The 230,686-nt window shown below is 46.4% G+C and carries 174 protein-coding genes and 4 tRNA genes (1 of these 178 running past the window's edge); 91 read left to right on the top strand and 87 right to left on the bottom strand.

Annotation, left to right across the window (positions count from 1 at the left end):
• Positions 1–204: 204 nt before the first annotated feature.
• The 4 genes from tnpA to recN all read left to right on the top strand — a co-directional run bounded on the left by tnpA (position 205) and on the right by recN (position 4,863).
• Positions 205–666, top strand: coding sequence for an IS200/IS605 family transposase (gene tnpA, locus GGU45_RS02050; RefSeq protein ID WP_435221547.1), 462 nt, complete (start codon positions 205–207; stop codon positions 664–666).
• A gap of 540 nt (positions 667–1,206) precedes the next feature.
• Complete coding sequence (locus GGU45_RS02055; RefSeq protein ID WP_435221548.1) at positions 1,207–2,301, top strand: Nif3-like dinuclear metal center hexameric protein; 1,095 nt, start codon at positions 1,207–1,209, stop codon at positions 2,299–2,301.
• A 50-nt stretch (positions 2,302–2,351) separates the two neighbouring features.
• Positions 2,352–3,107, top strand: a complete 756-nt coding sequence (locus tag GGU45_RS02060) for a zinc ribbon domain-containing protein (RefSeq protein WP_435221550.1) — start codon at positions 2,352–2,354, stop codon at positions 3,105–3,107.
• A 100-nt stretch (positions 3,108–3,207) separates the two neighbouring features.
• Positions 3,208–4,863: a DNA repair protein RecN gene (gene recN, locus GGU45_RS02065; protein WP_435221552.1), complete on the top strand. Its 1,656-nt coding sequence runs from the start codon at positions 3,208–3,210 to the stop codon at positions 4,861–4,863.
• Positions 4,864–5,333: 470 nt separating this feature from the next.
• Here recN and GGU45_RS02070 read toward each other — a convergent pair whose 3' ends face one another.
• Positions 5,334–5,942, bottom strand: coding sequence for a 4'-phosphopantetheinyl transferase family protein (locus tag GGU45_RS02070; protein ID WP_435221554.1), 609 nt, complete (start codon positions 5,940–5,942; stop codon positions 5,334–5,336).
• 288 nt (positions 5,943–6,230) lie between these two features.
• Between GGU45_RS02070 and GGU45_RS02075 the strand changes: the two genes are divergently transcribed.
• From GGU45_RS02075 to GGU45_RS02090, 4 genes are all read left to right on the top strand, one after another.
• Positions 6,231–7,544: a dihydrolipoamide acetyltransferase family protein gene (locus GGU45_RS02075; RefSeq protein ID WP_435221555.1), complete on the top strand. Its 1,314-nt coding sequence runs from the start codon at positions 6,231–6,233 to the stop codon at positions 7,542–7,544.
• Positions 7,545–7,848: 304 nt separating this feature from the next.
• The gene (locus GGU45_RS02080; protein WP_435221557.1) at positions 7,849–10,167 is read left to right on the top strand and encodes a M60 family metallopeptidase; all 2,319 of its coding nucleotides are present in this window, start codon (positions 7,849–7,851) and stop codon (positions 10,165–10,167) included.
• An 804-nt stretch (positions 10,168–10,971) separates the two neighbouring features.
• The gene (locus GGU45_RS02085) at positions 10,972–11,934 is read left to right on the top strand and encodes a glycoside hydrolase family 16 protein (protein WP_435221559.1); all 963 of its coding nucleotides are present in this window, start codon (positions 10,972–10,974) and stop codon (positions 11,932–11,934) included.
• A 17-nt stretch (positions 11,935–11,951) separates the two neighbouring features.
• On the top strand, positions 11,952–14,177 hold the full coding sequence (locus GGU45_RS02090; RefSeq protein ID WP_435221560.1) for an alpha-L-fucosidase: 2,226 nt from the start codon (positions 11,952–11,954) through the stop codon (positions 14,175–14,177).
• Between the two features lie 396 nt (positions 14,178–14,573).
• Here the strand turns inward: GGU45_RS02090 and GGU45_RS02095 are convergent, their stop codons facing one another.
• Complete coding sequence (locus GGU45_RS02095) at positions 14,574–15,755, bottom strand: beta-galactosidase (RefSeq protein WP_435221562.1); 1,182 nt, start codon at positions 15,753–15,755, stop codon at positions 14,574–14,576.
• Between the two features lie 697 nt (positions 15,756–16,452).
• Here GGU45_RS02095 and GGU45_RS02100 point away from each other — a divergent pair.
• The 3 genes from GGU45_RS02100 to GGU45_RS02110 all read left to right on the top strand — a co-directional run bounded on the left by GGU45_RS02100 (position 16,453) and on the right by GGU45_RS02110 (position 17,816).
• Positions 16,453–17,004: an alpha/beta hydrolase gene (locus tag GGU45_RS02100; protein WP_435221564.1), complete on the top strand. Its 552-nt coding sequence runs from the start codon at positions 16,453–16,455 to the stop codon at positions 17,002–17,004.
• A 118-nt stretch (positions 17,005–17,122) separates the two neighbouring features.
• On the top strand, positions 17,123–17,389 hold the full coding sequence (locus GGU45_RS02105) for a hypothetical protein (protein WP_435221566.1): 267 nt from the start codon (positions 17,123–17,125) through the stop codon (positions 17,387–17,389).
• Positions 17,337–17,816, top strand: a complete 480-nt coding sequence (locus tag GGU45_RS02110; protein WP_435221569.1) for a hypothetical protein — start codon at positions 17,337–17,339, stop codon at positions 17,814–17,816. The genes GGU45_RS02105 and GGU45_RS02110 overlap by 53 nt, the downstream gene beginning before the upstream one ends.
• Positions 17,817–17,927: 111 nt before the next feature.
• On the opposite strand, the gene GGU45_RS02115 is transcribed toward GGU45_RS02110, so the two are convergent.
• From GGU45_RS02115 to GGU45_RS02135, 5 genes are all read right to left on the bottom strand, one after another.
• Positions 17,928–18,452 carry a DUF4262 domain-containing protein gene (locus GGU45_RS02115; protein ID WP_435221572.1) on the bottom strand — a complete coding sequence of 175 codons (525 nt, stop codon included), beginning with the start codon at positions 18,450–18,452 and terminating at the stop codon, positions 17,928–17,930.
• A gap of 550 nt (positions 18,453–19,002) precedes the next feature.
• Positions 19,003–19,467: a DUF2975 domain-containing protein gene (locus GGU45_RS02120; RefSeq protein ID WP_435221574.1), complete on the bottom strand. Its 465-nt coding sequence runs from the start codon at positions 19,465–19,467 to the stop codon at positions 19,003–19,005.
• 30 nt (positions 19,468–19,497) lie between these two features.
• Positions 19,498–20,193 carry an SMUG2 DNA glycosylase family protein gene (locus GGU45_RS02125; protein ID WP_435221575.1) on the bottom strand — a complete coding sequence of 232 codons (696 nt, stop codon included), beginning with the start codon at positions 20,191–20,193 and terminating at the stop codon, positions 19,498–19,500.
• A gap of 46 nt (positions 20,194–20,239) precedes the next feature.
• Entirely contained in the window at positions 20,240–20,776 is a 537-nt protein-coding gene (locus tag GGU45_RS02130) for a dihydrofolate reductase family protein (RefSeq protein WP_435221577.1), read from the bottom strand.
• Positions 20,777–20,873: 97 nt separating this feature from the next.
• The gene (locus GGU45_RS02135; protein WP_435221578.1) at positions 20,874–21,572 is read right to left on the bottom strand and encodes a type 1 glutamine amidotransferase; all 699 of its coding nucleotides are present in this window, start codon (positions 21,570–21,572) and stop codon (positions 20,874–20,876) included.
• 242 nt (positions 21,573–21,814) lie between these two features.
• On the opposite strand from GGU45_RS02135, the gene GGU45_RS02140 reads away from it, so the two are divergent.
• A complete protein-coding gene (locus GGU45_RS02140; protein ID WP_435221580.1) occupies positions 21,815–22,327 on the top strand; it encodes an RDD family protein in 513 nt (170 codons plus the stop codon).
• 40 nt (positions 22,328–22,367) lie between these two features.
• On the opposite strand, the gene GGU45_RS02145 is transcribed toward GGU45_RS02140, so the two are convergent.
• The 16 genes from GGU45_RS02145 to GGU45_RS02220 form a co-directional block, all read right to left on the bottom strand.
• Complete coding sequence (locus GGU45_RS02145) at positions 22,368–25,508, bottom strand: GH92 family glycosyl hydrolase (RefSeq protein ID WP_435221581.1); 3,141 nt, start codon at positions 25,506–25,508, stop codon at positions 22,368–22,370.
• A gap of 425 nt (positions 25,509–25,933) precedes the next feature.
• Positions 25,934–27,268 carry a glucosidase family protein gene (locus GGU45_RS02150; protein WP_435221583.1) on the bottom strand — a complete coding sequence of 445 codons (1,335 nt, stop codon included), beginning with the start codon at positions 27,266–27,268 and terminating at the stop codon, positions 25,934–25,936.
• 851 nt (positions 27,269–28,119) lie between these two features.
• Entirely contained in the window at positions 28,120–30,594 is a 2,475-nt protein-coding gene (locus tag GGU45_RS02155; protein WP_435221585.1) for an alpha-L-arabinofuranosidase family protein, read from the bottom strand.
• 76 nt (positions 30,595–30,670) lie between these two features.
• A complete protein-coding gene (locus tag GGU45_RS02160) occupies positions 30,671–32,833 on the bottom strand; it encodes a glycoside hydrolase family 43 protein (protein ID WP_435221587.1) in 2,163 nt (720 codons plus the stop codon).
• A gap of 17 nt (positions 32,834–32,850) precedes the next feature.
• Positions 32,851–33,924, bottom strand: coding sequence for a glycoside hydrolase family 43 protein (locus GGU45_RS02165; RefSeq protein ID WP_435221589.1), 1,074 nt, complete (start codon positions 33,922–33,924; stop codon positions 32,851–32,853).
• Positions 33,925–33,937: 13 nt separating this feature from the next.
• Positions 33,938–35,875, bottom strand: coding sequence for a glycoside hydrolase family 97 protein (locus tag GGU45_RS02170; protein ID WP_435221591.1), 1,938 nt, complete (start codon positions 35,873–35,875; stop codon positions 33,938–33,940).
• Between the two features lie 90 nt (positions 35,876–35,965).
• Positions 35,966–37,204 (bottom strand): DUF4998 domain-containing protein, encoded by a 1,239-nt coding sequence (locus GGU45_RS02175; protein WP_435221593.1) that lies wholly within the window; start codon positions 37,202–37,204, stop codon positions 35,966–35,968.
• 28 nt (positions 37,205–37,232) lie between these two features.
• Positions 37,233–38,432 carry a DUF5000 domain-containing lipoprotein gene (locus GGU45_RS02180; protein ID WP_435221595.1) on the bottom strand — a complete coding sequence of 400 codons (1,200 nt, stop codon included), beginning with the start codon at positions 38,430–38,432 and terminating at the stop codon, positions 37,233–37,235.
• A gap of 78 nt (positions 38,433–38,510) precedes the next feature.
• On the bottom strand, positions 38,511–40,466 hold the full coding sequence (locus GGU45_RS02185) for a RagB/SusD family nutrient uptake outer membrane protein (RefSeq protein ID WP_435221597.1): 1,956 nt from the start codon (positions 40,464–40,466) through the stop codon (positions 38,511–38,513).
• Between the two features lie 50 nt (positions 40,467–40,516).
• Positions 40,517–43,717, bottom strand: a complete 3,201-nt coding sequence (locus GGU45_RS02190; protein ID WP_435221598.1) for a SusC/RagA family TonB-linked outer membrane protein — start codon at positions 43,715–43,717, stop codon at positions 40,517–40,519.
• A 421-nt stretch (positions 43,718–44,138) separates the two neighbouring features.
• Positions 44,139–46,106 carry an alpha-L-arabinofuranosidase family protein gene (locus GGU45_RS02195; RefSeq protein WP_435221600.1) on the bottom strand — a complete coding sequence of 656 codons (1,968 nt, stop codon included), beginning with the start codon at positions 46,104–46,106 and terminating at the stop codon, positions 44,139–44,141.
• A gap of 238 nt (positions 46,107–46,344) precedes the next feature.
• Positions 46,345–47,577 carry a DUF2264 domain-containing protein gene (locus tag GGU45_RS02200; protein ID WP_435221602.1) on the bottom strand — a complete coding sequence of 411 codons (1,233 nt, stop codon included), beginning with the start codon at positions 47,575–47,577 and terminating at the stop codon, positions 46,345–46,347.
• Positions 47,578–47,639: 62 nt separating this feature from the next.
• Entirely contained in the window at positions 47,640–47,855 is a 216-nt protein-coding gene (locus tag GGU45_RS02205) for a hypothetical protein (RefSeq protein WP_435221604.1), read from the bottom strand.
• 124 nt (positions 47,856–47,979) lie between these two features.
• Positions 47,980–49,662: an FAD-dependent oxidoreductase gene (locus GGU45_RS02210; protein ID WP_435221605.1), complete on the bottom strand. Its 1,683-nt coding sequence runs from the start codon at positions 49,660–49,662 to the stop codon at positions 47,980–47,982.
• A 145-nt stretch (positions 49,663–49,807) separates the two neighbouring features.
• Entirely contained in the window at positions 49,808–50,797 is a 990-nt protein-coding gene (locus GGU45_RS02215) for an Rpn family recombination-promoting nuclease/putative transposase (protein ID WP_435221607.1), read from the bottom strand.
• A gap of 48 nt (positions 50,798–50,845) precedes the next feature.
• Positions 50,846–52,462 carry an FAD-dependent oxidoreductase gene (locus GGU45_RS02220; RefSeq protein ID WP_435221608.1) on the bottom strand — a complete coding sequence of 539 codons (1,617 nt, stop codon included), beginning with the start codon at positions 52,460–52,462 and terminating at the stop codon, positions 50,846–50,848.
• Positions 52,463–52,654: 192 nt separating this feature from the next.
• On the opposite strand from GGU45_RS02220, the gene GGU45_RS02225 reads away from it, so the two are divergent.
• A tRNA-Pro gene (locus tag GGU45_RS02225) sits at positions 52,655–52,728 on the top strand.
• 75 nt (positions 52,729–52,803) lie between these two features.
• Here the strand turns inward: GGU45_RS02225 and GGU45_RS02230 are convergent.
• Positions 52,804–53,838 carry a phosphotransferase enzyme family protein gene (locus GGU45_RS02230; protein ID WP_435221610.1) on the bottom strand — a complete coding sequence of 345 codons (1,035 nt, stop codon included), beginning with the start codon at positions 53,836–53,838 and terminating at the stop codon, positions 52,804–52,806.
• 85 nt (positions 53,839–53,923) lie between these two features.
• A complete protein-coding gene (locus GGU45_RS02235; RefSeq protein ID WP_435221612.1) occupies positions 53,924–54,946 on the bottom strand; it encodes a LacI family DNA-binding transcriptional regulator in 1,023 nt (340 codons plus the stop codon).
• 224 nt (positions 54,947–55,170) lie between these two features.
• Between GGU45_RS02235 and GGU45_RS02240 the strand changes: the two genes are divergently transcribed.
• The 3 genes from GGU45_RS02240 to kdpA all read left to right on the top strand — a co-directional run bounded on the left by GGU45_RS02240 (position 55,171) and on the right by kdpA (position 58,590).
• Complete coding sequence (locus GGU45_RS02240; protein ID WP_435221614.1) at positions 55,171–56,391, top strand: sigma-54-dependent transcriptional regulator; 1,221 nt, start codon at positions 55,171–55,173, stop codon at positions 56,389–56,391.
• A gap of 286 nt (positions 56,392–56,677) precedes the next feature.
• Complete coding sequence (gene kdpF / locus GGU45_RS02245; protein WP_435222018.1) at positions 56,678–56,755, top strand: K(+)-transporting ATPase subunit F; 78 nt, start codon at positions 56,678–56,680, stop codon at positions 56,753–56,755.
• Between the two features lie 146 nt (positions 56,756–56,901).
• Positions 56,902–58,590 (top strand): potassium-transporting ATPase subunit KdpA, encoded by a 1,689-nt coding sequence (gene kdpA, locus GGU45_RS02250; protein WP_435221615.1) that lies wholly within the window; start codon positions 56,902–56,904, stop codon positions 58,588–58,590.
• Between the two features lie 217 nt (positions 58,591–58,807).
• Here the strand turns inward: kdpA and GGU45_RS02255 are convergent, their stop codons facing one another.
• Positions 58,808–59,161 carry a four helix bundle protein gene (locus tag GGU45_RS02255; protein WP_435221617.1) on the bottom strand — a complete coding sequence of 118 codons (354 nt, stop codon included), beginning with the start codon at positions 59,159–59,161 and terminating at the stop codon, positions 58,808–58,810.
• Positions 59,162–59,322: 161 nt separating this feature from the next.
• On the opposite strand from GGU45_RS02255, the gene kdpB reads away from it, so the two are divergent.
• The 6 genes from kdpB to GGU45_RS02285 all read left to right on the top strand — a co-directional run bounded on the left by kdpB (position 59,323) and on the right by GGU45_RS02285 (position 68,467).
• On the top strand, positions 59,323–61,404 hold the full coding sequence (kdpB, locus tag GGU45_RS02260; RefSeq protein WP_435221619.1) for a potassium-transporting ATPase subunit KdpB: 2,082 nt from the start codon (positions 59,323–59,325) through the stop codon (positions 61,402–61,404).
• A 124-nt stretch (positions 61,405–61,528) separates the two neighbouring features.
• Positions 61,529–62,077, top strand: a complete 549-nt coding sequence (kdpC, locus tag GGU45_RS02265) for a K(+)-transporting ATPase subunit C (RefSeq protein WP_435221621.1) — start codon at positions 61,529–61,531, stop codon at positions 62,075–62,077.
• Between the two features lie 114 nt (positions 62,078–62,191).
• Complete coding sequence (locus GGU45_RS02270; RefSeq protein WP_435221623.1) at positions 62,192–63,292, top strand: porin; 1,101 nt, start codon at positions 62,192–62,194, stop codon at positions 63,290–63,292.
• A 12-nt stretch (positions 63,293–63,304) separates the two neighbouring features.
• Positions 63,305–64,414: a sensor protein KdpD gene (locus GGU45_RS02275; protein ID WP_435221624.1), complete on the top strand. Its 1,110-nt coding sequence runs from the start codon at positions 63,305–63,307 to the stop codon at positions 64,412–64,414.
• 37 nt (positions 64,415–64,451) lie between these two features.
• Positions 64,452–66,179, top strand: a complete 1,728-nt coding sequence (locus GGU45_RS02280) for an ATP-binding protein (RefSeq protein WP_435221626.1) — start codon at positions 64,452–64,454, stop codon at positions 66,177–66,179.
• A gap of 44 nt (positions 66,180–66,223) precedes the next feature.
• The gene (locus tag GGU45_RS02285) at positions 66,224–68,467 is read left to right on the top strand and encodes a tetratricopeptide repeat protein (RefSeq protein WP_435221628.1); all 2,244 of its coding nucleotides are present in this window, start codon (positions 66,224–66,226) and stop codon (positions 68,465–68,467) included.
• Positions 68,468–68,793: 326 nt separating this feature from the next.
• Here the strand turns inward: GGU45_RS02285 and aqpZ are convergent, their stop codons facing one another.
• The 6 genes from aqpZ to GGU45_RS02315 all read right to left on the bottom strand — a co-directional run bounded on the left by aqpZ (position 68,794) and on the right by GGU45_RS02315 (position 75,480).
• Positions 68,794–69,507 carry an aquaporin Z gene (aqpZ, locus tag GGU45_RS02290; protein ID WP_435221630.1) on the bottom strand — a complete coding sequence of 238 codons (714 nt, stop codon included), beginning with the start codon at positions 69,505–69,507 and terminating at the stop codon, positions 68,794–68,796.
• Between the two features lie 136 nt (positions 69,508–69,643).
• Positions 69,644–70,642 (bottom strand): vWA domain-containing protein, encoded by a 999-nt coding sequence (locus GGU45_RS02295; RefSeq protein ID WP_435221631.1) that lies wholly within the window; start codon positions 70,640–70,642, stop codon positions 69,644–69,646.
• Complete coding sequence (locus GGU45_RS02300; protein WP_435221633.1) at positions 70,639–71,601, bottom strand: hypothetical protein; 963 nt, start codon at positions 71,599–71,601, stop codon at positions 70,639–70,641. The genes GGU45_RS02295 and GGU45_RS02300 overlap by 4 nt, the downstream gene beginning before the upstream one ends.
• Positions 71,602–71,615: 14 nt before the next feature.
• Positions 71,616–72,500 (bottom strand): DUF58 domain-containing protein, encoded by an 885-nt coding sequence (locus GGU45_RS02305; protein ID WP_435221634.1) that lies wholly within the window; start codon positions 72,498–72,500, stop codon positions 71,616–71,618.
• A 126-nt stretch (positions 72,501–72,626) separates the two neighbouring features.
• Positions 72,627–73,628: an AAA family ATPase gene (locus tag GGU45_RS02310; RefSeq protein ID WP_435221636.1), complete on the bottom strand. Its 1,002-nt coding sequence runs from the start codon at positions 73,626–73,628 to the stop codon at positions 72,627–72,629.
• A 151-nt stretch (positions 73,629–73,779) separates the two neighbouring features.
• Complete coding sequence (locus GGU45_RS02315; protein ID WP_435221638.1) at positions 73,780–75,480, bottom strand: NAD+ synthase; 1,701 nt, start codon at positions 75,478–75,480, stop codon at positions 73,780–73,782.
• Between the two features lie 156 nt (positions 75,481–75,636).
• Here GGU45_RS02315 and GGU45_RS02320 point away from each other — a divergent pair, with 156 nt between their 5' ends.
• Positions 75,637–76,680 carry a fatty acid desaturase family protein gene (locus GGU45_RS02320; protein ID WP_435221640.1) on the top strand — a complete coding sequence of 348 codons (1,044 nt, stop codon included), beginning with the start codon at positions 75,637–75,639 and terminating at the stop codon, positions 76,678–76,680.
• Positions 76,681–76,809: 129 nt separating this feature from the next.
• Here the strand turns inward: GGU45_RS02320 and GGU45_RS02325 are convergent, their stop codons facing one another.
• On the bottom strand, positions 76,810–77,298 hold the full coding sequence (locus GGU45_RS02325) for a ribonuclease H-like YkuK family protein (RefSeq protein WP_435221642.1): 489 nt from the start codon (positions 77,296–77,298) through the stop codon (positions 76,810–76,812).
• Between the two features lie 272 nt (positions 77,299–77,570).
• Between GGU45_RS02325 and miaB the strand changes: the two genes are divergently transcribed.
• The 9 genes from miaB to GGU45_RS02370 all read left to right on the top strand — a co-directional run bounded on the left by miaB (position 77,571) and on the right by GGU45_RS02370 (position 83,380).
• Positions 77,571–78,998 (top strand): tRNA (N6-isopentenyl adenosine(37)-C2)-methylthiotransferase MiaB, encoded by a 1,428-nt coding sequence (gene miaB, locus GGU45_RS02330; RefSeq protein ID WP_435221643.1) that lies wholly within the window; start codon positions 77,571–77,573, stop codon positions 78,996–78,998.
• Positions 78,999–79,009: 11 nt separating this feature from the next.
• On the top strand, positions 79,010–79,324 hold the full coding sequence (locus GGU45_RS02335; protein ID WP_435221645.1) for a nucleotidyltransferase family protein: 315 nt from the start codon (positions 79,010–79,012) through the stop codon (positions 79,322–79,324).
• Positions 79,314–79,685, top strand: coding sequence for a HepT-like ribonuclease domain-containing protein (locus GGU45_RS02340; protein ID WP_435221646.1), 372 nt, complete (start codon positions 79,314–79,316; stop codon positions 79,683–79,685). The genes GGU45_RS02335 and GGU45_RS02340 overlap by 11 nt, the downstream gene beginning before the upstream one ends.
• 7 nt (positions 79,686–79,692) lie before the next feature.
• Entirely contained in the window at positions 79,693–80,949 is a 1,257-nt protein-coding gene (locus tag GGU45_RS02345) for a sigma-54 interaction domain-containing protein (RefSeq protein ID WP_435221648.1), read from the top strand.
• Entirely contained in the window at positions 80,930–81,457 is a 528-nt protein-coding gene (gene lptE, locus GGU45_RS02350; RefSeq protein WP_435221650.1) for an LPS assembly lipoprotein LptE, read from the top strand. Before GGU45_RS02345 ends, lptE begins: the two co-directional genes overlap by 20 nt.
• 3 nt (positions 81,458–81,460) lie before the next feature.
• Positions 81,461–82,198: a DUF8458 domain-containing protein gene (locus GGU45_RS02355; protein WP_435221651.1), complete on the top strand. Its 738-nt coding sequence runs from the start codon at positions 81,461–81,463 to the stop codon at positions 82,196–82,198.
• Between the two features lie 3 nt (positions 82,199–82,201).
• Positions 82,202–82,588 carry a preprotein translocase subunit SecG gene (gene secG, locus GGU45_RS02360; RefSeq protein WP_435221652.1) on the top strand — a complete coding sequence of 129 codons (387 nt, stop codon included), beginning with the start codon at positions 82,202–82,204 and terminating at the stop codon, positions 82,586–82,588.
• A 161-nt stretch (positions 82,589–82,749) separates the two neighbouring features.
• Positions 82,750–83,112 carry a type II toxin-antitoxin system RelE/ParE family toxin gene (locus tag GGU45_RS02365; protein ID WP_435221654.1) on the top strand — a complete coding sequence of 121 codons (363 nt, stop codon included), beginning with the start codon at positions 82,750–82,752 and terminating at the stop codon, positions 83,110–83,112.
• Positions 83,072–83,380, top strand: a complete 309-nt coding sequence (locus GGU45_RS02370; protein WP_435221655.1) for a helix-turn-helix domain-containing protein — start codon at positions 83,072–83,074, stop codon at positions 83,378–83,380. The genes GGU45_RS02365 and GGU45_RS02370 overlap by 41 nt, the downstream gene beginning before the upstream one ends.
• A 352-nt stretch (positions 83,381–83,732) precedes the next feature.
• On the opposite strand, the gene GGU45_RS02375 is transcribed toward GGU45_RS02370, so the two are convergent.
• The 4 genes from GGU45_RS02375 to GGU45_RS02390 all read right to left on the bottom strand — a co-directional run bounded on the left by GGU45_RS02375 (position 83,733) and on the right by GGU45_RS02390 (position 90,680).
• Positions 83,733–84,986, bottom strand: coding sequence for a YeiH family protein (locus tag GGU45_RS02375; protein ID WP_435221656.1), 1,254 nt, complete (start codon positions 84,984–84,986; stop codon positions 83,733–83,735).
• 26 nt (positions 84,987–85,012) lie between these two features.
• Positions 85,013–87,118, bottom strand: coding sequence for a prolyl oligopeptidase family serine peptidase (locus GGU45_RS02380; protein WP_435221657.1), 2,106 nt, complete (start codon positions 87,116–87,118; stop codon positions 85,013–85,015).
• A 40-nt stretch (positions 87,119–87,158) separates the two neighbouring features.
• Positions 87,159–89,123, bottom strand: a complete 1,965-nt coding sequence (locus tag GGU45_RS02385; RefSeq protein WP_435221659.1) for a tetratricopeptide repeat-containing sensor histidine kinase — start codon at positions 89,121–89,123, stop codon at positions 87,159–87,161.
• A gap of 366 nt (positions 89,124–89,489) precedes the next feature.
• A complete protein-coding gene (locus GGU45_RS02390; RefSeq protein WP_435221661.1) occupies positions 89,490–90,680 on the bottom strand; it encodes a pyridoxal phosphate-dependent aminotransferase in 1,191 nt (396 codons plus the stop codon).
• A gap of 232 nt (positions 90,681–90,912) precedes the next feature.
• On the opposite strand from GGU45_RS02390, the gene secDF reads away from it, so the two are divergent.
• The 3 genes from secDF to GGU45_RS02405 all read left to right on the top strand — a co-directional run bounded on the left by secDF (position 90,913) and on the right by GGU45_RS02405 (position 95,632).
• Positions 90,913–94,062, top strand: a complete 3,150-nt coding sequence (secDF, locus tag GGU45_RS02395; RefSeq protein WP_435221663.1) for a protein translocase subunit SecDF — start codon at positions 90,913–90,915, stop codon at positions 94,060–94,062.
• Positions 94,063–94,303: 241 nt separating this feature from the next.
• Positions 94,304–95,344, top strand: coding sequence for a DUF6807 domain-containing protein (locus GGU45_RS02400; RefSeq protein ID WP_435221664.1), 1,041 nt, complete (start codon positions 94,304–94,306; stop codon positions 95,342–95,344).
• Between the two features lie 84 nt (positions 95,345–95,428).
• Positions 95,429–95,632, top strand: a complete 204-nt coding sequence (locus GGU45_RS02405; RefSeq protein ID WP_435221666.1) for a hypothetical protein — start codon at positions 95,429–95,431, stop codon at positions 95,630–95,632.
• 126 nt (positions 95,633–95,758) lie between these two features.
• On the opposite strand, the gene GGU45_RS02410 is transcribed toward GGU45_RS02405, so the two are convergent.
• Positions 95,759–96,733: a hypothetical protein gene (locus GGU45_RS02410; protein ID WP_435221668.1), complete on the bottom strand. Its 975-nt coding sequence runs from the start codon at positions 96,731–96,733 to the stop codon at positions 95,759–95,761.
• A gap of 106 nt (positions 96,734–96,839) precedes the next feature.
• Between GGU45_RS02410 and GGU45_RS02415 the strand changes: the two genes are divergently transcribed.
• Both GGU45_RS02415 and GGU45_RS02420 read left to right on the top strand, forming a co-directional pair.
• Positions 96,840–97,508 (top strand): metal-dependent transcriptional regulator, encoded by a 669-nt coding sequence (locus GGU45_RS02415; protein ID WP_435221669.1) that lies wholly within the window; start codon positions 96,840–96,842, stop codon positions 97,506–97,508.
• The gene (locus tag GGU45_RS02420) at positions 97,501–99,414 is read left to right on the top strand and encodes an Nramp family divalent metal transporter (protein WP_435221671.1); all 1,914 of its coding nucleotides are present in this window, start codon (positions 97,501–97,503) and stop codon (positions 99,412–99,414) included. Before GGU45_RS02415 ends, GGU45_RS02420 begins: the two co-directional genes overlap by 8 nt.
• Positions 99,415–99,543: 129 nt before the next feature.
• Here GGU45_RS02420 and GGU45_RS02425 read toward each other — a convergent pair whose 3' ends face one another.
• Complete coding sequence (locus GGU45_RS02425) at positions 99,544–100,188, bottom strand: rhomboid family intramembrane serine protease (protein ID WP_435221673.1); 645 nt, start codon at positions 100,186–100,188, stop codon at positions 99,544–99,546.
• A 56-nt stretch (positions 100,189–100,244) separates the two neighbouring features.
• The gene (locus GGU45_RS02430; protein WP_435221675.1) at positions 100,245–100,718 is read right to left on the bottom strand and encodes a 23S rRNA (pseudouridine(1915)-N(3))-methyltransferase RlmH; all 474 of its coding nucleotides are present in this window, start codon (positions 100,716–100,718) and stop codon (positions 100,245–100,247) included.
• A 307-nt stretch (positions 100,719–101,025) separates the two neighbouring features.
• Here GGU45_RS02430 and GGU45_RS02435 point away from each other — a divergent pair, with 307 nt between their 5' ends.
• The 10 genes from GGU45_RS02435 (at position 101,026) to GGU45_RS02480 (ending at position 113,125) form a co-directional block, all read left to right on the top strand.
• The gene (locus GGU45_RS02435; protein WP_435221677.1) at positions 101,026–101,658 is read left to right on the top strand and encodes a response regulator; all 633 of its coding nucleotides are present in this window, start codon (positions 101,026–101,028) and stop codon (positions 101,656–101,658) included.
• 20 nt (positions 101,659–101,678) lie between these two features.
• A complete protein-coding gene (locus GGU45_RS02440) occupies positions 101,679–103,619 on the top strand; it encodes a sensor histidine kinase (RefSeq protein WP_435221679.1) in 1,941 nt (646 codons plus the stop codon).
• A 569-nt stretch (positions 103,620–104,188) separates the two neighbouring features.
• Entirely contained in the window at positions 104,189–104,965 is a 777-nt protein-coding gene (locus tag GGU45_RS02445) for a LuxR C-terminal-related transcriptional regulator (RefSeq protein WP_435221680.1), read from the top strand.
• Positions 104,966–105,046: 81 nt separating this feature from the next.
• Entirely contained in the window at positions 105,047–105,811 is a 765-nt protein-coding gene (locus GGU45_RS02450; RefSeq protein WP_435221681.1) for a hypothetical protein, read from the top strand.
• A gap of 45 nt (positions 105,812–105,856) precedes the next feature.
• Positions 105,857–106,618 carry a hypothetical protein gene (locus GGU45_RS02455; RefSeq protein ID WP_435221683.1) on the top strand — a complete coding sequence of 254 codons (762 nt, stop codon included), beginning with the start codon at positions 105,857–105,859 and terminating at the stop codon, positions 106,616–106,618.
• Between the two features lie 341 nt (positions 106,619–106,959).
• Complete coding sequence (locus tag GGU45_RS02460; protein ID WP_435221685.1) at positions 106,960–107,589, top strand: hypothetical protein; 630 nt, start codon at positions 106,960–106,962, stop codon at positions 107,587–107,589.
• 10 nt (positions 107,590–107,599) lie between these two features.
• Positions 107,600–108,910, top strand: a complete 1,311-nt coding sequence (locus GGU45_RS02465) for an RCC1 domain-containing protein (protein WP_435221686.1) — start codon at positions 107,600–107,602, stop codon at positions 108,908–108,910.
• 25 nt (positions 108,911–108,935) lie between these two features.
• Positions 108,936–109,676 carry a hypothetical protein gene (locus GGU45_RS02470; protein ID WP_435221687.1) on the top strand — a complete coding sequence of 247 codons (741 nt, stop codon included), beginning with the start codon at positions 108,936–108,938 and terminating at the stop codon, positions 109,674–109,676.
• A 505-nt stretch (positions 109,677–110,181) separates the two neighbouring features.
• Positions 110,182–111,621, top strand: a complete 1,440-nt coding sequence (locus tag GGU45_RS02475) for a hypothetical protein (RefSeq protein ID WP_435221688.1) — start codon at positions 110,182–110,184, stop codon at positions 111,619–111,621.
• A 316-nt stretch (positions 111,622–111,937) separates the two neighbouring features.
• A complete protein-coding gene (locus tag GGU45_RS02480; RefSeq protein WP_435221690.1) occupies positions 111,938–113,125 on the top strand; it encodes a hypothetical protein in 1,188 nt (395 codons plus the stop codon).
• Between the two features lie 267 nt (positions 113,126–113,392).
• Here GGU45_RS02480 and GGU45_RS02485 read toward each other — a convergent pair.
• The 5 genes from GGU45_RS02485 to GGU45_RS02505 all read right to left on the bottom strand — a co-directional run bounded on the left by GGU45_RS02485 (position 113,393) and on the right by GGU45_RS02505 (position 117,549).
• Positions 113,393–113,466, bottom strand: a tRNA-Arg gene (locus GGU45_RS02485).
• 120 nt (positions 113,467–113,586) lie between these two features.
• Complete coding sequence (locus GGU45_RS02490; protein WP_435221691.1) at positions 113,587–113,994, bottom strand: hypothetical protein; 408 nt, start codon at positions 113,992–113,994, stop codon at positions 113,587–113,589.
• Positions 113,995–114,164: 170 nt separating this feature from the next.
• Positions 114,165–114,572 carry a hypothetical protein gene (locus GGU45_RS02495; protein ID WP_435221693.1) on the bottom strand — a complete coding sequence of 136 codons (408 nt, stop codon included), beginning with the start codon at positions 114,570–114,572 and terminating at the stop codon, positions 114,165–114,167.
• Between the two features lie 162 nt (positions 114,573–114,734).
• On the bottom strand, positions 114,735–115,280 hold the full coding sequence (locus GGU45_RS02500) for a hypothetical protein (RefSeq protein WP_435221695.1): 546 nt from the start codon (positions 115,278–115,280) through the stop codon (positions 114,735–114,737).
• Between the two features lie 724 nt (positions 115,281–116,004).
• Positions 116,005–117,549, bottom strand: coding sequence for a hypothetical protein (locus GGU45_RS02505; RefSeq protein WP_435221696.1), 1,545 nt, complete (start codon positions 117,547–117,549; stop codon positions 116,005–116,007).
• Between the two features lie 97 nt (positions 117,550–117,646).
• Between GGU45_RS02505 and GGU45_RS02510 the strand changes: the two genes are divergently transcribed.
• On the top strand, positions 117,647–117,865 hold the full coding sequence (locus tag GGU45_RS02510) for a helix-turn-helix domain-containing protein (RefSeq protein WP_435221698.1): 219 nt from the start codon (positions 117,647–117,649) through the stop codon (positions 117,863–117,865).
• A gap of 268 nt (positions 117,866–118,133) precedes the next feature.
• Here the strand turns inward: GGU45_RS02510 and GGU45_RS02515 are convergent, their stop codons facing one another.
• The 4 genes from GGU45_RS02515 to GGU45_RS02530 all read right to left on the bottom strand — a co-directional run bounded on the left by GGU45_RS02515 (position 118,134) and on the right by GGU45_RS02530 (position 121,248).
• The gene (locus GGU45_RS02515) at positions 118,134–118,490 is read right to left on the bottom strand and encodes a hypothetical protein (protein ID WP_435221699.1); all 357 of its coding nucleotides are present in this window, start codon (positions 118,488–118,490) and stop codon (positions 118,134–118,136) included.
• Between the two features lie 326 nt (positions 118,491–118,816).
• Positions 118,817–119,269 carry a hypothetical protein gene (locus tag GGU45_RS02520; protein WP_435221701.1) on the bottom strand — a complete coding sequence of 151 codons (453 nt, stop codon included), beginning with the start codon at positions 119,267–119,269 and terminating at the stop codon, positions 118,817–118,819.
• Positions 119,270–119,378: 109 nt separating this feature from the next.
• Positions 119,379–120,368, bottom strand: a complete 990-nt coding sequence (locus GGU45_RS02525) for a DUF3871 family protein (RefSeq protein ID WP_435221703.1) — start codon at positions 120,366–120,368, stop codon at positions 119,379–119,381.
• The gene (locus GGU45_RS02530; RefSeq protein ID WP_435221705.1) at positions 120,328–121,248 is read right to left on the bottom strand and encodes an AAA family ATPase; all 921 of its coding nucleotides are present in this window, start codon (positions 121,246–121,248) and stop codon (positions 120,328–120,330) included. The genes GGU45_RS02525 and GGU45_RS02530 overlap by 41 nt, the downstream gene beginning before the upstream one ends.
• 222 nt (positions 121,249–121,470) lie before the next feature.
• Between GGU45_RS02530 and GGU45_RS02535 the strand changes: the two genes are divergently transcribed.
• Complete coding sequence (locus GGU45_RS02535) at positions 121,471–123,390, top strand: hypothetical protein (RefSeq protein ID WP_435221707.1); 1,920 nt, start codon at positions 121,471–121,473, stop codon at positions 123,388–123,390.
• 76 nt (positions 123,391–123,466) lie between these two features.
• Here the strand turns inward: GGU45_RS02535 and GGU45_RS02540 are convergent, their stop codons facing one another.
• The gene (locus GGU45_RS02540) at positions 123,467–124,657 is read right to left on the bottom strand and encodes a phage integrase SAM-like domain-containing protein (protein WP_435221709.1); all 1,191 of its coding nucleotides are present in this window, start codon (positions 124,655–124,657) and stop codon (positions 123,467–123,469) included.
• Between the two features lie 151 nt (positions 124,658–124,808).
• A tRNA-Arg gene (locus GGU45_RS02545) sits at positions 124,809–124,882 on the bottom strand.
• A gap of 130 nt (positions 124,883–125,012) precedes the next feature.
• Here GGU45_RS02545 and GGU45_RS02550 point away from each other — a divergent pair.
• Both GGU45_RS02550 and GGU45_RS02555 read left to right on the top strand, forming a co-directional pair.
• A complete protein-coding gene (locus GGU45_RS02550) occupies positions 125,013–125,300 on the top strand; it encodes a hypothetical protein (protein ID WP_435221710.1) in 288 nt (95 codons plus the stop codon).
• Positions 125,301–125,329: 29 nt separating this feature from the next.
• Positions 125,330–125,788 (top strand): Hsp20/alpha crystallin family protein, encoded by a 459-nt coding sequence (locus GGU45_RS02555; protein ID WP_435221711.1) that lies wholly within the window; start codon positions 125,330–125,332, stop codon positions 125,786–125,788.
• Between the two features lie 289 nt (positions 125,789–126,077).
• On the opposite strand, the gene GGU45_RS02560 is transcribed toward GGU45_RS02555, so the two are convergent.
• Complete coding sequence (locus tag GGU45_RS02560; protein WP_435221712.1) at positions 126,078–126,425, bottom strand: single-stranded DNA-binding protein; 348 nt, start codon at positions 126,423–126,425, stop codon at positions 126,078–126,080.
• A 235-nt stretch (positions 126,426–126,660) separates the two neighbouring features.
• Between GGU45_RS02560 and GGU45_RS02565 the strand changes: the two genes are divergently transcribed.
• On the top strand, positions 126,661–127,029 hold the full coding sequence (locus tag GGU45_RS02565) for a hypothetical protein (RefSeq protein ID WP_435221713.1): 369 nt from the start codon (positions 126,661–126,663) through the stop codon (positions 127,027–127,029).
• On the opposite strand, the gene GGU45_RS02570 is transcribed toward GGU45_RS02565, so the two are convergent.
• From GGU45_RS02570 to GGU45_RS02590, 5 genes are all read right to left on the bottom strand, one after another.
• Positions 127,026–127,940, bottom strand: a complete 915-nt coding sequence (locus GGU45_RS02570) for an SMP-30/gluconolactonase/LRE family protein (RefSeq protein WP_435221714.1) — start codon at positions 127,938–127,940, stop codon at positions 127,026–127,028. The two genes, GGU45_RS02565 and GGU45_RS02570, sit on opposite strands and share 4 nt — an antisense overlap.
• Positions 127,941–128,309: 369 nt before the next feature.
• Complete coding sequence (locus GGU45_RS02575; RefSeq protein WP_435221716.1) at positions 128,310–129,221, bottom strand: alpha/beta hydrolase; 912 nt, start codon at positions 129,219–129,221, stop codon at positions 128,310–128,312.
• A gap of 11 nt (positions 129,222–129,232) precedes the next feature.
• The gene (locus GGU45_RS02580; RefSeq protein WP_435221717.1) at positions 129,233–129,688 is read right to left on the bottom strand and encodes a DUF4268 domain-containing protein; all 456 of its coding nucleotides are present in this window, start codon (positions 129,686–129,688) and stop codon (positions 129,233–129,235) included.
• Positions 129,689–129,710: 22 nt separating this feature from the next.
• Positions 129,711–130,451, bottom strand: a complete 741-nt coding sequence (locus tag GGU45_RS02585) for a polyprenol monophosphomannose synthase (protein WP_435221719.1) — start codon at positions 130,449–130,451, stop codon at positions 129,711–129,713.
• A gap of 65 nt (positions 130,452–130,516) precedes the next feature.
• Positions 130,517–131,284, bottom strand: coding sequence for an exonuclease domain-containing protein (locus GGU45_RS02590; RefSeq protein WP_435221721.1), 768 nt, complete (start codon positions 131,282–131,284; stop codon positions 130,517–130,519).
• A gap of 245 nt (positions 131,285–131,529) precedes the next feature.
• Here GGU45_RS02590 and hisG point away from each other — a divergent pair, with 245 nt between their 5' ends.
• The 16 genes from hisG (at position 131,530) to GGU45_RS02670 (ending at position 149,837) form a co-directional block, all read left to right on the top strand.
• Complete coding sequence (hisG, locus tag GGU45_RS02595; RefSeq protein ID WP_435221723.1) at positions 131,530–132,390, top strand: ATP phosphoribosyltransferase; 861 nt, start codon at positions 131,530–131,532, stop codon at positions 132,388–132,390.
• A 149-nt stretch (positions 132,391–132,539) separates the two neighbouring features.
• Complete coding sequence (gene hisD, locus GGU45_RS02600; protein ID WP_435221725.1) at positions 132,540–133,817, top strand: histidinol dehydrogenase; 1,278 nt, start codon at positions 132,540–132,542, stop codon at positions 133,815–133,817.
• A 32-nt stretch (positions 133,818–133,849) separates the two neighbouring features.
• Entirely contained in the window at positions 133,850–134,923 is a 1,074-nt protein-coding gene (gene hisC / locus GGU45_RS02605; protein WP_435221727.1) for a histidinol-phosphate transaminase, read from the top strand.
• A gap of 37 nt (positions 134,924–134,960) precedes the next feature.
• Complete coding sequence (gene hisB / locus GGU45_RS02610) at positions 134,961–136,100, top strand: bifunctional histidinol-phosphatase/imidazoleglycerol-phosphate dehydratase HisB (protein ID WP_435221728.1); 1,140 nt, start codon at positions 134,961–134,963, stop codon at positions 136,098–136,100.
• Between the two features lie 73 nt (positions 136,101–136,173).
• Positions 136,174–136,761 carry an imidazole glycerol phosphate synthase subunit HisH gene (gene hisH / locus GGU45_RS02615; protein WP_435221730.1) on the top strand — a complete coding sequence of 196 codons (588 nt, stop codon included), beginning with the start codon at positions 136,174–136,176 and terminating at the stop codon, positions 136,759–136,761.
• An 11-nt stretch (positions 136,762–136,772) separates the two neighbouring features.
• Positions 136,773–137,492 (top strand): 1-(5-phosphoribosyl)-5-[(5-phosphoribosylamino)methylideneamino]imidazole-4-carboxamide isomerase, encoded by a 720-nt coding sequence (gene hisA / locus GGU45_RS02620; RefSeq protein ID WP_435221731.1) that lies wholly within the window; start codon positions 136,773–136,775, stop codon positions 137,490–137,492.
• A 42-nt stretch (positions 137,493–137,534) separates the two neighbouring features.
• Positions 137,535–137,936: a four helix bundle protein gene (locus GGU45_RS02625; RefSeq protein ID WP_435221733.1), complete on the top strand. Its 402-nt coding sequence runs from the start codon at positions 137,535–137,537 to the stop codon at positions 137,934–137,936.
• A gap of 35 nt (positions 137,937–137,971) precedes the next feature.
• The gene (hisF, locus tag GGU45_RS02630; protein WP_435221735.1) at positions 137,972–138,727 is read left to right on the top strand and encodes an imidazole glycerol phosphate synthase subunit HisF; all 756 of its coding nucleotides are present in this window, start codon (positions 137,972–137,974) and stop codon (positions 138,725–138,727) included.
• 46 nt (positions 138,728–138,773) lie between these two features.
• Complete coding sequence (gene hisIE / locus GGU45_RS02635) at positions 138,774–139,385, top strand: bifunctional phosphoribosyl-AMP cyclohydrolase/phosphoribosyl-ATP diphosphatase HisIE (RefSeq protein WP_435221737.1); 612 nt, start codon at positions 138,774–138,776, stop codon at positions 139,383–139,385.
• 276 nt (positions 139,386–139,661) lie between these two features.
• Positions 139,662–140,387: a DUF4294 domain-containing protein gene (locus GGU45_RS02640; RefSeq protein WP_435221739.1), complete on the top strand. Its 726-nt coding sequence runs from the start codon at positions 139,662–139,664 to the stop codon at positions 140,385–140,387.
• A 155-nt stretch (positions 140,388–140,542) separates the two neighbouring features.
• Positions 140,543–144,073, top strand: coding sequence for a DUF2723 domain-containing protein (locus GGU45_RS02645; protein ID WP_435221741.1), 3,531 nt, complete (start codon positions 140,543–140,545; stop codon positions 144,071–144,073).
• A 223-nt stretch (positions 144,074–144,296) separates the two neighbouring features.
• Entirely contained in the window at positions 144,297–145,394 is a 1,098-nt protein-coding gene (locus GGU45_RS02650; RefSeq protein WP_435221743.1) for a vWA domain-containing protein, read from the top strand.
• Between the two features lie 130 nt (positions 145,395–145,524).
• Entirely contained in the window at positions 145,525–147,051 is a 1,527-nt protein-coding gene (locus GGU45_RS02655) for a magnesium chelatase ATPase subunit I (RefSeq protein ID WP_435221744.1), read from the top strand.
• A gap of 115 nt (positions 147,052–147,166) precedes the next feature.
• The gene (locus GGU45_RS02660; protein WP_435221746.1) at positions 147,167–147,640 is read left to right on the top strand and encodes a DUF4822 domain-containing protein; all 474 of its coding nucleotides are present in this window, start codon (positions 147,167–147,169) and stop codon (positions 147,638–147,640) included.
• Between the two features lie 506 nt (positions 147,641–148,146).
• A complete protein-coding gene (locus GGU45_RS02665; RefSeq protein WP_435221748.1) occupies positions 148,147–148,992 on the top strand; it encodes a helix-turn-helix domain-containing protein in 846 nt (281 codons plus the stop codon).
• A 104-nt stretch (positions 148,993–149,096) separates the two neighbouring features.
• Positions 149,097–149,837, top strand: a complete 741-nt coding sequence (locus GGU45_RS02670; protein ID WP_435221749.1) for an FKBP-type peptidyl-prolyl cis-trans isomerase — start codon at positions 149,097–149,099, stop codon at positions 149,835–149,837.
• Positions 149,838–149,905: 68 nt separating this feature from the next.
• On the opposite strand, the gene GGU45_RS02675 is transcribed toward GGU45_RS02670, so the two are convergent.
• Complete coding sequence (locus tag GGU45_RS02675; protein WP_435221751.1) at positions 149,906–150,412, bottom strand: Lrp/AsnC family transcriptional regulator; 507 nt, start codon at positions 150,410–150,412, stop codon at positions 149,906–149,908.
• Positions 150,413–150,533: 121 nt separating this feature from the next.
• On the opposite strand from GGU45_RS02675, the gene ahcY reads away from it, so the two are divergent.
• The gene (gene ahcY / locus GGU45_RS02680; RefSeq protein WP_435221753.1) at positions 150,534–151,862 is read left to right on the top strand and encodes an adenosylhomocysteinase; all 1,329 of its coding nucleotides are present in this window, start codon (positions 150,534–150,536) and stop codon (positions 151,860–151,862) included.
• A gap of 118 nt (positions 151,863–151,980) precedes the next feature.
• Here ahcY and GGU45_RS02685 read toward each other — a convergent pair whose 3' ends face one another.
• Positions 151,981–153,339: a M20/M25/M40 family metallo-hydrolase gene (locus GGU45_RS02685; protein ID WP_435221755.1), complete on the bottom strand. Its 1,359-nt coding sequence runs from the start codon at positions 153,337–153,339 to the stop codon at positions 151,981–151,983.
• Positions 153,340–153,604: 265 nt separating this feature from the next.
• Between GGU45_RS02685 and GGU45_RS02690 the strand changes: the two genes are divergently transcribed.
• The 3 genes from GGU45_RS02690 to GGU45_RS02700 all read left to right on the top strand — a co-directional run bounded on the left by GGU45_RS02690 (position 153,605) and on the right by GGU45_RS02700 (position 156,404).
• The gene (locus GGU45_RS02690; protein WP_435221756.1) at positions 153,605–154,048 is read left to right on the top strand and encodes a hypothetical protein; all 444 of its coding nucleotides are present in this window, start codon (positions 153,605–153,607) and stop codon (positions 154,046–154,048) included.
• A gap of 183 nt (positions 154,049–154,231) precedes the next feature.
• The gene (locus GGU45_RS02695) at positions 154,232–155,029 is read left to right on the top strand and encodes a 3-keto-disaccharide hydrolase (protein ID WP_435221757.1); all 798 of its coding nucleotides are present in this window, start codon (positions 154,232–154,234) and stop codon (positions 155,027–155,029) included.
• Between the two features lie 43 nt (positions 155,030–155,072).
• Positions 155,073–156,404, top strand: coding sequence for a Gfo/Idh/MocA family protein (locus tag GGU45_RS02700; RefSeq protein ID WP_435221759.1), 1,332 nt, complete (start codon positions 155,073–155,075; stop codon positions 156,402–156,404).
• Between the two features lie 419 nt (positions 156,405–156,823).
• Here the strand turns inward: GGU45_RS02700 and galA are convergent, their stop codons facing one another.
• The 9 genes from galA to GGU45_RS02745 form a co-directional block, all read right to left on the bottom strand.
• Entirely contained in the window at positions 156,824–159,265 is a 2,442-nt protein-coding gene (gene galA / locus GGU45_RS02705) for a beta-galactosidase GalA (RefSeq protein WP_435221761.1), read from the bottom strand.
• Positions 159,266–159,406: 141 nt separating this feature from the next.
• Positions 159,407–161,497, bottom strand: coding sequence for a RagB/SusD family nutrient uptake outer membrane protein (locus GGU45_RS02710; protein WP_435221763.1), 2,091 nt, complete (start codon positions 161,495–161,497; stop codon positions 159,407–159,409).
• Positions 161,498–161,519: 22 nt separating this feature from the next.
• Positions 161,520–164,252 carry a SusC/RagA family TonB-linked outer membrane protein gene (locus tag GGU45_RS02715; RefSeq protein ID WP_435221765.1) on the bottom strand — a complete coding sequence of 911 codons (2,733 nt, stop codon included), beginning with the start codon at positions 164,250–164,252 and terminating at the stop codon, positions 161,520–161,522.
• Entirely contained in the window at positions 164,180–164,776 is a 597-nt protein-coding gene (locus tag GGU45_RS02720) for a carboxypeptidase-like regulatory domain-containing protein (RefSeq protein WP_435221767.1), read from the bottom strand. Before GGU45_RS02720 ends, GGU45_RS02715 begins: the two co-directional genes overlap by 73 nt.
• Before the next feature lie 54 nt (positions 164,777–164,830).
• On the bottom strand, positions 164,831–165,223 hold the full coding sequence (locus tag GGU45_RS02725; RefSeq protein ID WP_435221769.1) for an L-rhamnose mutarotase: 393 nt from the start codon (positions 165,221–165,223) through the stop codon (positions 164,831–164,833).
• A 3-nt stretch (positions 165,224–165,226) separates the two neighbouring features.
• A complete protein-coding gene (locus tag GGU45_RS02730; protein WP_435221771.1) occupies positions 165,227–166,174 on the bottom strand; it encodes an MFS transporter in 948 nt (315 codons plus the stop codon).
• Entirely contained in the window at positions 166,156–166,482 is a 327-nt protein-coding gene (locus tag GGU45_RS02735; RefSeq protein WP_435221773.1) for an MFS transporter, read from the bottom strand. The genes GGU45_RS02730 and GGU45_RS02735 overlap by 19 nt, the downstream gene beginning before the upstream one ends.
• A 16-nt stretch (positions 166,483–166,498) precedes the next feature.
• Positions 166,499–167,521 carry a zinc-binding alcohol dehydrogenase family protein gene (locus tag GGU45_RS02740; RefSeq protein ID WP_435221774.1) on the bottom strand — a complete coding sequence of 341 codons (1,023 nt, stop codon included), beginning with the start codon at positions 167,519–167,521 and terminating at the stop codon, positions 166,499–166,501.
• A 9-nt stretch (positions 167,522–167,530) separates the two neighbouring features.
• On the bottom strand, positions 167,531–168,463 hold the full coding sequence (locus GGU45_RS02745; RefSeq protein WP_435221776.1) for an aldo/keto reductase: 933 nt from the start codon (positions 168,461–168,463) through the stop codon (positions 167,531–167,533).
• 121 nt (positions 168,464–168,584) lie between these two features.
• Here GGU45_RS02745 and GGU45_RS02750 point away from each other — a divergent pair, with 121 nt between their 5' ends.
• Positions 168,585–169,445, top strand: a complete 861-nt coding sequence (locus GGU45_RS02750) for a helix-turn-helix domain-containing protein (RefSeq protein ID WP_435221778.1) — start codon at positions 168,585–168,587, stop codon at positions 169,443–169,445.
• Between the two features lie 114 nt (positions 169,446–169,559).
• Here GGU45_RS02750 and GGU45_RS02755 read toward each other — a convergent pair whose 3' ends face one another.
• From GGU45_RS02755 to GGU45_RS02785, 7 genes are all read right to left on the bottom strand, one after another.
• Entirely contained in the window at positions 169,560–171,374 is a 1,815-nt protein-coding gene (locus GGU45_RS02755; RefSeq protein ID WP_435221780.1) for a carbon starvation CstA family protein, read from the bottom strand.
• A gap of 10 nt (positions 171,375–171,384) precedes the next feature.
• Positions 171,385–172,626 carry an alpha-L-fucosidase gene (locus tag GGU45_RS02760; RefSeq protein WP_435221782.1) on the bottom strand — a complete coding sequence of 414 codons (1,242 nt, stop codon included), beginning with the start codon at positions 172,624–172,626 and terminating at the stop codon, positions 171,385–171,387.
• A 37-nt stretch (positions 172,627–172,663) separates the two neighbouring features.
• Positions 172,664–174,007, bottom strand: coding sequence for an alpha-L-fucosidase (locus GGU45_RS02765; protein WP_435221784.1), 1,344 nt, complete (start codon positions 174,005–174,007; stop codon positions 172,664–172,666).
• Between the two features lie 95 nt (positions 174,008–174,102).
• Positions 174,103–175,449, bottom strand: a complete 1,347-nt coding sequence (locus GGU45_RS02770; RefSeq protein ID WP_435221785.1) for an alpha-L-fucosidase — start codon at positions 175,447–175,449, stop codon at positions 174,103–174,105.
• A 51-nt stretch (positions 175,450–175,500) separates the two neighbouring features.
• A complete protein-coding gene (locus GGU45_RS02775) occupies positions 175,501–177,936 on the bottom strand; it encodes a hypothetical protein (RefSeq protein WP_435221787.1) in 2,436 nt (811 codons plus the stop codon).
• 32 nt (positions 177,937–177,968) lie between these two features.
• A complete protein-coding gene (locus GGU45_RS02780; RefSeq protein ID WP_435221788.1) occupies positions 177,969–179,663 on the bottom strand; it encodes a RagB/SusD family nutrient uptake outer membrane protein in 1,695 nt (564 codons plus the stop codon).
• A gap of 33 nt (positions 179,664–179,696) precedes the next feature.
• Positions 179,697–182,750: a SusC/RagA family TonB-linked outer membrane protein gene (locus GGU45_RS02785; protein ID WP_435221789.1), complete on the bottom strand. Its 3,054-nt coding sequence runs from the start codon at positions 182,748–182,750 to the stop codon at positions 179,697–179,699.
• A gap of 240 nt (positions 182,751–182,990) precedes the next feature.
• On the opposite strand from GGU45_RS02785, the gene GGU45_RS02790 reads away from it, so the two are divergent.
• Positions 182,991–184,253, top strand: a complete 1,263-nt coding sequence (locus GGU45_RS02790) for a hypothetical protein (RefSeq protein WP_435221791.1) — start codon at positions 182,991–182,993, stop codon at positions 184,251–184,253.
• Between the two features lie 90 nt (positions 184,254–184,343).
• Here the strand turns inward: GGU45_RS02790 and GGU45_RS02795 are convergent, their stop codons facing one another.
• The gene (locus tag GGU45_RS02795; protein ID WP_435221792.1) at positions 184,344–186,344 is read right to left on the bottom strand and encodes a glycosyl hydrolase family 95 catalytic domain-containing protein; all 2,001 of its coding nucleotides are present in this window, start codon (positions 186,342–186,344) and stop codon (positions 184,344–184,346) included.
• A 533-nt stretch (positions 186,345–186,877) separates the two neighbouring features.
• Between GGU45_RS02795 and GGU45_RS02800 the strand changes: the two genes are divergently transcribed.
• Positions 186,878–188,401 (top strand): alpha-L-fucosidase, encoded by a 1,524-nt coding sequence (locus GGU45_RS02800; RefSeq protein ID WP_435221793.1) that lies wholly within the window; start codon positions 186,878–186,880, stop codon positions 188,399–188,401.
• Between the two features lie 116 nt (positions 188,402–188,517).
• Here the strand turns inward: GGU45_RS02800 and GGU45_RS02805 are convergent, their stop codons facing one another.
• Positions 188,518–188,649 carry a hypothetical protein gene (locus GGU45_RS02805; RefSeq protein WP_435221795.1) on the bottom strand — a complete coding sequence of 44 codons (132 nt, stop codon included), beginning with the start codon at positions 188,647–188,649 and terminating at the stop codon, positions 188,518–188,520.
• A 176-nt stretch (positions 188,650–188,825) separates the two neighbouring features.
• On the bottom strand, positions 188,826–189,194 hold the full coding sequence (locus tag GGU45_RS02810) for a hypothetical protein (protein WP_435221797.1): 369 nt from the start codon (positions 189,192–189,194) through the stop codon (positions 188,826–188,828).
• Positions 189,195–189,342: 148 nt separating this feature from the next.
• On the opposite strand from GGU45_RS02810, the gene GGU45_RS02815 reads away from it, so the two are divergent.
• Positions 189,343–189,636, top strand: a complete 294-nt coding sequence (locus GGU45_RS02815; protein WP_435221798.1) for a response regulator transcription factor — start codon at positions 189,343–189,345, stop codon at positions 189,634–189,636.
• 13 nt (positions 189,637–189,649) lie between these two features.
• Complete coding sequence (locus GGU45_RS02820) at positions 189,650–190,690, top strand: hypothetical protein (protein ID WP_435221800.1); 1,041 nt, start codon at positions 189,650–189,652, stop codon at positions 190,688–190,690.
• A 253-nt stretch (positions 190,691–190,943) separates the two neighbouring features.
• Here the strand turns inward: GGU45_RS02820 and GGU45_RS02825 are convergent.
• The 3 genes from GGU45_RS02825 to GGU45_RS02835 all read right to left on the bottom strand — a co-directional run bounded on the left by GGU45_RS02825 (position 190,944) and on the right by GGU45_RS02835 (position 194,590).
• Positions 190,944–191,017, bottom strand: a tRNA-Pro gene (locus tag GGU45_RS02825).
• An 87-nt stretch (positions 191,018–191,104) separates the two neighbouring features.
• Positions 191,105–193,204, bottom strand: coding sequence for a family 20 glycosylhydrolase (locus GGU45_RS02830; protein WP_435221801.1), 2,100 nt, complete (start codon positions 193,202–193,204; stop codon positions 191,105–191,107).
• Positions 193,205–193,459: 255 nt separating this feature from the next.
• On the bottom strand, positions 193,460–194,590 hold the full coding sequence (locus GGU45_RS02835; RefSeq protein ID WP_435221803.1) for a glycoside hydrolase family 88/105 protein: 1,131 nt from the start codon (positions 194,588–194,590) through the stop codon (positions 193,460–193,462).
• Between the two features lie 330 nt (positions 194,591–194,920).
• On the opposite strand from GGU45_RS02835, the gene GGU45_RS02840 reads away from it, so the two are divergent.
• The 14 genes from GGU45_RS02840 to GGU45_RS02905 all read left to right on the top strand — a co-directional run bounded on the left by GGU45_RS02840 (position 194,921) and on the right by GGU45_RS02905 (position 223,043).
• A complete protein-coding gene (locus GGU45_RS02840; RefSeq protein WP_435221805.1) occupies positions 194,921–197,167 on the top strand; it encodes a fasciclin domain-containing protein in 2,247 nt (748 codons plus the stop codon).
• 29 nt (positions 197,168–197,196) lie between these two features.
• The gene (locus tag GGU45_RS02845) at positions 197,197–200,442 is read left to right on the top strand and encodes a SusC/RagA family TonB-linked outer membrane protein (RefSeq protein ID WP_435222020.1); all 3,246 of its coding nucleotides are present in this window, start codon (positions 197,197–197,199) and stop codon (positions 200,440–200,442) included.
• A gap of 20 nt (positions 200,443–200,462) precedes the next feature.
• Positions 200,463–201,965, top strand: coding sequence for a RagB/SusD family nutrient uptake outer membrane protein (locus GGU45_RS02850; protein WP_435221807.1), 1,503 nt, complete (start codon positions 200,463–200,465; stop codon positions 201,963–201,965).
• Between the two features lie 14 nt (positions 201,966–201,979).
• A complete protein-coding gene (locus GGU45_RS02855) occupies positions 201,980–203,692 on the top strand; it encodes a fasciclin domain-containing protein (RefSeq protein WP_435221809.1) in 1,713 nt (570 codons plus the stop codon).
• A gap of 9 nt (positions 203,693–203,701) precedes the next feature.
• Complete coding sequence (locus tag GGU45_RS02860; RefSeq protein ID WP_435221811.1) at positions 203,702–205,270, top strand: fasciclin domain-containing protein; 1,569 nt, start codon at positions 203,702–203,704, stop codon at positions 205,268–205,270.
• A gap of 30 nt (positions 205,271–205,300) precedes the next feature.
• Positions 205,301–208,468 (top strand): SusC/RagA family TonB-linked outer membrane protein, encoded by a 3,168-nt coding sequence (locus GGU45_RS02865; protein WP_435221813.1) that lies wholly within the window; start codon positions 205,301–205,303, stop codon positions 208,466–208,468.
• A 27-nt stretch (positions 208,469–208,495) separates the two neighbouring features.
• Complete coding sequence (locus GGU45_RS02870) at positions 208,496–210,166, top strand: RagB/SusD family nutrient uptake outer membrane protein (RefSeq protein ID WP_435221815.1); 1,671 nt, start codon at positions 208,496–208,498, stop codon at positions 210,164–210,166.
• A gap of 33 nt (positions 210,167–210,199) precedes the next feature.
• Entirely contained in the window at positions 210,200–212,347 is a 2,148-nt protein-coding gene (locus tag GGU45_RS02875) for a hypothetical protein (protein ID WP_435221817.1), read from the top strand.
• Positions 212,348–212,358: 11 nt separating this feature from the next.
• Entirely contained in the window at positions 212,359–213,588 is a 1,230-nt protein-coding gene (locus GGU45_RS02880) for an oligogalacturonate lyase family protein (RefSeq protein ID WP_435221818.1), read from the top strand.
• A 45-nt stretch (positions 213,589–213,633) separates the two neighbouring features.
• The gene (locus GGU45_RS02885) at positions 213,634–215,100 is read left to right on the top strand and encodes a hypothetical protein (protein ID WP_435221820.1); all 1,467 of its coding nucleotides are present in this window, start codon (positions 213,634–213,636) and stop codon (positions 215,098–215,100) included.
• A gap of 148 nt (positions 215,101–215,248) precedes the next feature.
• Positions 215,249–216,256, top strand: coding sequence for a glycoside hydrolase family protein (locus GGU45_RS02890; RefSeq protein WP_435221822.1), 1,008 nt, complete (start codon positions 215,249–215,251; stop codon positions 216,254–216,256).
• Complete coding sequence (locus GGU45_RS02895) at positions 216,253–219,903, top strand: DUF4450 domain-containing protein (protein ID WP_435221824.1); 3,651 nt, start codon at positions 216,253–216,255, stop codon at positions 219,901–219,903. Before GGU45_RS02890 ends, GGU45_RS02895 begins: the two co-directional genes overlap by 4 nt.
• A gap of 10 nt (positions 219,904–219,913) precedes the next feature.
• Positions 219,914–221,314 carry a glycoside hydrolase family 28 protein gene (locus GGU45_RS02900; protein WP_435221826.1) on the top strand — a complete coding sequence of 467 codons (1,401 nt, stop codon included), beginning with the start codon at positions 219,914–219,916 and terminating at the stop codon, positions 221,312–221,314.
• A gap of 133 nt (positions 221,315–221,447) precedes the next feature.
• Positions 221,448–223,043 carry a sulfatase family protein gene (locus GGU45_RS02905; protein ID WP_435221828.1) on the top strand — a complete coding sequence of 532 codons (1,596 nt, stop codon included), beginning with the start codon at positions 221,448–221,450 and terminating at the stop codon, positions 223,041–223,043.
• Positions 223,044–223,148: 105 nt separating this feature from the next.
• Here GGU45_RS02905 and GGU45_RS02910 read toward each other — a convergent pair whose 3' ends face one another.
• The 6 genes from GGU45_RS02910 to GGU45_RS02935 all read right to left on the bottom strand — a co-directional run.
• Entirely contained in the window at positions 223,149–223,727 is a 579-nt protein-coding gene (locus GGU45_RS02910) for a hypothetical protein (RefSeq protein ID WP_435221830.1), read from the bottom strand.
• A complete protein-coding gene (locus tag GGU45_RS02915; protein WP_435221832.1) occupies positions 223,727–225,049 on the bottom strand; it encodes a hypothetical protein in 1,323 nt (440 codons plus the stop codon). Before GGU45_RS02915 ends, GGU45_RS02910 begins: the two co-directional genes overlap by 1 nt.
• Positions 225,036–226,328, bottom strand: coding sequence for a DNA cytosine methyltransferase (locus GGU45_RS02920; protein WP_435221833.1), 1,293 nt, complete (start codon positions 226,326–226,328; stop codon positions 225,036–225,038). The genes GGU45_RS02915 and GGU45_RS02920 overlap by 14 nt, the downstream gene beginning before the upstream one ends.
• A 5-nt stretch (positions 226,329–226,333) precedes the next feature.
• Positions 226,334–226,660, bottom strand: a complete 327-nt coding sequence (locus GGU45_RS02925; RefSeq protein WP_435221835.1) for a helix-turn-helix domain-containing protein — start codon at positions 226,658–226,660, stop codon at positions 226,334–226,336.
• A gap of 302 nt (positions 226,661–226,962) precedes the next feature.
• Complete coding sequence (locus GGU45_RS02930) at positions 226,963–228,300, bottom strand: rhamnogalacturonan acetylesterase (protein WP_435221837.1); 1,338 nt, start codon at positions 228,298–228,300, stop codon at positions 226,963–226,965.
• Between the two features lie 39 nt (positions 228,301–228,339).
• Positions 228,340–230,686, bottom strand: the 3' portion of a protein-coding gene (locus tag GGU45_RS02935; protein WP_435221839.1) for a glycosyl hydrolase 115 family protein. It continues 29 nt past the right edge of the window; 2,347 of the gene's 2,376 nt are visible here — the last part of the coding sequence; its start codon lies off the right edge, out of view; the stop codon is at positions 228,340–228,342.

A 230,686-nucleotide genomic window follows, 5' to 3' on the forward strand; every position in this document is an offset into this window, starting at 1 on the left:
TGGCCGTCCATTCAGCTAAAACAAGTTTTCTTCCCCGCCAACGCCTCAAATAGTAGCAAAGATGCAAAGCACCGGTAACCCTTATAGGTGCGGAGCACCGTTAATCTTTGTAACAAAAGCCACCATCCCAGCACGGAGCCGCAGAGCGGCGGTAATATATTAGAATATCATGAGAATTCAGTATATTCATGGAAATTAAACGCTATGGCAAACACCTACACCCAATGTTATGCACACCTTGTTTTTTGTCCTAAAAACAGGCAGGCATTGATCAAACGGCAATGGCATAACGAACTGGAAAAATACATCACGGGGATCATTCAAAATCACAAGCACAAATTGCTGGCCATTGGCTCAATGCCAGATCACATTCACATTTTTATCGGATATAATCTAAATCAATTGATTCCCGACCTTGTAGAAACCATAAAAACCTCTGCCAGTGCATGGATCAAATACAACAAGCTCTCCGACATCAAATTTGAATGGCAACGCGGTTACGGAGCCTTCACACACTCCCATTCCCAGGTAAAGACGGTCATTAACTATATTCTTAACCAGGAGGACCACCACAAAAAGAAAAACTTCAAAGAAGAATACCTTGAATTATTAAATGAGTTTGAAATAGAATTCAAAAATGAATACCTTTTTGAATTTTTCGATTAAATCCAGTTACCGGTGCGCTGCACCTGGGTTATCGTTGTTGACGCCACTATTGCGGCGTCATTGTTAACGCCGCGCTGCGGCTCGTTTTTGTAAGCCAGATCCGGTAGCGTTACAGCACTCCGTCAATTCACGCTCCCAAATCACCCGTTTTGTTGCCACTCCCGCACTATAGATTGCGGTCCCCTCATCGTCAAAAAAAATACCGGGTCAGCAAAATAAAGTGCGCCGCATCACAGCAAGGCGCATCGCATTGTCAATCCATACACTCCCAAATCACCCGTTTTGTTACCACTCCCGCACTATAGATTGCGGTCCCCTCATCGTCAAAAAAAATACCGGGTCAGCAAAAAATACAGTGCGCTGCACCACAGCAAGGCGCAGCGCGCCGTTAATCCTTGTAACCACAAGCATCCAACCATTGTCCCAGCCGCAGAGCGGCGGTAATAAATGGCCTTTTCCGGGACAATACTTTTACATTTTATATGCTACATTCGGTATTTTAAATTCTTCCCGGGCTTACCTTTATCATAAAAGCATATAATGAATATCGGTTCCATCATAACAGTCCTCGAAACCCTCGCCCCCCCTGCCCTGCAGGAAAGCTACGATAATGCGGGGTTGCTCACAGGACAGCCCAACTGGCCCTGCACCGGTGTGCTTTGCTGCCTGGATGCGATTGAAGCCGTGGTGGATGAGGCCATTGAAAAAAAATGCAACCTCGTAGTGGCCCACCACCCCATTGTTTTTTCGGGGCTCAAAAAGATCAATGGCAACAATTATGTAGAGCGTACGATCATTAAAGCCATTAAACATGATATTGCCCTCTATGCCATCCATACCAATCTTGATAATGTGCTGCACGGAGTAAATGGTATGATTGCCCAAAAACTGGGATTGATCAACCTGCGGATCCTGGCGCCAAAAGAACAGCAGCTTGAAAAACTCTATTTCTTTGTTCCACCCGGGCATGCAGAAAAAGTAAAAAACGCTGTTTTTAACGCCGGAGGCGGAGCAATCGGAAACTACCGCGAATGCAGTTTCAGCACCGTGGGCCAGGGAACCTTCCTGCCGGAAAGCGGAGCCCGGCCCTTTACCGGCGAACGGGGCAAACGCCACGAGGCGGAGGAAGTGAAAATTGAGATCCTTTACCCCTTTTATCTTAGAAATAAACTATTGACAGCCCTGCGCGAAAACCATCCTTATGAAGAAGTTGCCTACGAAACCATTACACTAAACAACCTTCATCAGGAAACAGGCGCGGGCATTACCGGGGAATTTCCGGAAAAGCTGGAAGAAGCCGATTTCCTGCAATTGTTAAAGTCCGTTTTTGGTTTACCCCTGCTGAAGCATACAGCTCCCTTGGGTAAAAAGATCGGGAAAGTAAGTATCTGCGGCGGGGCCGGAAGCTCCCTCACAAAAACCGCAATCAATTCAGGATCAGACGCCTATATAACATCAGATATCAAATACCATGAATTCTTTGATGCAGATGGAAAAATCCTGCTGGCCGACATCGGGCACTACGAAAGCGAGCAGTTCACCATCAATTTGCTTCAACACATTTTACAGGAAAAAATCCCTAACTTTGCCGTCCTTAAAACAGCGGTAAATACCAATCCCGTGCACTACCGGTAATACGGATTTTATACGCTGGTTTTAACTCATATTCAAACAGTAAGAAATATATGCCACAAATTAAAGAGTTTTCAATTGAAGAAAAACTGGGCTCCCTGATCAACCTGCAGAAGATTGACAGCAAGCTGGATGAGATCAAAATTTTAAAAGGAGAGCTTCCCATGGAAGTGGCGGACCTGGAAGATGAGATCCACGGGCTGCGCTCCCGGCAAACCCGGATTGAAGAGGAGATCAATGGCGTTACCGACTTTATTGAAGAGCGCAAAGGGGCAATCAAAGATGCTGAAGAGCTGATCAAAAAATACGAAAAGGACAGTGAGAATGTAAAAAATAACCGGGAGTTTGAAGCCATCAACAAAGAGGTGGAAATGCAGCAACTGGAGATCAAACTGGCCGAAAAACATATCAAGGACGCCAACGAGGAAATCGCTGATAAAGTGATCCTGCTGGAAAAGGCCAAAAAGAACCTCGCTGCAAAAGAAGGTGTGCTGGAGCTGAAAAAAGCTGAATTGGAAAAGATCATCTCCGCCAACGAAAAGGAGGAAAAAGAGTATCAGAAACATTCACAGTCTGCCAAAGAAAACGTAGAGCCCCGCTTGCTGGCCAGCTATGAAAAGATCCGCGGCAATTTCCGCAATGGCCTGGCCGTGGTGCCGGTGGTGCGTGATGCCTGTGGCGGATGTTTTTATTCCATCCCCCCGCAAAAGCAAAGCGAAATCAAACAACATAAGAAAATCATCGCTTGTGAAAACTGCGGCCGCATCCTGGTAGATGAAGAGCTGCACAACAACGTTGAAGTAAAATAATTTTTTTTTTGCCGTCTGCCCGCAGACTGGCTTTTTTATTTTCCCCCATTTGCAAGAATGGGGGTTTTTCTTTTCAGCCTTTTTCTTAATTTGCCTTCCGATGCTGAAACAATTACATATCAGGAACTACGTAATCATCGATGCACTGGAGATCCATTTCTCCAATGGAATGAATATTGTAACCGGTGAAACCGGTGCGGGAAAATCGATCATACTGGGTGCCTTATCGCTTATACTGGGCGAAAGGGCCGATACCGCCGCCCTGGTAGACAAAGAAAAGAAATGCATTATTGAGGGGCTGTTTACCCCGGGGACTGTTGCAGAAATCACCCGGTTCCTGGAAGCCAACGACCTCGACCCCTCCCCCGAAATCACCATCCGGCGCGAGATCGGCATCAACGGCAAAAGCCGGGCCTTCATTAATGACACCCCCGTAAACCTGGCACAGCTGCAGCAACTAAGCTCACTGCTGGTAGACCTTCATCAGCAGTTTGACACCCTGCAACTGGGCGATACCGATTTTCAGGTACATGTACTGGACGCCCTGGCCAATAATACAAAACTTATCAGCGAGTACCGGCAGACCTATGCCGAATGGCAGCAACACAAAAAAAAGCTGGAGCGCTTAAAAGAACAACAGGCGCAGCTGGATAAGGAAAGCGACTACAATCAATTCCAGTACGATGAACTGGCAGAAGCCAACTTCCAGGAAAACGAACTGGAAGATATTGATGAAACATTAAAGCTTTTATCCAACGCCGAAGGCATCAAAGGCGCACTGGGAAAGGCCTACAGCGGACTGGAAGAAGGCGAGCAACCATTGGTGCAGCAATTAAAAAGCATTGCCCAACTGCTGGGCAACTACAGCAATTTTCATAAAGACCTGCCCGACCTGGTGGGCCGGCTCAACAGTGCACAGGTAGAGTTGCAGGATATTGCTGCGGAACTGGAGCATATCAGCAATGGCATCCATTACGACCCTGAAAAAATTGAAACCCTCAGCGACCGGTTATCCATGGGATACCGGTTACAAAAAAAACACGGCCTTCAATCTACCAACGAGCTGCGGGCACTGCAGCTGCAATTGCAGGAAAAACTGCTGGGCGTAGCCCATATCCAGGAAGACATTGCAACGCTGGAAGCCGCTACCGAACAGCACCGACAGCTGGCGGAAACCCTTGCACAAAAAATTTCGGAAGCGCGTAAAAAACAGATCGCCCCCTTTGAAAAAAAAGTAGATGCATTGCTTACCCAGGTGGGCATGCCCAATGCAGCGCTCCGCGTTTCTTTTGAAAAAAGATCCCTGGGCGCACAAGGCGCCGATGCAGTGGATTTCTTATTTGATGCTAATAAAAGCGGGCAGTTTAAACCGGTAAATAAAGTAGCCAGCGGCGGCGAGCTAAGCCGGCTGATGCTTTGCATCAAAAGCCTGGTAGCCCAGCGCATGAACCTTCCCACCCTCATCTTTGATGAAATTGACACCGGCATTTCCGGGGAAGCTGCAAAACAGGTGGGCATTATTATGAAAGACCTTGCCGCCAGCCGGCAGGTGATCTGCATAACCCATCAGCCGCAGATTGCCGGACGTGCAGATGCACACTATTTTGTGTATAAAGAAGTATCAGGAAAGCAAGTACGCACCGGCATGCGGCAACTGGATACCGAAGAACGGATTACCGCCATTGCAAAAATGCTCAGCGGCGAAAAGCCCACAGCAGCAGCGTTGGAGAATGCAAGGGAAATGGTACAGGCGTAAATTTTTGTTTCAGGTTTAACATTTCAGGTTTCAGGCTGGAGTCTGTTGATGCTTGATGCAGACACTTAATTCCCGGAGGTCCATTGTCTATTCATTATTCAATGCTGTTTCCTAAAGCGATTTTTATAGTTGCCGCCGATACGCTGATTGCACCTGCAGCGCTGTTTCCGGGATCTTTTTGAATACGATAAAAGCTGCAGACAATCTGCAGTTGGGTTTAACCGCAATGGACGCAATGTATTCGCAAAGGTCGCAATGAAAATCGTTGTAGTAGTTATCCTGGCGCCCCTTGCGGACCCCGCGGTTAATAAATTCAACCACACAGATGCCTGGGCCAGGGACGTATAAGGGATATACTATGCTTTTCGGGTCTTTATGTTCTTTGAATCTGCGGCTTTAAGGGAACTGCATTGATTCACCATTGACCCTTGATTTTTCACTTTCTAACCTGGAACTTTAAACAAATATCCCTACTCCGACACCACATAACTTAAACAAAGCCCCGAAAGCTGCTGCAGGTGCACATTTAAGCGACTATCGGTCAGCATAAAATGACAATCAAAGGAAGACGGCGCTTCGTTATAACCGGTAACCCGGATATGCTCCCGGAAATCCACTTTGCCCAAACCATACCATTTATACACGGCTTCTTTGGCCGACCATACCTGGGTGTACTCCTCCATGGAAAGCGGGTTCAGCAATTCCATTTCTAAAGGGCTCATAAATTTATGCCGGATGCTTACCACTTTTTCCACCGGAATTTCAATATCAATCCCCACCCGCTGCTCCCGGCTTACAATAGCCGCCGCATAATCGCCGCAATGGGAAATAGAAAAATGAAAAGCCTCATCCGGAAGAAAGGGCTTCCGCGTTTCCGCAATCTGTATCAGGTGGTACGGAAAACCGGGAAACAGGTATTGCAGCAAAAACCGGCCGGCAAGATGCTGCAGCATTTTATGCGGATGCGTTACCGCCCGGTGCACCGGTACCTTTTCCCGGAAGAAATCCGGCCCCTCCTCAATCTTCCAGATCCCCAGCCTTGTTGAACGGTTAATCTCTTCCTGAAAAATAACGGGCATAAATAATCGAGTTCGCTTATTGGGTGCAAGTTAAGGATTTCATAAGGGCCGCTCCAATTTGCTGCGATGATTTATACCGGACCATAAACTACCCGGAGCAATAAAAAAAGGAACACCGATAAAACAGAGCCCCATACAGCAGTTGACCAACCCGTCTGCTGAAAAGTTTTAATCCCTTCACTTCACGCCACTTACGAACACTAACAAACGAGAGTTAGAATCTAAATCACTATTTTTGCGCCGGCTGGCTATTTTAAACTAAATTTATTTAATAAATACAATTGTTCTATGGCTTTAGAGGATCTGGTGATGCCCAAGTTAGGAGAAAGCATTATGGAAGCAACCATCTTAAAATGGCTGAAGCAGGTGGGCGATGCCGTGGAAATGGACGAAACCGTTTTGGAGATCGCTACGGATAAGGTGGATAGTGAAGTGCCCAGCACAGCCAGTGGTATTATTGAAGCCCTTCTTTTTAACGAAAATGATGTGGTGCCCATTGGTACCGTTATTGCCCGCATCCGTACGGAAGGCGCGGCAGACGAAACAAGTGCACCGGAACCCACACCAGCTCCGCAAACGGAGCCGGCCCCTCAGGAGCCGGAACAGGAAGCCGAAGTCCTTTCCTCCACCATTAAGCCCGAAGCCACGGCTACCAAATTCTATTCCCCGCTTGTATTAAATATTGCCGCCAGCGAAGGTATTCCCCTAAGCGAGCTGGAAAAGATACCCGGCACAGGCAAGGAAGGCCGGGTTACCAAAAATGATATACTGGCCTATGTAGCCAGCCGATCCGGCCGGCAGACGCCGGCAGCAGCTATTACACCACCTGCGGTTACCCGGGTGCAGGCAAACGAGCCACAGCAGGCCGGCACGCTCGACATCAGCCGCCATGGCGGTAACGTGGAGATCATCGAAATGGATCGCATGCGCAAACTGATTGCAGAGCACATGGTGCGGAGCAAGCAGACCAGTCCGCATGTAACCAGTTTTTCCGAAGCCGATGTAACCAATATGGTAATGTGGCGGGAGAAAATAAAAAAGGATTTTGAAAAACGGGAAGGCACAAAGATCACTTTTATGCCCCTGTTTATTGAAGCCATTGCCCGGTGCATTAAGCGTTTTCCATTGATCAATAGCTCGATCGATGGAGATAAGATCATCATCAAAAAAGACATCAATATCGGCATGGCCACAGCCCTCCCAAGCGGCAATCTTATTGTGCCGGTGATCAAAAATGCCGACCAGCTCAACCTTACCGGTTTGGCAAAGCGGGTAAATGGACTGGCCGATGCGGCGCGTAACAACAAGCTTAAGGCAGAGGATACACAGGGTGGCACTTTTACCATTACCAATGTGGGTACTTTCGGCAGCCTTGCCGGCACCCCCATCATCAACCAGCCGCAAGTAGCCATCCTGGCGGTAGGTACTATTAAAAAGCGGCCTGTTGTAGTGGAGACCCCGCAGGGCGATAGCATTGCCATCCGGCAGATGATGGTGCTGAGCATGAGCTATGATCACCGGGTGGTAGATGGTGCTTTGGGAGCTACTTTCCTGAGTGCCGTTGCCAAGGAGCTGGAGAGTTTTGTTCCGATAGAGATTTAGTTTAAAGTTCAATGTTCAAAGTTTCAGGTTGGACAGTCTTTCACTCTTAGTTCCCGTGTTTTATGTTAGCATTCAGCGTTCAGCATTTAGCTATCAGCTTTCAGTTATCGGTATGATACATCAGGAGCGGACCGGAAAATCAGCGAACAATATGATTGAAGATTTTTTGAAGTTTTGCGAATTGCCGGACTGAAACCGGAAAAAATATTCAAATTCATAATGAGTTTGGTATTGGGCCGCAATAATAAGCACCTGGTGTAGCGATACCGTTAAAAAGAAACTGGCTTTTTTCTTATATTTAACTATGAAATTAGTTATAGTTATTTTGGGGGGATTGATCCTTTTGCCGGTTCTCATTTTCATCTCCACAACATTATCAGCTCAATCTACATCAGATCAGCAGCGACTTTTGAGCGGAGTAGGAACAATTCCGCTAACACCTGATAAGGTCCGCACTTTAGCAACCTACCCCCTCAACTATGACGCCCAGGTTATTGCCTATAGAAACCTGTATCACGATTCAACTCAACTGCTTTATGCTCCTGTAATTATTACCGGGCGTTATGGTAAGGGTAAGGTCCTGGTGATTGGCAGTAATCAATATCTGAAATCGAATTATATAAAAAACCTCAATGTTCTGCAATTGTGGAAAAATATTATCACATGGGCTGTTGATAGTGTTGGTCGAATCTGTTTTGAGGATACATCATTTCAACGAGTGGCCGATATAGCTGCTGAAATTAACGCTCCGTCATTCTTTTTGAGCCAGGATGAGAAATTGCCAAAAGCACAAGCCTTTTTTGTTACAAAAGAGCCAATAGATACAGCCCACATTCAAATGCTTGACGATTTTGTTTTAAACGGCGGCACGCTGGTTTATGCATCGTCATTGTGGGACAGGGTTCTTTTGCTGAATAGCATGTCCATATCCACGAATTTCAACAGCTTGTTAGCAAAAGCAGGTTTGTATCATAAGGTTGACCGGATCTATGGCAGATCAGCCGATAGCACAATGCTTACGAAATCCATTCCAAAATACCTGATAGTTGACAGCGTCATTTCAAGCCTCAGCAGTCAAACCTATAAAAAAGATTTTTTTCGTAAAGGGGCGGAAATTGTCCCGCTGACTATTCTGAAATTGATCTACTTAGAAGGGCCTAAAAACTCTAAAGCATATACCGACCTTTATAACGCTATCAATAACGCTACCATTCAATACCAACCAACAGCGAGTTTAAGAAATCCACTACCAACAAATCAATGGCCCAGCTTGTTAAAGTACCTGGATCGACTGCGGAAGGATAATAATGCTGCGATACCCGATATACTTTACAAAGCTTCCACGAATGCCGATTTCCCTGGTGTAGTGCCGGATGAAGCATCGAGAGAAACACAGGATGTTACAATCAATTTTTTCAATAAATGGAGCGGACTTTTCGAAGTGGATACCAGCTTCAAACGCTGGCATAGCACAGGACTATATGTTGCCCCCGGCGATAATGTAAGAATCGTTCTGAAAAATATAAAAGATACCGCGCGGAAAATTGTAGCGCAGATTGGTGCGCATGAAGACGATGTTAGTAACTGGGTTGATGAATATTACCGGAATCCCCTCAGTCTTGTAAAAACCTTTGACCTCAAAAAAGATACAACACTTATTTACTCGCCCTACGGGGGATTGTTATACTTTGATATACCAGTTGCAGATACAGGTTCTGTTTTTACAGCAAACGTTATAGGAGCTGTAAATGCGCCCTATTTTAAACTTGGCCAGACATCCAATAAAGAATGGATAAAAAGTATTAGAAATTATCCCGCTCCCTGGGCAGAGCTGGCTACAGATAAGATCATTTTAACGGTGCCTGCTGATAGCATAAGAAACCTGAACAACCCTGAAAGCCTGATGCGATTTTGGGACGAAATAATGGATGCAAACGCCGAATTGGCACAGCTCCCAAAACAACGAGCCCATCCTGAGCGGATTATCGTGGACAATAATGTAAAATTTGGTTATATGTGGACGTTACCCAAAAGAATTATGGTGCCCAACGATGAAAGCCTGAGCCTGATGCTGAACGAAACGGAACTGAGAACTAAAGGCTCCTGGGGGCATTTTCATGAAATCGGCCATCGGCACCAGTTTTTTGGAATTGATTTCCGTGAGCTCACGGAAGTATCTGTGAACTTATATACGCTATATGCATTCCATAAAGTTCTAAAGAAGGAATTGTATCAGTCGCGCGAAGGCCGGACAAGGAAAAGTATACAAGATGGGATTAGAAAATACATTCAAAATCCCGACTATGAAACACTAAGATCTGATCCGCTTATGCTGCTTATAACTTTATATTATCCTATTATCGAATCATTCGGATGGGAGCCCATTAAAAAATTGAATGCCGGGTTCCGCACCATTTATAATGAGCAATACAAGGGGGTTAGTCGAAGCAGATTAGATAAAATAAGTAATGATGAAAAACGGGATCATTATTTTGTGGCACTCTCCAAAGCAGTGGGCAAAAATCTGGGGGCCTATTTTGATAACTTAAGGATCCCCGTTTCTGAAACCGCCAGGAATGAAGTGCAAAATCTTCCCGGATGGCTTCCCGAAATATTTAAATAGGGCCTGCTGATTAAGTAAGAATGGCGCTCTTATTTTTTTTCCACTTTTGTCATTGATACAAAAGTGGAGCAAAAGATCTAGTCGGCCACAAGGCAAATTCCGCCCTATTGTGATTGGATAGGACTGAATATTTACGGAGGGGCGGAACCGATAAAATCTGCGTTGCAGGCCTGGTTATGACCGCCTTCCTGTAGCAGCTTTTTGAGGCTTCTCATGGGCGTCATAACCGCCATTCCACTTGATTTTATCTTTTGCTGTGCGGCGGACGCCCCTTCGAGGATGTAATTGCTTCTTTAGCATGATCGGGGTTATCGCTGCAACAAATAGTGCAGTCTGCATCGATTAAAGCATAGAAATTCTAAAGCTGAGTATCCGCACAGCGGACCTACCACTTTGTACTGAAGTCGATAGAAGCACCCATCCGGAATCGAGCTGTAACCGATTCCGGGGCCCTTTTTGGGTACCTTTTTGGGCAAACAAAAAGGCTACAAAAAAATTTAGTGCAAGGGTTTTGCGGGGTTGGCTGTATTTTGCTAGCATCACCCTCGCTCTTCGACAACCAGAACCTATTGTCTTACAGTCTAATTTGCTTGAGTACCGGTTAAACAGCAGACCCTAAATAACTCCGGTTTTACTTGTACAAAATGGTTACTGCCCTAAAGGCGCCTTATGATTATACAAAGAAGCTGTGTTTGCACAACGCATAGCCCCAGAAGATAAACTGCACTAAGCAAAAAAAACCATAAAGAATTGCAGTTTAATTTTGGGTAAACTTTCCCCAACTGGGGAAATTTGTAGCAGGGAATGGAACCAACCTTGAACTTTAAACCTGGAACATTCCTCCCCGCTTCCAGCGGCGCCTGCGCATCCGTTTGCACATCCCGGCCATTTTTCCCGTTGAGTGATTATCTTGCAGGTATTATTCAATTGCCATTGACAACAATAAAACGAACCTCCCTTTTACCCCTGGTGCTCCTCCTGCTGGCTGCGGCATGCAGCCGCCCCTTTACACGTTCCGCCGGGTATGTATATCTTCAAAAGGAAGGGCGATCCGAAAAAAAATGGAAACTGGTCTGGAAGGAGGATTTTAATGCCTCCACACTGGATACCGGCAAATGGACCCGGATACCACCGGGCAAATCAGACTGGAACAGGCACATGAGTACCCACAACGACTGTTTCAGGATCGACAGCGGGTATATGTACCTCCGTGGCATCCGCAACCCGGACACCACCACAGATTCCCGCCCCTTTATTACCGGTGGTATATATACAAAAGGGAAATTTGCCTTCCGGTATGGTAAAATTGAAATAAGAGCAAAGCTCGAATGCGCTACGGGCGCCTGGCCGGCCATGTGGATGCTGGCAGAGCAAAATAAATACGGCGCCTATCCCAAAAACGGGGAGATCGACATCATGGAGCATCTCAATTTTGAGCATAAGGTTTACCAAACCACTCACTCCTATTACACGCTCGACCTTAAACAGACCCAAAAGCCGCCTCATGCCGGAAACGCCCCTTTTAACAGGGACGGCTTTAATACATTTGGCATTAAATGGTTTCCGGATAAGATCGTATTTACCGTAAATGGCGAAGAAACCTTTACCTATCCGCGCATTACCGGCGTGGATGCCAGCCAGTGGCCCTACGATCAGCCTTTTTACTTGCTCATAGACCAGCAGCTGGGCGGCAACTGGGTAGGCAAGGTAGATCCGCAGCAATTGCCGGTACAAATGATTGTTGACTGGGTAAAGCTTTATCAATAAGATTCTTAAAAATCAGCATGCATATCAAAACATTCTTCCTCCTGTTGTTTATCCCTGTATCCATCCGGGCCTTTTCGCAAAATGTAAAACCGGCCAACACCATTCCGATCCTGCCGGGCGATTCAAAGGAAACCATCATCAGCAAGGCGGTACGGGTAGTACCCACGGCCAACCAGTATGCAGCCCTCCGCAATGAGTTCATCGCTTTTGTGCACCTGGGGCCTAATACTTTTACCCAAAAAGAATGGGGCAACGGAATGGAAGATCCCAAAATATTTGATCTCAAAACGCTGGATACCGACCAGTGGTGCGCGGCTATGAAGGCCACCGGCATGAAGATGGTGATCCTTACCGTAAAACACCACGATGGATTTGTGCTTTGGCAAAGCCGCTATACTACCCACGGCATTATGTCTACCGGTTTTCGCAATGGAAAAGGCGATATCCTAAAAGACCTTAGTGCCTCCTGCAAAAAATATGGCTTAAAGCTGGGCATCTATCTTTCTCCCGCCGACCTGTTCCAGATCGAAAGCCCGGACGGGCTCTATGGCAACTTAAGCAAGTATACTATGCGCACCATTCCCCGCCCCGTAGCCGGCCGCCCTTTTAAAAACAAGACCCGTTTTCAGTTTGAGCTCGATGACTATAATGAATATTTTATGAACCAGCTTTTTGAATTGCTTACCGAGTACGGACCGGTAGATGAAGTGTGGTTTGATGGTGCGCATCCTAAAACAAAGGGCGGCCAGCAATACAACTATATCGCCTGGAAAAAGCTCATCCAAACCCTGGCGCCAAAAGCCGTTATCTTTGGCAAACAGGATATTCGCTGGTGCGGTAATGAATCCGGCAAAACCAGGAGCACAGAATGGAATGTGATCCCCTTTCAGGACGACCCCGATCAAATGAACCGCTACCCCGATCTTACCGTTAACGACCTGGGCAGCCGGGAACAGCTCTACAAAGCGCGGTACCTGCATTACCAGCAGGCGGAGACCAATACCTCCATACGCGAGGGCTGGTTTTATCGTAATGAAACCAATCAAAAGGTACGCAGCGCCGATGATGTATTTGACATTTATGAGCGCTCGGTAGGCGGTAACTCTACTTTCCTGCTCAATATTCCTCCCAATCGCGAAGGCCGTTTATCAAACGAAGACGTATCCGTATTAAAAGAAACCGGCGCCCGCATCCGCGAAACATACGGGGTCAACCTGTTTAAAAACGCAACCGGCCCCAAAGCCGTGCTGGATGCGGATCCCCAAAGCTTTGTATTATTAAAGGAGCCCCAACCGCAGATCATCATCCGCACCCCAAAGCCGGTTACCATCAACCGCCTGGTAGTACAGGAGGCCATTACCACACATGGCGAGCGGGTAGAGCAGCATGCCGTGGACGCATGGATCGGCGGGCAATGGAAGGAAATTGCTGCGGCTACAAATATTGGTTACAAGCGCATCCTGCGTTTTCCGGAAACCACCTCCAACCGGTTTCGCGTCCGCATCCCCGGCTCCCGGGCCACACCGGCCATCAGCAATATTACTGCGCACTACTATAAAATGCGACCCCCGCAATTACAATTATCGAGGAACATAAACGGCCAGGTTACCATTGCCCCTTACCAGCCGGAGTTTAACTGGAAACCTCATGGAGAAAACACACTGCAAAACCTGGATGCCGGCATGGAGATCCATTATACAACAGATGGTACCACACCTACCCCGTCATCACCTGTTTATAAGGCTCCCTTCTCCATAGTTCATGGCCCGGTAAAGGCCGTGGCTTTCAGTAAAAACAGCACCGGCCCCGTAACCAGTGAAACATTTGGCATACTAAAACAAAACTGGAAATTGCTGGCGGCAAGCGATGATACAAAACAACACGGCGCCGCACTGGCTTTTGATGCCGATAAAAAAACCTGGTGGCAGTCAAAACCGGCCTCCGGCAACGGGTTTATAATTCTTGACCTGGGCAAGGTATATACACTCAAAAGTTTTTCCTATACCCCGCACACTCAAAACAAGGAGGGGCTTATGAGCAAAGGAACCATCCAGATCAGCAAAGATGGCAGCAACTGGAGCAATGCCGATGCCTTTGAGTTTGGCAACCTCATCAATGATCCCGTTACCCGTCTGCATCCGTTTAAGCAACCATTAACAACCCGGTACATCCGTATAGAAGCCACGGAAACAGCCGGACACGACAAGGGCTTGTCGATAGCAGAGCTGGACTTCTTTGAGTGATCTTTGCAGCCGTTTAAATTTTCTATTGCAGCTGCTCCGCGGATCAGCAAAACCCATGCAGCATGCCAGGCGTATAACCGGCATAAAAATATTGGTAAAGCCAAAATCGAAAAACATTGCGAATAAAAAATTATGCACTGCTATTGATCAGCTTATCCGGGACCTGGAACACTTTGATCCGGCTACTGCATCAACAGCAGAGGTTCGAAAAGATGCCGAATAAACTGACCATTGAAAAATGATTCAGGAGCAAAGGACACGTTGAATAATGCAAACGGCATTTGACATAGAAGCCGGCTCTGCGGCAGCAAAGGTGAAAATTTTACAGGACAAAAATCGGATGCTGTACGGCCGCCGGATTTATTTCTCAATAATTCGATTCAAAGAAGCGGGGGGCTAATGTTGCCACCGGAATATCTGTACATCGCCCGGCTCAACAACGAACCCTGGGCCATACTTGTTCGCATTTACCATGGACCCATCTTTACGCACAAGATCAACATTGCCATTAAATGCTATCTGCAGATCAAGCGGATCATGAAAACTTCGGTTAACAATCACCAGATATTGATTGCCCGCCTTTTCCAGCAGGGAAACAACAGCAGCGCCTTTTTTTGTATCCAGTAATTTTACCTGTGCGGGTAAGTTTTCCAGTTTTTGGGTTCCAACAGGAATACTATCCCCTGTGTGACGAACAGATAGTACCCGGGCTCCCATAAATACAAATGCGCGTTTTTGCAACTCTGCGTTCACCTCCCGGATACAGTCATATACCGGGCTTCTTTTTTTCTTAAGGGTAATGGGCGCTTCATGAAAATCCCAGGTAGTTGTTTCAGGATTCCAGTACGTGAAATATTGAAGGTACTGGGCGCCATAAGCCAGGTTGGTATACATTTGGAGCCTGAGTTGCGCGGCGTTGGGAACCGGATAATCATTATGCGCAGTAGCCAGTGCAAAAGCCCAAAAAGGTTTACCAGAGCGGCGGGACTCCCGGGATATTATTTCCAGGTTCTCGTACCATTGCTGCCGCACCTGGTCTTTTACAATGGGATAAAAGTCAAAAGATAGCACCTGGATGTTCACTTCCTTAATAAACCGCCGCACGTAACCCTCATAGGTATCTCCCAACGCTTCTTTTGATACCATGCCAGGTAGCAGGTTCAGGTAACAGTAGTGCTTATCATCGGTCTTTTTAATTCTGGCTGCCCATTTACCCAGTTTCGGAAACCCGTCACAAACCGGTTCATCCTGGAGAAAATAGCCCGCAAGGCCGGGATGATTTTTTATTTTATTTACCGTTGCTTCCGGAGCACTATGCAGTTCCTCACATGTAAAAATAGATTTAATACCTACTGCAGCAGACAGATCAAGCGCTTTTTTTGCGTCTTCAAAATTGCTGGTATGGGAAAACGTAAGGTTAAACCCGGCCTCTTTAAGTTCCTGGTAACGTTCCAGCGTTGCATCTGTTGCCGGTATACTGTACCAAGCCAGTATGGGAATTTTTTCCTGGGCTACTGCTTTTTGAGTGATTGCGCCTGCGCAAACAACACCCAGCACAGCCATCAAAAATTTTGGCATTGCCAGGCAAATATGAAAAATGCATTTGTTCATCATTATCGATAGTTGTTTTTAATTTATAAGTTTGTTGATTACTCTTCTATGGCTTAAGAGTCCTGACTGCCGGTTGAAGCCGAAAAGATTGCGGGAAAGCTCAGAACAATCCAGTCTTTTGACGTAGGCCCAGGATTAATTAACTTAATGGAAACCCGGCATGTAGAACGTTGATGCAACTTACGATAGTCTTTCGGGCAGCGTGTCCTGTGCTGTCCTGTTTTAACAGAGGCAGTTGTTACTACAGCGTCAGATAATTGCTTTGGGCAAAGGCGGTTACACCCGTGATCATACACACGACAAGCAGTAGCTGTTTTCTCATTATTTTAGTCTTTTTCAGTAAAGTGGTACTATGTTTTACAGGTTATCCATAAAAACCGCAATAATATAGGAAATTATTTGATGGCTTATGGTATAGATATTTTACGAGGTACTGTATAGTTTAACAGGCTATAGATTCCTGGGCATATCTTATCAATAGTCTGTTAGCGGACATAGAATTACATATCAATAATCCACCTCATCCTTTCCTACAGGTTCCCTGGCGTAAATACGATCCCGAATGAGGCCCACCGGATGCCGTATTGCCTGGCTCCGCGGCAACCTGCTGCAATTATTTTAAGTATCTTTAAACAGAAGGTTGTTTAACCCTATTATCATTTATATGCGCAAACAGATTCTTTTTATACAGGGTGGTGGCGATGATGGTTACACCACCGATGCACCGCTGGCCGCCTCATTACAACAAGTATTGGGCAATGAGTACCGGGTGCATTACCCGCAGGTACAGGCCGATGAAACCATTATAGAGGTGGCGCAGCAATGGCTCGGCGAGATCGGCAGGCAGATCACAGCAGCCAAGGACGGGCTCATCCTGGCAGGCCACTCCCTTGGCGCTTCTATGTTGCTGAAATACCTTTCAGAAAACAGCATAAAAACAAGTATTGCCGGGGTATTCCTGGTGGCCCCGCCCTTCTGGAATGGTGACCAAGACTGGCAACAACCCTTGAAGCTACAAGAGGGGTTTGCCAACCAGTTGCCTAAAAAGTCCCCCATTTTCTTTTATCAATGCAGGGATGATGAAGTAGTGCCTTTTGAGCATTTCACCCGCTACCGGCAAGAGCTGCCCGGGGCTGTTTTCCGGGAGCTGGACAAAGGAGGGCATCAATTTAATAATGACTTGTCGGTAGTAGCAGCGGATATCAGGAACTTATAAATTTTCAAAGGCCGGTATAATACAGACTCCGATATCCCGGAAATAAGATCCACAAACAGGGATCATTCCGGAGAACAAACGCTAAATTGGGTAACGATATTATTACATTCTTGTTTCTATGCATCAGATCAAACAAAACATCCTTGAAACGCTTGTACCATTAAAAGGTAGTGGCCGGTTTGCCAGTACCGGTACTGTTGATTTTGTCTTTCCGGGGTTAATCGTGGAAGGAATAGGAGAAATAGCTTTCTCCATAAACGAAATCCAGGCACAGGCATTAATCGGGGTCGCGCAAAAAGCCCCTTTTGGCCAGGGCGGGCACACAATCTACGATGATACAATACGAAGCGCCCATTATAAAAGAATCAACCGGGTATATGGGTAATTATGGCCCGGACCTGATGCATTGGTATCATTATGGAGCGGTAATGATCTGGTCTCCGGACGCTAATGCCAGCCTGCTGCTTACGCAAAGCACTACCAGCCAGCTGAACTGGATCAGCTATTTCAATCGTACACAGCAAGCCACAAAAGCTGAGGCCACATCCTTAGAGTTTATTGTATCAACCGGATTAAACAGCAACCGCAGATCCGAAAGAGAAGCAAACTATACCAAAATTTTTAAACAGGTTACAGAAACAATCCCGCTACCGGTGCTGGAACAGTTGGTAGCCGTATTACGGGAGATGAGCGGTAATAAGCAATTGCGCTCTCTTGCAGCCACACAAACAGATAATCTCCCCGACTATTTTGAAACGATATATAGCAGAGATACCCATGGGGTAAAAGCCGGAACACTTAGCTTAAAATAATTTCCTCTAAGGCCACAATCTTTATGTTTTCGGTTGAGTGTTCATCATCCGTTAAAAGTTGCCAATCGCCGTCTGTATCATGAATTACATGGATAATGGGCCTTCCCTGCTCTATCCATTGTTTTGTGGTAAATACCGCAAGATTCGTAGCTTCCCGAAATTTAAAGCCCGCATTCCTATCCAGCAATGGTTGCCTGTAGCTGAATTCATTTGCAAAATCTTTTTCCAGGGGAATTTGTCATTGCGGTCTGCCCAAACAAATTGCAGCGCGGGGAAATCATGGGTGTCGTAAATATCCATTGCGGTGCCGAAGTAATCGCTTAAATTTCTTTTATCAACAGGAACAAACTGAACCCTCCCCTTTTCAAAAAAATTGTCATAATCCCTGTTTATTTCAATGGTGTGCCCATTCCTTACTAAATCTGCTACGTCATTTGTAAGCTGGCCCAATGTTTTTGTGGTTAAACCAAAACAAATAATTTCCGGGTGTTGAAATGTGCGCCATAAGCCAATGCTATATGCAAATGACGGCAAATAATCTGTTGCATCCAGCATGATCACTGCAAGTCCACGCTTTTCAATGCTCGCGATTATTTTATTATTATCCCTGCAATTGTAATCATTTTCCGAAGACATAATAATATGTTGGGTAGCTTTACTTCGTGAATATATGGTACTTCTTAACAGTAGCGTCCCGTCTTCCGTGTAATCAGATCAAAAAATCTGGTCGACTTGATTACAAATCTGTAATCAAGTCATTTGTAATCAAACCATCTGACTACAAAATTTTTGATTACAAAGAGAGTGGTAGTTGGAATCCGTCATTGTTTTGTGGGAGTTCGTAGAGATTTCTCCACTCGCTTCACTACGTTACGCTCGGTCGAAATGACTGTGAGGGTATTGGTTATTCTTCTTAAACGCAAACCGGGTTTATAACATGGATGCCCACGTGAGGGATAGCAGCGGATACCCCGCCGAAGCCCTTGTGTGGGGTATTGTGGCGGAGTAGCAGCGGATAGCCCGGCCCCGGCCGTGTGTGGGCCTGGTGTGTGGGAAGGCCGGGGACACGCCCAAAAAAAATCCAGCTATCCCCAAAGTTATTGGTGCTACTCCCTGTCCTGTACCACCTTCATGAGCTGTGCCAGAGTGGCGGTAAAGGGAAAGGCGGAGGCCGGCCTATTTGTGCTTACCGGGTCCTGTCATTTTCAGCCTTTCGCCATTTTTTTTCAACCACGGAGGCTGCAGCGGCAACTGCGATAGCAACAAAAACAGCTACGATACAAAGGGCAAGAAAACCCGCCGGATCGTCCTCTTTATTATGAAACACCTCTATGTATAGCCCTGCTGCTGCAATTAAAATACCTAATACGATGGCGCAATACTTTACGCTCCTTAAAGCCCCTGCAGCGGCTGATGAGCCTGCTTTATGCCTACCAATATAGCCCAGCAATCTGAACGATTTGTATAATGCAACAAAAAAAACGATGGATGCTGCATATCCATAAAGAATGAACGGGTTTGTGTAAATGCGGAACCCATCCAGGTTGGCGGCCCTTCCCTCGGTTAAGGGAAACCGGATCAAAAAGACCAGCACCGCAATGCCGGCCAGCACGATAACCGTCTGAAGAAATATAGCTAAGCTTCTTTTCATAATGATGGTATTATTTAAACTCCTGATCAGCTACTTTACCGCCTTACCCAGTTCCCGTATATACTTATCAATAAACCACGGCTTTTCTTTTGATTTGTATTGCTCAATATAACGGGGATGTTCCAGCACGGTGGCTTTATCAAACAGGCCGGCATCGGCGTTGAGCTTATTGATAAATGTGGCGTTCTTTTTTCCTAAAATAAAAACCTCCGAAGTATCCAGCCCCAGGCTGATGTGTTTTTTTAGCGAGCTGATCATAAAAGGCCTGACCATTTCAAACAATTTTGGATCATCGTAATAATTTGCATTGAGCCATTTGCCACCATTGGCCCGCCGGATAATGGCCAGGGGAAAGGGAGAATTGATATAAAAATTTTTATAAAAACTGTCCGCACCGCCCCAGGCGGCGATCATATCATACATAAATACGGAAGACACTTCGTGCGTATAAGCCGATTGCATTTTTATACCACAAACGGCTTCAAGCCTCTTTGTATCTGTAAAAGGCACACCGGTAACACCGGCCCCATGGCGACTGGGATTGATGCCGATGATAAATTTGCGTTGCCGGTTATCCTGATAGTATTTATGATAAAACGCCCCCATCACCTGCATTGTTTCCGGATTATCCAAATAAGGGTTAAGCACCCGGAACCCATCGGGCAACGTTCCGGTATAGTGCAGGCTCCGGTTAAAGTCAATAACCTTATCAGCAAATGTTGTCATCCGTGTAAAGCTATAAAATAATTTAATGTCACCGGTTTCCCGCCTGTTATTCATAGATCAGCTGTACCACGCCGGAGCGGAAAGTGGTGGTTTTAACCAGGCGCAGAGCCAGCGGCTCCTTCAGCGCTTCAAACAATGGCTTTCCGCGGCCCAGTGCGATGGGGTGTACGGAGATACGGTATACATCGATGAGCCCTTCCTGAATAAAGGTTTTTATAAGACCGGCACCTCCGTATAACCAGATATCGCCCCCATCCTGGTTTTTTATTTCGGTTACCCGGCTCACGATATCATCTTTAATAAAAATGGCGCCATCATCCTGCCGGGACCGGGTAGAGAACACCACTTTCTTTTTGGAATGCACATCCTTCCACAAGTTCAGTTCCGCGGCTGTTGCGCCGGCACCTGGTTGAAAATTGCCCCATTGGTCATAGCTTACCCGGCCATAAAAGATGGTATCAATACCGGACAGGAACCCTTCAAAATCCATATCCTCATCCATAATGCACCAGTCTATTTCCCCGTTGGGCCCTTCAATGAATCCGTCAAGCGTGGTGGCCAGATCCAGGATCAGCTTTTTCATACGTGTTGTTTTGGAGTAAAATTAATCAATACCCGGGTAACGCTCAACAACCCACTGCTTATCAGGTACGGCTGCCCGGTTCCGGCTCAGGCGGGCGCTACCCATTTAACCATTGCTGCAACACCACCGCCATCATTTGATTGCAAGGGTTGATATGTACCAGCCCCTCCATAATGGTTTGTTCCGACTGAACATGCAGCGCCGACTCCAGGTCTGCCGCGCCATGGGTCAGCATTTGGTTCATCGATGACGCCGTTATTTCCAAATGAAATTGCAGGCCGATAACAGTTGCGCCGTAACAAAACGCCTGGTTGCTATTGGCCGCAGAGATCAGCAAATTCAGGCTATCAGCAGGAATATCAAACCGGTCGCCATGCCAGTGAAAAACGACCGGGTTATTTTTAAACAGCGCATCAAACCAGGGCAGCCGCTGGGATCCGATTGCGGGCTGTACCGGAAACCAGCCAATCTCTTTATACGTAGCCCCAGCCACTTTTGCACCCAGGCAGGACGCAATCAACTGAGCACCCAGGCAGATGCCCAGCAGTTTTTTTCCGGAGAGGATACAGGCCTTGATAAACTTTTTTTCTTCGGCCAGCCAGGGGTACCGGGCTTCATCATACACGCCCATGGGTCCACCCATAATGATCAATCCGTCTATCGCATCGATGGCAGGCAGCTGGTATGCTGCATCATAAAAGCGGGTAACCGAAAGCTCGTGATGCTGCTCCTGCATCCAGGATTCTATATACCCCGGCCCTTCAAATGGTACATGCTGAAGGTAATGTACTTTCATTTTTTATTTGTTTTTTTTGAATGCACAGCATCCCACAGTCCATACCATCATCCACAATGCACCAGTCTATTTATCCATTGAACCCTTCCATAAACCCATCAAGCGTGGCAGCCAGGCCCAGATCCGCTTTTTTATACCGCGTTGTTTTGAGATAAAAATAGACAATATCGATTTAACGCTCAATACTTCACCGTTTATTAGGCTGATTTTTTTATTTTTAAAAGATAAACAATTGCTCCCACATGACTGACAAGGAATATAGCACATTCACCGGACGTATCCTTGCCTCTCTTATTGATCTGATACCATTCGGACTCCTCTCGCTGATTAACTTTGTGGTTATTTTACCGCTTGATACTCCGGCGGCTCATACAACAAACTTATTAATCACTTTTATTTTCCCATTTTTTTATTACATATACCTCCAATACCGATTTGGGAAAACCTATGGCAAATGGGTAATGAAACTAAAGATCATCAATACCAATCCATCAAAAAAACCAACCCTGCAACAAATACTGATACGGGAGCTTGGCTACATTATACTGCACTGCCTACCTTATGTGAATCTTATCAGAGGGCATGATTATCAACCTTCGGTAATCCAGATGCCCGCTCTGGCAGACTCATACCTGTCGATAATTTTAGCCGTGTACTTCACCGCAGATATTCTCACCTTATTATTCAGCCCAAAAAGGAGAGCATTGCATGACTTGATATCAGGCACCCTGGTAATAAGGGAACAACGCAAATAGAGCCGATAATAAAAGCGGCTGCAAAAATACAACAAGGGTCTTAACGTTCAACGCCCCATTTCTTATTAGGCTGGCTCCCCATTTCCAGCTCAAGCGTACCTCCTTTCAGCAGCTCACTTGCCGGGAACCGGAAGCTATTCAATATACGCCCGTTGAGGCGGGCACGCTGTATGTATTTATTTTCATGCGAGGCCGCAGGCGCGCTGATCACAAACTGCTTACCGCGCCCATAGCGCCGGCCCAGGTCAATGACCACTTTTTTGTATAACGGGCTGGCTATTTCATATTGGGGCACTGCATTGCAGCCCCCATCTGTTTGAAACAGGCCCAGGGCGGCCATCACAAACCAGCTGCTCATTTGCCCCTGGTCCTCATCGCCCAGGTAGGCATCTGCCACGCCATAGCCATAATACCGGTCCAGTATGGAGCGGCTCCACCGCTGCGTTTGCCAGGGCTGCCCCGCCCAGTTAAACAGGAAGGCAAAGTGCATGGATTGTTGATTGCCCTGCACCACCGGAAAATCCCAGTACTGATCGCCGGGGGCATTGTAGCGCCAGGGTTCGCTGGCTTCAAAACCCTTGGTAAGGCGGCCGGTAAAGCGTTCTTTTCCGATGGCGTGGATGAGCGCAGGCACATCCTGCGGTACAAAATAGGTAAGCTGCCAGGCATTGCCCTCTACATAATGATGGTTGGCCCCGGTTTTATAGGGATCAAAATTTTGCTCCCATGCCCCGTTGGCGTATCGCAAGCGCGCATAACCGGTTGCCGTATCAATGGCATGCTGCCACCAGTTGCCCCGGTCCTTAAAAAGGGCAGCTTCCGGTTTATGCAGGGCCGTGGCCAGCTGGCCCACCGTCCAGTTATCATAAGCATACTCCAGGGTATTGGAAAACCGGCCCTTGTCTGCCGGCACATATTTATATTTTAAAAAGGACTCTATATCCCGGTTACCGGCAAAGCCATTGCCCACCCGCTCCGGCTTTGAAGTAACTGTTTTTACCACCGCTTTAAACAGCTTTTCTTTATCGTAATCCCTGATGCCCATCTGGTAGGCGCTTACCAGTAGGGGTATTTCATGTTCGCCTACCATTACAGGTATATACTCCATCCCTGCCGGGCCCTTGGCAAGCCAGCCATTGGCATCGTACATCGCCAGCTGCGAGCGTACCCACCTGCCGGACCATTCGGGCGCCGCCAGGTTCCAAAGCTGGTTCAGGTTCCAGAAGGTGTTCCAGAAAGCATCACAACCCAGCGCCACGTCTCCCGGCTTTTTTAACTGTTGGATTTTTTCAGTAGCATCTATCCAGCGGCCATCCACATCGCTAAAAGTGTTCCGGCAAAAGCTGCGGTAGAGGTTGGTATAAAAACGCATTTTTTCCCGGCTGTCGTCACTGGTAATGGTAATGCGCCCCAGCAGATCGTTCCAGCTTCTGACATTGTGCCTGCGCACGGCATCAAAGCTCCACCCAAACGGGGTGTTGATCTCCTGCTGCAGGTTCTGGCGGGCACCGGCCGCATCCACATAGGAGATGCCGGTGCGCACCTGCACCACAGCGTTCTGCCGGGTATCAAACTCCGCATAACAACCCATGCGGTCGGGGTTTTCGGCGCCCACATGCTGCTGCTGCTCAATCAGATGATCGTTAACCCAGCCACCCATTTTTTTGATAGGCTGATCAAACTCGATCCGGAAATATACCGTATAATCCTGGTCGGCATCGGTGGACCATACATGCTTCGATTGCTGCACACTATACCCTTCAATGGTATGCGCATCTACCTGTGTCAGGGAGGCTTTCAGGATCTTATAACCATATTCGGCAGGCACTTTAAGGTCGATCATCACCCTTCCATCCTGCTGCTGCGGATAGGTATACCGCTGAAAGCTGCAGCGGGTAGTAGCAGTCAGCTCTGCTTTGATGTTATAGGTTGTAAGATCTGCCTTATAATAACCCAGCGGCGCTTCTTCCGTGGCTTTATTGATGAGCGAGCGGTAACCCGCCGTGTCGTTTTTCAAAGCCGACTCATCCCCCATCTTTATCTTTAGCGGTCCATTTACCGGCAACATGCCCAGCCCTGCCATGGTCCACTCATGTATATGGCTAAAAGTGCCAATGCTTTCAAAAGTTGGATTGTATCCTGCCTGCCAGCCGCCGTTCTGATTATCGGGACTTAGCTTTACCATGCTAAAGGGCATCCAGGGGCCGGGGGCAATCATCCACCGGGAATGCGCCGTGCCCAAAAAGGTATTTACATAATCTGATGGCTGCACCAGCGGCTGCGGGCCCCGTACCACGGAACCGGACGCCACCGGCTTTCCATCTGCAAAAACGGTATACTTACTGTTCACCGTTTTTGTTACCGCCGGCATCGGGACTTCCAGGATCGCAGGGCCCGGTTCCGCTTTTTTATTAAAAATGGTTTTACCATCCAGCTTCACCACCAGCAGCGGACGGCCATCGGTATGAGCCACATCAACCAGCAGAGGCTGTACCTTAGCATTTAATTGCCAGGGGGCTGCTTTTACATTACGAATGAGCGCAGCAGCAGGCACCGGGTTCAGTTGCGTTGTGCCACCGCCTTCCAGGCGAAGATCATCAAACACCAGCCAGGACCCTTCGAGACTGGTTAGCTGCAGTTCATTAACGCCGGCTTTCAGATCTGCTGCCGTCAGCGGAATGCTGATGGTGTGATGCAGCGTGCTCCGGTTATCGCCATTGAGCGCCGCCTCATTGCTGCCCTTTGGCAAACGGTAGGTAAAGGAACGCCGGTTTACCGTAACCTTTAAATACGGCGGCAGCTTAAAATGGGTGTGCAAAAGGTCAATAATAAGGTTGCTGCCCTGTTTCGCATCCACGGTTTTGAGATCAAACAATACATTGAGCACCTGGGTGCGAAGGCCTGCTGTTGGGCTGGTACCGCCCCAGGCATCGGCCGGACCGGGCAGTACATAGGGCCAGTCTTTACCCGGGTTAGAGCGGCCGATGATGTATTGCCGGTTCTCCCAGCCAAAATCTTCTTTCAAAAAATCCTGATAGCGGTCCGGCGCCAACGCAAATTCGGCGGCACTGTTGTCTTTTGTGCCAATGCTCCAGATAACCCGTTCCTGGGCGCAACAAAAAAGTGTTGTTGCAGCAAAACAAACGACCAGTAATGTTTTCAGAAGAATATTCCTATGCATAAGTTTATTTATATTGTTCATTTGGTTCGTGAGGACACGAACCAAAGCTGTGTATTATTTGATTGCCGTCTTTTGCACTGCCAACGGACTTACTTGCGTCGCACAGTTCAACTTCAGTAACACTATCGGCAACCGGAATGAGGATTGCCTACAGCGCTTCCGCACCCCGGCATCCTCGTGGTTGAATGCTACCGCAAGGGGCGAGGTTCATCAAAATAGCTACCATAACGACTTTCATTGCGATCTTTGCGGATCCGTTGCGTCCATGGCGGTTAAATCAATCCGCAGATTGGGCATCCGCATAAACCGTATTCAAAAATAGCGCAGCAACGGCCCCGCAGCTGCAATCAGCGGATCTGCGGTGCTCATAAAAACCGCCTAAGGAAACGGTATTGATGCACCATTCATTATTCACTATTCACCATTCACTTGCTCCCCGCCCAGCTTCTCAACAATTCTATCGCATCATACAATACTCCGGCTTCGCCCCTGAAGTCGCCGGAGCCGGAGGCCTTTCCATTGCGCACATCATACCACTCATAAAAACCTTTGTTCTGCAATACCCGGTCAATCATCGGGCTCATTTCCGCATAGGCTTCCAGGGCCATATCATTTGCTGCCAGCGCCTGGATCATCCGTCCGCCAAACCAGGTCCAGTCGCCGGCGTTCTGATAGTTATAGGCTGCCATATTAGGAAATTCTTCTACCGGGTAGGGCGGGTACACCGTCATGCCAATGGTGGCAAATTTTTCCTTTTCCGCCGCCTGTAAAAACTGGATATTGATTTTCTTTATCTCTGCTTTGTTATGCAGTCCCGCAAGAATGGCGCAGGTGGTGCCCCCTGTGTAAAGAATGCTGCGCTCATCAAAACCTTTTGAAAACGGACTGCCGTTTAAATAAAGATGCGGTATATACTTTGCCTTCCCAGTATCCCAAAGGTGCTTGCGGATGTTCTTTTTAATGGTGCGCGCGGTTACCTGCCATTTTTTATGCAGGGCGCCCGATGCCGGCGTCATGGCTATAAAATCATTGATGGCCATTACAAACATGGCATTATCATAAATATCGATGGACCATTTTGTTTTTTCGTTCAGCGCCACGCCCCAGCCTTTCTCCGGCTGCACATCGCCCCAATCGATAGTAGTAGCCCCTTTTACCAGGCCATATTCTTTTGACCAGCGATCCGCCATCACATAGCTGAGCGCGGCCTCCAGCCGCTGCAATACCGTTTGGCCTCCGATCACCTCCTGCAGGATTCCTCTGTCGCCGGTGGCATCGATGTATTTTTTTACCGCCTGTACCAGGGATGATTCCTGGTCGGTTTCTACCGTGTTTTTATGCGCAGCCCAGTCTGGCGCCAGGTTGGAGTAGCTGTATTTATAACCAATATTCGCCTGCTTTTTATGAATAGCGCCATCGGGGATATTTCCATCCGCGCCCTGTATTTTAAAAAACAGCAGCAGGGCTTCTTTTACATCCTTTTGCTCCCGCACTTTGAGCGATCCTCTTATAAAGGTATTAAAGTCGCGGATCCAGATCTCTCCGTAGCCGGTACCGGCATTAAAACCAGTCAGTATTCTTAAAGCCCGGTCCTGTACGGTATCCAGCCGATCATCGGCCAATATTTGCGCCGCCAGCTCCTTTTTGCTAATGCCGGCAGATGATGTTTTGCCCGCATAAGACGACAATTGTATTTTTCCCGTTTGCGCCTGGGCGGCGGTTAGTAAAAAAATAAGGTTCACCAGAAATAATCGCTTCATAAATTGTAGTTAATACATTCGTATTTGTACGGACCATGCCCGCCCCTGATGAGGCATATAGTATCTCCGGAACTGCCACAACAATAAGCCTTTTTATTCTTAGCAACCGGCAAGATCTTCGTTGTCTTAATGGAAATAGTCAGTACACTTTGTACATACATAGATACATAATATTTTTTGGAGAAAAAATTTTTTTTTGCCGGAGGAACTCATGATAAGGGATAAGGAGACTGGCGAGATGCGCAGGGCCCCATGTGATACGCTTGTTATTATACATGGCGGGCCTGCTTTTTCGGTTCTTCTCAAATTTACTCCGATAGCAATGGTAACCGGTGTTTATATAAACAGCGAGGCTGTCAAAAGTCTTTATTTTGTCATGCCCCCTCCCGATAACGATCGCATGCATGTCAAGTTAATTTTTGCCGTGGGAGCTGCAGCGCAGCGCTGATCCTATTAGTAAACGACCATACGGGTAATAAAGGTGCAGCGCACCGGTAATCATTGCGGCTTGTACAAGCCGTGCACAGGAAATTGCCGCCGTGCTGCGGCTACGGGATATTTTGGAGGTTCATCGTTATAAGGGTCAACGGCGCGCTGCGCCCGTTTGCCATTAAAAGATGCGATCTTTTTGGCGTGAAAGGCTTACCCGTACTACATTTCATGGCAGCATGATCTGTTCTTAACCTGACGCGCATGCGAGCCTTGGGGATTGTTTCGGCATCTAAAGATGTTCATCAATAGATGCCGAAACAAGAATAGATCCCGGGTCAAGCCCGGGATGACATCTTCAGAACGACATCATGCAGCAAAGCGACTTTTGAAGACAGCCTCGATACGCTTTTTTAATTTCGTTATTGTTGCTTTATACGCACTACGGTAAATGAATAAGGAGCGGTTGTTATTTTTTCGAGTTCCTGCAGGGAAATAGTCGTTTCTGCCGGAACAAGTGCCCGGTCTGCCGGATTGCCCTGCAGCACTGTTTTTTGTGCCTGCGGTGCTAACCGGAACCCGCCCAGGTCCGTTGAAACGGAAACGGTTACCGGCAGCAGGTTCACCAGCTTCAGGATCAGGTCCCCGCTTTTTGTGTCCTGCACCAGCGACCAGGCCACCCGGTTGCGTACTTTTTCGTTGCTATCAGAATATTTTGCCGTTGCAGGGATATATACATCCCCGGCATGCCGGCCAAACAGTTGCTGCACATAATAACCGGTGGTGGGTTTTACCGTGCTGTTGTTAAAATAGATCAGATCCGGGCTCCATTGGGTATGCCCTTCTTTTGCCAGCAGCGGCGCATAGGATGCCATCTGCACCACATCGCCGTTCCGCTCCAGCGTAGTCAGGTGAATGGCTTCCGCCAGGGCCGTTTCCAGGTTATTGGGCCGGCCGGGCAAATGTGCTGCGTACTCGCCAAGATATACTTTGGATTTGCGGCGATCATACTTATCATAAAAGTCCTGGTTATATATAAACCAGCCGGGCGATACATAGTAATGCTCATCCACCACCGGCACCCCAAGCTGTGTGGCCAGTTTCCAGCCCTGCTCATAATCCGTACCTTCAAAAAAAGGCCCTACCGTCCCTATAACGGTGATCTCCGGGTATTTTTTCTTAACCGCCTTATAGATCATCGTAAACCGTTCTGCAAACACATCGGAGATCAGGTCTTCATTGCCCACCCCAATGTATTTTAAATGAAACGGCTCCGGATGACCAGCCGCAGCGCGTACCTTCCCCCATTTTGTATGCACATCGCCATTGGCCCATTCCACCAGGTCCAGCACATCCTGTATATAACTGTCCATATCTTTTAAAGGGATGCCGCATTGCTGGCCACCCAGCGCATGCCCGTGCTGCCCGGAGTTCTGACAGGGAACACCGGCGGCCACCACGGGTACCGGCTGCGCACCAATATCTTCACAAAACTGAAAGTATTCAAAGTATCCCAGCCCCATGCTCTGATGATAACCCCAAAGGTTCCGCTGCGGCTTTCTTGCCTCCAGCGGGCCAACAGTATTTTTCCAATTGTAGATATTTTCGATGCCATCTCCATGTGCCACACAACCACCGGGGAAACGGATAAATCGTGGATGCAAACCGGCAATACTCTGTGCCAGATCCTCCCGCAGCCCGTTCTTCCGTCCCTTAAAAGTCTTGCGCGGAAACAGCGATACCATATCCAGACCCGCTGTTGCTCCCGGCTGCGTTGCCAGCTCCAGCCGGGCATCTGCTACGGTTTTCATTGGTGTCAGTACCGCTGATCGTTTTTTCCAGGTAGCAACCAATCCACTTACAACAGTTGTGGCAAGCACGGCTCCCTCTTTGCTCACGAGGTGCACCGTTAGTTTGCCGCCCTTTCCGGAAAACGAGCGCGCAAATAAGGAAAGATCATACCGCTCCCCTGCTTTTACCGCAATGCCGTCAAAACCTTCATTGCTCAATGCTCCGCCGGAAGCCCCGGTACGCAGTACGGCATAATATTTATTGTTAGGATGGATGGGCGCCGTGGAATCGATGGTCAGCATGGTTCCTGCGCCCGATACCGCCCAGGCTTTTTGATGGTTCCAGCTTTGATCCCGGTATTCTTTATCCGATGGCTGGTATTCAAAGTCGCGGTTCTGGATCAGCTCGCCATAAAGACCTCCGTCCGCTGCATAATTAATATCCTCAAAAAAAGCGCCTACCAGCATATCGCTGATCTTTTTTGAGCGGGAAGGCTCCGGCTTTATAGATACATTTAGCGGCTTCAGCGATGCAAAACGCCCGGCATCCTCCCGGGTGGTTTCGGCCCACAGCTGGTTCCGGTACCGCGTAAGTTGCTCCTTTTTTAAAAGACCATCTACCACCGTCCAGGGTACTTTAACCATATTGCCGGTTTCCGGCATACCCAATATAAGGACCTCCCGCTGTCGTTTCCGGGCGGCGGAAACCTGCTGCAGCAGTGCCGGCTTCAGCTCCTGCTCATTCAGATAATAGGATTGTGTGAGCCAGTGAACCAGGTCAGCGGAAGCCGTATATGCAACCGGTCCGTTCTTATTTCCCAGGTCCCATACACAGTGCCAGCCGCCGCCGGCATCCGGGAACAGCAGCGGAGCAATCATCCGTTTTTGACTGCCCCAGCGCCCGTAATCCGATTTAACAAAACCAAATTCCGGACCAATCGCATGCCAGCTTTGGCCATCGTTACTCCAGGCAAAATGCAATCCTCCGCGGCCTTCATTTTGTGTCTTTGTATAGGCAAAAAGCCAGGCAGAATCCACTTCCTGCGCCCCGGCACTACCGCAAAAAACAAACACAACCAGAAAGAACCCTGTAATTTTTTTCAGCATTGTATAAATTCAGTTTTACATTATTTCAGGAAAGCGTATCATTCTCCAAACATTGAGCCGGAGCTTCGGATAGCCGCTATTTCAGGATCACCGGCCCGATACCCCTGTGTGTGGGCGTTACTCTTTTAATACGGCCGGCGGCGTCAAAGGCCATCGGGTCTATGCATACCTCCCGGTTATAACCGGCGGCTTCCCCCATCGTAACTCCCCGGGGATAGGTAAACCGGTGGTATACAATATACCATTCATCGGTGCCCGGTACCTGTATAACGGAATTGTGTCCAGTGCCGTAAATGCCGGCTGCAGGGTCCTTTTCAAGAACAATATTATTATCCGGCACCGTGATGGTGCCCAGTGGTGTAGCAGCCGTTCCATACCGCACCCGGTAGTTGGGACTGCGGGTATCATCCTCGCTCCACATAAAATAATAGACGCCTTTACGGTAAAACACATAGGTGCCCTCCCGGAAGGTTTTATCCGGTTTCATAAGCCTTACCGTTCCGGGTTTAATGGAGATCATATCTTCATTCAGCTCGGCGCCGGCCATATACCCATTGCCCCAATACAAATAGCTTTTACCGGTTTTGGGATCTGTAAATACATCCGGGTCGATCTCCTGTCCGCCCCGTACCCCCTCCGGCTTTTGCGCAATCAATGGTTTACCCGAATCCACAAAGGGGCCGGCTGGATCATCGGCCACGGCCACACCAATTTTTTGTGCCGCGGTGTAGTAATAAAAATACTTATACTGTCCGTTCACCTTCTTTTCAATAATGCAGGGCGCCCAGGCATTACGGTTGGCCCAGCTTACCTGCATTGGCAAATCCAGGATCACTCCCTCATCCTTCCAGTTTACCAGGTCCGGCGATGAAAAGGTTTTAAAGTAATTGCCCGACCAGCCCGTGAACCCATCGCTGGTGGGATAGATATAAAATTGTTTTGTTTTTTGCGCGTACAATATTTCAGGATCGGCATAATAGCCGTTCAATACCGGGTTATGATCCTGCAATATCCGTACCTCCGCGCTTTGGGGCTTTTGCCCCCCGATGGTGACCGTATAACGCACCGGCCCTTTTGAAAAATCGGCCGGACCGGAAGGTGTTATTCGCGCCCCGGGAAACTTTGTAAATCCGGGATCGAACCGCTTTAGCGAAGTGCCGGGCAGCACCGGCAGGTATAACTTTTTACCGGCGGTATCCCACACGATATTATTTTTTTTCAGCACCGGGGCCTGTGCCGCCGTAAGCACATCTTCCGGCCGCAGCCATTTGCCACACAACCTTGCCATTTCCGCTTTTGTAATGGGCAACACCGTTCCATGCCGGGGATGAAAGTTCATTGAGATGGCTTCATCTACCACCTTAAAATGCTCAAAGTCGGTCGTCTTTGTAAACTGGTAACGCCCCCGGGTATATACATCATACATTAAAATGTAGCCGCTGCCATCGTTCAGCTTAAACACCCCGGCACCCTCCACCGGGTCTTTGGTTTGCTGCACGTACTGATCGCGCAGCACATAACCTTTTGTGAGTTGATCCGATACCGCAATCTTGATTCCGTTACCGCTGCCTTCTGTTTTAAAAAAGAGGTAATACTTCCCCTCTTTAAAAACAATATCGCCGTCAATACAAGCCGTACCATGCGGGTTATAAAACAATTGCCGGGGCCCGGTTTCCAACGCCGTAAAATTGCGGTTGGCATAGGCATACCAGATTACATCCGGTTCATCGCCGGCGCGCATCGACCAATAGACCATATACTTTTTCTTCAGCGGATCATAAATGGTTTGCGGCGCCCATACCCGGTTCACCTTTTCAAATGCCTTAAAGTTTTTGGGAATATTAACTACTGAGGAGGTCCAGTGCAGCAGGTCATTCGACTTCAGCAGCACCATGGCCCGGTTGGAGTTCCAGCCATTGGCTGATACCATATCCGTAGCCACCATGTAAAATGTTTTGCCATCAGCCCCGCGCAGGATATGCGGATCGCGCACGCCGCCGGTTGAGCTGATCGTTTCTGAAGCAATTACCGGCCGATCGCCATTGAGGGCCTTAAAATGATAGCCATCCGTGCTGACGGCAAACCGGATGGCTTCCTCGGCCTTGCTGTTACCGGTAAAATAGGTAAAGAGGTACCCGGCATAAGCCGGCGGCCGCTGTGCAGATCTGTTTTTATTTCCCTGCGCAAAAACCGGGCAAACAATCCCTATACATACCCAAAAAAAGAACCATTTCCTCATTTCATAAATTTTAATCTTCAAAAATTCTTCATCCTCCAATACGCAGCCAAACGCTCCGCTTCTTCCCGGGTAAGGTGAATAACCGACCCATGCTTGGGTGATACAAAATTAGTGGCCTTCATGACTCCTTCATTAAAATGCCCCAGGTTGGTAAAATGTACAAAATCCGAGGTTTCGCTAAATCCGAAATTGTGCGGGTTGATCCCATAAATATCATACATCAGTACCCATTTATTTTCCCCGATACGCTTCCAGGCATTGGGGGCCTCGCAGGCCCGGGGTTCCGGATCACAATACGCATCCTGGTACTCAAAACCGCCATCCAGGCGATCCGACACAGCCTGTTTAATACCCGGTACCCCATCATGGGGTACATAAAACAAATGGTACTTCCCGTTTGCTTTTATAATATCGCCGTCAATAAAATTCCGGTTGTACCTGGGATACTGAAACAATTGCCGGGGCTCGGTCTCCAGCCCCGTAAACCTATTATTAAGCCAGGCATAGTACAGCTTATTGAGCCCATTACCAAAGCGCATGGTAAAATACAACATTATTTTTCCTGCCTGGTCATCATACATCAGCTCCGGTGCCCAGGCGCAGCCAATATTATCCCAGCCGCCAAATGCCTTATCAATCCGTAATACCTGGTGCGACCAGTACAGCAGATCTTTTGACCGCATCAACACAAGTCCCCGGTTGTTTCCCCAGCCGAAGGACTTTCCATCCCGCTCCCATTCCGTGTTACGAAGCCCGGCTTTTTGCGCAAAAATATGCAGGTCGGTCATTGCCATATAAAAACACCCATCGTTGCCCCGCATGATGTAAGGGTCCCGGATACCCTTTTGTTCTGCGATCGTATCCCCCCCAATCACCGGCCGGCCATTATTGACATCTGTAAATGAATAGCCGTCCTTACTCAGAGCAAAGTACAGGCTGTGGGTATCGTCTTTAAAATACACCATCAGGTAGGCGGCCATATCTTTTTCGGCCGGTACTGCAGGGCCCGCCTGCGCAGTGGACACCCCTACGTAACAAGCCCATACCCAACATACAAAAACCCCTTTTAGTACAATGCCGTTTTTATGCATACCTATAGCTTTATCATCGCTTTATAACAAAACCGCCTTCCGGTTGCAATACCAGCTCCACCTGCTTTGTATGAAGCTCCGTCATCACAGGAGCACGTTCTTTATTGTCGGTGATAAGTTGCGCGGTGTTTTTTTTATTACCAAATGCAGACAGATCCATCTTTAGCTTTATGGCCTGTTTCTGCGCATTGATACCAGCTATATACCAGTCGGCTCCATGGCTACGAGCCAGCACGATGTATTTTCCCGGATACCCATCTATAAAGCGCGTCTCATCCCAGGTGGTGGGCACCTGCTTCATAAAATCCAAACTCACTGGTGCTGTGTCTTCCAGGTTATTAGGCGCCAGGGCAAAAAACTGCACCGGGTTTTGAAACAATACCGCAACGGCCAGTTGAAAAGCGTCGGTTGTGCGCCGCGTTGATCCGCCATCATTGTTACGATTCAGCCGCTTGTTTAAAAAGGAACCACCAAATTCCATAGCGGCCACAGCATTACGGATAAACGGATGCAAACAGGCATTGAACGCTTCCTGGTCGCAGGCGGCCTGTGTAAACACCATATTTTCCGAGGCCAGTACCGCTTCGCTGCCTGCAAAATTGGGATACATCCGTTCCCAGCCCCGCGGTAAGGTAGCGCCATGAAAGATCACCATCAGCCCATGATCATCCGCATCGCTGAGTATCGATTCATAGAGGCGCATTGTTTCCTGCTTATCGCCTCCGAAAAAATCTACCTTGATGCCCTTTACACCCTGACTTTGCAGCCATTTCATTTCACGCTTGCGTATAATGGGATTGTCCATCATGTTTACCGGTCCCTGCTCAATATCATTCCAATAACCGCTGGAACTGTACCAGAGAAAGACATCTGTCTTTTTGCTGTGTGCATAGCGGATCAGCGCCTCCATGCGTTTGCGGCCGATGTTTTTATCCCACCAGTTATCGATCAAAACGTATTGATATCCCATGGCAGCGGCAAAATCAATATATTTTACCTGGTCATCGTAATTGATACTGTTGTCCTGGCCCAGGATCCAGCTCCAGACACCCTTGCCCAATTGATAGTGATGGGCTGTTGCATACAGGGGCTGCACCACATCCCAGGGAGCCGTTGTTTCTACTACCGGCTTCAGGGTTTCGCCCACGGTTATCGTACGCCAGGGGGTGCGCCCCGGCAGGGAAAAAGCCGGAGCAACCGTTCCATTGCCATCGTTTTCTTCTGCCATCGGAAAGGCGATTTGGTACAACCCACCGGAGCGGTATTCACTAAGGCGCGAAGCACAGTAACGGCTGTCTACCCCCGTTTCACTCACCAGCACCCACCCCTCCCTTCCAATCCGGAACAAACAGGGGAAGGTGTAACCTTTTCCATATTGCGAAGGAGTGTCCATGGGAACATCGGCCTTATAAGATTCTTCGTAGCTGGGTTTGGTACGCTTCCAGCCAATCATGGCATCGCTTTGAGGTGTAAGGAAGGTTGTTGTTTGCAAGGGAAAACGGAAGCCGGTTGCTTCCTGCAGCACAGCGGTGCCGGCCCTCCCGCTTTGCCGGGGCAGCGCATAGCAAAAAGCTACATCATGGTCACTCACCCGGAAGACCATATCGACCTGCTGTTTTTTTGCATTTTGAAAAGTAGCTACGAGCTCATTGGCCTCATAATGTACCTGCGATTGCTTCGAACGGTTTAGGGTATAGGTTTCCGTAATCTTTTTTGTACGATGCCCTGTCAGTACAAGATCCCTGGTAAAATCGCCCATTGTGGTATTGAGCCCCAGCGGCGCGTTTTCCAGGAAGGTCTTCCCATTATAATGCAGTTTGTAAACCGGCCGCCCGTCCGCTACGGAAAGCATCAGATCCAAATGCCCGTCCGGCCCCGTCACCTTTAGTTCCTGGCTACGCGAAATGAAGGCCATTGTCAAACCGAAGGCTACAAAAAATAAATGCTTCATATACCAACCATATCGCAAAAAATATCCCATTCACTCAAATTACAAATAAAATGTCAGCACAACAATTATTCTCAATACCTTTCTCCTCTATTATTTTTTTACCAGCGAAATATTCCGGATCACGAAATAACTTCCCGGATTTCCACTACCAACAATATTTCCTAAAAACCCGATCGATACCACCTGCGGAGCAAACAAGGTAAACTGAACACTCCTTGTTTCATCCATACTGGGTGATGTGGATCCTGCGGGGATCCCGTTGTACAGCGCGGTATATCCCAGTGCTGTTGAAAGATCCGGCAGAGACGGAATCCCCCCTCCTCCGGCCGCCACCACACAATGTACCGTAGAGTTGGATTGTATTTCCGAATAATACTGAAAGCTTAATGAATAGGTACCCGCGGGCAGGGGCGCCGATGTAGGCTGGTAGATCTTTCCGTCCGTTACCGGTGTATTGCCCCAGGTTTCCCAGCAGATCTGTCCGGAATAGCCCCAGCGCGAATCGGAAGTATAACCCCCGTTGACACCGCCTTTATTTTTTGCAGCGGTATTGGTAACCCAGGGCGCCGCCAGAGTTCCCCATCTGCCGTCAAATGTATTGCGCTGAAACCCGGGACCTGTGTTGGACAGGTATAAGCCCGTTACATCTGCAATGACGTTATGAGGCTGCAGCGCAGTGGCAAAAGTATCAATACAGGTAATATCCGGCCGGAAGATGGTGCGGTAGTAAAGCGGCGGCACCAGTTTTACACCCGGCAGTAAGGTTGACCCATCCGTAATGGGAACCGTTACCGTTTTAGTGGTTCCGTTATCATTATACTGCACCTCGGTATATTTAGGACCCGTGCTCAGATCCATTACATCCCAGTTGATGGTAGTGCCGGCATCGCTGTAGGTTAAGGAGGTTACGGGGCGGTCCGATATTCTTTTGCGAAAACCCTCCCCATAGGAAGTACCAATGGCAAAAACATCCACCGATTTATTGCCTGCCTGATCATAGGTAATGATCTTAAAACTTTTTACGCCCTCGCTTACGGGGATGGTTCGTATAAACGTATCGATGCCGGCATACTGCTTGGCATAGTCATACACCGCAGAGTCCGCCCCATTATCCCAGGAAATGGAAATTTTACTTAGTTTCGGGTCTGCCTTTAACAGACCGTAAAGCTGTATCCGCTCCTTGCCGGAATAAATTTTCACCGAGTCCATTTTACCGGTATACAATATTTCCCCATCCTCAATGTATTTTTTAAAGTTGTCCCATTTCGAACAGGAGCCAATGATGCCGGTTAAAAGCAGCAGGGCGATCATTAGTTGAACATTTTTCATCCGTATATTTTTTATTTTTCAGAATGTATTATCGGTTATCTCCAAACACACTCAATTCATTAATGCTTTGGGCCGTACCTCCGGCAAAATTCTCAAGGCACCGGATCCGTATGTACCGGACTTTGGGAGCGTTTAAATCAATGTCCCAGTTAAACCCTGCCGCTGCAGTTTCCTGGTCCAGGGGACTATCCGTACCATAGGCCGTGCCGGATGGCTTCACCACCTCATAGGAACCCAGTAGGGTCCAGGTATTATCAAAGGCGCCGGTGAGGCTCGGACTGGCGGAACCCCATATCTCAAACCGCTTCATGGTGGACAGGAAATAGTACCGGGTGCCTTCCGGGAATGGCCTTATCCATATACGGCTTAACTTGGCAGTAACACCAATATCAAAGCTGATGGTATGCGGACCCGGGCCCCCTGTTGTTTGCAGGGTAAAACTGGTATTGGGCCAGCCCAGTTTATTATCCCAGGCATATTCCAGCCGCGCGCCGTTGGTTACCTGCGGTGCATCGCCGGGTAAAACAAAGGGCCGGAAGAGGCTTTTGGAAAACTCCGCTTCAAACATGGGTTTTACTTTTTTGAAAACCGTATCGGTCGTATTGCCCCAGCGATCCCGCACCACAATAGGAAAAATATGTTCGGTAGTATCCAGCGCCCGGACCTTCGACAGCACAGAATCGATATTGGTATAAATACTCTTATTGTTATCAATAGCCCATTCTTTAAACTCGTTTTGCCGGAGCACCAATATAGATATATCCGATTTTGTGGGATTGACCGCCGAAAGATTGTATCCTCCAAACGCATCCACCACGTTAATGCTTTCCAATACCTGCCATATAGGAGCTTCTAACGGGGTTACGGTTACAGATACCGGGTCGGATTTGATGCCGGCCCTGCTCACCGTATAAAGTTCTACCTTATAATCCCTGGTATCCGCAAACCCTACCACCGTTAGCGTATTGGAATAGTAGGCCGATTTTACTTCAGCAGGCTGTCCGTTCGTCATCGTATACTTTGCGGCCACATACAATACATTGGGATCCTTTGGCAGTGCGTAGGATATTTCTGCCTTGCCATTCAGATTTTTTACCCGGGCATCTGAAAGCGGTTGTGGCTTATCGGTACTTTCTCCAACGGGCTGCCGCCAGCCCAGGTCCTGTTTGCAGGAGACCAGGTTAACGATCACCCATCCCCAAAAAAATATATTAAATACAGTTTTCATCCGTTTGCTTTTATTTACCCGCTTTGCGGGATGATTTTTTTAATAGTGCGGTAAAAGATTCTGTAATATGATGCCGCTTTACCAACCGGGATTTTCTACCAGCTGCGGGTTTCTCCGGGTGTCATAATCACCAATGGGCCAGAAATAATCCCGGGGGGTGATAAAGGTCTGATCAAACACAAAGCGCTCCTGGTAAAACGATGCCGTTGTTTTTCCAAAAATATTCCAGCCGGTAATATCCTCGTTGAGCACTTCAGCCGCCAATTTCCAGCGTTTCAAATCCCAAAGGCGCTCCCCTTCAAAAAGCATTTCAATGGAGCGTTCCCGTTGAATAATCTGTCTTAACCCTTCTTTTGTTGTAAACTTTGCCGGACTGTTGGAGTAGTTGGTCCAGGATTCTACCACGCCATTTAACCCCGCCCGTTGTCTTACCTTATCAACATACTCAATAGCAGTTGCAGAGCCGCCTTCTGTTTCATTGAGCGCTTCGGCATAAAGCAGGTACAGATCGGCAAGGCGTATCATCGGCCAGGGGTAGCCCAGCCAGGTAGGATTGGTTTGCCCCCGGGTAGTACTTCTCCAGTTCGCCAGCTTTTTTACAAAATACCCGGTTTCGCTATAGTTCTGAAAATGCCCGTAGCCGGCATTCTCCACATTCTTTGCTTTCAGGTAGTAGGTGTTCTCATCGCTGCCGCTGGGGCTATCCTGCATATAAAAGATGCCGCCATCAAAACCGATATCCGCGTAAAAACGGGGTTCCCGGTCAAAATGCAGCCGGGCGGTTACAAAATTGGGTTCAATATAATATTTATCGGCAGCAGTAGCAGTTCTGAGCTCGGTGTAGTTGGTAAAATTGAGTGTCTTGTCTTCCTCCATCGGTACGCCATTGCGGGTGTAAAACAATTTTACAATCTTCATCGGGGGCGCCCAAAGCCCTCTTAAACTAAAACGGTCAAAATTGGTTCCTCTTTCAAGCGGAGGTACACACATAAATTCATTATTAAAATAGCTGTTGGAGTTTCCCCAGATAATTTCAGGGTTCCACCAGGTAGTAACAGCATTGCGGACATTCATCTGGATTTTCATGGGGTCGCTCAGGTTGTACACATCGTTCTTATAGGTGTACAGTTCGTGTCCGTTCATCGCTGCCAGGTCAATAGCAGCCTTGCAGGCATCCCGCGCCCGTACCCATTTTTGAGGATCATAGTTCGCACTAAAAAAACGGGTGCCTTCTTTGTCGGTAAACGATGCAAAATCGGGGTTACCGTTAAATAAGGGGCTGGCGGCCATTACCAGCAGCTTGGCTTTTACCGCCAGGGCAATGGTTTGTGTAATACGTCCCATTTCATTATTTTCATCGGTGATCTTCATAGGAAGCTTCGCATAGGCGCTGTCAAGAAGTGCCGAAATATAATCCACACAGGCATCCACCGGCTGTCTTTTTGTAAAAATATTTTCGGCATCCAGGTCAATGCTTTTATCCATAATAGGTATGGGGCCATACATCCGCAGCATGTAGTAGTGGTAGTAGGCTTTCAGAAACTCGGCCTCTCCAATCCAACGTTCCCGTTCAAAGGGATCAATGTCCCGTACTTTGTTCAGATCCCTTACATTCTCCAGAAAAATATTACACTGGTTAATGCCCCTCCATATTTTAAGCGGAACCGCGCGCGTATCGCCGGAGCCTCCTTTGCGCTCCCCCGCCCATTCATCAAAATAGGGAGTGCTCTTATTTTGCTGGCCCTGCGCAATGCGGAAGGCGGCATGCCAGGTAGACTGATCGTTTTGCGGATACCAGATCTCATCGGCAGCTGTGAGTGCGGCATTAAACCATCCATCGCCGTTTTTGGGCAGGTAGGAGTAGCAGGTAAACAAATACTTTTCGGCTTCCTTGCGGAGCTTGAAAGCGCTCTCCACAGTGGCCACGTTATCCGGAACGATGTCCAGGAATTTCTTGCAGGAAAAGCCCCCTGCCAATAACAGTGCCAGGAGCAAACTGCCGGCGGCGGTCTTTGTTTTTTTATATGATTGCATTATTTTCATCATTCACATTTTTGTAATAAATAGTTTGATGGCGCTGCCTGTTAAAAATTAACCTGCACGCCAAAGCTGTATACCGACTGTATGGGATATCCCAATCCGTTGCCGCCCATTTCCACATCCCACATTTTGAAATTGCTCCAGAGCGCCAGGTTGGTTGCCGCAAAATAGACACGGGCACTGTTCACCTTTATCCGGTTCAGCTTATCAAAGGTGTAACCGGCATCAACGCTCTTTAACCGCAGGAAATTTCCCTGGCGCATCCACCAGGTGGAGCTCTTGTTGTTAGGTTCCACGTTCCAGGTGCTGAGCCTTGGCCAGAAGGCATAGAGGTTGGGGTTATCCTCCGACCAGTGACTTTCCGCAATGGCACTCAGCAACCCGTTCTCATAACCGCCATTTCTAAAGAAGGGCTGTATATTCTGAGGATTGATAAAAAAGGAAGACCGGGCAGACCCCTGGAAGTAAAATCCCAGGTCGATGTTCTTATACCGGAGCGTGGATCCAAAGCCATAAATAATTTCCGGCACCGTGGGATAGCCGATGGGCACCATATCATCATCGTTGATGACGCCATCTTCGTTTACATCCCGGTATTTGATATCTCCTGCCAGCAAACCGGCGTCACCATACTGCAATGGCGAGTTGGCTACTTCATTTTTATCTACAAACAGGCGCTCGGCTATCAGTCCCCAGCGCTGTGCCAGCGGCTGTCCTACCAGCGATTTATACGCCATGCTTTGGTCGTACTGAAGCTCATCTACAACCGTTCTTTTGCCGGTAGCATAGGTAAAGGTTCCCCGGGTATTTATATTAAAATTCCGGCCGATGTTTTTGCGAAACGAGAGCGCTACATCCATACCCTGGCTTTCCGCCTTGCCATAGTTGGATATGGGGGTAGCCATAAACCCGGCTGCATTTTCCACATAGGTACGCGGCATTAAAATATTGGTGCGATATTGTTTAAATACATCTACCGTCAGATCCAGCGCATCAAACATCGTCAGATCCATTCCCAGGTTGATTTGTTTGGAGCGCTCCCAGCTTATTTTATTATTGGCATAGCGGGCAATAGATACCCCCGGCCTGGAATAAACACCTCCGCCCTCATTGCGGCCAAAGCTGGCACCAAAAACAGGATCATTCAAACTCAGGTTCGAAAGATAAAAAAAGCGATCGCTGGTATTGCCGATCTGATCATTTCCTACAAGACCGTAAGTAAACCGGAATTTAAGAGTATTGATCGTATTCAACAGCGGCTGAAAAAACTTTTCGCCCGAAATCCTGTAGGCAACCCCGCCCGATGGGAAAAATCCCCAGCGGCTGCTGGCAGCAAAGCGCTCCGAAGCATTGTAGCCAAAATTAAATTCGGCCATGTAGCGATCGTCATAGCCGTAGGTAAGCCTGCCGGAAATACCCGTGTTGCGCTGTGGCAGTGAACCGGTCACACTTCCGCCATTTCCGGTTTCATAGCTGGACAAATAACTGATAAGCATACCGCCGACATCGTGTTTGGCAAACCGCCGGCTATAATCGAATGCGCCTTGTGCCCAGATCATTGAATTTACATCCTTTCCGGATTCGGCATAGCCCAGGGTTTCTGAACCTACGGTACCCACCGACCCGGTTGTGCCATCGTTCAATACTTTTAACTGGTAGGTCTGATCCAGCGGATTCACCACCGGCTCATAATAAAAGGGATTATAACTCCGGTTTACAACAAAGGAGGAAACGCGTCTTACGTAACCCATCCCCCGGAAACTCAGTCCCGGCGTAAGAAATTTTAAATTCTGCTTTAGCTCCAACTGCGGCATCAGGTTGGAGGTTTTGGTAACCGAATAACCTTTTACCATTTCCGCATACGGGTTTACATAAAGCGTATTGGTAAGATCTCCATTTGATGAATAGGTTCTTGCAGAGCCAAAAAGCGGATGCTCAATATACGGAAGCATACTTGCGGGGTAAACGGCGGGGAACATCACCGGATTGCTCCAGATGGCATTATTATAGGTAGCTGCACCGCCTCCGATAGGGCCCTTATAATCGTCAAACTGCCCGTACAGCCTCACGATCAGCTCCGTGGTACTTGTCAGGTTCAGGTTAATGTTTGACCGCAGGGAATAGCTCTGCAGCTTAATATTATTATTGAAATCGTTTACGGGGTCTACCTTCAGGTTACCGTTATTGACCTGGTACCAGCCGGCCACATAATACCGCGCCTTGGGCGTACCTCCCGATAGTCCTAAATTATAACTCTGGTTAACCGTTTGCTTTTTTATCAGCATATCGATCCAGTTATTATTGGGATACAGGTAAGGATCATCACCGGCAATGGTATGATTGATCTTATTAACCGAATAGGGTGTTACCGCGTTGGGCGACCGCGTTACGGTAGCTTCATTGGCCAGGTTCATATAAGTGATATTATCGGCAAAGTTGAAGTTCTTTGTATTGGAAGAGATCCGCGTTTCCGACCGGAGATCAAATTTTGTTACCCCCGATTTTCCGGAGCGGGTATTGATCAGTACCACTCCATTGGCACCGCGCGCTCCGTAAACCGCAGAAGCCGCCGCATCCTTCAATACAGAGAAATCAGCAATATCATCCGGCTGTATCCGGGCCATATCTGTGGGCGTTGACTCCACTCCGTCAATCAATATCAGCGGATCCTGCTTGCCGGTACCAAAGGTGGAAAGCCCCCTGATAAAAAACCGGGAATTGTCCGTACCCAAACCGGGCTCCCCGCTGGTTTGAAAAGAGATCATGCCGGCTACCCGTCCGGCCAGGGCGTTGGTGATATTACCGGTGGGCACCCGCAGCTCTTCTACGTTTACAGAAGTAACAGAGCTTACCATGCTCTTCTTGCGCTGGGTGCCAAAACCCACCACCACTACTTCATCCAACGCTGCATTCTCACGCGTCAAAACAGCCCGCAGCTGCACCACACCCCCGGCATCCGGCGGGTAGTCTGCCATACGCAGCTGGATGATCTTAAATCCCACGGATGAAAATTCCAGTATCTCTTTACCCGGAACCGATAATTGAAAATGGCCGGTACTGTCGGCATTTACCTGCTGCCCCGTACCAATAGCCCGTACCGTAGCATTAGCGATCCCCAGGCCCAGGCTGTCGGTAACCGTTCCTTTAACTACGATCCCCGTTTGGGCAAATGAAAATGCAACTGTAAAAATTGCAAACAATGTAAGGGCTGTTTTTAGTCCTGTTTTAAGGAATTGATTTCTCATAATCTATGGCAATTACTATTTTTTTTATTTGTCATTTAGACAATTATAACATAAGGCATGCAACTTCCACCTCCGGACATGGTCCGAAGTATTACCGGTATATAACATATTATGCTATGCCTGTAAAAGGGCCGGCTCCGGGTTAACCGGGGCTCCTGCGTCCCCTTGCAGTTTTGTTCCTCATCTGCGTCATCGTTTAATAATTGGCTTTTTACAATACAATCGCTGCAAGCTTTCTCTTCTCATATAAGCACCGCCTTCCGCAAACGTTTGCACGAATATAAATAAAATAAATTAATTGTCAAAATAACATTTATTTATTTTTCAAGACTCATTCCACATTCCTGTATCAAAAGCGTACCTCAAACTGCCCCCCTCTTTGTTCCGGTTTATTTGCCTGATCAGCAGTTTCGGTTTTTCATCAATACCGCAGCCGGACCAGGTTAAAAGAATAAGGCGCCAGGCGCACCTGGGGTTGTTTGCCCGATAAACGAATCACAGTTTCCTGCGGTGCGATGTTTCGCGGATTGCCGATGGAATTAACCCCGTTCAGATCATCATGCTGCAGCCGGATCAGCTTTGCTGCCGATGCTATCTTTTTTACTCCCTGCAATTGCAGCCGTACAGATTGTTCGCGCGGGAGCGTATTTACAATCTTAATAACGATTTCATGCGCAGGCTCATCCAGTACCGCCGATGCATATAAACTATCCTGGCCCGCTACAACTTCATTATTCATGGTAAGGGGCACTACTTTCGTGCCTTTATTTAAGGCGTAGAGCTTTTGCACATAATAATCGGGAGTACCAAATATTTTCAGGTTATTGACCCATATCAGATCGGGCGACCATTGCCATCCTTCCGTATGCGCAAACAGCGGCGCGTAGGAAGCCATTTCCACTACTGCTGCATTCCGCTCCACGCCGGTAAGAAAAGCTGCCACCGAAAGAGCCGCCAGCCAGTTATTCTTTTTTTCCGGCGCCACGCCTGCCGGATGTGACGCATATTCTCCCGCAAAAACTTTGGTACCGGAACGGGGGTATTGATCATAACGTTTTGCATTGCTGAAAAACCATTGCGGCGGCCGGTAGTAATGCTCATCAATAAAATCAGTATTCAATGCGCGCAGCCCCTTATTGAGCAGGTCAAAACGCGAACCATCCGGATCGGTTCCGGAGCTGGCGATGATCTTAAAGCCGGGGTATTTTGCCTTGATGGCCTTTTGAAACAGCTGCAGCCGCTCCAGATATTGCGGGCCCCAGTTTTCATTACCCACCCCCATCATCTTTAAATGAAAGGGTTCCGGGTGCCCCATATTGGCCCGTATTTTTCCCCAGGTTGAAGTAACCGGTCCGTTGGCAAATTCGATCAGGTCCAGGGCATCCTGTATATAAGGATCCAGCTCAGCAAGCGGAACGAGCTCCGCCGAATTGAACTGGCAGGCCATGCCACAGTTGAGGATGGGCAGGGGTTCGGCTCCAACATCCGCTGCCAGCTGAAAATATTCAAAAAAGCCCAGCCCGAATGTTTGAAAATAATCCGGTGCAGACCGGTGTGGAAATTCAAAATTCCAGCGGTTGATCAGCAGTTGCCGCTCCTCTATAGGCCCGATGGTTTTTTTCCACTGGTAGCGTTGCGAAAGATCAAACCCTTCCACGATACAGCCCCCCGGAAAACGGATAAAGCCCGGCTTCATATCGGCCAGCATTTGCACCATATCCGCGCGCATGCCGCCTTTGCGCCCCTTCCAGGTATCTTCCGGAAACAGGGAAATCATATCCAGGTCGATGGTTCCACTACCTTCTACCGAGATTTTGAGCCGGGCCTTCTCTTCTGTTTCATTGGCTATAAACCGTATTTCCTGTTTTTTCCATTGCCCGGCGGTTGCCGGTGGTGCCAGGGCGGCGGATCCAATAACCCGGTCTTTTGCATTGAGCAAGGTGACCGAAAGTTTTATCCCTGAACTTTGGGTCGCATACATAAAAGAGAAGTCGTAGTGTAGATCCTTTTTGATCCCCATCCCCCTAAACCCTTCGTTCGTAAGCGAAAGGGCGCCTTGTTGATTGCCCGGAGCCGCTACCCGCAGAAAACGGGGATTGGCTGTGTTTTGTTCTTTCCGGTTGAGCACCAGCACCGCGCCTTCCCGGAAGGGATTCTGCTCCACCTTCCAGCCCATCAGCGGTTTAAAAAATTCAAATGACCGGTTCTTTACCAGCTCTGCATAAATACCGCCATCGGCCCCCATATTGATGTCCTCAAAAAAAACGCCGTACATCGTGGAGGGAACTACTGCTACCGGCGCACCAGCGCGGATCACAAAGGTTTTATCCTGCGCTATTCCATAATGCGCCAAAAACAGGAAAATGAAAATTTGTAGTTTTTGTTTCATATACAGGAAATTACAAGCTATACCATTTCAAATCCAATCGTTAAATATCGTTTATTAATTGTCAAATTAACAATTAATAATCAAATATAGAAAAATGATTTTATATTTCCAAATATGAATCAGGAACTATAACCGAGATTTGAGGACTGAGATTTGAGATCCGGAACCTGTTCAGGAGGCTGTTAAACTTGAAACTTTAAACATGGAACTTAAACCTCAAACTGCTGTCTCTTCCCATTCACTTCAAATCCATCGCATGATCCCCGTGAAAATCTTCGCCATTCCAGATGGCTTTTGATGACCAGGGCAGGGGCGCATCTTTCCAAAACGGGGCATCCGGAGCCAGTCCCAGCGGCAGCAGGGCTTCGGTGCACAGATACAGGCTTCCCTGGTTATTGTAAGTATCGGCCAGCCCGGGTTGCTTTCCGTTCAGCCCTATCACCATCCAGCCGTTTTGATCATAGGTAGCGGAAGGCGCCAATGTTTTCTGCAGCACGGCAAACAGGGCCTCGCGTACCTGTGCCGGTGCAAGAGAAGCCGGCAGCTGCGCCTTATAAGCCATATTGGCAAGATGGTGAAAGGCGCCCGACCGGTATACGATGGACCGGCCATAAGCGGGAAAACTGCCATCGGCATTAATCGTCCGTTCCTGTATTTCCGAATACCGGTCGTTGATTTTCGACAGCTGCTCCCGCTCCTGTTTATAACGGCCATTCTTTTGCCCGGCGATATCCAGGATCTCCTTCAAATAAGGCTGAATGACATAACTATTATAATAATCATTGTGAAAATGCTGTCCATCGCTAAAGAGGCCATCGCCTGCGTACCACTGGTACATGAATGTACGCACCCCATATTCGATGGTAAGCGGGTTGTATTCATATCCATACCTGAGAAAAAAGGCTTCAATCATCCCGGAGAAAAGGATCCAGTTGTTATATCCCGGTACGGTACTGCGTGTCTGTCGCAAACAAGTCACAACATCCTGCTGCGTTTTGCTGCCGAGATGCTCCCAGATCCATGGCGCCCGCACCAGGCCCAGTGCAAAGAAAGAAGCATCCACCAGTGGTTGTGCCCCCTTCCACAACACGTAATCATTTTTTGTACTGTCGGTTGCATTCCGGATAGAAGCAATGACCAGGGTGCGGTATTGGTTTCTTAATTTTATTTCCGCCGCCGGGCCACCTTCCCCATTCAGCCAGGGTGCAATGCCACTAAAAGCACGCCCCAGCGCTTCCAGGTATTGGGCTTTGATCCGTGCATCGGGGTTATCGCTTACCGGCGAAATTTCCTTCGGCATATTCTTCCGCAACTGATCTGCCGCCATATTGGTAAAAACCGGCCGCACCACTTTATCCAGCAATTGTACCCATTGCATCCGCCGCCCGTCTGCGTCTTTTGCCTCCTGACCATAAGTGTTACCTGTAATAAGGCAAAGCATCGCCAGGGCCATAAATTTTTTCGTCTTCATGCTACTATTTTTATCGGAGTTTTGATCCAACAAATGTAGCGCCTATATCGGTAATCCGGAGGTCAGATAATTGCATAGCGAACCTGGGGCTGCTTAAAGCATTCAAACCGGCACACGTTCTTGTCCTGAATAGAAACTTTTACTTCCAAATAAAAATCGAAAAGCGAATAAAGCGAATAAGTAAATTCCGAATCGGTACTCTCGGAGATGAAGCTTGTACGCCACATGGCGTTCATTTGCTCTGTCTTGTCTGCTGCCAGAAATTGGTTTAATGTCATCAGTTCGTTTTTAAGGTTACCATTGTACCAGGCGCAAAAAACTGCATTACAGCGTAACAGCCTGTTTCTGTACAAAAAGGTTTAGAAGGGATTTGCCCGGTAAAGATACAGTTTATCGGCAGTATTATGAACCTGCCGGTCCGTCTATTTTTTGTTGCTGTTGCCGCAACCTGTTTTTCAGCGCTGCATAATCTACTTTTTGTACGCTTGTTTGGTCATCAATAGCCATAACTGCAGCCGTAGCAGCCGATTCACCAAGGATCATGAACACCGGTTCCATCCGGATAGAACCATAAGCAACATGAGAGCTGGACAGGCAGACCGGCACCAGTAAATTTTCGCACTCAGCTGCTTTTGGAACGATGGCTTTATACGAAATCTGGTAAGGCCGGGATACATGCACGCCAAAATCGCCCTCGTTCTGCACAAACCCTTCCGGGCTTACATAACGCTGCACATTATGCGAATCCAATGTGTAGGAGCCCATCCCCACCGGGTCCGGAACAGCGCGCCGGCCAAGAATTTCGTGCTCCGTCATCACAAAATCGCTAACCATCCTCCGGGCTTCCCGGATATACAGCTGAAATGGCCAGTTCTTATTATCGGTAAACTCATCTTTTGCCAATCCCCATTTGTGAAATTCCTGTTGTACATCACGGGGTATCCGCGGGTCGGTGGCTATAAAGTAAAACAATCCCTGCTGATAGTCTCTGTGACCGTCTGTAATTTGTTTTCGAAGGGTATAGGATGCATTAGGATACAAATAATTCATCCCTATATAGTCCGTACTAAAAGGCCCATGGTTATTGGTGTCTGTTTTTAAATTGGGGATGGGATCAAATTTCTGAAAAAGCTCGCGCCATCCGCTGTTAAAAACCCGTACCAGCAATTCATAGCGAGCGGGATCATACCCTGCAGGCTGTGGAAATGCCACGCGGTTTTCGGGATGCGATGAAAAACACATCCGGTAGCAATAGGCCTGCACTTTTTGATCACCGGAACCATAGGCTCCGGGCGCTTCTTCCGAAATGCCCGGCAACAGTCCGCTTAAAGGCTTGCCGGGGGTCTTATAAGGATCAACCCGGGATTTAAAATAATGTCCATGATGAAATACACCCGTAAGTACGCCTGCCCACTTTTCGCCATAGATTGCGGAGGATTCTCTTCCAATGGTAAAGCTAACACCAGCCGCCGCCATCAGGTCGCCTTCGTAAGTAGCATCAATAAATACCTTCCCGGAATATATATTTCCTTTCAACGTTTTGAAGGAAACAATTTTTCCGTTCTTCATTTGTATGCCCCCCGAACGATCCAGCCACTCCTCCCGAAACACGGCAATACCCTGCTCTTTGATCAACCCTTCAAAAACCTGTTCCGCCGCATGAGGTTCAAAGATCCACATCGTTCTGTTGGTTCCATCAATTGCCGGGGTGCCCTGGCCTTTGTTACCATACGCCGCTTTTTCTTGCCATTCCCAGGACCCGGGATCTTCATAATGCAGCCAGATGCGGTGATAAAACTCCCGGGCCAGGCCACCGATCACCGATTTATTGCCGGTGTCCGTAAAACCCAACCCTCCCGAGGTCATACCACCTAAATGCCGTTCGGAACAAACGATCATTACCGACTTTCCTAACTGTTTTGCCTTTACCGCAGCCGTTATCGCCGCCGAGGTGCCGCCATAAATAATGATGTCCGCAGCTCTTGCGTCACCGGCGGCGGCCAGCGGCTTCCACCCGGTAATGCTCCCCGAAACAACCGCTCCTCCTCCTATTGCTAATGACCGGATAAATTTTTTTCTTTTCATCAAGATTCAAAAGGGCTAAACCGTTCAGATCTATGAACACTTTATTTCTATTTGCAGCGATGCTAATAATGAAAATACAGACAACAAGCAGGTAAACGTCATAAAAAAAGTTGAGCCAGCGAGGGCAACAACTTAAAAAATAATGTTATTTTTTCTCTTTCAGAAGCTGTGCTATTTTGTTTACAAAACTAACCGTGACGCCTGCAAAATCGGCTACTTCCCGGATAGTGAATCTTCCAGCGTTCAACATTTTCTTTACGACCTCCTGACTTTTTCGCTCTGCACCTTCTTCTATTCCTTTTGCCAGACCTTGTTCCAAACCTTGTTCCAAACCTTGCACCCGACCCTGTTCCAGGCCCTGCTCCCGACCCTGTTCCAGGCCTTCTGCTATGGCTTTTTCTTTTGCCGTCTCTAACACAGCATATTCAGTCCATCTATCTAAAACGTCTTTCCGGTACAACATATATTCCTCCTTTTTTAAGTTAGCAACCGCTGCTATGTCAAACATTTGCTGAAATGTTTCTCCCCGTAAAGTTAACGGAATTTCTTCCATTTTCCCCATATTGCGCAATAGATACAACCACCGATCCAGGTCTGTTTTTAGTACTTCTACAGCACAGTCAAAATTGGGTAATTCTAAAAATATGAATTCCAGTTTATTATAAAATACACGACCGTTAGCAGCTTCTATCAATTGTACCTGGTGCAGCCATTCACCAGGTATCGATTCAGTAAAGGTAAAGTCTGCAATCCCTATAAAATACATCTCCTGTAATTCAAAATCCCAATGTTTGCGTCCCTTTATGCCCTGCTCATGCAATTGGCTGGCCACATAAAAAAGTGCACGGTCTTTAAAAAATTTTTGATCGGCGCGCTGGATCTCAATAATAAACGTTTCGCCATTGGTCCCAGTACAGGTAATATCAAAAACAGCTTTGCGATAATGTTTTGCCGGACCATGGCTTTCCTGTGGATTATATACCAGATCTCCAATCACCCTCTGGTTTTTGAATAATGCATTCAAAAAGGCGATCAGCAGGTTCTTATGAGATGTAGAACCAAATATCCTTTTAAAACCAAAATCGGTTAGCGGGTCAATGTACCGCCCTATCGGAGGTACATCCGTGTTTTTCATAGTAGCCATGCTTAAAGATACGATTTTCTTTAATACAGACCTGCCGTTTTACCTCCCGCCCTTATCCAGGTAGGGATCATCCTGCAGCCAGCCGCGAAGACTTTGCACATCAATTTTTTGAACATGCAATTTATGCTTTATAGCCATGGAAGCAGCCATGGCAGCGGATTGTCCTAAAACCATAAACACCGGCTCCATGCGTATAGATCCATAAGCGATATGACTCGAGGATAAACAAACGGGCACCAGGAGGTTGGTGCATTCGGTTTCTTTCGGGGTTATGGAACGGTAGGCTATGGGATAGGGCTTTTTTACACGTACTTCCACATTTCCTTCATTCTTCACCATTCCGTTCACCACGATCCGGTCGCAATTATGGCTGTCCATACCATAAGAAGCAAGCCCAATTCCATCATCAACGGTTGCATCCCCGGTACAATTATGTTCTGTCATTACATACGCCCCAATCATGCGACGGGCTTCCCGCACATACAGCTGGGGGGTAAAATGATCAAAGTTTTTGTACTCGTCTTTGGGATAGCCCCAATTTCGGACAAAATTTCTTAATGTATCCGGCACTCTTTTGTCGGAAGACATAAAGTAGAGCAGTCCTTTCGTGTAGGATAGCGCTTCGCGGATCATGGCCGCTCTTTGAGCATAACCGGCTTCGGCCCAGCCCTGGTTCATCCCGATCATGTCCGTGGAAAAACCGCCGCGATTGTTTACATCCGTTTTACGGTTGGGCATTTTGCTCCAGATAAAATAGTCGTTAATCCCTCTCAACCCGGGCTGCGCTTCAAAAAGGCGAATCAGCAATTCATATTTTGAAGCATCGTAATCCGCAGGACGGGTAATGGGGATACGATTTGCAGCACTATCCGTAAGACAGATCCTGAAATTGTAAGCCTGAACTTTTTTATCGCCCGTTCCTGCCGCAGCGGCCTCGCTGCTAAAAACGCCCCAAAGCAGCCCGCTTTGCGGATCTCCTGGGGTTTTATAGGGACTAATACCATCCGGAAACTGGTGATAACCCGATCGTTTATGGTACTCCGGCAACTGGAAGCCATTCAAAGTTTCGCCATAAACTTTATTATCCTCCCGCCCAATAAAATAAGACACCCCTGCCCTGGCCATCAGATCGCCCTCATAGCTGCAATCGATAAACTGCGCGGCCCGAACAATGATGGGCTGATTCCCGGCCGAACCCGAAAAACGCGCTTCGCTAATCTTTGCGCCATTCTTCTTTAATGCAATAATTTGCGTCTGCATCAGTACCTTTATTTTTCCTTCCTTTAAAAAATCCTGCATGACGGCCGATGCAACCCGGGGCTCAAATACCCATTGTTCTCCGCTGACCCGGTATTTCTTAGCCACTCTTTGATAAAATTGCCGCGAAAAACCTGTGATCGCATCTTTTACGCCGGAATCCGTTTGCCCAAGGCCCCCTGTGGTCAGTCCGCCAATCCAGTTTCCCGGCTCAATCAGTAAAACAGTATTGCCACATCGGGCCGCCGTATACGCTGCTATTACGCCGGAGGCCGTACCACCATAAACACAAATGTCGGTTGTATACGACCGGGAGGCGGATGTTCTTCCGGCAACGGCATTTCCCGGCAATAATTCAGCCGCTATTAAAATAAGCCATGCAATCGATCTTTTCTTCATTGCTCAAATATTTAAGTTTAAGAATGCCATTGTTTTTCTTATGGTTCCTGTTCTTTTCAGGTGCTGTCATTGTTTTCCTTCGATCACAAATTCCAGGCTCTTCTTTTTAAAAAAATACGGCTCGAATCCAATAATTATTTTTATTTCTTGCAAATTTTCCCGTACTTTTGCACCCGCTTTGTTTACAGGCACCGGGAAGTAGCGCAGGCCGGTAGCGCACCTGGTTTGGGACCAGGGGGTCGCAGGTTCGAATCCTGTCTTCCCGACAAATAAAAGGACAAAATGGAAATTATTCTATTTTGTCCTTTTTTATTTTTATAAGAAATGCCGGTCGGGAGTCCTCAACTTTCCAATATTTCCTGTTTCTCCAGCAACCGCTCCAGCAAGGTCAATTGATTTTGCGCCCGCATAAAATTATGTCCTGCGTATTTTGCGCCATAATATTGGTCATTATTCAAATGATCCGTCAAAAACCGGAGGGCCTGCATATAAATCATAAACAATCCTGCATAAAAAAAGTGTGCCCGTTCTGCCGTGGTTAGTTCACCCTCCATTTCCTCCAGGTACCCCTTCATAATGGCATTGTAGTAATCTTCGCGGATAACGATCCGGTCAAAATCGCACTCTTCTTCGCTTACCGGACACAAATACGTACGCATCATATCTCCCACATCACTGATAAAATAGCCGGGCATTACCGTATCCAGGTCAATGACACAGATTCCGTTGTTTTGCTCATCAAAAAGAACATTGCTGATCTTGGTATCATGATGGGTAACCCGTTGTTTAAAGTCGGGGTTTTTCCGGATTTCCCGAAACCGGTCCACAATCGTTGCGTGTTTTTTGAGTGCCTCAATCAGTGTGCCTGCTCCGGAAATCCGCTCCGGGTTGCCATGGTTCAGCGCCTCCAGAAATTGCTCATACCGCAGCGAAAGGTCGTGAAACGAAGGCAGGGTAATTTTCAGTTCCGCTACATCGATACCCGACAGTTTTTGGGTAAACATCCCGAATTGCTTTGCAGCCTCATAGGCCTGCTGCGGCTCTTCAACCACGTCTATCGAATGGCTACCTTTTACGAATGGAAACATCCGGTAATATCCATCATTGGCAATGTGCAACATCGTACCTCCCAAAGCCGTTTTCACCGGTGCTACAAAAAAATAGCCGGCGTCCTGCCCATTCAGGTAAGCATCAATAAATTCCAGATTCCACGCAATTGCTTCCGGTTCCCGGAATACGTTCTGATTTACTTTTTGTAAAATATATCGCTGCCCTCCGTTCTGAAGCTCCCATGTATGATTGATTAACCCGCTGCCAAAAGGCTTTACCCTACAATGATCTGCCTTTAATCCATAACCGGCAAGTACTTTATCCATAATTTGGTTTAAAGGAATAAATGTATAAAATAAAACGTAAGTTTTTTTTCAAAACCCGGTGCAAACGATTGCCCTGCAAAGGGTTTTACGAGTTGTAAACAAGGGCTACGGGAATTTCTTTGTGGCGGAAGGCTTTTTCACTGGTGTCCGGATCTTGTTTGTGCTGTAAAATTTCCATCAGCATTTTCATGGCAGCCTCACCCTGGCTATATGGAAACTGATCTACAGAAACAACCGGCGGATAGGCGGTGTGTTTATTTACCGAAATATTAGCATAACTGGCAAACAGGATATCGCCATTGATTCTTACGTGTTCCTTAAGTGCGTACTTCACAACATCCATATGCACATAGTCGTTAAAGCTGATAATAGCATCCGGCGGCTTTTTTAGCCGCAGCAGGCGGGCTACTGCCTTATGCGTGCCCTCCTCCGAAAAATCGGTCTGCTCCACCATTTGCATATCCACCTTCAATTTTCTGCGGGAGATTCCTTCTATATATCCATCGAGACGCTCCTTGGAGGCAATAATGGCCCCGGGGCCATTGATAAAGGCAATACGCTTCCGGTCCTGCTTAAACAGCCATTCAATCATATCCACCGTTCCTTCAAATAAATTGCAATATACCTTGTTCACATTAGCCAGTGAAGGCACCCGGTCAAAATAAACTACGGGAATGTTATAGGCATCCAGTGTTTTCAGGTGGTCACTTTTATTGGTTTCTTTTGATAGCGAAATGATCAGACCATCCACCCGCTGGTTCTTCATAGCCTCCACTACCCGGCGCTCTTTATCAATAAGATCATGGCTTTGGCCAAATAAGATCGTATACCCGTTTTCCAGCGCTACATCTTCTATACCGCTAATCCCCTTTGAAAAAAAATCTTCATAAATATGCGGCACAATCACGCCAATAACATAGCTCCGCTTTTGTTTAAAAAAAATCGCCTTGGAATTGGGTTCATAGTTCAGCGCCTTAGCCAGCTCCTTCACTGCCTCCTTTGTTTTCGCGCTGATGCGGGGATGATCGCTCAACGCCCTCGATACGGTAGACACAGATACATTCAGCCTCCTGGCAATTTCCTTTATGGTAGGTATAGACTCACTCACAACTGTAATATATGCAAAAAATAAAGATAACGCAATTATTTTATAAGTTACCGAAGACGCCCTGGCCGATTGCTTTTTTCCAAAAATTTTATCACAGACTTATTGTATTACTTTTGTTGCAAGTTTAGCAAAAATGAAGCACAGTGTACTCATTATTGATGACGAAGAAAAGCTAAGGATTTGAAGTATTCCAGGAAGAAAACGGTCGCGCAGGGCTACAACTATTGGAAAAAAGAGGCGCAGATGTGGTGCTTTGTGATGTAAAACTTCCGGATGAGAACGGTGTGGAGCTGGTAAAAAAAATAAAAGCCCGGGCGCCGCAAACAGAAGTGATCCTGCTGACAGCCTACGGCAATATACCCGATGGCGTACAGGCCATAAAAAACGGGGCCTTTGACTATATTACAAAGGGAGATGACAACAACCGGATCATCCCGCTGCTGAACCGGGCGATAGAAAAAGTAACACTTCATAAAAGAGTACAGCAACTGGAAAAACAGCTTGGCAACAAATATTCCTTCGACAGCGTTATCGGGCAGGCGGAAGCCATACAACGGGCCATTCTTTTTGGGAAAAAAGTGGCGCCCACGGATGCTACCGTTTTAATAACCGGTGAAACCGGCACAGGCAAAGAAGTTTTTGCAAGGGCTATACATGAGGCCGGCGACCGTAAAAATAAAAATTTTGTAGCCATCAACTGTGCCGCTTTCAGCCGCGACCTGCTGGAAGGAGCACTCTTCGGGCACCGGGCCGGCTCCTTCACCGGCGCTGTAAAAGACCAGCCCGGCTTGCTTGAGGAAGCTCATAACGGTACGCTGTTCCTGGATGAAATAGGTGAAATAGCGATCGACCTGCAGGCCAAGTTACTGCGGGTGCTGGAATCCGGCGAGTTTATCAAGATTGGCGAAACCAAACCTACAAAGATCAGTCTGCGGCTACTGGCGGCTACCAACCGCAACCTGCTGAAGGAAATTGAAACCGGTCAATTCCGGGAAGACCTTTATTACCGGATATCAACCTTTAAAATTGACCTTCCTGCACTTAGGGAACGAAAAAAAGACATCAGGGAGCTGGCGATATTCTACCTCCGGATGTTTGCACAAAAAACAAACAGGAAGGAGCTTCGCTTTTCGCCGGAGGCATTCAAGGCCCTGGAACAGTATCGCTGGCCGGGCAATATCCGGGAGCTCAAGAACAGTATCGAACGCTGTGTGATCCTGGCTCAGGGCGATGAACTGCAGGTAAGCGACCTCCCTCTTGAAATTCAGCAATACCATTGGCAAGGATCCATCCCGCCCGAAAATCCGTCATCGCTGGCCTCCTTGGAAAAAAGCCATATCCGCAACATCCTGCAGTTTACAAAAGGTAATAAAGCGGAAGCCGCCCGTATACTCGAAATCGGAGTGGCCACTCTATACCGGAAAATTGATGAATATAAATTATAGCATTTCTCATTTTGAGAACCAGGCCTATCATTTTGATAGGCTTTTTTTATGCCCGAAAACATCCACCACAACATAAGTACATAGTAATCAACCGCTTAAGATTATGCAAAAAAAACGGACCTGTTTTTGGCACAAGAGGTTCGACTTTAAATATTAAATAATTCTTAAGACATGTTAACAGGTATTTTGATTCTCGGAGGCATTGGCTGTTTCATTCTTTTTTTCAGATCCATTTCCTTCTTTGAAAAAATCTAACACAAACTTTTAACCCATTTAATCTTAAAAAATGACCGGACTATTCATCATCGCCATTCTTGTATTTATCTATATGTGTTACGTGCTGCTCAAACCCGAAAGGTTTTAAGAAGCAGCCCCACATACATCCCACTAAAAACATTTCTCCAAAAACATTTCACTATCAACATCTCACTATCCACTTTTCACTATCCACTTTTCACTATCCACTTTTCACTATTAACTTTTCATTATTAACATCTCACTATCCAAACAATGAACACAGAAATATCAGGCATCATCCTCATGTTTGTAATTACGTTGATCCTTTCCTTGCCTTTAGGACGGTACATCGCCAAAGTTTACGGCAACGAGCACACGTTTCTGGATCCGGTTTTCAACCCCATCGAACGAATCATCTTCAAATGCAGTGGTATCAATCCCCAGAAAGAACAAAACTGGAAACAGCAGCTGGTAGCATTGCTGGTCATCAACCTCGTCTGGTTCTTCCTGGGAATGTTCATCCTGCTGAATCAATCCTGGCTGCCGCTCAACCCCGATCAGAACCCCAATCAAACGCCGGATCAGGCATTTAATACCGCTATTTCCTTCCTGGTAAACTGTAACCTGCAGCATTATTCCGGAGAAACCGGTGTCAGTTACTTCAGCCAGCTTTATCTGATGTTTTTGCAGTTTGTAACTGCTGCTACCGGTATGGCGGCTGCAGTCGCAGTGTTCTACGCTTTCCGGAAAGGCACCCACCAAACCCTGGGCAATTTTTATAACGTCTTTGTCAAATCCATCACCCGGATCCTGTTGCCCATTTCCATCATTATTGGTATAATCCTGATCCTGAATCATACGCCCATGACCTTTGAAGGAAAACAGCAAATGATCACCCTGCAGGGCGATACCACTCATGTATCTACGGGCCCGGTAGCGGCATTTGTTCCCATCAAACACCTGGGCACTAATGGCGGTGGTTTTTTTGGCGCCAACTCCGCCCATCCGCTGGAAAATGTCAGCTACATTACCAACATGACGGAAATGATCGCACAAATGCTGATTCCCTTTGCAATGGTATTTGCTTTTGGACAATTCATCAACCGGCGAAAACTGGGATGGGTTATCTGGGGTGTAATGACCCTGGGATTCCTGGTTCTTTGCATCCCCAATATGATTACGGAGATGAACGGCAATCCCCATATTACAGCAATGGGCGTTAGTCCTGCATTGGGAGCCATGGAGGGAAAAGAAGTACGCTTTGGCACACCCTCCTCCGCCTATTGGAGTATTGCCACCACCGTTATCTCTACAGGCTCCGTCAACTCCATGCACTCCAGCTATATGCCGTTGAGCGGCATGAATATGTTGCTGGCCATGATGACCAATTGTTTTTATGGCGGTTGCGGTGTGGGCATCCTGAATTATTTTTTGTTCATCATTCTGGCGGTTTTTGTAAGCGGATTGATGGTGGGCCGTACGCCGGAGTTCCTGGGTAAGAAAATAGAAGCCCGCGAAATGAAAATCGCAATGATCGTAACCCTGCTGCACCCGTTGCTGATATTGGCTGGAACCGCGCTGGCGGCTGCATCGCCTTCACAAACCGCTTCTACCCTCGCCAATCCGGGCTTCCATGGCTTTAGCGAAATGCTTTACGAATATACTTCCAGCGCCGCCAATAACGGTAGCGGGTTTGAGGGACTGGGCGATAATACCCCTTGGTGGAACATCAGCACCGGTTTGGTATTGATCCTTTCCCGCTATCTTCCGATCATTGGCCCGGTAGCCATTGCCGGCATCCTTGGCGCAAAAAAATACATTCCCGAAAGCGCCGGTACATTAAAAACAGATACGGCTACTTTCGGATTTATGGTATTCACCGTGATCGTTATTATAGCCGCGCTTTCCTTCTTTCCAGCATTAACCCTGGGACCCATTGCGGAGTATTTTGGGATGGGATAAAGAGTGAAACGTTGTTAGTGAGATGTTATTAGTGAAAAGTAGTTGATGAAAAGTAGAATGAGGAATGATTGGGTTAGTCTTCTTCGCCTCACCTCTCACCAATAACATCGCACTTTTCACCAACAGCATCGCACTTTTCACCAACAACTTTTCACCTTTCACCAACAACTTTTCACCAACAGCATTTCACCTCTCACTAACAACTTTTCACTTCACATCACCTCTCCAAACTTTTAATCAACCCATAAATCATCTTACCAATGATATCCATTTTTTCAACCAAACGGTCGCATTCCTTCCGGGAAACAAATTCCAGGGTTCCGCAGAGCAATATCAGCGTATCCAGTTCTGTGAGCGACCCCAGTGAAACATACAGGAACCATGCAAATTGTTTGGGACTCTTCCGCGCGGCCCCTTCGGCAATGTTTACAGGAACAGAAACGGCCGCTCTGCGTATTTGCGAAACAAGGCCAAACTTTTCTTCCGGAGGGAGCATTTTTGTTACGGCATACAATTCTTTGACAAGCTCAAAACTGTCTGCCCAGGCGTTTAATTTCTGGTGTGGTTTCATAAGTTAAATATTTTATCGAATATAATTAGTTCTAATATAAAAACAAAATACGCTTCATCCTCACCAGGATCTATTCTCTCAAAAAACTCATCACCACTAACATCTCACCGCCAACATTTCACTAACAACATCTCACTAACAACATCTCACAAACACTCACAATGAAAACGCAACATACATCCCTGTTTCAAAAAGATCAGGTTATCGAAGCGCTGAAAGATTCTTTTGTAAAACTCAATCCCTCAAAAATGTTTCGCAATCCGGTTATGTTCCTGGTATGGATCGGCACCCTGATAATGCTGGGCGTATGCATCTGGATCGGGGTAACAGGCCACAGCGCAGCACAGGGATCCCTGGCATACAATATTACGGTTACTTCCATCCTTTTTATCACCCTGCTCTTTGCCAATTTTGCAGAAGCCATTGCCGAAGCCCGTGGTAAAGCTCAGGCCAATAGTCTCCGGAAAACAAGAGAAGAAACCCCCGCAAAGAAAATAGAACTGGTAGGGGAAATGACGCTGAATGAGATCCGCATCGTCCCCTCTTCTACCCTTCAGCTCAATGATTTTTTTGTTTGCGAACCAGGCGATATCATCCCAACAGATGGGGAGATCATTGAAGGTCTTGCCACCATCGATGAAAGCGCTATCACCGGCGAAAGCGCACCGGTGATCCGCGAAGCGGGGGGCGATAAAAGCTCCGTCACCGGCGGCACCAAAGTATTGTCGGATAAAATAAAAGTGAAGGTAACCACCAAACCCGGCGAAAGTTTTCTCGACAAAATGATCGCCCTGGTAGAAGGCGCTTCCCGTCAGAAAACGCCCAATGAAATTGCCCTTACCATCCTGCTGGCAGGCTTTTCACTGGTGTTCATCATTGTTTGCACCACGCTAAAACCTTTTGGAGATTTTGCCCATTCACCCATCCCCATTGCCGCCCTGATCGCGCTCTTTGTTTGCCTGATCCCAACCACGATTGGCGGTTTGCTTTCTGCGATCGGCATTGCGGGCATGGACCGGGCACTGAGGGCGAACGTGATCACCAAAAGCGGAAAGGCTGTTGAAACCGCCGGAGATATTGACGTACTGCTGCTGGATAAAACCGGAACCATCACCATCGGGAACCGGAAGGCCACCCACTTTTGGCCCGCTCGTAGCACCAGCGAGCAGGCGTTTATGGAAGCGGCGGTACTGGGCTCTCTTGCAGATGAAACGCCGGAGGGAAAATCCATTGTGGAACTGGCTTCCGGCCTGTTTAAAGACAAAAGCCATATTCCCCATGCACAGCAGCAATTTTCATCTGAACACAGCAGTTATAAACCCATTCCATTTACCGCAGAAACCCGGTGCTCCGGTGTAAACTTCAACGGCGTCCATATTCGCAAGGGCGCAATGGATGCCATTACCCGGCTTATTCAAAAAGCCGGCAATACCATCCCTGTGGAAACCCTGACTAAAACGAAGGAGATTGCCAGCAGCGGCGGCACCCCCCTGGTGGTAGCCCAAAACGATACAGTGCTGGGCGTAATTGAGTTACAGGACATTATTAAACCCGGCATACTGGAACGCTTTGAACGGCTGCGCCGGATGGGTATCAAAACAGTGATGGTAACCGGAGACAACCCGCTTACCGCAAAATTTATTGCAGAAAAAGCCGGGGTAGATGATTTTATTGCAGAGGCCAAACCCGAAGACAAAATGAATTATATCCGCAAGGAACAGGCAGAAGGCCGTTTGGTGGCGATGATGGGCGATGGTACAAATGACGCGCCCGCCCTGGCGCAGGCCGATGTTGGTGTAGCAATGAACAGCGGAACACAGGCGGCTAAAGAGGCAGGTAATATGGTGGATCTTGACAACGACCCTACCAAACTGATTGAAGTAGTGGAGATCGGAAAACAATTGCTGATGACCCGCGGTACGCTTACCACGTTCAGCATTGCCAATGATGTGGCCAAATATTTTGCCATCATTCCTGCTTTATTCATTGCAGCCATTCCATCCCTGCAGGGACTGAATATTATGCGGCTGCATAGCCCGGAAAGCGCCATTCTTTCGGCCGTGATCTTTAATGCCATCATCATTCCCTTACTGATACCACTGGCGTTAAAAGGCGTTGCTTACAAACCCATTGGCGCCAGTGCCCTGCTGCGAAGAAACCTGTTCATTTACGGCCTCGGCGGTATCGTTGTGCCTTTTATTGGCATTAAAGTCATCGATCTGCTAACCGGCCTGCTTTTTTAAACCCGATCCCTATTCAACATCTCACTAAAACATTTCACCAAAAACCTCTCACAAAAAACATTTCACTAAAAACATTTCACTATAAACATCTCACTAATCACTCCACTCCTCAAAAAACAAAACAATGAAACAACATATCCTTCCCGCCATACGCCTCACCCTTGTGCTATTGATCCTTTGCGCAGGCATTTATCCACTCCTGCTCTCCGGCTTTGCCAGGCTCACCCCCGAAAAAGGAAAAGGAGAAAAGATCACCGATGGCAACGGTAAAAGCTATTATGCTAATATCGGACAGCGTTTCGACAGTATTATTTATTTTAGCTCCCGCCCCTCCGCAGTTGCTTATAATGCCGCAGGAAGCGGTGGCAGCAATAAAGAGCCCAATAACCCCGACTATCTGAAAGAGGTACAGCAACGGGTTGAAGCCTTCCGGCAAAAAAATCCCGGAGCGGTGATTCCCGCTGATATCGTTACTGCAAGCGGCAGTGGGCTGGATCCGGACATTTCCGTTGCGGCAGCCAATGCACAGGTGGCCCGTATTGCAACGGCCCGCAAACTATCTCAACAGACCGTGCAGGATCTGGTAAACCAACACACGAACCGGCCCCTATTGGGGCCCCGGAAAGTAAACGTATTGAAGTTAAATATCGACCTCGACAATTTGAACCATTAATTTCCTTTTACCTCCCTGACCTGCGCCGGCGTTCCCGGCCCTCCTCTTTGAAAAGGGGAGTTGCCAGAACCCGCAAGGCCGCCGGACACAAGAACAACAAAGAATACAACAAGCATGAACAGCAGAACAATCCGTAACAGCATTATCTGGTTAGCGCTAACCGCTCCTTTTACCGCATTTCAAAAAGCAACGGCACAAACAGATACCACCGCAAAATCCCTGGCGATCAGCGGCTATGGCGAAACATTTTACAGCTATGATTTTGGCAAACCTGGTCATCATATCCGCCAGCCTTTTTTGTACAGCTACAATCGCCACAATACGGTCTGCATCAATCTTGCACTGGTTAAGGCCAGTTATACCACGGAACGCGTAAGAGGGAATATTGGTTTGATGGCCGGCACCTACAGCAATGATAATATGGCCGCCGAAAAAGACGGGTTAAAGAACGTTTACGAAGCCAATACAGGTTTCAAACTCTCAAAAAAGCACAACCTCTGGGTCGATGCCGGCATCCTGCCATCCCATATTGGCTGGGAAAGCGCTATTGGTAAAGACTGCCAAACATTGACCCGCAGCATTGCCGCAGACAATTCCCCGTATTTTGAAACAGGAGCCCGTCTTTCCTATACCTCCGGTAACGGTAAATGGTATATGAGCGGTTTGGTACTGAACGGATGGCAACGCATTGAGCGGGTACACGAAAACAATACCCTTGCCTTTGGTCACCAACTTACCTTCAGGCCTTCGGATAAGGTAACGCTCAACAGCAGCTCATTTATTGGTAATGACAAACCGGACAGTAGCCGGCAGATGCGGTATTTTCACGATTTGTACGGACAGTTGCTTCTTGCACCTCATTTTTCACTAACCCTCGGACTCGATATCGGCATGGAACAGCAGGCAACCAGGCGCAATAGCTATAATACCTGGTATACACCGGTGTTGATCGCCAACTGGTTCAACGACAAATGGAATATCGGGTTGCGCGGCGAATATTTTAATGACCCGAAAGGGGTGATTATCGCCACCGGCACTGCAAACGGTTTTAAGACCTGGGGCTACTCCCTCAATATAGATCGAAAGATCATCCGCCAGTTTGTATGGCGCATCGAAGGCCGGGGTTTTAACAGCAGCGACCCGATCTTTTTAAAGGGTAATTTTCCATCAAATAATAACTTCACAGTCACAAGCGCACTTGCGTTTTCTTTTTAAACAAACCACACTATGGATGCAGCAGCCGACTTTTTAAAACTCATTCAAAAAAACAAACGGGGCCGGTTTAAGATCTATATCGGCATGAGCGCCGGCGTTGGAAAAACATACCGGATGTTACAGGAAGCCCATGTGCTACTGCGCAACGGGATCGATGTACGCATCGGTTATATTGAAACCCACCGGCGTGAGGAGACCCATGCCCTGCTGGAAGGACTGCCTGAAATTCCACGCCGGCGGCTTTTTTACAAGGGCAAGGAACTGGAAGAAATGGATACAGACACCATCATCAACCTGCGGCCGGAAGTTGTGTTGGTAGATGAGCTGGCCCATACCAATATAGAAGGAAGCCGCAACTATAAACGCTGGCAGGATGTGCGGGACATCCTTGATGCCGGTATTAACATAATCTCAGCCGTAAACATTCAACATATCGAAAGCCTGCACGAAGATATCCGGGCCATCACCGGCATTAACGTAACGGAACGGATACCGGACAGCGTCATTAAAGAGGCCGATGAAGTCGTAAACATCGACTTGCCATCCGATGAGCTGATCACCCGCCTGAAGGAAGGCAAGATCTATAAAAGCGATAGGATACAATCGGCCCTCAACCATTTTTTTAAACACGACCATATCCTGCAGCTGCGCGAACTGGCTTTAAAAGAAGTCGCTTCTGCCGTGGAACGCAAAGTAGAGGCCGAGGTGGTAAAACTCCCCCTGCAGCAGGAGCGGTTTATGGCCTGCATCAGCAGCAACGAAATCACATCAAAGACCGTTATCCGCAAAACAGCACGCCTGGCGAACTATTATCACAGCAAATGGTGCGTACTGTATGTAGAAACCTCTTCCGAAAGTGTGGGCAAGATACGGCTGGATAAACAACGGCACCTCATCCATAATTTTCAGCTGGCAACGGAGCTGGGGGCAGAAATTATAAAAATGAAGGCTGAACGTGTTGCCGCGGCCATTGTGGAGCAGGCCGAAGAACGAAAGATCACAACCATCTGCATCGGCAAACCCCATTTGAGCCTGATGCAGGTAATTGCAGCCACCAATATTTTCAACAATCTTTTGAAAAAGCTGGGCGATAGCCAGATCGATGTCGTGATCCTGAGCTAATGTTGTTTTATTTTTGTTATTGCATAAAAATTAAAGAATGCGTATCCAAACAAAATTAGTACTGGGCCTGGGAGCACTCTTTGCGTTGGTAGCCTTCCTGGCCATCCAATCGGGAGTATACATAAACCGCCTGTCGGCCGATACTAAAAATATACTGACGGACAATTATAATTCCGTGGCCTACGCGCGCGAGATGCTGCTTGCCCTGGATAGTAATATTCAATCACCGCAAATGCAATCCCGGTTCAGAGAACAGTTGCGCAAACAACAACATAATATTACCGAGCCCAATGAGCTGGAAGCTACAGAACGCCTAAAAGCCGATTTCGGGCAAATAAAAACAAGGCCCGCAGACACCGCATTGTTCCGGCAACTTCGAAAAGACCTGACCGTTATTATGCTGCTGAATATGCAGGCGATACAGCGTAAAAGTGAGATCGCCGGCAAAACGGCAGATACGGCCATCCTGTGGATCGCTGTAAGCGGCACGCTTTGTTTTATGATTGCCTTTACCCTCCTGCTGAATCTGCCCTCCGCAATCTCTAACCCGATCAAAACGCTTACTTCCAGCATCAGGAGTATTAGTTCAAAAAATTATGCTGAACGCATTTATTATAACAAACCCGATGAATTTGGCGAAATGGCCCGGGCCTTTAACACCATGGCGCAGAAATTGGAAGAATATAACAACAGTAGCCTGGCACGCCTGATGAATGAAAAACAAAGAATCGAAACCCTGATCAACAACATACACGAACCTGTGATTGGCCTCAATGAAACTAAAAAAGTAATATTCATCAACGAAGAAGCCGCCCGGATCACCAACACCAAACCTTCGGATGTGCTGGGAAAACAGGTGCAGGACCTGGCCGTAGGCAACGATCTGATCCGGATGTTGATCCGGGATTTTTTTGAACCGTCCGCCGCCGCCGAACCGTTGAAAATATATGCCGACAATAAAGAAAGTTACTTCGAAAAAGCCATCATCCCCATCAGCATTGTTCCTACCGGCGAAACCGAAGCACAGCACCTGGGTGATGTAATCTTTTTGAAGAATATTACTCCTTTTAAGGAGCTGGATTATGCAAAAACCAATTTTATTGCCACTGTTTCCCATGAGCTCAAAACTCCCATCTCTTCCATTAAAATGAGCGCCCAGCTACTGGAGAATAACAGGATCGGCCCATTAAATCCCGAACAAAAAGAACTGGCCGAAAGCATACAGGAAGATGCAACCCGCCTGCTGAAAATAACCAGCGAGTTATTGAATGTAACCCAGCTCGAAAGCGGCAAATTGGAGTTGCAGCCTATATTGTGCCGCCCGGAAGACCTCATTCATAAGGCCCTTCAGATTAACGAAACGGCCGCCGCATCCAGGAACATCCACCTGCAGCTGCACCTGCCGGAGGGCCTTCCCTTTGTAAACGTAGACGCGGATAAGACTTCCTGGATCTTCAGCAACCTGGTATCCAATGCCATCCGCTACAGTCATGATAACAGTATCGTTACAGTAGCCATCGCGGTCGAAAGCAACACAATACAGTTTATAGTTAAAGATCGTGGGCAGGGCATCGCCCCCTTCTACCTCAACAAAATATTCGACCGCTATTTTCGGGTACCCGGCTCGCGGAAAGAAGGTACCGGCCTCGGGCTTTCCATCAGCAAAGAGCTGATTGAAGCACAAGGCGGCTCCATTCAGGTGCACAGTGAATTTGGAGCAGGAACGGAATTTACGGTAACCCTTCCGGTTACCAGCAACGATTAGCCGGCGGCGGTCTTTACCGTTGCTATTACTTATATTTGTTCCTTATGAGGTGGATGCATCACAAAAAGACCGTTCTTGTCCTTTCTACTATCCTGCTCCTTTTTATAGGCAGCCTGATTATGGTTCGCTGCTCGCAGCGGGATAAAAAAAATGAAGAAAAGCAAACAGCCAACGCCTATGTAGGTGATGCAGCCTGTATCAGTTGTCATAAAAGCGAACATGATCAGTGGCAGTTATCGGATCATTTCAAAGCCATGCAGCCTGCAAACGATTCGACGGTATTGGGCAACTTCAATAATGCGTCTTACACGGCAGACGGCGTCAGCTCTAAATTTTTTAAAAAAGAAGGCAAATTTTTTATCAATACGGAAGGCCCGGACGGGAAGAACCGCGACTACGAAATCAAATACACATTTGGTTACTACCCCCTGCAACAATACCTGGTAGAATTTGACAAGGGCCGAATGCAGGCAACCCGCCAATCCTGGAACAGCAAGGATAAAAAATGGTTTCACCAATATGCCGGCCAAAAAATTGCGGCCAACGACTGGCTGCATTGGACCGGCAACGGGCAAAACTGGAATACGATGTGCGCTGAATGCCACAGTACCAATTTAAAAAAGAATTACAACACGGAAACAGATAGTTACAATACCACCTATAGTGCGCTTACCGTAAGCTGCGAAGCCTGCCACGGGCCGGCCAAACAGCACGTTGATTATATCAATAGCGCTTACAAAGAAGGGGAAAAACACCCGGGTTCTTATTTAAGAGCCGCTAAGAACAGCAGCCAGCTGGCACAGATCCAAACCTGTTTTCCCTGTCATGCCCGTAAAGGAAACATCAGCAGTGATTTGAAGAACAGCAATGAAATCATGGATGATTATATTCCGGAAATCCCAACTACTGAATTTTTCCATGCAGACGGGCAGGCCGATGATGAAGATTACACCTATACCTCATTTCTGCAAAGCAAGATGTACAAACATGGGGTTAAATGCAGCAACTGCCATAACCCCCATACCGGAAAATTACTGATTGCCGGCAACGGGGTTTGCCTGCAATGCCATGATAAAAAATATGATGCGCCCACACACACTTTTCACGCCGTAAATACGGCAGGCGCTGAATGTAAGAGCTGCCACATGCCCGGCAAATTTTATATGGGCAACGACTGGCGAAACGATCACACTTTTCGGGTACCGCGTCCCGACCTTTCCGTAAAATACGGAACCCCCAATGCCTGCAACAACTGTCATACCAACCAGCCTGCAAGCTGGGCTGAAGCGGCGGTAAATAAATGGTTTGGAAGTACAAGAAAATATCATTTTGCAGAGGACCTGGTTCCAGGCAGCAAAATGGACGCAGGCAGCCAGGCCCATCTTATAAAACTGATACAGGATACAGCTACGCCGCCCATCATCCAGGCCACTGCCGTACACTATTTATCGGGTGTTCAGGGAGGCAACCACCCGGTTGACGGCGTACTGCAGGAGCTGCACAACAAAGATGCCCAGGTACGCTACCGGGCAGTTACCGGTCTGAATAATTTTGCGCCCACCCTGTGGCGCGATGCAATAGGGGAAATGTTTACGGACAAGGTAAGGGCCGTGCGCATTGCCGCCGCCAACCTGGTGCTGGGCGCCAACGATGCCGACCTGGTGGCCGGACTGGGGGCCGGTTACACCAACGCATTAGCCGAACTCAACGATCACGTGCTTTACCAAACCGATTTTGCATCCGGCAACATCATGGCAGCAGACTACTATCTAAAGCTGAAAAATTACGACAAAGCCGAGTCCTTTTACCTGAAAGGATTGCAGAAAGACAACCAGATGAACTATGCGCGGCTGAACCTTTCAACCGTTTATAACATCCAGGGAAATAACCAGGCAGCCTTAAAAACGCTGGGAGAAGCCGCCCGCGTTGATCCTCAAAACGACCGTATTTATTTTAACCTCGCACTTTTGTACAATGAGCTGCAGCAACCCGAAAATGTGGAAAAAAGTCTGAAAAAAGCCATTGAGCTCAAAACACAGAATCCACGCGTATATTACAACTATGCCATTTTGCTGCAGCAACGGCAACAATACAAAGATGCAGAGCAACAATATCTCAGAGCGCTAAAGCTGGCGCCTTCGGATGCAGACATTAATTATGCGCTTTGTGTGCTGCACCTGCAACAGAATAACCCGGCCGCAGCCAGGCCTTACGCGGCAACCCTTAAACGCTACTACCCCGGCGACCAGCGTTTCCTTCAGCTCTGGCAACAGTTGGGCATGTTGTAACGTTGTTATCCTTGTATGGTCTAAACCCGGGGGAAAACACGACCACAGGCGAACTATCAACGGCTGTTATTGAACACATCGCTACCGGTGATTTCCGGATCATTTGAGAAAGTAAAGGCCGGTTTAACAAATCCAACCGGAATGAGTATCTGCAAAAGAGGCTTGATCGCTTTAGTTTGACCGCATCCATGAGTCAATCCCCCATATCGGTTTTTAATGAGCCGTTGTTGCACTGCCCGTAACAAATAAGGGTCATCATCGTGCCATTCATTGTACGATGATGACCCTTACATTATTTAGCCTTCCGGGTGCATTGCATGTTTTGGTCAGGCCGCCTTCTGCTCAGGCCGCTCCAGCAGCAGGCTCCATACAACGGCTGCAAGGACCGCACCTGCTATAGGCGCCAGGATAAACAGCCACACCTGGCTCAACGCTTCGCCTCCTTTGAGCAATGCGGGGCCAATGCTGCGTGCAGGATTTACAGAAACACCGGTGATGGGTATACCCACGATATGGATCAACACCAGGCTAAGGCCAATGCTAAGACCGGCGAACCCTCCATGGATATTTTTTGTTGAAGTAGTCCCCAGGATCACCAACAGGAAAATAAATGTAAAGACAATTTCGGCTACCAATCCGCTTTGCAATGAGTATTTTTGCGGCGAAAGTTCTCCATACCCGTTTTGCCCCAGCCCGCCCATATAATCAGCTTTTCCACTGGCAATCAGGTACAGTAATGCCGCGCCTATAATGGCCCCGATGATCTGCGCCAAAATATAATATGCCGCTTCCCCTGCCTTCATACGCCCGGCGGCCACCATAGCAATGGAAATTGCAGGATTGATATGGCAACCGGATATATGACCGATCGCATAAGCCATCGCTACCACACTTAATCCAAACGCAAAAGCAATTCCGAGTAAACCTACGCCCGTTGTACCGTCTGCGCCGGCAATTACAGCGCTTCCGCATCCCATAAGCACCAGAACCATGGTCCCGATCAGTTCCGCAAAGAACTTTGATACAGCAGTTACTTTCATATGATTTATGTTTTTAAGGTGATTAAACGATGTACTTACGCCTCAGCAATCATGAACTATTTTTTGAAGATACCAAAACTCTGGAATTGTTCCAATAAATACCTTTTATTTCAAAAAAAAACAACCGGCGCCTGTCTTAGGGGAAACGCTTAAACCAGGTATACCGCAGCAGCACCTCAATCAGCAAAAGCGCCAGAGCGGCCAGTACCAGCGGCAGAAACATTTCCTCGGTTTGTTTATAACGGATTACCTCCACCTTCGTTTTTTCCAGTTTATTGATCTGGTTATAAATCGCCTGCAACGATGTTTTATCCACGGCATGGTAATACTGTCCCCCCGTTTGGCCGGCAATCCGTTTCAGCAAATCCTCATCCAGGAAATTGCGGACACCCGAGGCCACCTGCTCCTCGGTAAATTCGCTTACCCCCAACCCCACGCAATAAACCCTTACATGATTTGCTTTGGCAATTTCCAATGCCATATCCGGGTCAATAATACGGGTAGGAGGCGCATCTTCCTTACCATCGGTCAGCAATATGATCACTTTTGTTTTGCTGCTTCCCTTGCTGATGCGGCTAACCCCGGTGGCCAGCCCCTCGCCAATAAGTGTGCCCGGCTCCAGGTAGCCATCATCCATTACCCGCAGCTTGCTGAGCTGGTCCAGCAAGGTCGCTTTGTCGGGCGTCAATGGCACTTTGGTAAAGGCCTCGCCGGAAAAAATAACCAGCCCAATCCGGTCCGTTGGCCGGTTCTTTACAAAATCAATCGCCACCTCTTTTGCAACAACAAACCGCCTTGGCTTTATATCCGGCGTATTCATACTGCCGCTCACATCCATCACCAGCATAATATCAATACCCTCGCCTTCGCTGCGCGACATCTCCTGCTGATGCTGTGGCCGCGCCAATGCCGTTACCAGGCAGGCAATCCCCATCAAACGCAATATAAAAGGCAGGTGCCGGAAGCGGGTTTTAAATGTACCGGGAATCGCCGACTGGATGCCTGATGTAAGGATTGCGCTCTTACCCTGTTTGCCATTTTTAACATATTGAGCAATTAAGAACGGGATCAGCGCCAGGAAAATAAAGTTCTCCGGCCAGATAAATTTAATATTTTGAAACCAGTCGTAGATCATTTTTTATGTAGCGTTTCAGCGCGCGCCGGTACCACGCGTGCTCCTTCTTCCTTTTTTAATTTAGCAGCGTTCCGGACGCCCTCTTCGATATGATCCACTCCTTTATCAATCACCTCGTATGCAGATTGCGCCTCCGCCGCTTCCGGTTCGTAGCGGGCAAACTTTACCAGGTCGCACAGCGACAATACCTGCTCCAGGCTCCCATATAATTGCGTATCATTAAAAAGCGGTTTTATCTTTTCAATAAGATCCCCTGATGTCTGCTGCAAGGAATTCACGCCTGCCCGGTCCGACAAAAAAGTTCTCAGGATCTCTACCATACGGGCATAGAAGCGACTCCCCGACACCTGCGATCCTTTTAGTGCGGCCAGTTGCTGCTTGGCTGTTGCATAAGCGCTTTTATACGCTCTGCTTGCTGTCCGGGGCTTCTTTTCACCCGTCATTATGTAAACAATCCATGTTATCATCATGAGCAGGAGCGCCACCATGTACCACCATTTCTCAAACTGTTTTCCCAATATGAAAGGGATTGAGCGAACATCCTCAATATCATGATAAGGCTGGCTGGGGTCGAACGGTTCGGTAAAAACCACATCCATTAAAACAGATGCTGTTTTAGCTTTGGCATTCAGAATGATGGGTGGAATGACCCAACGACCCGAATCAAAACTGGTAATGCGGAAATACTGGCGTATTATTAACTGTCCGCCCGCGCTATCCTTTGCGATACTATCCTTTGACAGCAGCTCAAAGTGCGGGAGTGTATCTATTTTTACAGGTTTTATGTTGCTGCCGGCCGGGGCCCGGATTTCGAGTGTTAGCAAAACCGGTTCTCCAAGGAGGATCTTATTTTTATCCACAGAAGCGCTCACCGTTGCATTCTGGGCCGGCAATGATGCATTTAAACCTGCCGTCAGCAGCAATAATAAACCAATGATCCGGGCTCCCTTTTTAAACATCCGTTGTTTGCTCTTTATTTAATGCTTCCTTTAACCCTGCTCTTGAAAAAACGCCGTAACACATGTATATAGTCATCTCCCGTTTTCAGATGCAACAGGTCGCTGTTGGCCTTTTTAAAAACTGCGGCACAATAGGCCGTAATGCGGAAAAATGCCTCCTCATATTTCCTCCGTACATAAGCATTTCCTGAGTCCACCCACTGGAGTGCACCGGTTTCGGCATCCATCAGTTGAATCAGTCCGGCATCAGGCAATTCTTTATCCATCCGGTCATACAGCTTAATCCCGATCAGATCATGTTTTTTCCCCGCCACCCTCAATGCGTCTTCGTAATTGACATCAATAAAATCACTTAACACAAATGCAATACAACCCTGTTTAATGGCGTTGGTCAAAAATCGGATTGCTGCAGCGGTATTGGTTCCCTTACCCGAGGGCTCCAGTCCCAGCATTTCCCTTACAATAAACAATGCATGCTGACGTCCCTTTTTTGGGGGAATATACATTTCGATCTTGTCGCTGTAAAATACGGCGCCCACCTTATCAGCATTGGCTACTGCTGAAAACGAAAGCACGGCGGCAATCTCTGCCGCTACATCGCGTTTACGCCCGTATGAGGTACCAAACAAGCCGCTCCGGCTGATATCAATCAGCAGCATCACCGTCAGCTCCCGTTCTTCCTCAAATATTTTGCTAAACGGGTGTCCGATCCGCGCCGATACGTTCCAATCAATGAAGCGTACGTCATCGCCGGGTGTGTACTCCCGCACTTCTTTAAAAGACATCCCTTTGCCTTTGAAAGCGCTATGATACTCACCGGAGAACAATTCTGTTGCCAGCTTTTTGCTTTTGATCTCCAGCTCCCGTACTTTTTTTAATATTTCTTCACGTGTCCGCAATGATCTTTTTTTAGCTTCTATTCATTAACTCCTCACCACAAACATCTCACTACAAACCTCTCACTATCAACCTCTCACTACCAACATCTCACCACTACCTTTTCACCACCAACTCCCAACCTCTCACTAAGGTACATTTACCGCCTTCAGCACTTCATCAATAATATTCTCTGCCGCAATATTCTCTGCCTCTGCCTCGTAGGTAAGCCCGATCCGGTGCCGCAGCACATCATATACCACACTGCGGATATCTTCAGGAATCACAAATCCGCGTTTATTCAAAAAAGCCTGGGCCTTGCCGGCGAGCGCCAGGTTGATGCTTCCGCGCGGCGAGGCCCCGTATGAAATCAGGGGGGTCAGTTTTTCCAGCTGATACCTGCCGGGGTAACGGGTGGCAAAAACAATATCCAGTATGTACTGTTCTACTTTTTCATCAAGATAGATTTCGCGTACCAGGCTTTTTGCATTCAGTATCTCCTCAATATTCACCACCGGCCGTATGGGGGGCAGCTTTTCGCCCTGCACATTATGCCGCAAAATCAGCTGTTCTTCCTGCATTTCCGGGTAACGAACAATCACTTTCATAATAAAACGGTCCACCTGGGCTTCCGGTAGCGGATAAGTACCTTCCTGCTCCAACGGGTTTTGCGTTGCCAACACCAGGAAGGGATCATCCAGTTTATACGTATGATCGCCAATAGTTACCTGCCGCTCCTGCATGGCTTCCAACAGGGCCGATTGCACTTTTGCCGGCGCCCGGTTAATTTCATCCGCAAGGATAAAGTTGGCAAAAATGGGGCCCTTTCGTACCACAAATTCGTTTTGCTGCTGGTTATAAATCAGTGTACCAATTACATCGGCCGGCAGCAGATCGGGGGTAAACTGGATCCGGTTAAATGCCGCGTGTATGGCCGTAGCCAGGGATTTGATCGTTAGGGTTTTTGCCAGGCCCGGAACGCCCTCCAACAACACATGCCCGTTGCTAAGCAACCCAATCAGCAGGCGATCCAGCATATGGTGCTGCCCTACAATAACCTGCCCTATTTCCTGGCGCAATGCGTCTACGAAATAGCCGGCTCCTACTATTTTTTCATTCAATTGCCGTATTTCTTCTCCCGTTTTTGCCATAGTTATTTTAAAATTTGAAATTCAAGTTCCAGGATCCGGGCTGATGGCCTTTAGCCATCGGGCCATCCATCCCCTATTCACTATTGCCCCTTCACTATTCACTCCCAACCACTTCCCTTTCTGCAAATAACCTGCCGGATTGCGTTACAGGCTACGAAAGGTATTGCCCAACCACCGGCATGCGCCTGCCCGGGCCAAATGCTTTATAGCTGACCCGGATGATGGGACAAAACTGCTTTCTTTTATATTCGTTCCGGTTTACCATTTTCAGAACCCTGTCCACCAGCGCAGCATCAAACCCCAATGCCTCTATTTCCCTTGGTCCCTTCCGTCCTTCAATGTATTCCACCAGGATGGTATCCAGGTCTGCATAATCCGGAAGACTATCGCTATCCTTTTGCCCGGGGCGCAGTTCGGCCGAAGGCGGTTTGATAATGATGTTTTCCGGTATCACCTCCCGGTTCCGGTTGATGTACCGGGCCAGCGCGTAAACCTGTGTTTTATACACATCGCCCAATACGCCAATCCCCCCGGCCATATCCCCGTACAAAGTACCATAGCCGGTTGCCAGTTCGCTTTTGTTGGATGTATTTAATAAGATGTTCCCAAATTTATTCGACAGGGCCATCAGCAGGTTGCCGCGGCTCCTGCTCTGGATATTCTCCTCTGCAACATTAAAAGGCAAATCCTTAAAAACAGGCGCCAGTTCGTTCAAAAAAGCGTCATAGATATTTTTTATGGGAAAGACGTTGTAAGGATTGTCCAGGTTCCTGCTCAATTGTTCGGCATCGGCTACCGAATGTCCGGTAGAGTATTGTGAGGGCATCAATATGGCCCAAACATTTTCCTTACCAAGCGCATCTACAGCCAGGGCCTGCACCAGGGCGCTATCAATGCCCCCCGATGCCCCCAACAGGGCTCTTGTAAAGCCCATTTTGGCAAAATAATCTTTAATACCCAGCACCAGGGCCTGGTAGATTTCTTCTATATTCTTTTCGTCCGACAGGTATTCCAACGTGTTCTTACCCAAGCCTACTTCCGATGCCGAAAAATAAATAGGCGTTTCTGTTGCCGCCTGTGATGGGTTTACCAAAAGCGTATCCAGTTCGACTACATAAAAATCTTCCTCAAAATACCGGCATTCCTTTATCTTGTTGCCGGCGTTGTCATATACCAGGCTTCCGCCATCAAATACCACTTCCGTTTGCGAACCAACCGTGTTGCAATAAACCATCGGCAGTCCATACTTTAATGTATGTGCTTTTACAATGCTGTTGCGCACCACATCCTGGGCATAATTGTAAGGCGATGCCGAAAGGTTGATCATGAGATCCGGCTGAACCTTTATCAGTTCATCCATGGGCGTTACGCGGTACAGAGGATTATCACCCATGTTCCAAATGTCTTCACAAATAGTTACCGCCAGCTTTTTACCCCTGAACTCCAATACCTGCCAATGATCTGCCGGCTCAAAATACCGGTACTCATCAAAAATATCATAATTAGGCAGCAACGTTTTATGTACCACGCCTTTAACGATTCCGTTTTCAAGTAAAAAGGCAGCGTTATACAGGTCCTTCCCTTCTGTCTTTTCATTGCGGCAGGGCGCCCCAATCAATACGCCGATACCTTCCGTATGCATGGCAACCCGGTTCACCGCCGTTTCACAGGCGCGGATAAAGTCGTCAAACTCCAGGAAATCCTGTGGAGGGTAGCCGCAAACACAGAGTTCGGTAAATACCACAAGATCGGCTCCGGCCTTCCTCGCCTGTTGGATCCCGGCAATGATCTTCTCCACATTTACATCAAAATTTCCGATATGATAATTCTGTTGCGCTAAAGCAATTTTCATCAAGTATCCAATTAATAGTTACAAATGTAACCTTATGAGAACAAACAATAAAGCCAAATATACTTTAACATGTTCTATAACAACCCCAGCAGGTCACCTTAAAAAAAGAATGCTTATATTGCCGCGCTGCTGTATGCACAAATTGAAATTTCCAATATGAAAACGTTATCCTTATTGACAGATCCCGTTTACAAGCCCAAAAAGTCATTTAATGTCTATGAGCGCTTCTGGCTGCGCATCATGAATGATAAACGGGATCTGCCTTTTGTTTACCTGCTTACCCTTATTCATCTTACCGTAGTTCCGCTGGCAATTCTATTGTTTACACCCCTGCTAAGCGAATGGTACTGGTGGTCCGTGGCCATCCCCTATTTTTACCTGGCTCAGTTTTATTTTAAAGGCAGGTTCGGGCTTATGTTCCATTGTCTTTGCCACCGCAAGATGTTTAAGCCAAAATTCCAGCATATAGCGCACAATTATATAACCTGGATCCTTTGTCCTTTGTTTGGTCATGCCCCCGAAGGTTATTTCAGTCATCACATGGGCATGCATCATGTAGAGAATAATAATGAACACGATGACAGCAGTACGATGTACTATCAACGTGACAGCCTGCGAAGCTTTTTTTCTTATTTTTTCAACTTCATATTTACGGGGGTAAAAGATACGTTTCAATACCTCACCAAACGCAACCGCAAAAAACTTGCAAGGCGGCTCACCTTTGGGGAAATCACTTATTTGATATTTTGTGTGCTGATGTGCTTTGTGAACCTTAAGGCTACACTGGTAGTATTTGTTATTCCCTTGTTATTTGCACGTTTTGTGATGATGCTTGGTAACTGGACACAGCATTCCTTTATTGACCGCTCCGACCCCGAAAACCTTTATACCAATTCTATCAACTGCATTAATACTGTTTATAACCAGACTTGCTGGAACGATGGCTACCACATCATTCACCACCTCAGACCCGGCTTGCACTATACTGAAATGCCTGGTGAATTTTTAAAACGGAAAGATGAATTTGCAGCCCGCAAAGCCATTGTATTTGATGGGATACATTACCTGCATATTTTTATTTTCCTGATGACCAAGCGTTATAACAAACTTGCTGATAACCTGGTAAACATCAACAATATGTTTGAAACCCGCGAGCAGGCGATCTTTCTGATGAAAGAACGCACCCGGCGGATCGTTTAGGTCCAGTTGAATTTGAAAATTTGAATCCCGATTGCTATCGGGAGTGGAAATGTGGAAATTGGATCGCACATTGGGTATTCAATTGGATCTAACGTTAAACGTTGAACTTTAAACCTGGAACAACGATTTCTACTGAACCACTTTATTAGCACAGCAGGAGCTGGCAAAAGCTTCCGGCTTGGCTTTAAACACAAACCCCATCCCGGTAATGTAACCGATAGCCTCCTTTAAAGCATCGTGGCTCTTGTACATCGGGTCGGTGTTAATATCTACATGCACTTCCATATCCACCTGGTGGGTATTAAATACGCCGCTGAGGGCATAGGCCACTTCGATGCTCCGCGCTACCTCCGTCATCATCCGCTGCCGGATACTCATTTTTTCCTGAGTTGTTTCATTATTAAGGTACATAAATCCGCCACGCCCCTTGCGGATAAATACGATGGCTGTTGCAAATTCGGTGTCGGCGCCCTTTACCTGGCTATCGGTGCCGATGCATACCTTTAGCTGGCTACCCAGCTGGCGTTCACGCTGGATGACGCCCAGCAGTTCGTCTTCAATATAGGTGGTAATTCTTTCACCGGTCAGTTTTCGCCATTGCTTTGTTTTATTCTGCATATGTATCTGGTTTTACTTGTTTTAAACCGCAACATCATCCTCATAAAATCCGCCCAGCGGGAAATTCTCCGGTAAATTATTACATCTGTTCTTTCCATAATAAAAAATATTTTCCACTTATCCCCAAAAATGTGGAAAACCATGCCTGCAACCCGCATCCGGGCAAGCGCCTTTCCGGTTCGGGAACCGGAATTAACATTTCTCCCACTGCCATACTGTCATACAACCAACAGATTTACTTATCTTTGCGGTTTCATAAGAACAAATACAGTATGTTAGATTTAACAGCAACAAAGGTGCACAATGAGGCACGCCAGGGTGAGCGGTTTGCACCCTTTAAAGACGATCCTAACAGCTATGGAAAACGGTTTTATATTGAAAGCTACGGCTGTCAGATGAACTTTGCAGACAGCGAGGTAGTGGCCGCTATTTTAAATAAGGAGGGTTTTGGAGCAACAAGGAACGTGGAGGATGCGGATCTCATTTTCATCAATACCTGTTCCATCCGTGAAAAAGCAGAACAAACGGTGCGCAAACGCCTCACCGATTTTAAAAAATTAAAGACGGGCAAGCCCGGCACCCTTATTGGCGTTTTGGGCTGTATGGCCGAACGTCTGAAGTCCAAATTCCTGGAAGAAGAAAAGCTGGTTGATATTGTAGTAGGCCCGGACGCGTACCGCAGTCTCCCCCGCCTGGTAGAAGAAGCCAATGAGGGCCAAAAAAGCGTAAACGTTCTTTTGAGCCGCGAGGAAACCTATGCCGATATTGCACCGGTGCGCCTGAACAGCAATGGCGTCAGTGCTTTTGTGAGCATTATGCGGGGTTGTAACAACATGTGCTCATTTTGTGTGGTGCCTTTTACAAGGGGGCGCGAGCGCAGCCGGGATGCGGAAAGCATCATTAACGAGTGCCGGGATCTTTTTGACCAGGGATATAAGGAGGTAACGCTGCTGGGACAGAATGTAGACTCCTACCACTACATCCCTGTCAATGGAACAGAGGCCAATGCCGTGAGCTTTGCGAACCTGTTGAAACAGGTAGCGCAGATATCTCCTGAATTAAGGGTGCGGTTTTCCACTTCCCATCCGAAAGACATTACGGATGATGTGCTGCACACTATGGCGGCGTATGAAAACATCTGCAAATGCATTCACCTGCCGGTACAAAGCGGTTCTACCCGTGTATTGCAGCTGATGAACCGCACATATACCCGCGAATGGTACATGAAGAAGGTGGACCGTATCCGGGAGATCCTTCCGGATTGCAGCATCACCTCCGATATTATTGCCGGTTTTTGTACAGAAACCGAGCAGGATCACCAGGATACGCTTTCCATAATGGATTATAGTAACTATGTATATGGGTATATGTTCTATTACAGCGAGCGGCCGGGCACACTGGCGCAGCGCCGTTACCAGGACGATATTCCACTGGAAGTTAAAAAACGGCGGTTGCAGGAGATCATCGAAAAACAAAACCAGTTATCGCTGAACGACTATAAAAAAGACATTGGCAAAACCTACAAGGTACTGATCGATGGCGACAGTAAGCGAAGCAGTGAACAATGGGTAGGCCGTAGCTCTCAGAACAAAGTGATCATCTTTCCCAAACAGGAAAATGGTGTGCACAAAAAAGGCGACTATGTGCAGGTACTGATCAATGATTGTACCCAGGCAACACTGTTTGGAGTGATCGTATAAATTTGATAAACATGGCGCCGGAGATAACCAACAATATAAACAGGATCACTGACCTCTGTAAAAAAATGGAGGTAAAGACCCTCTATGTGTTTGGATCTGCAGCAAGGGATACCGATTTTGCAGAAAACAGCGATATTGATTTTATAATAGAATACGACAGGGATAAAACCGGTATGCCTCCGGACAACTTCGATTACTTTGATTTATGGTTTGCCCTGGAGGATATCACCGGGCGGAAGGTAGACTTAGTAGTAGCACATGCCATTAAGAACAAATATTTCAGACAATCAATTGAAGATGATAAAATACTATTGTATGCCGCCTGAAATACTAAAATACCTGAATGACATTAATTTCAGTATCGAAAGAATCCGTTACCATATCAAAACGATCAATACTGTTAAACAATTTTCAGACAACTATACCGTTTATGATGCTGTTGAGCAACGTTTTGCAATTATTGGTGAAGCTCTTTGGAAAGCAGATAAAATGGACGCCACGCTCGCCATCACCGATAAAAAAAGGATCATTGGGCTCAGGCATATTCTCACCCACGATTATGATCTGGTAAGTCCTGAAATTCTTTGGAAAATAATTGAAAAAAATTTACCGGTACTCAGGCAAGAAGTTTCAGCAATACTTATAAGCAGAGAAGGATCCGGTACTTTATCCGACAATTTTGAATAATAACTAAATGGATCTACAATCAATAAAAAACCGGTTCAATATCATCGGAAATTCCCCTGAATTGAACTACGCGTTACAGGTAGCCGTACAGGTGGCCAATACGGACCTTACGGTACTCATCATCGGGGACAGCGGTGTGGGAAAAGAAGCCTTTTCCTCCATCATTCATTCGCTTTCCTCAAGGAAGCACAATCCCTTTATTGCGGTAAACTGTGGCGCCATTCCGGAAGGAACGATCGACTCGGAGTTGTTCGGACATGAAAAGGGCTCGTTTACCGGGGCCGTTGATGCACGCAAAGGCTATTTTGAAACCGTAAACGGTGGTACTATTTTTCTGGATGAAATCGGCGAAATGCCCCTGGGCACCCAGGCCCGGCTGCTGCGGGTGCTGGAGGCCGGTGAATATATCCGCGTAGGATCCAGCAAGGTGCAAAAGACCGACGTGCGGGTTATTGCCGCCACTAACAAGGACCTGCTCAAACTGGTAGAGCAAAATAAGTTTCGGGAAGACCTGTACTACCGTTTAAGCACCGTCCCCATCCGGGTACCTTCGCTATCGAGCCGGAAAGAAGACATTGTGCTGCTTTTTAGAAAATTTGCAGCCGATTTTGCAGACAAGTACAAAACGGCTTCTGTACAGCTGGATGAAGACGCCAAAAACCTCTTGCTGGAATATCCCTGGCCGGGGAATATCCGGGAGCTGAAAAATATAGCCGAGCAGATATCCGTACTGTCGGAGAATAAACAGATCTCCGCCCGGGCACTTGGTCGCTACCTTCAGCCCTACTCCAACAACCGACTGCCCGCGATCTCGCACGCGCAGCCGCAAAATGAGTTTCAAAATGAACGGGAGATCCTTTACAAGCTCTTCTTTGATATGAAGAAGGACGTAAACGAGCTCAAGCGGATGTTCCTCGAGGTATTGCAAAACCCCTCCGTTGCCGCGCAGAACCCATCGCTGATCAACGAGCTTAAGGATCTGAGCAACGGGCATGAATCAGGGTACCTGCCGGCGCCTGCCACCAGCTACCAGCCGGTACAGCTGAGCATGCCGCAACCGGCTGCCCCTGTAATTATGGACAACGGCATCGATGAGCATGAGGAAATAGACGAAAGCCTCAACATTATGGAAAAGGAAAAAGAACTGATCATCAAAGCCCTCAAAAAGCATAAAGGCAAACGCAAGGACGCCTCGCTGGATCTGGGCATCAGCGAACGCACGCTTTACAGAAAACTAAAAGAATATGATATTGAAGAACTATAAAGTTTTTTTTGCGGCACTGGCTGCATTTGCCGCATTCCTGTTTGCCTTTGCTCAAAGTGGCTGCGGCATTTATAAGTTTAAGGATGTGAGTATACCCGATACTATCAAAGTTGTTCGCGTTGGCATTATTCAGAACAAAGCATCCTATGTAAATCCGCAACTGGCTCCGGAGCTAACAGAAAAACTCAAACAAAAAATAGTGAGCCAAACCCGTTTAAAACAAACAAACGGTGACGACGCGGACTGGGATATTAATTGTACAATTACCACTTACTCCTTCTCTACCTCCGGTATTTCTAACCAGCGGGCCAATACCAACCGGTTAAACGTGGGGGTGCATGTGGATGTACGGGACAACCGTTCTCAAAAGGTAAGCAAGTATGACGTAACCCGCAGTTTCGACTATAATGGAACCCTGGCCCTTCAGCAGGCAGAGCAGGGACTGAAAACAGAAATGCTGCGAAGCCTTTCTGACGATATTTTTAACCGGATATTTTCCAACTGGTAAGTTATGAATCATTTTATCAATGCCATTGCTTTGGCAACGCTTCCCCATCAGCAGCATCCTATGCCTGTAGCCACCCTGAAGCAGCTGGCGCAGCAATACCCCTATGCCCCCGTTATCCAGTTGTTGCTGGCGGCCGGTCTGAAGGAGGCACAAGACCCGGGCTTTGCCGCTCAATGGCAAAAATCCCTGCTTTATTTTAAAGATCCGCTGCTGCTCCAATACCAGTTTTTTTCAGAACAGCGGCAGCCTGCTGCTGAAGCGCCTCCCGTAACAGCCAATGATTCCGAAACAACGCAGGCCCCACCCGAAGCGGAAACAGAAGCCCCACTGGCTATCCCCGGCCTGAAACTGGAGCCTCTGGATACAACAAAAGCCAACCTGCTTTTTACCCCTTATTATACGGTCGACTATTTTGCCTCCCAGGGGATTCAGCTCAATGATGACAGCTCCGGCGACCGTTTCGGAAGCCAGCTAAAAAGTTTCACCTCCTGGCTTAAAGAAATGCGCCGGCTCCCCGATGCCCACTCAGGAACCCGTTTAAACATTAAGAATGAGGCCGTTATCGAAAAAATGGCCGAAAAATCGCTGAACGGACAAAACGAGGAAACCGCCACCATGGCCGAGGTTTGGGCTAAACAGGGCAATAAAGCCAAGGCCATCGAAATCTATCAAAAATTAAGTTTGCTAAATCCCTCTAAAAGAGCTTATTTTGCAGCGAAAATTGAACATCTAAAGAAATAATTCATGTTAACAACCTTATTTGTAATATTGATCATACTGGTTTGTGTTATTTTAAGCTTTATCGTCCTGATTCAGAATCCCAAAGGCGGTGGCCTGGCAGGAACTTTTGGCGGCGTAAGCAGCCAGTTTATGGGAGTAAAACAAACCAATGATGTGCTGGAGAAAGGTACCTGGATTTTTGCAGCAGTGATTGGTGTGCTTTGCCTGTTTTCCACATTTTTTGTTTCCGGTACCAAAGCGGGCGGCGGCGCAACCAATGGCCGTTTAAAAGACATCAGCACCCAACCGGTACAACAAGCGCAGCCGCAGGCGGCTCCTGCTGTTCCGTTTAGCAACGGTGTTCAGCAGCAACCAGCCCAACCTGCACCCAAACCAGGGTCCGGAAAGTAATGCTTCCGTAACTTAAAAAATTATTGTCCTGGCAATTGCCGGGATTTTTTTTTGCCAGCACATCGAGCCTAAAAACATCGCTCGCAACGGTGAACTGAAGCCAAAAGTTTCTTAAAAAATAAAATATTTTAAAATGTTGTCTAATTGGTTAACTTTGCCTTATGAAAAACATCCGGCAGGTCATTGCCTATAAGCGCTATTTTTTGGACTTTTATGAGGAACAATCGGACGAGGTTCAGCGGAAAATAGAATGGACCCTGCAACTTTTAAAAGCCATTGACCGGGTACCCAGGAAATACTTCGATCATATAACCGGAACAAATGGCCTTTATGAAGTTCGCGTAGAAATGAACGGAAACATCTTTAGGATATTCGCTTTTTTCGATGATGGGAACCTGATCATATTGGGTAATGGCTTTCAGAAGAAAAAACAAAAAACTCCAGGAACAGAAATTGAAAAAGCATTAAAAATAAAAAAAGAATATGAAAGCGAAAAACGACAACAGCAGCACAACACTCAATGAAATTCTCGATAAAAAATACGGAGAACGCGGAGCTGCAAAGAGAGAACAATGGGAGCAGGAATTTGAAACCTTCCGGCTTGGTATTTTACTTGAAGAAGCAAGACTTAAACTGGGTATGACACAGGAAGAACTCGCCGAAAAATGCGGAACAAACAAATCATATATTTCAAGAATAGAGAACAATGCCAGCGATATCCGGCTCTCAACCCTGATGAAAATTATCCAGACCGGACTTGGAGGCCGTTTAAAACTAACTTTGAACTTTTAAATTTAATTCGGATCCAATGCCTATTTTGAAGTTGAAGCTGTGATCCGTTTTTATACTCGATGGACTGTTCACCGTTTAGCGTTTGAGGTTCGGTACTAACAGGGTTGTTTGTTTATCTTAATGTGGAAATGTGCTGATTTGAAAATCTGAAAATGGTGAGGGGCGTTTGTTAACGCGGTCTTCGTATCTTAGAAGGTTCATCAGCCATCTCACTTCAAACATCTCACTTCAGCCATCTCACTTCAGCCATCTCACTTCAGCCATCTCACTTCAGCCATCTCACTTCAGCCATCTCACTTCAGCCATCTCACTTCAAACATCTCACTTCAAACATCTCACTTCATATATCATATCACCGGAAAAGCAGGAATGCAATAATCAGTGTAATGATCACATTAAACGTTTGCGCAATCAGAAATGCCCAAAGCGGTTTTCGGCTATTATTTTTAAAAAGGTCGGCAAACCGCGTTTCCAGACCAATACTGGTAAATGCCAATCCAAACCATAATCCCTGGATGCTTTTAAGCCCGCTTTTCACTGAAGCATTTACTTCGGGCGTTATAAAAAACGAAAACAATAGCGAAGCGCCTATAAAACCCAGGATAAACTTGGGGAACCGCTGCCAAATCAGCCGCAACGTGGGCTTTTCCTGGCTGCCGGCTGTATTGCTTTTTGTGTAGGTCCAGTAAACGGAAATCGCAAAGGCTGCAATGCCGAGCAGTACATTTTGCGAAAATTTTACGATCGTACTGATCTTGAGCGCCTCTTCCCCTACAAGCGACCCGGAAGCCACTACTGCGCCGGAGGTATCAATGCTTCCACCCAGCCAGGCGCCCGTTACCTGCTCGGGAAAATTAAAGTAATTGGCAATTACGGGCATAAAGATCATCATGGGTACTGCGGTAACCAGCACCATGGAGATCACATAGGACAATTTTTTTGAATCGCCTTTGATGGCACCGGAGGTGGCAATAGCGGCAGATACACCACAAATAGAAACCGCACTGGAGATCATCATCGTCAGATCATCATCCACCTTCAATTTGCGGCACAACCAGAACGCAAAATACCATACAGACAATACGACAACAAGCGCCTGTATCAGGCCCAGCCCCCCGGCTTTCATCACATCCGAAAAAATAACCGCGCAGCCCAGCAATACCAGGCCTATTTTCACATAGAGCTCGGCGTTCAGCACTTCACGGACCCAGGCCGGTAACCGGAAGCAGTTGCCAATGATCAAACCAAGCGCCAGGCTGAAGATCACCGCTTCCAGGTTCAGATCCCGCATCACGCTATTGCCTGCCAATACCAGGGCCACCTGTGTAATAATAAAAATGAAGCCGAATACCGGAGCCGTTGTTTTTACGGGTTTGCCAATCAGCAGGGCCGCCAGGATCGCCACGGGTAAAACAATCAGCAGCTGCATTCCGATGGCCCCGAGGTTGGATGTCGAAAATACGGTTGTTGTAAGATCGGTGCCGTTCTTCCAGGAATAAGCGGGCACAGGAATTACCAGCCCTGAAAGGGCCAGCGCAATAATAAGGCCTCCCAATACAACAACAGCCCAATCCTCGTGCATCACTGTTTTTTTTGTTTGCGTCATTACCTATTTAATTTTTTAAATGATCATTATTTAAACTTCATTCCCAGTTTGTACATAGTAAAAGCCCAGATATCGGCGGCCTCTTCAATTACCTTGCTGGTTGGTTTTCCGGCGCCATGCCCCGCATTGGTTTCGATACGGATCAATACCGGGTTGGAGCCCCTATGATACTCCTGCAACCGGGCGGCAAATTTAAAGGAATGTGCAGGTACTACCCGGTCGTCATGATCACCGGTTGTGATTAATGTAGCCGGGTAGCTGGTGCCTTTTTTCAGGTTATGGTAGGGCGAATACCGGTGCAGGTAAGGAAAATATTTAGCAGAATCGGAACTGCCATATTCAACCGTCCAGCCCCAGCCTACCGTAAACTTCTGAAAGCGCAGCATATCCAGCACCCCTACCTGTGGGATGGCCACTTTGAACAGATCGGGGCGCTGGGTCATTACCGCGCCTACCAGCAATCCGCCATTGCTGCCTCCCCGCATGGCCATTTTATGCTTATTGGTATATTTTTGGGCTACCAGGTATTCTGCAGCGCCAATAAAATCATTGAATACATTTTGTTTCTTCAGCAGCATCCCGGCCTTATGCCATGCTTCTCCATATTCGCTGCCTCCTCTCAGATTTACTACTGCATAAATACCGCCCTGTTCCACAAAAAATGCGTTGCTGACGCTAAATCCCGGCGTCATAGGGATATTGAAGCCGCCATAACCATACAACAGCACCGGGTTATTCCCGTCTTTCTTCAGCCCTTTTTTATACGTCAGGAACATGGGCACCCGCTGCCCGTCCTTGCTTTTAAAGAATACCTGCTCCGTTACCAGATCGTCCGTGTTTAAGCTAAGAGCCGTTTTTTTATACAGCGTGGACTTTCCTGAGGCAATATCGTATTCATAGATTGCCGGTGGTGTTGCAAAAGAACTATAAGAATAATAAAAGGTCCGGTCTTCCTCATCGGCTCCAAAGCCCCCCGCAGTACCAATTCCCGGCAGCGCAATATCCCGGATCCGCTTACCGTCAAAATCATACTGTACAATTTTAGATGCGGCGTCTTTGAGATAGCTGGCAAACAGGTTGCCTCCCGCAGTACCCACGCCCTGCAATGCCTCTTTTTGCTCGGGAATTACCGTTTTCCAACGGCCTCGTTCCGGCTTCATAGGGTCGATCAATACAACCCGGTAATTCGGCGCTTCGTAATTTGTATTCACCAGAAGCAGTCCTCCCTTATTTTCGATTACGGAACACTCGGTATCAAAACCTTTTACCAGCAGCGCAAATTCCTGTTGCGCGGGGTTATGAAGGTCGCGGTACCAAAGCTCACTGCCACTGGTACCTTCGGTTACGTTCAGGATCAGGAACCGTTGATCTTCTGTAAGCCCTACCCCAAAATAGCGTAAAGGATGTTCTTTATCCTGGTAAATAATCACATCTTCTTTTTGCGAAGTACCCAGCCGGTGATAGAATACTTTCTGGAACTCATTCTTTTTGCTCAGTTTTGATTTTTCATCCGGTTCGTCATAGGCACTGTAATAAAAACCGTCATTGCCTTTCCAGGCTACACCACCAAACTTGGTCCAGTTAATCTTATCGGCCAGCAATGTTTTGGTTTCGGTGTTCATCACGAAGATCTCGCTCCAATCGCTACCGGCCTTTGATACGGAATACGCGCACAACCTTCCATCTTTGGTAAACGACAGGCCGCTCAATGCCGCAATGCCTTCGTTGTTTAATGTATTGGGGTCTATAAAAACTTCGGGCTCACCTTTCAGATCCTTCACCCGGTACAATACCGCCTGGTTCTGCAACCCGTCATTCTTATAAAAGTAGTAATAATTGCCTTTCCTAAACGGGGCTCCAAATTTGGGATAATTCCACAATGCTTCCAGCCTGTTTTTAATAGCCGACCGGTAGGGTATGGCCGACAGGTAAGCATCGGTTACTTTATTTTGTGCGGTCACCCATGCTTTTGTAGCGGTAGCATTGTCATCTTCCAGCCAGCGGTAAGGGTCCTCCACTTTGGTTCCAAAATAATCATCCGCAACCACTTCTTTATGTGTTACCGGGTACTGGATCTGTGCCATGGTTTTCATCGTCAGGAATACAAATAAAACGTAAAAAAGATGCTTCATATAAGCTTATTTAAATAAAAGTAACATTCACCCTGGTTCTCTACCGGGAATGATTTTTCATACCTGCTGCCGCAGGTGCCGGTTTTTCATACACCAGCTTCTCTTTGGACACCCAAAACTCAACAAGGGTGCCATCCCCGCAGGCGGTTGTAATTTTAATATCTGCGTTAATCTTTTGTGCCCGGGACTTTATATTTTTTATACCGTTCCGGTCGGTTAGTTTTTCGGGGTCAAACCCGATACCATTGTCCTTTATCGCAAAAAAGATCACCGTGTCTTCATTGCGCGCTATAATAGACGCATCCGTGCAACGTGAATATTTAACCAGGTTATTGACCGTCTCTTTTACAATAAGAAAAATATTCCGGCGGGTGTCCATCGGTAGCGGTATTTCCGAAACGGATTCGGGGAAGTCAATGTTAAACCGGATGCCTTTTGACTGAAACATGGGTATGGCATACTCCCGTATATGCTGGCAAAGATTACTGAATTTATCGTTGGAGGGTTTTACCAGCCAGATAATATCATCCAGCGCATCCAGGGTATCTTTTGCATTGGCCTCAATCTTTGTTAGCAGTTCTTCTTTATTCGTGCCCGATTTCCGCAGCAGTTCGCTAAAAATATGGATGCTGCTGAGCGTAGATCCCATATCATCATGCAGGTCGGAAGCGATCTGGGACCGGATCTCCAGCTCCTGGCTCAGCCTTTTGTTGCGCTCCAGCAGGCGGTAGCGTAAATAATAAAGGATGCCGGAAGTCAGGATCAGCAGGGACAGGATCAATGCGCCAAATAAAAAGACCCTGTCATTCTTCCTTAGTACACTGTCTTTTTCGCGGTTGGCTTCCAGGAAGGCGATACGCGCCTTTTCCTTCTCCGTGTCATAGATCGCTTCCATCTGCCGCACATGGCGGTTGTTGCTCTCGGTTACGATGCTATCGCTGTATTGTTTAAACAATTTGCTGTAGAGCAATGCGGCCTCAGGGTGGCCGGTTTGTTCATTCAGTTTCATGAGGCCCTCATAGGCGCTTTTGATCTCCGTCATGGTGCCAATATCCCGGGCAATCAGCAAGGCATCAAAAAACATGGTTTTGGCCTTATCATATTGGTTGATCAGCAGGTATGCATTGCCCAGGTTATTATAATTATTGGCGCGATACAATCCATCGCCGAGCGTATCGGTAATCCGTTTAGCCTTTTGAAACAATGCAATGGCTTCGCCGATCCTGTGCTGCTTTTTTAAAACATTGCCAATGGAGTTATAGCTAATGGCAATTCCCTTGTGGCTATTGATCTTTTCGTTATAATAAAGCGATCTTTTGTAATATTTATCCGCCGAATCCAGCCTGCCCATATATTCATAGGCCTCACCAATATTATTATAATTCATAGCCATTCCCAGCATATTATGCGCTCTTTGGGCTATGGGCAAACTTTTACGGAAGTACAGGATGGCGTCATTATAGTTTCCCAAAACAATATGAATATTGCCAATGCTATTGAGAGAAACGCTGGCGCTGTAATCATCTCCTGTTTTTTCTGCAAGCCGCAATGCTTCCATGTGCAGGGTAAGCGCCTTGCCGTTTTCATCGAGCCTCCGGTACACCACACCGATATTATTGGTGGCATGGATCTCGGTTGTAATATCGCCCAGCTTATGCGCCAGGGCCCTGCTATCCTTGTGGTTGGCCAGCGCCAATGCGTACCTGGAAAAATCGCGGTTATACACACCGTAGGCATCCAGCAAGCGGGGCTCTGCCCTCTGGTATCCCAACCTCTTTACCAGTTCAAACCCCGCCTTAAACAGGGTATCCATAAGGTTGTTTTTGCGGTTACGCATGGTAAAAGCGATGATCGAATCTACCTTGGACCTGCTGTCGGGTTGGTGCAGCAATGCCATCGCTTCCAGGTGGACCGGCCCTTTTGTCTGCGACCATATTGTACCGGCCGGAGCAAGCAGCAGCAGCCCGGCTAATAAAAGCAAACCATAGGGAAGAAAGATTTTCATATTTAGTTGTAGGAATGCAGACTGACTTTTTCTTGGATCCGGCGCTTAAAGTTACTAAAATCCGCTCAAAATAGCTGCCGGCAACCAGCATTCAACTTTTGGGCGATCAGCAGTTAGCACCGGTCCGAAGCAAACGCAGAAAGTTGAACGCTCCGGAAAAATGAAGAGGCTGTCTCAAAAGTCTTTATTTTGTCATGCCGTCCCAAACCTTCGGGATTGTTTTAGTATCTAAAGACGATTCTTCGTCAATAGATGCTGAAACAAGAATAGATCCCGGGTCAAGCCCGGGATGACATCTTCAGAACGACATCATGCGGCAAAGCGACTTTTGAGACAACCTCTTTCAATTGCGTTCGGTCATTCTATTTATTTCAGCAGGGCCAATGCCTTTTTGATACGGGCCCAGCCTTCTTCTATTTTCTCCAGGCTGTTGGCAAAGGAAAAACGCACACAATTGGGTTCGCCAAAAGCCGCGCCCATAACGGAGGACACATGCGCCTTATTCAGGATGTACATGCAAAGATCCGCCGAGTTGCCAACGGTGGTTTCGCCATCAGATTTTCCAAAATAGCTGCTCATATCCGGGAAGATGTAAAAGGCACCATCGGGCTCCGTACAGCTAATACCCGGAATATCGCTGATCAACTCCATTACCCGTTGTTTGCGGCGGGTAAATTCCTTTGTCATTTCCATGGAAGGCGTCAGGTCTGCCGTGAGCGCTGTAACAGTTGCTTTTTGTGCAATGGTATTGGTGCCGCTGGTGATCTGCCCCTGCAGCTTCTCCATACCCTTGGCCACCTCAACGGTGGATGCGGTGTAACCGATACGCCAGCCGGTCATGGCAAACCCCTTTGCCAGGCCGTTTACTACAATCACGCGGTCTTTGATCTCGTCAAACTGCGCAATGCTTTCGTGCTTGCCCACATAATTGATATATTCGTAGATCTCATCCGAAATGATGTAGATCTGCGGGTGCTTTTTAAATACTTCTACCAGACTGGCCAGCTCTTCTTTGCTGTATACGGCCCCGGAAGGGTTACAGGGAGATGAAAACAGGAAAGCCTTGGTATTGGGTGTAATCGCTGCTTCGAGGTCTGCTGCCGAAATTTTCAGCTTCTTATCCATCGTTGTCCGGATCTCCACAACTTTACCACGGGCAATCTTTACCAGTTCGGAATAGGTAACCCAATAAGGAGTAGGAATGATTACTTCTTCACCATCGTCTACCAGGGCCAGTATCACGTTGGCCAGGCTCTGTTTGGCACCAGTTGAAATCACAATATGTTCCGGCTTGTAATCCAGGTTGTTGTCTCTTTTCAGTTTGGTACAAACGGCTTCACGGGCATCAGGGAACCCCGCAACCGGGGAATAGTGGCTCCAGTTATCATTAATGGCCTTTATGGCCGCCTCTTTGATATGCTGGGGGGTATCAAAATCGGGTTCACCCAGGCTCAGATCGATCACATCGATCCCCTGGGCTCTCAGTTCGCGGCCTAATTTGGCCATTTTCAACGTTTCGGGTTCACTAAAACGCTGTAAGAGAGAAGATAATGCCATTTTAAACGTTTATGGATTAATTTTAAACAAATTCACGCAAATTTAGGGGTTACAAAGACAGCTTCGAACTCCAAATCTTAAAAAATCGAAATATTCTATAAAATCATCCGTTTAATAAAAATTTCAACAGCATAAAAACCGTTTATAAAACCAAATCCACTATATGTCTATAAACCTTATCTTTGCCCCCTTTAAATTTAAAGAGGAACCAAAGATTAAATAACAAATACGTATGCAACTCAAAGGACTGGTTAGATTTTTTACAATCTTACTTATTATCTACTCACTCTACCAGCTGTCATTTACATGGTTTGTTCGCAACCACGAAAAGAAATTGGAGAAAATTGCGCACAATTATGTAAATGCAAATTACCAGACTGCTGCCCAAAAATTCCCCTCCAACAAGGATTCCCAGGATGTGTACCAGGAAGAGCTGAACCAGCATTACAACGATCGCCTGAGCCGTTTAAAAGACAGCACTAAAGATGAAACCATTACCTATGGAATTACCGGTGCCATCAGCTACCAGAAAGCAAAGGAAGAAGAGCTGAACCTGGGCCTTGACCTCCAGGGTGGTATGAACGTGACCATGGAAGTGGAGATGAACGGATTGCTCCAAACGCTGGCCAACAATTCAAAAGACCCTAACTTTTTAAAGGCGCTGCAAAACGCAGATAACCGTAAGGGGAATAGTGATGCCAACTTTATAACCCTCTTTGTTGAAGAATTTAAGAAGTTAAGTCCTAATACGCCACTGGCTTCGCTGTTTGCTACAGCCAACCGCGAAAACCTTAAAGTAACTGATAATGACGCCAAGGTCACCCGGTTTCTTCAGGAACAGGCCAAGGCGGCTTTTGATAACACGGCCCGCCTGATCACAACCCGTATCGATAAATTTGGCGTAGCGCAACCCAGCATCAACCCGGACCCCAGCAAGCAGATCATTTCAGTAGAGCTGCCCGGTGTTCAGGACAAAGAGCGCGTACGTAAAAACCTGCAGGCTTCCGCCAACCTTCAGTTCTGGGAAGTGTACAACATTTCCGAACTGTGGGGCAACCTTCAGAAGGCCGATGAGATCTATTTTGCGCAGAACGCGGGTAAATCAGCAAAAGACAGTACGGCCCAAACAGACTCGGCTGGTGTTGCCGCCGGTGCCGTTGCCAAAGCAGATACTGCTAAAACAACAGGGACAGATACCGCAAAAAAATTACAGGACCAGCTATCGCAACTGGCCAATGCCGATAAAAAATCAGCAAAGGCTGAAGATGCTATGGCCAGCCAGCAGCAGGAACTGAAAAAACATATCTGGGGCACCCTCATTCCTCCTATGGATGAAAAGGGAGGCCTGGCAGATATGGGCATTATAGGGCAGGTAAATATCAAAGATACAGCCGACGTAAGAGCCATGCTTACAGCTCCGTCTATCCGGTCGCAGTTCCCTTCGGAGATTGCCTGGATGTATGGCATGCCCGATAAAGTAGGTAACAAAAAAAGCAATATGGTGGCGCTCTATGCCATCAAAACAGGTGGTCGCGATAAAGCTAAACTGGAAGGTGAGCACGTAACCAATGCAGGAGCCGATTATGACCAGTCGGGCAAAACCAATGTATCTCTTGAAATGGATGCCATCGGAAGCCGTGTATGGGCCGATATGACCCGTACCAATAAAGGCAAACATATTGCCATTGTGGTAGACAACCAGGTGTATTCTGCTCCTGTTGTAAACGATGTTATCGAAGGCGGCCGCTCCAGTATCTCCGGCAATTTCTCGGCAGAAGAAGCAAAAGACCTGGCCAATATTCTCAAGATTGGTAAGCTTCCTGCCCCCGCCAAGATCGTTTCGGATGAAACCGTTGGACCCACCCTGGGTGAAGCGGCCATTAAGGGAGGTCTGATGTCCTTTACCATCTCCTTTATCGTAATATTCATATTAATGCTCATTTACTACAATACCAGTGGATGGGTAGCCAATATTGCGCTGATCTTAAACCTGCTCTTTACCATAGGTGTACTTGCAGGACTGGGCGCCACACTTACCGCCCCGGGTATCGCGGGTCTGGTACTGACCATCGGTATGGCGGTGGACAGTAACGTAATTATTTACGAACGGATCAAAGAAGAACTGACCAAGGGCAAGAGCTATATATCGGCCATCAACGATGGTTATAACCGCTCCCTGGCGCCGGTATTGGATGGACACGTAACCACGCTGATCACAGCCTTTATCCTTTATTACTTCGGATTGGGCCCGGTAAAGGGTTTTGCAACCACGCAGATCCTGGGTCTGTTGCTGTCCCTCTTCTGTGGTATCCTGGTAAGCCGTTGGGTAACCGACTGGTTCACCAATAAGAACCATCATCTTAAATACTTCACCGGTCTGAGCCGCAGCATCTTCAAACACAGCGCTTTTAAATTCATCGAGTTCAGAAAGATAGCTTACGGTATCTCGGTAGTGATCCTGCTGTTGTCCATCGGAACCATTTTCCATGGTTTTGATTACGGTGTTGAATTTAATGGGGGACGCTCCTACCGGGTTGACTTTGGGAAAAAGGTTGATGTGGAAAAATTAAAGGTTGATTTAAAAGCAACCTTTGAAGACGAAAACCCCTTTGTTAAAACCGTGGGCGATGCAAGCGAGCTGGACATCACCACCTCCTATTTAATCACAGATCCGAATACGACAAAAGCGGACTCTATTGTATCGCATAAGTTATTCGAAGGATTGAAATCCTATCTCCCGCAAGGCACTACTTACGACCAGTTTGATACAAAGTACAAGCTAAAAACCAACAAGGTATTACCCACCATATCGGATGATTTAAAGAGAGGTGCCGTAACAGCCACGGTGCTGGCAATCCTGGCCATCTTCCTGTACATCTTCCTCCGGTTCCGCGACTGGCGGTATTCACTGGGTACCATCTTCTCGCTGCTGCATGATGCCCTGGTAACGCTTATCGTATTTTCCTATGCAAGAGAGTGGGTACCCTTCCCACTGGAGATCGACCAGCATTTTATTGCGGCCATCCTCACCGTTATCGGTTTCTCTATGAATGATACGGTGGTGGTATTTGACCGGATCCGTGAAGACGGAAGACTGTACCCCAACCTGGATCAGAAAACGCTGGTGAACAAAGCCATCAATGACACGCTAAGCCGTACCATTATGACTTCCTTCACCGTATTCATTACGGTATTGATCCTGTTTATCTTCGGTGGCGAAGCCGTTAGAGGTTTTGCATTTGCAATGCTGATCGGTGTTGTTACCGGGGTATACTCATCTATCTTTGTAGCAGCTCCCGTGCTGGTAGACCTTAAAGGAGGTTTATCGCGGAAAAAGAAGAACAACGCTGCAGCTGCTAAAGCTCAGCCGGAGCATTCGTAAACAGCCGTTAATAATAACTAATAGAAACCGTACCAGAACCTGGTACGGTTTTTTTGTATTCCCCTGCTTTTCCGGATCCCGGGCCGCCCCGCAATATCCGGTTAGCATAGGCGACCATTTCCAACCGGTAATCATCCCTCTTAAATACTGCCGCCCGCAGGCCGGTGACACTGCAGGCGCAGCTTTCTTGCTCCGCCTTTCTTATCTTTGATCTTTAAAACGATGCTTCAAAACAAATGATATGAAAAAGATTTTTTTTGCCCTGCTCCCGTTCCTGCCTTTAATGGCCTTTGCCCAATCTCCGGGAAAAGGCTTTAGCCTCATTCCTCATCCGGATAAAAATCAGGTAGACATTACTTACAATGGCCGTCTGCTTACCGCCTATTGTTATACCGACAGCATTGCCAAGCCCTTTCTTTACCCGGTAAATACATTAAATGGCATAACCGTAACCCGCGGCTTTCCGGTAAAACTCATCCCCGGCGAAAGCACCGACCATCCGCATCACGTAGGCATCTGGATGAACTACGAATCGGTAAATGGCATCGATTTCTGGAATAATTCTTCCGCCATCCCGGCTGCAAAAAAAGATCATTATGGCACCATTCTTCATAAAAAAATCCTGGAACAGAAAGCATCAAAAAACCGGGCGCAATTGCAAACCACAGCAACATGGGTCAACCATTCCGGCGAACCTTTCCTGGATGAAGCCACCACCTATTTTTTTGAAGTAAAGAACAACCGGTTCTACATCACCCGCTCTACCACCCTTACTGCCCTCGATAAGCCCGTGGTATTTGCTGATGTCAAGGACGGATTCTTTGCCATCCGGCTTGCAAAAGAGCTGGAAATGCCTTCCGCAGAAACACGGTCATTTACAGACAACCAGGGTAATATTACAAAGATTCGTGCTTCGGGCGCCCTTGTGCCCAGTGGCATGTATTACGCGTCCAACGGCCTCAAGGGCGATGCGGTGTGGAGCAGCCAGGGAACCTGGGCACTGCTCAAAGGGAAAAAAGACGGTGCCCCCATATCCATCGGCATGTTTGACCATCCGTCTAATACCGGTTACCCCACCTACTGGCATGCACGCGGTTACGGGCTTTTTGCCCTCAATCCCCTGGGCCGGTCGGTATTCAGCAAGGGAAAAGATTCGCTGAACCTTACCCTGCAGCCGCATCAGTCCAAAAAATTCACCTATCGCATTGTGATCGCGCAGCAGGATCTTCCCCTGGCAGAAATGGAAAAAATGGAAACTGAATTTAAACAGACCCGCTATTAAAACAGCATAAATAAAATAGGATTATCTTCGATGTCTGAAAATTGTCTGTCCGAACAGTAACTGTTTATAAAATACGGGATTTTAGTGCGCCAGGCCAACACCATTTCCGCCGGCGGACAGGATATAACACAGTCCGACAGCTTTTCAGGCAATACTAAAACCGGTGGCATTCTTTATCCCAGGGTCATTGTCACCTCCATCCACCCCCACATGGGAGACCAGGAATTTACGATAACCCTCAATGATGTGAAGCTGAACGAGGGAGTAAGTGCAGAGGATTTCAAATAAGGAAATGTAAAATATTGAATAGCCAATGTAAAATGTAAAAGCAGGGGTTCATTTTCTGAGATGAGATTTCTGAAAGGAAACGGAATTGCTTTTTTGCTTCATTTTACATTGGGTATTTTATATCCCTTATTTTACATTGCCCTTCGGGTTCTTGCCTGATGGATTCCTCCGCGGGTATTCGCCATTAAAGGAGCACTGCAGTGCTCCAAGCCGGGAGCCACAGCCCTCTACTTCTTCAAGAGAAACACTGTTTTTGTCAAAAATAAAACGCAGCACACAGGGGTCTCCCCCCTGGCGGTATTCGGCCACCGTTGGAGAACTAAAGATTGCATCACCCTTCAGCTCGCCCACACATTCTTTATTGTCTTTTTCAAGATGAATAAAGAAGCGCATCCGGCCTTCCCGCTGTCCGTCACGAAAGGAAACCAGATTCATTCTTCCATCACCATAGTCCCCCGCATATTTCTGGCGACGCCCCAGTGTATCAATCGGATTAATCAGCTCTGTAAAACCATCCCCCAGGCTATCCGTCATGATGAGCGAAAAATTCTTTGCCGCCGTATTCAATACAAAAACATCATGTCCGCTTATTTCAATACCATTCGGCAGCTTTTGCGAGAGGTCTTTATTGATATTCAACCGCTGATCAATCGTAACTGTGATGGACACATTGGTATTGCCCGTCAGTTTTATTACCGGCAATGCTGCTATAAACTGTTTCTTTTTATCATGTGCAGTAATAAGCAGCGCCTTCCGCTGCCGGGCTATTCCTCTAGTAAGGAGATAAAAGCTACCATCCCCCGCCTGCACAGTGCCCACAGGATAATAACCGGGGCGCGAACCGGCATCAAAAACCTTACGGGTAACTGAATCCGGTATAAACTGATGCAGTACCTCCGGTGCAATACGAAATGAATCATTTTCCCGGACAGGAAACGAGGTGTCGCCATAAGTAAAGGGCAACGGCAATACCGGGTAGGCCTCCATAAATTCTTCGATATTTACCGCATCATCGCCGGTCATTTTCTTCTTTTTCTTACCACCACAGGCTACAAAAAAAACTACCGCTACCGCCAGGAACCAATACAAAGGTTTACACATAAGTCAATATTATACGACAAAATAAATAAAATCCCGGTGCATCCGCACAAAAAATAATTTTGAGCCCTGTTGTTATTTTTTTAGATTTGTCTAAATTTTTATTTAGATGTCAATAAATCTTTCGCATACGGAAGAGAACTATATAAAAGCGGTTTACCGATTGGAACAGGATGGAAAGCCAGCCAGCACCAATGATTTGTCGGAACTGCTGAGAACCGCCGCGGCTTCTGTTACCGATATGCTCAAGAAACTCAAACAAAAAAAATTGGTGCATTACAAAGCTTATTATGGCTGCACACTCACCGAAACCGGCCGGAAAAATGCTCTCATCATCATTCGCCGGCACCGGCTCTGGGAGCATTTCTTATCAAAAAAACTTGGCTTCAGCTGGGACGAGGTGCATGATATTGCCGAAGAGCTGGAACATGTAGGTAACGCCGGTCTTATCAGCAAGCTGGACGCTTTCCTGGGATACCCTCGTTTTGATCCTCACGGGGACCCGATCCCGGATGAAAAAGGCCATATCATTCAGCTACAGCATCAGCTTTTGTCAGAAATACCATTGCACCGGCCGGTAGAAGTGGTGCAAATCAGCGACCAGTCGGCCCCTATCCTGGAGCTGCTGAATGAAAAGAACATCCGGATCGGCACCCTGCTGGAGATCCGGAAGCGGTTTGCGTACGATGAGTCGCTCGAAATTAAAACGGGTAACAAGAGCATTACCCAGGTATCCAAAAAATTATCGCAAAACATCTTAGTAAAGGATCATGAATAGGCATCATTCCGACATATCACTCAGCGAGGTACATCAGTCTGTAGACACTACCCAAATCAATAAGCCCAAATGGCGGCGCATCCTCTCCTTTTTTGGACCGGCCTACCTGGTCAGCGTAGGGTATATGGATCCCGGTAACTGGGCCACCGACCTGGCGGGCGGCAGTCAGTTCGGCTACAGCCTGCTATGGGTGTTGCTGATGAGTAACCTGATGGCGCTGCTGCTTCAGAGCCTTTCGGCGCGACTGGGAATTGTACGGCATAAGGACCTGGCCCAGGCCAACCGGGAAGCCTATCCCAGGGGCGTTAATTTCATCCTTTACCTGTTGGCAGAAATAGCCATCGCCGCCACAGATCTCGCAGAAGTGCTGGGTATGGCTATCGGACTGCAATTGCTTACTGGTATGCCCCTCATCTATGGCGTGCTGATCACCGTACTGGACACCTTTCTGCTGATGCTGCTGCAACGGTTTGGCATGCGCAAGCTGGAAGCTTTCGTAATCGGGCTGATCTTTATCATCGGCATGTCGTTTCTTGTACAAATCCTCATTGCTGCTCCCGATCCCCGGGAAATGGCCGCCGGCTTTATGCCCCGGCTGCAAAATGACGCAGCCTTGTACATCGCCATAGGGATCATTGGCGCTACCGTTATGCCTCATAATTTGTACCTGCACTCGGCCCTGGTGCAAACCCGTAAATTCAAAAACACCGAAGATGGGATCCGGAAGGCGCTGAAATATAATTTTTGGGACAGCGCTATCGCCCTCAATATGGCCTTCCTCGTAAATGCAGCCATCCTGGTGCTGGCCGCTACCATTTTTTTTAAAACAGGCAGAACCGATGTGGCCGAAATCCGGCAGGCCTATGAACTGCTGCCCAGCCATCTCGGCAGCGATTTTGCATCCAAGCTGTTTGCCATTGCATTAATCGCCGCCGGCCAAAGCAGTACGGTAACCGGCACCCTTGCAGGTCAGATTATTATGGAAGGATACCTGAAACTCCGGATCAACCCACTGATGCGGCGACTCCTTACAAGGCTCATTGCCATAGTACCGGCAGTACTGGTCATTGGCCTATATGGCGAAAACGAGGTAGATCAGCTACTGATCTTTAGCCAGGTGGTATTGAGCCTGCAGCTGGGGTTTGCCATTATACCCCTTATCCACTTTGTAAGCGACCGCAATACGATGGGCATTTTTGCCATAAAACCGCTCACCCGGTTATTAGCATGGCTCATTACCGCGGTGCTCATCTACTTAAACGGGCGCATGGTAGCAGATGCCGTTACCAGCTATTTTACCACTTCCGCATCCTGGGGCTGGAAGCTGCTGATCCTCTTCTCAAGCTGCGGTGTCCTTACCCTTTTAGGCTATACCATTTTTTACCCATTCAGCAAAAAGCATTTGAAAACCAGTTCCTCCCCTGTTCATCCCGAACCAGCCCCGCTGGAGCTGCAGGAAGGCATCAACGATTATTCCACCATCGCCATTGCCGTTGACTTTAGCAAAATCGACAGTACACTGATTACACAGGCGTTGCAACAGGGAAACCGACAAACGAAATTTGTACTGATCCATGTGGTAGAAAGCGTTGCCGCCCGTTTTATTAACAGGGAAATCAAGGATCAGGAATCCAAAACGGATAAAGCCTACCTCGATGGATATGCCAAACAGATCCGGCAAAAGGGTTACAAAGTAGTATGGGAACTGGGCTATGGTATTGCGTCCCGCGAAATTCCCAAAATTGTAAACAGCCACCAGGCCAGTCTGCTGGTGATGGGCGCCCACGGACACAAAGGGTTAAAAGATTTTATCTACGGCAGTACCATCAATAATGTACGGCACCGTTTAAAGATCCCGATATTGATCGTTGGCAGTGAAATTCCTGGTTCGGGCAATAGTCAATAGGCAATCAATGTCGTTTACCTCAAACCTGGAACTTGAAACAGCTTTCAACCTCCAGTTGTCAGCATTGCGCATCAAGTATAAAAACAGGATCTAACGTTGAACCTTGAACTTTAAACCTTAAACAAAAAATCATCCCCTGATCTGGTGGATAAAGTTTTCAAAAACGTTGAAATCTCCTTTCAGGCTTACAAATACAATAATAAAAACGATACCAAAAATAGCGCCCCACAAATGGGCTCCGTGATTAATGCGCCCCCCACCCTGACGGTCTAAATAGGCCGATATTAAAAGATAAAGCCCGCCAAAAATCCAGCCGGGAATATCAATCGGGAGGAACATAAAACGGATAGGAAGCGTTGGGTATAACAGGATTCCCGCAAAAACAACCGAAGAAACGGCTCCGGAAGCGCCAAGGCTCCGGAAGGCATAGTCATCCTTATGTTTGAAATAATCCGGCAGGCTTGCAATGATCAGTCCCCCTATGTAAAGGCCAGCGAAATACAGCGGCGCATCGGCCCCAAAAATAACCGGGCTGCCAAACAAAGCAGGGGACTCCAAAAATGCTCCAAAAGTGTACAGGGCAATCATATTAAATGCCAGGTGCATCAGATCGGCATGGATAAGGCCATGCGTAAGAAACCGGTAATACTGACCATTCCGGGAAATGGCCGGTCCAAAAAAAATGAGGTTGTCAATTACTTTCGAACTGCTAAAACCCCAAAGCGAAACCGCTACTGTAACAACGGTGATGATAAGCGTAATGGTTATTTCCATAGGCTAAAAATAGGGACAATTTCCCATTTCTCATTTCTAATTTCATACTCCTCATTTCAGGAATGATGGTACTTCTCATTTTTCATGATGGTACAGGCCCGGTACACCTGCTCCGCAAGAATGAGGCGCACCAACTGGTGCGGAAAAACCAGCTGCGACAGGCTCCACAACGTATTCGCCCTGCGCAATACCGTTTCATCCAGACCGTAGGCGCCGCCGATCAAAAAAATAATGCGTTTGGTGCCGGCGTTGGCACGGCCTTGTAAAAAGGCGGCCAGCCCTTCCGAACTCAGCTGGCGTCCCCGCTCCTCCAGAGCTACCAGGTAATCTTCCTTTGCGATCCTGGGCAGGATACTTTCGGCCTCCTTTTTCTTCAACTCCTTCGGTCCAAGATGCGCTGCCTCTTTGGGTACAGGAATCAGTTCCCATTCCAGCCGGAAATAGTTCCCGATACGGCCGGAAAATTCCTCCACCCCTTCTTTTACATACGCTTCATGCTGTTTTCCCAGCGCCCAAAAGGCCATTTTCATGCGAGATATTTTAAAAATTGTCAAAAACCGACCAAGATTGTCAAGGATCATACCAAAAAATGCTTCGATGACCATTCCGTAGGGTGCATAACATTTTTTTCTACAGCACTGCGCCCTTTGCGGAAAAGCCTGGCGCCTTTGCGTGAGAAATAATAAGAATTCAAAAAAATGTTATGCTCCCGTTCCATACGACCGCAAAAATATTAAAACATTTTTCTTAGTTTTAAACTACTAAAATTATTTGCTATAAAATCACCCTTTTGGGTAATTGTCAATACAGATACAAAGAAATAACTTCACGAAAAAGATGTTAGTTTCAGTTATAATCATTGAAGATGATGTGCACTACAATAACGCTTTGAAGAAAATAATCGACCACGACCCGGAGCTATTCTGTATCGCCCAGTGTTTTAATGGTGCGGAAGCGATTGAACAACTAACCGCACTGGATGCGGATGTTGCCATTGTGGATATCCGGCTAACGGATATCACCGGTACCCAGGTACTGCAGCGGGTTGATCAAAAAAAACTGCATACCCAGTTTATTATGTGCACCAGCTTCGAAAACGATGAGCACGTTTACGAAGCCCTCAGAGCAGGGGCCTCGGGTTACCTGCTTAAGGGAGAAAGTATGGATAAAATCATCAATTCCATAAAGGAAGTATTCCAGGGCGGCGTTCCTATGACGGCTGCCGTTTCAAGAAAAATACTGCAATATTTCAGCAGCGCCGGGGAGCCGCACCATACGGTTGCAGCATTGCTTACCGAAACAGAGACGGAAGTTTTGCAGATGCTCGCCAAAGGTCTTTTATACAAGGAAATTGCACGAGAAAAATTTGTCAGTATTGACACTGTAAAAAAACATGTAAGCAATATATACCGAAAGCTAAAGGTCAACAACAAGGTAGAGGCCGTTAATAAACTATTATCCAAAAATTAATACCGTAGTACGGCGTTATTATGAACTGCTGCTCCCATCGCTTTTTTTTGTCCGGAGTCATATCAAAACTTATTGTTTTTCTTTATTTCCTTTTTTATACACCATTCCTGAGGGCCGGGGATCATTTGCTCCGGGACACCACATCAATCCCAATACAGCTATTCAGTTCTTCTAAAGCCAAATACAAGATCAGTAAGCATAAAAATCTTTTACCGGACGACCTGGACACTACCGGCACCGTGACATACAAACAGATCACCGCCCTGAAAAACATCCCGAAGGATACCAGGTCCATTTTTATTTTCTTTTCGCTGCAAAATACCAGTGCTGCAGACAGCCTGTTCTATGTGAGTTTGCAGGATGAGTTTGTACCCGAAGCGTACCTTTATCAAATGACGGATACCCCCAGACGTATCGGCGGTACCGGCTTTGCACATATGCAGCGGGAATTGTCCGTTCCTCATACCGGGCGGCATATTGTTTTCAGGCTCCCCCCTTACAAAAGAGGTCGTTATATACTACAGGTCCGGGATTTTGAAGGAGGCATATTTCCTCCCGATTTTTCAATTTTAAATGAGCCATCGTTTCTAAAAGCGCAATCGTCATTTGAGAAAACCTATGAGGACCCCTATAATGCGCTCACCCTGCTGATTGTTGGTGTGCATTTTTGTCTTGCCGTTATTGGTGTTTTCTGGTCTAAAAACAACCGGTTCAAAAGGCCACTCGTCATTTTTGCCATCATGAACTTCATGTATATCTTCTATTACCTGAATATATATGAGTTTATAAATTTTGAAAACAACATGCTGCCGGGTGTAAAAAACATTGTTTACAGGCAGTTCTGGGGATGTCTGGAGCCGGCCCTTTACTATTGGTTCTTTTACAGCTACCTTACGTTTAATAAACGGTATCGCCTGGGTGGTGTTCTTTTAAAATATTCGGGCCTGTACTGGCTTATTTATTTTGTGCTGCGCATTGGAGATTATGACGCATCCCTGCTCGTTTCCGCCACCCATGTGATGAGGGAATTTGCTACCGTCTACGATTTTGTAATTACATTTTTGGTATTCTTATACCTGCTGAAGTTCAAATCTCCCTTTTACAAATATGCACGGCTTGGAGTAAGTATATTACTTGTTAGTGCCGTTCAGATGTCTGCACCATTTATTGCAGGCATCTTAGGCATTGACGAGTTACCCATAAAAATCGGTAACTTTTCTTATTCCATTATGCAGGCGGCAATTATTGCAGACTTCCTGCTGTTTTTATATGGTGTGTCCATCGATACCCTGAAAGCTGAAAACGATAAAAGAGCACTCGAAAACAAATTACTGGAGACGGAACTGCAGCGACAGAAAGATATTATTTCAGAGCGGGAACGCATTTCGATCGATATGCACGATGACCTGGGGGCGGGAATTTCCGCCATAAAGCTACAGGCGGAATTCCTGAAGGAAAAACTCCGGGAGCAGCCGGCCATACAAAACGATGTGGACGACCTGCTGCAAACATCCTTTGAAATGAACCGTTCCATGCGCGAAATGCTTTGGAGTTTAGACAGCAACAATAATTCTCCGGAGCAGTTTGCGCAATATGCTGCATCCTATGCAGAACTCTTTCTGAAGAAGGCCGGCATACATTGCATTATTGGTACCGAAGGGCTGCAACCCGAACAGTTAATGTCTGTAGCTACACGAAGGAATTTGTTTCTGTGCCTGAAGGAGGCACTCAATAATATCTACAAGCACAGCAAGGCTACTACCGTGCATATTTTATTTGAGTGGCAGCACGCCCATTTCCTTCTGCAGCTATCGGATAACGGCATTGGACTTCCATCTTCCATCACCCGTGGAAATGGGTTACAAAACATGCAGCAGCGTATGAAAAATATTGGCGGCACATTTGAGATAGAACCCCTATCCAGTGGTACACATTTAAAATATCAGGCTCCTTTGTATTGAGTATGAGATAGCGATATGACCTGTTCTTAACTCAACACAAATGGCGTCAACAAGAATCTACGTGATCTGCGGACCAAACAATACTTTTTAGTCACCCCGCCAACAATCTATTTGTCATGCCGTCCCGATGGCGATCGGGATTGTTTCGGCATCTAAAGATGATCGTTGGTCAATAGATGCTGAACCAGGAATAGATCCCGGGTCAGGCCCGGAATGACATCTTCAGAACGACATTTGGTTATAAAACGACTTTTGAAATACAGCCTCTATTCATATTGCAACCCGGCTATCGGGACAGGAACCGTATCCGGAAAATTCTGTTTTCAAACAGCTTCTAAGCCCCCCGTTTAACGGCCTGCACCTGTACCCAATTCAAAAAAAATCACCCTTTTGGGTAATTGATAAAAATTATCATGGCCCATAACTTTGATATTGAAAGCCAAAACTAATTGCTTTCTATACCGTTAAAAAACGGGGTTAAAATCCGGATTTTAACGGTTGACAGCCGGTAACAATAAAGGTTTCTTTGCTACAGGGTTCAACATTTAAATAACAACTGTTTAAAGCACATGAAAGAACAGGATCACCATTTTTATCTTACCGCCAAAAAGTTTTGGAAAACGGTTGTAAATAAAGAGACCGTGCCCAACCTGGAGCAATTACAGCAACAGGTGGAGCATTACAAGCGGTTGCTGAGTATATTTCATGCCGGAAACTATTATTACCAGGTCTTTAATATATATACTTCCTGCTTTGATCTCGTAAGCCCTGAAGTGAAAAATGTATTGGGCTATGAGCCCAGGGAGTATGAAGTCGGCTTTTTAATGAGCATTATACATCCGGATGATAAGCCCTATGTTCTGAATTTTGAATATAAAATAGTTGAGTTTTTTAAAACCCTTTCTTTTGAAAAAGTTTCCCGTTACAAGGTTCAATATGATTTCCGGATCAGGAAGAAAAATGGTGACTATATGCGCACATTGCACCAGGCGGTACAGGTAGATTACGACCGGGAAAACTACTACCGGACGCTTTCGCTGGAAACCGATATTACCCATATAAAGCCGCATGGAGAGCCCTGCTTTTCGCTTATAGGACTGGATGGGGAACCCTCCTACTATAATATAAAGGACAAACATTTTACCAAATCGTTCGATTTGTTTACCCGGCGCGAACGGGAGGTGCTCAAAGGCATTGTAGAAGGCAAAACCAGCAGGCAACTGGCGGAGGAACTTTGTATCAGCATACATACGCTGCACACACACCGGAAAAATATACTGGGCAAGGCCAAAACAAAAACGCCCCTGGAACTTGTAAAAAAAACATTGGGGGAAGGATGGGTCTGAAAAATACCTACCCATAGGTATTTTTTAAGGAGGTCAGAAAAAATAATTTCGTATTCAATCAAACAATTAAAAAACTGAAGTATGAGAACCGTATTTCTTATCGCATTTTGCGTTATCCATGTTATAACGGCCGTTGGCCAAAGCCCTTCATCCCCTTTCAGAAAAGGCTATACCCGCCTGGGGATACAGCTGCCCGGCAACAAATTGGAGTACAGCCTCAGTCCCAAAGAGAATGCATTAAAAGGAAATTTTGGGAGCGATATGGGCTTTGTATTTGAAAAGGGCCGGTTGTTTTATTTTATTTCAAAAGACAAAGCAAAACTGATCAATGCGGGAATCGACTGGACAATTCTGGCGCTGAACGCCACCATTACAGGTAATTCCTGGAAGGACTATGTAAAGAATACAACCGGTTATGCCGATGATGAATTTACCTCAAAACTGGTAGCATCCGTAGCCACCAAGGCCGGGCCCGTGCTTTCTATAAACCCCGTTCAGGACCTGGTTATTGATGTACGGGCCCAGGTTTCCCTGGGCGCCTATGCCATTGGGCCCGTATATGAATCCTATAGCGCTGATGGCAGCACCCTCAACAATGCCTTTTACCCATTCGACTATAATGAGGACGCCACCGGCATAAAAACGGTTACCCAGGGATTTCATACCATTCTGAAACCCAATATTGGCGCAACCGTACGCTGGCGCGGTATTGGCCTGGCAGCAGACGTCAGCCCCGGCAACTTCAATATGAAATATAAGGCCATCGAAAATGGAACAGAAAGCATGGGGGAGCAAAAAGTGCCCTTCAATACCTTCCAGGTAAAGCTGAGCTTCAATGGAAAATAACAGATAATGGTAAAATAAATTATTTCACATTTTAAACCCCGTATTATGAAAAAGTACAACCGTATGCGCCTGGCGCCAAAACTGGCTGTAACCGGCTTATTCGCTTTGCTATTTGTGCTGGCAGGCATGGCCGGCTGCTCAAAGAACAGCGACAGCAAGGACAACAATAACCCTGCAAAATATGACAAAAGCAGCCTAGGCAGTTATAGCGGCGTGTTGGTAGGCTCCAGTGGCTATATTACGATCGATCTGAAGCCGGCAGGAGCCAGCGCCACCATTGTTTTTGATGACATAACCTACCAGCTTAGTTCATCCGTAGCTATACCGGCAGGCACCAACGTAAGCGGCTATACCCTGCAAAAAGACGGGGTAAAAATCGTGATGAATGTTAATGCAGATGGCTCCGTTCCACAGGTAGCGGTTACCATACCCGGGCATGATGTAACAGCGGTGATCTTTAAAGTAACTTCCGCCGTTGCCGTAGAAAATTATACCGGAACATTTAGCGGTACCGATGCAGCATCTCCCGAATACAACAATAGCGGCACCCTGAATTTCACCATCAGTGGCAATAACGTAACCCTGCTCTCCAAATGTATCAGCGGCAATTGTGATGATCACACCACTGTTACGATGACCGGTAAAGTAACCCGTTCCGGTGAAAATTTCGTCATCAATTTTAATGACTGCAACTCAGGCAATACCATCTGTACTTTATCCTTCATCAAAAACGCTGCGGGTTACAAAGCCGTTGTACCGATAGACGCAGGGGTGCAGCTGGCGGTAACGGTGAAGAAAGTGCCGTAAGGCCGGCAGTAAAAGATCTGTCGCATTCATCTGTTTAAAACCTCGTTTCGGATGAGGAGCGAATCTGTTTGTATGTTGGGTACGCTTTAGTTTTCGTCTTACTTCGCGTTCGCCTAAAATCACCCCTTTGTGTAATTGACAAGGCCTTGCCAGGACTGTAGTTTTGATAGCAGAGCGACCTGTTTATGTTTTTACCCAATAACCAACAATACCGTTAGAAAACGGGAATAAGCAGGCTATCTCACGGTTGATAATCATTATCTGATATCGTTCATTTGTTATCGTAAATAAACCCGGAAGCCGAAAAGGGGATTAAAGAGTAGGCGAGCAAAACTTAAAAAATGAAAAAAGCATTCTGCAGTATGATTGTAGTTACATTTTTGATCATTGCTTGTTCCAAAAACGATGACGGAAATAGCAATAACAAAGAGGGAAATTATGACTATTACACCGACAACTCAGGAATCTATGTTTTGGAACTGGGTGAAGATGGTTACAGCATATTTGAAAACGGAAAACCAGCTGAATCCGCAAGCAATGCTAAAAAAACGGCGGTGAGAGCGGCTGGATTTACCAAAACGGTAAATAAATATACAGGCGTTTGTATTTTACCGCCAGACTGGCGGCAAACTAAAGTAGAGTACCCAGGCGGACTTACACGCCGACAAAGTTTTGCCAAAAGTTTAAGTACCGTCAATGGGGGCTACCGCATTACACCACGTCCGGTTTTTTTGGGTGGATCTTCCATGCCTTGCTATGAATGCCTGCTCGCAAACGGAGAAATCACTCGCGAAGAATTTTATTTAGCTATCTGTAATGGCAGGCTAGCCTTCGGAGGAAATGTGCTCGATGCTTCTACAATTTCTACATATAACCAAATGTTGAGCGGCGTAAACTTTACAGGCCCGGAGGTTACGGAATTTATAACCCGGATAGAGGCCACCGGTGCGTATAAATGTACAAACCGGTAAATCATCACTTATGTATTATAATCAATCACGGTTGAAAATTATAATAATTTCGTTATTATTAGGCTGCTCAAAGCCAGGCAACGAGAATAAGAACACCGAAAACAGCGTATCAACAAATGCGAAGTGGATAATATTGGGAGGAGCCACTACCTCTGGAGGGGGAGGTGCTAGCATGGGGCTAAAATCCGATGGCACTTTGTGGGTATGGGGGAAAGGAACTACAAATAATATTGGAGGCAATTTTTTAGGATTAGGAGCATCTGTATCCAGCAATGTGCCTCTAAAAGTGTTGGATAATGTAGCAGACTTCTATAGCGATTACACAACGGCCACTTTCGCAATTAAGAAAGATGGCTCTTTGTGGGGAACAGGTGGTAGTACCCATGCTAGAACATTATCAGGGCCGGCAACTTGTGGTGCCATCATACCATCCAGGGATTTTTACCTATATCCATTTGAGCCATCCCGAACAGACCGGTTTAAATTTGAACAAATCGGGTCAGGAGCGGATTGGAAGACATTCTCCAAAAGAATTAACGAGTATGTAGACGGCCCTTTTATACAAAAAAAGGACTATTCTATTTGGGTTTCCACTACGCTTTTATCTGAGTATCCCGGGGTCTTGTATTGGGGAAAGAATAATGAAGAATTATCCGTTTGTCCATCCGGCCAAATACCTTTAAAATGGAATAGGCCATTGGGAACAGTTCATTACCAACCTATTTTAAATAGCAGTACGGAGTGGGAAAGCTTTTATAAGAACTACGGGATATCTCTTTACTATGGTATTAAAAAAGACGGCACTCTGTGGACTTTAAGATTCGTATCTGAAAATGATAAAAATATTAATCCCAATTTACCGGTTCAAATAGGCAGTGAAAACAATTGGAGCAGGTGTATTTCTTTTACGGGATCTGAACTATTTCTAAAGAAAGATGGAACGCTCTGGTCATTGCAGCCAGGTAGCAGTTATCCGGCATACCCAATACCCAAGCAGGTTGGTAGCGACAAATGGAAAGATGTAAAGGCAAGTTTTTCTCACCCACTCGGCTTTAGATATGCTGGAATAAAGTCCGATGGTACGTTATGGGCATGGGGAAGAAACGATGATGGACTTTTGGGTACCGGTAATTATACCAGTACAACCGTTCCGGTAAGAATTTCAACAGAAACTAATTGGGAATCAGTACATGAAGGTCCTGCCGGCTTTTACGTAATAAATATGAAAGGGGAAGTATGGGGATGGGGAAGAAATCTCAATGGCGCTCTTGGAGATGGCACCAGCACCGACAAATATGTACCTACCTTTTTATTTAAATAATTTCTCAAACCATAAAACAACTAAAATGCAACTAAAAACCACGCTTATAGCCATTCTTATTCTAGTAACGATTTTTAGCACTCGCGCACAGGATGTGATCATCAAAAATGACAAAACCGAGTTAAAAGCCAAAGTTCTGGAAATACTCAGCAGCGAAATAAAATACAAAAAATGGGAAATGCAGGATGGACCTACCTACTCTATCAATAAATCAGAGGTGTTTATGATTATTTATAAAAATGGACAACGGGAAAGTTTTGCCTCGGAACCAATAGTCAATAAACCATCTGTTGTTACACAGGAGGCCCCTCCTCAAAATAGTGTTGCTGTAAATAGCCCGTTAAAAAGCAAGTACAAAAGAATAGAATTGGAAGGGAAGAAAACGCTGGTCTTTTATGATTACAACAATGGAGTAGCAAATAGGATAAAAGGAAAGCAAAAAATCTTTGAATACATCTACGATCTACCCGGCTATGAAAAACAAACAAAAGCGTTTAAAAAACAGCTTTTGTTCCCTCGTATTGCTGCGGGTGTGGGGGCTGGCGTAATGTGTATTCGTCTGATACAATTTCGGGGAAACGTTCCATTGGGAGATATACCTTTTTATGCCGGGTGTGGAATAGGATTAGGAGGGGCGCTTGCTATGCCAGCTTTGCAAAATGCATTTGTTAGAAAGTTTGTAAGAGATTATAACTTATCCAACAATCAGGCATCCATCAAGATTGGGATTACTAATCATGGCGTAGGTATGGCGCTAAATTTCTAACAATACCCTCACTAAAAATACGCTTATGAAAAGTTTTCTGTCCTTGATATTATTGTTAGTCGCATTTAGTTGCGTCAAGTCAAAAGACAATGTAAAAAATGAAAATCCTTTTGGCGAGGGCAAAGGACAGTTTACCGCATGGGTTCGCAACGATTTGGGTTCCGGAAAATCGATGTGTTCATAGATAATCAAAAGACAGGTACCATTTCCAATTATCAGGAGAATGGTGTTCCATGCGGAAAAGGCGATGTAAATGCAACGCTCACAGCAGGAAACCACAGCTTTTATGCTATGGCTACAGAGACAAGGTTTTCTTTTCTCCACCAGTGGTATTTATGCCGCTTGTATAGTATTCGTTGACCGGCTATAGCAGGAAGTCTGGCACAACACTGGTAAAGATCGTTTTTATCAGCACAATCGTTTTTAGGCATGAACAAAAACAACATATAGCAAATAGACGGTCTCCATAACAAAACTATTTGTAACAACTAAACCGTAAAACATTATGAGAAAAAAGTATTTATTGCTGCTATTTATTTTTTCATCGGCCATTTTTGTGCGCAAAGCCCTGGCACAATCACCACAAATAATCAAAATAGACTTCAACAAAAAAACCGTTGATCCGCCTACCAAAGATCAATTGCGAAAAGCAGAAAAGGTACAGATTCAAATAGTTAATCTTCCGGTGAATGCCTATACCATCTCAATTAATAAAAAAGATTCCATGATTAGTGCCGGAGCAACACCCGAAATGTTTAGCATACTCAATTATGGAAGCAGCTTTGCCGGGTTATTAGGTGGTCTATCGGGCAGTTTGGTAAGAACGGTAGACGAAAAAATAATAAGGGAGCAAGCAGCATTGAGCGCTTTGATGCAAATATTCGCACATCAAGGAATACCTAACGATGACCAGATCCAGATGCTCTTAGAATTAAAACAGCGTGAAGATAAAACCCCTGAAAACCGGGATAAAAAAATAGGGAAAACCATCGAAAAAATGCGTGACAGCCTATTTAATTTCCACTTTAAATTTAGAGATAATGTAATAAAGCGAGCAGACCGGCTTCTCTACTTAGTGGATACGGGGGGCATTGACCAAAAAAACTTTGAAGTGGAGGCCCAGGCCATTATTGCGAAACGGCTTGCACTGGAAAAAGATCTTGAAATACAATACCTGCACTATTATAATACCGTGTTACCGCAATATGCAAAAATCCGATCGGATATTGGCCTTAGCAGCGGGGATAGTATGCTTACGGCCTATAAAAAAAACTTCTCCCAATTCCTCGCTCAATTCGACAGCAGCTTTAACGAGTCGCTCATTGCCAAAATATACAACCAGCTGGCGCCCAAACCGGCTACAACCGATTTCCTGTCGCTTCCCTATCTGCTTAAGACCGATATCAGCAAGTTTGAAATTGATATAACCGGCAAAGACCCTGCAAAGGCATTGCAAAATTATAGCACAGTTATTGAGCTAAACAAGCGGCCCAACCTGCTTTGGTCCTTTACAACCGGGTTATACCTAAGCGGCCTTCGGTCAACAAACTATTCCATTTACACAAACGTGACCGACAAAGGAGATACTACCGGATATAATATCCGTGAAGAAAAAAACAATAACATGGGGGTAGGTTTAGCGGCCCTGTTGCACTACGGTTATTATTTTTCCGAAGCCTCCAACCTGGGAGTATTTGCCTCATTTGGCCCCGGTCTTTCATTTGAAAATACCCCAAGGCCACGTATACTGATAGGCGCTGGGTTGATGATAGGGAAAAACAATAAATTAGCGATTTCAGGTGGTTGGATTGGAGGCTCGGTTAAAGAAATTTCTGCCAGTTATAATCTGAAAGCCAATTACAATCCTGCACCAAAGGATCTTCTCGCCGATAAATTCAAGGGCAGCTGGTATTTTTCGCTGGGGTATAGCCTTTGGGGAAACTAATGCAACACCGGCAATGGAACAATAGATCCAATTTTGCATGGTTGTCGTTGATCTGGTATTATGCTCCCTGAAATACTTTGGCCTGACAACAAACCAAAACACAGCCTTAGCCCAAAGAAAACTAACTAAAAAAAAAAATCAAAAAACAAGATCATGTTAAAACAAACTCATCTGGCTGTTAAGTACAGGATTGCATATTTAGCCGCTTTTTCGCCACCGCTGGCATTGCGCAAAGCATTGCGGCATAATAAACCAACAGTGGCATCTATATAGCGCACCTTTCCCGCGCAGGGCTCACGACCAACATTATATACACATGAAATATCTATTGCTCTTATCTTTTTCGCTTATCATTATAGGATGTGAAAAGAACAAAACGGACGAACCATACAACAAGAACGCTGAGCTTGTTCATTTTTATAGCGCCGATGCAAATTCAAAGGATGCCGTGGCGCTTACCGTTTTAGACACTCCCAAAACTGCTGCACTAATAGGCTATGCAGCATTTGGCAATGACAAACTCCATACCCGCATCAACAGTTTTGTTTTTGGAAACCGGGGCGATGACTATTATTGCAACCTTATATTGGATGAAAATAGACGCCCCAAACTTTTTTACCTCACCTCTAAAAATGGAGAAAACGATCATGTACTGCTGTCTTTATCCTATCCTGCCGGCGAAACGGTTGTCTACAACCTGTATTATTACGATTGGCTTACGCAGAGAGATTCCCTGCTACAACAGCAGCTTGTAACCATTAATGGTTTCAGTAGCGTTAATTATAACAGTGCTGCACCTGGTGCAGCATATTGGGAGCGCACCGCATCAGAACTAAAAACGATCGGAGATTTTATAAAACAGGTATTTAATGACAAAATAGTGATCAAAGATGTTTCAGATGCAAGATTTAATACAAAAAAGCTCGCGGATTTTTTGGGCAGAGCAACAATGAGTTATAGCGGTGTTAGACCCAGGAGTAATCTCGAATTATCTTCTTCCTTACTTAAATTGCAAGAAAAAGCTGAAAATTGGGCCAGAATTCAGCAGAGGCTCAGCAGTGGTACACCTGTAAAACTCAGTGATTTTACCCCTGTAGATGATCCATCATTTTTTGACTTAGTCGATGCAAAGCCTAGTACAAGCAGCCCTACAAATCCCGATAAACCCGCCCCCAATCCAAAAGGCACACCACAAAACCCCGTTGGAATTATTGCAAATTATTTTATCGGCAATTGGTATCAAACAAGTGGAAATGAAAGTTATAATAATTACTACTATAAATTGAATGTGAACGGCTTTTTTATCGCCTCACGAAATAACACATTTACCCCTTTACTATATGTAGGTGATGGAAGATGGGGCTTCTATTCTGACAACAATAACGTTTCATATATAAACCTTGGTCCAAATAACTGGAAAATCAAATCCTTTAATGGGAATTCTTTCGTTGCAAACAGAACGAATTTTAATGACAATATTGATGTCTTTTTTAAAAAGTTTTAGATCCCGGCACATAGGGGCCATAACAGCGAGATGGCGTTGTGACAGGTGAACTGTTTCAATGAAGCATATGGGTTGAAATAAAGGCTTTTTTTATTGATTCTATAACAGGAAAGAAGATCTCTAACGATGCTATATTCAGAGTTGAACGAAGTATTAATTATCCATAGCAGTGGGTCGCGAGCATACGGCAGACAGTAGCGCCGTAAATTGTATGGCATACGGCAAACAAAAAAGCACCTACATTTCTGTAAGTGCTTGATTATCAAGTGACCGCGTCAGGATTCAAACCTGAAACCTTCTGATCCGTAGTCAGATGCTCTATTCAATTGAGCTACGCAGCCATTTTTGATTATTCTGAAACACTCTTTTCAAAGATTCTGTAACAAATCTGTAACAGGTGCGCAAAAATAAGGTAACAAATTCAAAAATCTCCTAACATAGAACAGGAGAAAATCAATAAATCAACCATCCTCAAACACATTATACCTCTTAAAGGTATGATATATCATCATAGAGTCATTCTTTTGATCAGCCAATATACCCAGAAATTGGTTCCCCTTCTGCCAGTTATAGAGATTTCCTTCATCTTCCTCCCAACACATCGCATCCCTGGCTAAATAAGCCTCAAATCGGGTTACAATTAATTCCCAGTCTTTATAATGCTTATTCAGCCTGTAATAAGCCGTAATCAGCCTTCCCCTGTAGAAGTATAGGGCTATGCCAGATATTGGGATTTCAAGGATTTCACTGACAGGCGGTGTAACCACTTTGTAATGAGAAACTCCATTGTCTTCTCCTTCAAAGATCAGGTTATCATCTAGAAACTTAATAGTGGAGTTTAATTTATAAGGTAAAAAATCAAAATTCATATTAAGGATATTAAAAAAGCTGCCATTTCTGACAGCTTAATTGTTTAAGAATATTTTTTTTTTTTAGGTCTTTTACAAAGACAATCATAGTATATCTGGTTGGTCAATTATTGATTCACTATGTATGATAATTTATGAAATTCATAATCCAATCCCACACTTTGCTTATTTTATGTTTTTACTTCATTTATCCACTTTTGTAATCTTAAAAAGATAATCGGAATAAAAAAAACAGATAACAAAATTAATGGGGACACAATAAGGTTAAATATCATTTCTTTTCTTGCTTGTATAAGATCTTTTTCTAACTTACTTACATTATCACTCAAATAAGAGGTTGCATTGTAATTGTTAAGATTAAGGGTGAGTAGTTCTCTTTCACGTGCTAATGCACTTTGATGATCATCAAGAGAATCATATTTTTTAAATGAATCATATAAAAGGCATGTACAAATAGCTACTGTAGTAAGCCAAAATGGGACTATAAATAATGTTAATAATCTAATTCTGTATAACGAATAAGCTGTTGTTGTAGCTCCTAATTTTAAATACTTAATAACTATTTTTTCTGGTTGCATTATTTGAATTTTTAATGAGTGAGTACCTATTCTATAGATTATGCGCCGGTTTAAAAATTTTCCATTTTATTTACTTTATATATTTTGAAAACTCCTCATTTTCTTGTGCATTAAATATCAATGCACCTGAATATATTAACCTTCATAACTGTAGGAATATTTTTATTTTTCAGTGGAGACAGTAATAGAATTGAAAAAAAAGTCTTTATCATTTTCACATAGCCCCTTTTGATATGTTGAGAATGATATTATATAAAGGTTGTTGTTGGCAATTATAAATTTCTCAAATATTATAGATTGCTTTCCGTTATCTTTTTTAAGTGTATATGTAATCTCTTTTCCCCTGTAATTGCCAGTTTTAAAAGACTTTAAGGGGGTTACAATATCACCATCTTGTATGAATTGAATTACTCCTTTATTAAGAAAAGAACTTATTTCTTTTTCTTGCTCTGATAATGAAAGCTTTGATATTCTATCATAATCTTTTATTACTTGCTTTCTTACTACAACAGTAAAGGAGCAATTATCATTGCTTTTACTAGTTGTAAACATTGTAAGCCTTCTTTCGGGTTTTGTGTCTACGAAAGGTTTATTTGGAAATTTCACTGACAGTTCGCTCCCAACTTTCGTTTTAACCCAATTTGTTTGTGAAGTGCATGCAATGGAAGTTACTAATGCTATAATGGATAAAATCATGTGATGTTTCATGTTTCTATTTTTAAATTATTGTTGTTTATGATAGCCTATAAAGCATATTTTTTTAAAAAATCGTTAATGAGAACAAATGAAAGAGCAGCGATCTTTAACTACTTCAAAAGTGTACTAACATTGATTTATTTTTTTAAACTGGATGTATATCCAATAATAATTTGGACTTGTTATTTTTAACCTATATTGTCAGTACTGGATACTTATGTATTTTATCATAAAAATCAATTGCAAAATCAGCCTTCTCTGCTTGATTTCCTCTGTTTATTTTATGGGTAATCTCACCAACTGAAGATTTTTTCATACAATTAACCATATGAACATAAAATTTAAAGAATCGCCATTTTGTCGGAAAGTATGTAATAATCGAAGGATAATATATAAATGGAAGAAAGTAATATGGTCGGTTTAAACAACTTGCTTTGGTTAGGATTTTTAAAATTATCCCTTTTATTGCTACTGCATTTTTCATATTGTAAAAGTTCTTGCATCTATCTATTTCTTTTTACTAAAAACCATAAATAAAAAGCCACCCACAAATAGTATTGCAATGCCCCACCTAAAAATATTCCATCCCATATCCAATATATACCTGGCTGAGGAGTTACATCCTCCAATGTAAAGAATCATAGCCAGAATAAGAAAGAAGATAAAAATTGCCCCAAGTTTTTCCATAATAATAAACGGTTAATTTTGAAACCACACTGATAGAAAGTTCCTTATTTCAATAGGAACTTTCTATCAGTGTAGCCATATTTGTAAGCGTGTGTAGTATCACCATATTGCATTTCTCAATGGTGACTTCATCTGTTTTATTCAAAGTATTGTCATACGCATTTGTAATGGCCTTTTTGATGGTTGCAAAAACGCTACTCAGAGCCAAGTTTATCTTTACGGATTGCACCATATCCCCATTATGCTCAAAGATTTTGCCTAACTGTTCTAATGGCACTATTTCTTTGGAAGTCCTTTTGAAGGAATCGTAGTACAATCCAATAGATAGCTTTTCGATGTTTTCAGATGCTTCTTCTCTTGGCAACTCCCCTCTTAATAGATAAAATAATAATTCAGCAGCATCTTTTTCATGACTGTTTTTAAAATAATCCGGATTTTTATTGACGGAGAATTTCTTTTTATTTCTTTTTAGGAATATAACTAAGAGACTTATGAGAATAATGGGAACAATAACTGTCGCAATTCTTTCCACTTTTTTCTCATAATAATATCGTTTAGCATCATCAATTCTTTCTTGTGAAATTCCAATCCCGGGTATATAATTTGCATCAGGGTCATACTTCATTAATTCACCTAAACCTTCTGTTACAGTATATGCTCCACTATTAAAAGGAGTAGCATTTTTAGTAGCGAAAGGATCATCAATTTTTAAAGTATTGTATCTTCCAGCTTTTTCATCAGATTTTGGATTTACTCCCGTTACTTCATCCAATCCTTCTGTTATAGTGTATCTTTGAGAATTAAAAGGAGTAGCATTTTTAATAAAGGAAATATCATCACCTTTTTTAAGTTGTATACCACCATACTTAGGTTTGTCTGATTTAGGATCATCTTCTCCTACTAAATCTTTAGCTTGTATTGGCTGTAGAATAGAGGAAACTGTATTGTACTTTATATTCAGGTCTTCCTTTGAATTGAGCTCTAATTGGGAACTGGGTGTATTCTCAATTAAATCATTCCTCTGCGTGAATTCTGTAAAGTCCTCATCAATATGGCTCTGACTTTCCTTAGCGTTAATCCCATTAAAGAAAGTATCACGCTCATCAAAAGAAGCCGTTTTGTAATTCAAAAGCATATAAGAGAATACATATACCTGGTTATACGTATAAAACAACTTCACATTCTGTTTTGACATATCTCCCGTAGCTGGGTTTATTACTTCTAGTACAACGTCCACACCTTTGAATCCATTTTTCATTATTCTTCTATAGTGAGGGCTAGTGCTGCCACTTACTGTGGCCAAGCCTTCAGCTGCTTTACTAAGGAGAACATCTATAGCTTTTTCTTGATCAGCCTTTTTTAATTTCAAGAAATCTGAATACCTTGGAACTACATCATTTTGGATCATGACAATACAAATCCCCGCTCTTCCTTTAGACGTATAAGTGTATAATTTGTTTTTTAATGAATACTTTGGCAAATTGGGAAAAGAACAGATGAAGTTCCCTAAATCCTTCTTAACCCAATTCTCCTGGGCATATATATAAGTGCAAGTCGAAAGGACAAAGAAATGCATCAGTAAAAGTCTTCTCATATATTCAGTTTATTCAAAACAGTTAAATTGATGTCGCTGGTGATAACCCCAAAGGTAATAGATATTGTGAAATTTGTTATCATAAATGATAACCAGCTTGACAGAACAGGAACTTTTAAAAAAATTAGGATTGAAAATCAAGCAATTAAGAACAGAAAAAGGACTGTCACAAAATGCATTTGGGCTGGAAGTCAATATGGAAAAATCAAACGTTTCCAGATTGGAAGCAGGAAACGTTAACCCCAAATTTGGCACACTTGTTAAAGTAGCAAAAGCACTTGATTTGCCTGTTTCAGAACTGGTGAAATTGGATTAACCCTGATCTACAAATAGTCTATTATGGTAGAGATTGAAAAAAATACATTTTAAAATGTAAAGAGACCATTTGGGGCTGTAAACGATCTCTGTCTCATTCCTGGGTATCCTGCAAAATCTTTCATTCTAAGCTAAAACGCCACTCCTATTTACTGAAAATCCACCAAAACAGAATGAACAAATTCAATAAAATCATTCAACTTCCAAAAATATTGATATAGGGGGCCTGTCCAAAACTTATCATTTCAGGCAGCCCCCCTTTTTTCCTACTAAACAGTTGCCATTTTACCATTTTCTGATGGTTCATAAAATTTGGCAAAATTAACTTCCGCTGGCTTAGCCCTGTACTCATATCTGAAATTAAGGGATATGATCTCACCGCTTGAAGTAGTGTATTCATATTCCTCACACCCCACTCTTTCAATAGTACCCGGCAACTCTGTACCTAAAAGAGCCTTGCAACTTTCTTCATCCAGTGTTGAGGGCATTGAAGCCTTTTTTACTGTCAGGTATTGATTACCTGATTTTGACTCGATAATTTCAGCGTCTCCCTGTAATTGCAGGGCATAGAACTTTTTGCCTTCAAAGGTTTCCCTCAACTTGTAACTAACAATTTTTACTGACATAACTTTTAGATTTTTAGGTTAAAAAACTGAATTGTATTACAAGAATGGGTGAGAGTGAATAGTTGGTTTTGTAGGAAAAAAAGGGAATAAGGCTGGAGCAGTGTAGAGCAGAGACTCAAAAAAATGAATATAAAATTGCGGCTAAAAAAGTGTGTATATTAATTTATGCCGGGGGGAGTTTTCCTTCTTACTTTAGGCCGGGGGTGAATACAGATTAGGTCTCCCTCAAGAAAATTTTATAGAAAAAAATTTATCCGCCTTTAAATTGTCCCAGTTTTATCAGTACCCTATATAGGCCCGGATAAATCAGGGACACATGCAACACCTCAATACTTAAAACGCAATAATTCTACAGCATACTCATAATCCTCATCGGTTATAATTTCGGCCTTACCATTTCTTAGCCTAGGTGGATCAAAATGTGTATCATCAAGCCACCCTCCATTGTTGAATTCTATTTCAATGACTTTATCATTTCTAACTTTGACGTCAAGTGTATAAGTACTTTGAGTGCCAGTTGATGGATTATAGTAGTAAATATAGGCTTCATATTTCCCATCAGGGTAAATATCCTCTTCGGCATTAAATTCATCCTCGCTTTCTGAATTGTTTTCCTCTTCTGTTACATTATTTTCTGGTAAATGCTCTGGGTTGTCAAAGTAGCTTCTTTCTTTAGATTGCTTGTATATGTATTCAGATTTATTATCCTCGTTTCCCGTACAAGATACACCACAAAATATGCAGCAGGCAACTGATAGAATAAAAAGTACTTTTCTCATAAAAAAATATTAAGCAGTTTTAAATCATTCTCAATATAAGAAATAAAAAGCAAGCCCATTTCTGGAACTTGCTCGAACCTAAAAAACCACAATCTTCCCTATGTTTTTACTACTCCAAAAACCACCTATACCCGCTATGGCCATTTAAAGCCATGGTTAATCCTTCTGTTAACTGATAGGCATTTACAGTTCTTTCCAGAAAATTATCAATGTAGCTGCTTTTAACTGCTCCTGTAAACAGATTGTATAACTGCCACAGATTAATATTCCCAGTACCAGTTGATGCAAAATTTTCATCTTCATAGTAGGCTTTGGTCACGGCACTAATTTGCCCATCATTTAAAGCTAAATAAGGAATCTGCAAGCGCTCTTTTTTAGGCAGGTAATTATATAATCTTGCTCTACCAATAAGCTGGCAAAATTGATGCTGCGTTAACTGATAGTCTGCAAAACCGTCAATCTTGGCAAGCATGGTATTTACATTGAAACCCTGAAATAACGGTACTATTTTAGTTAGTAGTTCATCAGTACTACTTGCTCTTATTTCTTCTGCATATCCATCTGTAGAAATACACATATTCAGACAGACCCGGTTTTGAAAACCAATAAACACCTTGAACTTTTCCATTGCCTTTTTACTGTATAGATTCTCCTGATTATAGGCCCGGACCCCTCCAATGCTTAATACTAACTCGTTGCCATTGATGACATTTGTAACACTTTTAACTTCATAAATAAATGCCATCCTTTCGTAGTAGATTGTTTTTTCATAGTCCTGCAACTCTTTAGCCGGTTTACCAATGGCTTCAGGAATCCTGCCTCTGATATCATGGCTGATTCTTATTTCTGGTTCAGATACCAATTCCATTGGAAAAACCATCTTAATGGCTTCAAATGCGGCATCTATAAATTGATGATGACTAATTGTAGTTTCATTATCCTTGCTAAACACAGGTATAATACAGTCGCTTGATAAATGAGATAGGCTAACCTCTTTTGTGTTAGCCTCAATAAATGATTTGCTTTTATTTCTGGATTGATCACTATCCAAAGAAATATTATCCTGATCTGTGATTTGTGGTATTAACTGAAGTTCCATTTTTACTAAAATTTTTTGGTTGAATAATTGACTTTGATTCCAAGAGTAGTTTTCTTGTTGTGAAATGGCTTAGTAATGGCTCCTGATACTGTGGGTAATCCTGATATAGCTTGATGAGTTCAGATACAGATTTACAGCTTTCAATTCTAGTCAAAAGTTGTTCTGATAAATCCATATTGTTTTTGACCCTATCTGAAATAGGCATCCCTGAATTGCACCAATCTATTATTTTTTTTCCTGTTTCAACTGTAATTATAAATTCAGGTTTATCTGTAAATAAACCAGTCCTATCCTTGGATGACTTTGCCAAGTGTTTATCATTGATGATTTCTAAGGCAATCGTCATTTCATATTCGTAACCGCCCCTTATCTCATCATCGAGGCCAGCTTTTTCTACTCTGGTTTTATTACCATCTGTAATCATATTATAGCTCTGTTTTTTCCTATTAGTAGTTATAATATGGCATTGAGACTGTAAAATAGCATTAAGCCATTTTTGATATAGCGGAGTTGCTTTCGCCCAATCCTGATACCTACCACCTAGTGAGTTTTGATATTCTAGTATGCCTCCCGAGCCTTGCCAAACGTGGGTAATAGAATCTACAATAATAATCTCAATCCCCGCTTGTTCACATATTTTAATTGCCTGAATATACCTGTCAGGAGTATAGGGTGGGTCAAGCCTGATGGTCTTAAAATGCCCCAAATGAGCATAAAGAGATGCAGAACCATTTTCTGTGTCAATGACTGCTATTTTAGCCCAATCTGGGCAAATTCCGTAAGCAATGAGCAATGCTGAATAGGATTTTCCAAAACCTGATGGACTGGCTATATTTAGCCTTAATTTTACTTTTTGTCTTTCTGCTGTTTGTAATTGCATAATTTTTTATTTTTTAATTGGAAGATTTTGTTTGAAGAGTTGAAACTTTTCCGATCTTTGTAATTGTAGCCAGTCACCCAGACTATTTTGAATTAAAGTCACTGTTTGAACTACCCTTAAGGGATTAGAGTTCGGAGTGAATAATTTTCGATGATAGAAACATCAGCTAAAAAAAAGTCATTTTTTTAGAGAGAATTATTCTCCTCCCTTGACGAGGGGGAAATGACAAATAAGAACAACACACAGTCATCAATCAATTCCCTGTGTGATAGCAAATCAAGAACATCTCCCGAGATTGATGGGGAAAGAATTAGTAATCAGATAGCAGATAGAACCCAATTTTTAATATTCCAAATCCCTGCGAATATTGACATAGATGTTCTTTTGGTTAATCATCCGATCAATATACCTAATGCAAAAGATTATCTTTTGTATCTCATGCATTTAATTCATTCTATTCCTGCCAGTAGCAAGAATATTTCCATTATTGATACAAACGGACATACTATTTTAAACAGTACATATCTGCAGAACATTGTGGACAACTACAGACCATTGTTAGATTGGCTTATTGATCTACACATTCTTCAGACAGATGGGTCTTATATAGCCAAAAAGAAAAGTATGGGGTACAAGTTTACTCCACAATATCAGGTTGAGCTAAAAAAAGTGCGAATAACAAATAAAATATTAGTTAAAAAATTGACTGTTCGCAAATGGAGGAAACATAATGTCAAACGCGATAAAATACAACTACAACCAGAACACTTATTTTTATATTCAGACATACCCAATAATAATTATGCAGACTATTCAACGTTGGCAAAACAAAAATTACATTTTATTTTCCAGTGGTTGAACTCTGATATATCAGTCAATTATGACGCAGCTATACAATATTTATATGCTCTAAAATCATTGGAGGAAAAACATCTAAATAAAGAGTATGCAATTCACAACTTTAATTGCAGAAAGTTAACACTTGACAATCTTAAAAACATTACCGAGAATTTATGTCATGTAGATAGCACATCAGGAAGACTACATAGTCCTTTCACATACCTATTATCGGATATGCGGGCTTTTATATCTCGCGAAGGGGCCATTTTAGTTTCAGCAGACATAAAAAATTCACAACCTCTTCTGTCATTAGTTTTTCTCGATTATGAGCTGTTTCAAAAAAATGAAATGCAAAAAAGGCTGGCAGTATTCAATCCAAAGAACTTTGGCGTTGAAGATTCAGGCTCTCTCTGTTCTATGTTAGGAGATTTTATCCAACAAAATGAAATAAACCATGACACAATATTATATAGGGAATTGGTTATTTCTGGAGAAATTTATGAGTATTTTGGCAATCTTTTAAAAGAGAAAGGAGCCGCTATTGACATTCCAGATTCTGAGTTAAGGGCCTACGCGAAAAAACAACTCTTCACCGCTTTTTTCAGCAGAAACAACGCCATCTTTAAAAAGGATGCAGTTCCTCTAAGAATTTTTAAGGAACACTTTCCCACCGTTTTTGAAATTTTCAGTTATATAAAAACAGGCACACATAATGCACTGGCATGTTCGCTTCAGAATTTAGAGGCCGAAATAGTTCTACATAAATCATGTCGAGATATTCATGAAAGAGCCCCTAATGCTCTTATGATCACTATACATGATTCAATAGCAACTACCTCTGACAACTTTGGCTTAACAGAAGAAATCCTCAAAGGACACCTTTTTAACGCCATTAATGCAGATGTTAATATAAAAAGAGAAGACTGGAATGAAAGTCTATTAAAACGGATAAATAGTCCCCGCATCTCTTTAATTCAAGCTCCAAATATTAGCGGTTCTCTATATGGATTTCATGACGAAACATATCCTACTGAAAATAAATTATATTCTTTTAAATATATTGCTAAAAGAGCTGGCATAAAAAGCAATAAAAAACTTTACCATGGCCTACGTAATCTTGGGTATATTCAGCACGACGAATTTCGTTGTAATATACCTAACCCCGCCATGCTTGATGAAAAACAGTTCCCTATTATTGAGAAAAAATGGAGATTTCGAACTATACGTACTCTAAAAGCCACTTCTAATGGAGTAAAGTTTATTCTAAATTTAATAAACACTAATCCTAATGAGTTTCAATAAATTGTAATAACGTCTGTATAAATTACCCCTTTAAGGGTAAGGTTGAACTAAATAGTTCAACCTTACCCTTCACTTTTTAGATTAGCTCACTAATATTTTTCAAATACTCTTCCATCCCGGAGTAGTTTCGATCTCTTAAATATCCCTCCGTAGTTCTTACTGAAGAATGCCCCAGCACATCCTTTAAACTAAAAATATCATTTTGATTAAGTGATAGACTAATATCTGAAAAGGTATGTCTGGCACAATGACTACTGATATGCTTAAAAATGCCCGCATACTTACACACTTCCTTTAAATACTTATTAATGTATGTAAGCTTGCTATTAATAACAAATTCTGTAGGAGCTTTCTCCCTTTCAAGGAGTGGGAATATATAAATACTATCCCTCTGATATCTTTCAAAGATCAGGCGCAACTCTGGCAAAACTGGCAATACCATTTTCTTGCTAGACTTACGCTGTATATATTCGACTTTGTCAGTATAGACATTGCTCCATTTCATTTCAACCATATCTCCGCCCCTGCAACCTGCCATATAAAAACAAGCCATAAAGAAATCCCTGGCCAAATGAAGTGAAGGGATATTAGGCAATATAACTTTGCTAAATGTCCTCAACTCCTCTATTGTTAGCTTTTGCTTGGTATTATCAGTGTACTTCAGGGTGATACTGTCAAATGGATTTCGCTTATCATACAGACCATGTTTTATAGCCTCATTCAAAATACTTCTTATTACACTAAGATTGGATGAAACAGTATCTCTTCCATTATTCTTTACATTCAAAAGATAGGCTTCAAAATCTTTTAACAGGGAATAATCAACCCTGCTCACAGGGAGATTTTTCCCCTTGAACTCTTTTAACTTATTAAGTACTGCCTCATACCGTCTAAAAGTCCCCATTTTTTTATCAGACTTGAATTGATTGAGTTTTTTCTGAATAGCAAAATCAAAAAAATTGGCAGTTTTAGGTGTCTCCAATTTTTCAAGAAAGTCCTGCAAAGTTATTTCTGCATTCTCCCTTATTATATCAAGATATATTTTTTCAGCATTCAGTAATTTTTGTTTCAAAACTGAATCATATTCTTTAAATAAAGGATGCTTTTTACTGATATTTTTCTTTATGGAATCCCAGAAAACCGGATTGATATGAATTCCTGTTTTTATTCGCTTATGCTGTCGGTGTTGGGTGCATCGTATCATTATAGCTCTTTCGCCTTTCCTATTGGCATAACTATCTAACTCAAGATTGAAATAAATCTTCATGTTTCAGAATAAATTTTAGTCGTTTAAAAATTCTGAAACAGTTCTGAAACAAAGTCCTGAAACATGTTTTGATGGATTCCAAATGCAGTTTGCAATCTCTTAATAACCAACAAAAAAGCACCTACATTTCTGTAAGTGCTTGATCTTTAAGTGACCGCGTCAGGATTCAAACCTGAAACCTTCTGATCCGTAGTCAGATGCTCTATTCAATTGAGCTACGCAGCCATTTTACGGGAGGGCAAAGATAGGGATTTATTTTTTCTCCGCAAAAAAGTTTATCGCTTTTAAAGTAAATCTTGTCTGCTCCCGTCTTCAATAGAAACAACCGTTTTTCAAATTTATAAAAGCAAAAAAGATGAAACACAAAATCATGTTCTTTCTTCCCCGCCTGGCGGGGCTTGCGCTACTGGTGGGACTGGCTTCGCTGGTATTATTCCTGCTTTTTAGGCTGCTCCTTCTTGTAGTAGCCATTGGGACCATTGTTGCCATTACAGCAAAATTGCTATCTGGCGCCCGCAAAAAATGGATGCAAGGATACCCTCCGGAGCACGGGCTACACCCACATTTCAGGAATCCCGGCCATAGCAACCCGGCTATGCCAATAGCAACCCAGGTCAATGCAGCCATTGTTCCCATAAACTAAATTTTTCTTAACCACAAAAAATAAAAATCATGTTTGCAAATCAAACCATAGGCGGACAAACACAACCGGGTTTCTCAGGCCCAGGTTTTAAACAACAGGGATGCTTCTTTGGCAAAAGAGCGGGCGGAGGACACCCCTGGATGCATAAACTCCATCGCTTCATGAGCGACTCCAAAGCCGCCAACATCGAAGAAACCGCCACAGCATTTATTATTTCGCTGTATGCCGCCGGGCTTCAAAAAGAGCTTTTTAGAATCGCTGTGAATGAGGGGGTATTAACTATCGGGTATACATCCCTCACGCAAGAAACATCGGCGCAATTCATCTACCAGGAATACCAGCCCGCTTCTTTTGAACGGTCCTTCCAGCTAAGTAATAAGGTACTTATCGATGACATCAGCGCCTCCTACACAGATGGTGTGCTAAGAGTCGTACTTCAAAAGAACCCGGAAACCAATAAACCCGGTCAACAAATTCCTGTTCTTTAGTACCGTTCCCAATACCGCATCCTGCATCAGGCGCCAATTTCCGGATTGGCGCTTTTTCGGCTTTTAACCGCTTCCATCTTTTGCCGGATCTTACCAGGTTGTGCACTCCGTCAATATCAAATCCCATAGGAGTATTATTTGTATTCATTACCGTGCTTTTCAATGACCCATGTACAGGTATATGCCTTTGAGATAACAAACTGCAGAGGTCCATACAGGAATTACAAAAAAAGGGCTGCCGATATAGAGGGCAACCCTGGAGATTAGCAACGGCGTTTTTCCTGTTAAATTATTCGGCAATGCTCCGGTGGCTGCCTCCGGACAGTAGCAGCAATTCCTGCACCTGGATTTCTGTTATGTATTTTTTCTGGCCGCTTTTATCCTCGTACTGACGGTTGACCAGTTTGCCTTCCACTACCACTTCCCTACCTTTTTCGAGATACTTGCCCGCAATATCTGCAAGCTTTCCCCAGGCGACCAGGGTGTGCCATTGGGTTTCGGTAACTTTTTCTCCCTTGGTGTTCTTGTAACTTTCATTGGTTGCAATACTAAAGCGGGCCATCTTTGTTCCGCCTGCCATTGCTTTTACTTCGGGTGCATTTCCTAAATGACCGATCAGTTGAACTTTGTTTTTCATTGTGTACATAACGTTGTTTTTTGGGCCTTTCGGCGGTGATCAGGTTATTATTACAACTGAACCGACAGCGCTATCGAATCAGCAGTTCAAATTTGCATCATCTCCCGGGCGATACCCGGTTTATAAACGTTTATTTACGTAAGTAAACGTTTATAAGCGTTTACAAACACTTATAATAAAATAATTTTGTATATTGAATCCGGAAAACCAAATCGATATGCCAAACACCAACACTATGCCAGAAAAACTGTGCCTTTCCTGCCAAAAACCGATACGGGGCAGGACAGATAAAAAATTTTGTGATGACTTTTGCCGGAATCATTATAACAACAACTCCCTTAGAGGCGGGCCCGAAAAGCTAATCCGGAATATCAATATCGCGCTTCGCAAAAACCGGAAGATCCTTCGCGACCAACTGAGACCAGCAGAGCAAACCGCAACCGTACATCGCAATAAATTGCTAACCGCGGGATTCCGGTTCAACTATATGACCCATCAGTACCGGACAAAAAAAGCGCAGACCTATTGCTTTTGTTATGATTATGGATACCTGCCGCTGGCAAACAACTGGCTCCTGGTTGTGCGGAAAAAAGGCGATGCCTAAAATTTTTTGGGGCCTTTAACCCGCATGCGCAGGGTGTAAATACTGGTGCCTGCAGTCATAAAAAGCAGGTCCCGGTTTTTTCCGCCAAAACAGACATTTGCCGTCCACTTTTCCGGAACGGGGATATGGGCTATCTCCCTGCCCTGCGGATTATATACGGTAATACCATTTCCGCTGAGATAAAGATTTCCCTTTTCGTCCAGCGTAATGCCATCCGCCCCCCGGGGCACAAATACGGTTTTACCGGATAACGAACCATCTTTCTGAATGGCGAAACGGTAGGTTTTGTTATCTTTTATATCGGCCACATACAGCAGGCGGCCGTTGGACGAGCCAACGATTCCGTTAGGTTTTACCAGCGCATCGGTAGCCACCATTGGCTGAACGGCGCCCCGTGGAAGGTAGTACACTTTTTGTCCGCTGATCTCCTGGGTTGTCCGCGTCCAGTAATTGCGCTGGTAAAAAGGATCTGTAAAATAGATCCCCCCTTTTTTATCGATCCACAGATCATTGGGGCCGTTCAATTTTTTTCCACCAACATCCTTTAAAAGGACGGTTATCCTACCCAATGGCGCGATGGACCAAAGCTCATTGTGCTCATCAGCGCAGGCCACAATATTTCCACGGGCGTCCATATCAAGACCATTGGCGCGCCCCGATACTGTCATAAATTCCGTTAATGTGCCATCAGGATTAAAACGCCATATCTTATTATTGGGTTGATCCGTAAAATAAATGGCCCCGGATTTATCGGCAACGGGTCCCTCTGTAAAAGAAAATTGGGCACTTACTTTTACCAGCATCGCATCTTTTGCAATGATCCCAAGGGAGTCGAACAAAGAGTCGGCCTCCTGCTGCGCACTTAACGCCGTGGCCCAAAAAACAAGCCCGGCAAAAATCATATTTCGCATACGCGTTCTATTTAATATAAATACCTGACGGAGCTACCCGGCATCCGGCCGGCCGCTATTTTATGCTTCGCCCGATAAGTTGGAGGATGAATGAGTGATTTTTATACAGCTAATCAGTTCATTTTTCATCCTTGATGTATCGGGGCCTGGTATAGATGTAAAACACCAAATGAAGAATGCAAAATGAAAAAGAAGTATTTGTCTTGAGAAAAGAGTCTATCGGTTTTGACTGAATCTACTTTTCCATTTTACATTGGATATTTATTATTTTACATTTTATGAAGGCTGTATTAAAGAAGGTTTTTTTATAGCTAATCCATTCACTTTTTTATTTCCGGCTTATCGGGGGCCCGGTATACATCCGGTGGTCTAAAGAAAGTGTTGCTTCTTCATCCAGTTTTTCAGAACGTCCATCCATTTCAGCTCCGATGTCTTATTGTTCATGCCAAAGCCATGTCCCCCTTTTTCATAATAAAAAACCTGTGCTGCTATCTTATGCACCCGCAATGCCTCATAATAATGCTGACTGTTTTGCCAGGGCACGCCTTTATCATCCTTTGCATGCACCAAAAATGCGGGCGGTGTCTTTTTGTTTACCTGAAGCTCATTGGAATATTTCCGGATCATTTCTGCTGAGGGCGATTTTCCGATCAGCCGGTCCCGGCTACCCCGGTGCATCAGACTGTCGGTAAAACTGATCACCGGGTACACCAGCACCGAAAAGTCGGGGCGCAGCGAGATCTTTTTGGGGTTGCTGATCAGGGTTTCTGCATAGTGGGTAGAGAGTGTTGCCGCCAGATGTCCACCGGCGGAAAAACCCATAATACCAACTTTACGTGGATCAACCTGATACTCCTTTGCATGTTCGCGCACCCACTGCACCGCGCGTTCTGCATCCTGTAGAGGGCCGATCGATTTATCTTCCATAATACGGTCATCCGGCAACCGGTATTTCAATACAAAGGCGGTTACCCCCCATTCATTGAATGCTTTTGCCACCTGCACCCCCTCATGACTTACAGCAAGAATTGCATAGCCCCCTCCAGGGCAAATAATCACGGCGGGACCATTGCGCAGGGCTTTTGCCGGCCGATATACCGTTATGGTGGGGACGGACACACTATTGATCCGGGTGATGCCATCGGCACCGGTTTCCGATTGCTCCAGGTTATCAGCAGGTTTGGCATTGGGTACCGTTGTGTATAAAGCTATTTCCTGCTGGGCATTCACCATCGTGTGTAATATAAGAACAGCCGCCAGGCTCATCGCTATTTTTTTCATTTCATCCCTTTTTAATCCTCAAAATATGCTTTTGCCGCCGACCAAAATGCATCCAGCGCTATCAAATGCTGCTTAAAAAAAGATATGATGGCCGGCCAGTCGCTTTTATTAAAAATATTCACCGGCTCCTGTTGGATCAGGATCCTTGAAATGGGACGCCCTTCTTCATCATAAACCTCCGTTTGCCATAACCAGTCGCTACCGGCTATTTCGATAAAAACGGGCTTTAATGCAATCAGTTTCTCAAACAATTCCATTCTTCTTTCTGTGCCGGGATGCGTCAATTCCACAGCAACGCTGGCCGCTCTTTTTGTTACATCCGTTCTAAAATAGATCCCCTTGATGCCTGTTTTATAATTGACCCAGTTCACTTTCTGTCCATCAGCATTCAACACCGGTTTGAGGTAGGTACCAAACGCAGTCCAGAATTCTTTTTTTAACAGAGCAGCCTCATTTTTACCATACATAAAAAATATAACATTAAATGTATCAATTGTTTGAAACTCTGTTTCTATAATTTTTAAACAGGCTTTGCCACCGCAGATTGAGGACCCCCAGAATACCTTCTTTAAGAATCCCCTTACTCATTTTCGATTGTCCTTCGGTACGGTCCTGGAAAACGATCGGCACTTCCTTTATTTTAAATCCCAGCTTCCAGGCAGCATATTTCATTTCGATCTGAAACGCATACCCCACAAAGCTGATGGCATCAAAATTAATGGCCCGGAGTACTTTTGCGGTATAGCACATAAACCCGGCTGTAGGATCTTTCACCGGCATCCAGGTAATAATCCTTGTGTAGAGCGATCCTCCTTTTGAGATAAACACCCGATCCGCAGGCCAGTTTACGATGCCTCCGCCTTTTACATAGCGGCTGCCGATAGCCAGATCGGCGCCCTTCACACACGCCTGGTGCAGCCGGATCAGGTCGTTGGGATTATGCGAAAAATCAGCATCCATTTCAAAAACAAAAGCATAGCCCCGGGCGAGACCCCACCTGAACCCATGTATATAGGCCGTTCCCAAACCCAGCTTCCCCTTTCGTTCTTCAAGAAACAGGCGCCCGCTGTATTCCTCCTGCAGGGCCTTCACAATATCCGCAGTCCCATCCGGCGAGCCGTCATCTACGATCAGCACATGAAATGCCCCTTCCAGGTCCATAACCGTTTTTACGATCCTGGCAACATTCTCCCTTTCATTATAGGTGGGTATAATTACAACTTTATCCACTGTATCTTTACATTCAATAACAACATCCGTTTGGAATGATATTCAGACAATAACCCGTCTGTTCCTTAATTTTTTCTCAACTTAGTTCTGGTAAAAATCTCGGTCAGTTTCTGTTTGGTATGTTGCGGAAAATCGCCTTTCATCATCCAGTCGTAATACTGCGGTTCCGCTTTTAATATATCTGCAACGGCTTTCCCCTTATACTTTCCGAAATTAAAAACCTCCACTCCATTGTCCATCACAAACCGGCGGGCAAAATCCACGATCTGCTCTTCACCAATCGCCTTATTGATGGATTCTACCGTTGTGCCCAGTTCGGGGTAGCGGGTAATCTGGGCAAGCAGCACTTCATGGGTTGCAGAAGCATCCGCCTCCGCTGAGTGTGCGTCTTCAAGTACCTTTTCGCAATAAAAACGGTACGCAGCCGACAAGGTCCGTTGCTCCATTTTATGAAAAATATTTTGCACATCCACCAACTTGCGCCCCCTCATGTCAAAATCAACGCCTACTCTTAAAAACTCTTCCACCAGCAACGGCACATCAAACCGGTTAGAGTTATACCCTGCAAGATCACAACCATCCAGCACCTGCTTAAGCTCCTGCGCGACCTGGGCAAAACTGGGAGCATCTTTTACCATTTCGTCCGTAATTCCGTGTATTTCCGAATTAGCTTTGGGGATGGGCATTTCAGGATTGATCAGCTTCCGTTTTACATTCCGCGTACCATCCGGAAGGATTTTTACAATAGCAATTTCAACAATGCGGTCGGAACCCAGGTTCACTCCTGTGGTCTCCAGGTCAATAAAAGCGAGGGGCTTGGTAAGTTGTAACATGTGATCTTTTTAAAACTTTAAAGATAGGGCATTTTCCGCTGCAGCTGAATTTCTCTGCTCAAATTTTTCTGCTAAAAAAGTGGGAAATCATAAATTTCATATATATTTGCACCGCAATGAAAATATTAGTACATACTCATCATCATGTAACAGACTTACCCGTGTAGGCCCGGTGGTGATATGTATCCAAATTATAGAAAAAGGCTTACAAAATTTGTAAGCCTTTTTTGTTTAAAAATAAAGCTATGCAGGAAAAATTAAGAATTGCAGTTCAAAAGTCGGGGAGATTGAGCGAAGACTCGCTGAAACTACTCAAAGAATGCGGCATTGGCGTACCCAATGGCAACAATCAGTTAAAGATCAACGCCGAAAATTTTGATGCGGAGATCCTTTTTTTGCGGGATGATGACATTCCTGAATATGTGCAGGATGGCGTGGCCGACATCGGATTTGTGGGCGAGAACGTAGTTCTTGAAAAAAACAAAGCCACCGACATTGTAGAGCGGCTGGGCTACGGCAAATGCCGGCTCTCCATCGCCCTGCCCAAGACCCGGAAAAAATTAGCCCTAAAGGACCTGGACGGCAAGAAGATCGCAACCAGCTACCCCTTCATCCTGAACAAATGGCTTAAACAAAACAAACTGAAAGCCGATATCCACGTCATCAGCGGATCGGTTGAGATTGCTCCCCGTATCGGTCTGGCAGACGCAATCTGCGACCTTGTAAGCTCCGGCAGCACCCTTTTCAGCAATGAGCTGTATGAGTTTGAAACCATCCTGAAATCAGAAGCGGTGCTTATCTCCGGCAAAAAACTCAGCCCTGCCCGTAAAAAGCTGCTGGAAAAATTGCTGTTCCGCATCCGCTCGGTAAGGAAAGCAAAATATAATAAATACGTAATGCTCAATGCGCCCAACAAGAGCATTGAAAAAATCTGCGCTTACCTCCCCGGCATTAGCAGTCCTACCATCGTTCCCCTGGCCAAAAAGGACTGGAGCTCCGTACACTCGGTAATCAGCGAGGCAGACTTCTGGAATGTGATTGAGAACCTGAAAGCAGCCGGTGCCGAAGGCATCCTGATCATCCCGATTGAAAAAATGATTGAATGAGGACGCCAATAGTCAAAAATAAAATGGTGAAGTCGTTTAAACTTTTTGACGCTGTAATATTTCCTGCAGATCTGCGCCGATTTTTTGTGCAGCTTTTCACCTTCCACTTCATACCTTTCACCGCTCACATCTAACTTAAACAGCAAAACATGAAACTTTATAAATACCCCTCCCCCGACCTTTGGTCCGGGATCTGCGCCCGCCCCCTTCAGGACAACCGGAAATTTATTCCCGGGGTGATGGAGATCCTGTCTGCTGTTCAAAAAAAGGGCGATGCCGCGTTACGGGATTTTAGCAAAAAATTTGACGGGGTGGAGCCTGATTCCCTTGCTGTAACTGAAGCCGAAATAAAAGAAGCGGCCAAACGCATCTCTCCACAGTTAAAAGCCGCTTTAAAACAGGCCAAAAAGAACATAGAAGCCTTTCACCGTTCTCAAAAGGAAGCCTCAAAAAAAATTGCTCCAATGAGCGGCATTAGCTGCTGGCGCGAAAGCCGCCCGATTGAAAAAGTAGGTTTATACATTCCGGGAGGATCGGCCCCCTTATTTTCAACGGTGCTGATGCTGGGCCTGCCTGCCCGCCTGGCGGGATGTAAGGAAGTAGTATTATGTACGCCCTGCAACAAAGATCAGGAGGTGCACCCCGCCGTCTTATATGCAGCCTCCCTCTGCGGCATTCAAAAAATATTTAAGGCTGGTGGCGCACAGGCCATAGCAGCGATGGCTTATGGTACAGAAAGTATTCCTGCCGTTTTCAAAATCTTTGGCCCGGGCAACCAATATGTAACCATGGCCAAGCAACTGGTGCAAAACAAGGTTGCCATTGATATGCCGGCCGGTCCCTCCGAAGTGCTGGTGATTGCCGATGACACAGCCAATCCCCGTTTTGTTGCCGCCGACCTCCTGGCCCAGGCAGAGCATGGCCCGGATTCGCAGGTAGTCTGCATCACTACCCGGGCCGGCTTTGTAAAAAAGATTGAAGCGGCAATAGCAGCTCAGCTAAAAACCCTGCCCCGCAAAGACATAGCGGCAAAAGCACTGGAGCATTCCCGGATCGTGGTGGTAAAAAGCCTCAAAGAAGCCGTTGAGTTGTCCAATTTTTATGCCCCTGAGCATCTGATCCTGGCCTGCAAAACGGGAACCGGCTTGCTAAAAAGCATAACAGCTGCAGGGTCGGTTTTTATTGGCAACCATTCGCCCGAAAGCGCCGGCGATTATGCCAGCGGCACCAACCACACATTGCCTACCAACGGATATGCCGCCGCCTACAGCGGCGTTTCGCTCGACAGTTTTTATAAAAAAATCACTTTTCAGCAACTCACGGCAAAGGGTCTTAAAAATATTGCCGCTACGGTAACCACAATGGCCGAGGGCGAGGGTTTGCAGGGCCACAGCAATGCTGTTAAAATAAGATTGAGCAACCAGTAATCAACCATTAGCTATCAGAAACAAGAAACAAAATGGAATTTAATTTAGACTATCTGGTACGGGAAAATATCAGGAACCTGGCTCCCTACTCTACCGCCCGTCATGAATTCAGCGGCGAAGCCAGCGTAATGTTAGATGCCAATGAAAATGCCATTGGCTCACCGGTAGCCCTTCATCTGAATGACCAGGACGAGCTGCTCAACCGTTACCCGGACCCCGTACAAACAAAGCTCAAACAACGCATCAGCGCGATCAAGGGCCTCCCGGTGGAGCACATTTTTACAGGTAACGGCAGCGATGAGGCTATCGATGTCCTGATCCGCATTTTTTGCGAACCGGGTTTTGACAATATTATTACCCTGCCGCCCACCTACGGCATGTATAGCGTGGCAGCCGCCATCAATAATATAAAGGTAAAAGAAGTGCCGCTGGATGCGGATTTCCAGATGAATATACAAGCCATTGCCGATGCCGTTGATGAATATACAAAGATTATTTTCATTTGTTCCCCAAACAACCCCAGCGGCAACAGCATTAACCGCCAGGACATTGAAGTGATCCTGAACAATTTTGATGGCATTGTGGTGGTAGACGAGGCCTATATCAACTATGCCCGGCAAAAAACGCTCTCGCTGCAGCTAACCGATCATCCCAACCTGGTGGTATTACAAACGCTTTCAAAAGCATGGGGACTGGCAGCATTGCGCCTCGGACTGGCATTTGCGGGAAAAGAGATCATCCAGTTGATGAACAATGTAAAATATCCCTACAATATTAATATTGCCACACAGGAGCTGGCCTTACAGGGATTGCAAAACATCGAACAGGTGAACGCCTGGATCCGGGATTGTTTAGCACAACGCAACTGGCTGGAAAACGAATTAAACCAGTTATCTTACACCCAAAAGGTTTACCCATCAGATGCCAACTTCCTGCTGGTGAAAATGACCGGCGCCAACGAGATTTTTAAATACCTGCAGCAAAACGGGATTATTGTACGCAATCGCAGCAGCGTACCCGGATGTGAAGACTGCCTGCGCATTACTGTAGGTACCGAAAAAGAAAACCGTATTTTAATAGCTGCATTAAAGGCCTACGGGGTATAGCAGTCTGTATCCCCTGGTTCTTTCAAAAAAAAAGAAAATGAAAAAAGTATTGTTTATCGACCGGGATGGCACATTGATTTACGAAGCGCCGCCCACCTATCAACTGGATTCTATAGACAAGGTAACCTTTTATCCCGGCATGTTTGCCTGGCTGGGAAAGATCGCAAAGGAAATGGATTATGAGCTGGTGATGGTCACCAACCAGGACGGGCTGGGCACTGAAACGTTTCCCGAAGAAACCTTCTGGCCCACCCAAAACCTCGTCATGCGCAACCTCGAAGCCGATGGCATCCATTTCAGTGAAGTGTTTATTGACCGCTCTTACCCCGAAGAAAATGCCCCTACCCGCAAACCGGGAACAGGTATGCTAACCCAATACATCAATAACCGGGACTACGACCTTGCCGGCTCCTACGTGATCGGCGACCGCATCACCGATATCCAGCTGGCAAAGAACCTGGGCTGTAAAGGCATCTGGCTGGTACAGGATGAAACGCTTGGGGCCGCTGAAATATCAGATTCTGTAAAAGAGTTGGAATCCACCATTGCTTTAAAGACCATCAGCTGGCAGGATATTTATGCATTGTTACAGCTGCAATCAAGAGTAGTAACACACGAACGTAATACCAATGAAACAAAAATAAAGATCCATATCAACCTCGATGGAACCGGCCAATGCTCCATTGATACCGGGCTGGGCTTTTTCGATCACATGCTGCACCAACTGGGCCGCCACAGCGGCATGAATCTGGAAATCGTTACAAAAGGAGATCTGCACATTGATGAGCATCATACGATCGAAGACACCGCCATTGCCCTGGGCGAAGCATTGAGCCTGGCATTGGGAAATAAGGCCGGTATTGAGCGCTATGGTTTCTGCTTGCCCATGGATGATGCCCTGGTACAGGTGGCACTGGACTTTGGCGGCCGCCCCTGGCTGGTATGGGATGCCTCCTTCAAACGCGAAAAGATCGGCGAAATGCCCACTGAAATGTTCTATCATTTTTTCAAATCACTCAGTGATGCAGCTAAGATAAACCTGAACATTAAGGCCGAAGGCGAAAACGAACATCATAAGATAGAGGCCATTTTCAAAGCATTGGCCAAAGCCATTAAGATGGCCATTAAAAGAACGCCGGGCAGTGATCAGCTCCCCAGCACTAAGGGCTTGTTGTAAAACCGGTTTTTGTTTGAGGTTTGATGTTTGACGTTAAACCTCAAACAAAAAACTTCAAACCTCAAACAAGAAAATGGACACAGTAATTATTAAATACAACGCCGGCAATATTCAATCCGTACTCTTTGCGCTTGAACGTATTGGGGCGAAGGCGATCGTTACAGATGATCCGGAGGCCATCCGGTCGGCGGACAAACTCATTTTCCCGGGCGTGGGCGAAGCCAGCACAGCGATGAGCTATCTGAAAGAACGCGGGCTGGACCAATTGATCCGGGAGGCCCGCCAGCCTTTGCTGGGTATTTGCCTGGGCATGCAGTTATTGTGTGCGCACAGCGAGGAAAACGATACACCCTGCCTGGGCATTTTTGATGTGGCTGTTAAGAAATTTGTGAGCCCCGATCTGAAGATCCCGCAAATGGGCTGGAACCGCATCCACGCAAAACAAAACCCCCTGTTTAAAAATGTACCGGAAAATGCATGGGCCTATTTTGTACACAGTTATTATGCCGAGCTGAACCCAGCTACGATTGCCACCACCAGCTATGCAACGGAATTCAGCAGTGCCATACACCGGAACAACTTTTATGGGGTACAATTTCACCCTGAAAAAAGCGCCATAGCGGGTGAGCAGATATTGAGAAATTTTTTAGAACTTAAATAGACCAACAATAAATGGAGATCATACCTGCAATAGATATTATAGAGGGAAAGGCCGTACGGCTGAGCAAAGGCGACTATACTCAAAAAAAAATATATAACGAAAATCCGCTGGAAGTAGCCCTGCAATTTGAAGACGCCGGCTTAAAACGCCTGCACCTTGTAGATCTTGACGGAGCCAAAGCTGGCAACGTGGTAAACTGGAAGGTGCTGGAAAGCATTGCAGGTAAAACAAACCTGCTGGTCGACTTCAGCGGAGGCATCAGCAGCGAAAAAAACGTGCAGATCACTTTTGATTCCGGGGCCGCTTATGCAGCAGTAGGCAGTATGGCCGTAAAGAAAACAGTGATATTCCAGGATTGGCTCACCGCTTTTGGAGTTGAGAAATTCATTCTTGGCGCCGATGTGCTCAATGAAAAAATAATGATTAAAGGCTGGACCGAGGCAACGGAAATTAATATTTTTAATTTTCTGAAACATTACCGTACCAAGGGCATCCAACAATTCTTTTGCACCGATATCAGCAGGGATGGACTGCTGCAGGGCAGTGCCAATGATCTTTATAAAAAAATACTGGATGAAGTAACCGACCTGAAGCTGATCGCCAGTGGGGGCGTAAGCAGCCTGCAGGACCTCGAAAGCCTCCGGACCATCGGATGCCACGGAGCCATTGTAGGAAAAGCGATTTATGAGAACAGGATCAGTTTGAAGGAATTAGCTACATTCAACAGTTAATACAAATTTCTGTTTGAGGTTTGAGGTTTAAAGTTTGATGTTATGGCAACAATAACCAATTTTGAAGATCTGGCAATATGGCAAACTGCTCGAAAATTATCTTTAAGAATATTTGAGCTAACACAATCTGGTCCGTTTAGTACAGATTACAGGTTCCGCGATCAGATAAAGGCTGCGGCCAGATCGGTTATGGATAATATTGCAGAAGGCTTTGAAAGATCGTCAAAACTTGAATTTATAAACTTCCTGAGTATCGCAAAAGGATCGGCTGGCGAAGTCCGCTCACAGCTGCATTCAGCTTTGGATCAAAAATATATAGAGGAACTTCTTCAAAATGAACTGATGGAACACTACAAAATTTTATCCTCAAAAATAGCCGCATTTATTTCGTACTTAAATCAATCTGTAATTAAGGGGCAGAAATTCGCCGGCCGGTCGAAATAACCTCAAACAAAAAACTTCAAACCTCAAACAGAATCATGCTCGCAAAACGAATCATCCCCTGCCTGGACATAAAAGACGGACGTACCGTAAAAGGCACCAATTTTGTACAGCTGAGAGATGCCGGAGATCCGGTAGAACTGGCCATGCGCTATTGTACCGAAGGCGCCGATGAACTGGTATTTCTCGACATTACGGCAACGGTCGATAAACGCAAAACCTTGTCTGAACTGGTGCGCAAAATAGCTACACATATCAATATTCCGTTTACGGTGGGCGGCGGCATCAACACCATCGATGATGTATCCGTGTTAATGGAGCATGGAGCCGATAAGATTTCTGTAAATACCTCAGCGGTGAGAAACCCGCAACTGGTAAGCGACCTCGCAAAAAATTTTGGCAGCCAGTGCGTAGTAGTGGCTATCGACATTAAATTGTTTGATGGTATCTGGAAAGTGGTTACCCATGGAGGCCGAAACGCAACCGAACGGATAGCTACGGAATGGGCAAAAACGGTAGCCGACCTGGGCGCCGGAGAAATCCTGCTGACCTCCATGGAAAATGATGGCACCAAGAGCGGGTTTGCCATCGACATTACCCGGCAAATCAGCCAGTTGCTGCCCATACCGGTAATTGCCTCCGGTGGTGCCGGTACCATGCCCCATTTCAAAGAAGTGTTTGAAGAAGGCGCTGCAGATGCTGCCCTGGCCGCCAGCATTTTCCACTTTGGTGAAATAGAGATCAGCACGCTGAAAAATTACCTGGCCGGAAACAATATTCCTGTTCGGTTATAATTTGCAAATAATCCGGATGCAAACCTTGAACTTTGAACCCTGAAACTTGAAACCAAATATTAAAAACATGATCGACTTTTCAAAATATGCCGATGGCCTTGCCCCGGTAATAATACAAGACGCCGCCACGCAACAGGTGCTGATGCTGGGATTTATGAATGCTGAAGCACTGGAAAAAACAAAGGCCGAAGGCCGGGTCACCTTCTATTCCCGCAGCAAACAACGCCTTTGGACCAAGGGGGAAACATCTAACAATTTTCTTTTGGTTAAAGAGATCCTGGAAGATTGTGATGCGGACACCCTGCTGATTAAGGCCGATCCTCAGGGGCCTACCTGCCATACCGGAACCACCAGCTGTTTTGGAACCACCAACGACAGCTTTTCGCTGCAGGCCCTGGAAAAAGTGATCCGCGACCGGAAAAACAACCCGACCGAAAAATCCTATACGGCCTCGCTTTTTGCAAAAGGCATCAACAAGATTGCGCAGAAGGTAGGTGAAGAAGCCGTTGAAATAGTGATTGAAGCAAAAGATGACAACCGGGACCTGTTTTTAGGAGAAGCCGCCGACCTGGTGTTTCACTACCTCGTACTACTGCAGGCCAAGGGATTCCAGCTCCGGGACGTGCTGGATGTGCTGGAAACAAGACATAAAAAATAAGCCATCAGCATTATTTGAAAACGTGCTGATTTGGAAATGAAAGTCAGATATTAACGGAGTTTATGGTTAGTTTGACGTTCGGTATTAACCGCATTCTTCGCATATTAGCAGGTTTGATCAGAAATCAGACTCATACCTCGTACACTTTCAAATTCCCACATTTTCAAATCTTCAAATCCTCAAATTTTCAAATTATTAAGTAAATATTAACAGCCAAAACAACCCGGTTCTACGGTTACTTTACGAAGTTCCGTGTACCAATATTAAATTTGTGTATTGAATAAACAATATCGATACCTGGCAATATTGATCATATCCTTGTTATCGTCATTTGCTTTTGAGACCACTGCACTTGCGCAAACAGCAGATACGATACGTGTTCCTCCTATGCCCTCGCTCCAGGAGATCATGAAAGATTGGGGACCAAAAGATTCTACCAAAATAGCAGCCATCTGGTATGGGCCCGACTACGATTCCTTTAAAATGATGCCCTATTCCGAAGAACCCAATATCTGGATCTCCAAACTGCCGCCGGCACAGCTCGAAAAGGTTAAAAAAGAATGGAGCCGGTTGCGCAATGCAGTATATGTGTGCTATCCCTATGCCCGCATTGCCGGATCCACCATTAACCAGATCAGCCGCCAGCTACAAGGGGTTTCAGATAATAAAGCCCGGAAAGCCATCATTAAATCCAAGGAAAAAGAATTGAAAAAACAATTCTCCGATCCGCTGACCAATTTATCGGTATACCAGGGCAAGGTACTGATGAAACTGATTTACCGGCAAACGGGAGACGATTGTTACGAAATCATTAAGGAATACAAGGGAGGTCTTAATGCCCGGATGTACCAAACAGTAGCCTTCTTCTATGGCAGCAGCCTGAAACAGGATTACGACATTCGCAAAGACCCGTTTGACCGCCAGATTGAAGATTTTGTGCAGGAGATTAATACCACCTGGTATGGCAACCCTTACCGGCAGGGTGGTTCCAGCCCGTTTTAGGCATTCGCAAACCGGCAGTGACTGCAGCCGGGGTACCCGGTTTTTCCCGGGTACGAAAACAAGGTTTAAAATATCGGTAATACTGACTGGCATTCAACTAAAATGATTGGTTTATCCCTATTTTTGTCATCATTGAAAAAAAGACGCGTTTTAACATGAACTTCAGAAAAGTAAACAATCTAACCGGATGGGTGGTTTTTGCCATTGCTGCCCTCACTTATTCACTAACCCGGGAAGCCCGTGGCTCACTTTGGGATTGTGGTGAATTTGTGGCCACTGCTTATAAATTACAGATGGCCCACCCTCCCGGCGCACCCATGTTCAGTTTGCTGGGCCGGTTATTCATCCTGTTTTTCGGAGATAATCCGCAAACTGCGGCCAACGCCGTAAACTTTATGAGCGCCCTGGTGAGCGCCGCTACCATTTTGTTTCTTTTCTGGACCATTACGCACTTTGCAAGAAAAATGTTTGTACGCTCCGGTGAATCGCTCACCAGTCAGCAAATTTTTACGGTGATGGCGGCGGGCAGCGTAGGCGCCCTGGCTTACACTTTTACCGACTCTTTCTGGTTTAGTGCGGTTGAAGGTGAGGTATATGCCCTGTCTTCCTTCTTTACCGGCCTGGTATTTTGGGCAATGTTGAAGTGGGAGCATGCTGATGAACTGGCCGGAGCCGATGATACCGCAAGGCTGCGCAGCGACCGCTGGATCGTGTTTCTTTTCTTCATGATGGGCCTGTCGATTGGTGTGCACCTGCTGAACCTGCTAACCATACCAGCCATTGTAATGATCTATTACTATCGGCGGTATAAGCCCAGCATTAAAGGCTCCATCGGCGCATTCCTCATCGGTTGTATCATTACCGGCATCGTACAGGTGGCTATTATCCAGTACAGCATGAAGGCTGCAGGCTTGTTTGACATCATGTTCGTTAACAGCTTTGGAATGCCCTTCTTCTCAGGGTTTACGGTATACTTCATTTTAATAACACTGTTGGTAGCCATTGGCGTGCGGTTCAAATCTAATGTATCAAAGAGTGCGATCATTTTGTGGACAGCCGCCTTCTTCCTGCTGGCATTTTTACCTTTTGCTTTTGGAGGCACTATGGCTGCGCTAAAAATCATTCTGTTACTGATCGTGGGTGCGGCACTGGGCTATTTCATCCGTCCAACCGCCCTTAAGGTCATGAAGCTTTTCCTCTGGTGTTTTGCCTTTATGATGCTGGGCTATTTCATGTATTTTACCAATATCATCCGCAGCAATGCCAACCCGGCCATTGACATGAACAATGTGGACAACCCCATTAATCTTGTTTATTACCTCAGCCGCGAGCAATACGGAACACAACCCCTCCTGTATGGCGCACATTATACAGCCGAAGTAGACTATGACGAAAACGGCAGCCCCTACGAAATGGGCGAAATGAAGTACGTAAAGGGTGACAACAAATACATCCCGATAGGAAGAGACCGTTCGGTACGGTATAAAAGTTCGGATAAACAATTATTTGTTCGCGTATGGGATTCCAGCAATGACCAGGGGCACCAGGACTTTTATGCCGACTGGTTAGGCCTCTCCAAACCGGATCCCAACACGGGCCAGGGATCCTATGGCGCTCCCAGCTATGCCGATAATATCAACTGGTTTATGAGCTACCAGACCAGCTGGATGTATATGCGTTATTTTATGTGGAACTTTTCCGGCAAGCAAAACGACCTGCAGGGATATGGCAACAAGCGCGATGGGAACTGGATCTCCGGCATTTCATTAATAGATAATGCCCGCTTGGGCGACCAGAACCTGATGCCCGAAAGCATCAAACACAATAAAGCCCACAATGCCTTTTATATGCTGCCTTTTATTTTAGGCATCATCGGTTTTGTATACCAGTTTCTCAAAAACCGCAAAGATTGGGTGGTCACCTTCCTCCTGTTCTTCTTTACCGGCATGGCGATTGTAGTATACCTTAACCAACCGGGCAACCAGCCCCGCGAGCGGGACTATGCCTATGTAGGGTCCTTCTATGCCTTTGCGGTTTGGATTGGCCTGGCCGTAGTAGCCCTGCTCCGGTCGGCACTGGAAAAGGAAGATAAGGAAACCTTCCAGAAATTGCTGGTATACGGCGCATCCGGAACCTTCCTCATTACTGCGCTCAGCAGCATGTCAAGTACCTTCAGCGCTATTATCATTGCCAGTCTGGTGGCCGCTGTTCTTTATGCCGCCGTACTGTATATTGTAACCTTTATAGCAAGAGCCGTTTCATCGGGTGGCGTTAATATAAAACCCGCCAATATCCTGGTAACCCTGCTTTGTCTGGCAGTACCGGGCCTGATGGCGCAGCAGGAATGGAACGATCATGACCGGAGCCAAAAAACAATGGCGCCGGATTTGGCTAAGGATTACCTCGAAAGTTGTGCACCCAATGCCATCGTATTTACGGTAGGCGATAATGACACCTACCCCTTATGGTATGCCCAGGAAGTTGAAAACGTGCGGCCCGATATCCGGGTGATCAACACCAGCCTGCTGGGTATCGACTGGTATATTAATCAACTCCGTTATAAAATCAACGATGCCGATGCCGTAGACGTGATCCTTACACCCGAGCAAATAGAAGGGCATAACCGCGAATACCTGCGTTTTGCGGCGCCACAACCAGGTCAGAATATTGACGCCAATGCCTTCTTTCCCTTAGACCGCGTAATCCGGGAAGTAGTAGGTGCCAAAGTTGCAGATCCCGAAACCGGACGCGATGTAGGCGCCAATACCCTGCCGCTGCGTAAGTTTTTTGTTCCTGTAGACAAAGCATTGGTGCACAAAAACGGAACAGCCAATCCCACAGACAGCGTGCCGGATCAGTGGGCATTTGAAATCCCTGCTTCAAAAGGCACCATCGGCCGTAACGATCTGATGGTACTCGCCATTATCGCCTCCAACCAATGGAAGCGTCCCATTTACTTTACATGGCCTTACGGCGACCTGGGCTTTGGGCAAAATCTGCGAAAAGACGGACTTACCTACCGCCTGGTACCTTTCGCCGTAAAAGCGCCCCAGGCTAATTGGGTGGTAGACCAGGCTTACCGCCAGATGCGGGCTGGAGGTACTTCCATACGGGACAATAACCAGGATGTAATGGCCAAAAACCTGTTGACCAAATTTGAGTTTGGCGGTGCTAATAAGAAAGGCGTTTATTTTGATGAAACAAACCGGCAATACCTGCTCAATATCCGCAGTATTTTTGCAGAAGCAGCGGGAAACCTTGCTGATGCGGGTAAAAAGGATGAAGCGATTAAGCTGCTGAATAAAGCCGAAGCCGGTATTCTTCCGGAAAACTTACCTTATGCCATGACGAGCAGGTTTAACCAGCACAATCAAACGGGGTTGATGTATGCAGAATCTTATTACAAAGCCGGCAAGCTGGATATGGCGCGCAAAGTAATTGCCGCTGTTAAAAAAGATGTAGCCGATCAGCAAAAATATTATAACTACCTGAAGACGGAAAAACCCGAATACTACCAGGGATTAGCCTCTATTGAAGAGCCGCTCAATGATATTACGGGTGCCGTTGCAGAAGCAATTGAAGGGCACTATGACCCCCTCAAAAAAGGTGAAAAAACACCGGCCCAGGAGCTTTTACCAGCCGCAAAAACAGCAGACAGCACGACAAAAGATTCTTCAAAGAAGTAACAGACCGGTTCTAAAAACAGAATCCCTTCCAAACGGAGGGGATTTTTTTTAGAATTGAAACATGAAATGCATGTCGTACATCAAACGTCAAACATAAAACATCTCCGGCCTTGGTTTGTGTCCTCACAAACCATTTCCGATTATGCATTTCAGTAAAATTGATGCCTGTTATTATCAATCATCAGGCATCCCCCTTATCGCCAAAAAAACGTACATTTAACCTATGAGAGGTATTCAATTCTCCGGCCTGGATCCGAATAGCCAGGACAAGCCACCCTTCGAAAGAATGCTGGACGTTTTTATGCAGCTGCTCACCTATACCAGTGGCGATGCCGCAGAAGCTCTTCAGTGGCTGAACGAGCTCGACAAAGAATACCAGCTGGGCAGCAACGATTACGGCATAGGCGACTTTATTGAGGATCTGAAACAAAAGGGTTACATTACAGAAGATCATCAGAAAGGTGAAATAAAAATAACGCCCAAAACGGAACAGGGCATCCGGAAAAAAAGCCTTGAGGAAATTTTTGGAAAGCTTAAAAAAGCCGGCAAGGGCGATCACAAAACCTTTAAACCCGGACAGGGAGACGAACTGAACCCCGAAGCCCGCCCCTTCCGGTTTGGAGATTTGCTGGAGCAGATCGATTTTACCGAATCAATTCGCAATGCACAGATCAATCACGGTATTGATGCCTTCCGGATGCAGGAGGACGACCTGAGCATCCGCGAAACGGATTTCAAGACCCAGACCTCCACGGTGCTCATGATCGACATTTCCCATTCCATGATCCTTTATGGCGAAGACCGCATTACGCCGGCCAAAAAAGTAGCCATGGCACTGAGTGAACTGATCACCACCCGCTATCCAAAAGACACCCTCGACATTGTAGTTTTTGGCAATGACGCCTGGCCGGTTGAAATAAAAGACCTCCCCTATTTACAGGTGGGCCCGTATCATACCAATACGGTGGCCGGTCTGGAGCTGGCGATGGACCTGTTGCGGCGAAGAAAAAATCCCAACAAGCAGATCTTCATGATCACCGATGGCAAACCTACCTGCCTAAAAATAGGAAAACGGTACTATAAAAACAGTTTTGGGCTCGACCGCAAAGTAGTAAACCGGTGTATGAACCTGGCAGCCTCCTGCAAAAAATTAAAGATCCCGATCACCACTTTTATGATCGCTACCGACCCCTATCTCCAGCGCTTTGTTCAGGAATTCACCGAGATGAATCATGGTAAAGCCTACTTTGCATCGTTGGACAACCTGGGGTCGTTTATCTTTAAAGATTTTGAAAGCGGTCGCTCCAAAACGGTGTTCTGATAAGGCCGGCAAGGCCGTTCCCTGTTTCACTCCCGGCATATCATCCAAAACATCTCACTATAAACATCTCACCATAAACATCTCACTAAATACATCTCACTAAAAACATCTCACTAAAAACATCTCACTCGTGGTTAAAACATTAGGCGCATTAAAAGCATCCGGATATCAACCAAAGTCCATCAAAGAAGAGATCCGGCAAAATCTCATACAACAATTAAAAGCCGGCAAAACCTCCTTTCCCGGCATCGTAGGATATGAGGATTCCGTTATACCCGAAACCGAACGTGCCCTGCTAAGCAAGCACAATATCCTGTTCCTGGGGTTGCGCGGGCAGGCTAAAACAAGGATGGCCCGCCAGATGATTGCCCTGCTGGATGAATACATACCGGTGGTTGAAGGAAGCGATCTCAACGATGACCCGCTGAACCCCGTTTCCAAATATGCAAAGGATCTTATTGCTGAAAAAGGCGATGCTACCCCCATTACCTGGCTGCACAGAGATCAGCGCTACGGCGAAAAACTGGCTACGCCGGATGTGAGCGTAGCAGACCTGATCGGCGACATTGATCCCATAAAAGCAGCCAATCTAAAACTGAGTTTTGATGATGAGCGCGTACTGCATTATGGCATCATCCCCCGGAGCAACCGTTGTATTTTCGTGATCAACGAGCTGCCGGATCTCCAGGCACGCATACAGGTATCCCTGTTCAATATCCTGGAAGAAGGCGATATCCAGATCAGGGGATTTAAATTGCGGCTTCCGCTCGATATCCTGTTTGTATTTACGGCCAACCCAGAGGACTACACCAACCGGGGCTCCATTGTAACACCCCTCAAGGACCGGATCCAGAGCCAGATACTGACCCACTACCCCAAAACCCTGGAGCATGCGCTGGAAATCACCGGCCAGGAAGCCGGCATCCATAAAGAACAACAAGAAACGGTTGCGGTCAGCGACCTGGTAAAACGGCTTATTGAACAGGTGGCGTTTGAAGCCCGGAGCAGTGAACTGGTCGACAAAAAAAGCGGCGTCAGCGCCCGCCTCACCATTTCTGCTTTTGAAAATGCCGTTAGTACGGCAGAACGCAGGGCACTGGTCAATAAGGAGCCCACAACCCAGGTCTGGATCTCCGACCTGTCCGGGATCATTCCTTCAATAACCGGGAAAGTAGAGCTGGTATATGAAGGCGAGCAGGAAGGCCCCTTTCAGGTAGCTATGAACCTTGTGGATAAAGCCATCCGTTCACAGTTCATCCAGTATTTTCCGAACCCCGAACAACTCAACAAAAAGAGAAATACCGGCAAACCCTCTGCACAAAGCAAAGCCGATGAAAACCCTTACAAACCGATCGTGAACTGGTTCGATAAAGGTAATACCCTCAACATCGACTATAACACCACTGATTCCGGTAAGGTACAGCAACTTTACCAGGTAGACGGGCTTTATGCATTGGTAAAAAAACAGTTTTCCGGCGCCAATGAACTGCAGGCCGCCCTCCTGATGGAATTTGTATTGTTTGGCCTCTCCTCCTACTCTCTCATCAGCAAAAGGCTTTTTGAAACGAAGGTCGAATTCAAGGATCTCTTCGGAAGCATACTGGGCGCTGCTTCTGCAGAAGCTTATGATAACCTGGATTTTGACGAGGACGCGTGATAGCCGCAGATGACCTTACCGGGCGCCAGTTATAATTGGCACAAGAACTGGCAGGTTTCTCATATTTTTTTTCCCGCAGCGCAGGGTAGCTTTGCGGCAAATAAAATATATAGTAATGAAAATTTCAGTTTTAGTTGCGGCATCCGCTTTATTCCTCAGCTTTTTTGCTGCCTGTTCAAAAGACAATGATTCTGTTACCCCCACGCAAACCCCCAGTGAACTGTTATCTGCTACAGCATGGGAAACTACCAGTGCAAAAAACGCACAGGGAGCCAATGTGCCCCTGACAGATGATAATGTAAAGAATTTTGTTGGGTTTGCCTACTTCAAAGCCAATACGCAATTTACCATGTACAATTTAGACAACAGTCCCAAAATGCATGGCGACTGGTGGCTTTCATTGGATGGCAAAACAAGGTTTATCATAGCAAGAGATGCCAATGGCGCCCAGTTGTTCAGACGTGAAGTACCGATCACCGTATTAACCAGCAAAGAGTTCACTTACCGGGTTTATCCTACTGCAGGAAATACAACCGTATTTTTCGACATCGTTCATACGCCCACCACTCATGCAGAGCCGGCAAATTAATGATACTTCGTCCCGGTAAACCGGATACGCGTCAAGTTAGCATGAAACTGTACCCGCCGCATAGCGGCAGATGAATATTGTAAGAGCGGGTTTTAACCCGTCTCGCCATCCGGACGAAGGGTTGAGAACCGTCAGCCCGAAACATCTGCCGTGCCTATGGCACTCACATCTGCCTTTTGGCTGCTAACATCGCGCTAAAGCACGACGTTCTAAAACCGATCCGGGGCTATGCCCCTCAAAGCCTTTAATAGCGCAGATTTGCCGGCATGCTTACATCCCCTTAACTTGACGCCAATCCGATAAATCGGGGGGATGCATCCGTGAGCTTTTATAACCAATGAGTTCACTTTTTTATCCCTTGCTTTGTATAGATATAAAATATCCAATGGAAAAGGAGTATGCATTTTCCATTGGATATTTTATATTTTACATTTCCCGCAGAGGCCTGTTAAAGAACGGCTTTTTCTTGCGGCGATTCCCTATATTTATGGTATACTCCAAAAGATATGCCTGCCAAAATTCCTGTATTGAACCTGGATAATTTTGCCTTTAACGCAGTAAACGGCATCACCATACTCAACCATGTGCTCAAAGGAAGCAACCGGATCACCAGGCCGCATAAGCACAATTTTTACCTGTTTTTTTTAATTCATGAGAGCAGCGGCAGCCATACCATCGACTTTGTAGAACATCCTGTAAACAACTACCAGATTCATGTGCTGCTTCCCGGGCAGGTACATCACTGGAACCTGGGGGCTTCCACTACCGGATTTCAGCTGATGATCAGCGAGGCAATTTTTCAAACCATGATCAATTATCTCAGCTTTAGTCCGGTATTTTATTTCCGGCACCCCGTGCTGTCCCTCGATGCGCATCGCTTCAGCGTTTTTCATCATGAATTTCAGCAGCTGGATGAAGAACTGCACACCAGCCGCCCCAACCTCGATATCATCTACACCCGCAGTAAGCTCATTGTACAGCTGTTGGGGAAGGAACAGGAAAACCAGTCGGAGATCATCCAAAAAATGAAATCCAACCCGCTCGTTATCCGGTACACCACTATGGTTAACGAGCAATTTCGCGAACACCGTTCTGTAGCCTATTACGCCAAACAGCTCAATATCACTCCCAATTATCTCAATATTCTTTGTAAACGCTCCCTCTACGCCTCCGCAACCGAACTGATCCAGAAAAGGCTGGTGCTGGAAGCAAAACGCCTTTTAGAGGTTTCCGGCAAAAGCATCAAGGAAATCGCCTACGAGCTGGGGTTTTATGATACGGCTAACTTTTCCAACTTCTTCAAATCACAAACAGGCGTTGCCCCCAAAGCATTCAGGGCACATAAAAATTAACAAACTTAAAAATGCCAACAATTAAATATTATGAAAAAGGGTCGCTATATTTACCGCTTCGATCCCAGGGATCAAATTTGAACAGTGTGTAAAACAAAAAAACAATGAAGTATCTGCTCACAATCGGACTGCTGGCAACAGGCAGTCTTTCGCTTTTAGCCCAATCAAAGGCAAAACCAAAACCGAAACCTGCAACGGCAAAAAAGACAGTCGTGACCGCAGCCCCCGCAGGCGCCCCTGCTTTAAAAACACTGGCAGACTCAGCCAGCTATGCCATTGGCGTCAATATAGCCCAATCAATGAAAAAGGATCTGGGCGATATCAATACCAACATTATGATGGGAGCCATGAAAGCCACTTTTGAAGGAAAAAAACCCGTACTGGATGATGATGTTTTGATGAACGTGATCATGACCTATTCGGAAAAAGCCAAGGAAGCACAGGCGCAAACAACGGTGGATGCCGGAAGGGCCTTCCTTACCAAAAACAAAACACAGCAGGGTGTTACTACTACGGCAAGCGGATTACAATACATCGTATTGAAGGAAGGTACCGGTGAAAAGCCCGGCGCCAACGACACCGCCATTTGTCATTACAGGGGATCATTGCTGGACAGTACCGAATTTGACAATTCCTACGACCGCGGCGAGCCGCTGACCATTCCCGTATCCGGCGTTATTAAAGGGTGGACCGAAGGGCTTCAATTAATGAGCAAGGGATCCAAATACAAATTCTTCATTCCCTATGAGTTGGGTTATGGCCTCAGAGGAGCGCCTCCCACTATTCCCGGCGGAAGCGTACTTGTTTTTGAAGTAGAGCTGATGGATGTAAAGAAAGGAAATTAGTTGATGACTGATGGCTGATGGTTCATCGTTCATAGGGCGTCTATGAACGATGAACCATTCGCTATGAACTAAAATAGCAACCGGTGCGTGTCTTTGATAACCCCCATCACAAACACGCTTTGTACATGCCCCAGGTTTTCGACCTGGCTTAAGCGGTTCACATGAAAATCATAAAACCCCGCCATGTCTTTTGCCCGCACTTTTAACATAAAATCAAACTCCCCGGAAATGCTGTAGCATTCCACCACTTCATTCAGCCCGTTAATAGCCTGGATGAATTTTAACCCCGCTTTCTTATCATGCTGCTTCAGGGAAACATAACAGATTACCATCAGCCCCTGGTCCAGCTTTTGTGCATCCAATAAGGTAGCATACTGCTTAATAACCCCCGATTCCTCCAGGCGGCGGATCCGTTCATGCACTGGTGTAGGACTTAAATGGACCCGGGCAGCAATTTCAGTTACGGACATACGGGCATTGTCCTGCAGGTGTTTTAAAATTTCCCGGTCTTTCGCATCCGGTTCGGGCGCCGTTGACAGTACAGCCGATTCTCCTGTTTTACCATTCCGCTTCATATTTTTACAGCATTTATCCCCATAAATTTACGTATTTACAGGGAATACAACTTATTAATATCATTTCATGTAGTGTTTTCTTCTAAATCGTACCTTTGTGACCTAAAAATTTATAGCATATATGTCCACTGTAACAAAATCCCAGATAGACTTTGCCCTGAATTACAAAGTTGCCGATATCAGCCTGGCAGACTGGGGACGTAAAGAAATAAGACTGGCCGAAGCAGAAATGCCCGGCTTAATGAGCATCCGTAAAGAGTACGCCGGATCCCAGCCGCTGAAGGGCACCCGTATTGCCGGATGTTTGCACATGACCATCCAGACTGCGGTGCTAATTGAAACACTGGTGGCTCTTGGAGCCGAAGTAAAATGGAGCTCCTGCAATATCTTTTCTACACAGGACCATGCTGCCGCAGCCATTGCAGCAGCAGGCGTTGGCGTATTTGCCTGGAAAGGACAAACACAACAGGAAGCCGATTGGTGCATTGAGCAAACCCTGTTTTTTGGCGGGGCAGACCGTCCTTTAAACATGATCCTCGATGATGGTGGCGACCTTACCAATATGGTATTGGATACTTATCCGGAACTGGTGCAGCATGTAAAAGGCATCAGCGAAGAAACCACTACCGGTGTTCACCGTTTATATGAAAGAGTGGCAAAAGGCACCCTGCCCATGCCCGCTATTAACGTGAACGACTCCGTTACCAAATCCAAGTTTGACAATAAATACGGCTGCAAGGAATCCCTGGTAGATGCGATCCGCCGTGCCACCGATGTAATGCTGGCCGGCAAGGTAGCGGTTGTAGGTGGTTATGGTGATGTAGGTAAAGGATCTGCTGCATCTTTGAGCGGCGCCGGATGCCGGGTAATCGTTACAGAAATCGACCCCATCTGCGCGCTTCAGGCAGCTATGGATGGTTACGAAGTAAAGAAAATGATCGATGCCGTTAAGGAAGCAGATATCGTGGTTACTGCCAGCGGATGCCGCGACCTGATCACCGGCGAGCATTTTAAAGCGATGAAGGATAAAGCCATCGTATGCAATATCGGGCACTTCGATATCGAGATTGATGTGGCCTGGCTGAACCAGAATTATGGTCATACCAAGGACACTGTTAAACCACAGGTGGATCTTTACAATATTGATGGCAACGACATCATCCTGCTGGCAGAAGGTCGCCTGGTGAACCTGGGCTGCGCCACCGGACACCCCAGCTTTGTAATGAGCAACTCCTTCTCTAACCAGACCCTGGCCCAGATTGAGCTCTGGACTAATAACGACCGGTATGAGAACAACGTATATGTGTTGCCCAAACACCTGGATGAAAAAGTAGCCCGGCTGCACCTTGCGAAAATAGGTGTGGAACTGGATACCCTTACCCCTGCACAGTCCGCTTATCTCGGCATTCCGGCAGAAGGACCGTTTAAACCGGAATTATACAGGTATTAATATTTTTTGGGGGGCTGGCCAGAAAAGGTCGAAGCCTGCTAAATTAAAAAAATGCAGCTCACTTGTTGAGCTGCATTTTTTTTAAGAAAATCAGAATATGTAAAATAAATAAAACCCTTTACCGGGAAGACGAAAGACCTGGCAATACGGGGAGGCTTTCATTGCCATCTGCACTAACCGATTGTATCGCAAAAAAATAATTGTCTTTTGAATAGGGAACCGTGATGGTAGTTGCCGGGGTAAAGATTTTTTTTTCCCATTGCGGACTGCTGGTTTCCCGCATCAGCAGGTAATAACCCTTACAGGCACCCGCGGCAGGAGGGCTCCATTTGATGGTGGTGGAATTTTCCAGCCCCCTGGTGATGTATGTAACACGTTGTGGTACGGCCGGCCCTTTTGCCAGGTTGGCCAATGTAACCAGGTTCAACGCCGTATTTTTCCGCAGGTACTCAAAGTCCATAAACTCGGGGAGATCGCCATAGCGCACACCGTTCTCCGTGCGAACATCCTGGTGCTGATGCTCAAAGTTTTCATTCATTTCCGTAACCCGCACCGCGGTATACCCGTTTTCTACAAAAGGGCTGTGATCGCCATTTCGGAGAAAACGATCGTTGCGGTAAACCAGTTTTACGGTCATATTGTCTACATAACGCTCACCCACCTCTTTAAAGTAGCGCGCCAGCTGCCGGGGGGCGCCATCGTTTTCCAAACCCAGGGAACGGATTTTTGTCAATGCCTCCCGGTCGGCCTTTAACGGAAGCCCCTCACTAAAAACACGCACCTGGGTATTATTAACGATGCGCGTTTCATTGCTGTTATTACTTCCTACAATATCATTGTTCAGCAAGGCTTCCAGTTGCCATTTTTTTGCTTTGATCTGGTCTGCTAAAAAACGGGCTCCCAATAGGCCCTGCTCCTCGCCTGAAGTGGCCACAAAAACAACTGTTACCGGAAATGCCTGCGCACTCATAACCCGGGCACATTCAATTACAGCCGCCACACCACTGCCATCATCGTTGGCTCCGGGCGCCATGCCGGTGCGGTCCATTACATCGGTCCGCCGGCTGTCGAGGTGCCCGGTCATCATCAGTACCCGCCGGTCCTGCGGATCGGTTCCCTTTAAAACAGCCACCACGTTCCCCAGCACAAAGGGCCTATCTACTCTTTTGCCATCCGGAACATAGGTCAGGGTATCGATAAAAGCAGACAGCCTTCCACCAGTACCAGGAGCCAATTGCCGGAACTTTTGAAGCACCCATTGCTGCGCAGCACCAATGCCCTCATGGGGATGGTGCTGTGTGCTTAAGGTATGCCTTGTATTGAACCGCACCAATGCGTTGATATAAGCGCGCAAGGAATCGGCCGAAACAGCCGCCGCCATTTTCTCGATTGCTGAGTCCCTGTAGGTAATGATCTGTGCCTGCAGGGCGATCGGGGCAAATACAGTCATCAGCAAGCCCGTAAAATACTTTTTCATATTTGCAATTATGGCTCAAAAATAATAAAAGCAAGAAACTCATAATTTTTATGTTCTTGAACAATAATTAACATTTGTTTATAGCAATACCGGGTTCATTCACCACAGCACTATTATAAATAGCACTATCTTCCCTACCGGAAAAGGCGCTGCTATAATACCGCCCGGACGCTTGTTAAGATCAAAAGCAATATTTCACTCTTCTGCATTGCTGCTTTTGGGGTCTAAAGTGGCCGGCTTCTTTTAACGCTAAAGCAACCCGATTATGAAAAAATGGTATCTACCTGTTTTGCTTATTACGTTGTTTGCATTCACGGGCTGCAGCAAAGGCACCCTTAAGCAAGATGAACAGCAGATTATTGGTATTTGGGAGGCAACATACAGTAATAGCCTTGGATCCGGAAGCCAGACGCCAAACTTTGGAGAAGGCACTTACCAGTTTGACTACGGTCATTCTTTTTCCTTTACAGGGCGCTCCGGCACTGCATATATGGGAAAATGGCTAATCCGGAATCAGTTAACAAATACTTACTGCGATAATTGCAAAACCGAAATCCCCCGCAGCTTGCTGATTAATGCAACGAACAGTGATTCCCGGGAACAGATATCAGACCTCTTCAATGAAATCCGGTTCACCGGAACGGACCAGTTCAGTGCCACCCTGACAATCGGAACACAGACCTATACCTTTAAATTCAGGAGAAAATAGCGCTTAACGGATGTTTAATGCAACCTGCTGCTCCCTGTTATCCACTGCTGATCAGCTGAAATGCCCGTTCGTCACTTTAGGAATTTATATGCCCTTCTTAATAGTTATTTCACTATTTTAGCCCCTGTATCAAAAAAATACAAAAACCGGTTCATTCATTTCCTGCCATTGATTTCGTTTTTTATGAAGTTATTTTCTACACAGTCCTTGCTCCTCGCCCCCGCTTTCATGTTGTTGAGCGCCGCGGCTCCCCGTTTATCAACGCATCAGCCGGATCCTATAACGGTGGTAAAAGCAAAAAAAAGCATTAACCTGCTCGATAAAAAGAATGCCTCCAAATGGAGAGGCTACAACGGAAAAATACTGCCGCCAGACTGGACGATCAGTGACGGAATGTTATGGATGAATAACGAAGCCAAGCCGGACCCTGCGTATAAAGGCGGACGGGATGTTATTTTTACCGGGCAGGAGTTTGAATATTTTGAACTGACAGTAGACTGGAAAATAGCCCGGGGTGGCAACAGCGGCATTTTTTATCATGTAAAGGAAGGCTATGGCGCGCCATCCAGCATCAGCCCCGAATACCAGCTCATTGATGACGAAAATTTTGCCCAAATGCACCCTGACCTCAAAGACTATAATGCCCAGTTTGGCGCTAAAAACCCCGAGCAGCTGCAGGACTGGCAAAAAACCGGTGCCGATTATGCCATGCATCCGGCAGATGAAGCCGCAAAAGTACTTCACCCGGTTGGACAATGGAATAGCACCAAAATAGTAGTGGCCCCCGGACGCACCGAGTATTGGCTTAATGGTGTAAAGCTATTAAGCTTTGAGCCCTGGTCCGCCGACTGGTACGCCCGTAAAAAAGCTGGCAAATGGGCAAAAAGCGATCTTTATGGAACCCTTAAAACGGGTTATATCGGGTTTCAATATCATGGAAGTTCCCTGTGGTTTAAAAACATAATGGTTAAACCGCTTTAGTCCAAAGGAGCCAATGATGAACAGTTAAAAACAATATATAAATATGAAAAGAAGAAGTTTTATAAAAACCACGGCCGCGGGAACGATCGCCTTTATGCTTCCGCTTTCATCGTCCGCCTTTAGTTCGGAGAAGAAATTAAGGGTGGCTCAGATCGGGCTGGGCTCCATGGGCTCCAATGATCTGCTGGCAATCGCATCGCACCCCCTGGTTGAAATCGTGGCCCTTTGTGATGTAGACAGCAAAAACCTGGATAAGGCGAAAGCCAAGCATGCCAATGCAAAAACGTTTACAGACTATAAAGAACTGTTTGCGACGATGAGCAACGAAATTGATGCCGTAGTAGTATCTACAACGGATCATGCGCATGCACCTGTTTCGCTGGCAGCCATGGGTCTGAATAAACATGTGTATTGTCAGAAACCACTAACCCACTATATCTCTGAATCACGAAAAATGGATGCTGTAGCCGCCGAAAAAAAACTGGTTACGCAAATGGGTATCCAGGTGCATTCCTTTTATGATTATAAGCTGGCCACCATTCTGATTCAGAAAGGCATTATAGGGAAGGTAAAAAAAGTGATCGCCTGGTCGCCCAAAGTATGGGGTTATGACGGTGAAGCACCGGAGGGAAGCGATCCCGTACCAGAAGGGCTGAACTGGGATCTATGGCTGGGCACAGCAAAAAAACGCCCCTATAAAAAAGGGCTTTACCACCCGGGGAACTGGAGAAAGTGCATCGACTATGGTTGTGGCACCCTGGGTGATATGGGTGTTCATATTTTTGATACGCCCTATAACGCGTTGCAACTTTCGGTGCCTTTAACCGTAAAGAATGAGTGCCGGGCCCCTACAGGATTTGGGCATGCCGAAAAGAACCATGTTACTTATGTTTTTCCGGGTACACCCTACACAGCAGAAACACTGGAGTGGGTATGGTACGATGGCAAGGGCGCGCCCGAGGCCCAGGACGAGCTGAAACTTCCGAAGGGAAAATTACCAGACCAGGGCGCCATGTTTATCGGGGAAGACGGGAGACGTCTTTTGCTGCCCCATTTTATGCAGTTGCCCAAACTGATCGTGGACGATAAGTTTGAACGGATCAGGATCAAAAAATACGACCCCACCGGGGCAGCGGGCAAGCCAACCACCAGCTATGATGCCGAAACTCCCAAGCACTACCATGAGTTTGTAAATGCCTGCCTTGGCACAGCCAGTTGCAGTGCACCTTTCTCTTACGCGGCTAAGCTAACGGAAGTGATCCTCCTCGGTGTTATTGCAGCGCAGTTTCCAAACGAAACATTGCACTGGGATGGCGAGCAGGCCCGGTTTAAGGAAGACAAAGCCAATAAATTTATTGCCGGGGGCGCTGCTTAACCCTTTTGGGCAGCCCTTTTCAACAAAAAAACGATCAAAAAGGGAGTGTCTCAAAAGTCACTTTACCGCATGATGTCGTTCTGAAGAATAGATCCCGGGCTTGACCCGGGATCTATTCTTGTTTCAACATCTATTGACGAACAATCATCTTTAGATGCCGAAACAATCCCCATCGCCATCGGGACGGCATGACGAAATAGAGACTTTTGATACAACCTCTTTTTGATTCTTATACTTTGCAACGCATTTTGACAGAATGTGAGCTATTCAAACAGGAACACAAGAGCAGGGGGATTCATAACCGGTTTGAAATTGGCAAAATGAACAGCAATTTATTATTTGACCCTACCCTCAACAAATAAAACATTGAGACAGGCTTTAAAGATGGGCCTTTCTACAGGCAATTAGACAGAACCTTACTATGGCTTCACCTCCGGTACAAAGGGAGGCACCGGTACTGCAGAAAGCGACAGGCTGATTTCAGCAGGTTTTAAACCTTCTGCCCTGGCTATGATTTTTACCTGGCCGTTTGCGCCTTCCCGGCTTTGTATGATCAGCTGGGCCAATCCGTTGAAAAGACTGCGCTGGTTACCCTTTTCCGGTTCATGCGAAAGCGGATCCCCATTCCCCACTCCAATAATGACTGCCCCATCGGCTACCTCAAATGTAACCTTGTTATTTGCCACAGGTACGGAACGGCCTTTTTTATCTACCGCCTGAACGGTTATGGGCATAGCATCCCATCCATCATTCTTCAATGCATTGCGGTCAGGAATTAACTGCAAAGCATACGGCATGCCGGTTGTTTCCACACTAAAGCGGGCAACGATCTTTTTGCGGGAGTTATAGCCAATCGCTTCCAGTTTGCCCGGATGATAGGGCACATACCAGGTGTTCATGGCATATTTATCTGCTTTTTGCCCTCCAAGCTTTTTGCCATTCAGAAGCAATGCGATGCTGTCGGTATTGGAAAAGGCCATTACTTTTATTTTTTTACCAATGCTGTCTGCCGGCCAGTTCCAATGAGGCGATAAATGCAATACCGGCCGGTCATTTCTCCATTGTGCCTGATGAATCCAAAAGGCGGATTTGGGAAACCCACAGAGATCCATAATCCCAAAAACGGAAGCGATGGCAGGCCACTCATTGGGTTGTGGTTCGCCATGATAATCAAAGCCGGTCCAGTAAAAACCACCGGCTACAAAAGGGCGCTTGTCGATCAGCTCCCAGTTTTTCCGGTGTGTATTACCCCAGGGCTGAAACTCGGTGTCGTAGGAGCCCAATACAGAGGCTTTGCGATTGGTAACATACGCGCCCCGCGTCATCACTGCCGACCCGTCCTCGGAACTGATCAGTGGTTTATCAGGATATTTTTTATGGAACGCATCATAGGCGTGTTGCTGGTAATTGAACCCCACCACATCCGCCGCCTGCGAAACATTAACGGGGTTCAGCTGACCACCGCTCTGGGCCGCTGTTACAGGACGGGTTGTATCCAGCTCTTTAACCCTGGCGCTCATGTAGCGTACCATCTCGTAGCCCCGCCATTCGCCCTGGAAAGGCTCTTCATTGAATACCGACCACAAAATGACACTGGGGTGATTCCGGTCGCGCCGTACCAGCCATTGCAGCTGGCGAACGTATTCATCCGAAGTATTAAAATTCCGGTTCTCATCCATCACCAGCATGCCAATGCTGTCGCAGGCCTCTAAAAGCTCGTTCGGTGGCGGGTTATGCGAGCACCGGTAGGCGTTGGAGCCCATCTCTTTCAGCTTACCCAAACGGAATGCCCAAAGCGCATCCGGCACGGCCACTCCTACCCCTGCATGATCAAGATGGTTGCAGGTGCCTTTAATCTTCAGCTGCCTCCCGTTCAGATAAAAACCTGAATCAGCCCGGAATTGGATCGTGCGGAATCCGCATTTGGTTGTCACTTCATCAATGATCATATTGTTCTTCCTGATAGTGGCGACTACTTTATACAGATAGGGATTATCCACGTCCCAAAGTGTGGGATTGGCAACATCGAGCAGGATCTTTGCCGTGGTCTCCTGCAGCACTTGCGCCTGAACTTTCGCAGATGCGGAGCCTATAATTTTATTGTTTCTGTCTACTAAATTTACGGCAATGGTGGCATCCTGCGGCGCAGTGCCCGCGTTGGCAATGGTAACCTCGGCGGGGATCAACCAATTACCTCCCGCTTTTTTTATCGGGTTTGCATACACACCGTCTGTTGTAATATGCAACGACGGTCTTTTTACCAGCCAGGTATGCCGGTAGATGCCCGCACCCTCATACCACCACCCTTCGTGCGCAACGGCATCTACGCGAACGGCAATAACATTGGTTTTATCATTTCCGTAGAGCGCGAGTGGTGTAATATCAATATAGGAGGAAGTATACCCGCACCAGTTGCGATGCACCGTGGTACCATTTACCCAGATTTCTGCATTGGTAGCAATGCCGTCAAATTGCAGCTCAATGTTTTTGCCCCTGTCTGTGCTATCCAGTTTAAAATGACGCCGGTACCAGCCATAGCCTCTTTTTCGAAACCCCTGCGAAAGGTTTTCTGAAGAATCGAAAGGCATTTCGGACGACCAATCGTGTGGCAGGCTTAGCCGGCGCCAATGCTTGTCGTCATATTTTGGCGAGGCGGCCCCTGTAGCGGAACCCGCTTTGGAAGTGGCATAGCTGGGGCCATGCCCTTTGATTACGGGAAACGGAATATCGCCCAGGTGAAACAGCCAGCCCTTATCAAGCGAAAGCTTTTCCCGGACCTGCGGTTGTGCCTGGAGGTGCTGCAAACCACTGCCCAACAGGAGAAAAAGAACGAAACGGGCAAAGAAACAAAATCGAATCATACAAAAAATTTTAAAACCGTCCGAACGGAGTTCATCCGGACGGGCACAAAGATACAGTAGAAATTATAGCATTTAAGGCTGCATGAGCTTGTATCAAAAGTCTTTCATCTGTCTTGCGGAATAAGCTATGGTTAAAGAATATTAGTAGCCCTTGTTCTGAACAAGGTTGGGATTTGTTGCCATATCAGAATAAGGAATAGGCAGATAATTCATATTTTCATTTATATAGCTAAAATCTGCTTCGGGCCGGTTATACTGTCTTGCCAGCTGCTTAATAACAGTAGCTGGCATAACGCCCCATCGCTTCAAATCGTACCATCGATGGCACTCAAATGCCAGCTCACGTCTTCTTTCGAGCCGCACCTGGTTAATCAGCTCTTCCTGCGAATTATAGTTGATATCCTGCAGGGCAAGCGTACTACCCGTACCGGTACCGCCATGTGCCCTGCGAATCTGATTAATATAGTATGCCGCCAGGTCCATATTTTCGGCCCCACCAATTTCAGCCAAAGCCTCGGCATACATCAAAAGCACATCCGAGTACCGCAGCCAGATAAAGTCATCGGCATTATCGTTAACCGAAGTATTCAGGGGATCGTTGTATTTTACGATCCGGTAAACACCATTTACCGTTTGGGCTCTCCGCACATCAGCCCACTCAAATACGCTATTTGCGCTGGGTGTAATGGTAAAAACCTGGCCCGGCTCAAAACCGCCTTTCACCCCCGAATACCAATACGATGATGTATTTTCTTCCCACTTAAATCCAGGCACAGCCGCAACATTTCTGATGTTCGCATAAAATGCACTGGTCCGGAAAGCAATAGCAGTGCTCGCCACATTTACAACAGGCGCCAGCTGATCGTATAACATTTCGAATTTACCACCGGCCTCATATAATTTTACCTGAAAGCTGATATTGTTGCGCAGTGCAGACCCTGTGCTCCAGCGCCAGTTTTTCCACTGTACCGTAAGCACCCGGTTAGGCGCCACACCGGTGGTAGCGTAGGTAGCCTCTCCACCTGTGCCGTCTAAATCACCCAACAAAGCTCCAATCAGCGGGTCTTTGGTTGTTTCCATACCGGTATAGCCGTTAGACCGGGATACAAAACTAATAAACCCGTTGCTGCACATATAAAACTTATCCACCAATAGCCCTCCGTAATTAAACGTAAACCCAATGGGCAAAGCTGCCGAAAGGGCATTATTCACCTCCACTGAAGGCACTTCGGTTCCATTTTCCAAATTCACATACCCATTGGTTCCCACCTCAAAATTATAGAGCTCGTAGTCGCTGGATGCCATTGCAAAATAATCGGACACGTAGTTTCTCTTTATCCGGGTAAAAGCCTCTACATTCGGCGGCATGCCCGATGTTCCCTTTGTATAAAATATCCTTTCGGGGTCGGCCAGCTTGGTTGATGCCGATGTATGAAATATATCGCTATAGGTTTTATTAAGCCCCACGGAATACCGCATACTATCAACAATCAGCTCTTTCAGCTTATCGGCGGCCAGCTGATATTTGGACATATCCCTGGCAGGATAGCCCGCCTGTGTAAGATATACTTTACCCAGCAACGCAATGGCTGCCGCCCGGGTGGCACGGCCTCCATTTTGAGAATCGTTATACTTATAGAAATCTTCAAGATTTGCTTCGGCGTACTGCAGATCTTTAATAATTACATCATACACTTCGGCCTCTGTAGAACGCGAAAGCAGCAAATTATCCTTTATCACATCAGCAGGTTCCAGCATTAAAGGCACACCACCAAAAAGCTGCACCAGCCTGAAGTAGTAAAACGCCCTGATAAACCGGGCCTCTCCGTGTACCCGGCGAATGACTTCGGGTTTGATCTTGCTTGAATCATTGGCAAACGCTATTACGTTATTGGCCCGTTCTATGGTGCGGTAGGCCGTAGACCAGATGGTTTTAATATTCTCATGCCTCGCATCATTTAACAGGTACTCCATATCGAGCCTGTTTTTAACAGTTGTGGTAGGTGAAACGGTACCATCATCCGACATAATTTCCTGCAGGTAAACGGGAGAGCCGTTGATTACATCGTACCGCATCGACTGATATACGGCATTTACCGCCGATATAGCATCCCCATCGGTTGAGTAAAACTTTGACCGGTCGATAAGCGCCCGTGGCTCTTCTGTGAGAAATTTTTTACAGGAAGTACCCAGCAAAATGATATATAAAAGAAAAATTGAAATCTTTTTCATGTTTTAATGCTTTTAAGGGAGGTTAAAAATTTACATTCACACCAAGTCTGAAAACACGGCTCTGCGGACTGATACCGCCATCTACTCCACGAGCCAACCCACTTGCCGTATTCACCTCGGGGGAGTATCCCGAATAAGAAGTAAGGATAAATGCGTTCTGACAGTTACCATATATTTTTGCGCCCGATATTTTGATTCTTTTTGTAAAAGATGCGGGCAGCGACCATGAAAGGGTAATATCCCTGCAACGCAGGTAAGAACCATCTGAAAGGTAATAATCTGTAGATTCACGAACATCATAAGTAGATCCCGAAACCTGTGTTTTTGTGGTTTCATTATTTCGCCGAACCATTGCAGCTTCCTCTGCGCTCATCTCGGGTGTGATGATGCGATACCGCTGGTCGTACACATCTTTCCGGAGATTGGCCTGCTGCCGGTTCAACGAAAACGCATTGAACTCGTATTGATCAAATATCTTATTACCTACCGAATAGCTGAAGAAGGTGGCCAGTTCAAAACTTTCGTAAGATAGCGTGGAGCTAAAGCCACCAAAATATTTTGGCAAAGCACTGCCCAAATAGGTACGGTCCTTATCATCTAATAATCCATCGTTATTCAAATCGGCATAACGGCGGTCGCCTTCTTTAGCACCCACCTGAAATGCGGCCGGCTTCTCAATTATCGTTTTGTCGTTCCAAACGCCAATCGTCTTTAACCCATAAAACTGCCCGATAGATTTTCCGGGTTCCAGCCGAAACAAATAGGCGCCCGTAGCCACCTGGTAAATATCGAGATATTCGCCTTTCCCGCCCGATAACTGATCCACCGTATTCCTGTTAAACCCAATATTTGCATCCAGTGTCCATTTTAGTCTTTTATTATTTATAGCCACCAAGCCCGCGCTAAACTCAAGCCCCTCATTTGTAAGTATACCTATGTTCCGGATGAGTGACGTATAGCCACTGGTTAATGGAGGTACGGTAGCATACAACAACCCGTCTATTTTTTTACGGTACACTTCCGCTGTTAGCGTAAGCCGGTCTTTAAAGAAGGAGATATCAGCACCCAGGTTCACGGAAGAAGTACGTTCCCATTTTAGCGTGGGGTTAGCCAGGCTGGTAGGCGCATAACCAACGTTGAGGGTATTGCCAAAAACAACACTTGCAACACCCAACGTGCTAAGGGTAGCGTAAGGCGCTATCGATTGATTACCCACAATGCCCCAACTGGCTCTGAGCTTTAAATCGCTGATAACAGGCATGATGGGTGTAAACCATTTCTCCCGGTTAACCCGCCATGCCGCGCTCACCGCAGGGAAGAACCCATACCGATCTGCCTCCTGAAATTTTGAGGTTCCATCCATACGCCCCGATGCGCTTAAATAATACTTATACTTATAGTCATAGGATCCACTCAAAATGGTAGATATTAATTGGTTTCCATTGTAGGTGGTGACAGGCGTGTTGGCCGATGTTCCCGCCTGCAGCGAATAGTAACTGGTAATATCTGATGTAAAACCGACAGAAGAACCGGTTTGCGTTTTTGACACAAACTCTTCGGCAGATGCCACTGCAAATGCCGATAAATGATGATCTTTACCCAGGCGCTTGTTGTAATTAGCCTGCAGCTGGTAAAGCAAGCTGGTATTTTGAGAGTTACCGGCACTGGCAGCGCCTCTTAACGCATCGGTAGAAAACGTACTGGGATTATAATTTTCAAGCAGTGCATTATACGTTGTAACGGCGATTTTACCACTCAGTCGTAAATTTTTATTGATGGCCCAGGCAAGCCCTACATTTGACAACACCTGCGTTGAAGTTTGTACGTTTTTAACCCCCTTTGGACCACCATACTCCAGCGGATGTGTTGTCCAGGCCAAACTTATAGCATCAGAGGGGCTAAACCTGGGATTGTAATAAACGGTAATGCCTCTCTTGGGATCAAACACCGTTGCGGTACCCAGTCCGTACTGGTAAAGCGCCAGGTAATTATAGTCCCCATCCGGATTGAGCAGCGGCACCGAAGAAGGCCAGGCCTGAACCTTTGTCGAAAGCAGCGAAGTGGGCTGGCCGTTTCGCTCAGAATTGCTGTAATTGGTGCTCAACGTTAACGTAAGATTGTCGCGCAGCTTTCCTTCATAATTCAATTTTCCATTGTAGCGCGTTAAAGAGGTGCCGGGTATAATACCTGCCTGATTATAATACTGTCCTGAAACAAATACTTTATTTCTTGGATCCCCGCCAGAGATGCTCATATATACATCGGCCGTAGACGATGTTTGCTGCAGGGCTTTCTGATGATTATAGTTGGGTAAAGAATCTATTTCCCCGGGTAAATAGGGTTGTATTGCAGTCATGTTATACCCGATATCCCTCCTGTATGCCCAATATTCGTTCATATAATTCGCATATTCCTTTCCATCCAATACCCTGATCGTTTTGGTAGCTTTGGCATTGGAATAATTTGCATTCAGCGATACATTTATTTTCCCCGATTTCCCCGATTTAGTAGTGATCAATATTACACCGTTTGCACCACGTGAGCCATATATTGCTGTAGCCGCCGCATCCTTCAAGATATCAATAGATTCAATATCATTGGGATTGATCATGGTAAGCGGGTTGGAGGTAGAATTGGGAGAAAGTCCGCTGGAACCGCCGGTAAGATTTAAATCAGGGCTATTTAAAGGCGTTCCGTCAACAACATACAAGGGCTGCGTGGAAGAACTAATGGAGCTGATTCCCCTGATCTCCACATTAATGCCTCCCCGGGATCGGTAGAGTTCTCCGACACCAGTACACCGGCTGCCCTACCCCCAATTAACTGCTGAAAAGAAGCGTACCCGCCTTCCGTATTATTTTTCAAATCCACACTGGAAACTGAAGTCGTCAGGTCTTTCTTCTTCTTCACTTCATATCCAACAACCACAACCTCATCCAATTCGGATATAGTAGGCTCCAGAACAATGGTAGCGGGCAGTGCATCCGCCTTATACTCAAGATCTTTGTAGCCCGAAAACGAAATCGTCAAAACATCGGATGGATTTGCCTGTATAATAAACCGGCCGCTGCTGTTGGTTGTGGTTCCGTCTATCGAACCTTTTATCGTTACAGAAACGTTTTGCGCAAAACTGCCATCGGGTAATTTTACGATAGCTCCCACGCTTTTAGTTTGTGCTGCAACGCAAAAGGGCACAACAAGAAGGAACACAATAATTTTTAATCTTTTCAATGAAACATTACGCATAGCAATCTTTTTAAAATTTAAAAAATCTTTCATCTTAAGGGTGTTTCGTTCAAAGGATGCTACCTGCCAATTTTCAACATCTTATTTCTAATCGTATAAATAAAAGATCCGGTCCATCAGCTGCCATTTCCCTTCGGATACTACAACGGGATCTGCAATCTGAAAAGTGGACATATATAGCTCCCACTCTGCCTGCCGGGGAAGACTTGCCAGCCTCTTAAAAGCATCCTCCCACTCAAAATCCAACGGGGTTTCCACGATCATAAAAAGCCGGGTGCCCAGGCAATATATTTCCATCTCCAGAATACCAATGCTCTTCAGTCCTTCCCTAACCTCGGGCCAATGATATAATTCGCTGTGCATTTTAATATACTCCTCAATCAACCGGCGGTCATCTTTTAAATCAAGTGTTTGGCAATAACGTTTTACCGGCTGCTCAAACGTCTTCTGGCTCCATCCCGGGTTCTTTCTATTCCTCATTTTTTAATCAATTATTTTAAATCCCTTCCAACCATAATATGCACAAAAAACAAAACACACCAATGGTACTAGGTAGGCATAATGATAGGCACTGCCGCTTAAGTCCATCAGGTGACCCGTAAGAGGGGGCAGCAACACATTGCCCACAATCGCCATTACAAGAAAAGCAGATCCGCTTTTGGTTTTACTTCCAAGATCTTTAAGCGCCAACGAAAATTGCGTGGGGTACATAATAGACATAAAGAAAGAAACCCCCAGCATGGCATAAAGGCCAATCATTCCGCCATTAAGCGCTATTACGGCAGTAAGAATAATATTAACCAAGGCATATACCATTAGCATCTGTTGGGGTTTAAACCGAACCATCAGCATGGTCCCCACCCACCTTCCCAGTAAAAAGGCGAGCATATAAAATCCAAAATAAGTGGTAGCGGTGCGTTCAGACAGCCCGATATACTTACAGCAATAGATCAGGAACATAGCATTCACAGCGGTTTGTCCGCCGTTGTAAAAAAATTGCGCTATTACTCCCCGGCGAAGATGCGATCGCTTGAGCACCCCAAAATCAATCAGCTTTTCGCCGGCGGTATCCCCCTCCTCGTGCCCGCCTTCTTTGATCCGGGGGAGCCGATAAAAAATAAAAACGGCAGCAAGCAACAACAAGATTACAGCCAGCACCAAGTAGGGCATTTTCATAGAATTGGTTTCCTGCTGAACAAAACCCAGCCAGCCACCGGGATAATCAGCGGGGATGGTTTCTTTAGAGTAATTATTCCCGCTCAGTACCAATTTGCTTAAAAACATCGCCGCTATAAAGGCCCCTAATCCATTAAAAGATTGCGCCAGGTTAAGACGACGGGTTGCCATTGCAGGATCGCCAAGTACTGTTACAAATGGATTGGCCGCCGTTTCGAGAAAACACATCCCGGTAGCTATGATAAAAAAATACACAAGTAAGCCCAATATTGCTGAATAGCTGCTGCCGGAAAAAAAAGCAGGCCGCCAAAAGCCGCAATCAAAAGGCCCATCACAATACCCGCTTTATAGCTGTAGCGCTTCATAAACATGGCTACCGGAATCGGGAAAATAAAATAGGCTATCCAGTAGGCAGCTTCCGTTAGTGAAGCCTGAAATGCCGACAGTTCAAATGTTTTCATCAGCTGGCGGATCATCGTTGGCAGCAAGTTGCTGCTAATGGCCCAAATAAAAAAAAGGCTAAAAATCAGGAACAATGCAATCGTATTTTTCTTTGTACTCATGGTCAATCAGGTCTATTTAAATTTCAAAATCCACTAATATTCTAAACACTTTACCGGGCCCTGCGTTCCACTTTTCTAACGCCTCCCGGGCTGCTTCCGGTCGCACCACAGCACTAATCAGTTTTTCTTTTGGCCAATCATTCCGTTTCATATATTCGATAACCGCCCTAAAATCCTCTGGCTCCGCATTTCTCGAGCCTCTTATATCAATTTCCTTCATCACAAAATATTTAGTAGTGAAAGAAACATCCGGTTTGGCGTAACCAATACAAACAACACGGCCGGAAAAAGCCACTTCATTGACGGCCATTTGATAAGTTGCCGGCAGTCCGACAGCTTCTATAATTACATCGGGACCCATATCCTTTGTAAGTTCCGTCAGGCGTCCATGTACGTTTTCTGTTCCTGTATTAATGGTATATGCAGCACCCAGCTGTTTTGCCAGCGCCAGCTTATCATCATCCAGATCCGCTGCAATAACTTTAGCTCCGCGCAAGGCCGATCGTACAATGGCCCCAACACCAATCATTCCGCATCCCAGCACCAGTACACAATCAGAATCTGAAACCCCGGCGCGTGACACCGCATGAAACCCGATGCTCATCGGCTCCACCAGCGCAAAATCTTTCGGGCTCAATTCAGGATCCATCAAGACCTTCTGCCAGGGTACCGCTATATAATCGCACATAGCCCCGTTGCGCTGCACTCCAAAAGTTTCGTTATACCGGCAGGCATTGAACCGGCCGCGACGGCAGGAAGCGCAGTTTCCGCAGTGGGTATATGGATTGACTGTACAGGCCACGCCGATCCTGAATTCCGGTGGCACATTTTTGCCCAATGCTTCAATGACTCCACCAATCTCATGTCCCGGGATCACGGGAAGCTTTACCATAGGGTTTAGCCCCCTGAACGTATTCAGGTCTGATCCGCAAAATCCCACATACCGGGTTTTGATTAATATCTCCTCAGCCCCTAATTGCGGAGCATCTTTTTCTACAAGTCCAATATTTCCTTCTCCAAATATCTTTATGGCTCTCATGATCCAATTTTAACTGTTCAACCAGGTATCCCTATGCCTGGGTTTTAAAATATGTTGCACTTCCAGCAACAACTGCTCATCCATCGATGAACTGGCCCAATCAATATTCCGGCGTATTTCGTCTGCTCTTGTTGTACTAAATAAAGTGGTAGCAATCGCCGGGTTACCTGTTGAAAATTGAATGGCCAGCTCCTCAATTGACTTGCCCTTGCTCTTACAATGATCGGCTGCTTTTTTGCATAAGTCCTTCAAACGTTGTGGTGCGGGATGCCAATCGGGCGCTCCTCTTTCCGTCAAAAGCCCCATCGAAAAAGGAGAAGCATTGATAACACCAATTCCCTTTGCATTAAAATAGTCAAGGTAATCTGCCAGTTCATCATCATTCAGGCTATAATGACAAAATGATAATACACTTTCTACCGTCCCCGGAGGAACATTTTCAATGACGTATTTAAAATGTTTTAAAGTAAGATTGGTCAGGCCAACATGCCCTACAATATTCTGATTCCTCAATTCGATCAAAGCAGGTAACGTTTCGTTGCACACGTAATCCAAATCTGCAAACTCGATATCATGAACACTCATTAAATCGATATAATCAACATTTAACCGTTCCATGCTTTTATAAACACTATGGGCAACCGTCTGCGATGAGTAATCCCAGTAATTTTCCCCATCAGCTCCATAACGTCCTACTTTGGTGGACAGATAGAAGGATTTACGGGCAATACTTTTTATGGCCTTTCCTAGTAGTATTTCGGCCCGCAAATGCCCATAGTACGGAGCTACATCAATAAAATTGATTCCATTTTCTATTGCCGCATTTACAGCATTTATTCCGTCCTGTTCTGTTAATCTGTTAAACACGCCTCCCAGAGCAGATGCGCCGAAACTCAAATTCGACACCAGCATGCCGGTACGTCCTATTTCGTTATATATCATTGTTAAACCAAGCGATCGTTTTGCTGAAACAAAATTAAAAATCCCTGTTTCGAAACGGTAATCAATAATCGATTAAAAATTGCATAATATCGATATTTATCTATATTTTGCACTAAAAACAATGACTACAGAAAGCCGGATTAACAATTTTGTACTCTTAAACACAGGAAAGGCCGTTCATCATGGTGACTGGAATTGGAAAAACATCTGCAGTCCCTTTATCCGGATCCATTACATCGTAAAAGGGACGGCGAAAATCATCTACAACGACTCCTCCGTCAACCTGAAAGAAGGCATGATATACCTGACTCCATCGTATAAAAACCACAGTTATCAGTGCGATGGGGATCTATCGCTGGTTTACATTCATATCTATGAAGCTACAGGGAGTAATTTGAGCATTTTTGATCTGGCTGATTTTCCGACAGAGATCAAGACTGACCCTCTTATCAAAAATTTAGTGTACCGGTTATTAAAAACAAACCCAAATCGGGAATTGCACAATTTCGATCCTAAATCTTATGATTATCAATCCCGGCTTTTTCAAAATATAGCGCTTCAGAACAAACTCCCCCTATCACTTGAAATGGAAACCCAGGGCATACTGAATCAACTCCTGGCACGTTTCCTGGAGCTGGCATCATTTGAAAACCTGGATACGGACTCCCGTATTCTCAAAGCGCTTCATACCATTCACCAACACATCAGTGAAACGATTAGTATTGGTACTTTATCCAGTATCTGTGCGCTCACAAACGATCACTTTATCCGGCTTTTCAAAAAAGAAATGGGCATTACGCCCAATAAATACATCATTCAAAAAAAGATAGAACGGGCGCAGCTTCTGTTACTGATACGCCCGGTACCCGTAAAAGAGTTAGCCTATAGTCTCGGATTCGACAATATCCCCTATTTCAATCGTTTGTTTAAGCATCAAACAGGCAACACGCCGGGGTCTTACAGAAAGAAAATGCACATTTAACCAGGTACAGGCTGATCCGGCAGCGGCCGGGTTCATTCTTCACAAACCGGAAAGGTCATCGCTGCAGCTTCTTTTTGGGCATTGATCTAAAGTACCAGTTCAGCATATCAGCCTTCAAACAAGACCCAACCGGTTTTTATTCACTTTAGCTAATTGATTCCACTTTCTGAATGCATGTAAAAACACGACCAGCATTAAAAGCATGGCGAGCAGGGCCAAACCCATCAACAAATATTGACCCTTGGGCCAATACATGTATCTTATTTGCTCATACCCCGCCCAAAAAGTGACAATGGCCATAAACACCCCGGGGATAGCCGAACAGAGCACATATTTCCTGCGATTCATCCGGATCAGCATAGTAGTGCAAACAATCAATCCGCAGGCAGCCAGCAGCTGGTTGCTGATACCAAACAAGGGCCAAATGCTGCTTACATTGCCGGTATACACCAGGTATCCCCAGGAAAAAGTAAACAGCAGGCTGGTGATTACAATGCCGGGCATCCAGTTTTTATCATTGAATTTTGGCAGCACAGTGCCCAATAATTCCTGCAGAAAAAACCGGCCCACACGAGTGCCCGCATCGATGGCCGTGAGGATAAACACAGCTTCAAACATGATAGCAAAATTGTACCAATAGGCCATTACGTCATTTACAAACGGGATCCGGTTAAAGATATGGGCCATCCCTACCGCCAGCGAAACGGCGCCGCCGGTTCTGCCATGAAGATCTACCCCTATTGTTTCGCTGAAATGATTCAGGTCCACGGCATGCATATCGGGGTGTTGTGCTATAAAAGCAGCATACGCTTCCTTAGGCGTGTTAATGGCAAAATAATCGCCCGGCATCAATGTACAGGCGGCGATCAATGCCATAAGCGCAACAAAACCTTCCACCAGCATCGCCCCATATCCCACAAAGAGGATATCTTTTTCATTGGACAACATTTTGGGGGTGGTTCCGGTGGCGATCACTGCGTGAAAGCCTGAGATGGCACCACAGGCAATAACGATAAAAATAAAGGGTAGCACGGCCCCGCCAACCACCGGACCTCCACCGCTTGTAAACTGCGTGAGGGCCGGCATTTGAAGTGTTGGGTGCACAAAGATCACTCCTACAGCCAGCATGAGAATGGTTCCTATCTTCAGGTAGGTCGACAGATAGTCGCGGGGAACCAGCAGAAACCAAACAGGGAGGATGGAAGCAAGAAAACCATAGCCTGCAATTGCGACAGAAATAGTTTCCTTTCTCCAGCTAAACAGGTTACCAATTGCTTTTATCTGCATTAGCTCGTGCCCTCCCACAATCCCGGCGATTAATAAAACGCCGCCCATAATGCTTGCCAATAATATGCTGTTTTTCCGGTACCTCATTACCAAACCCATTACAATGGCAATCGGCATGGTGATGATCACCGTAAACAATGACCAGGGCGCTTCATGCATGGCGCTGATGCAGGCCAGGGATAAACCGGCCAGCGTGAGGATTAATATAAAAAGCACAGCAACGCCTGCCACCAGCCCTGTGTCTTTTCCAATTTCTCTGGCAGCTATCGTAGCCAGGCTTTTCCCTTTGTGCCTTACCGATGCAAACAATACGATCATATCATGAACCCCGCCGCCAAGCACACAGCCAATCAGGATCCAGAGGGTGCCGGGCAGGTAGCCAAACTGTGCAGCCAGTACGGGTCCTACCAGGGGACCGGCAGCTGCTATTGCGGCAAAATGATGACCGAATAACACATTTTTATTAGTGGGCACATAGTCCTTACCATCTGCCAACGCTATTGCCGGCGTTGGGTTTACCGCGTTTAACCGGAGCACTTTATTGGCGATAAAGACACCATATACCCTGTAAGCAATGGCGAAGAGCAATAAAGCCACAAATACCAGGGTGAGGGCATTGGCGCCGTTTAAGAATTCCATCATTCCATCATTTTTATTTCTGCGTTTCCAGGTCCCGTTCGGTAAGCGTTTTATCTTTTTCGGTTGCCGTACGCAGTTTCATGTAATTTACTTTGTCCTGTTTGGGGAACCCCTGTTTCCGCAGCCTTTTGCCTACTTCAATTAATGCATTCCGGTCTGCGGGTACAATGCCGCCATCAGGATATGGACCTATATTGATTAAAAGATTGGCATTATGCCGGGCAGCTTCCTCCAGCAGGGCCCACACCTGGGCGGGCGTTTTATGCGCCTGTGTCAGACTTTCCGCATAGCCCCAGTTTTCTTTCTGCATGGTTGTATTCAGCTCAGCAAGCTTTACCCTGTTCTTTTGCCAGGCGGCTTCGGCAGCCTGTGCTGTTTTTTCACCCTGAACCTTGCGCATGAGCTCGGTAATGGATTTTATCTGGTGCTCGCAGCTGATATAATCTTCATTCCCATTGAAACCCGTTTTATAAGAGATCAGCGCCTGGGGCTGCAACCGGTGTATCTCATCATAAATACTTTGCATATCAAACAAATCGGGGTTGGTATAGGCGCCGCCTACCGGGTCAAACCAAAGACCGGCAATGGGACCGTAATTGGTGCAGATTTCATAGATCTGCGTTTTTACATAATTCCAGTAATGTACAAAATCTTCCTTGCCTTTAAAACGTATCAGGCTGGCCGGATAATTTTCCTTTGAATAATGCGGGCGGGCAGCACTGTAGTAGTCCGTGGTCAGGTAAAAAGGATGCGTCCAATCGATGCCGATCGAATAGTAAACAAACAAGCCCAGGTCTCGTTTTTTGCAGGCCACTGCAAGTTCCTTTAAAAAATCCCGGTGCGAAGCCGCGTTCATACTGTTAAAAGGCCCCGCTTTGGAATCGAACTGTGCAAATCCGTCATGATGCTTGACCACATAAGTGATATACTTCATCTCTGCCGCCACTGCCAGATCGGCAATACTGTCGGCACTCCATTTTTCGCCCTTCCATTTCATTGCTTTGTCGATATACGGTTGCATAGGCAATTTCTTATTATACATCACCCATTCACCCGCCTTATATTCAGCGGAAGGCCCCCAATGTACAAACAGTCCATAGCGGGCATCTGCAAACCATTTCAAGGCGGCAGCGCGCGGGCTTTCGGCATAAAGCGATTTATAGGGCTTCAGGTAGTAGGGAACTTCCTGTGCACTGAGCGACCGAACAGCGCATAAGATGGTAAATAATAAAGTAGTAAAGATGATTCTTTTCATAATTTAAAAGTATGATCCTGGTATATTAATTAAACATTTAAAAAACGATTTTCATAGCATCCGGCATTCTTGTTCTAAATTGGGGCGGCAGCGATATCACGATCTTACCCCCCTCTCTTTTAAAGGAAAGGGTTTGCCCCGTTCTCAGCAAGGTTACTTTCTTTGGGTCTCCCGTTGTTTCAATCTTAATATAGCCCTGGTATGCCGGCATGGCAAAAGCGTACAAGATATTATTGCCCCTGGCGGTTACCGGTACTGTTGAAGCCTCGGGATAATTACCGCCAGTTACATCAATAACCGATTCCTTTGAATGAAGCATCCAGGCGGCCATTTCCTTCATCGCTTCGGTAGCCGGTGCCGGTATATGTCCGCTCCCCTCCGGCCCTATATTGGCCAGATAGTTTCCGCCCCAGGCCCGCAGTTTTACCAGGTTGCTCAGCACCGTGGATGCATCATTATAGATATCGCAAGTGCTATAGCTCCACCATTTATTAGGCCATACCGGATCGTTGGTCTCAAACCAGCCGCTAAAACGCTTTTCAGGTAGCCCGCCCTCGCTATCGCCGTAATCGCCGGGCGCCCTGTTGCGCCGGTTAATAACGATACCCGGCTGTATCTTTCTGATTTCGTCATTGCTAATTTCACCAGCGCCGCCATCGAACCACATCAGGTCGATCTTTCCATAATTGGTGAGTAGTTCCCGCACCTGGCTGGCCACCAGTTCCACTCTTTTTTTATCATGGTCAACAGGTTTTTTTGGCAATGATGCCAACGGCTTATGATTCATATCGAAAATCTTACCGCTACCCCAGCTCCGGTACAGCCTGTCAAACCACCAGTCCGGGGGAGAATAATATAATCCCACTTTAAGACCGTATTTACGGCAGGCATCTACAAAGGACCGTACAAAATCCCGGTTGTTCATCTTGGTTTGTGTACCCAGATCACCATATTTCGAAGGCCACATCGTATAGCCATCATGATGTTTTGTTACAAATACAGCATATTGAAAACCGGCCGCTTTGGCCTGTTTTAACAATGCATCAGGATTCCATTGCTGCGGATTCCATTTATCGAGCAGCCCATAATAAAAATTGGGTGTTACGGTGCCGTCGTTTTGCCAGGACCTATTGGCCAACATACACCAGGAAATATCGCCCCCGCCATAACCGGCAATAGCTCCCCAGTGAATAAACAAGCCCAATCCGGCTCTGGGGAACCAGGCCGCGCGAGGATCGGGGTTCATTTTTCCCTCACCCTTATCAGGCGCCATACTTAAAAGCTGGTGCTGCGCGTTTGCCGCCTCATTATTCTGGGCAACTGTCAATGTACCAGTACCCGACAACATAAGGCAGAGCACAACATTTTTTATTAAATTCATTTTACACTTTTTTCATTATTTTATTACAGGCATCTATTAAAGCGGCCTGTTTGTTTATAAGAAGATCTTTTATAACTGATTTTCGTTTACCATTTTTAAAAGACAATTTTCATGGCATCGGGCATCCTTGTTCTCCATTGGGGCGGCAGTGATATAATGATCTTACCCCCCTCTCTTTTAAAGGAAAGGGTTTGCCCCGTTCTCAACAAGGTTACTTTCTTTGGCTCTCCCGTTGTTTCAATCTTAATATAGCCCTGGTATGCCGGCATGGCAAAAGCGTACAAGATATTATTGCCCCTGGCGGTTACCGGCACCGTTGAAGCCTCGGGATAATTACCACCTGTTACATCGATCACCGATTCTTTTGAATGTAGCATCCAGGCGGCCATTTCCTTCATCGCTTCAGTAGCTGGTGCCGGTATATGTCCGCTCCCCTCCGGCCCTATATTGGCCAGGTAGTTTCCGCCCCAGGCCCGCAGTTTTACGAGGTTACCCAGCACTGTGGAGGCATCATTGTAGATGTCAGAAGTACTATAGCTCCAGCGTTTATCCGGCCAAACCGGGTCATTGGTTTCAAACCAACCGGTAAAACGTTTTCCCGGCAGCGCACCCTCGCTGTCGCCATAATCGCCGGGCGCCTTGTTGCGCCGGTTGATAACGATACCTGGCTGTATCTTCCGGATTTCATCGTTGGTAATTTCGCCACCACCGCCGTCAAAAAATAGCATGTCGATCTTTCCATAGTTGGTTAATAATTCCCGCACCTGGCTGGCCACCATTTCCACTCTTTTTTTGTCATGATCCGCAGGTTTTACCGGGCGCGTTTTCAGGGGTTCATGATTCATATCCAGCACGGTTTTATCACTGCTCCAGTTCCGGTACAGCCGGTCAAACCACCAATCGGGAGGAGAATAGTACAACCCCACTTTAAGCCCGTATTTGCGACAGGCATCCACAAAAGACCGCACAAAATCCCGGTTGTTCATTTTGGTTTGTGTACCCAGATCGCCATACTTTGAAGGCCACATGGTATAGCCGTCATGATGTTTTGTTACAAATACGGCATATTGAAAACCGGCTGCTTTGGCTTGCTTCAACAATGCATCGGGGTTCCATTCCTTCGGGTTCCATTTATCCATCAGGCCATAATAAAAATTAGGGGTAACCGTGCCGTCACTTGGCCAGGATTTATTGGCGATCATGCACCAGGAAAGATCTCCTCCGCCGTAGCCGGCGATGGCGCCCCAATGAATAAACAGTCCCAGCCCTGCCCTGGGAAACCAGGCAGCCCGGGGATCGGGATTCATTTTCCCCTCGCCTTTATCGGGCGCCATATTCAACAGCTGGTGCTGTCCATTTGCCGCATCATTGTTTTGAGCAGTAGTTACTATGCTGGCACCGGCCAGTGCCAGGCAGGTTGCAATTTTTTTTAATATTCTCATTATGGCGTTGATTTATATAAAATTTTAAATTAAAAACCTGATGTTGATTTGCTATTCATATTTCAGCCAAACCGTTGCCCTACAGTCTTTATCCGCTACAGCTCTTATCCAGTGCGCACTGTAGCCTGCAGGAAACAGATGGGTAATGGTTTTACCGGCCGGCACTTTTATCGATTGATATTTTTGCCAGCCATTCAGGTCTACATCCACTTCAAGCGTTATCACAACATCTTTATCAGCTGTAAGCGTAACCGTTTTTTTATCATAGCCCGTCATCAGGTAAGGCAAGGAAGGAGCATTTGCTTTTACGCTGGTATTTTTCCATACACCGCCTTCACCACGGGGCTTGCCCAGCTTCCACAGGTCATCAATGGCGCCCATCCAAAGCCCGTTATCTTTTTTTGAAAAATAATGGCCGTCTGCTTTCGCGTCCGTTTTGGTGCCGCTTAACACCAGCAGTCCGCGCCAGGTACAGAAGTCCATAATTTTTTTATTGTGTGTGGCTACCGGGCGCATGGCTTTGTACCCTGCTTCACGGCCAATTTCATAGAAACTGCCATGGGCATTCAACATCAGCCGCTCGCTTTCCAGTTCTCTTCTACCCCTGGGCCAATATCCTTCAAAAGGCTGGTCAAAGGCCGCATTCCCCTTTGGCAAACGGAATGTGCCGGTTTTATCTTTTACAATAACCGAGGCTTCGTCTATTTCGAAGTCCTTGCTAACCGGCATTAACCGCTTCAGTTCCCTGGTGCTATCCGCTGCCGGTGTAATAAATTCAATTTTTTCGTTTACTTCGGCATATTTATTTTTGGCGCCTATAAACGGCAGTACCTGCAAATTGGTATTATGCCCCGCCGGGCGAATATAACTGGCATTGAACGCCGATTTATCTGACGCGTTTGCCAGGGCTGCAAACATAGGCGCCGCAGTGGCTGTATGGTTGGGCTGCCCGTTGAAATAAAGGTAGGCAGATGCTACACAATCCTTATCCGTCCTGAAGCGCACCCAGTTGGCAGAAAAGCTGGCCGGAAATATAAAATAACGGTAGCCATTGACGCCTACGGTCACTGTTTTATACGTTGCCCATTTATTATTTCCGGTTCTGTCTATTTCAATTGTAAAAGTCACCGGGGTTTTTGCATTATGTACGAGGTGCACCACTTTCCCTTCTTTTCCGTTCACCAAAAAAGCATCGGATGGCATGTTGGCCTTTACAGTGTCATTTACCCAGGGGCCGCCCCAGGCATTGGGTGCTCCCCATTCCCTGAGGTCATCAAATTTACCAAACCATAAATTGGAAAGGGCCCGGCCGGCCATGGGGTTTTCCAATATCGTTGTTTCATCGGTAGCCAGCACCAGCTGACCATTCCAGTTACAAAAATCAGGTATATAACGCAGATGGGTACTTACCGGGCGAATACCTGCACTGTTGGCCCGGCTAAATGTTTTTGGAAAATCATAGAACATACCATGCATATCCATCATCATTTGGCCATTACCAATTTCACGTATACGCGGCCATTCGGTGTACCAGCCGCCGCGATGATCATAAGTATGTGTAGCTTTGGGCAGGCGGTAGGTATACCATTGCCCTCCGTCCAGCAATTTCAGGAGCACCGAACGCCGGTCCCAGCCAATGCTCCACAAGGGACTTTTATTATCGGGAGCGCCATAGATGCCACCGGGGCCTGTAACATCCGTAAACTGTTTACGCTCCACTATTTTCCAGTCTTTGCCATCCCAGCTGGCCAGTACTCCCATTTCTTCCCGGCCCCTGGGTTTTAATGAGCCCACTTTAAGGTCACTTTCCGATGCTTCCCCGGCGGGAATCTCGCCGTTATTAGCCACCACCAGCCGGCCCTGCGCGGTGTACGCTCCCTTGCCGTGCCAGCCGGGCACGGGTTTATTAAAAAGTTTATTCACTTTAAGATTATGTACGTTAGCCTCATACAACATGCCCTCCATGTCGTAGAAATAAACCCAGTTAGCAGGGTCTTTTAAATGACGGGCAGTGGCCGTCATCCGGCCGGGCATTACAGAAAAGGGAATGACCCGAACCTTACCTTTATCACTGATAAAATAGCTGCTCATGATCAGCTGGTTGGATTCTCTATGGATCATCCGGTTTGCCGGTGTACCTCCAATACTTTCCGGGTGAACGGTTTTTTCAAGATCCGGGGTTATACTGTAGAGCTTGTCAGAGCTCCCATGGGGCCGGTGGGGTGAGTAGGTAGCCATCCACAGTTGATCCGCCCAGGGCACAATGGCGCCGATTCCACATTCACCGCCATCGCCATACGCATTTTTGTAGGAGATCTTCCCGTCCTTGTCCCGCTCGGTTTTACTATGATCATTGAATACGGCCAGGTGCGGATAAACGCCGCTGATCTGAATTTTTGGAACCTGCGCAATGCCCGGAGCTCCAAAAAACGCACTGCCCGAAAGTGTTGCTGATAAAATTAAAGTTCTTATGTTTTTGGTATACATCTTTTCCTGTTTAAAATACGATTTTAAAACTTTTAATAATTGGGATTTTGTATGATATTCGGGTTTACCCGTGTTTCAACAGCGGGTATGGGCCAGAGGTATTGCCGCGTGGGGTCAAATTTGCGCTCAAGGATAATTTTCCTGTCGGCACCAAAACCGGAGTAGTCGGCAATGCCATCTTCATCGATCTCGGGCACCGCCGCAAAAGGCCATTTTTCTTTATCCTGAGGCACACCGGCCTTTGGATCCGGGAGACCGACTATGGGTTTTGTAAGGGCCTTCTCCGCCAGTTTCCACCGGATCAGATCCATATACCTGAGTCCCTCATCAACCAGCTCTACCCTTCGCTCACGACGTACAACGGTCCTTAACCGGGCCGCTCCCATCTCCACATTCACCGCGGGGTAAGATGCTGTTGCATTCAATGCAACCCCATAGGCTCTTGCCCGCACGCGGTTAATGGCATCAACCACGGATTGATCCACCTCGTTCAACTCAATTTTGGCTTCGGCATAAATAAGATAGATCTCCGCCAAACGGAAAACAATCGCATCGTTATCTTCAAGCAGCCTGTCGGCCCAGCTTTGATCAATGCCTTTCTTCCACAGCAAACCGGTAAAGCTGGCAAAAGCCGCCACCCTTTTACAATCATTGTTATTTACGAGGCTATTACTTTTGTAGCTCCAAACTTTTGTAGAATCCGGATTGGGTTGGTATGAAAATCCCAGCCAGGGCGTGCCAAACTCAACGATCGAGGCGGTAAGGCGGGGATCGCGTTTTTTAAAAGGATTTTTCCGGTCGTACAGCGGCGATTCATCAATCGGTTTTCCATCGGTGCACTCATAGGCATCCATAATATCCCAGGAGGGAAAATAAGCCCCGTAGCCACCGGCATTCCTGCTGATATATTCCTTTACCCATCCTTCCGGACCATTAAAAACCTTTTGCTTTTCATCTTTCGGAATGGACCAGATGATCTCCTTGCTCAGCTCCCCTTCCTTTAAAAACAATTGCGCATAATCGGGATGCAGTGTATAAACCCCTGCATTGGCAAGTTGGATTACCGAATCCGCCGCAGCTTTGGCCACGTCCCATTTTTGCATGTACAGGGCCGTGCGGGCCTTGATGGCAAAGGCAACGCCTTTTGTAAGTCTTCTTACTGCGGACGCCGCATAGGACGCAGGCAGGTTGGCGGCCGAAAAATCGAGCTCGCTAAAGATAAAGTCCAGCACTGCCTCTTTGCCGGTCCTTTTAATACCATAGGCCTGACCCAGCTCGATGGGTTCCGTTAAAAGCGGCACATCGCCAAAATGGGTCACCAGCTTTGCATACTGATAGGCACGTATCAACCGCATCTCCGCCTCATACTTTGTGATGATATTTTCCGGTGTATTTTCAGCGGCTTTATCCTTATGCGCTATAAAAGAGTTGACGCGCGCGATCGCTTTGTAGGCATTGAGCCAGTATGTTTTTACCGATGCATCTTCTGAGGTCATTGTACCGCTTACAACTGCATTGCCGTTGGCCCGGTAGATGTTATCATCGCCGAAGAACCGGTTGTCATTGCCCCAAAAGTCGAGCCGGTAAAGATCATTTACGGCCAGTTCCAATTCCGTTTGGTTATTATAAAAATTACCGGTTGAGGGGCCGGTGGGATCCGTTAGATCCAGTTTTTTACACCCTCCCAGTCCTGCCAGCAATACTAACGCCAGAAATATTTTGTTCATAATTATTTTTTTTAATAGCAGATTAAATACGGATCAGAATCTTATTGAAGCGCCAACCATCCAGGTTCTTACAATCGGATAAGCCGAGTTGCCGGACTCCGGGTCTACGTATTTTGGAAATTTGCTTAGAGCAAACAGGTCGTTAACAGCCACATAAAACCGCAAACGCTGTACGCCGGCCCTCTTTAAAAATTGCTGCCGGAGTGTATAACCCAGGGTTATATTTTTTAACCGGAAATAAGCGCCGTTCATCAGCCAGTGATCAGACAAGAGGTAATTGTTATTATTAAGCTCTACTGCTGATACAAGCCGGGGATAAATGGCCTGCGCATTTTGTTCCGCTGTATTATTCGTACTCCAGAACTTCCCAACCATGTCTACCGGGAAATTTCCAAAACCTGCTGCAAAAGGCCGGATCACATCAGCATTCATACGCGACAGCTGCTTACCAACCCCCTGAAACGCAATATTCATATCAAAACCATTATAGTCGCCACGCATATAACCGCCATACTGGTATCTTGGCAAGGCGCCGCCCAGCAGCACGCGGTCATCCGGTGTTATGCGGCCATCCTGGTTTATATCCACATATTTTATGTCGCCGGGTTTAATATTGTTGTTATGAACCGGTGCATTTGCCACTTCCTCCGCAGTCTGGAACAAACCCTTTGTGCGGTACCCAAACCATTCATTGTATTCACTACCGGAACGGATTACCTGATCGCCCAGGAATTGCGTACCCTTGAGGTCCCCGATCTTTGATTTTGCATCGGAGAGGTTAACGCCCGCGGTATAGTTGAACCTGCCGATATGGTCTCTCCACGACAACTCGGCCTCCCACCCCTTCACGTTTAAAACGCCGGCGTTCTGGTTAGGCCTTTCATAACCTACATAGAGCGGAATATCCAAAGGCAGCAAAATATCAATCGTCTTTTTATTGTAATACTCGGCCACCAGGCTCAGGCGGTTATTTAAAAAGGCAGCATCCAGTCCGATATTGGCCGAGCGGGTTGTTTCCCAGGAGATATCATGGATGGCATAGGTTTGCTGACCGGCTCCGGAAAGCGGAATAACGGCTCCGTTTTGATAAAACAGGGCATTGGTAAAATCGAGTGTTGCCTGGTAAGGATAATACACCTGGTTATAATTGGGCGGGCCGTCCGTTAACCGCTCGTTGCCCGCTTCACCCCAGGATCCCCGGATCTTTAAAAAATCGAGCCAGGCAATATCTTTCATAAATGCCTCACGGGATACCGTCCATCCGGCAGAAACGGAAGGAAATACCGCATTGCGATAGGAAGCTGCAAACCGGGATGACTGATCAGCACGAAGGTTTCCCTGCACATAGTATTTGTCCTGAAAATTGTATTGCAACCGCCCAAAGAAGGACCGCAGCGTATATTCCCTTGCGCTGCCCGAATTTTCCATAATTTCTTTTGATCCCGAATTGAGATACGGATAATCCAGCAACGGAAAACCGGTTCTTGCGGCCCCCATCGTTTCATACTGATTATAATTTTCCTCATACCCAGCAAGTACATCAATCGTATGCCCCTGACCGATCTCCCTGTTATAGTTGATAAGGAACTGCCCGTTCAATGTAAAGTTCTCATTCCTCGATTCCGTAAGAACCGCTCTTGGGGTAGCGCTCCGTCCAATAATACGGGACGGGTCATTCTTATCGGTATAACTAAGCGGTTTACTAAAATCTTTTCTTTTATCAAAATCATAGATGGGCGCTATCATGCCGCTGACCGTAAGTCCCTGCAGGGGCTTAAACTGCAGGCCAAAGCGGCCGGATAGCTGATTCAGACGTTCGCGTCTTGTTCCGCCATTGAGCACCTGGGCTACCGGATTTGTTCCGTCTTTACCCGGAGCAAAGCGGCCGTCATCGTAGTAATCATCATACCAGGCAGGATAAACCCGGCTGTCGGAAATCGGGTTATACAAGGTTGCATCACTGTTGGTTCGCCTGAAGGCCATGTCCAGGTTCGCCGCCAGTTTTTTATTGATCTGCAGATCATTGTTTATCCGGATCTGGAAACGCTCATAATCATAATTGTCGTAAAACGCGCCTGTTTTCTGATAGCCGAAGGAGGCTTTTGTTTTCAGTTTTTCCGTACCGGCCGTAAAAACAAGGTCGTGCCGTACCCGGGGCGCCGTGGGTCTTAGTATTGCTTTTTGCCAATCCGTATTGGGGAATTTGTCGGGGTTTACCCGGTTACTATCCAGGTAGCTGTTGATATAATCCTCTGAACGCAGCGGGTTGCCGCCTGCATTTACCAGCGACTCGTTGTAATACCGGAAATAGTCCTGCACCCCTACATACTCCGGCAGGGCCGTTGGCTGCTGTACGCCATATTCATAATTATAGTCCAGACTGGCCTGACCGGTTTTGCCCCGCTTTGTGGTAATCAGGATAACACCGGCTGCGCCCCGGGATCCGTAAATAGCGGCGGAGGAAGCATCTTTTAAGACAGAAAGACTTTCGACATCATTGGGGTTCACCAGGTCGATACTTGCTGCGGGCACCCCATCCACTATTATCAGGGGGCTATTGGCGCCGATGGTGGTGATGCCCCGGATGTTAATAGTGGCGCCTCCACCCGGTGCGGCACTGTTGCGTGTAACCGATACGCCGGCGATAGCGCCCTGGAGCGCTTCCGATACCTGTACGGTTTGCCGTCCCCCCACGTCTTTTGCACTGACGGTGGATACGGCGCCCGTCAGATCCCTTTTCTTTTGTGTGCCATATCCTACCACAACGACCTCATCCAGACTCTTGTCGTCCCTTAAAAGTTTTATAACCAGTGGTGATGGGGCATTCTCAACCGGCACCGTCCTGGTTTCGTAATTCAGAAACGAAACCTGGATCCATTTTGTGCCCGCCGGCGCCTTTAGTAAAAAGCGCCCGCTGTTATCGGAGGTAGTACCATAGCCTGTTTGCGAAACCGTAATACTGGCCCCCGCCACCGGCTCGTTTGTGGCCGAATCGACAACGTTGCCCCGTATTTCTGTTTGCTGGGCCAACGCTCCGGTGGCAAGAAATAGCGTCATGAAGAAACAATAAACAAATCTCCTTTGCATACAATCGTTTTTTAATAATGTGAAGTGCGAAAGTTTTGGATGTGTTCAAAACATTAAATTTATATTTGCATGGGTTGAAATTTCAAGTTTTTGTCTATTCAATAAATAAGCAAAACTATGAACAACTTTATTGATTGAAAATAAACGATTTACGCCTGGATGGCTGCAGAGAATGAACAATATAAAATCAGACAATCCTATCAGTATTTAGACCGGTGTTGTGAGCTCATAAGTGAAAAAATGGGTAATCCCGATATTGGGGCCTGGTCCAACAGCGATTATGTAAAACTCAGCGGCTTGCTTTACCGGAATACATCGGTTCAAATAAGCTCCAGTACGCTAAAACGTATTTTTGGCAAAGTAAAAACAACCGAAAGATACTATCCCCAGAAAGCAACCCGGGATGCCCTGGCAAAGTACGCGGGGTTTGGGGATTGGGATCATTTTGTATCGGATCCGGGCAATATCATCCCCGCCGGCGATGGAGAAACAGTGATCGTTGCCGATACAACATTTATAAATCTGCCTGTTTTAAAAAAACCGTCCCGTAAAAACAGGATTAAAAAATATGGGGTCCTTGCCATTTTACTGGTAATTGCGGCATTCCTGTTATTCTTACAAATTGCAAAACCCAAAAATAGTCCTGTATTGGACCTGCATGGTATCGAACTGATCTGCAAAAATCCGGAGGGCGGAAACCCTCATTCAGCAGAATTTATGATCCGGCTGCCCACGGAGTTTAGCGGTGACACATCCGGCTTCATCGTAAATTTTGATGATGGAAGATCGGAGAAAAGCGCTCCGGTCAATAAAACATTTACTTATTACTATGAACTACCGGGAACCTATTATGCAATATTAAAATACAAGGGCATTTCATTAGATACGGCTACCATTTTATTGAAAACAAACGGATGGAATGCTACCGCAGTGATGAAGCACGATACAACACGGGTTTACCCGGTTACGGAATTCAGCGCTGACAGCGCCAGGGACCTTACAGTAAATCCCATCGGGTTGTTTCATTCGGGTGTAGATACCAACAGAACATTTTTTGTACATTTTGTAAATACAAAAAAGTCCGGTATCAGCGGAGACAACTTTGAGTTAACCGCCCTTATCAAAACATCGAAATTGCGGCCGGGAGTCCGATGCTCCCAGGTAAACATCGAGGTTTTTGGAGAAAGATCCAAACATATTGCAGAAATCATCAAGCCCGGTTGTGTAGCCTGGGCACGCCTTCGGTTTTCAGATATTTATTTAACCGGCGACCGATCGGACCTGCGGTCGCTTGGCGCCGATCTTTCAAACGGCGGCGTTATAAAATTGCGGGTACAAAATAAGAAAGCGAGCCTTTTTCTAAATGACAAGCTGGTTTACAAAACGGACTATACCCTCTCCCTTGGTACGGTTACCGGTATTGATATTAACTTTGCCGGAATCGGGGTCATCAGGAGCTTTGAGCTGAAAGATTTGAACAGTGGACAACAATTTAACAGGTAGAAACGTTGTTCTCCCCTCAATAATAAAAAGCACCGCCATTGGTTTTTGTATGACCAATGACGGTGCCGGTTTTAGTTCAAAATCCTGATCTCAGGCTTTCCCCAACTGCCTTTTAACCGGTTGCCCTTTGGCATTTATTACCTCAAGTGTTTTTACGGCCGGGCCGGAACCGGGTTTTATTTTAATAGGGAGCTGTGGCATCTTTTCCGGATCTTTAACCAATAATACCTTTTCTCCCGGTTCAAGGGAAAACTCAATAATTTGTTTGTTTGATTTTTTAGGCGTCTTCCCCGCAGCTATCAAAAAAGCCGGGGCAGGAAACCAGGGATTCAGCAAACGGCAATCCTTCCCAAAAGTACTTTCGATCTGAACACACCGCGGCGCTCCTTTTTCGAGGGAGGCCGATACCAAAAAACCGCCCCGCGCCAGGAGGGTAAAGTCCGCCCGCCATTCGGCCGGCCATGCCGGCGCTATAATGATCGTGCCATCCACACTTTGCATCAATGCACTTTGAAGCGCCTCGGCCGACAAGCCCAGGTTGGCCTGTCCCCAGCTCCGTTGTAAGCCGTTGGGAGTCTGCTGAATGGTAGCCACATAAAGCGGCAACAGTTTGCGTACTTCATCCGCGAGGCCCAAACGAGGAGCATACGATGGCCAGGGAAATCCGTAAAAGGTTGGAGGAAGGTTCGCATAGGTAAGCTGCATTTTTTGAAAATCCGCTTTTTCTTCAGGCATCCCGGTAAAACGCCCCCGAACCAGTGAAACGTCTTCAAACGGGTATAAGGGCCACATCCAGACGGGATCTACGTTCTGCCGCCCAACGCAGGACAAGGCATATCCGGCGCCAAAAGTTCCTGCCGGAAACAGGGGAATACTTGCTCCGCGTGGCCCCGGCCCATCCTCCGGAGTTTGCAGGCGCACCACATCCGGGGCATTGCCCGCCGGGTAGGCCGCTATTTTCCGGACAAACTCCTCCCAACCCTTGCGATGATCCGCATCCACCCCTAAAATTTTAGAGCAGGCAATCACTTTGGGAGTGAGCGACCGTATAGCTGCCAGGTCTACAATGCCATCCTTAACTCCCCAATAAGATTCGTGCACGTTTGCCGGAAGAATATGAAAATAACCATCCGCTCCCTTTTGAGCATAGTCCTGGTAAAAATCAACCATACTCTTCATCATAGGGTATGCAGATTCGCGCAACCAATTTATGTCCCCGGTCATTTGATACCGCCAATAAAATTGCATAGCAAGCTGGGCACCCGATGAAAGGATATGCGATAAATAGGAGAAATGATCATTACGCACACTTCCGTATTTCGGGTTGATCCAATCCAGTGTTGTTTCCGAAAGGCATTCCAGGATTACTTCAGGAGGCAAAGAGGCCCGGGTACGTTTGCCCGCTAACACCTCGCGCACCATTGGAGCCGCCTGGTCTGAAAGAATCACCGGGCCGCTGGGGCCCACCGCCTCAGGCACAAACGCGCCCTTTGTAACGCCCCATCGCTGCCGGGCCGCAACTTCACAATCCGGCAACATCCTTCGGTACATACCCAGGTAAGCATCCGTTAACTCCATCTGATTTGCCGCATATAACGGCAAATACATCATCATATCGTTCAGGCCCGAATCCCCTTTGTACTCAAAGGAGATAGTACCTTCTTTTGTATTTTGTACCTGAGAGCGGAAAGCAGCTTTTTCTACACAGATGCCAACGCGGCACAGGGACAATGCATTATCGGTCGTTTCAACATTTTGTCCGGAAAGAACTTTGGGGTCATAATGCTTATGCGTCCGGTCCATGCCGAAGGTATCATTCCGGTTGATTTGATACATGATTTTGGCGCCATCGGTAGTATCGGATTTTTCGGTCCATACGAAGGTACCCATTTGACCGTTGCCGATCGGCAAACCTTCATCGTTCGAGCTTACCGGCCGGAAGTACCGGATGGCCGCGCGTGCCAGCAATGCGGAATGATCCACCTCAAACATTTGTTGAGCACCCTGGGTACCCGCCAGCACGTCTTTAGGAAAAATAGCCGCGCCCAATGCCATCATACCGGTCTGCTGCAAAAAATTTTTTCTTTTCATAATTAACAGTGTTTAGTGCGAAAGTTTTGAGTGTATTAAAAACGAGCACCTTGCCCGGCAGCCATCGTTTTAAAATTCAGAAAAATGAAACAAGCATAGCACTTCATCAATCGCGCCGCATCGTCAACAGCTTCTAAGAAACAGTTTAGATTTTCACAATTGAAATTCCGTATAACAGACATTAAGGTCCTCAAAAACCATTAAGAAGTTAAGATTCATTAAGAACTGCGGCTACTAAACTATTCTTAATGCCTTAATGGTTTTTAATCATTCTGTTTTTAAACAGCTTCTCAGAAACCAAAAATAAACAGCGTTGATTTAATAATATAGTCGTTAATCTGCAAAAAATAGCACTATATCGATATCATTCACAACTTAGTAATCCCGCTAAAAATCGGATTTGTATAATAAAAAGCCGGATTTCTGCAATACGCAGAACCCAAACCAATGTTACTTTGCATAGGCAGCATTTGCCTGAAAACAACTAACAAATAAATGCTATGTCCATAACAAGAAGAGCTTTACTCAAGTCAATGCTAACTGCCGTTCCGGCGATGTACCTTAATCCATCCATATTGCCGGCCTGCCTTACCAAACGTCCGGGGCCGTTTATGCCAACACTGGCGTCTCTAAAGAGATATACCATACCCGATTGGTTTCGCAATGCGAAGTTTGGCATCTGGGCGCATTGGGGTCCGCAATCGGCCATCGAAGCCGGAGACTGGTATGCCCGGAGTATGTATATGCAGGGCAGCAAACAATATAAGCACCACGTAGCACACTACGGTCATCCGTCAAAATTTGGTTACAAGGACACTATTAAAAACTGGAAAGCCGAAGCCTTTGATGCCGACTACCTGATGGGCCTGTATAAAAATGCAGGGGCGCGGTATTTTATGACGATGGGTGTGCATCATGATAACTTTGACCTGTGGAACTCCAGGCACAATCCATGGAACTCGGTACAGATGGGGCCCAAAAAGGATATTGTCGGCCTGTTTAAAAAGGCTGCAAAAAAACAGGACTTAAAGTTCGGGATCAGCGATCATTTATGGATCACACCCAAATGGTTCTCCGTAAGCAAGGGCAGTGACAAGGAGGGGCCGCTGGCCGGCGTGGGCTACGATGGCGCCGGTGGTGCATTCGACTCGCTATACGGCGATTCCAAAGAAGTGTATACAGACCTGACCTGGACAGAAGAAGGCATCAGCGAAGCCTGGAAGCAGCACTGGTATGAGCGGATCAAAGACCTTGTAGACCAATACGAACCCGACCTGTTATACAGCGACGGGCAGCTTCCGTTTCAGCAGCATGGGTACAACCTGCTGGCACATCATTACAACAAAAAAGCAACCGGCAAAAAAACAGAGGCGGTTTATACCAGTAAGCGCGCTTCAGATGCTGCATCGGGCATTTGTGTATTTGACGTAGAACGGGGTGTAGTAGACAACATCTGGCCCCAGCCCTGGCAAACCGACACCTGCATTGGAGACTGGCATTACAATAAAGACCGGGTTGGCCACTACAAATCTGCCAAAACAGTGATTGACCTGCTTGTTGACATTGTAAGCCGCAATGGCAACCTGATGCTGAATTTTCCCCTACCTGCCAGCGGTATGCTGGATAGCGATGAACTGAAGGTGCTGGATGGCATTACACAATGGATGAAGATCAACAGCGAAGCAATTTACGACACAAGGCCCTGGAAAATCTTTGGAACCGGGCCACAACCGCCAGCGGTCAAAAATGATAGGGAGGCCAAGTTTAACGAAAGCAGCCGAAAACAGCTCACCTTTGAAGATGTCCGTTTTACAAAGAAAGGCAATACCCTTTATGCATTTTTTATGGGCTGGCCCGAAAGCGGAGCGCAAATCGTCATAAAACCGTTATCAACTACGGGTAGCCAAAAGCCTGGCATCATCGAAAATATTGAACTATTAGGCGCCGGCAAGGTAACATTTAAGAGAGATGAAGAAGGGCTAAAGGTTAACCTCCCTGGTCATAAGCCTTGCGAGCATGCTTATGCATTAAAGATATCTGGTAAAGATCTTACTTAGGAACTGTTGTTTGCGATGTTTACCTGAATGACTCTTTGGCAGGCTAATTTTTGTCCCTTGGGGCTGCAGCGCAGCGCCGGTAATCATTGCGGGTAGTACAAGCCCGGCGTACGAAATTACTGCCGCGCTGCGGCTACGGGAGTTTTTGGGCGCTCATAGTTATAAGGGTCAACGGCGCGCTGCGCCTGTTTGCCTTTTAAAAGATGAAATTTATTCGGCCTGAAAGGCTTACCCGTACTATCTTTCATGGTAACAGCCCCGTTTCTAACTTGAAGCTCATACGCCCGGCGGGATGCCCCGTGTTTACGCGGCACCTACCAGAGCCGGTATTCCAACACGCGTGGCGTTTGCGATAAATGCATCGCAGCACAACTCCGATCTTTTAGATCTGGGGCATTGCAGTTCAGCCGCGAGTAAAAAAAATTTAGTTGGCTTTTTTGTAAATGTATTCGCGGGTTTCAGCCAAAACATCAGACCCCCTGTTATAAATTTCTGCTTTTACCGGATAGCCGGAATCATTATAAGTGTATTTCCAAATCTGATCCAGCGATATGGCACCTACCTCCACTCCCATTGCTGTTAACTTTTGGGCTCTCGCATTGCTGATTGAACTTGTTTTCCACTTCCAGGGATAGTTGGTCAAACGAAAATGCTTATCGTCATAATCTCCATATTCGAGCGCACTTTGGAGAAACCCTCCACCAGTGATTACCGTTTTTATGATATTCTCATCCTTGCTGTCGAACGTATAGGTATTGTGACCGACCTGTTCTCCCTCTTGATTAATGGTCATCTCTGTTACCGTGTTTTTACCATAAAGGTATTGAACGCTGACATCTCCATCGGAATAGCTCCACACGCCGGAAACGGGCCTATCTCCCGAGTCATAGGAATATTTTTCGGTTAAAACAGGCGCTCCCCGCTACCTGATCAAAAATGCCATGGCCGAAGAAGTATTGGCTGGAATACAGGCAGTGGCTGATGGCGAGATCTTTCTTTGTCATGAAATCAATGTAATGATGAAGCGTCCAAAAGAAACCCATATCTGGCTCAGTCAACGCGAACGGGAAATGCTCAAACTGGTGGCTGAAGGACTAACGAATGGAGAAATTGCCGAACGCATCTTCCTGAGCCCTGAAACCATCAAAAGCTACCGAAAAAATCTGTTACTGAAACTGGATGCTAAAAATACCGCCGTAATGGTAAGAATCGCCATAGATAAAAAACTAATTTAAAAAAGAAGCGACCTTGAACCGGAAAGTATCAAATAACTTATCCGGAACCATTTTTTATAAAGAAACATCCAGGCCATACATAAACAAGCCCATTAACCTGTTGGCCATTTCTGAAGAAGACAGTTCCACCAAAACAACAGTATTTAGCACCGATACTGCCGGCGCATTCCGGTTAAACGGGTTTGAATTTTTGGGACCAACCCGGCTCCTATTTAGTCCGGTTACAAAAAAGGGAGGGGCTATAGATGTAGTTTTAAACTCCGGAAATAAAGATACCCTGGAAATAAAATACCCGCGTATAAAATCCATCAACCGTTTGTCCGAAAAAATGAATAAGTCTCCTTTTGACAGCCTGGTATACGCTAAGGGATTTATGGAAAATATAGTTGTTAGTACCAAAACAAAAGATCGGGCTCAAATGCTGCTGCGACGATATGCTACCGGCCGCTTCAGAGATCTTTATGGAGCGGTGTTTGACCTAACCGATCTTAGATCACCGAAGGGAAACCTTCTTGACTATTTAAGAATGCGGCAACCAATGATAAGAGTTGATATTGACGAAAAAAATGAATACCATATAAAAACGAAGAACTTAAATGGAGAACTTGTTGAGCCGGCGCTTTATTTGAATGAAGTTCCGGTACTCGAGTATAAACAACTATTTTCTGTTAGTCTTGGAGACGTTGCTATTATTAAAATCGTACAAGGCTTTGACATTGAATCTCCAGGTCGCAAGTCCATTCCCGCAGTGGCCATTTATACAAATAAGGGCCGGGATTTTAAGGCTGCCGGCAACGCGTATGATATTGAATATATGGAGGGGTATTCAAAAGCGCTTGAGTTTTATAACCCGGTATACCTGCACAAGGATACAGCCGGTCCTGCAGACAGGAGGATAACATTATACTGGAATTCCCGGGCCGCAACATCTAACCGGGTTCATTTTATTCCTATTCATTTTTATAAAACTGATAGCACGATAAAATTTGCAATTAAAGCAGAAGGGATTACTGAAAACGGCAAGTTGCTGTCGTTCTATAAAACACTATTTTAAGTGAAGAAGTAGAATAGTTTTGGTTAGCGCATATTAAATTCATAAATAGGTGTATTATAGAGTGGAAGGGCAACGGTAGTCAAAGTTTTTGCCACCGGACCAAGCAATTGAAAATCTCGCTCCGCAATTTTCTGAATGGTTACGGAATGCGGGAGCTTAATGTTTACCGGAAACAAAAAAGGCAGCAAATAAGTGTAAAATTACAACCTGTTTGCCGCCTTTCTTTACAAGCATTGAAAATCAATGCTTAAAGTCGGGATGACAGGATTCGAACCTGCGGCCTCGTCGTCCCGAACGACGCGCGCTACCGGGCTGCGCTACATCCCGAAAATGAGAAGGGGCCGCAATATAAAATAAGTTTTGGAATTTTTTTAATGACTTCTGCTATTTATTTCAGCAGCAGGCTACGGGATTCTATTTAGCTGCGGCACAAACCTGTACTGAAGGGTCCCGCTCCCAGTTGTCATCCCGGTTTTTTTTAACGGGCACAAAAGCAAAGCTCCAGTTCTGCTCTGCGTAGGCGCGGGGTACCCGTACCACAATCTTGTTCCAGCCCTTTTTCAATGCCATGACTGCCGGTGGGCGGCTCCAAAAAAACTCTTCATCGGTAAACGGGATCTCATTGGCCGGAGTTGCCCAGGTAGCTTTAAGATACCGGTTTCCTCCGGGGTTGTTCCAGACCGGGCCGGGCAATCCGATATCATTGATAAAAATAGCGCCGCCGTTTGCATCCCATTTTCTGTTCTGCGGAATGCCGCCACTGCGCCGGTTGCTGCGGGCAGCCGTTTCAAAACCTGTTATGGCATGTATCTGCCGGGCTGTTTTAGCAAATACATACCCGGTCAGGTAAATGGTTTCTACTGCCGGCTTCCGGAGTGTTTTAGCCCCCAGCATATCGCCAAAACGAAAGACACCTCCGGCTACAAGAGTGGCAGGAGCACCTTCTTTCCGACCGGCGCTTTGCTCCGGCGCAAAAGCCCGGCTTATGGAGTCGGTATCATTGCGGTAAAAAGGTCCGGTCATTGTCCACTCCATATCTCCCATTGCCGTATAAGGAAACGGGTCCTTTGCAAAAAACAGTGAACGGTGCCGGAACATGCGGCGCTCAAACTCCCGGAAGTACCCGCTGGCAGGCGTACCCGGAAGCGGAAGCCAATCCATGTACCTGCTGTTGTAACCCGGCCTGCCGCACCAGGCGGCCTCACTATAGGTAATAGCGCCCGGCCATACAGGATTGTGCAACAGGATCCTGCTCTTATCATCTACCCGCACATCGGGCCAGCAACATACGATCCCTCCCCATGCCAGGCTATCGCCCCGGGGCCGGCTACAGATCTGCTGAAAAAAATAACGTTGTATCAGACTATAGGCATCAAAATAATTCAGATAGCCGGAATAAGAATCCACAACAGGATTACCGCTGTTCCGGATGCCGGCGCTGCCATCATCCCGCCAATGTTGTTCGATCGTACCCGGCTCCGGCGGCAACCCGGGGTTCCAGACCATTACCTGCCGTCCATTACGTTTGACCCGGTCCGTCATCCGCCTGATAAACACCGCAGGGTTGGGGATCCCCACTTCATCCGAACCGATATGGATCACCGGACAATCTTCTGCAGGAATCTGCGCGCAAAATTCATCGATCAGTTTTTCGAGCACTTCCATGCCCCGCTCGCTTTCCATTTTAAATCCAAAACTAGGTTCAAAATACCGGCTATGGCCGGGCATGTCCAGCTCGGGTATAATCCGGATCGACCGCTTTTTGGCAAAGGCTATAAGATCTCTTATATCATCAAACGAATAGGTGCTGTCCGGATCCCGGCCGGGCTTCCGGTTTGCCGGGTTATTCAGCAGCGGGTATACCCTGCTTTCCGGCCGCCATGCCGGGTTATCCGTTAAATGCCAGTGAAAGGTATTGAACTTATACCAGGAAAGCCTTTCCAACTGGGCTTTTAACCGGGCCACCGGCTGAAAATTGCGTCCGTTATCGTGCATAAAGCCGCGCAACCCAAATGCCGGCCAATCCCTGATGATACATCCATACAAGGTATTGTTCCTGGTCTTCTGTGCCAGCAATTGCCGGAGGGTTTGCACTCCGTAATAAAACCCCGCAGCGTCATTGGCACCGATCTTAATAACAGCAGGCATCACCTCCAACTGGTATCCTTCCCCTACCGGTTGCTTTTTTTGCTCAAACAGGATACGGGGAATAGTGCTTTTCCGGTTTTTGCCGGCCTGTATCCCGTATTGCTGCAACAACTCCTTTAAGGAGCGAACGGCATCACCTGCCAGGCCGTTCACTGCGCCCTGTACTTCGATGATCATACCCTGCTGTAATTTCAGGAATTTCCCCGTCCACAGTACTTCCTGCGGAAAGGGAATCAGTGCTACCGGTGCGGCACTCAATGCTTCCATAGTATGCGGCGATTGCCACTGCCCCTTTGTATCCTGCTGCCCGGCAACCGGCCGTACAGCCAGCAACAACAGGAGCAGCAATCCATTTCTAAAATTCATGATGATCAAATTCCGTCTTTAACGGTGCCGGTCCGTGGTTGCAAAAAAATTTGCCTGGTAAAATAATGGACAGTCACAAACGCCACGGTAAATATAGAACAATTCAGAGAAACCCGGAACAGCTGCCAACAACGAGTCACCCGTCAATAACACTTAGGGCCCTTTTATTGATTGCCTACCGGCAGGGTATCATTTCGGGCCGGGCGGCTGTTGGCTGATACCCTGTAATTCTTCAGCAGTCAGTTCAAAATGATGTTACCGCAGCCGGTATACTTCACTCCCGGCCAGTAAAAAGCAACCCAATCCATAATCTTCAAAATCCGGCTTGCTGTTGTAAGCCACCGGCTGACCATCCTTTGGTTCTTTGCCGGTACCCTGCACATAACCCAGGAAGCCGTTGCTATGTACCGCGTCTTTTACCATGGCGTTCCAGGCTCGTATAAGCGCGGGCTGGTATTGCCTGCGGTTCAGGATTCCCTTTCGCACCCCCCAGGCAAAGCCGTATGTAAACAGGGAGCTGCCCGAGATCTCCTTGCCTCCATAATGTCCGGGGTCATGCAGGCTGGCCGTCCAAAGCCCATCGGGTTGTTGAACTTTTAAGAGCGCTGCCGCCATATCGGTAAAATCCTGCAGGTACTCTTTATAATGCGGATTCGATTTTGGTAAAATATCCAATACCCTTACCAGTGCGGCAAATACCCAACCATTTCCCCGGCTCCAATAGCAATTTGCTCCATTGGGCTCTTTGTAGGGCGGCACAAAATCTTTATCGCGCCACCACAAATGCTCTTCCCGGTTATACAGTCCCTTGCCACCATGGTTGTCTTTTGTAAAGGCATACAGCGCATACATCTTGTCAAAATATTTAGGATCTTTATACACCACGCCCAGTTTGGCAAATACCGGCATTCCCATTTGAATCGCGTCAATCCAGCTCCAGGCCTCATTTCCATCATTTTCGATCACCCGGTCGATGCAGGCTTTTATATCCCGGATGCGTTCCGCCTTTTTGTCCACCAGGTATAGATCAATATAGGTTTGCCCGCAGCATTGGTTATCGGCATTCTTTGTAGCTGTACCGCCCCATAGACCCCACTGGTGCTTTTGCCCCCAATCAACGGCATAGTCATAATATTTTTTCTGACGGTCAATCGCATACAGGGCCATCAACCCTTCATAGTAAACAGCGCGTGTCCATAAATTGCTGGGGCGCTCCTTATTAGTTATCACCGATTTTCCCGGATCCGGCCATTTGTTCATAAAGTACTGGTTGGTCAGTCGCATAACTTCCAACACCTGCTTTTTTTTAGGGAGGGTTTGCGCAGCTATCGCAATGGCACTCATTAAAAACGTCAGAAATACAATTAAATGCTTAAATTGATTCATGGCAAGAATTTTATACAAGGATTCAAAGATAACGGCTATTACTGCGATAGTTATAGGCCAGTGACATGCAGTTTTGAAAATTTACGGAAACGATTGCATAAAAAAACACGCGCAACAAGGATAGTACAGGACGGTTTATTGTTTTCGTGAGACTATATTCGCAGCAACGGTTGTTAAAAAACAAACAGATGAAACAAAGGCGTTGACGGCAATTTAACATCTGATTATTTCCGGGTCCGACCCCTGTCCAAAAGACTGCCGGTTATTGACTGTTTTTATTGCAACCATTTTGCAATCGATTACAATTTATACTACATTTTAAGCGCATATATGACCACAACAAAAAACCTGCTCCTGTTTTTATTGCTTCCGGCGCTGCTGGCGGTAAGCTGCAGAAAGAAGGAATGGGATGCCTTTTACGGACGTCCTGAAAACCTGCCCCCTCCCATTTACCAGCAACTGGCCGGCAAGGGCCATTTCAAACACCTGCTGGCGCTGATTGACAAAAGCGGGTATAAAGAAACGCTGGAAAGCGGCGCCGGCTACTGGACCTTCTTCGCCCCCAACGATGCTGCGTTTGAAACCTACATGGCTGATCATAAAATTGATGGTACGGATGCCATTGACGGATCCATGGCGCGGGCTATGGTCCAGTACATGCTCGTGTACAATGCCTTTCAAAAAGACCGGCTGGATGACTACCAGGCCAGTGAAAACAATACCGGGTGGACGCCCTCCATCGCTTTTAGAAGGAGGACGGCCTATTATACCGGTTTTTATAACGACACTTCGGCCACCGGGCCGGTTGTAGCCATTGCTGCCAACCGGAATAATACCGCAGGCTCCCTCACCGGCAATTATATTTCCTCCGACTACAATAATAAATACCTGACGTATTTTACGGATGACTATATGTCGAGAGCCAACCTGTCTGCCGCAGACTACAACTATTTTTACCCGGGTTCCCAATATACTGGCTTTAATGTAGCCCAGGCAAAAGTGGTCACAGCAGATATCCAGGCCGAAAACGGCGTGATCCACGAAATAGACAAAGTTATTACGCCGCTGCAGAGCATTGATGAGTACCTGAGAACCCGGCCGGAGTACAGCAGTTTCCGGGCCATACTCAACCGGCTGTTCATCAACAATACGGTACAGTTTATTTATAACGAAGACGCCACCAGAAGGTACCAGGTACTAACCGGCAGCGGCAACCAGGTATATGTAAAAGTATATTCTTCATTATTAGCCTATGCACCCAATAATGAAAACTTTTTAAAGATCGGCGACAATGATGGTCAGAAAGACTGCTGGACCCTCTTTGCCCCCAACAACACGGCAACCGATACTTATTTAAAAAATACGTTGTTAAAGTACTATGCCTCGCTTGACAGTGTTCCTGTAAGTATTATTTCCGATTTTCTAAATGCCCACATGTTTCCCACCGCGGTATGGCCCTCCAAATTTGCGGCAACGGTAAACACATTTTCGGAGCCGGCGCGGTTTGATCTGAATACCGATATCATCGAAAAAAAGATCCTGAGCAATGGCATCTTCTATGGAACCAATAAAATTGAACAAGCCGATATCTTCAGTACGGTTTACAGCGAAGGCTATTTAAACCCCCGGTATACCTTCATGACAAGACTATTTAATACATCGGGGTTAAAATTTTTGATTGCCAAATCCAATATACCGGTTAATATTTTTCTGGTACCCGATGCGGTTTTCCTGGCCGCCGGCTTCACCTACAATTCGAACCAATCGCAGTTTTTGTATAAGGGAAGTACCAATGGCGTTCCCGACCGGCTCGACCGGATTATACGGACCTGTGTATTCTTTGGCAACTACAAACCCGAAACCGACAATCTTTCCGGAAGCGCCATTGTAAAATCCGGAGATGCCGATGGAGAAGGCGAATATATAAAGTTCAACAACTATAAAATAGTTACGGCAGGGCTTGAAGATGCCGGGCTGGTGGCAACAGTAGACAGCATAAAAACCGCCGCCAATGGCACGGTGTACTATCTTGATCAGATTCCGCTGTACTCCGAAAATGGCATCGGCTACCATTTGGATAACCTGGGCTCCGCTACGACATCCGACTTTAACTATTTTTGGCAGCTGATGCAAAATGCCGCCGGCGTGTTCAGTTCAGCCACCAACCAGATCGTGGGGCTTACCGGCTATAGCACCCTTTTTGTTCCTACCAATGCAGCCATCCGGCAGGCAGTAAAAGACGGCCTCCTTCCCGGAACGGTGAGCACCGGCGTACCCAACTTCAAACCTTCGGCGCCAGCCGATGTTGAGAAGGTGCGCAAATTTTTATACTACCATATACTGGCCACGCATACGGCGGTGCCGGACGGCAATACGGATGCTGCGATGTACGATACCTATCTCAAAAACAGCATCGGCACTACCCTCAAAGTTCGGGTAGAAAACAACAAAGACGCCATGAACATCCTCGATGACTACGGACGGGCTGCGCATGTTATTATGGCGCAAAGCAATAATCTTTCCAATCGCTGTGTGATTCACCTGATCGACAACTACCTTAAATATAACGACCAGTAATACTTATAAATTTTGCTATGGGAATCGTGATGAAAAAAATAATAACGGTCTGCTTTTGTTGCATCCTTCTTTTGCAATGGAATGCCATCTATGCGCAGGATGCCATCGTATTAACGGGCAGGGTAACCGACCGGAACGGCCAGCCATTAAGGGATGTATCCATTTCAGAAACGGATGCCGAAAAGAGAACCGTAAGGGGAACCAGCACTGATATTGACGGTAATTTTTCACTAACCGTTGATGATGTAAAGCATCGGGTTTCCTTCTCCGCCATTGGATATAAAAGCCAGGAAGAGCTGGCCATCAACACCCGCCGCATCTATAACATAAAACTGGAAAGCAGTGCCAAGGATATGGATGAAGTAGTGATCGTATCCACCCACAAGTCGGACAATGGCATGCTGCCTATCGCAGACCGGAATTCAACACTGGCGCTTTCCCATATCAATGCCAAAGACATGGAAGAAATGCAGGCCACCTCCATTGACCAGGCATTGCAGGGCCGTCTTGCGGGTGTAGATATTGCGGCCAACTCCGGCGATCCGGGCGCTGGCCTGCAAATCCGCATCCGGGGTACTTCCTCCATCAACTCCTCTAACGACCCCCTAATTGTAGTAGACGGCATGCCCTACGAAACACAGATACCGTCCGACTTTAACTTTGGAACAGCCGATGAGCAGGGCTATGCCTCGCTGCTCAATATTGCGCCAACCGACATCCGGGAGATCACCATCCTCAAAGATGCAGCGGCCACCGCCATCTGGGGATCCCGGGCCGCCAACGGCGTACTGGTGATTACCACCAAGCGCGGACAAAGAGGCCGGCCCAACATCTCCTACACCTTCAAAGGCTCCCTTTCTCCCAAAGCAAAACCCATCCCCATGCTCAGCGGGGCGCAATACTCCGGCCTGGTGCCCGAAGCTTATATGAACCGGAACGGGATCCCCTTAAACACACAAACGGTTAACGAGTTTAAGTACGACCCCAACGATCCTTATTATTATTACAACTACAGCAATAATACCAATTGGGTGGATGCGATTTCCCGCAAGGGTTATACACAGGATCATAATGTATCGCTAACCGGCGGCGGCTCAAAAGCTATGTATTATGTTTCCATGGGCTACCTCGATCAGCAGGGGATTACAACGGGAACCGATCTCAAACGGATCAGCAGCCGTATCAACCTCGACTACAACGTATCCGACCGGATCCGCATCCGGACGGACCTTTCCTATGCCCACTCCGACAACAACAGGAATTACTCGGATGGCGTGCGCAGTGTAGCCTATATAAAAATGCCCAATATGAGCATTTATCAGTTTGACGAATTTGGAAACCTCACCCCGGTTTATTTTTCACCCGAATCGAATATCCAGGGCCGGTACAGCAAAACCTATAATCCCGTTGCCCTGGCGGCGGCGGCAGTAAACAAAGTAATAACCGAACGGGTAACGCCCAAATTTAATATGCAATACCAGATTGTACCGCGGCGGCTTACGGCTACGGTAGATGTGCAATTTGATATCAGCAGTACCAAAAGCAAAAGCTTCCTGCCTCAGATTGCCACCGGACTGGAATGGACCAATACCAATGTAAACATGGCCTATGACGGCGATAATGACAACTTTAATGTTCAAACAAAATCATCGCTGGTGTGGACACCGGAGTTTAAAAACACCCGGCACAATTTTGTAGGACTGGTCAATTTGATGACCTATGATGCCAAAAACGTTTCCTACCAGGCACGTACTTCCAACACCGCCTCCTCGGACCTGCAGGATCCGTCGATTCCATCACGGGTAAACGGAACACAGTCTTCACTCAGCTCCGGCACTACACAAACAGCCAGCTCCAGCGCGCTCATCAACGGGCAATACAGCTATCTTGACAAGTATATTATCAATGCCGGCCTGCGGGGCGATGTCACTTCGCGGCTGGCGCCCAATAATCGCTATGGCTTGTTTCCGTCCGTATCCGGCCGCTGGAGAATTTCGGGAGAAAAGTTCCTGGCAAATGTGAAAAAGATAGACGACCTGAGCCTGCGCCTCAGCTATGGCCGCAGCGGCAATGCGCCAAAAAGAGACTATAGCTACTATAATGTGTACGACAATTTCGACTGGAGCTTTATGGGAGAACCGGGCGTATACCCTTCCAATATGGAACTGCGGAACCTTAAATGGGAAACCGTTGTGGGCACCAACCTCGGCTTCAGCCTGGCCATGTTTAAAAACCGCCTGTTTATTGACGCCGAAATTTACCGCAACCGTACGAAGGATCTGTTCTTTAACGGGCTGCAGATTGCCTCCATCAACGGCTTCAATTCGGTAAATATGAATGTGGGTACCATGGATAACCAGGGCTGGGAAATTACATTGCAAACGCAGCCCTACAAAAAAGGCCCCTGGCAGGTCGATTTTACATTTAACCTGGCCCGCAATATCAATATGATCCGCGAAATATCGGAATACTATCCCCTCGAAAAAGGGAATATTACTGCAAACGGGGTTTATAAAACCTATATGCAGGTAGACAATCCCTTTGGTTCCTTCTATGGCTTTAAATACCAGGGCGTTTATAAAGACCAGGATGCCACCCTGGCACGGGATGCCAATGGCAATGTGATCGTAAGGCCCAACGGCGAACAGGTATATATGCGGTTCAATTACCCCTCGGTGGATTATACATTCCAGCCCGGCGATGCCATGTATGAAGACCTGAACCACGATGGCACCATCGACTACCGCGACATCGTATACCTGGGAAACAGCAACCCATCCGTTACCGGGGGGTTTGGGCTGAATTTGGGTTATGGCGGACAATGGAAGCTATCCACTTTCTTTAACTTCAGAACAGGATACCAGATCATTAACGGCACCGAAATGAACAGTACCAACATGTACGGTTACGACAACCAGAGCACGGCTGTACTGCGCCGCTGGCGAAAAGAAGGCGATGTTACGGATATACCCCGGGCGCTCTATCAATCGGGGTACAACTGGCTGGGCTCATCGCGCTATGTGGAGGATGGATCTTTCCTGCGTTTCAGAACCGTTACATTGCGCTATATCTTTAAAAAATCATTTCTCGACAGGGTTAATATAAAAAACCTGAGCTCCTATATAACGGCAGAAAATATATTAACGTTTACAAAATACACCGGCCAGGATCCGGAAGTAAGTGTAAGAGGTTCCGACCCCTTTAGGGTGGCCACCGACAATTCGATGACGCCGCCCGTTAAGCTATTCACCTTAGGGCTTACCGCTTCCTTTTAATCCTGAATAAAAAAGCAGCTATGCGTTTAAACAGAATCCATCAAATTGCAATCATAATCATCGTCATTGGCGTGTTCAGCGGATGCTCAAAAAAATTTGACCTGAAGCCCTCCGATGGTATTATCCGGAACAACTTCTGGCAAACCAAGGAACAGGTGCGCGCCGCCGTAATTGGCTGTTACGCCGCTTTAATGGGCGACCCCGATGGCGGCAAGAGCCTTGCAGAAACCCTGTTTACCTGGGGCGAGCTGCGGGGCGATATGATTACGGCCGCTCTTGGAACAAAGGCCGAAGACCTCGAAATCATGAACGTAAACACGCAGGCTACCAATACCATTACCGACTGGCGCCCGGTTTACAAGATCATCAATTACTGTAATACGGTGCTTGATTATGCACCCTCCGTACTCGACAAAGACAAAACCTTTACACAGGCAACCCTCAACGGCTATATAGCGGAGGCCAAAACCATCCGAGCCCTGATGTATTTTTACCTGGCGCGGAGTTTCGGAGCCGTACCGCTGAAATTAATTTCCACCTCCAGCGATGAAGAAATTGTACAAATAGCCAAAAGCAGCCAGCAGGATGTATTCAACCAGGTATTAAAGGACCTCAATGAAGCCGAGCCCATGGCGGTGCTTTCCTATGGAAACCAGGCCACAGACAAGGGACGTATAACCCGCTACACGATCAATACCATACAGGCAGATGTGTATTTATGGATGGAGAAATATCCCGAAGCCATCGCCGCATGTGACAAAGTGATCCTTTCCAAAAAATTCGGGCTGATCGCCAATAGTACGGCCTGGTTCACGACCCTGTTTCGCAACGGCAATTCTGCAGAAAGTATTTTCGAAATCGAATTTGATCAGCAAAAGCTCAATGTGTTTTACAACATGCTGGGCGTAAGCACCCGCAGGTTCGAAGCCTCCAATAAAGTCATGGACCAGATTTACACGACCGAAGTAAATTTTTTCACCAATGCTTTAGACCTGCGGTCTGATGGGGCTTCCGTACGGGCGCAGGACAATGTAATATGGAAATACATTGGCCATAACGCAACGGACATGATCAATGCCGATGGATCTTACACACATTGGTTCTTTTATCGCTATGCCGATGTATTGCTGATGAAAGCCGAAGCACTGGCGCAGGTTCCGGGCCGGGGTCAGGAAGCGCTGGACCTGTTAACCCTCATCCGGCAAAGAGCCGGAGCGCCGGAATCTACCAACAATGCGCCGGATATAACCAACGCCGATCAGCTTTCCTTATTTATCCTGGACGAGCGTGCCCGTGAACTTGCCTTTGAAGGAAAGCGCTGGTACGATGTTTTACGATACTCAAAAAAGAACAACTATCAAAATATAGCCTATCTGCAGGATTTTGCGTCCAGCCTGGTACCAGCCAACTCTGTTCGTACGGTGCAGGCAAAAATGCTGGATCATAACAGTCATTATTTTCCAATTTACATCTACGAGCTGCAAACCAACAAACAATTAATTCAAAATCCTTTCTATCAATAAAAAAACTCGAAAAAATGAAAAATTGTACGTTCATCTGCCTCATTACGAGTTTACTTTTAGCCTGTGCCTGGGGAACAGGTTGTAAAAAAGCCGAGATAAAAGAAACCACAACCAATGACCCCAATGTAATGGACTATCTCGAAAAAGATTCGCTTGGGCGGTTTACCAAACTCATATCCATTATTGACAAAGCAGGATATGAAACGGCGCTCAACACTTACGGAACCTATACCTTTTTTGCCCCCACCAACGAAGCGATTGACGCCTATCTGAAGGCAAACAATTTAGCTTCGGTTGACAACCTGCAAAAGGAAGACCTGCAAAAGATGCTGCAGTTTCACCTGCTGTCAGATGCGGTTTTAACGAATTCCTTTAACGATGGCAAGCTTTCCTCCATTACCGACTTTGGTCAATACCTGATTACAAGCGTTGTAAATACAGATGGCGTTTCTTCCTATGTAGTTAACCGGCAGGCAAAAATAACACAACCCAATATCGTTGTGGGCAACGGCGTTATCCATGCCATTGACCATGTACTGACTCCGTCATTGCTTACTCTTGCACAACTTATTGAGCAGGACAACAGCTATTCCATTTTCACACAGGCATTAAAAGAAACCGGGTTCTATGACACCTTAAATACCACTAAAAATAAAAACGGGGCGCAGGTATGGCTCACTGTTCTCGCGCAAAAAGACCAGGTTTATATCGACTCAAGCATCCTGAACTATGAACAGCTAAAAGCAAAATATTGCAATACCGGCGACCCAAAAAGAACCGATGACAGCCTCCATCTGTATATGGCCTACCATATACTGCCCGACATTAAATACCTGGCAGATATCGTAACCAGCAATTCCCAGGAAACACTGGTACCGCTGGAAGTAATCACCGATAAGTTTGTAAATAATAAAGTATTGATCAACGATGATTCTTATACAACAATCGATGGCACTGTTAATGAACCCGGTGTGGAACTGGATTTAGCCACCAGCGACCGCTCCGCTACAAACGGGGTACTGCATAATGCGCTGGGCGGATTTAGCATTAAAATAAGAAAACCCTTTCCCGTTTACTGGGATCTTTGCGCAACACAGCCGGAGCTCACGCGCCTTTCTTCCATCTATCGTAAAAAAACCTACCTGTTTGACTACGGCGACTCCACCAACAACACGTTTAAAGACATTAAATGGGAAAAAAGCTGCTTAAAATACCGTACGGGAGTAAAAGGATACCTGGGCGATTACTGGCAAATGGGAATGGGGCGCTCCTCTTCCAATACCGACAACCTGGGCACCTGCTCCGGCAATAGCTGGATCGAGTTTACCACTCCCCTGTTGGTAAAAGGCAAATACAAGGTTTGGTTCTGCTATTATACGCAAAACTCAACGGTGAGCGCGGTACAGGCCTTATTTGACTCGGTTCCGCTTACCAGCGCATTGATCGAATTTCATAAAAAAATATCATCGGTAGATCCGGCCCAGGAAGCCAGTTTGGCCGCTGTGGGCTGGAAGTGGTGGGCCATATCCACTGAAAAAGCAGGCGCCACCGCCGCCCGCATGCTGGGCATCGTTGATGTAAAAGCTACCGGCAGGCATAAAATAAGGTTTCAGCTGGTATCCGGAGCCAACGCCGATTGCAACTTTGATATGGTGCACTTTATACCGGTAGACTGGCCCAGCCAGACCAGTCCGCGGTTTAGCAAAAACGGCAATATCGAATACTAAACAAGTTCAATGACAAAAGCAACAAGCAGACAGATGAAAAAATATATGTTAATAACCGTCATGGTAGCCGTCCTCTTTGCAGGTTCTTGCAAAAAGTGGGAAGATCATACGGCCATAACCAGCGCAGCATTAAACGAAACGCTGATGGAGCAGATCAACAAAACCCCCGACCTGTCTGTATTTGCAGGGTATCTTTTAAAAGCCGGACTCGACTCTCTTTTAAATGCCTCTAAAAACCTCACGGTGTTTGCGCCCGGCAACGCTGCCATGAACAGCCTTTCTTCTGCAATAACATCGGACCCGGCACAGCTCAAAGCCTTTCTTTTGAACCATATTTCGGGCAAGGCGTACTATACGCGCGATGCATCCGCTTTGCTGCGCGTGCCTATGCTGAATGGGAAAAGAGTCGCTTTTGATCATGCACATTGGGGGGATGCGGCTTTAACACAAAGCAATATCGCTGTAAAAAACGGAGTACTGCATATAATCGACAAAGCAGTGCCCCCCCTGCCCAATATCTGGGAGTTTATTGAAACGCAAAAAGAGGATTATGCACAAAATGCCTACATCGCTTCACTCAAATACCTTGCCCAGGATCCTGCCCTTGCAGAGTTAGACAGCATTAACCCCCAAACCGGGGAGCCGGTTTACAAACCCAATACCGGCATTACCGAAATCAATACCTATCGCACCAAAGTGTACGATATAGCACAGGAGGATTCATTGTACACCTACATCCTGTTAACAAACGCAGCATATACTGCCGAAAAGACGGCCCTGCTTCCCTACTTTAATGCAAGAAGCGCTGATACCGCTAATAGCAATGCCTCCTGGAGCGTGGTAAAAGACCTTACTATAAAAGGCGTTTATACGGCAAGCCAATTGCCGGCGATTTTGCTTTCAAAATTTGGCGTTCACATTACACTGAACACATCTGCCATCCAGCAAACACAACAGGCAAGCAACGGCATTGTTTACATTGTAAATGCGGCACCGGCAACATTGTCAGAAAAAATACCAGCCGTGTATGTACAGGGCGAAAACCCGATGGGTTTTTCAACAACTGATTCAAAAGCACTGGCCAAAATATTTTACCGGCAACGAATGAATCCGGAAACCAGACTTTCTTTTAATGATATTTATGCCAACCTGGGCTCCTCCGGCGCTAATTTTTATATCAACTATTTCAGCAACGACCTTTACACGGTAAGGTATAAAGTGTACTGGGTAGCACTAAGCGACCGTGTTCTTTCGGGCCAGGGCGATGATGCCTATGGATCCGACTCCACTTTAAGCCAGCGGGTGCAGGTACGACCGGCGGATTACCCAGATTCCCTCCTGTTTGATGCCGAAGCGCCCTTACCACCCAACACGTATACCGAAGTATATATAGGAGAATATACCAACACGGATTATAACTGGCTGCTCTCCTATCCTTCCGGAACGCCCGATGGCAAAACTTATATTTACAACCCAGCCACAAAATATATACGACTGCAGGCTCCCGCAAAAGCCGGTTCGGGAAAACCCTATAATATCACGTTGGATTATTTCAAGTTTGTACCGGTTTTAGATTAACTCAACTATTAATTCCTGTTTTTTCAGATTATGAGAAAATCACTAAAAATATTCAGCATTTCACAGACAGCATGGCTACTATTAACGGGTATGGTTCATGCACAAAACAAAAGTACTCCGCTGCAAAAAGATGCGGTCATCATCAAAGGTACCGTTATCAATGCCATTACAAAACAACCGGTAAACGGGGCCAATATTATGTACAAGGACTATGGGGCGGCCATTTCCGACAGTACCGGGAACTTTTCGATAGGCGTACCTGGCAAAAGCGTAACCATCCTGGTGAAAGCGACTAATTACAACGACAAGGAAATAACCCTTAAAGGTGCAGATCAAATGCTGATTCAGCTGCAGCCCCGCAGCACTTTCAGCTTCTATGATGAACTTGCCACAGTTTCGGGTATAAAACGGAGAAGCCGGGTAACCGGTGCCGTTGAATCCATCGAAACCAATGGCGCCTGGCCCGCGGGTTTGGAAACGCCCGACAATTATCTCCAGGGCCGCATTGCAGGATTAAACGCTATCCGGAGATCGGGAACGCCCAATTCGGGCGCCAATTTATTCCTGCGCGGCTATACTTCACTCTACGCCTCCAACCAGCCGGTGATTATAGTAGACGGTGTTTACTATGATAATGGCACGTACGGTGCACCGTTAACCACCGGCTATTATAACAACCCCCTCTCCTTTATAGACCTCAAAGACATTGACAACATCACCTTTGTTAAGGACGCCTCCTACGCCTACGGTGCAAAAGCAGCCAATGGCGCCATTATTATAACCACCGCCAGAGCAAGGCAGGAAGCTACCGCCATCGATGCATCCGTTTACGGGAGTATGACTTTTGCCCCCGAAAAAACCCCCATGCTGGATGCAGCCGGCTACCGCTCTTACCTGGCTGAAATGCTTCAATCCAAAGGCCTGTCTGCAGCGCAGATAGCCGGCCAGCCTTATATGAACGACAATCCTTCCCTGCCCGACTATTACAGAACCCATAACAACAACGCCTGGCAAGACCAGGTATTCCGCAACACTTACACGCAAAACGCCTATTTAAAAATTACCGGAGGCGACAATATTGCCAAATATGCGCTTTCTATGGGATACGCCAACAACAAATCGCCGTTAAAAAATACCGGGCTGCTCCGGTACAATATGCGGTTCAATGCAGACTTTAACCTCAGTAAAAGGCTTACGGCAAGCGCCAATGTAAGCTACTTCCGGAACGAACAAAAATTAAGAAACACCGGCATAGCGCCGTCCACCAATCCCATTTTCACCGCATTGATCAAAGCACCGTTCCTTGCGGCAAACGATATATCCGACAATGGAATTCAATCTCCGCAACTTGCCGAACGGGATACCTTTGGCATCAGCAACCCGGCAGCCATTATAAATAACGCAACGGGAGAAAACAACAGCTACCGCTATGTAGGCGCCCTCAGCTTTAATTATTTATTAAGCAGGTACCTTACATTGGGTACAACCATTGCTGTAACCAGTCAAAAAATCAGGGAGAATTTCTTCATTCCCCAAAGAGGAATTGCCAGCGACACATTAATGAATGGGGTTCCTGCAAACAACCGGTCCGGTGCACAGGTTATAAAAGTATTTAACATCTTTAACGATACCCGTATCGGCTACAAAAGAAATATCAATAACCTTCACGATCTTGCAGCTACCCTTGGGGTGCGGTATAACAAAAGCAGCACCGAACAGGATTATGGCCTGGGCTTTAATTCCGCCACCGACCAGCTCACCAGCGTGGGTTATGGTTTAAATACCCTCCGGCAAATCGGCGGCTCTTTAGGAGCGGCTACCTGGCTCAACACGTACCTGAATGCAGACTATGGTTTTAAAGATAAATATTTCATAACGTTTAATGGCGCATTAGACGGCTCATCGCGCTTTGGCAGAAAAGCCGGTCAGGCGGGTATAAAAATAGCAGACCGGCCCCTGGCTTTCTTTCCCGCAATCGGTATTTCATGGATCCCATCTTCCGAAAACTTTATGGCCGGCAGCAAAACCTTTAACCTCGCAAAAATCCGGTTATCCTATGGCGCCACGGGTAATGATGATATTGGGAACTATACGGCAAGGAGCTATTACAGCTCACAAAATCTGTTAGGAATATCCGGGCTGGTAAGAGGCGGCATCAGTGATGAAAAATTACAATGGGAGCAGGTTACAAAACTAAATGCCGGCATCGATCTCGCCCTGTTTCAGGAGCGTCTCAACATCACCCTCGATGGTTACCGAAACGTTACCAGCAAGATGATCCTCTACGAACCCGGCCCCACCATCAGCGGACAGGACTACATTATTACCAACAGTGGCGGCATGAAAACAACCGGCATTGAAGCCAACGTAAATACGATCATTATTAATAAGCAACAGCTGAAATGGCAACTGGGTTTTAATATCTCAAAATACAAATCCCACATCACCCAATTGCCCTCCGGGAACATCTATACCCGTTTTGCCGATGGTACGCTGATCACCAGTGAGGGGCATGACCCCAGCTTATTTTACGGTTACCAGACAGGGGGCGTTTATACCACCGATGCGGCAGCCGCCTCAGCGGGTTTAAGCAATAAAAACACCGATGGTTCGCTAACGCCTTTCAGGGGTGGCGACATGATCTTTACCGATCGCAATGGCGACAAGATCATTGATGAAAATGACCGGCAGGTGATTGGCAACCCCAACCCTGATTTTTTTGGCGGCATTCATTCACAGCTCACCTACCGTAACTTTACCCTGGACCTGCTGGCCACTTTTAGCAAGGGGAACGACATCTATAATTATGTGCGCCGCCAGCTGGAATCAGAAAACAACTACTACAATCAGACCACAGCCGTCTTAAACCGGTGGAAAACCGATGGCCAGCTCACCACTATACCAAAAGCGGCCTGGGGAGATCCCATGGGCAACAGCCGGTTTTCGGACCGGTGGATCGAAGACGGCTCCTACCTGCGCCTGAAAACCATCTCCCTTACTTACAAGGTACCGCTAAGGCCTACCGCTTTAAAATATATTGACATTTATGCTACGGGCAGTAATCTCCTTACGTTTACAAAATATATGGGTTACGATCCCGAATTCAGTGCGGCATCCGGCGTGTTTGGCCAGGGCGTAGATACCTTTTTGGAACCGCAGTATAAAAATATACAATTAGGCGTAAGAGTAGGTTTATAATAAAAATGAGGCAATAAAATAATGGATATGACAAAAATATTGAGGCCGCTGATCGCCGTGCTGTTTTTAGCCACCGCATTGGCGTCCTGCAAAAAACTGATCGATGTGCCGGCAAAGGAAGTACTGGAAGATCAAAATATGTACAAGAATGTCTTTGACGCAGATGCCGCCATCATTGGCTTATATGGCAAATTCTTAAAGCTGGCCGAACAGCAGGTGGTACTAAATGAACTGCGGGCCGACCTGCTAACCACTACCGCCAATGCCGGTGAAGCGCTGAAGCAGGTTGAAAACCATAACACCCCGGAGGGCAATCGATATACAGACCCCAAGCCCTACTACGATGTGCTGTTAAACTGCAACGATATCCTGTACCATTTTGACCGGATGCTTGATGATAAAAAAATACTGGAAGCGGACTATCACACACGCTATGCCGATGTAGCAACCATACGTTCCTGGGTATATCTCCAACTGGGCATTCAATTTGGCAAAGTACCTTATATCAGCAGCCATCTTCCCAATCTTGATGCGCTGAAACAGGTGATGACTTCCGCCGCATACCAGCCCATTTCTTTCGACAACCTGCTGGATTCGCTGATTGCCGTACAGGAAAAGCTCTCCTTTCAATCGCCTTACCCTCCATCCACAAGCCTTATTACAACGGTGGATGGCTATTCTACTGCAAAATTTTTTATTAATAAACAGGTAATGCTGGGGCAGCTGTACCTCTGGCGCGGCAAAGGCCAGGACTATCATAAGGCAGCCGTAGCGTTTAAATCCGTTATGGAAACCGGCGGCACCGGCAACTTTTTTACCTATCGGATAACGGGTGCCTCAAAAGCAGACAACAACGATATTGCGGTTAGCTATATCCGCTACCAGGAAGAAAATGAAAACAGCCTCGTAAACAACAATAATCAGGGCTGGCGCTCCATCTTTGCACGTACGGAAGATAAACTATTCGGATATGAGTGGATTTGGTACCTGCCCTACAACAACCTCTTCAAACCCGAAAACCCTTTCCGGAAATTATTCTCCGGCAGCCAGGGCAGCTATCTTCTGAAACCATCACAGGAGGCTATCGACAATTGGAACAGTCAAACACAGAAAAACGATTTCGCTTACGATGCAAGAGGCCCGAAGTTTTCCTACAACATCATCAACGGGCAGCCGGAAGTGATGAAATATCAATATGCCCCAAATACCGAAAAATGGTTTCTGTACCGCGCCGCAGCCCTGAACCTCGATTTTGCAGAAGCGGCCAACCGGGATGGCCACCCCGCTATTGCAGACGCCCTGCTGAACCAGGGCATCCAGCCGGCATTTGGAAAGATCTTTGTAAATGAAGGCGATCCTTATTTGTTTGACGCCAGAAAAAGCGACAACCCCAGCATTGCCGGCGACTGGTATCTGAACGCCGGCTTAAGAGGAAGAGCAAACTTATACAGTGTGCCGGCAACAGGAGACAGTATCCTGTCTATTGAAGACAACACCATCAATGAAAGAGCCCTGGAACTGGCTTTTGAAGGCCAGCGCTGGTCCGACCTGCTAAGAATAGCAAGAAGGCGCAATGATCCCGCCTATCTTGCCAACAGGATCTATGCAAAATTGGTAAAGCAAAACAATCCCAACGCGGCCGCGGTAAAAGCAAAATTATTAAACCCCGACAACTGGTACCTCCCGTTTAAATGGTAACGCCGCAATTCACAAACAGCCCAATGAAATATTATGGCTAAAAAAACAAAATGGATCCTCTGTCCGCTCCTGTGTTTCTTAAGCATTTATACCGCGGAAGGGCAAGGCAGCAAGATTAATCGCAGGGCCCTTGTGGAGCGGCATACCGTTCAGCTAAGCACCGCCGACACCCTGGCATCCTTATCTGTGGGCAACGGCTCCTTTGCCTTCACCACCGATGTTACTGGCCTGCAGTCCTTCCCCGATGCCTATCAGAAAGGCGTACCCCTGGGCACACAAAGTGAATGGGGATGGGATGCATTTCCCAATGTAAACCATTATAAATTTGAAGATGCCTTAAAAACCTATCATCTCAATGGCAGGGATGTATCCTACGCCGTTCAGTGGGGCAGTGATCCCGGAGAACACAGAAAGGCAGCCGATTATTTCCGGCAAAATGTACACCGGCTGCAGCTGGGAAATATTGGACTGGAAATTCAAAAAAAAGACGGTGAGCTGGCTACGCTCCATGACATTAAAAACATACGCCAGCAATTAAATATGTGGACGGGAGCCATCGCCTCTTTCTTTACTGTAGAAAACATCCCGGTATCGGTAATCACCTATGGCCATCAGCAGCAGAATGCCGTGGCTTTTAAAATAACATCGCCCCTCCTTCAGCAGAAAAAGCTGCGCATCCGCATCCGGCTTCCTTACCCAACCGGCGGCTGGGCCGATATGGGCAACAACTGGAAGGACGAAGACAAACACCAGTCATCCATTATCAGCAATGAATATAACCGTGCGCTGATCCGGCACCAATTAGACACTACTACCTATTATGTTGCCGCCTTATGGAACAGCTCGGGACGGCTTGTACAAAAACAGGCACACTATTATTTGTTAACGCCCGAACCCGCCGGCAGTTTTGAAGCAACCATCCGGTTTGATCAAAAAAGAAATACGGCAGCTATCCCATCATTTGCGGCTACCGCGCTCAACAACCGGCAGCAATGGCAAAAATTCTGGAGCAGCGGGGGCGCCATCGACTTTTCAGGAAGTACGGACCCCCGCGCCGGCGAACTGGAGCGCAGGATCGTTTTATCACAATACCTTACCAAAATCCAATGTGCCGGCAATAACCCGCCGCAAGAAACAGGGCTTACATACAACAGCTGGTATGGCAAACCGCATATTGAAATGCACTGGTGGCATGGTATTCATTTTGCATTATGGGGCCGGCCGCAATTGCTGGAAAAAAGCCTGTCGTGGTACGCCCGCAACGCCGCGGGGGCAAGAGGTATCGCACAGCGGCAGGGCTATGAAGGACTACGCTGGCAAAAGATGACCGACAATGATGGCCGTGAAAGTCCCTCCTCTGTAGGGGCCTTCCTGATCTGGCAGGAGCCGCATTTCATTTATTATGCCGAACTGCTTTACCGGTCCAAAGCTTCAAAGGCGCTGCTTCATCAATACAAGGATCTTGTATTTGGCACCGCCGATTTTATGGCTTCCTTTGCCCGTTATGATTCCGCCAGCCAAAAATACATCCTGGGAAAAGGGCTGATACCCGCGCAGGAACGTTTCAAGGCAGAGGAAACATTCAACCCCAGTTATGAACTGGTATACTGGCATTGGGCGCTTGAAGTGGCCCAGCAATGGAGAACCCGCCTGGGCCTTTCGCGAAATAAAAAATGGGACACCGTTCTAAAAAAATTGTCGCCCCTGCCCGTGCAGGACCAAAAATATCTATTTACCGAAAGCGCCACGGATTCTTATACTAATCCCGAATACAGAACCGATCACCCGGCCGTACTGGGCGCCCTCGGCATGATGCCTCAAACGCCTTTAGTAAATAAAAAAATAATGCGCAATACCTTCGACTGGATCTGGGATCACTGGAGCTGGAACAAAACCTGGGGCTGGGATTTTCCCATGACCGCTATGACCGCCACCCGGCTGGGACTTCCGGAGAAAGCGATTGACGCGCTCCTGATGCCCATTCAAACCAATACTTATTTGCCCAATGGTCATAATTACCAGGATGGGCGCCTAACCATTTATTTGCCCGGCAATGGGGGGCTGCTTGCAGCCATTGCGATGATGTGCGGCGGCTACAGCCAGACTGCAGGCACTTTACCGGGCATCCCCAAAAACGGAAAATGGAAGGTAAAAGTGGAAGGAATTCAAAAAATGCCCTAATTTTTTCGCACATGAAAACAACAATTTTTGTCCTGTTCATGATCGTAAGCGCCGCATGCAATGCGCAGCCGTTGTTGCAAACGGGCGCCCGGATGCCAGAGGAATGGATCGATGCAGCTACCCATCACAAAATAGTCCGGCTTACGAACAACGACCGCAGTAACCTGAGTTTTTACTTCCATAACAATCCCTTTGTGGGGAACAAAATGGTGTATTACAGCACTCAAAAAACAACCGTTCCTTCGGCAAAACAGGAAACCTACAATAGTAATGCCGCCGACCGCCAGCTGTACCTGCTCAACCTGCAAACCCTGCAATCTGAGCGGCTCACCAGCCACCCCGGCCCTATGCAGGGGGAAATAGTATCGCCCAAAAGAAATGAAGCATTTTACCAGGTAAAGGATAGCGTTTTTGCCGTCAACCTTTCTACCAGGAAGGAGCGGCTGGTATATGTTTTCCCGGACGATTTTAAAGCCAGCATCACCACCATCAATTCGGACGGAACCCTGCTGGCTGGCGCCCGGTCGAGTGATGAAGAAAAAGAGTTATTCCGAAAAAATCCCAGCAAAAGCGACTACTTCAATAAGATCTATGAAGCAAAATTGCGCAGAACACTGTTTACGCTCAACATCAACACCGGCAAGCTGGACAAAATATTTTCAGACACGGCCTGGCTCAACCATATACAATTTTCTCCAACAGACCCGGCGCTGCTTATGTTTTGCCATGAGGGCCCCTGGCATAAGGTAGACCGTATCTGGACCATCCGGATCCATACCAAAAAAGTACAGCTCATACACAAAAGAACCATGCCCATGGAAATAGCGGGGCACGAATGGTTTAGTGCAGATGGCAGCACCATTTGGTTTGATCTGCAGCAACCGCGCGGGGTTACTTTTTTTGTAGGCGGGGTCAACCTGACAACCGGTAAAGAAATAAAATACCGGCTGCAGCGCAATGAATGGTCGGTACACTTTACTTCTTCGCCGGATGGCAAACTATTTGCAGGCGATGGCGGCGACCCCGGGGCCGTAGCCAAAGCCCCGGATGGAAAATGGATCTACCTGTTCACCCCGGAGGGAGATCATTTTAATGCGCAGAAGTTGGTCAACATGCAACAACACAACTACCACCTGGAGCCCAATATCCATTTTACACCCGATCAGAAATGGGTGCTGTTTCGCGCCAATTTTGAAGGAAAAGAAAACATTTACGCAGTGGAAATCAAATCTGCTCATTAAAAATCACAATTTGAACTAAGCCATAAAATCAATAAAAAGAAACAGATGAAAAAAAGAAAACGATTCAAACCCCGGGCTGCCATCCTCAGCTCCTGCTTGCTGTTGCTTGCTTCCGCCTCCTGCCAAAAATCAAGCCAGCAGACGGCACCGGCGGAAATGGCCACGGGCCATTCCGCAAAGGAGGCTGTACAATTAGCGTTATTGAGCGACCGGAGGCCGGCTTTTCCCGGAGCCGAAGGTTTTGGACAATATGCAAAAGGCGCCCGCGGAGCGGCAACGCAATCGGTTTATGTGGTCACCAATTTAAACGACAGCGGCCCCGGTTCTTTCCGCGATGCAGTGAGCAAACCCGGCAGGTTTGTCGTATTTGAAGTAACGGGCATCATCTACCTTAAATCTACCCTCGCCGTTGCCGCCAACACCACCATTGCGGGGCAAACTGCTCCAGGAAAAGGCGTTGTGCTTTACGGGAGAAAAGTATCCTTCTCCGGGGCCACCAACTCCATTATACGAAATATGCGGATACGGCTGGGCACCAATGGCGGGGCCTCACGCAACGATGATGCTTCGGGCATCGCCAATGGCAAAAACATCATTTTTGACCACGTTTCCTTTACCTGGGGGCAGGACGAAGTTTTTTCCATCAACTGGGACAACAAAGGATCGGAGCCGGATAGCATCACATTACAAAATTGTATCATTGGCCAGGGCCTGCACCGCTGGAATCATTCCGCGGGGGGCTTAATGCAAACCGGCGGTAAAATCAGCATTTTAAAAAGCCTTTATATCAGCAATAAAACCCGGAACCCGAAAGTAAAAGGGTACAATGAGTTTATAAACAACGTGGTTTATAACTGGGGCAATGATGGCAATACTTACGGTCATAGCATTGGCGGCGATGGTTATATTATGGGAGGCGAATCGCAGGGCACGTCTTGGGCCAATATTATCAACAACTATTTTATTTCGGGTCCGTTAACCAAGGCTACGGTGAAAACGCCTTTTTCAAGAGGATCCGGCACCTTTAACTTATATGCTGCGGGCAATTATTTTGATTCCAATAAAAACGGGGCACTCGATGGCCACCTCGTACCCGAAGACCCAACCGGATATCCCGGCCTGGATTTATCCAATTTTATGACTGCGCCGTTTACATATCCGCTCAGCAATCCCACTATGTCGGCAGCGGCTGCCTTTAAATATGTGGCAAAAGAAGCGGGGGCGCTTTACCCGCACCGGGATGATGTCGACAAATTATTGATCGAAGAAATGCGGTCTGCTGGTTTACAGGGTTTGTATGTGTACCGCGAAACCGATCTGCCGCTGGCCAACAAAGGATTGGGCGATTTTCCTTATGCCGCACCACATAAGGATACCGATGGCGATGGCATACCGGATACTTTTGAAAAAAGACTGGGCACCGATCCCACCCTAAGCGATGCATTAGAGCCCAATAGTGGCAATCCCGCATATTTAAATATTGAAGTATATATCAACGGGCTGGTCAATTAAAAAGAAAGTTTAAACGCAATGTGCGCAAGGATTTCGCAACGATCGCAACAGGGAGGTATTAAAGAGCTCCGCGAACCTGGCGGTTAACACGCATGATTATGAATCGTAAATCATTTATAAAAACCTTTCGTTACTCAGCGGTGGGCTTATGACCCCCTTTTTTAATGCAGTGCCACCCGTTTCAGTTTTCGCAAAACGCCTGAAGCCGATCGGGCGCATACTGGAACTGGAAGGATATTATGTTTGGTGCAACAGTCCCATTTTTGATGCAGCCGGCAGGGTCCATATTTTCTTCTCCCGCTGGCGATCCGAAAAAAGGATGAGCGGATGGATCAATGGCTCTGAAATTGCGCATGCGATAGCCGATACACCGGAAGGGCCCTATACTGTTACGGGAACTATACTGGAGCCCCGCGGGCCGGGGTTTTGGGATGCCACCACCTGCCATAACCCTTCCATCACCCGTTTTAACAACAAATATTACCTTTATTATATGGGCAACAGTAATGGCAAAACCAATACCAAACGTATTGGCCTTGCCATTGCCCATTCCTTAAACGGACCCTGGCAGCGTCTGGATCATCCCATCCTGGAACCGGGGCCCGAAGGCGCCTGGGACGATCATTGCACTACCAACCCCTCGGTACTTCGTCATGCCAATGGCCAGTATGGGTTATACTACAAATCATGGAATACAAGAGACTACCAAACGCAAACGGGGCCGGTGCGGGGCAACCGTAAATACGGGCTGGCATTTAGCAGGGCCCCGGAAGGTCCGTTCAAAAAATATGAGGGAAACCCCATCATTGACTTTTCAGCAAGAGGCCATAACGCGCAACTGGAAGACGCTTTTGTATGGGAAGCACAAGGCGTTTACCGTATCATTGCCCGCGATATGGGATATTATAATCATACAGATGGTATCATCATGGAATCTAAAAACGGGATCCGCTGGCAAGCCCCAAAAACAGCTTACTACCCGGTCAGTCACTATATTCAACAACCACCGCCCCCCTCCTACCTCACCAAATACGGGCGTTTTGAGCGGCCCCAGTTACTATTAAAAAACGGGAAGCCGGTATATTTGTTCACCACTACCCAGGGGGGCATCTACAACAGTTCCAGCCCGTTTATTTTTAAAATTGACCCCGCGTGAAAAAACTGGTTATAAAAATATTTTTTCTCTTTATTTCTTTAATGCCATGGGCCATCAGGGGACTTGCACAGATAGCATGGTGGCACAACAAAGAGCGAACCGTACATTACCAGCCCCGGGGCAACGATTTCATCCTGTACCAGGGAACAAAAAAATTCAACCGTGCGCTGTACGGCAGCAATACCGGGTTTCGTGTAGAAGCAGGCGACCAACCGGAGTTTGCCATGTACATGCCGGGCATGGGCGGCAACTGCAAAATAGGCATTATGCGTCAGCGGCAAAGTAAATGGATCACTGCAGCCAACAACATACAAACCATTTACAGGCCGGGCGCTATGCTATATACCATAAAAGATCCTTTGCTGCAAAACGGATCGCTTGCCATTACAGCGCTGGCATTAGCCAACCAGGATGGAATGATCCTTAAATTAGAAGCCAAAAACATTCCCAAAGACGTATCCATACTCATTTTATATGGCGGCGCCACCGGAAAAAAATTCAGCCGTGATGGCGATATCGGCGCCGACCCCGAATCTTCTTTTTACCTGCAGCCCCATTACTGTAAAGACAATTATTATACGATACAACAAAACCGTTTTCTGCTGCATTATGGGTTTACCAGGCCTTTAAGCGAAGACGAGCGTTACGAAATACAAAACGGCAAGACCCCCGATACCACAAAAAAAGACAGGGGCAAAATTATTTCCGGTATTTTTCCCGTAAGCGGCCGGGTAAAACTAATTGATGCCACTCACCAGGAAACACCGTTGCAGCTTTGGCAATCCACCGCATCGGGTACACCTGCTATTGCAGCGCTCCTGCCCCTTAAACAAAACGGGCCGGCTTATTTTATTGCCCAAAAAGACCCCGGCAGCGCGCATTACAGCGATGCCCCGGAGCTGTTTGCAAAAGCGGAAGCTGCCCGGGCAAAAATTGCGGGCCGTATTATTGTTGAAACGCCCGATGCTTATATCAATACATTGGGAGCTGCTTTGTCCATTGCAGCCGATGCCATTTGGGAGGCTCCCACTTACTTACATGGCGCCGTTGCCTGGCGCATGCGTCTGCCGGCCTGGCGAGGCGCTTATACGGCTGATCCGCTGGGCTGGCATGATCGGGCAAGGATGCATTTTGAAAGTTATATCCGATCCCAGGTAACCCATATCCCTCCGGGGCCTGTATCGCCCGACACGGCACTACACCTGGCAAGGCAGCTGGAAAAAATGGGCACCGCTTTGTTCAGTAACGGCTATATCTGCCGCAACCCCAATGGTGATATACGCCCCCACCACTACGACATGAACCTGGTGTTTATGGATCAGCTTTTTAATCATTTTAATTATACCGGCGATACCGGTTATGTAAAAAAAATGTGGCCGGCCATAAAATTACACCTGCAATGGGAACGGCGCAATTTTGACGCCGATGGCGATGGCCTGTACGATGCCTATGCCTGCATCTGGGCCAGCGATGCGCTGCAATACAGTGGCGGCGGGGTAACACACTCCACGGCCTATAACTACCGGGCCAATAAAACCGCCGCCTTCCTGGCCCGGCTGATTGATGAAGATGCCGGCCCCTACGAAAAAGAAGCCGAAAAAATTTTTGCCGCCGCCCAGAAAAAATTATGGCTGGGCGATAAAGGCTGCTTTGCCGAATATGTTGACCTCGGCGGGTTGCAACGTCCGCACCCCGCAGCCGGTCTATGGACCATTTACCATGCGATTGACGGAAAACTGGCAACAGCCCGGCAGCGATACCAGATGCTGCGATATATAGATGCGTACATCCCCCATATCCCCATCGCCGCCAGGGGGCTGTCATTAAAGGACGGTTTCCTGCTGGCAACCACCAACTGGCAGCCTTATACCTGGAGCATCAACAATGTGGCGCTGGCAGAAAATCTGAATACGGCGCTGGCCTACTGGCAAAGCGGCGAACGCGAAAATGCATACCGGCTCTGGCGCAACAGTCTTATCGAAAGCATGTATTTAAGTTCCAGCCCCGGCGGCTTTCAGCAACTAAGCTTTTATGATGCTGCCAGGGGCGAACTTTACCGTGATTTTGCAGACCCCATCGGCGTTGCGTCCCGCACGCTTACCGAAGGCCTCTTTGGCATCCTGCCCGATGCGCTTAACGGCCGGTTGCTGATCCGGCCGGGGTTTCCGCAAGGCTGGAACCATGCAGCACTATCGGTGCCGGATATCCGTTTTTCTTTTAAACGAGGCTCCGGGGCAACTATCTATAAGATCACACAGTTCTATAGAAAAAAGCTATCGCTGACTTTGAGCATTGCAGCCCCCGCAGACAAAATAAAACGCGTTACAGTCAACAATCAGGCCGCCCGGTACACCTGGGCGCCGGATGCCTTTGGCAATCCGCAGCTTGATATCGCAGCGGGGCCGCTGCAGGAAGCAATCATTAAAATTGAATATACCGGGGCGGCTATCGATTCACTGCAATACCCGGGCACCATCACAAACGAACCCTTTACCATTACCGCCACAAAGGCGCAGATATCCGGCATTGATGCGCCCCATTTTACGATTGTCAGCTCCGGCTCCAAAAAAATGGTACTCCGGCTAAAGCCCGAGGCCGATACAGCCGGCTATGCGATTTTTGTAACGCTGAAGCAGGGCGATGCCCGATGGATAAAGCCGCTTTATCTGAAAGCAAAAGAGCCGGTTAGTATTACCTTAATTAACCCGGAGGACAGCGGTGCGCTCAACCTTTTGTTAAAGAACCATACAGCCGCCATTAAAACAGGACGCCTGTACCTTAACAATTATGAGCAGCCGCTATCCCTGCCAGCCGGCGGCGCGCAAACCCTGCAGGTGCCGGCTATCTATTGCCGCAAAGGCACCAATACCGTAAGGGTTGTATGGAACGATGGAACCACCATCGATAAGCCCGTTATCAGCTGGAACCTGCCTGCCCCGCGGGCAGATTACGAAATAGTAGACCTGAGTGCCGCCTTCAACGACAATGTGGCCCAAATCTTCCGTCATCAATACCGTTCACCGCGGCCCGCTTCGCCAACGCTGCAAATTCCCTGGCAGGGCATCGGCAACTGGTGCTACCCGTTGGTGCAACCAGAGATCACCGATGCGGGCTTAAAAAACAAACCGGCACTTTATCTTGACCATATTCCTTTCAAAACAGGCGCGGGCAACAATATTTGTTTTACCTCGTTGTGGGATACCTTTCCGGATTCGGTGGTACTTACCCTAAAGGGAAAGGCTTCTCACGCCTACTTTATTGTTGCCGGCAGTACCAACCACCAGCAGGCCCATATTGAAAATGCCCGGATCACCGTGCAGTATACCGATGGGTCCGCTGCCACCCTGCCCCTGGTAAACCCTGCAAACTGGTGGCCGGTAGAGCAGGATTATATGAACGATGGCTATGCATTTACAACCGGCGCTCCCCGCCCCTATCGCGTTCTTTTTAAATCCGGCGTTATCACCCGTAATTTTGAAGCCTACCAATCCATAAAAGGTTTTACCGGCAGGGCCATTGAAGGAGGAGCAGGCACCGTGGTGGATTTACCGCTGGACGACAACAAAACACTGGCCTCCGTCAGTTTAAGAACCCTGTCGAACGAAGTGGTAGCCGGCCTTATGAGCATAACATTGGTAAGAAAATAATTTGATTACAATGACTATTTCAAGATCATTTGCATTGCTGCTTTTGTTAATTCCGGTATTGCTTTTTGCCCAAACTGCAGACAATAAAACGCCGCATGCTCCCGGAATGGGGCGGGGCCTTTTGCTAAAGTCCATAAATGTAACCGCTCCCTTTAAAATGCCGGCACTGACGGTGCCTGATTTCAGCAACTGCGTGCAGATCCGCATCACCGACCTGGGCGCAATGCCCGGCGACAAAGAAAAGAATGCGCTGGCCATTAGCACCGCTATCGACCGGGCCAATAAAGCCGGCGGCGGCACCGTCATCATCCCCGCGGGTGAATGGCTTACCAAAAAGATTCAATTGAAAAGCAATGTAAACCTGCACCTCGAGAAAGGAGCGGTACTCCTGTTCTCCGGCGACCCTGCCGATTATTTGCCAGCTGTACATTCGAGCTGGGAGGGAATGGAATGTTATAATTATGCCCCCCTGATCTATGCCTGGCAATGCAGGAACATCGCCATTACCGGCGAGGGAACCCTGCGGGCAACAATGAACATCTGGCAACAGTGGTTCTCCCGGCCCCCTGCGCATTTGGAAAGCATTAAGCGCCTGTACAATCTTACCTGGGAAGGCCGCCCGGTGAATGAGCGCCGGATGGTAAATGACACCGCCCACCTGCGGCCGCAATTCATCCAGTTTAACCGCAGCGAAAACGTGTTGCTGGAAGGTGTTAGCATAATCAACAGCCCCTTCTGGACCATACACCCTTACCGTTGCAGCAACGTGGTGATCCGCAACATCCGGGTATACGCACATGGACATAACAATGATGGCATAGACCCCGAAATGACCCAAAACATGCTGATTGAAAACTGTGTCTTCGACCAGGGCGATGATGCCATTGCCATTAAATCCGGTAGAAACCCCGAGGGCTGGCGCTCAAAAATGCCTTCCAAGAACATTGTAATCCGTCATTGCACCGTTAAAAACGGCCACCAGCTGGTGGCAATAGGCAGCGAACTTTCCGGTGGCATTGAGAATATTTTTGTAGATAGCTGCACCGTCCTGGACGGCGCCAAACTCAACCACCTGTTATTTATCAAAACCAATGAACGGATGGGAGGCTACGTAAAAAACATTTATATGAGACATGTGAAAGCAGGCCATATCGACCTCGGTATCCTGGGTATCGAAACCGATGTACTGTACCAGTGGCGCAGCCTGGTGCCCACGTATGAAAAGCGGTTAACGCCCATTAGCAATGTATTCCTGAGCGATGTAAGCGCCACCGAAGTAAAATTTATATCAAGGATCCTGGCGCAGCCTTCATTGCCCGTTAAAAACATTTCCCTTACCCGTGTAACCGCCGGAAATGTGCCGAAGCAAAACAACATTCATGAGTATGTAAGCGGCTTCCGGATGCAATAACGCCACCAAGGCGCCAGGCAACACAAAGGCAGCTATTTTTCTTCGTGCTTCTTTCTGTCTTTCTGCCTTCGTGACAACAGCAATGCTACATGCAATACATATTTGTTAACTTCGGGCAAAAACACAGCATACGATGCAAGTTAAAACAGGAATCGCGATCTTGTTGCTGGCGGCCTTCTCCATTAGCGCCAGGGCCCAGCAAAAGCGGCCCAATATTGTATATATCATGAGCGATGACCACGGCTACCAGGCCGTAAGCGCCTATGGATATGGATTGAACCATACGCCCAATATAGACAGGCTGGCCAAAGAAGGGGCCCTGTTTACACAGGCTTCCGTAACCAATTCACTTTGCGCGCCCAGCCGTGCCGTATTGCTTACAGGAAAGCATAGCTTTATAAACGGCAAGGTAGACAATATGGCCCGCTTTAACTGGAACCAGGACAATTTTGCCAAGCAACTCCAGCAACATGGCTACCAAACGGCCCTTATCGGCAAAATTCACATGGACGGTCTGCCACAGGGTTTCGATTACTCGGCAGTGCTGATTGACCAGGGCGAATACTATAACCCCAACTTTATCATCAATGGCAAAAAACAACAGGTAACAGGTTATGTTACGGATCTTACTACGGATATGACGCTCGACTGGATCGCTAAACGGGATACCAGTAAACCATTCTGCGTACTCTTTCATCAAAAAGCACCGCACCGGGAATGGCTTCCGGCGCTGCGTCATATAGGAGAATATACCCGGCAAACATTTAAGGAGCCGCCCACTTTGTTCGACAACTATGAGGGACGGGGCACGGCAGCCCGTACCGCCGAAATGAACATTCTGAAGCACATGAACTGGGCCGGCGACAACAAGATACCGCCCGCTCTGATGGACGAGCTCGGTATTAAACAATACCTGAGCTGGGATAAGGCAGCTTACAACAACAACCTGGGACGCATGAGCCCCGAAGAACGCCGCACCTGGGACTCCGTTTATAATCCCATCATGGAAGATTTTAAAAAACGCTATCCGCACATGTCGCAGGCCGATTTAATGCGCTGGCGCTATCAGCGTTATATGCAGGATTACCTGGGTACGGTAGCGGCCGTGGACGATGGCGTGGGCCGTTTGCTCGATTTCCTGAAACAAAACGGGCTGGATGAAAACACGATCGTAATTTACACCTCCGACCAGGGATTCTACCTGGGCGAGCACGGTTGGTTTGATAAACGGTTTATGTATGAAGAGCCCTTGCGTACGCCGCTGCTGGTGCGCTATCCCGGCGAAATTCGTGCCGGCCAGCGCTCGGATGCCCTGGTACAGAATCTTGATTTTGCGCCCACTCTCCTCGACTACGCCGGCATTGCACGGCCAAAAGATATGCAGGGTCGCTCTTTCCGGAAACTGCTTAATGGCAAAGACCCTTCCTGGCGCGATGCTGTGTATTATACGTATTACGAATACCCCGGTATTCACGCCGTAAAACGGCACTATGGCGTCCGGACCCAGCGGTACAAACTCATCCATTTTTATTATGATGTAAATGAATGGGAGCTTTATGACCTGCAAAAGGATCCGCACGAGCTCAAAAGCGTTTACAACGACCCCGCTTATGCAGGCATCCGGAAAACCATGCACAAAAAACTCGAACAGCTTAGAAAGCAATATGGCGATTCCGATCAGAATGACCGCCGTTTTTTGCAGCGGGTTTTTAAGAAGGGCGCACAATAGAGCAGTTGTCCTGTACTTGCGTGGAGGATGTGGCCCCGACAATCTCTGTCTCCCGTCAACGGGGGCTATGCACACTGGGCCCTTCTTTGCTTTATTGTTTTACCATTACATTTTCAATATTTCTGTTAATTCTTCAAATGATGAAATTCCATTAATGTCCGCTGTGGCAATCCAGTCAATTCCGCCTGCTGGCAAATAGTTGATGATACCAGTTTTGAAATTGTACTGCTCGTTAATCTTCTTCATATCAATAAACCAGTCCATAGGAAGTTTTTTCAATCGTACAATTTCTTGAAAATCGTTTGATAGTTTGTTGGGCGACATTCCTTTTTGAATAAGAAGCAACAATCCTAAATCTATGGTTTTGGCGACCTGTAAATACCCAACTAATTGAGAATAATCTTTTAAACTCAATTGGCTTAAATACTTTGCTTCAATTAATATCAATCGCACTTTTTTGTCGGGGTTGATGATAGAAAACACTATATCGACTTTCAGTTTAGGAATATACGTTCCGTCTTCTTTTATGGTGATGCCTGATTGCTTTTCCAAGTCCGTTACAATGAAATCCAAAGTCTTGTTACAAGAGTAAAAAACACTGTAACCCTCCCCAAGATATGTGTTTAGGTATTGGCTGAATTTCTTCGAAAATTCTTCATAATAGCTTATTTCGTTCTGTATCACTATTTCAATTTTACGATTATGTTATCTACTTTAATTTTTGTTTTAATAAGCTGTTGGTTCAGTCTATTACTTACGGATGAACAAATAAACGCTCTATCATTTATTGAATTAATGACTAATAAAGGACTATCAAAAGAATTTCCAATCGTTTTCAAAGTTAATATTTCCGGTGTATGGCTTTGAATAATATCACCCATTGAACCTGTGTGTCTTTTTCCGTTTAAAGTTTCTGCAAAAAGATAGGCGACACCTTGGTCAATTCCTGTGAAACTTTCAAAATCTTTGTGTTCTATAAGTCTTGAAACCTTTGTTTTATGTGTTGAAATTTCCAGTTCAGGAAAATATTCTGATTGAATTTCTTTCAGTTTTTTCAAAAGTTCTTTTTTCGTTCCTTTTGATAATCTTGGAAAGAAGTTGATGTATCTGTTTTTGTTTTTTACTAACTTTTCAATTTCTTCAACAGGTGCGTGTGGACATTCCAAAACAGCACAAAAATGATGATAGTGAAAAAACAATTTATTTCTCACTTCAATAGGTAATTCGTTGGAATTTTGGTCTGTATGAACTGAAACTGGACTTGGTGTTCTTAACTTTCGTAAAATACACGGAATTTGTTCTTCTTTCTTTTGGTGTTTTTCAATTTTTGTTACATCAATAGATTTCGCCTGTAATGCAAACGAATATTGCGTAAGAAATGAACGAACCAAAAATCGAATTTTAAACCCTTTTTTCCAACCTTTGTAATCGGGGTCAGATGCCGAATGTTGGTTAGGATGATTGTATAAAATTTGGTCGGTTATCGAACCCAAATCCGTTAGCCAAGAACACAATTGTACAACTAATTTAAAATTTCTTGTGCTTCCCGGAATTTCAATAGAAACAACTGGTGCATCATCGGTAAATCTTCTGTGCGATAATGTCAAACTTGCTCTTGTGTCAAAAATTCCCGATAAAAAACTTGCAGTATTTACTCCTGATAATTTTTCTTTTGCAATAGCCAAATCAGTAGTTGATAACAAGAAACCACCAATCGGCAAACCCAAAAATTCCAAGTCTTTTTTTAGACTCGAAACATCCGAATTGTCAATAGGCATAATCAACCATTTGCCATTTCCAATCTCATAAGTCACATTGAAGTTGTACGATGAATTGAAATATTGGCAAATTTTCGTAAGAATATCCGTAGCGATAAAATTCATACGCTTAGGTTCCATTCCCCATTTTTTGAAGGGAAGGTCTATTACGAATGTGTTTTCGTCTATTTTTCCGCCTCCTACTAATAAACCAAGTATGTATGCTTTAATGTGGTTAATTTTCTCCATTTTCAAAATGCTTTTCTAATGCTTTGGCAATAACCCAAGCAAAAACAGGTGGAACAGCGTTACCGATTACTTTATAAGCATTTGCTATGGTTTTGTAAGGGAAATTAAAATCATCCGGGAAAGATTGAATTCTTGCAATCTCTCTGATTGTAAATCTTCTGTTTTCAAAAGGGTGAGTAATACCGCAGTTTTCTGGTTGAGCGGAAGCGGTAATTGTACCATTAATTTCGCCTAATGCAAACCTGCGATAAAAGTTAGGTGCGTGATATTTTTTCGGGTTGTTCCAAATTTTTCTAAAACGCTCCGACATATCCTCAGGATTCATACTTTTCCAAGATTTACCTTTAGAAATTGTTTTACTAATTTTATTTAATGGCGTTTTCTTTTTGAACTTCTCCAACGCTTCTTTCCCATCTTCACAAGGGCCAATTTTGTCAACCATATATTGCCCTCCCGGGGAATATTTCCAAAAATCATTCGCTTGCGGTGCATTTTTAGGAATATCGCATAAAGCAGAACCCAGGTACAAATCATAAGGACTATCTGTTTCACTTGGCAAATTATACTCGGCTACAATTTGGTCTAATAACCTGAAATCAAAATAACCTAACTCTTTTCTGATACCAATAATGATTAGTCGCTGACGATTAGAGGGAACTCCGTAATTGCTTGTTTTTAGAAGTTTATAACAAGTTTTAAATCCTAATTTTTCAGTTCGTTTCACAATTTCATCGGGAATACTTGTGCCATCTTCCATTTTTGAAGACATAATACCCTTTACGTTTTCAAAAACAAAACCGATAGGTTTGTTTTCTCTTTTCAAACCTACTTTGAGTAATTTTTCGCATTCTTCAAAAAGATTTCCTCTTTCGTCATTGATGCCTTTTCTTAATCCTGCGTTTGAGAATGGCTGACAAGGAAATCCTGCAAGCAAAAAATCAAAATCAGGAATATTTTTGAAATCAACATCTTTTATATCCTCACGATGTAGTTCGTGATTATTGAAAAAAGAAGCATTGGCATTATAGACATATTCAGCAGCAGGGTCAATGTCGTTTGAATATTCAATTTTGAATTTTGTTTTGTCGAAATGTCTGTCTCTGAAATCAAAGTTTCCCGAAAATCCCAAATCCAAACCTCCGCAACCGCTAAATAGCGATACGATTTTGAAATTCTTATTTTCATTTGTGGATTTTTTCTGCTTATTGGGTTTAAAGTCAATAAACATTTGCGGTTCTTCCACAGTTGAAATTGTTTCTAATTCTGTTTGGGTGTACATAATGTTTATAGCTTAATCGTTGTTTGTATTGTGTTTTTCTGTCTGATGTATTTTACCTTTTCCTCTACGAGAGTAAGTACATTATCATTGCACTTGTTTTGATAAAGTGTGTATGCAATTTTTTCGCTTATCAATTCAGATTTTAGTGTTTCCAAATCAAGGTTAAATGTTTCTGCAAGTTTAGGCAAACAATTTTCATCAAATGCTTTTTTGCCTGTTTCGATTTTGCTCAAAGCTCCTGAGTCAATGCCAAGTTTAGCACCTAACTGAGTAAGTGTCAAACCGCTTTGAGTTCTTAAAGTTCTAATATATTCTCCAAAGTTTGCCTTCATTGTCTTGTTTTTTTCGTCTTGACGATTTTTACAAAAATAAGAACTCACACTCTGTTATACCAAATTTTTTAGCAAAATATTTTGGATGGCGGGTGGGCGCGGGTGCGTTGGCAAAATTGCAACTCTTTTGCAAACTCGGGTCAGTGCGTGGGCTTTGTGCGGCTTGCAAATGTCCGCAATGTGCATCAAGTTGTCGAGTTGATTGTTGTACGGTCGTTCTGTAGGGGTCGCAGCCAACGCATAAAAATATACACAATATGAATTTTACGGATAAATGAATCTTCTTTGAACCCGGTCCCAATTTAATTTCCATCCGGCCTGGTGGCATCCCTGCCGGGGCTTTGGGGCCAGTAAAAATCGGCGTAGGCATCGGGTTTCGAAGGATCAAATACCGGCTCCTCCCGCTTGATCAGGCCGGCCAGTTTTAAGCCCGCCCTCCTGACACCCGTTACCATCAGCCGGGCCACTTCGTAGGCGCCAAACGGGCGAAAATGGGTGTTATCCGCAATGGCCTCTTTCCGGTTGGGAAAGGTACCCGCGGGGAAATGTGCAAAAGCCAGCAGAGACCCTTTTTCGCCCATGGCTTCAAACATTGTTTTGCTCATCGCATTCAGATCCACCAGCGCCACCTTTCTTTCTTTTGCGGTTTGGCGCACCGCTGCCGGGTAATCGCCCAGGGTTTCCACGATCCTGCCGGTGCTATCAAAACGCCGTCGCTGCACCGAGGTCACCAATACCGGGATTCCTCCTTTCTTTTGAACCTCATCAATAAAAAAAACCAGGTTCTTTTTATAAGTAGTAAAAGCGCCAACCCCGGGTCCTTTTTGTTTCTGATCGTTATGCCCAAATTCTACAAACGCATAATCGCCTGGCTTCATCAGGCTCAGCATCTTTGCAAAACGGCGTGCTGCAATAAACCCGCTCAGCGTTTCACCGGATTCCGCAAGATTCACAATCGCTACTTTTCCCGGCTGAAAAAAATAAGGAAACATCTGCCCCCAGGCGGAATAGGGTTCACTGGCGCCATCCACCACGGTGGAGTTTCCTGCCAGGAAAACAGATATGGCTTTCCTATTGGGCGTAATCTCAATGGCATTCACTTTTGGCTGCCTGCTGTTAAATTCCAGGGTCAGCTTATTGTCCCAATGCAGGTACCCATATTCCCGCTCCTTAAGACGTACTTTCCGGTTGGTACCGGCAATCAGGCTGTCGCGGATATTCACCGTAAATTCAATAAGCCGGTGCCGACCCTTTTCCGTTTGCAAGCGGTTTACAAACATACGCCTGTTTTCGGCCCGCACGGTAATATCTGCGGTACCCTGATCATCACCGGTCCAAACCTTCACATTATAATTCCCTTCGGGCAATCTCACCGAAAAATAAAACGGCTGATCGCTGGTAACGAACCCATCTGTTAATGCGGTTTTCCCAACCACTGTATTACTCACTACATGGGTACCCAAATCGATCCCATAGCCCCGCTGCTGATCGAAACCTTTTTCGGGAAAAATTTTGGTGTACCCCTTAGCTGTTTTTCCCTTTCCAAAATCGAACCGGAGGGTTTGGGCGCAGAGTCCGGTACTCCCGCACCAGGCGGCTAAAGCAAGAATACCCGCCCGGTAAATCAGTTGTTGTATCATGTGTATTCCTTTATCTTTTCTATATATCCTGGCAGCTATCTACCAAATTTTTACCTGATCCACCACCACGTCTTCATCCAGTGCTTTAATGGTTACCGTATGTTTGCCTGCCCCTGCCAGCTTATGATGCGTAGTACGCCGGGCCTGGTTGCGCAATACATTTTCTTTCCATTCCTCACTGCGTCCTTCGGTGGCATAATCTATTTCCTGTAAAGGCCCGTTATCCACCTGTATAGCATAACGGATCGCCTTACCAACCGGATGATTGGGCGCCAGCGCCAGTTCAATGTTAACAGAACCTGCATCCTGCATCGTAAAGTTAAAAACAATGGTGCTTCCCTTTACCAGGCTCACAGCGCCCCGCTGGTAGCCCAGCCCATAGCCAACCGGCCGGGAGCCGGTGTAGCGCCGGTACTCGTTTCCGTTGAATAAAAACCGGGGCATCGTTTTCCCGGCCATTGCCACCGCGGATCCTGTGTGCTGTAGTTTTTCAAAAACAGGAAGCGAACGCGGGTGGTCGGTCATCATCCCCTTCCATTTGCCATTATGCAGGGCATTGTATTTCCGGGTGAGCTGGTCGATGGCACCGTGGGCCTCATCGCTCCGCTCCCATGTGGCCTTATCATGCCTTGCCAGTTGCCCGTACAAAAACTTCTTATTCATTTCAGCAGCTGCGCATACGGGGTACTCAATCAGCTGGTACCAGGCATCCCGTTTTCCGGCGGGAAGCTGCCGGGCAAGCCGGGTTACTTTTGCTGCTATTGCCTCATAGTCCTCAATCCGCTGACGAATTTCCTGTTCGCTCCAGGGAAGATCCACTATCATCTTGTATTTAGGATCGGTTTCTTCCGTTCTTGTGCCTCCCATAAATTCCGGTTTACGGATATAGGCCAGCCGGTAATATTCATTCATAGCCGGTAACAGCTGGCGGGCATTGGCTGCGCCAAATTCCCGATGCAGCCATGCATCCAGGTGCTGCTCCAACCCTTTTTCATTATCTGCGATAGAACTGATATTCCAGGCCATGTCCATAAACAGTTCTGTTAAATATTCTGCCGGTTTGATATCTCCTACATTCAGGATCCAGAATTTTTTTGCGCCCCGCTCATAGGCATGTTTCATTTGCGTATACAACAGGGCGGGATGGGTGGTTGCCAGCCAAAGGTAATCGTGCGGCCGGCCCCAATAGGAAACGTGGTAATAAATACCGCTGCCACCTTCTCTTGCCTGTTCCTGTGCATTGGGGAAATGCCGGATATATCCATAGTTATCATCACACCATATCAGCGTTACATCCTCCGGTACTTTTAGCCCATCATTATAAACATCCAGCACTTCTTTATACGGAATAAAGATCTGGGGCAGTTTTTCCGCGTCTCCTGAAGCTGCATACTTTTTTAAGAGCACCCTTTCATCGGCTATCACCTGCGCCAGTACGGCTTTGTGTGCAGCCAGTGTTTTTACCCCCTGCATCATACCATCGTGTTTACCCCTCAATCCGATTGTATAGATATGATCCGATCCCTTTAATGCCTTAAGCCGGTCCGTCCAGTAAGACAACATCGCGTCTTTGTTCGTTACATAATTATAATCGCCCTTACCGTAAAGATCCCATTCCGTTACACTGTTGCGCATCAGCGGCTCACAGTGTGAGGTACCTACGACAATGCCATATTTATCCGCCATTTCCTTATTGCCTGGTATCAGGTAAAAAGGAACGGTTACCTCGTGCATAGCGGGCCAGATGGTATTGGCTCTTAACCGCAGCAACAGTTCAAATACCTTCGCATAGGTTTTGGGGCCGATGGCGCCTTTTGTTTTCCCCACAGTGGGCAGGCCTTTTTCAAAATTTTTGCTACTCCAGGGCAATAGTCCAAAATCTTCATCATTAATAAAAATACCGCGATAGGCAACGGATGGGTATTCCAATTTGCTATACCCGTTTTCCAGGCGAAAGTCGCCCCGTTTTTGAGGAGTGGCATCCGCCCACCACTCCCAGGGCGATATGCCCATCAACCTGGACAATTCCAAAATACCATAGGCCGTACCGCGCTTATCACTCCCAAGAATGTACAATTTATTTTGCCGCACTTCCATAACAAATCCTTCGTTATGCAACCGCAGCTGGTCCCGTTGTTTTTTGCTGATGCCTTTTTCGGCATCACTGTTATTTCCAAGCGTGCCAATCAGCAGCCTTGCATGGTCCCCTTTTAGCACAGCGCCATCTAATACTTTTTTATAATCTGCTCCAAACAATTCCAATGCCGTGTAAACGACCGGGGCTTCGCCGGTATTGACGGATATCTCCAGGCTGGCATGGCTGCGAAAAACAACACCGGCACCGGCTGCCAGCGGAAACAGCCATAGGCATGCCATGCCTGTGATC

The sequence above is a fragment of the Niabella hirudinis genome, assembly GCF_051201075.1.
Taxonomy (GTDB): Bacteria; Bacteroidota; Bacteroidia; order Chitinophagales; family Chitinophagaceae; genus Niabella; species Niabella hirudinis.

Excerpts from the sequence above, each read along its gene's own strand:
- tnpA (WP_435221547.1), top strand. The coding sequence starts at position 205 with ATGGCAAACACCTACACCCAATGTTATGCACACCTTGTTTTTTGTCCT.
- GGU45_RS02055 (WP_435221548.1), top strand. The coding sequence starts at position 1,207 with ATGAATATCGGTTCCATCATAACAGTCCTCGAAACCCTCGCCCCCCCT.
- GGU45_RS02060 (WP_435221550.1), top strand. The coding sequence starts at position 2,352 with ATGCCACAAATTAAAGAGTTTTCAATTGAAGAAAAACTGGGCTCCCTG.
- recN (WP_435221552.1), top strand. The coding sequence starts at position 3,208 with ATGCTGAAACAATTACATATCAGGAACTACGTAATCATCGATGCACTG.
- GGU45_RS02070 (WP_435221554.1), bottom strand. The coding sequence starts at position 5,942 with ATGCCCGTTATTTTTCAGGAAGAGATTAACCGTTCAACAAGGCTGGGG.
- GGU45_RS02075 (WP_435221555.1), top strand. The coding sequence starts at position 6,231 with ATGGCTTTAGAGGATCTGGTGATGCCCAAGTTAGGAGAAAGCATTATG.
- GGU45_RS02080 (WP_435221557.1), top strand. The coding sequence starts at position 7,849 with ATGAAATTAGTTATAGTTATTTTGGGGGGATTGATCCTTTTGCCGGTT.
- GGU45_RS02085 (WP_435221559.1), top strand. The coding sequence starts at position 10,972 with ATGGAACCAACCTTGAACTTTAAACCTGGAACATTCCTCCCCGCTTCC.
- GGU45_RS02090 (WP_435221560.1), top strand. The coding sequence starts at position 11,952 with ATGCATATCAAAACATTCTTCCTCCTGTTGTTTATCCCTGTATCCATC.
- GGU45_RS02095 (WP_435221562.1), bottom strand. The coding sequence starts at position 15,755 with ATGCCAAAATTTTTGATGGCTGTGCTGGGTGTTGTTTGCGCAGGCGCA.
- GGU45_RS02100 (WP_435221564.1), top strand. The coding sequence starts at position 16,453 with ATGCGCAAACAGATTCTTTTTATACAGGGTGGTGGCGATGATGGTTAC.
- GGU45_RS02105 (WP_435221566.1), top strand. The coding sequence starts at position 17,123 with ATGCATCAGATCAAACAAAACATCCTTGAAACGCTTGTACCATTAAAA.
- GGU45_RS02110 (WP_435221569.1), top strand. The coding sequence starts at position 17,337 with ATGATACAATACGAAGCGCCCATTATAAAAGAATCAACCGGGTATATG.
- GGU45_RS02115 (WP_435221572.1), bottom strand. The coding sequence starts at position 18,452 with ATGTCTTCGGAAAATGATTACAATTGCAGGGATAATAATAAAATAATC.
- GGU45_RS02120 (WP_435221574.1), bottom strand. The coding sequence starts at position 19,467 with ATGAAAAGAAGCTTAGCTATATTTCTTCAGACGGTTATCGTGCTGGCC.
- GGU45_RS02125 (WP_435221575.1), bottom strand. The coding sequence starts at position 20,193 with ATGACAACATTTGCTGATAAGGTTATTGACTTTAACCGGAGCCTGCAC.
- GGU45_RS02130 (WP_435221577.1), bottom strand. The coding sequence starts at position 20,776 with ATGAAAAAGCTGATCCTGGATCTGGCCACCACGCTTGACGGATTCATT.
- GGU45_RS02135 (WP_435221578.1), bottom strand. The coding sequence starts at position 21,572 with ATGAAAGTACATTACCTTCAGCATGTACCATTTGAAGGGCCGGGGTAT.
- GGU45_RS02140 (WP_435221580.1), top strand. The coding sequence starts at position 21,815 with ATGACTGACAAGGAATATAGCACATTCACCGGACGTATCCTTGCCTCT.
- GGU45_RS02145 (WP_435221581.1), bottom strand. The coding sequence starts at position 25,508 with ATGCATAGGAATATTCTTCTGAAAACATTACTGGTCGTTTGTTTTGCT.
- GGU45_RS02150 (WP_435221583.1), bottom strand. The coding sequence starts at position 27,268 with ATGAAGCGATTATTTCTGGTGAACCTTATTTTTTTACTAACCGCCGCC.
- GGU45_RS02155 (WP_435221585.1), bottom strand. The coding sequence starts at position 30,594 with ATGCTGAAAAAAATTACAGGGTTCTTTCTGGTTGTGTTTGTTTTTTGC.
- GGU45_RS02160 (WP_435221587.1), bottom strand. The coding sequence starts at position 32,833 with ATGAGGAAATGGTTCTTTTTTTGGGTATGTATAGGGATTGTTTGCCCG.
- GGU45_RS02165 (WP_435221589.1), bottom strand. The coding sequence starts at position 33,924 with ATGCATAAAAACGGCATTGTACTAAAAGGGGTTTTTGTATGTTGGGTA.
- GGU45_RS02170 (WP_435221591.1), bottom strand. The coding sequence starts at position 35,875 with ATGAAGCATTTATTTTTTGTAGCCTTCGGTTTGACAATGGCCTTCATT.
- GGU45_RS02175 (WP_435221593.1), bottom strand. The coding sequence starts at position 37,204 with ATGAAAAATGTTCAACTAATGATCGCCCTGCTGCTTTTAACCGGCATC.
- GGU45_RS02180 (WP_435221595.1), bottom strand. The coding sequence starts at position 38,432 with ATGAAAACTGTATTTAATATATTTTTTTGGGGATGGGTGATCGTTAAC.
- GGU45_RS02185 (WP_435221597.1), bottom strand. The coding sequence starts at position 40,466 with ATGCAATCATATAAAAAAACAAAGACCGCCGCCGGCAGTTTGCTCCTG.
- GGU45_RS02190 (WP_435221598.1), bottom strand. The coding sequence starts at position 43,717 with ATGAGAAATCAATTCCTTAAAACAGGACTAAAAACAGCCCTTACATTG.
- GGU45_RS02195 (WP_435221600.1), bottom strand. The coding sequence starts at position 46,106 with ATGAAACAAAAACTACAAATTTTCATTTTCCTGTTTTTGGCGCATTAT.
- GGU45_RS02200 (WP_435221602.1), bottom strand. The coding sequence starts at position 47,577 with ATGAAGACGAAAAAATTTATGGCCCTGGCGATGCTTTGCCTTATTACA.
- GGU45_RS02205 (WP_435221604.1), bottom strand. The coding sequence starts at position 47,855 with ATGACATTAAACCAATTTCTGGCAGCAGACAAGACAGAGCAAATGAAC.
- GGU45_RS02210 (WP_435221605.1), bottom strand. The coding sequence starts at position 49,662 with ATGAAAAGAAAAAAATTTATCCGGTCATTAGCAATAGGAGGAGGAGCG.
- GGU45_RS02215 (WP_435221607.1), bottom strand. The coding sequence starts at position 50,797 with ATGAAAAACACGGATGTACCTCCGATAGGGCGGTACATTGACCCGCTA.
- GGU45_RS02220 (WP_435221608.1), bottom strand. The coding sequence starts at position 52,462 with ATGAAGAAAAGATCGATTGCATGGCTTATTTTAATAGCGGCTGAATTA.
- GGU45_RS02230 (WP_435221610.1), bottom strand. The coding sequence starts at position 53,838 with ATGGATAAAGTACTTGCCGGTTATGGATTAAAGGCAGATCATTGTAGG.
- kdpF (WP_435222018.1), top strand. The coding sequence starts at position 56,678 with ATGACCGGACTATTCATCATCGCCATTCTTGTATTTATCTATATGTGT.
- kdpA (WP_435221615.1), top strand. The coding sequence starts at position 56,902 with ATGAACACAGAAATATCAGGCATCATCCTCATGTTTGTAATTACGTTG.
- GGU45_RS02255 (WP_435221617.1), bottom strand. The coding sequence starts at position 59,161 with ATGAAACCACACCAGAAATTAAACGCCTGGGCAGACAGTTTTGAGCTT.
- kdpB (WP_435221619.1), top strand. The coding sequence starts at position 59,323 with ATGAAAACGCAACATACATCCCTGTTTCAAAAAGATCAGGTTATCGAA.
- kdpC (WP_435221621.1), top strand. The coding sequence starts at position 61,529 with ATGAAACAACATATCCTTCCCGCCATACGCCTCACCCTTGTGCTATTG.
- GGU45_RS02270 (WP_435221623.1), top strand. The coding sequence starts at position 62,192 with ATGAACAGCAGAACAATCCGTAACAGCATTATCTGGTTAGCGCTAACC.
- GGU45_RS02275 (WP_435221624.1), top strand. The coding sequence starts at position 63,305 with ATGGATGCAGCAGCCGACTTTTTAAAACTCATTCAAAAAAACAAACGG.
- GGU45_RS02280 (WP_435221626.1), top strand. The coding sequence starts at position 64,452 with ATGCGTATCCAAACAAAATTAGTACTGGGCCTGGGAGCACTCTTTGCG.
- GGU45_RS02285 (WP_435221628.1), top strand. The coding sequence starts at position 66,224 with ATGAGGTGGATGCATCACAAAAAGACCGTTCTTGTCCTTTCTACTATC.
- aqpZ (WP_435221630.1), bottom strand. The coding sequence starts at position 69,507 with ATGAAAGTAACTGCTGTATCAAAGTTCTTTGCGGAACTGATCGGGACC.
- GGU45_RS02295 (WP_435221631.1), bottom strand. The coding sequence starts at position 70,642 with ATGATCTACGACTGGTTTCAAAATATTAAATTTATCTGGCCGGAGAAC.
- GGU45_RS02300 (WP_435221633.1), bottom strand. The coding sequence starts at position 71,601 with ATGTTTAAAAAGGGAGCCCGGATCATTGGTTTATTATTGCTGCTGACG.
- GGU45_RS02310 (WP_435221636.1), bottom strand. The coding sequence starts at position 73,628 with ATGGCAAAAACGGGAGAAGAAATACGGCAATTGAATGAAAAAATAGTA.
- GGU45_RS02315 (WP_435221638.1), bottom strand. The coding sequence starts at position 75,480 with ATGAAAATTGCTTTAGCGCAACAGAATTATCATATCGGAAATTTTGAT.
- GGU45_RS02320 (WP_435221640.1), top strand. The coding sequence starts at position 75,637 with ATGAAAACGTTATCCTTATTGACAGATCCCGTTTACAAGCCCAAAAAG.
- GGU45_RS02325 (WP_435221642.1), bottom strand. The coding sequence starts at position 77,298 with ATGCAGAATAAAACAAAGCAATGGCGAAAACTGACCGGTGAAAGAATT.
- miaB (WP_435221643.1), top strand. The coding sequence starts at position 77,571 with ATGTTAGATTTAACAGCAACAAAGGTGCACAATGAGGCACGCCAGGGT.
- GGU45_RS02335 (WP_435221645.1), top strand. The coding sequence starts at position 79,010 with ATGGCGCCGGAGATAACCAACAATATAAACAGGATCACTGACCTCTGT.
- GGU45_RS02340 (WP_435221646.1), top strand. The coding sequence starts at position 79,314 with ATGCCGCCTGAAATACTAAAATACCTGAATGACATTAATTTCAGTATC.
- GGU45_RS02345 (WP_435221648.1), top strand. The coding sequence starts at position 79,693 with ATGGATCTACAATCAATAAAAAACCGGTTCAATATCATCGGAAATTCC.
- lptE (WP_435221650.1), top strand. The coding sequence starts at position 80,930 with ATGATATTGAAGAACTATAAAGTTTTTTTTGCGGCACTGGCTGCATTT.
- GGU45_RS02355 (WP_435221651.1), top strand. The coding sequence starts at position 81,461 with ATGAATCATTTTATCAATGCCATTGCTTTGGCAACGCTTCCCCATCAG.
- secG (WP_435221652.1), top strand. The coding sequence starts at position 82,202 with ATGTTAACAACCTTATTTGTAATATTGATCATACTGGTTTGTGTTATT.
- GGU45_RS02365 (WP_435221654.1), top strand. The coding sequence starts at position 82,750 with ATGAAAAACATCCGGCAGGTCATTGCCTATAAGCGCTATTTTTTGGAC.
- GGU45_RS02370 (WP_435221655.1), top strand. The coding sequence starts at position 83,072 with ATGAAAGCGAAAAACGACAACAGCAGCACAACACTCAATGAAATTCTC.
- GGU45_RS02375 (WP_435221656.1), bottom strand. The coding sequence starts at position 84,986 with ATGACGCAAACAAAAAAAACAGTGATGCACGAGGATTGGGCTGTTGTT.
- GGU45_RS02380 (WP_435221657.1), bottom strand. The coding sequence starts at position 87,118 with ATGAAGCATCTTTTTTACGTTTTATTTGTATTCCTGACGATGAAAACC.
- GGU45_RS02385 (WP_435221659.1), bottom strand. The coding sequence starts at position 89,123 with ATGAAAATCTTTCTTCCCTATGGTTTGCTTTTATTAGCCGGGCTGCTG.
- GGU45_RS02390 (WP_435221661.1), bottom strand. The coding sequence starts at position 90,680 with ATGGCATTATCTTCTCTCTTACAGCGTTTTAGTGAACCCGAAACGTTG.
- secDF (WP_435221663.1), top strand. The coding sequence starts at position 90,913 with ATGCAACTCAAAGGACTGGTTAGATTTTTTACAATCTTACTTATTATC.
- GGU45_RS02400 (WP_435221664.1), top strand. The coding sequence starts at position 94,304 with ATGAAAAAGATTTTTTTTGCCCTGCTCCCGTTCCTGCCTTTAATGGCC.
- GGU45_RS02410 (WP_435221668.1), bottom strand. The coding sequence starts at position 96,733 with ATGTGTAAACCTTTGTATTGGTTCCTGGCGGTAGCGGTAGTTTTTTTT.
- GGU45_RS02415 (WP_435221669.1), top strand. The coding sequence starts at position 96,840 with ATGTCAATAAATCTTTCGCATACGGAAGAGAACTATATAAAAGCGGTT.
- GGU45_RS02420 (WP_435221671.1), top strand. The coding sequence starts at position 97,501 with ATGAATAGGCATCATTCCGACATATCACTCAGCGAGGTACATCAGTCT.
- GGU45_RS02425 (WP_435221673.1), bottom strand. The coding sequence starts at position 100,188 with ATGGAAATAACCATTACGCTTATCATCACCGTTGTTACAGTAGCGGTT.
- GGU45_RS02430 (WP_435221675.1), bottom strand. The coding sequence starts at position 100,718 with ATGAAAATGGCCTTTTGGGCGCTGGGAAAACAGCATGAAGCGTATGTA.
- GGU45_RS02435 (WP_435221677.1), top strand. The coding sequence starts at position 101,026 with ATGTTAGTTTCAGTTATAATCATTGAAGATGATGTGCACTACAATAAC.
- GGU45_RS02440 (WP_435221679.1), top strand. The coding sequence starts at position 101,679 with ATGAACTGCTGCTCCCATCGCTTTTTTTTGTCCGGAGTCATATCAAAA.
- GGU45_RS02445 (WP_435221680.1), top strand. The coding sequence starts at position 104,189 with ATGAAAGAACAGGATCACCATTTTTATCTTACCGCCAAAAAGTTTTGG.
- GGU45_RS02450 (WP_435221681.1), top strand. The coding sequence starts at position 105,047 with ATGAGAACCGTATTTCTTATCGCATTTTGCGTTATCCATGTTATAACG.
- GGU45_RS02455 (WP_435221683.1), top strand. The coding sequence starts at position 105,857 with ATGAAAAAGTACAACCGTATGCGCCTGGCGCCAAAACTGGCTGTAACC.
- GGU45_RS02460 (WP_435221685.1), top strand. The coding sequence starts at position 106,960 with ATGAAAAAAGCATTCTGCAGTATGATTGTAGTTACATTTTTGATCATT.
- GGU45_RS02465 (WP_435221686.1), top strand. The coding sequence starts at position 107,600 with ATGTATTATAATCAATCACGGTTGAAAATTATAATAATTTCGTTATTA.
- GGU45_RS02470 (WP_435221687.1), top strand. The coding sequence starts at position 108,936 with ATGCAACTAAAAACCACGCTTATAGCCATTCTTATTCTAGTAACGATT.
- GGU45_RS02475 (WP_435221688.1), top strand. The coding sequence starts at position 110,182 with ATGAGAAAAAAGTATTTATTGCTGCTATTTATTTTTTCATCGGCCATT.
- GGU45_RS02480 (WP_435221690.1), top strand. The coding sequence starts at position 111,938 with ATGAAATATCTATTGCTCTTATCTTTTTCGCTTATCATTATAGGATGT.
- GGU45_RS02490 (WP_435221691.1), bottom strand. The coding sequence starts at position 113,994 with ATGAATTTTGATTTTTTACCTTATAAATTAAACTCCACTATTAAGTTT.
- GGU45_RS02495 (WP_435221693.1), bottom strand. The coding sequence starts at position 114,572 with ATGCAACCAGAAAAAATAGTTATTAAGTATTTAAAATTAGGAGCTACA.
- GGU45_RS02500 (WP_435221695.1), bottom strand. The coding sequence starts at position 115,280 with ATGAAACATCACATGATTTTATCCATTATAGCATTAGTAACTTCCATT.
- GGU45_RS02505 (WP_435221696.1), bottom strand. The coding sequence starts at position 117,549 with ATGAGAAGACTTTTACTGATGCATTTCTTTGTCCTTTCGACTTGCACT.
- GGU45_RS02515 (WP_435221699.1), bottom strand. The coding sequence starts at position 118,490 with ATGTCAGTAAAAATTGTTAGTTACAAGTTGAGGGAAACCTTTGAAGGC.
- GGU45_RS02520 (WP_435221701.1), bottom strand. The coding sequence starts at position 119,269 with ATGAGAAAAGTACTTTTTATTCTATCAGTTGCCTGCTGCATATTTTGT.
- GGU45_RS02525 (WP_435221703.1), bottom strand. The coding sequence starts at position 120,368 with ATGGAACTTCAGTTAATACCACAAATCACAGATCAGGATAATATTTCT.
- GGU45_RS02530 (WP_435221705.1), bottom strand. The coding sequence starts at position 121,248 with ATGCAATTACAAACAGCAGAAAGACAAAAAGTAAAATTAAGGCTAAAT.
- GGU45_RS02535 (WP_435221707.1), top strand. The coding sequence starts at position 121,471 with ATGACAAATAAGAACAACACACAGTCATCAATCAATTCCCTGTGTGAT.
- GGU45_RS02540 (WP_435221709.1), bottom strand. The coding sequence starts at position 124,657 with ATGAAGATTTATTTCAATCTTGAGTTAGATAGTTATGCCAATAGGAAA.
- GGU45_RS02550 (WP_435221710.1), top strand. The coding sequence starts at position 125,013 with ATGAAACACAAAATCATGTTCTTTCTTCCCCGCCTGGCGGGGCTTGCG.
- GGU45_RS02555 (WP_435221711.1), top strand. The coding sequence starts at position 125,330 with ATGTTTGCAAATCAAACCATAGGCGGACAAACACAACCGGGTTTCTCA.
- GGU45_RS02560 (WP_435221712.1), bottom strand. The coding sequence starts at position 126,425 with ATGAAAAACAAAGTTCAACTGATCGGTCATTTAGGAAATGCACCCGAA.
- GGU45_RS02565 (WP_435221713.1), top strand. The coding sequence starts at position 126,661 with ATGCCAGAAAAACTGTGCCTTTCCTGCCAAAAACCGATACGGGGCAGG.
- GGU45_RS02570 (WP_435221714.1), bottom strand. The coding sequence starts at position 127,940 with ATGCGAAATATGATTTTTGCCGGGCTTGTTTTTTGGGCCACGGCGTTA.
- GGU45_RS02575 (WP_435221716.1), bottom strand. The coding sequence starts at position 129,221 with ATGAAAAAAATAGCGATGAGCCTGGCGGCTGTTCTTATATTACACACG.
- GGU45_RS02580 (WP_435221717.1), bottom strand. The coding sequence starts at position 129,688 with ATGTATGGTAAAAATGAGGCTGCTCTGTTAAAAAAAGAATTCTGGACT.
- GGU45_RS02590 (WP_435221721.1), bottom strand. The coding sequence starts at position 131,284 with ATGTTACAACTTACCAAGCCCCTCGCTTTTATTGACCTGGAGACCACA.
- hisG (WP_435221723.1), top strand. The coding sequence starts at position 131,530 with ATGCAGGAAAAATTAAGAATTGCAGTTCAAAAGTCGGGGAGATTGAGC.
- hisD (WP_435221725.1), top strand. The coding sequence starts at position 132,540 with ATGAAACTTTATAAATACCCCTCCCCCGACCTTTGGTCCGGGATCTGC.
- hisC (WP_435221727.1), top strand. The coding sequence starts at position 133,850 with ATGGAATTTAATTTAGACTATCTGGTACGGGAAAATATCAGGAACCTG.
- hisB (WP_435221728.1), top strand. The coding sequence starts at position 134,961 with ATGAAAAAAGTATTGTTTATCGACCGGGATGGCACATTGATTTACGAA.
- hisH (WP_435221730.1), top strand. The coding sequence starts at position 136,174 with ATGGACACAGTAATTATTAAATACAACGCCGGCAATATTCAATCCGTA.
- hisA (WP_435221731.1), top strand. The coding sequence starts at position 136,773 with ATGGAGATCATACCTGCAATAGATATTATAGAGGGAAAGGCCGTACGG.
- GGU45_RS02625 (WP_435221733.1), top strand. The coding sequence starts at position 137,535 with ATGGCAACAATAACCAATTTTGAAGATCTGGCAATATGGCAAACTGCT.
- hisF (WP_435221735.1), top strand. The coding sequence starts at position 137,972 with ATGCTCGCAAAACGAATCATCCCCTGCCTGGACATAAAAGACGGACGT.
- GGU45_RS02645 (WP_435221741.1), top strand. The coding sequence starts at position 140,543 with ATGAACTTCAGAAAAGTAAACAATCTAACCGGATGGGTGGTTTTTGCC.
- GGU45_RS02650 (WP_435221743.1), top strand. The coding sequence starts at position 144,297 with ATGAGAGGTATTCAATTCTCCGGCCTGGATCCGAATAGCCAGGACAAG.
- GGU45_RS02660 (WP_435221746.1), top strand. The coding sequence starts at position 147,167 with ATGAAAATTTCAGTTTTAGTTGCGGCATCCGCTTTATTCCTCAGCTTT.
- GGU45_RS02665 (WP_435221748.1), top strand. The coding sequence starts at position 148,147 with ATGCCTGCCAAAATTCCTGTATTGAACCTGGATAATTTTGCCTTTAAC.
- GGU45_RS02670 (WP_435221749.1), top strand. The coding sequence starts at position 149,097 with ATGAAGTATCTGCTCACAATCGGACTGCTGGCAACAGGCAGTCTTTCG.
- GGU45_RS02675 (WP_435221751.1), bottom strand. The coding sequence starts at position 150,412 with ATGAAGCGGAATGGTAAAACAGGAGAATCGGCTGTACTGTCAACGGCG.
- ahcY (WP_435221753.1), top strand. The coding sequence starts at position 150,534 with ATGTCCACTGTAACAAAATCCCAGATAGACTTTGCCCTGAATTACAAA.
- GGU45_RS02685 (WP_435221755.1), bottom strand. The coding sequence starts at position 153,339 with ATGAAAAAGTATTTTACGGGCTTGCTGATGACTGTATTTGCCCCGATC.
- GGU45_RS02690 (WP_435221756.1), top strand. The coding sequence starts at position 153,605 with ATGAAAAAATGGTATCTACCTGTTTTGCTTATTACGTTGTTTGCATTC.
- GGU45_RS02695 (WP_435221757.1), top strand. The coding sequence starts at position 154,232 with ATGAAGTTATTTTCTACACAGTCCTTGCTCCTCGCCCCCGCTTTCATG.
- GGU45_RS02700 (WP_435221759.1), top strand. The coding sequence starts at position 155,073 with ATGAAAAGAAGAAGTTTTATAAAAACCACGGCCGCGGGAACGATCGCC.
- galA (WP_435221761.1), bottom strand. The coding sequence starts at position 159,265 with ATGATTCGATTTTGTTTCTTTGCCCGTTTCGTTCTTTTTCTCCTGTTG.
- GGU45_RS02710 (WP_435221763.1), bottom strand. The coding sequence starts at position 161,497 with ATGAAAAAGATTTCAATTTTTCTTTTATATATCATTTTGCTGGGTACT.
- GGU45_RS02720 (WP_435221767.1), bottom strand. The coding sequence starts at position 164,776 with ATGAAAGATTTTTTAAATTTTAAAAAGATTGCTATGCGTAATGTTTCA.
- GGU45_RS02725 (WP_435221769.1), bottom strand. The coding sequence starts at position 165,223 with ATGAGGAATAGAAAGAACCCGGGATGGAGCCAGAAGACGTTTGAGCAG.
- GGU45_RS02735 (WP_435221773.1), bottom strand. The coding sequence starts at position 166,482 with ATGAGTACAAAGAAAAATACGATTGCATTGTTCCTGATTTTTAGCCTT.
- GGU45_RS02740 (WP_435221774.1), bottom strand. The coding sequence starts at position 167,521 with ATGAGAGCCATAAAGATATTTGGAGAAGGAAATATTGGACTTGTAGAA.
- GGU45_RS02745 (WP_435221776.1), bottom strand. The coding sequence starts at position 168,463 with ATGATATATAACGAAATAGGACGTACCGGCATGCTGGTGTCGAATTTG.
- GGU45_RS02750 (WP_435221778.1), top strand. The coding sequence starts at position 168,585 with ATGACTACAGAAAGCCGGATTAACAATTTTGTACTCTTAAACACAGGA.
- GGU45_RS02755 (WP_435221780.1), bottom strand. The coding sequence starts at position 171,374 with ATGATGGAATTCTTAAACGGCGCCAATGCCCTCACCCTGGTATTTGTG.
- GGU45_RS02760 (WP_435221782.1), bottom strand. The coding sequence starts at position 172,626 with ATGAAAAGAATCATCTTTACTACTTTATTATTTACCATCTTATGCGCT.
- GGU45_RS02765 (WP_435221784.1), bottom strand. The coding sequence starts at position 174,007 with ATGAATTTAATAAAAAATGTTGTGCTCTGCCTTATGTTGTCGGGTACT.
- GGU45_RS02770 (WP_435221785.1), bottom strand. The coding sequence starts at position 175,449 with ATGAGAATATTAAAAAAAATTGCAACCTGCCTGGCACTGGCCGGTGCC.
- GGU45_RS02775 (WP_435221787.1), bottom strand. The coding sequence starts at position 177,936 with ATGTATACCAAAAACATAAGAACTTTAATTTTATCAGCAACACTTTCG.
- GGU45_RS02780 (WP_435221788.1), bottom strand. The coding sequence starts at position 179,663 with ATGAACAAAATATTTCTGGCGTTAGTATTGCTGGCAGGACTGGGAGGG.
- GGU45_RS02785 (WP_435221789.1), bottom strand. The coding sequence starts at position 182,750 with ATGCAAAGGAGATTTGTTTATTGTTTCTTCATGACGCTATTTCTTGCC.
- GGU45_RS02790 (WP_435221791.1), top strand. The coding sequence starts at position 182,991 with ATGGGTAATCCCGATATTGGGGCCTGGTCCAACAGCGATTATGTAAAA.
- GGU45_RS02795 (WP_435221792.1), bottom strand. The coding sequence starts at position 186,344 with ATGAAAAGAAAAAATTTTTTGCAGCAGACCGGTATGATGGCATTGGGC.
- GGU45_RS02800 (WP_435221793.1), top strand. The coding sequence starts at position 186,878 with ATGCTAACTGCCGTTCCGGCGATGTACCTTAATCCATCCATATTGCCG.
- GGU45_RS02805 (WP_435221795.1), bottom strand. The coding sequence starts at position 188,649 with ATGAAAGATAGTACGGGTAAGCCTTTCAGGCCGAATAAATTTCATCTT.
- GGU45_RS02810 (WP_435221797.1), bottom strand. The coding sequence starts at position 189,194 with ATGACCATTAATCAAGAGGGAGAACAGGTCGGTCACAATACCTATACG.
- GGU45_RS02815 (WP_435221798.1), top strand. The coding sequence starts at position 189,343 with ATGGCCGAAGAAGTATTGGCTGGAATACAGGCAGTGGCTGATGGCGAG.
- GGU45_RS02830 (WP_435221801.1), bottom strand. The coding sequence starts at position 193,204 with ATGAATTTTAGAAATGGATTGCTGCTCCTGTTGTTGCTGGCTGTACGG.
- GGU45_RS02835 (WP_435221803.1), bottom strand. The coding sequence starts at position 194,590 with ATGAATCAATTTAAGCATTTAATTGTATTTCTGACGTTTTTAATGAGT.
- GGU45_RS02840 (WP_435221805.1), top strand. The coding sequence starts at position 194,921 with ATGACCACAACAAAAAACCTGCTCCTGTTTTTATTGCTTCCGGCGCTG.
- GGU45_RS02845 (WP_435222020.1), top strand. The coding sequence starts at position 197,197 with ATGAAAAAAATAATAACGGTCTGCTTTTGTTGCATCCTTCTTTTGCAA.
- GGU45_RS02850 (WP_435221807.1), top strand. The coding sequence starts at position 200,463 with ATGCGTTTAAACAGAATCCATCAAATTGCAATCATAATCATCGTCATT.
- GGU45_RS02855 (WP_435221809.1), top strand. The coding sequence starts at position 201,980 with ATGAAAAATTGTACGTTCATCTGCCTCATTACGAGTTTACTTTTAGCC.
- GGU45_RS02860 (WP_435221811.1), top strand. The coding sequence starts at position 203,702 with ATGACAAAAGCAACAAGCAGACAGATGAAAAAATATATGTTAATAACC.
- GGU45_RS02865 (WP_435221813.1), top strand. The coding sequence starts at position 205,301 with ATGAGAAAATCACTAAAAATATTCAGCATTTCACAGACAGCATGGCTA.
- GGU45_RS02870 (WP_435221815.1), top strand. The coding sequence starts at position 208,496 with ATGACAAAAATATTGAGGCCGCTGATCGCCGTGCTGTTTTTAGCCACC.
- GGU45_RS02875 (WP_435221817.1), top strand. The coding sequence starts at position 210,200 with ATGGCTAAAAAAACAAAATGGATCCTCTGTCCGCTCCTGTGTTTCTTA.
- GGU45_RS02880 (WP_435221818.1), top strand. The coding sequence starts at position 212,359 with ATGAAAACAACAATTTTTGTCCTGTTCATGATCGTAAGCGCCGCATGC.
- GGU45_RS02885 (WP_435221820.1), top strand. The coding sequence starts at position 213,634 with ATGAAAAAAAGAAAACGATTCAAACCCCGGGCTGCCATCCTCAGCTCC.
- GGU45_RS02890 (WP_435221822.1), top strand. The coding sequence starts at position 215,249 with ATGACCCCCTTTTTTAATGCAGTGCCACCCGTTTCAGTTTTCGCAAAA.
- GGU45_RS02900 (WP_435221826.1), top strand. The coding sequence starts at position 219,914 with ATGACTATTTCAAGATCATTTGCATTGCTGCTTTTGTTAATTCCGGTA.
- GGU45_RS02905 (WP_435221828.1), top strand. The coding sequence starts at position 221,448 with ATGCAAGTTAAAACAGGAATCGCGATCTTGTTGCTGGCGGCCTTCTCC.
- GGU45_RS02915 (WP_435221832.1), bottom strand. The coding sequence starts at position 225,049 with ATGGAGAAAATTAACCACATTAAAGCATACATACTTGGTTTATTAGTA.
- GGU45_RS02920 (WP_435221833.1), bottom strand. The coding sequence starts at position 226,328 with ATGTACACCCAAACAGAATTAGAAACAATTTCAACTGTGGAAGAACCG.
- GGU45_RS02925 (WP_435221835.1), bottom strand. The coding sequence starts at position 226,660 with ATGAAGGCAAACTTTGGAGAATATATTAGAACTTTAAGAACTCAAAGC.
- GGU45_RS02930 (WP_435221837.1), bottom strand. The coding sequence starts at position 228,300 with ATGATACAACAACTGATTTACCGGGCGGGTATTCTTGCTTTAGCCGCC.